The following is a 189,558-nucleotide window of genomic DNA, read 5'->3' as shown; positions in this document are numbered from 1 at the left end:
TCGACGGCATCCGCCACCCCCACGCCGACTCGATCAGCAACGAGTCGACACTCCCGCCACAGCCGCAATCTCATGCCTGACCAGCGGAATCCGCACACGACATTCGGAAAGCGAACAACCTCTAAAGCCGTGGAGCCGACCGCCCCAGCCACAGAGGGTGTCTCCCACGCCTTGCCCGCAGCCGCCGAGCGCGCCGCCGGGCGCGGCCAGCCGGGACGAAGGCAGGAGGCAGGCCGCGCCGCAGAGGCGGCGCGCGCCCGCGCCGTGCGCGGGCCTTGATGAAGTAGTGGAAGTTTTACCGCGCTCTGATCAACATCCCCTGTCTTGTCTCGGTTGATACTTGACGTTGTGGCTTCACCTGATGCTTGACACCGCTTGCCTCGGCTTGGCTGTGCGCGTCCGGCGGAATGATCAGCCTGGAATGATGCCGACATGGGGAACACACGTGCGTGGCCCGTGCTACGGACCACGGACCTGGATGAGGCGTTGAGGCTTGCGGAGGGGTTGCTGTCGGTCGCGTCCTGGTACAGACCCAGCGGCTGCTATCTGGACGCCTGGGCACGCGATGATGACGAGCTGCGACGGCTGACCGAGGCTCGGCCCGGAGCGCACGTTGAGTGGTACGGGGAGGGCCGTACGACCTTGCCCGCAAGTCTGTGCCTGAATGTGTCGAGCTGCGATGAGGCAGGTAAGGCCCTGAAGACGTGGGCCGACATCACCAGGTGTTACGTCCTGTGGCATGACCTGAAGTGGCCGGCTGTACCGGAGCTTGGGCTGGACGAGGAGTACAAGTACGCGGAGCTGGAGGTCGCGTGCAACAGTCGCGACATCCACTGCAGCGAGTGGGCGGCCGAACATACTGTTTTCATCCACGCACGGCCCGGACATGACGAGCGTGCTGCTTGGCTGGCGGCACAGGTCAACGCCCAGGTTGTAGGGCCTCCCGAGTTCGGCTGGTAGTTCATCAGGCGCCTTCTTTGATCGCCTAGCTAAGATCGTCAAGGGAAGAGGTCAAGCATCACCCCATGTCGACCCGTCAACCATCAACTGAAACTCGACACTGATCAACATCCCCTGGTCGTGGCCTGTCGGCTCTCAGCTCGGCTCGGCTACCGTTCCATCCATGCCTTCTGCACTGGACACGCCCCAGGGAGCGGCCGAGCTGGCCGAGTCCCTGCTTCCTCCGCTCGGGAACCGCTGGCTTCATACTCAGGCCGTGGCTGCTCGGGCTCGCGAGGCTTCCGCGGCTGTGTCCGAGGCAGATCGGGACCTCCTCGTCGCTGCCGCATGGCTGCACGACATCGGCTACGCACCCGAGCTGCGTGACACCGGGTTCCACCCCCTCGACGGCGCTAGGTACCTCGAATCACTGGGTGCACCGGCGCGCCTGGTGCGGCTGGTCGCCCACCACTCCGGGGCGGTGTACGAGGCGGAACAGCGTGGACTGTCGGCCGAACTGGCCGTCTACGAGCGGGAGGACTCCCCGGTCCTCGATGCCCTGATCTTCGCGGACATGACGACCGGCCCTGCTGGGCAGCCCTTCGACTTCGACACCCGGATCGACGAGATCCTGGTCCGCTACGAACCGGGTAGCGAGGTTCACAACGCGATCAGCAAGGCGCGGCCCTACCTGGGCGCAGCCGTACAACGCGTTCACGCGCGCTTGGGCTGAGGCTCGGGCCGGAGCTCCTGGCCTCAGGCGGTCTACCGCCGCTGTGTCGGATGCTTTACGGTCCTTCGCATGGGTGGCCTGGGGGACTTCCTGAAGAAGCGTTGGGGTGTAGTGATCCTCTTGTTGGGGATCTTGGCATGGGCTTCGGACGCTATCGGGCCGGGGATCTTCATCCTCGTAGCCGCCGTAGCTGTCCTGTACTTCCTCTTTCAGGCGCCGCTCAGGTGCATTGCCCTGGGGCGGCAAGGAAGGTGCCGGAACAACGCGCAAGGTCTGCTGCGTGGCTGTTGGATCCGTGAGCACAAGTGGCAAGGCATGAAAGCGCTACGTGGAGCGGGGGGCGAAGCGCTCGGGCCGAGTGCAGCGCTTATGCAGGATCGGCAGCAGATGAGCGCGACTCTGGGCGTCGCCGTAGGGGTGATCTCAACGATCGTCGCATGCGCGGACTTCATCTTTAAGTGATGCTCTGACCTGGGCCGAGTGAGTCATCCAAGGTACGGCTCGGGCCGTTCTGCGAGGCCATGCTCGATCCGCATGCGCATGGACGGGTGGATGTTCAGCTCGTCCAACGTGCTCGGGTCGACGAAGGCGACTTCCTTGCTCTCGCTGCTCGTCCGCAGCCGGCCGCCGATGATGCGGGCAAGGAAGCAGATGGAGAACTGCTGACGGACTTCGCCGTCGTCGTACGCCATGACGTGGTTGGGGTTGGTGTAGATGCCGACGAGGCCGGTCACCTCGACGTCGAAGCCGGTCTCTTCCTTCGTCTCGCGTACGGCTGCGTCCAGGGCTGACTCGCCCAGGTCGATCCCTCCTCCGGGCAGAGCCCAGAGATCGTTGTCGGTCTTGTGGATCAGCAGGACTTCTCCGGCCTCGTTGCGGGCGACAGCGGTCACGGAGGGGACGAGGCTGTTCGCCTTCGGAGCGTTCGGGTCGTTGAAGTAGTCGACGCGGGCCATGGGTTCAGCGTCGCACGTGCGCGGCGTTCTACGCCGCCCGGCCCCGCTCCCACACGTAGTCGAAGCTCCGCATGTAGTGCCGGAACGTCCGTGCTCCGGGGAGGTACCGGAAGTGCATCACCGGGTTCTGGCCGGCGGGAGCTCCCATGACATGAGGATTCACGAGAACGTCCTCATCGAACCGGTAGATCGAGTTGTAGAGGATCGTGTCGTGCACGCGGACCTCGACGCCGGGCGTCGACATGGCGGGCTCGAGATAACGACGAGTGATGCGGGCCCGCGCGGCCAGGTCGTCGCCGATGCCCTCCTCTTCGCCGCGTTGGCGGACTGCTTGGGAGTCGGGGTCGCCGAGCAGGATGCGGACCTGGGCGCCGGCCTTCGCCTTCGCGGCCAGGTGGTCGGGCAGGTCCGGGTGATTGTCGAAGAGGAAGAGACCGGCGTAGACGAGGATGTCTACCTGGTCCGTCGCCTTCTCGATCAGGGAGGACCACAGCGGCGCGGGCACCGCTCCACGATGCGGGTAGTACGTGATCAGCTCGGACGTGCTGGCCTTCTCCGCCTGCTTCTCCACTGACGGCCAGAGATAGATCTCGTCGACTCCGAGGAAGCTCGCTGCCTTCCATCGGTGCCCGCGGTGCGGGGTGCGGCCCGTGGTGATCCACCGCTCGACGCTCTTGGGGTCCACTCCGACGTGTCCCGCGACGGACTGGATCGTCTCGCCCTTCACCGAAATCGCCGCGCGTAAACGCTCGTTCGCCATCTCGTGCCCTTCTCGGGGACTACTGAGGACGTTTTGACGGTAGCTCAGACGTCCCTAAACGTCCATACGGACGGTGATGCGTCCACCCGCTCTCGCGGTCTTCTGGTCTCACCGACGGGATGTCGGTCACCACCACCCCCGACTTGGAGACAAGACGATGCGTCAGATCCCCGTAGAGACCTCCGGCGCGACTGTGATGGTCGCCCGTCCCCCGCAGCCGAAGATCCGTGACCGCCGGACCGGTGAGATCGCCACGGACCCCGAGACCGGCGCTTCGATGATGACCGTCGACGTGATGTTCGCCGCGAACGGCGAGGTCGAGATCCTTGCCGTCGCCGTGCCGGAGCCGGGTATCTCCGGTGAGCTGGCCATGGGGACCCCGGTGGCGCTGACCGGCCTGGTCGCGCGGCCGTGGGAGAACGAGTTCAACGGGCAGCGTCGCCACGGCATCAGCTTCCGTGCGGTCGCCGTCACGTCCCTCGTCGACAGCGCCGCGCAGTCCAAGGCGGCCTGACCGTGACCGGGTCCACCGTCGCCCTGCTGCTGGTCGTCGCCACCGCTGTTCTTCTGCGGTGGCGGCGTCCCGCCTGGTACTGGCTGACCTTCGGTGTCACCCTCGCCGTCCTGCGGGTCCTCGTCCGCTACCGCTCGGTGATGGACGCCTGCGGGCTGACGGTGCCGCCGTCCCGCTGGCGGCTGGCCCTGGCGCGGGTCGCGAACCGCCCCGTCCCTGACTCGCGGCCTCCACGCATTCTCCGGCTGCGTCCGACCCGTACCGGCCTGGTCCTGCGGCTGGGGCTGCGCCCGGGACAGGATGCCTTCGACGTGTCCGCCTCGTGTGATCGGCTGCGGCACTCGTTCGGCATGTATGGCGTCACCTCGCGTGAGCTGCGCTCGGGCGTCGTCGAGCTGCGGATGACCGGCTATGACGTGCTCAACCGGGTGCAGATGCCGGCCAGGCTGGAGCGTACGCCGACGCGGGTTCCCGTCGCCCTGCGGGAAGACGGCGCGGTGCACTACCGCGACTACCGCACCGTCCCCCACGCGCTGACCCTCGGCGCGACGAAGTCCGGCAAGTCCGTCTACCAGCGCAACCTGATCGCTGAGCTGGCCGCACAGCCGGTCGCCCTGGTCGGCATCGACTGCAAGCAAGGCGTGGAGCTGTATCCGCTGGCCCGCCGCTTCTCAGCACTGGCGGACAACACCGACGACGCCGCCGAACTCCTCGACGGTCTCGTGTCCCGCATGGAGGCCGTCTACCAACTCATCCGTGCCGAGCAGCGCATCACCGCCGACGTTCCGGACGCGGAGATCGCCGCCGACATCTGGGACCTGCCCGAGCATCTGCGCCCGGTCTCGATCGTGCTGCTCGTCGATGAGGTCGCCGAGCTGGCCCTCTTCACCAACAAGGAGGAAGAGAAGCGCCGGGACCGCGTCATCACCGCCCTCGCGCGCCTCGCCCAGCTCGGCCGCGCCGCCGGGATCTACCTGGAGATCTGCGGTCAGCGCTTCGGCTCGGAACTCGGCAAGGGCATCACGATGCTGCGCGCTCAGCTCACCGGCCGCACAGCCCACCGGGTCAACGACGAACCCTCGGCCAACATGGCCTTCGGCGACGTCGCCCCGGACGCCGTCCTCGCCGCGATCCAGATATCGCCCGACACGCCCGGCGTCGCCGTGGCCGGGGACCCCACCGGCGGATGGGCTCGCATCCGCGCCCCACACACCTCGTTGCGCAAGGCCGTCGATGCCTGCAACCGACACGCCTCGCTGACCCCGGAGCTGCCCGAACTCGCGTCCTTCCGGCCCGCCCTGCCGCTCTGGATTCCGGTCTCCGATCCGACCGCCAAGCCCGCCCCCGTCGTGGCCTGACCTCGGAAGGAGATTGACGATGCGTGCCGCACCCCGAGTCGACGCCGTGCTCGTCCAGGCCGTGATCGCCGGTGCCCTGTCCTTCGCCCACCTTCACGACCTGGCCGCCGCTGCCGGACAGGACGGTTGGAAGGCGTGGGCCTACCCGATCAGCGTCGATCTGCTCCTCGTCGCAGCCTGGCGGCGGCTGAGGATGCTGCGCCCGTCTGGCCAGCCGGTCAGGGCCGCATGGTTCTGGTTCGCCGTGGCGCTTGCCGCTTCCCTCGGCGCCAACGTCGCCACCGCCGGCCTTCTCGACCTCGGGGACGTGCCCGCCTGGCTGCGCATCCTCGTCGCCGGATGGCCTGCCCTCGCCTTCCTCGGCGGAACTCTCCTCGTTCACCTGCCCGCCCAGGCGGAAGCACCGCAAGGGTCCGCGGCTGCCGGACCGGCCGAGACAGCCGTGCCCGAACCCCGGCCCGCTGCCGAGTCGAAGACCGAGTCTTCTCCGGAACCTCAGCCGGAAGTGGCCGACGCTCCTGAGCCCGGCCGAGAACTGCCCGCGTCCGCGCCCTCGCCCTCGCCCGTCTCGGTCCCGGCCGCGCTGGTCGACCACGCCCGGAAGGTCGCCGACGACCACCACGCCCGCACCGGCGCCCCGATCGACACCGACACCCTGCGCGCCCGCCTCGGTGTCCCGGCCCACCTCGCCGACGCCATCGCCGCCCAGCTCGCCTGAACCGAAAGGAGAAGCCGCCATGCCCGCCCGCGACTACTTCCACTCCCTCATGCGGATCGGCCCCGTGCAGATCGGGACCCACCGCGACCAGCGCGGCAGCACCAAGCACGCCGCCGTGTGCACCAACGACCACTGCGGCTGGTCGGCCGACTACTCGACCCAGTCCGCAGCCCAGCTCGCCGCCCGCACCCACCGCTGCTCGGCCCGATAGGAGGCACCGCCATGGACGTCCCGCTCTGGTTCGCCCTCGCCGTCGTCGGCTACCTCGGCTGCAAGCTCGCCCGCCCGCCGCTCTGGCTGGTCCTGGTGCTGCTGCTCGGCGGCTACCTCGTCGCGGACAGCCTGCTCGCCCCTGTCATCGACACCGCCATCAAGTAGGGAGACCGACCATGCTCCGCCCCAAGATCCCGACCATGCCCGCCCCGACCCGGTTCACCTCGCCGCCTGTCCTCGTCGAGCCGATCGCCGTCGAGCAGTCCTCGCCGGCCGCTGCTCCTGCCCCCGTCTCGACGCCGTCCCGGCCCACCGTCCAGCTCACGCCCGGTTCCGCGCTCGCCCTGGTCGGGGGCGGCACCGCCGTGGTCCTGGTCGTCGGCGCCGTCCTGGTCTCCATGCTCCTGGCGGTCGCCATCACCGCCGCTTCCGTCGCCGTCTGCGCCCTGGTCGTCCGTTCGCTCGCTTCCGCCCAGCACCGCCGCTGACCCGGCCTGGAGGCGACGCACAAGCCGCCAAGCACGCCGCCGCCTTCGGGACCGGGATCTGCCAGTCAACCGCCATCGCCAAGGAGAAGCCATGGATCTGCAGCTCGCCGCCAGCGTCGCGCCGTTACTCGGCTGGGCCGTGCACGGCGGCATCCTCACCCGCCGTCTCGCCACCGCCCGCCGCGACCCGCTCACCGGCCTGCACACCCGCGCTGGGTGGACCGCCCGCGCCGAACACCTCATCCGCCGACACCCGAGTGCCGCCGTCCTCCTGGTCGACCTCGACCACTTCAAGACCCTTAACGACACCCACGGCCACGCCGCCGGGGACGCCGCCCTCGTCGCCACCGCCGACCGCATGCGCTCCTGGTGCGGATGCCACGGCATCGCCGGACGCTTGGGCGGGGACGAGTTCGTCGCCGTAGTCCGCGACCTGGCCGCCGCCGATCTCGGCGCGCTCAACGCCGCCCTTCACCGGCCGCTGCCCTACGCCGGGCTGTCGCTGCCGCTGGCCGCCTCGGTCGGGGCCTGCCTCGTCGCCGAGCTGCCCGCGCCGTCGCTGACCGATGCTCTCGCCGCTGCTGATGCGGCCATGTACGCGGCCAAGGGCCGTGGCCGCCGGGGCTCACGCACCTCTCACTGAAAGGCCGCCGGGTGGCGCACAAGCCGCCAAGCACGCCGCCACCCGGGGCCGTTTCTTCCAACCGCAATCGAAAGGAACCACCATCATGGCCCAGCACACACCGCCTCCGCCGAGGATCTGCCCGGCCTGCGACGGCTTCGCCTCCGTCGCCATCACCCTCGGCGGCCGCGACGCCCGCGGCCACCTGCGGATCATCACCGCACACTGCCCGGCCTGCCACGGCACCGGCAGCACCCCCGCCCGCCGCGACCGGGAGGGCGCCCGTGCCTGAGACGCTGCTCGACCCGACCACCCTCGGCGACCTGCTGAGGGTGGCTTCGGCCTCCGACTACGCCCGATGGGAAGACCAGATCCGCCGCACTGGCGGCTGCGCCGACCCCATCCACCTGACCGGCTGGACCCTCACCAAGGACAAGACCACCGGCGAGACCCTGCACCACTACTCCACGGAGGGCGAACCCGGCGGACGCCTTCGTCTGGCCTGCGGCAACCGCCGCGCCTCCCGTTGTCCTGCCTGCGCCTGGACGTACGCGGGCGACACCTACCACCTCATCCGCGCAGGCCTCGCCGGTGACGACCGCAGGGACATCGCCGCCACCGTCCGCGACCACCCCCGCGTCTTCGCCACCCTCACCGCGCCGTCGTTTGGCCGCGTGCACAACCGACCCGACTACGGCGTCTGCCGCTGCGGCACCCGCCACCTGGCAGATGACCCCGCCCTCGGCACCGCCCTCGACCCAGAGACGTACGACTACGCGGGCACAGTGCTCTTCAACAACCACGCCGGACAGCTCTGGCAGCGCTTCACCACCCGGCTCCGCCGCGAGATAGCCGCCCGCGCCGGCCTTTCACAACGTGAGCTGAAGGAGTGCGCACGGCTGTCGTACGGCAAGGTCGCCGAGTTCCAGAAGCGCGGCGCCCTGCACTTCCACGCCGTGATCCGGCTGGACGGTCCCAACGGCCCGGACACGCCGCCGCCCGCCTGGGCCACCGTCGACCTCCTCGCCGACGCGATCCGCGCAGCTGCCGCGCACTCCTACACGTCAGTTTCTGTCCCGGCCGCCGAGGACCAGCCTGCCCGGACCTTCCGCTGGGGCACCCAGCTCGACGTCCGACCGGTCAAGGCGTTCGGTGACGGCTCCGACATCACCGAACAGGCCGTCGCCTCCTACGTCGCCAAGTACGCCACCAAAGCCGCAGAGAACACCGGCACCCTCGACCGCCGCATCGGCGAACTCGCGGAACTCGATCGCCACCAGGTCCCCGACCACACCCGCCGCCTCATCACGGCCTGCAAGGAACTCGACCCGCTCTACCCCGACCGCCGCCTCTGGGCCTGGGCGCACATGCTCGGCTTCCGCGGCCACTTCTCCACCAAGTCCCGCCGCTACTCCACCACCCTCGGCGCCCTCCGCCAGGAACGCGCCGACTACCGCGCTACCCAGGAGCGCGAAGCCCTCGGTCTGGAGGACACCGAGCCGGACACCGTCCTCGTCCTCGCCGACTGGCAGTACGCCGGCCACGGCCACACCCCCGGCGAATCAGCCCTCGCCGCCACCATCGCCCGCGACCTCCAACTCAACCGCGAGACCGCCCGCGATGCCCTACGCGACCTACTCGCCCAGGAAGGAGCTGCGGCGTGAGCACCACTGCCACTGCCGAACTGCTGACGGTGCCCGAGGTCATGGCGCGGCTCAGGCTCGGCCGCTCCACGGTCTACGACCTGATCCGCTCCCGCCGGTTGGTCTCCATCCCCGTCGGGCGTTCCCGCCGCGTGCCCGCTGACGCGCTGCGCGACTTCATCAACCACGAGATCGAGGAGGCCGCCTGATGGCCAAGCGCAACCCCAACGGAGAAGGCACCATCTACCGCCGCAAGGACGGCCGTTACGAGGGAGCGGGCTATGTCCTGATGCCTGACGGCACGTACAAGCGCCGGCGGGTCTACGGCAAGACCTGGGAGGAGGCCCGGCGGAAGCTCACCGAGCTGCTCGCGAAGAGCGATCAGGGCATCCCGGCGGCTGACACGACGGAAAGCCTCGACACCTACCTGACCTACTGGCTTGAGCACATCGTGAGTCACAAGGTGCGGCCGTCGACGGTCTACAGCTACAGCAAGTGCGTCAACGCGTACATCATCCCCCGGCTCGGCAAGAAGAAGTTGGCGCGGCTCACCGCCAAGGACGTGCGCCTCTTCCTCGACTGGGCTCGGCAGGCCTGCCAGTGCTGCGCGCAGAAGCGGGACGCCGCCCGTCCGGCCGACGCGCGTCGCTGCTGTGCCGCCACCCCCAAGCGGTGCTGCGAGCGGCGGCTGTCTCCTCGCATGGTCCAGTACCTTCACGCGGTGCTGCGGAACGCCCTCCAGCACGCGGTTCGCGAGGAGCTGGTGCAGCGCAACGTCGCCAAGCTCGTGCAGGTGCAGACTCCCCGGTACCGGGTCGGCCGCGGCCTGTCCGTCGCCGAAGCCAAGAAGCTCCTGGGCGACGTGCGCGACAACCGCCTGTGTGCGGCCTACGTGCTCGCGCTGTACCTGGGTCTGCGGCGTGGTGAGCTGCTGGGGCTTCACTGGTCGGACGTTGACCTGGATGGGGGATCACTGGAGATCCGTACGGCCCTGCAGCGGGTCAACGGCGAGCTGACGCTGACCGCGCCCAAGACGCGTCGCTCGGAGCGGCCCGTACCGCTGCCCGCCGTGTGCGTCGACGCCCTCCGCCGGCACCGTGTCGGCCAGGCCGAGGAGCGCCGGGCGGCGGGGGAGCAGTGGCGGGAAACCGGTCTGGTCTTCACCACCAGGCGGGGGACCCCGATCGAGCCCCGGAACCTGAACCGGCACTTCTACCCGATCCGCGAGCGGCTGGGCCTGAAGGTGCGTTTCCACGATCTTCGGCACACCTGCGTGACGCTGCTTCTCGGCCTCGGCATCCCGCCGCACATCGTCCGCGACATCGTCGGGCACAGCGCCTTGGACGTGACTATGAACATCTACGCACACGCCGACATGACCGAGAAGCGGTCAGCTCTTGACCAGCTCGGGAGCCTGCTCGCCGACGAGTGAGTGACGGGCCCGTTGCCGTCAGCGTTGCCGTCAGAGACACGAAACGCCCTGGAGGGGAGATCCCCTCTGGGGCGTTTTTGCTGGTGACGGGTTGCGCCCCCGGCAGGACTCGAACCTGCGGCCAAGCGCTTAGAAGGCGCCTGCTCTATCCACTGAGCTACGGGGGCCTGGTGGCGGGACAAGGATAAAGCTCCTCGCTCCCTGACCCTGTCGCTTCGCCTCCGTGGCTCGATGTGGAGGTTCGGTGAAGCGGTCCTGATAATCGCAGGCAGGTGCGAATCGTGCACCGCTTTTGGCCTCCGACGCTCCGGGTGTTGTGCACTCGTTATGCCTGGACTGTGCCCTCGTACCAGTCGTCCCTTACGTCCGATCTGTTCCATCGGCGCGCTGAGATGTCCATATGCTTCAGAATTCCCCTAAAATTGGGCATTCTTCGCATGTGGTGACCTTGGACGTTCGGCCTCAGCTGCTCGACACACTCTCCGCTCTGCGCGACCGTGTCGCCGCCGCACGCTTTCCGCTGCCCCTGGCCGGGGCCCCACGCGCGCGTGCGAACCGCGACGAGCTCCTTGCGCAGCTCGACGACTATCTGGTGCCCCGGTTGAGAGATCCCGGCGCCCCGCTGCTGGCCGTCGTCGGCGGGTCCACCGGGGCCGGCAAGTCGACCCTCGTGAACTCCATCGTGGGGCGCAGAGTCAGCCAGGCGGGCGTGCTCCGGCCGACGACCCGGACACCGGTCCTGGTCTGCCATCCGGAGGATCATCACTGGTTCAGCGGAATGCGCGTGCTCCCCCACCTCACGCGCGTGTGGGGGCCGCAGCCGGACACGGGGGACGATCTGCTGCTCCCCGGCGAGGCCGCCCCCCGCGCACTGCGCGTCGAGACGGCCGAGAGCCTCCCGCGCGGCCTCGCCCTGCTCGACGCGCCCGACATCGACTCGCTGCTGTCCGACAACCGCGTCCTGGCCGCCGAGCTGATCTGCGCCGCCGACATCTGGATCATGGTCACCACCGCCGCCCGCTACGCCGACGCCGTGCCCTGGCACCTGCTGCGCACGGCCAAGGAGTACGACGTCACCCTGGTGACCGTCCTCGACCGTGTCCCGCACCAGGTGGTCTCGGAGGTCTCCCGGCAGTACGGCGCCCTCCTCACCAAGGCCGGGCTCGGCGACGTACCCCGGTTCACCGTGCCCGAGCTGCCCGAGTCGGCCTGGGGCGCCGGTCTGCTGCCCTCCACCGCCGTGGCGGCCCTGCGGACCTGGCTGGTGCACCACGCGCAGGACGCCGCGGCCCATGAGCACGTGATGGCCCGTACGGCGCACGGCCTGCTCGACTCGCTCAAGGCGCGCATGCCCGAGCTGGCCGGCGCCGTCGCCGCCCAGTACGCCGCCGCGCTCCGGCTCACCTCCGCCGTCGAGAGCGCCTACGACGGCGAGCACGCGCGCCTGCGGGGCCGGCTGCAGTCCGGGGCCGTGCTCGCCGGGGACGCGCTCAAGCGCTGGCGTGCCTTCCCCCTGGACTGCACGGCGGGTGAACTGCTGGACGCCCTCGTCGAAAGCCTGGGCGCGCTGCTGCTGTGCGCCGTCACGGCCGCCGACGAGCGTGTCGACGAGGCGTGGCGGCGCGAGCCGGGCGCGGCCGCTCCGGGGCTCGCCGGCCGGCACCCCTCCCCGGACAAGGCCGAACACCGCATCGGGCTCGCGGCGCGCCGCTGGCGGCGCGAGCTGGAGGAGTACGCCGAGGACGAGGTACGGGACATCGAGCGCAGCACCGCTCCCGACTCCGAGAGCGTCGCCGCACTCGTCGCCACCGCGCTGCTGGGCGGGAGCCGGGCGCGCGCCGCGGGCGAGCGGCTGGCCCAGCGGATCGGCGCCCACGGCGCGCTGCGGCTGCGCGACCGGGCGGAGCGCCTGCTCAACGACACCGTGGACCGCGTCGTGCACACCGAACGCGAACGCCGCCTCGCCCCGCTCGACGCCCTTGACGTCCGTGCCGAGCCCCAGGCGGAGCTCATCGCCGCGATGTCCGTACTGCAGAAGGAGAGGTGAACGGTGACAGCCGTCACTGACCACGACCACACGGACCACACGGACAGCGACAGGGACAGGGGCAGCGAGAGGGACAGAGACAGGGACCAGGAACACAGGAACCACACCGATCACATGACTCACATGGACCGCATGACGCACCACGGCCCCTCGGGCAACGCCGGTCCCGCTGCTGCCGGCGGGGACGGCCGGGCCGGGGAGGAGGGCGACACGGCCGACGGCCGGACGCCGGCTGCCGGCGGCTCCGCGCTGGCAGCCCCTGGCGCCGCACACGCCGGCGGCGCCGGAGCCGAACCCGTGGCGAGGCGCAGGGTCAGGGTCACCGTGGACGGTCAACCGCTGGACGAGTGGGGGCCGGAGACGAACGGCCGGACGCACGCGCGCGTGCCCGTGAAGCGCGCCGACCGCCAGGAGGGCGCCCCCGTCCAGGAGGGCGCGCCCGCCCGTGAAGGCGTCACTTTCCAGGAGGGCGCGCCCGCCCGCGCGGGCGGCGGCCACCCGCTCGCCGGCCGCCGGGAGAACGACCCGCACGCGCGCGTGGCGGGCGAGCGGCCGGACCGTGGCGCCGACGAGCCGCACGCGCGCGTGAAGGCTTCCGGCGGTGCGGCGGGCGCCGAGACCGACGGCGGGCGGCACCGCCCCCCGCAGGGCGACGGGGAGGCCGCCCGCGAGGCCGACGCGGACGCCGAAGCGACCGACGCCTGGGACGACGGGCTCATCGCCCGCCGGGTGACGGACATCGCTGAGCGCGTCTCCGTCCTCGACAAGCCCGCCCGCCCGCCGGGCACCCACACCCCCGCGCCACTGGCGTACGACGGCCCCCTGCGCTCCCGGCTGGACGCGCTGCGCGAGCTGGTCGGCCTGTCCCGCGCCCGCCTCGACACCCGTACCCTCGCCGAGGCCGGCCGGGTCCTGGACGAGGCGGCCGCCCGCCGCAAGCTCTCCGGCGGGCACACCGTCGTCGCCATCGCGGGCGCCACCGGCAGCGGCAAGTCACAGCTCTTCAACGCCCTGGCCGGAGTGGCCATCTCGGAGACGGGGGTGCGGCGCCCGACCACCGCGGCGCCCATCGCGTGCAGTTGGAGCGACGGCGCGGCGGGCCTCATCGACCGGCTCGGCATCCCGGGGCGGCTGCGCCGGCGCCCCGTGCAGAGCGCGGAGGCCGAGGGGCAACTGCGCGGTCTTGTCCTGGTCGACCTGCCCGACCACGACTCCGCGGCCGTGGAGCACCGCGAGCAGGTCGACCGGATCCTCAAGCTGGTCGACGCGGTCATCTGGGTGGTCGACCCGGAGAAGTACGGCGACGCCATGCTCCACGAGCGCTACCTGCGGCCCATGGCCGGCCACGCGGAGGTCATGTTCGTCGTACTCAACCAGGTCGACCGGCTGCCCGGCGAGGCCGCCGACCAGGTGCTGGACGATCTGCGCAGGCTGCTCGACGAGGACGGCGTCGCGCTCGGCGAGTTCGGCGAACCGGGCGCCACGGTGCTCGCGCTGTCCGCGCTCACCGGCGAAGGCGTCGGCGACCTGCGCGAGGCCCTCGGCCACTTCGTGATGGAGCGCGGTGCGGCGGCCCGCCGGGTCGCCGCCGACCTGGACGCGGCCGCGGCCCAACTGCGGCCCGTCTACGCCACCGGCCGGCGCGTCGGCCTCAGCGAGGAGGCACGCGAGGAGTTCGCCGCCCGGCTCGCCGACGCGGTGGGCGCCACCGCGGCCGGCGAGGCCGCCGAACGCGCCTGGCTGCGCAACGCCAACCGCGCCTGCGGCACGCCCTGGCTGCGGCTGTGGCGCTGGTACCAGGGCCGCGGCGGGCCGAGCACGGGCCGGATCGCGGTACGCCATCAGGCCGACGAGGAGGCCACGGCGCGCCAGCGTGTCGAGCAGGCGGTCCGCACGGTGTCCGACCGGGCCTCGGCGGGTCTGCCCACGCCGTGGGCGCAGGCGGTGCGTGAGGCGGCGGTACGCGGCTCGCTCGGGCTGTCCGAGGCGCTGGACGACCTGGCGGCGCGGGCCGGACTGCCGCCGGGACGGCCGCCCCGGCCGGGATGGTGGCCGGCGGCGGTGCTGGTCCAGGCGGCCATGACGTTGCTGCAGGTCGTGGGCGGTCTGTGGCTGGTGGGACAGATCGCGGGGGTCATGGCACCCAACCTGGGCGTGCCCGTGCTGCTGATGGTGTGCGGCATCGTCGGCGGGCCGTTCGTGGAGTGGGGCTGCCGGATGGCGGCCCGTGGTCCCGCCCGCCGGTACGGCCAGGACGCGGAACGCCGGCTGCGGGAGGCGGCCGCCGGCTGCGGCCGGGCCCGGGTGCTCGACCCGGTGGCCGCGGAGCTGCTGCGGTACCGGGAGGTGCGGGAGCAGTACGGCCGGGTGGCGCAGACGGGAGTGGGGGTGGGGTGAGAACCCCATTTCCCGGGTGTCCTCACCCGGGCGGGTGACGGGGTTCTCCACAGCCCGGCGGTGGTCCACAGCGCTCAGCGGGCCCGGCCCGGCGGAGGCAGTCTGATCCCGCGGCGATCGTGCCGCGGGGCGGAAGCCTCCGTACGGGACGGGCCCGTACGCATGTCCGTCCGACCGTGAGGGCCGGGCGAAGGAGGGGTGCAGGATGAACGAGACCGTGGTGTGCGTGGTGGGCAACGTGGCGACTCCGCCGCTGTACCGGGAGACGGCGGCCGGCCCTTCGGCCCGGTTCCGGCTGGCGGTGACCGCGCGCTACTGGGACCGCGAGAAGAGCGCCTGGACGGACGGGCACACCAACTTCTTCACGGTGTGGGCCAACCGTCAGCTGGCCGTCAACGTGGCCGCCTCGGTGGAGGTGGGGCAGCCCGTCATCGTCCAGGGCCGCCTGAAGGTGCGCACGGAACCGCGCGACGGGCAACAGGGCCGTACGTCGGCCGACATCGACGCGGTGGCCGTCGGCCACGACCTGACGCGGGGCACCGCGCTCTTCCGCCGAGCGGTCAGGCAGGAGGCGCCGGCGACGGCCCGGCCGGAGCCGAACTGGGAGACTCCGGCCACCGGGGAACAGACCGAGCCACCCGCACAACCAGCCTTGCTCACAACGGCGGTGACGTGACGTCAGCGCCCACCGCTGTCCCGCGCCGGCCGGACCACGGCTGTCGCGCCTCGTCGGCAAGTGGCGACCGAGCGTGCCGAACCGGCCGCTGAACAGGGTGTACTTGTCGACAAGCCCAGCCGGCGTGCCGTGCCGGCGATAACGATTCCGGATCGGATCGCCCCGTGTGACCATCCGACCGGCAAGCGCGGTCCCCGTGATCCATAGGATGCCGGGCATGCCCCTCGGGGCAGCCGATTCTGCTGGTGGGACCGTCCCCCACATCCAACGGGTCCTGCTCGAAGGGGAATTCTGTGCTTGGTGCGTTCACTGGGTTCACTCGGTTTCGCGTGGCCCGCCTCGCGGCCGTGACGCTCGCGTCCGGTGTCGCGGCGACCACCGTGCTGCTCGGCGCGGGTACGGCCGCGGCCGACGAGACACCGCAGACCCAGGGCGGCGCGACGGCGACGATAGGCGGCCTGAAGACCTACGGCCAGGCCGTGATCCACGAGGACGGCGGCGACCAGCAGGTGTCCGCGGGCCTGTTCGAGATGTCCGTGGACGGCGGCGGAACCCTCCAGACGTACTGCGTCGACATCCACAACCCCACCCAGCGCGACGCCCGCTACCAGGAAACGCCCTGGAGCGGGACCTCGCTGGGCGTGAACAAGGACGCCGGAAGGATCCGCTGGATCCTGCAGAACTCCTACCCTCAGGTGAACGACCTCGCCACACTCGCCCAGCGGGCGGGCGTGCGCGGGCTGAGCGAACAGGACGCGGCCGCCGGCACCCAGGTGGCCATCTGGCGGTACTCGGACGGGGCCAAGGTCGACGCCGTCGACCCGCAGGCCGAGAAGCTCGCGGACTACCTGGAGAAGAGCGCCCGCGACAGCGCCGAGCCGCAGGCCTCGCTGACCCTGGACCCGCCCGCGGTCTCCGGCCGCCCGGGCGACCTGCTCGGACCGGTGACCGTGCACACCAACGCGCGCGGCGTGACGGTCAGCCCGTCGGCGGGCGCGGGTGCGGGCGGGGTACGGATCATCGACAGGACCGGCAAGGTGATCACCTCGGCGAAGGACGGCAGCCAGCTCTTCTTCGACGTCCCCGAGGGCGCCGCCGACGGTTCCGCCCAGCTCACCGTCCAGGCCTCCACCACCGTCCCGGTGGGCCGCGCCTTCGCCTCTGAGAGCCGCAGCCAGACCCAGATACTGGCCGGCTCCAGCGAGTCCACGGTCTCCGCGACCGCCGGCGCCACCTGGGCCGAGAAGGGCGCCTTGGCGGTGTCGGCGCGGAAGAACTGCGCCAAGAGCGGCGTCGACATCACCGCGGCCAACAAGGGCGACCAGCCCTTCACCTTCGAGCTGATGGGCGCCGAGCACACCATCCCGGCCGGGACCTCGCGCACGGTGACGGTCCCGCTCCAGGAGGACCAGCCCTACGACTTCACGATCACCGGGCCGAACGGCTTCAGTCACCGCTTCACCGGTGTCCTCGACTGCAAGACCCAGGGCACGGTCACCACCGAGTCCACCCAGACCCTGAGCGAACCCAGCCCCGCGACGATCGGCGGGGGCAGCTCCATCTCCTCAGGCACCGACCTCGCGGCCACGGGCAGCTCCGCGATCACGCCGATGATCGCCGGTGTGGCCATCGGACTCGTGGTCATCGGCGGCGCGGTGCTGGTGGTGCTGCGCAGGAAGGAAGCGCAGGCGGGCGAGTGAGGTCCGGTCGCACCGGCACCTCTTGACCCCGCCCGCCGGGCGCGATGCGACGCCCCGCCGGTCAGCCGACGCGCGACGCCCCGCCGGTCAGCCGACGGGCGGGGGCGCGGCCTGGCGCGGACCGGTCTCCTGGGGCTGCGCCACGCACATGGCCCAGATGGCGACGCCCGCGAAGGCGATCATCAGGGTGGACCAGAGCGGGGAGTAGGGCAGGGAGAGGAAGTTGGCGAGGATGATCAGGCCGGCGATGACGATGCCGGAGATCCGCGCCCACTTCGTCGTCTGGAACAGCCCCAGGCTGACCACCACGGCAACGGCGCCCAGAATGAGGGTCACCCAGCCCCAGCCGGTCAGGTCGAACCGGAAGACGTAACCGCGCGTCGCGACGAACACGTCGTCCGCGGCGATCCCCATGATGCCGCGGAAGATGTCGATCACTCCGGCGATCATCAGCATGACGGCGGCGAAGAGCATCAGCCCGCCGGCCCAGTGCTGCTTACGGGCCTGTGTGGTGTGTGTCGTGGTCATGTCTCGGCCTCGATCGAGTACGTGCGGCCATTGCGTCCGGCGATCAGTGAGGACGCTTTCCTTCGTCCCTCCCCGGGCGCGGGAAGGCGTTCCAGGCTCCAGACTGCGCCCGCTCGGGACCGGCGTCCTCACTCGGTGCGGGTGATTCCGCTCCGGCCGCCCGCCTGACGCGCGCCGTCACTCGGGGATGCCTACGCTTGATTCGCAACCGCCGTGCACTCAGGGGGTTCCCGCATCCAGCGGGTGGCGGACCGACCCTGGGACAGCACGCATGAACGACGGCAGGAAGACACCCCGCCCCCCACTGAACGCGGTGCGATGGCGCGCCGACCAGGCGTGGCAGGGCGCGTTCCGGCGTTTCGAGGAGAGCGGGCCGGGCCGGCTGTGGACCCGGCTCTCGGCGGTGGACTTCTTCGGGCACTCCTTCCAGCTGGCCGCGCTGGCGCTCCTGTGCTTCTTCCCGTTCCTGATCATCCTCACGGCGGCGGCCGGGCAGGACACGGCCGTGGTCGTCGCCGGCTGGCTGGGCCTGGACCAGCAGGCGGCTCAGGCCGTGGCGACCCTGTTCGCACCCACCACGAGTTCGTACACACTGACCGGAACGAGCGCCGCACTGCTCCTGCTCGGAGCCCTCGCCGTGGCCGGCACCCTGCAGAGCTGGTACCGGCTGCTGTTCGACGTCCCGGAGAACGCGAAGTGGAAGACCACGGCCCGGCTCACCTGGCTCGCCGGACTGTTCGCCTACGCCGCCGCGCAGGCCGCCTTCGGCAGGGTGCTGCACGGCTGGCTCCTGATCGGGCTGACCGGCTTCGCATGGGCGGTCGTCTTCTGGTGGGGAAGCATGTACGCGCTGCTCGCCGGAACGGTGCCCTGGCGCGCCCTCTTCCCGCCGGCCCTGGTCACCAGCGTCTGCTGGACCGGCCTCGGCGTCTTCTCCGCCCACTACTTCTCCGCCGCGATCGTGGAGAACGAGCAGAGGTACGGCCCCATCGGCGTCGTCATGGTGATCCTGTCCTGGCTGGTCGCGGTCGGCGTGGTGATCCACCTGGGCGCGATCGTCGGCCGGGCGCTCCGGTGAGACGGCACGCCCCCTCTGGCCGGGCGCTCCGGTGAGACGGCACGCCCTCTGGCCGGGCGCTCCGGCTGGGCCCTTCGGCCGGGCACCGTGCCGTGCCCGACCGGTTCGGCGGCCGTACGCGGCGGCCCTCAGGGCGGTCAGGTGTGAGACCGAGTCCGATCACGACCGAGGAACCTCCGGATCAGCAGGAACACACCTATGGCGATCAGGGCCAGCCCCATGAAGATCAAGATCACCCCTAGAGCGATCAAGAACGTCCCGATCAGGATCAGGAGTGCTCCCACGAGGATCAGAAGCGTCCCGATGATGAAGAGAAGGATCGCGAGGACGGTCACAACGGTCCTCCTGTTCTCCCTCCCGCTCCGACTTCTTCGCCGCCCCCTGCAACCACTTTGCTCCACATCGGCACGACTTGTGCCCGGAACGCCCCTGGCTCGGTCCCATGCTCGGGGCCGCCTGCGAGCCGCGCCCCGTCGGAACGAAACGGCGGGCGAGGAGAGCCGGACGCCTCGGCGACGGAGCCGGCAACGGACAAGGCCGGCTCACTGTGCTGAAACCCCCAGGTCAGAGCCCCCACGTCATACGCGTTTCCGCACAGGGGTGGCGGTACGGCAAGATGGGGTGTATCTGCCCACTGCCAGATTTCAAGCTGCCGGACGGTTTCTCTTGGCTGAGTTCATTTACACCATGCGCAAGGCGCGCAAAGCGCACGGCGACAAGGTGATCCTCGACGACGTCACCCTGAGCTTCCTGCCGGGAGCGAAGATCGGTGTCGTCGGTCCGAACGGCGCCGGTAAGTCGACCGTGCTGAAGATCATGGCGGGGCTGGAGCAGCCCTCCAACGGTGACGCGTTCCTGTCCCCGGGCTACAGCGTGGGCATCCTGCTGCAGGAGCCGCCGCTGAACGAGGAGAAGACCGTCCTGGAGAACGTCCAGGAGGGTGTCGCCGAGGTCAAGGGCAAGCTCGACCGGTTCAACGAGATCGCCGAGCTGATGGCGACCGACTACTCCGACGCGCTGCTCGACGAGATGGGCAAGCTCCAGGAGGAGCTGGACCACGCCAACGCCTGGGACCTCGACGCCCAGCTCGAGCAGGCCATGGACGCGCTCGGGTGCCCCCCGGGCGACTGGCCGGTGACCAACCTCTCCGGTGGTGAGAAGCGCCGCGTCGCGCTCTGCAAGCTGCTCCTCGAGGCGCCCGACCTGCTGCTCCTCGACGAGCCCACCAACCACCTCGACGCCGAGTCCGTGAACTGGCTGGAGCAGCACCTCGCCAAGTACGCGGGCACCGTCGTGGCCATCACCCACGACCGGTACTTCCTCGACAACGTCGCCGAGTGGATCCTGGAGCTGGACCGCGGGCGCGCCTACCCCTACGAGGGCAACTACTCCACGTACCTCGAGACGAAGGCCACCCGTCTCAAGGTCGAGGGCCAGAAGGACGCCAAGCGGCAGAAGCGGCTCAAGGAAGAGCTGGAGTGGGTGCGGTCCAACGCCAAGGGGCGTCAGGCCAAGTCCAAGGCGCGCCTCGCCCGCTACGAGGAGATGGCCGCCGAGGCCGACAAGATGCGGAAGCTGGACTTCGAGGAGATCCAGATCCCGCCGGGCCCGCGTCTGGGCAACATCGTCGTCGAGGTCGACAAGCTCAACAAGGCCTTCGGCGAGAAGGTCCTCGTGGACGGCCTCAGCTTCACGCTGCCGCGCAACGGCATCGTGGGCGTCATCGGCCCGAACGGCGCCGGCAAGACGACCCTGTTCAAGATGATCCAGGGCCTGGAGACGCCGGACTCCGGCGACATCAAGGTCGGCGACACCGTCAAGATCTCCTACGTCGACCAGAGCCGCGAGAACCTGGACCCGAAGAAGACGCTGTGGGAGGTCGTGTCCGACGGGCTCGACTACATCAACGTCGGCCAGGTCGAGATGCCGAGCCGGGCGTACGTGTCCGCGTTCGGCTTCAAGGGCCCGGACCAGCAGAAGCCGACCGGCGTCCTGTCCGGCGGTGAGCGCAACCGCCTCAACCTGGCGCTCACCCTGAAGCAGGGCGGCAACCTGCTGCTCCTCGACGAGCCCACCAACGACCTGGACGTGGAGACCCTCTCCAGCCTGGAGAACGCCCTCCTGGACTTCCCCGGCTGCGCCGTCGTCGTCTCCCACGACCGGTGGTTCCTGGACCGGGTCGCCACCCACATCCTCGCCTACGAGGGTGAGTCGAAGTGGTTCTGGTTCGAGGGCAACTTCGAGTCGTACGAGAAGAACAAGATCGAGCGGCTGGGCGCCGACGCCGCGCGTCCGCACCGTGCCACCTACAAGAAGCTGACCCGGGGCTGATCGGTCTTGCGCCACATCTACCGCTGCCCGCTGCGCTGGGCGGACATGGACGCGTACGGCCACGTCAACAACGTGGTGTTCCTCCGCTATCTGGAGGAGGCCCGTATCGACTTCCTGTTCCGCCCGGACAAGGAGTTCAAGCAGGGGTCCGTGGTGGCGCGCCACGAGATCGACTACAAGCGGCAGCTCGTCCACCGGCACCACCCGGTGGACATCGAGCTGTGGGTCACCGAGATCCGTGCCGCGTCCTTCACCATCTCCTACGAGGTGAAGGACGGGGATCTCGTCTACGTACGGGCCTCCACCGTCATCGTGCCGTTCGACTTCGAGGCACAGCGGCCGCGCCGGATCACCCCGGAGGAGCGGGAGTTCCTCCAGGAGTACACGGACGCCGCCGAGGACGCGAAGTCCTCGGAGGAGGCCGTCGCCGCATGACGGTCCTGCACCTCGCCGACGAGACGGAGGCGGCCGACCTCGCCGCCTTCCTCTCCAGGTTGCTCCACTACGACCGTGGGGCCGCGGTGCGCCTGCAGGCGGCCGGTACGGCGCTCGCCGTGTTCGGCCGGCCGCCGTCCTTCGAAGTGCTGACGATCCGCGCGGTGCGGCTCGCCAAGCCTTACGAGGACGGGCTGGACGTCACGCTCGACGTCACCGTCTCGGCCGGCGAGTTCCTTGAGTCCCTGGACGAGCAGGCGGCCACCGCCGCCGTGCCGGCCACGGTCACCGGGCCGCCGTGGGCCGGCCTGCTGCCGCCGCGCGGCGGCTGGCGGCCCGAGCCGGGGCTGCCGCTGCCGGACGCGCTGCGCAGGACGGTCGCCGAGGCCGTCGCCGAGTTCCGGTCCCGTACGGAGGAACTGCCGTCGGAGCGGCGCACCCGCGCGGAGCTGGACCGGATAGGGCGGGACATCTGGTCCCGGGAGGTCGGCGGCAGCCGGCTTCCGCTGCGGGCCGTACACGCGGCCCAGTCCTTGGGCTTCCTGCGGCCGGGGACCGGTGCGGCCGACACCGGGCTGTTCTCCTCGGGGGCGTGGCTGAGGCTGCGGACCCCCTACGGGTCCGTCGCGCTGCGCCGGGCGGGGCTCGGCGCGCTGGGTGTCAGCGTGCGCTGAGGGGCCGCGCGGGCGCGGTCACTTCTGCGGCCCGGTCGCCCGACCTCTCCGGTCGCCTCGTCAGTCCGGTCGTCTCCTCAGTCCGGTCCGTCAGTCCGGTCGTCTCTCGTCGCTGTCGTCCGGCCACACCCCGATGTGGTCCGGTTCCAGTTCCAGGGCCACTCGGTCGCGCATGTTCAGGGCCCGCGTGTACTCGGCGGGCAACTGCAGGCGGCCCGCGCGGTCGAGCATGGCGTACTCGCGGGCGACCACCGTCTCGTGGCCGGTCGTGGCGTCCACCTGGCTGCGGCGCAGCACCTCGGTGGAGGTACGGCCGTCCCGGATGGCCACCGTGCGGCGGACCTCGCCGGCCACCGCCTGGTCGTGGGTGACGATCACGATGGTGGTGCCGAGGGTCTCGTTCGCCGTGCGGAACGCGTCGAAGATCTGCGCGGCCGTGTGCGAGTCGAGTTCGCCGGTGGGCTCGTCGGCGAGCAGGACCGCGGGGGAGTTCGCGAGGGCCACGGCGATCGCGGTGCGCTGCTGCTGGCCGCCGGACATCTCGTGCGGGTGCCGGTCGCGGCAGTCGGCCACCTGGAGCAGGTCCAGCAGTTCCAGGGCGCGTTCGGCGCGGGCGCGGCGGCGGACGCGGGTGCCGGAGAGCTGCAGGGGGAGCGCCACGTTCTGGGCCGCGGTGAGGTACGGCAGGAGGTTGCGGGAGGTCTGCTGCCAGACGAAGCCGACGACCTCGCGGCGGTAGGCGAGGCGGTCCTTGGCGGTCATGGTGAGCAGGTCGCGGCCGGCCACGTGGGCTCCGCCGGCGGTGGGGGTGTCCAGGCCGGCGAGGATGTTCATGAGGGTGGACTTGCCGCTGCCCGAGGCGCCCACGAGGGCCATCAACTCGCCCTCGCGGACCAGGAGGTCCAGGCCCTGGAGGGCCTGTACCTCGATGCCGTCCGCGCTGAAGATGCGGACCAGGCGGTCGCAGGTGATGAGGGCGTCGTGGCCGTAGGCGGGGCGGTTGCGGGACTCGGTGAGGCGGGTGGTGAGGTCGGTGAGGGTGGTGTCCGCCGGTGTGGCTGCGGGGTCGGCTGTCATGGGGTCTCCTGCGTGGGCCGGCGCTGGGCGAAGCTGTTCTGCGGACCGGCGCCCGCGGCGGCACGCGGGCGCGCAGCAGTTTGGGCACGCAGGCTCGTGGCCGTGGTGGCGCGCAGGCCCGCAGCCGTGCGGGCGCGCCTGCCCCTGGCCGCGGTGCCACGCAGGCCCGCGGGCGGCCGGAGACGGCTGTGCGGGGTCTGGGGGCGAGTGGTCGGGCCTGTGGCCGGGCGCGGGGTCATCGGGGGTCTCCTGCTCGTAGTTCCCGGACCGAGCCGCGGCGGCTCGTCCACCAGGCCTGGGTGGTCGCGACTCCGACCGCCAGGGCCACGACCGCGAGGGCGGGGAGGGTCAGGGACCAGGGGTCCGGGCGGAGGAAGGCCCTGCCCGCCGGGGTCTGGGACGAGGTGAGGGCGATGGTCGTCAGGTCGATGCCCGGGGAGAGCAGGTGCACCGTGGCCCAGCCGGTCAGGGTGCCGCCGGCCGCGGCGAGGACGGCCTGCGGGAGGGACTCCAGGACGAGGAGGCGGCGGCCCTGGGCCCGGGTGAGCCCCATGGTGCGCAGCCGGGCCAGCAGAGCGGCGCGTTCGGGGGCCGCCCGCAGCAGGGCGAGCAGCAGGGCGAGGACGGCGAAGCCGGCGCCCGCCGCCACCGCCGCCGTGTAGACGTGCCCGGCGCCGGTCTGCAGGGGCGAGTCGGCGTACCGGGCGCGCTCCTCGGCGAGGAGCCGGACCGTGGCCGGGGCGGGGGCCGCGCGGCGCAGCGCGGCGGCGTCCGGGTGGGCGCCGGTCAGCAGCAGCGTCGTGGGCCGGGCGGCGGACGACGGGAGCCCGGCGCGGTCCACCAGCAGGAAGTCGCCGGTGGGCGCGGCCGGGGTGCCGTCGTGGACGGCGGTGATCCGGACGGTGACGGCGCTGCCGTCCGCCAGCCTGACCGGGAAGGGGCTCCGGGTGCCGTAGTTCCGTGCGACGGCCGGGGACGCGAGGGCCGGGAGCGGGTGCGCGGCCCGGCCCCTCAACTCCTCGGCCGTGATGGTGCCGAGGCCCGTGCGGGCCGTCAGCTCCGCGTACGCGCGCGGGTCGACCCCCACGAGGGGCACCGTGTCGACGCCGTCCGCCGGTTTCGCGTCGTAGGCGATGGCCGCCGCGGTCACCGCGCGTACCCCGGGCACGGCGCCGATCCGGCCGGCCAGTCCGGCCGGCAGCGCGGTGGCGGAGTCCAGGCGGCCGTCGGCGCCGACGGTCAGCAGCGCCGCGTGGTCCCGGGCCTCGGCCACGCCCGCCAGGACCGAGCCGCCGAAGGCCGCGGTGGTCAGGGCGGTCAGCAGGGCCAGCAGCGGCAGTACCGCCGAGGCCCGGGTGCGGCCCGCGCGGGCCAGGGAGAGCGGGGCCACCGCACCCCGCAGCCGGCCGGCCGGGCGGGCCAGGCGGCGCAGCAGCAGCGGGTAGAGGCGGAGCAGCAGCAGGGCCGCGATGACGCCGGTCAGCACCGGCGCGAGGGAGACCAGCCGGCCGGCCGAGGTGCCCTGGGCGCGCAGTGTGGCCACCGCCCCGGCCGCCAGTGCCAGCAGGGTCAGCTCGGCGACCGTGCGGCGGCGGGAGGGGCGTGCCGAGGCCATGTCCTCCCGGGGACCGGCCAGCCGCACCGAGCGGTGGGCGAGCACGGCGTGCAGCGGAAGGGCGGCGCAGGCGGCGAGGGTGACGGCGCCGGCGGCGGCGACGGCGAGACCGGCACGAGGGCCGGGCACGAGGACGAGGGCGGCCGCGAGGCCCACCGCCCCGGCGGGTACGGCGACCACGGCGGTCTCGGCCAGGAGCCGGCCGGTGAGACCGGGCAGGGAGGCGCCGCGGGCGCGCAGCAGGGCGAGTTCGGCGCGGCGCCGGTCGGCCGCCAGGCCGCCCGTCATGAGCAGGACGACGGCGGCGACCGTGGCGGTGCCGGCCGCTGCCACCCCGACCAGGGGTGAGATGCCCGAGCGCAGCCGCGAGAAGGCGATGACCACGTCGTCCAGACCGGTGCTCACGTCCAGGTCCGGATCGGCGAGGGCACGGGCCCGCCGCAGGCCCGGACCGGACTCGAGCGTCGCGACGGCGGTCCGCAGCCGGCCGAGGTCGTGGGCGTGCCGGCTGCCGGGGCGCGGGGCGAAGTTCCAGTAGCGGTACGGGGCCTTCTCGCCGCCCAGCAGGGTGAGGGTCGCCTCCGGGGGCAGCAGGAGCGCGCCGTGCCAGTAGGTCTGCGGTGGGCCGGGCTCGGGCAGCCGTTCCAGCGCGGGGGTGCGCAGCAGCGGCATCGTCGACCAGTAGGCGCCGGCCGGGTCGCGCGGGAGGAGGATCCCGGAGATCCGGACGGTGAGGGTGCCGGTGAAGTGGGGCACGCGGATGACCGACCCCACCTTGATGTGCAGGGTCCTGGCGGTGGCCGCGGAGACGGCGGCCTCCGTCTCGGGGGTGTCCACGTCCACCCGGCCCGGGGCGCGCGGCAGCCGGCCCTCGCGGACGCGCGCGTGTCCGGCCAGGCCGCTCTGCGCGACCAGTGTGACCTTGGCGGGCAGGCCCGTCGGGCGGGGGAGCCACGGTTCGGTCACGGTGCTGCCCTCCTCGGTGGTGACGCCGTAGGCCGACTGGCCGGGGTCGACGGGCACCGAGGCGTCCACCACCGGCAGCAGCGCGCGGAACTTCCGTTCGAGGACCCGCGGACCGAACGAGACGTCCGGGTTCTCGCCGGACGAGCCGTAGTCCGGCATGGCCGCGGTCGCCCGCACGGTGGTGCGCTCGGGGTGCGCCTGGTCGAGGGCGTGCCGCAGGCCCGCGTCCTCGTACCGGTCGACCGCGCGCGGCAGCGCCCCCGCCAGGCAGGCGGTCAGCGCGACCAGCAGCGCGAGCGCCAGCGCGGCCCCGGGCGCGGACCGCAGCCGGGTCCGCACCCAGGGCGCGACCGCGGCCGGTACCGAACGCACGTCACTCACCCCCCTGTTCGCGCAGTGCCCGGGCCGGGTCGGCCCGGCGCAGGGCCGTCACCACGGCCACCGCCAGCGGTGCCGCGGCGACCCCCGCCAGCAGCAACGCCACCTGTCCGGGCGGAAGTCGGACCAGCAGACCGGGAACGGGCCGGGAGGCCTCACCGGTCAGCACGATCAACGGCAGGACGCCGCGGGCCAGTACGGTGCCCAGGACCGCGCCCACCACCAGGGCCAGGCCCACGAGCACGGCGAGTTCGGCGGCGACGGTCCGGGCCAGCCGGCGGCGCGGGGCGCCCAGGGCGCGCAGCACCGCGAAGTCCGCCTCACGCGCCCGCAGCGACCCGGCGGCGCCCACCGCGAAGCCGACCGCGGCGAGCGCCGCCGCCACCACGGCGGCGGCGGTGAACGCGGCCGTGGGCCCGGCGCCGAAGGGGTCGTCGCGCAGCTCGGCGGCGATCTCGTCGCGGACCACCACCTGCTCCGGGTCGACGTCCGGCAGCGCCCGTACGGCGGCGGCCACCCGGGCCGCGTCACCGGGCGCGGTCCGCAGCCACCACTCGTTCGGCGCGGCGCCGTCCCCGTCCCGTGCCTGCAGCGCCCGGTTCGCGGCCCGCAGGTCGAGCAGTACCGCGCCGCCGTCGTGGGCGGCGGAGCCCGCCGGGGCGCCGGTGGTGGGCAGCGCCCGTACCGAGCGGACGATCCGCACCGGCAGGCTCTGGTCGCCGACCATGACGTCCAGGAGCTGGCCGGTACGGGCGCCCGCCGAGCCGAGGAACCGGTCGGTCGCGACGGCCCGCACCTCGGGCGGCGCGGGCCGTGCCGTCTGGAGCCGCACGGACACCGTGCCGATCCTCCAGGTGTCGGTGCCCGGCAGGTAGCCGGTGCCGTAGGAGACGGACAGGGGGCGCGTGGAGACGACCCGGGGCCGGGTGGGGGAGGAGCGCGGCGAGGAGACGGCCGCGCCGCCGGTCTGCACGGCCGCGGTCCAGGACGCCGGCAGGGTGAGCGGGCGCCGGGTTCCGTCGGCGCCCTCGGCGGTCAGGTCCCGGACCGTGAGGAGGTGCCGTTCGGCGTGCCCGGCGGGCTGCGTCATGTCGAGCTGGAGCCCGGTGAGCAGTGCGGGGCCGGCGGCGGAGCCGAGGCCGAGTTCGAGGGTGTGCGGGCGGCCGTCGGCGGGCAGGAGCCCGGCCCGCAGCGGGTAGGACACCCCGGCTCCGTCCTCCAGCAGGACCGTGACCTCGGCCGTCGTCCCGGGCCCGGCGGAGCTGCGCAGGCTCGCCGTGAGCCGCAGCCGCGCGGTCCGCGCCGGCACCCGGGCGCCCACCGGGGAGTCCTCGGGCGTCAGTCCGGCCAGCAGCGACCGCGCCGGTTCGTCCGCGAGGTCGGGGCGCATCAGCAGCGCGTCCGCCGCGTGCGCGGTGTCCAGGGCCAGCACGGTCGCCGTACGGTCCCCGGACAGGCCCTGCTCGCCGCGTACGGCGGCCACGGCCCCGCGGACGTGCGGCAGCGACGCGTACACCTCGGTGCGGCCGAGTCCGCCCTGACCGGAGTCCAGTACCCGCACCGGCGCCCCGGCGCGGAAGTCGGCCTGGTCGTCCTGCGAGCGGTTCCAGGAGGCGCCCTGGCCGATGGCCAGCATGCCGAGCGCGACGGCGAGCACCAGCAGCAGCACCGGTCCGGCCGCGCGTGCGGTACGGCGGCTGAACTGCCAGCCGGCCAGCGCCGCCGGCAGCCCGCGCCCGGCCGCAGCCCACCGTTCGGCGAGCCGCGCCACCGGCGGCAGCAGCCGCAGCGTCAGCACGGTCCCGGCGAGCAGCGCCAGCGCGGGCGCCGCGGCCAGCAGCGGATCCACTCCGAGCTTCCCCGACCGGTCGGTGGCGATGCCGCCGGAGCCCTGCTGCCCGAGCTGCCAGTAGGCGACCCCGGCCACGGCGAGCAGACCCAGGTCGGCGCCCGCGCGGAGCGGGGCCGGGACCAGACCGCTGCCCGCGCGGCGGGGCCGGGCGCCGTGCGGGCCCGCGGGACGGCGCCCGCGCAGCCTGGGGACACGTGGAGCGCGCGTGCGGCCGGACGCTGTTCCCCGCCGTGCTCGCCGCCCCGCCGGGTCCGCGCCGGCGCCCGTGAGCGCCGGGAGCGTCACCGTCAGCGCGCAGCCCAGCGCCACGGCCACCGCCACCAGCCACACCCCGGGGCGGCCGGCGGGCGGGAGGTCGAGGCGCAGGCCGAGGCGGGACAGCGGGCCGTGGGCGGTGAGCAGGCCGGTGAGCGGTCCGGCGAGCAGCGGCGCGCAGAGGGCCGCGGGAAGGGCGAGCAGCAGGGACTCGGCCGCGGCGAGGGCCGCGATCCGGGGGCGGGAGGCGCCGCGCGCCCTGAGCAGCCGGGTCTCGGCGGCCCGTTCGGCGCTCAGCAGGCGGGCCACCAGCAGCAGCGCGTACCCGCCGAGCAGGACCAGCTGGAGCGCGACGATCAGCAGGGTGGAGCGGGCGACGAGCAGCGAGCGGTCGATCCGGTCCAGCACGTCCGGCAGCGAGGTCGTCGCCGCCGTGGCACCGCGCAGGGCCGGGGCCTTGCGCAGCTCCCCGCCGCCCGCCCGCACGGCGGCGCGCAGCTCCCCGGTGCGTCCGGTCGTCATCGCGCCGAAGTCGGCCGAGGCGAGCCAGGCCGAGCCGCCGGTGGTCACCCGTGCGCCGGCGAGGACCGAGGGATCGGCGAGCAGCGGACCGTAGGTGGTGAATCCCGACTGCTTCACGCCGCGGCCGAGCAGGTCGTCCAGCCGCCAGTACGGCGCGTTCGCGGCGGCGGGCCGGTACAGCCCGGTGACGCGCACCCGGACCTTCCGGTCGCCGAGCCGGTCGGCCAGGGTGACGCTGTCTCCCGGCTTCAGCCCGAGCGGCCGGGCGGCGGCCTGCGGGACGGCCACCTCGATCTCACGGGCCCTGCTGTCCGGCAGCCGCCCGGCGGTGGGCCGCACCTGGCCGCGGTCCAGCGCCGCGAAGTAGGTCAGGTCCGGGTCGCCCGAGCGCCGGGCGGGCGGCCGCAGGGACCGGGGGAGCGCGTACGGGCCCGAGCGGCGCAGCGTCCGCACGGTCACCGGCAGCCCGTCGAAGGTCTTCCGCGCGCCCTCGCGCACGGCGCTGTCGGCGGCGGCGTGCTGGCCGGCGGGGACGTCGGCCTTGACTACCAGGGCGGTGGCGGCAGCGTTGCGCGGGTCGGCCAGCACGTGGCGCAGCGCCGCGTCCCCTATCGCGCCCGAGTACGCCGTGAGCGTCGCCAGCACGGCGGTGGTCAGCAGGACGGTGAGCAGGGCGGAGCCGAGCAGCAGGCGGTGTGCCCGCGCGCGTGAGACGACGAACCCCGTCATCCGACCCCGACCCCCGTGTCGTCCGGACTTGTGTGCAGCCTGTCTGGATCTCGCGATGCTCGCAGAGGGGGCCGGTCGCGGGTAAGCGGTAGGCGACCGGTCTATACCGGATCGTGACCGGAATCCGGCGCGGAACGACCGGAATCCGGGATTCGGACCGTCAGTCGACGGTGTTGATCATCGACTGGGCGGCGTACGTCAGGTAGTTCCACAGCGTCCGCTCGTGCTCCTCGCTCAGGCCGAGTTCGTCCACGGCGACCCGCATGTGCTTCAGCCAGGCGTCGTGCGCGGCGCGGTCCACGGTGAACGGCACGTGCCGCATGCGCAGCCGCGGGTGGCCCCGGTTGTCGCTGTAGGTGCTGGGGCCGCCCCAGTACTGGATGAGGAACAGGGTCAGCCGGTCCTCGGCCGGGCCCAGGTCCTCCTCCGGGTACATCGGCCGCAGGAGCGGGTCCTCGGCCACCCCCTCGTAGAAACGGTGGACGAGCCGGCGGAAGGTCTCCTCCCCGCCGACCTGCTCGTAGAACGTCTGCTCCTGAAGCGTGCCGCGCCGAATCTCATTCACCCGTCCATGGTCTCAGACCGGGCGGCCCAGGACTCCGGCCCTAGGACTCCCGTCCGGCCCCGTCCGTCCCGCGCCTCGCTCCCGGGCGCCCGGCCGCCCCTACTGTGGGGGCATGGGCGCCTACGACAGCGTGATCGAAGCTCTGGCCACCGCGGCGCGGGAGGCGCTGGTGCGGGAGATCGACGCCGACGAGGCCTGGGCCGCGGACCCCGTCTGGCGGGAGGCGTTCGCCGCGGTGCCCCGGCACCTGTTCGTGCCGTACTACTACGTCGGCGTCAGGGGCGGCTACGAACGCCGCTGGGGCGAGAGTCCGGACCCCGAGGCCCGGGAGCGCTGGGTGCGCGGCGCCTACGCCGACACCCCGCTGGCGACCCGGCTGCGCGACGGCGAGCTGCTCTCCTCCAGCAGCCAGCCCTCCCTGATGGCGCGGATGCTGGCCGCGCTGGGCGTCGAGGACGGCGACCGGGTCCTGGAGGTGGGCGCCGGCACCGGCTACAACGCGGCCCTGCTCGCCCACCGGCTCGGCGACGACGACCTCGTCACCACCGTCGACCTGGACCCGGAGATCACCGAATCGGCCCGGCAGCACCTGGCCGCGGCCGGTCACCGGCCGGCCGTCGTCACCGGCGACGGTGCGCGGGGGGTGCCGGAGCGGGCCCCCTTCGACCGGATCATCGCCACCTGCGGACTGTCCACGGTGCCGCGTGCCTGGCTCGCCCAGTGCCGGCCCGGGGCCCGGATCCTGACCCCGCTGGCCACCGGCCTGCTCGCCCTCACCGTGCACGGCCGCGAGGACGCCGAGGGCCGCTTCCTGCCCAGGGCGGCCTTCTTCGTGCCGCTGCGCGGCGCGGGCCGGACCGAAGCGCCGGCGGTGTCCCTGAGCGGGCTGCCGGGCCGGGCCCGCGAACAGGAGCCGTTCCACTTCCTGCTCGACCTGACCCGGGGCGCGCTGGACCCGGCGGAGGCACACGCGCTGTGGGAGCGCGAGGGCTGCCCCGACCGGGAGCGCTTCGGCGTCACGGTCGGCGCCGACCACGCCAGGGCCTGGCTGGACGACCCGGACGGGCCGTACGCCTGGCCCCTCCCGTGACGCGCCTCAGCCCCTGCGGACGGTGATCGTCGTCCAGGCGCCCACGTGCACCCGGTCGCCGTCCTGCAGCGGCACCGGCACGAACGGCTGGATCGGCTCGTCGGAGCCGTTGACCGTGGTGCCGTTCGTCGAGTTCTGGTCGACGACCGCCCAGTTGCCGTCCGGCTGCTGCACCAGCACCGCGTGCTGGTGCGAGACGCCCGGGTCCTCCGGGGGCACCGACAGGTCGATGTCGGGGGTGTCGCCGGTGGAGTGCCGGCGGCGGCCGATGGTGACCTGGTTGCCGCTGAGCGTGCGCTGCTGCTCGGGCGAGTAGGCGGGCAGGTTCAGGCCCGCGGCCTCGGGGCCGGAGCGCTGCATCATCGCCATGAAGTAGTCGCGGTCCGGGCCGATGGTCGCGGTCCAGGTGGCCGGTCCCTGCGGGCCTCGCGGGCCTTGCGGGCCCTGCGGGGCCTGCGGGAAGCCGTGACCGGGCGGCGCCTGGGTGCCGCCGGGCTGCGGGTAGCCATAACCGCCGCCGGGACCGCCGGGACCTCCCGGGCCGCCGGGACCGCCGGCGGACGGCGGGGAGATCACCCAGTCGTCCTCACCGCCGCCGAAGGGACCGCCGCCGGCCGGAGGCCGGCCGGTCTCCTGCGGGAACGCGGGCGCGCCGGGCTGGTAGGCCTGCGGCGGACCGCCGGCCGTGCCGCCGGGACCCACGGGCGGGGTCGGGCCGGGCGGCGGCGGAACCGGACGGGAGGGGTCGCCGCCGAAGCCGCCGGGACCGCCACCGAAGCCGGAGGGGCCGGGACCGCCCGGACCACCGGGACCGCCCGGGCCGCCGGGTCCGGCCGGACCACCGGGCTCACGGCCGAAGGGCGGCGGACCCGCCGGACCGCCCGGACCACCGGGACCGCCACCGAAACCGGAAGGACCACCAGGACCGCTGGGACCGCCAGGGCCGCTGGGACCACCGGGACCGCCAGGACCTCCCGGGCCCTGCTGCCCCGGCACGCCACCGAAGGGCGGCTGACCGGCCGGCGGCCGGCCGCCGCCGAAGCCGGACGGGCCACGCTCGCCGGCGAACGGCGTCGGGCCCGACGGCTCGCTGCCGAAGGACGGGATCGGCTCGGCGGGCCGGTTCACCTGCGAGGGCCGCGAACCCTGGTACTCGTACGAGTCACCGCCGCCGTACGTCGAGCTCGGCGGCTCGAAGCGGGGCTGCGGCGGGCGCGGGGCCGCCGGGGTGTAGGAAGTGGCCGTGTTGGTCAGGAAGTTCCACCGGCACTCCTCGCAGAACGGCGCGCCGCCCTCGCGGGGGGTACGGCACTGCGGGCACAGCTCCGGCTCGTGGCCGCCGGGCCCGGACGGGCGGCCGCCCGCCTGCGCGCCCTGCGGCGGGAAGCCGTACCCACCGCCGGGCGGGGGCGGCGGAGGAGGCGGAGGTACGGCACCGGCCATGCGGTGACCGCAGACCTCGCACCAGTCGTCGGAACCCGACTGGTGTCCGTTCGGGCACGTCGGCATGTCGGCGCTTCCCCTTCTCCTGAGGGTCCTCCGGTAGGTCCGGATCTCTTCCTTGGCTGTCCCGCGGTCTCCCGCGGGTCACTTCTTCACACGAACAGTCTTCGTGGACCGGGTCTCGAGGGTCATCTCGTCGGCCTCCGCGACCTTCGCCTTCAACCGCACAGTACCTGTCGCGGCGTCGACCACGTCCACCACCTTCGAAAGCAGTTTCGCAGTATCCGCGTTGCCGGACGCGCTCGCGAGCTGAACGGCACGCCCCAGTTTGGCCGTTGCCCGCTCGAAATCGCCCGCTTTGCGAAGGTCCAGGCCCTGCTGGATGGCCTGCGCCAGCTCGGCCTGTCCGGTGTAGTGGGCGACCTGGGGGTTGATCGAGGTGGAGGCGGCCATGTCGTCGGTCCACACCGCCCTGACCAGGCCCTGGCCGCCGAGGCTGTGGGCCTGCCCGTCCGGCTGCCGCACCACCAGGGAGATCCGGGCGGCCAGCATCTCCTGGCCGAGACCGGCCGCCGGGACCTCCACGCACAGGTGGTAGTCGCGGGACTCGTCGCCCCAGGAGCCGGTGGGGTAGTCCCCGGACCGCGGCCCCGCCTCGGCGCGACGATCGGTCAACTCCTCCACCGCGGGCGCCACTTGCTTGACGAATCTCAGGTTCGCGCCGACCGGGGTCCACACCCGCAGCGCCACGTCGGCGACCTCCTTGCCCATCGCCGTCTCCATCATCCGCGTGAAGTCGGCCGTCAGCCCCGCCGGGTCGGCGACGATGTCGGCGGTGCCGAGCAGCGCGGAGGCGATCGCTGTGACTTCTTTCACTTCCCAGTCGGTGCCCACGCCCCGCGCGTCACAGGTGAACCGTCCGGCGCACTCGTCCAGCGCCGCCCGCAGGTCCTGCGGCGACTCGTGCTCGTTGCGGCCGTCGGTCAGCAGGATGCCGTGCCGGATGGCGACGTCCGTCGAGGACAGCAGCCGGCCGGCGAGCCGCAGCCAGGTGCCGATGGCCGTGCCGCCGCCCGCGCCGAGCCGGCGCAGCGCCTGCTTGGCCTGCTCGCGCGTGGTGGCGTCGGCGACCGCGAGCCGTCCGCCGCCCGGGTAGACCTCCTGGGCCACGTGCGTGCCGGCGATCACCGTGAAGTGGACCCCGTCGCGCAGGGTGTCGATCGCGGCGGCCGTGGCGTCCCGCGCGTTGCGCATCTTGGCCGGCGGATAGTCCATGGAGCCGGAGCAGTCGACCATGACGGCGACCGCGGCGGAGGGCCCCCGGCCGCCCCCGTACAGGTGCGGGGCCGTGACGGCGCCGCCCACGGCGCCGCCGCCGGTCGCGGTGACGGTGACGATGGCGTTCACCTCACGGCCGCCCTCGGGCAGGTACTCGTTCTGGTAGACGTCCACCGAGAACTGCGGCACGTCCGGTTTGGCGAAATTGGCCATGACTGTTCCGATCCCCCTGTGAAACCCCGCTGACGCGAGGCGATGCCGGTGGACGGACCGGTCCCCTCCGGTCCGCCCGGACTTCCCCGTGGTGCGGCCTCAGGCCGATCCTGCCCCCTGCGGCGGCGCGGGGAACGGCAGGACCGCCACTGTTACGTTGTCGTGGCCCCCGCCGTCCAGGGCGTGACCGACCAGGACGCGGGCGCAGTGCAGCGGACGGGCGGCCGCGTCGGCGGGCGCCACCTCGGCCATCTCCCCGGCCGTCTCCGCGTAGTTCCACAGGCCGTCGGTGCACACCAGCACGACCCCGGGCCGGTCCGGCTTGAAGGCGGCGGTGTGCGGCTCCAGTTCGTAGGCGTCCGCGCCGAGCCAGCCGGTGATCGCGTGGGCGCGCTCGTCGGCGTACGCCTGCGCCTCGCTCATCAGCCCGGCCGCGACCATCTGCGCCGCCCAGGAGTCGTCCTCGGTGAGCCGGGCCGGGGGCGCGGAGCGGTCGTCCGGCACCCAGTAGGCGCGGCTGTCGCCGACCCAGCCGACCACCAGCAGCCCGCCCGTGACGATCGCGCCCACGATGGTGCAGGCCGGGGCGTTGTGGTGCGGGTCGTGCTCGCGCGCCGCGTCGGGCTCCCCGGCGAGGGAGTCGACGGCCTGCGCGGCGGCGACGATCGCCTCGTGCATCGCCGCCTGCGGGTTGGTGCCGCGCGGCAGGACGGCCAGCAGGGTGTCGACGGCGGCCTGAGAGGCGGCCGCCGACGCCTCGTCCGGCCGGGTCGCCGAGGACACGCCGTCGCACACGATGGCCAGCGCCGCGGGCGAGCCGTCGGGCAGCGCGGTGTGGGCGACGGCGAAGGCGTCCTCGTTGCGGTGGTGGCGCAGACCGCGGTCGCTGACCGCGGCGACCAGGCCCGACTCCCGCTCCATGTGGTCGCGTTCGCGGGGCTGGGCGTGCCCGCAGTTCTCGCAGTAGCCGTCGTCGTCCACCCGGCCGGTACGGCAGGCCACGCAGACCTGCGCGGGGTCGGCCGGGCCGGGGGCGGCGGCCGGTCCGTCCGGTGCCGGGGACGCGGCGGGAGAGGTGGCGGCGCGCGGGTCGGGAGCCTGCAACGGGTACTCCTCGGGCTCCGGGCGCCGGTCGAAGCGGACGCCGGGCGTGGCCGGTTCCTGGTGGGGATCGTGGGGCAGCGCGTTGCCGCCCGAGTCGGTGCCGGGCAGATCGGCCGCCCGGTGCGCCGCCGGCTGGGTGCTGCCGGAGCCGTCCGGTTCGGGGGCGGGCCAGTCCACGCCGTCCCCGGGGCCGGCGCCTGCGGTCATGGTGAGGGTCGGGTGGTCCTGCGGCGGGGCGGGCACGACGGACAGGTCGTACCCGCACGCGCCGCAGAAGAGGTCACCCGGCTCGAGCGGCTCCGCGCAGCTCGGGCACTTGGCCAGTGCGGTCTGCTGGGGCATCTGCGACATCAACTACACCCACGTCCGGGGGCGGTAACGGTTGGCCCGTTCCACCAGCTCGATCCTCTCCTCGCCGCCGGGCGCCAGTCTCGCCAGCGTGCGGTACGAGCGCTCCAGGCCGAAGCGCAGGCCCCGTTCGTCCAGACCGCTGCCGAGCAGCTTCCGTCCGGCGGCGGCCGGCGGGGCGGTGCCCTGGCCAGTGGAGAGTACCCAGTCGAGCGCGCTGCCGAGCACTTCGGCGGACAACAGCTCCCGGCGTGCCGGGTCCAGACCGTACGCGTCCAGCGCCTCGACCTGCCCGGCGGCGGCCGTCAGGTCGTCGAGGAACGGCGTGTCACCGGCACCCGGCGTACGCCCGCGCAGCCGGGCCCGGACGGCGGCGACCCGGGCGGCCGTGTAGTGGATGGACGACTCGGGCACCGACTCCAGGGTGCCGACGGCGCCGGCCCGGTCACCGGCCGCGAGCCGCACCCGGGCCAGCCCGAACGCGGCACTGACGAAGCTCGGATCGGTCGACCACACCAGCCGGTAGTACTCGGCGGCGTTGTCCAACTGGCCCAGCACCTCGGCGCACAGGCCGAGCGCCAGCTTGGGCGCCGCCTCGCCGGGGAAGGCGTCGTAGATCGCGTCGAAGCCGAGCGCGGCGCCCTCGAAGTCGCCGGTGACCAGCGCGGCCACGCCCCGGTACCAGACCACCCGCCAGTCGTCCGGCCGCTGCTCCTCCAGCTCGCCGAGAGCCGCCAGCGCCGTGAGGTGGTCGCCGTTCTCCAGCCGGGCCCTGATCTGCCGCAGCCGCGACTCCACGCTCGGCGCGGGCGCCGCGTCCAGGGCGCTGATCAGCTCGGCCGGCGCGGACGCCATGAGCCCGGCCAGGAAACCGGCGTTGGGGTCGTTCGGGTCGACCAGCGGCACCGGCAGCGCCAGCGCGGCGGCGGGCGTGTCCACGGGCCTGACGACGGACGGCCCGGGCAGCGCGGGCACCGCCCCGGCGCCGCGCGCCGGGCGCGCGCCGAGCAGCGAGACGTCCCCGTACGCCCGGGGGAACAGCTCGGTGTCGACGACCTTCACCTCGGGCCCGAACAGCGTGGACAGGGCCGGTCTGGCCCGCCCGGTCTGCAGCGAGACCACCTCCCGGAGCACGCCGGTGAGCTGCTCCGCCATCTCCTGCGCGGAGGCGAACCGGCGGGCCGGGTCGGGGTCGGTGGCGCGGACCAGGAGCCGGTAGAAGGACTCGTAGCGGTGGAAGACCTCGATGTTGTCCGGGTCGGGCAGGGAGTCCACGAAGACGTTCGTGTAGCCCTGGAAGTCGAAGGTGAGGACGGCGAGCGTACGGCCCACCGTGTACAGGTCGCTGGCCACCGACGGGCCGACGTCGGCGACCTCCGGCGCCTGGTAGCCGACCGTGCCGTAGATCGCCGACTCGGCGTCGTCCATGCGGCGCACGGCGCCCATGTCGATCAGCTTGAGCTGGTCCTCGGTCTGGATGGCGTTGTCGACCTTGAAGTCGCAGTACAGCAGGTTGCGGCTGTGCAGGTGGCCGAGCGCCTCCAGGGCCTCGATGCCGTACGCGCAGGCCTGCTCCACCGGCAGCGGGTCGCGCCTGCCGTCGGGCGTGCGACGGGCGTTGGCGATCTCCTTCAGCGACTTGCCGCCGACGTACTCCATGACGATGTAGCCGTCGAGGGAACCGGTGCGCTGGTCGAGGTGCTCGACGAAGTTGTAGATCCGCACGATGTTGGCGTGCTCGATCTCCGCGAGGAACCGCCGCTCGGAGATCGCCGCCGCCATCGCGTCCTGGTCGCCGGTGTCCAGCAGGCCCTTGAGCACCACCCACCGGTCCGACACGGCCCGGTCGACGGCGAGGTATATCCAGCCGAGGCCGCCGTGCGCGAGACAGCCCGCGACCTCGTACTGGCCGTGCACGACGTCCCCGGCCTTCAGCTTCGGCACGAACGAGTAGGGGTGCCCGCACTTGGTGCAGAACCCCTCCGTGCGCCCCGGCCGCTCGCCCCGGGCGCGCCCGACCGGCGCCCCGCAGTCGGACCGCGAGCAGAACCGCTTGCGCTCGGGCACCTCCGGGTTCTCCAGCACCATCGCGCGCGGATCGGGCCGCGGCACCTGCGGCACCGAGACCAGTCCGGCGCCCAGCCGGCCGCGCGCCGAGACGCCGGAGGACGAGCCGGAGCTGCGCACCGACACCGAGCGGGCGCTGGAGCGGCCCGACAGGTCGCGGGAGAGCCGCCCGGACACCGAGCGCCGCGACCTCGACGACTGCGAGGAGGTGCGTGAACTGCGGGCGCTGGCGGGTGAGCCCCCGCTCGTCCCCGAGCCCTTCGTAACGCCCGTGGCCGGCGAGCCCACCATGCCGTCCCCGGCAGCGGGACGACCGGACGCCACGACCGGGGCGAGACCGCAGGTGTCGCAGTACAGCTCGCCGCCGCCGACGTCCTCGTAGGAGCCCTCGCAGCCGGGCCGCTGGCACGCGCGCCGTGCCTGACTCATGACTCACCTCTGCGATCCTCGGGAGTGCCCTGGCGGGGGACGCCCGGCGTGCCGAGCAGTTCGGCCGCCGCCTGCTGGTAGCGCAGCACGGCCTGTTCGGCGACGCGCAGGTCGCAGGGGGCGCTCCACAGCATGCGCCGGGCCGCGTCGTACCGCTCGACCAGCAGGGGGTCCTCGGCGACGCCGTTGCGGGCGACCTTCGCCTTGTACGCGTCCAGCCGGCCGCGCAGCTCGGCGCGGACCGCGAGCGGGGCGGTGACGGCGGTCAGCGACTCCCGGGCGCGCAGCAGCTCGTCGTCGGCCTTCTGCTCCAGCGACTCGAGCAGCGGGGAGAGCCGGTGCCACTGCGCCTGCCGCCGGTACTCGGCGGCCGTGGCCAGTTGTTCCTGCAGCACGGTCGGCGGTCCGCTGACCACCGGCACCTCGGTCGCGGCGATCTTCGCCAGCACCTCACCGCGCGCGGTGCGCGCCTCGGCGAGGGTGCGGTCCGCGCGGGAGAGCACGTCCCGCAGCCGGATCAGCCGCGCCTCCGCGTCCTGCCGGACCGTCAGCACCGCGTCGATCTCACGCCGCACGTCCTCGAGGGCGCGGGCCTCGCGGTCGTACACCGTGGTGTCCGGGCGGCCGCCGCCGGGCGCCGAACTGCCCTCGGCCCGCACCCAGAAGGCGAGCGGGTCGGAGACCACCTCCGCGCGCAGGGCGGTCAGCGTGCGGGTGATGCGCTCCAGGTCGTCGCCCGCCGGGTGCTCGCCCGGGCGTACGCCCACGGAGTGGGCGAGCCTGCGGGTGCGCTGGAGTTCAGCGGCGAGCAGATCGATCCGGGCGGGCAGCGCCGACCAGACCGCGTCGGCGGTGACGACCAGGTCGAGCGAGGACGCGTACAGCTCGTTCATCCGGTCCACCAGGGTGGTGAGCGAGAAGCTCTCGCTGAGCCTCGGAGCGGACTCGGGGCCGGTGCCGCCGGGCACGGTGACGGACGCGCCGCGCAGCAGCTCGGTCAGCTCCGCCAGATCCTCACGGCTGGACCAGCGGCGCCGGGCGCGGATTTCCCGGGCGGAGCGCAGCGCCGCCGTGTAGGCGTCGAAGTACGACCACAGCAGGGTGATCGACGCCTCGGTGACCTGCCAGCGCTGCCGGGTGACGCCGGTCAGCTCGGCGCCTTCGAGGAGCCTGCGGCCCGCGTGGTCCTGGAGGGCGAGCAGCGAGGTCTCGATCGCCTCGTGCTCCGCGCCGAGCCGCGCCAGCGCACGGTCCACCTCGTCCCGGTCCATCACCGGCCCGGCGGGGTCCGTGACGCCCATCGATCACCTCTCGCTGCTGTGTGGTTGGACTGGGTGGGGTTCAGCTCTTGCGCAGGTACTGCGGCGTGGGCGGCTCGGAGGGTTTGGAGTCCTTCCCCAGTGTGGCCGACAGCCACCTGTCGTACGAGGCCTGCCAGCCGTCCTTGCGGTAGTCGACCAGGACGCGGTTGACCCGGCGTACCAGGTCCGTGGCGTCCTTGCTCATCGCCACGCCGTAGTACTCGGTGGTGAACGCGTCACCCTTCAGGGCGACCGTCGGGTCCTGCGCGGCCTGGCTGGCGGCCAGGGCGCCGTCGGTGACCACCGCGTCCACCTCGCCGAGCTGGAGCCGGACCAGGCAGTCGAGCTGGTTGGGGACGGTGGTGGAGATGTCGGTGGAGGCGGGCAGGTGGCCGGCGGCCCGGTCGGCCTTCAGCTTGCCGTAGGCGGTGGAACCGGACGCCGTGCAGATCCGCTTGTGCGCGAGCGTGCCGTTGTAGCCCGTGACCGGGGAGGACTTGGGGGCCAGCACCTGCTGCCCGGTCTTGAAGTAGGGCGCGGAGAAGGCCACGTCCCGCATGCGCGCGCAGGTGATGGTCATCGTGCGGACCACCATGTCGACCCGGCCGTCCTTGATCGCGGGTATGCGCTGGCTGGTCGGGATGGCCTTGAACTGCACCGCGTCCGGGTCACCGAGGATGTCCTCGGCGATCCGGTGGACGAGGTCGATGTCGAAGCCCTCGAGCTGGGCGGTCTCGGTGTTCGGGTTGCGGTAGCCCCAGCGGTAGCTGTTCTGGTCGACGCCGACGACCAGCTTGCGCTTGGCGCCCGTACGGGACTTGATGGCGTCGATGGTCGGGCCGTCCGCCCCGGACGGGGACAGCGTCTGCTTCTGCGCCTCGGAGTCCTGGCAGTCCCCGGCCCGCGCCTGGCTGCCGTCGGCGAGGCCCGGACCGGCCGTCCGCGCGTCGTCGTCGTGCTGGGGCTGCGTGCACGGCAGCAGCAGCGCGAAGGCCAGGGCCAGCGCGCACAGCACCGCCATCGCGCCGACCCCGCCCCAGCCCCGCAGGGCGGCCCGTACACGGCTCGCGTACATCGTCACGCCCCCTGTCACCGGTACTCCGAAAGCCTGCGCCCGACGCCGGCGACCGCGGCCGCCGCGCCGAGCACGGCCAGCACGGCGGCGCCGACGGACAGTCCGGTCATCGCGTCCCGCCCGTCGCCGGCGGCGCGCTGGAACTCGCTCTGCTCGTGGCCGATGGCCAGGGCGAGATTGCGGTCGACGCTGTCGAAGCAGGCGCCGGTGGCGTCCGCGCCGCCGATCACCTTGTCCAGCGCCTGCTGGTAGTTGCCGTTCTCGTCCTCGGCGCGGGCCGAGGCGTGGCGCTGCTTCCACACCGCCATGTTGCCCTCGGCCGCCTTGACCGGCCCGGTGCCCGCGGTGTCGTCGGCGAGCCTGCGGGCGTCGGTGAGCCCCTTGGCGAGCACGGTCATGTCCCGGTCGAAGTCGTAGTAGTAGGCGTCGTACGTCTGCCCGCCCACCGTGACGGTCTCGGCGCCGCGGGCCACCAGGCTCAGGTTCTCGTTGCCCCGCGCCTTCAGGGAGGCGATGCGGGCGTCGTGCAGGACGTTCAGCGAGCGGACGCCGTTGTCGTAGGAGCCGTTCAGGCCGGAGCGGGCGACCGTGTGCCCGACCACCAGCCACAGCACCGCCGCGGCGGTGGCGGCGGAGGCGGCGACCAGGCCGTGGTTGAGGACCCGGTTGGTGCGCCGGTAGGTGCGGTGCTGGGCCCAGCCGAGCGCGGCCAGGGCGAGCACGCCGAGCGCGATCGCCGCCCACGGGTAGGGCGTGGCGTCCGCGTAGTCGGCGTTCAGCCGCTGGTTCTCCTTCTTGTAGAGGTCCTCCGCCGCCGGGAGCATCTCCTTCTGCATCTTCTCGTTCGCGTACCGCAGGTAGGCGCCGCCGACCGGATAGCCCTGCCGGTTGTAGGTGCGGGCGCGCTCCACGAGCCCCTTGTACTCGGGCAGCAGCTTGTTCAGCCTGGCGACGGCCGTCTCCGACGGCGACCCCGGCTCGGAGTTGGCGGCGGCGGTGACGAGGCCGGCGGCGGCCGTGCGGATGTCCTTCTCGTAGCGGTCACGGGACTGGGCGGTCTCCTGACCGCCCGCCAGGAAGCCGCTGGAGGCGGCCGTGTTGGCGTCGGCCAGCGAGCGGTAGATGCCGGCGGCGCCCGCACTGAGCGGCTGGCTGCGGTGCAGCACGTCGTCGGCCGCTGCCGCGCGCTCGGCGGTCTGCCAGGCGGTGACCGCGCCGAACGCGACGACCAGCACGGCGAGGACGGCGCCGATGACGCGCAGCCGCCCCGGCTCGGTGGTCGCGGCGGCCCGCAGCCGGTCGACGCCCTCGGCGAAGGCGGTGCGGCGGGGCGCCGGGGGCGGGCTCGGCCGGGCGGGCGGCGCCGGCGGCGCGTACTGCGGGGGGACCGCGGGCATGGCGGCGCCCGCCGGCGGCGGTGCCGTGCTGCTCTTCGGCGGGTGTGTCACCTGACCTCCCCCGTGGTCATCCGTTCGCCGCCAAGTATTGCGGCACGGACCGACATCCGCACCGGCCTTCGCTGGATCTTGGTCGGATCGCTGCGTCCCCTGCCCATGAATACGCCCTGGGCACGTGTTCGGTTCCCGTGGCCGCCCCCCCGGCGGCCACGGTGTCAGCTCCGGCCGGTGTCCCAGTGGGCGCGGGCCCGCTCCAGGCCCGCCGCCCCCGCGCGCAGGCGGTCCAGGCCCAGGAGGACCGCGCCCAGGACCGGTGCGGCCGTGACCACGCGCACGTCCGCCTTCGGCGCGCGGGACGCCAGCAGGTCCCGGACGCCGTCGTCCAGCCGGGCGTGACCGGCGCTCAGGACGCTGCCGCCCAGCAGCACCGGCGTCTGCTCGCCGAGGAGGCCGAGCCGGGTCAGGGCCACGGTGGCCATCGTCGCGACCTCGTCGGCGAGGCGGTCCACGAGGGAGCGGGCGATCCGGTCCCCGCGCGCGGCCGTGCGGAACAGCACCGGCGTCAGCTCGTGCCGGCGGCCGTGCTCGACGTGCCCCAGGTGCAGGGCCTCGATCAGCGCGTACATGGAGGGCAGGCCGAAGTGGGCGGGCAGCGCGCGGGCCAGCTCGGTCGCCTCGCCCCGGCCGTCCTCCGCCCGTGCCGCGTACCACAGGGCCTCCTCGGCCAGCCCCCAGCCGCCGCCCCAGTCGCCGGAGATCCGCCCGATGGCCGGGAAGCGCGCGGTGCGGCCGTCGGGGCGCATGCCGACGCAGTTGATGCCGGCCCCGCACACCACGGCCACGCCCCGGGGCTCGGGCACGCCCGCCCGCAGGATCGCGAAGGTGTCGTTGCGGACCTCCACCGAGGCGCCCCACGCGCGCGCGTGCAGCGCGGCCGCCAACTGCTCCTCCTCCACCGGCAGGTCGGCGTTGGCGAGGCAGGCGGAGACGTGCGAGACGGAGGTGACGCCCGCGTCCGCGAACGCCCGCGCGACCGGTTCGGCGAGGGCGTCCACCGCCGCCTCGACACCGACCGCCGGCGGGCGGAAGCCGCCGCCGCGTGCCGTGGCCAGCACCTCGCCACCGCCGGTGACCACGGCGACGTCGGTCTTGCTGTTGCCAGCGTCGATGGCGAGGACGGTCGGGATCAGGCCCACGCGAGGTGCTCCCGGTTGTGCGCGACCAGCCGGTCGGTGAGGGCTTCGGCGTACTCGTACTGGCCGACGAGCGGATGGGCGAGCAGGGCGCGGAAGACCCGGTCCCGGCCGCCCCGCAGCGCCGCCTGAAGCGCCAGCTCCTCGTAGGCCGTCACGTTCGCCACCAGGCCCGCGTACAGCGGGTCGAGGGCCGGCACGGCGAGGGGCGTGGCCCCGGACGGGCCCACCGCGGCCTGCACCTCGATCACCGCGTCGTCCGGGAGGAACGGCAGCGTGCCCCGGTTGAGCGTGTTGACCACCTGGTACGGGCTTCCCGTGCCGCCGCCCAGCAGGGCCGCCGCCAGGTCCACGGCCGCCTCCGAGTAGAAGGCGCCGCCCCGCTTGGCGAGCAGCGCCGGCTTCTCGTCCAGCGCCGGGTCGCCGTACATCGCAAGCAGTTCGCGCTCCATCGCGGCGACCTCCGCCGCCCGGGACGGCTTGGTGCGCAGGTCCCGCACCACCTCGTCGTGGGCGTAGTAGTAGCGCAGGTAGTAGGAGGGGACCACGCCGAGGCGGTCCAGCAGGGGCCGGGGCAGGCGCAGGTCGTCGGCGATGGCGTCGCCGTGCGCGGCGAGCAGTCCGGGCAGCACGTCCGCGCCCTCGGGACCGCCGAGCCGCACCCCCGTCTCCCAGGTCAAATGGTTCAGGCCGACGTGCTCCAGGTGCACGTCCTTGGGGTCGGTGCCCAGCAGGGCGGCGAACTTGCGCTGCAGCCCGATCGCCACGTTGCACAGGCCGACCGCCCGGTGCCCGGCCTCCAGCAGGGCGCGGGTGACGATGCCGACCGGGTTGGTGAAGTCGATGATCCAGGCCCGCGGGTTCGCCCGGCGGACGCGCTCGGCGATGTCCAGGACGACTGGGACCGTGCGCAGCGCCTTGGCGAGGCCGCCCGCGCCGGTCGTCTCCTGGCCGACGCAGCCGCACTCCAGCGGCCAGGTCTCGTCCTGCTGCCGGGCGGCCTGGCCGCCGACCCGGAGCTGGAGCAGCACGGCGTCGGCGCCGTCCACGGCCGCGTCCAGGTCGGAGGTGGTGACGATGCGGCCGGTGTGGCCCTGCCTGGCGAAGATCCGCCGGGCCAGGCCGCCCACCAGCTCCAGGCGCTCGGCGGCCGGGTCCACGAGGACGAGTTCCTCGACGGGCAGGGTGTCCCTGAGCCGGGCGAAGCCGTCCACGAGTTCGGGGGTGTAGGTCGAGCCGCCGCCGACCACGGTGAGTTTCATATGCAGTTCAACCTTTGACTCCGGTGAGGGTGACGCCCTCGACGAACGCCTTCTGGGCGAAGAAGAACACGAGGATCACGGGGGCCATGACCAGCACGGTGGCGGCCATGGTGAGGTTCCAGTCGGTGTGGTGGGCGCCCTTGAAGGACTCCAGGCCGTAACTCAGCGTCCAGGCGCCGGGGTTCTCCGAGGCGTAGATCTGCGGGCCGAAGTAGTCGTTCCAGGCGTAGAAGAACTGGAACAGGGCCACCGCCGCGATGCCGGGCTTCGCCATCGGCAGCACCACCCGCACCAGGGTCCTGAGGTCACCGCAGCCGTCGACCTTCGCGGCGTCCACGTACTCGTTCGGGATCGTCATCAGGAACTGGCGCAGCAGGAAGATGGAGAACGCGTCCCCGAAGGCCATCGGGACGATCAGCGGCCACAGCGTGCCCGAGAGGCCGAGCTGCTTCGCCCAGAACAGGTACATCGGGATGACGACCACCTGCGGGGGCAGCATCATCATCGAGATCACCAGCATGAGTGACAGATTGCGGCCCCGGAAGCGGAACTTGGCCAGCGCGTACGCCACGGGGAGCGAGGAGACGACGGTGAGCACGGTGCCGAGCCCGGCGTAGACCAGGGTGTTCTTCCACCAGGTGAGGAAGCCCGGAGTGGCGAAGACCTGGCGGTAGTTGCCCCACTCCCAGGTGTGCGGGACCAGGTCCCGGCTGAGGGCCTGACTGTCGCTCATCAGGGAGGTGAGGAACACGAACACGAAGGGGAGGGCGAAGAACAGGGCGGCGGCGACGCCGAGGGAGTGCACCGCGATCCACTCCAGCAGCGCCCTGCGCCGCGCCGTGCGCTCGGCGCGCGAGACGGCCGGAGCCGTCTGGACGGGCTTCTCCAGTACCTGGGTCATGGTCAGTCACCTGCCTGTACGAGTCCGCCCCGGCGCCGCATCAGCAGCGCGGTGAACGCCATCGACAGGGCGAAGAGGACCAGGGCGACGACGCACGCGGAGCCGTAGTCGAAGCGCTGGAAGCCGAGGTTGTAGACGAGCTGGGGGAGGGTGAGGGTGGACTTGTCCGGGTAGCCGGGCTCGAACTGGGTGCCCGCGCCCTGGATCACGCCCGAGGCGACCTTTCCCGCGATCAGCGGCTGCGTGTAGTACTGCATCGTCTGGATCACGCCGGTCACCACGGCGAACATCACGATCGGGGAGATGTTCGGCAGGGTGACGTAGCGGAAGCGCTGCCACGCCGACGCGCCGTCCAGCTCGGCCGCCTCGTACTGCTCCGCCGGCACGTCGAGCAGCGCGGCCATGAAGATGACCATCAGGTCGCCGATGCCCCACAGCGCGAGCAGGGTCAGGGCCGGCTTGGACCAGGCCGCGTCGTTGAACCAGCCCGGCGCCGGCAGGCCGATCCGTTCCAGGATCGAGTCGACCGGACCCGTGCCGGGGTTGAGCAGGAAGGCGAAGGCCATGGTCGCGGCGACCGGCGGGGCCAGGTAGGGCAGGTAGAACAGGGTGCGGAAGACACCGGCGCCGGTTCTGATCCTCGTGATGAGCAGCCCGACCCCGAGCCCGAAGACGACCCGGAGCGTCACCATCACCACGACCAGCCACAGGGTGTTGCGCAGCGCGGGCCAGAACAGCGGGTAGTGCTCGAAGACGTAGGCCCAGTTCCTCGTGCCGCTCCACGTCGGCGGCCGGAAGCCGTCGTAGTGCATGAAGGAGAAGTAGACCGTCGAGATCAGCGGGTACGCGAAGAAGACCGCGAAGCCGATCAGCCAGGGCGACATGAAGGCCGCCGTGCGCAGCGCCGCCCGGCGGCGCCTGGAGCCCAACGTGGTGGCGGCCATGGCTACTCGGCCTGCGCGATATCCGTGTCGATCTGCGCGGCCGTCTTCCTCAGCCCGGCCTTCAGATCGGTGACCTTGCCGCTCTCGTAGTCGTACCCGAACTGCTGGATCGTCACCAGGTACACACCGCCGTTGACCGAGGCGGGGGTGGTGGTCGAGTCCGGGTCGGCGGCGATGTCCAGGAACGTCTTGAACCGCGGGTCGTACTTGAGCTTCGGCGACTTCAGCGCGGCCAGGGTGGAGGGCACGTTGTGGATGCCGTTGGCGAAGCCGACCACCGCGTCCGTGTCCGTGGTCATGTACTTCACCAGTTCCCAGGCCGCGTTCTGCTTGTGGCTGGTGGCGGCGATGCCGGCGATGGTGCCGGTGATGTAGCCCTTGCCGTACTGGCCGGCCTGGTCGTCCGGGACGGGCAGCGGGGCCACCCCGATCTCGAACCCGGGCTCGGCCTGCTCGGCCATGCCCAGCCGCCACTCGCCGTCGAGCTGCATGGCGACCTGGCCGGTGTGGAAGGGGTGCCGGGGGCCCCACTCGTCGCCGAGGGTGGCCCGGAACCTCTCCAGCTTCTGGAAGCCGCCGAGTTCGTCCACGAGCCGCTTCTGGAGCGTGAAGCCCTTCTCGAACGCCGGGTCCTTCGCCAGGGCCGACTTGCCGTCCTTGCCGAAGTACGTCGGCGAGAACTGCCCGAAGTAGTGCTCGGTCGTCGACTCCCAGCCGTGGTAGTTCGGCATGAAGCCGAGCTGCTTGTAGGTGCCGCCCCGGGAGACGGTCAGCTTCTTGGCGTCGGCCTCGAACTCGGACCAGGTCTTCGGCGGGGCCGCTATGCCCGCCTTCGCGAACGCCGTCTTGTTGTAGTAGAGCCCGTAGGCGTCGCCGAGCAGCGGGACCGTGCAGCGGTCGCCGTCGAACTGGGTGTACTCGTTCATCGGCTTCGGGAACGTCGTCCGCGGGTCGATGCCCGACTTCTCGAAGAAGGGGTTCAGGTCGATCAGGGCGCCCGAGGAGCAGAACTTGCCGACGTTGTTGGTGGTGAAGGAGGAGATGACGTCGGGGGCCCGGTCGCCGCCGGTGCGCAGCGCCTGGTTGATCTTGTCGTCGGTCATGTTGCCGACGACGTTCACATGGATGTTGGGATGCGCCTTCTCGAACCCGGCGACCAGGGACTTCACCGCCTTCACCTCGTTCGGCGCGCTCCAGGCGTGCCAGAAGTTGATCGTCGTCTCCTTGGAGGCGTCGTCGGACGCGCCGGAGCCGGACTGGCCGGTGCAGGCGGTGGCGAGCAGGGCGAGGGAGGCGGTGAGGGCGAAGGCCGCTTTTCGGGCGGTTCCGGGTACGGCTGTGGGCATGACGAGGTCTCCCGGGGACGGGGGCGGTTGAGGAGGGAGTGCTTCGGTGGGGCTCGGGCGTTCAGCGCGAGGTGTCGAAGACCTCGTCGCGGGTGGTCGCGAGCGCGGACTCCAGTGCGCCGCGCAGCACGGGGTGTTCCGTCACGTCGCCGACGACCAGCCGGGGGCGGGCCGCGGCGAGCTCCTCCAGCTCGGCCTGGACGAGGGCGCGCAGCACCTCGCCGCCGGCCGTCAGGGCGGAGCCGCTGAGGACCACGAGTTCGGGGTCGAGGACGGAGACCAGTGAGGCGAGACCGGTGGCCAGCCGGGTCGCGTAGGTCCGCAGCAGCTCCCGGTGCGGTCCGCCGGCGTGGTCGGCCGCCCGCGCGAGCAGCGCCGCGGCCACCTCGGCGTACGGGCCCGCCGGCACGTCGGTGATGCCGAGTTCGCGGGCCAGTCGCGGCACCGCCTGCGAACCGGCCAGCTCCTGGTAGCCGCCGCTGTTGGCCCTGGTGACCTGGCGCACCAGGGGAGTGCCCGGCACGGGCAGGAAGCCGACCTCGCCGGCGCCGCCGGTCCAGCCGCGGTGCAGCCGGCCGCCGAGGACCAGGGCGGCGCCCATGCCCTCCTGGTTCCACAGCAGGACGAAGTCCGCGTGCCCGCGGGCCGCGCCGAGCCGCTGTTCGGCGATGGCGACGAGGTTGACGTCGTTCTCGTACTCCACCGGCATCGGCAGCGCGGCGGCGAGCTCGTCGAGCAGGCTGGGGGAGTGCCAGCCGGGCAGGTGCGAGGCGTAGCGCAGCCGGCCGGTGCCCGGGTCGAAGGCGCCCGGGGTGCCGATGACCAGCCGGTGCACGTCCGGCCGGGCCAGCCCCGCGGCCTTCACGGCCCCGTCGAGGGCCTCGGTGACCTGCTGCACGACGGGCCGGGCCGGTCGCCGGCCCGGGGTGGGCAGCTCGTACTCGCCGACCGTGCGGCCGGTGACGTCGGCGACGGCGGCGCGGATGCGGTGCGGGGACACGTCCATCCCGGCCGCGTGGGCGGCGTCCGGGTTCACCGCGTAGAGCTGGGCGCTGGGGCCCGGCCGGCCCTCGCTGGTGCCGGTGACCCGGACCAGTCCGGCCGCCTCGAGGCGGGCCAGGAGCTGGGAGGCGGTCGGCTTGGACAGGCCGGTGAGCTTGCCGATCCGGGTGCGGGACAGCGGCCCGTGCTCCAGGAGCAGGTCCAGCGCGGCGCGGTCGTTCATGGCGCGCAGGACGCGCGGGGTGCCCGGCGTACCGGCGGTTCCTGCCATGCGGTCGACACCTGCCTTTCCGGCTGCCCAGCTTTTCAGTGACCCGGGCGGGTCGTCCAGCCTTGATCGACGGGTGCCCGGGAGATCACTGTTAGGAAAGTTTCCTATTGGCGTGGGAGGAACGTAAGCCCAGGACGAAGAGGGCGTCAATAGACAACGCCCCCGAGGCAACGGAGTCGTTACCTCGGGGGCGCGGGGGCGCGGGGGCGCGGGGGCGCGGCGCCGCTACTTGCCCGGAGGGGCCGGGCGCTGGGTGGCGATCGGGGCCGCGGCCGCCGACTGCGGGGACTCCGCGTTGGCGTACACCGACGGCGCCGCGACCGCCGCGGTCGGGTCCGGGGCGTCCTCGGCGTCCTCCACGGCCGTCGCACCGCCGACGATGCGGATGCTCGCCGCGTCGAAGGCACGCTTGACGCGCCAGCGCAGCTCGCGCTCGACGGCCACCGACTTGCCGGGCATGGTCCGCGCCGACAGCCGCACCACCATGGAGTCGATCAGCACGCTGTCCAGGCCCAGCACCTCCACCGGGCCCCACAGCAGCTCGTTCCAGGGCTCTTCCTTGGTCATCTTCTCGGCGACCTCGTCCAGGACGGCCTTCACCCGGTCCAGGTCCTCGCTCGCCTTCACGGTCACGTCGACCCCGGCGGTCGCCCAGCCCTGGGAGAGGTTGCCGATCCGCTTGACCTCGCCGTTGCGGACGTACCAGATCTCACCGCCGGCCCCGCGCAGCTTGGTCACCCGCAGCCCGACCTCTATCACCTCGCCGGAGGCCACGCCCGCGTCGATGGTGTCGCCGACGCCGTACTGGTCCTCCAGGATCATGAAGACACCGGAGAGGAAGTCCGTGACCAGGTTCCGGGCGCCGAAACCGATCGCCACGCCCGCCACACCGGCCGAGGCCAGCAGCGGCGCCAGGTTGATCCGGAAGGTGGACAGCACCATCAGCGCGGCCGTGCCGAGGATCAGGAAACTGGCCACCGAGCGCAGCACCGAGCCGATCGCGGCCGCCCGCTGCCGCCGCCGCTCGACGTTGACCAGCAGCCCGCCCAGCGCGCTGCCCTCGGAGGCCTGCACCGTCCGGGTCATGCGCTCGATCAGCTTGGTGATCGCCCGCCGCACCACCGCTCTGAGCGCCACCGCCACGACCACGACCAGCACGATCTGCAGGCCCATGGCCAGCCAGGTCGACCAGTTCTGCTCGACCCAGGTCGCGGCGTTCGTCGCGTGCTCCTGGGCGTCCTGCAGGGTGGGGACGGGCTGCGCCGTCGAACCCGAGGGGGACGGCGAAGGGGACGCGCCGGCGGCCGCAAGGACGGCGGACAAGGACACGACAGGTACCTCCATGGTGCTGCGCGGCCCGATCCGGTGGGGCGGTCAAGGTCTTCACGATCACGAAATGGTCACCGGACGGACAGAGCCAACACACTAACGGGGCATCGTGTGCGTCCCGCGCCGTTCCGCTCAAGGGAGACCGGTCTCACCAGGGCTTGAACAGGCCGTGACGCGGGGGACACCTCAGGTGTGGTCGAAAACACTCCCAGCCCGTTACCGGGACATGGTGGCGCGTTCACCAGGCATGAGGGGAGACTGACTGCAGATCGTCCCGGCGCGAGCCACGCGCCGCCGACGCCCAAGGAGGCACCCGTGCCGCACGTCCTGGTCCTCAACGCGTCGTACGAGCCGCTCGGCGTCGTACCGCTCCGCCGCGCGCTCGTCCTCGTCCTGGAGAACAAAGCGGTCTCCCTCGAGGAATCCGGCGCCTTCATGCACAGCGCCACCGTCACAGTCCCCGCACCCAGCGTGGTCCGGCTGAAGCGATTCGTCCGGGTTCCCTACCGGGGGCCCGTTCCTCTCACCCGGCGGGCGCTGTTCGCGCGCGACGGAGGCCGGTGCATGTACTGCGGTGGCGTCGCAACCAGCGTCGACCACGTCATCCCGCGCAGCCGCGGAGGCAAGCACGTCTGGGACAACGTGGTGGCCTCGTGCCGCCGCTGCAACCACGTGAAGGCCGACCGTCACCTCGTGGAGATCGGCTGGCGGCTGCGCCACAAACCCGCCCCGCCCACCGGACTGGCCTGGCGCATCATCGGCACCGGTCACAGGGACCCGCGCTGGCTGCCCTACTTGCAGCCGTACGGCGCGGACGACGCCCTGGCCCGGATCGACGGCATCTCAGCCTGACGGTCCGGGCCTTCGTGCACCCCGTGGCCGGACGGCCTCCGTTCAGCCGCGGGGTCCTTCGGCACGCGCCCCGCGCACCGCGTACAGCGCGGCGCCCACCACGAACGCGGTCAGCGCCGCCGCCCAGGCGCCCGGTTGCGCGCCGGGCTGCACCGGCCACGCCCACACCGTGACCGCGCGCCCGCGCGCCCCCGCGGAGGCGAGGTACACGGCGCTCACATAGCCGAAGGCGGGCAGCCAGCTCAGCCTGGCGCCGAGCACGACGGCCGCGGCGGCCGTGACGCCGGTGCAGCCGAGCGTATTGCGGACGACGGCGGGCGGCCCGAAGGTCTCCGGATGCCCCAGCACCGCCAGCGGCAGCAGCACCGCCGCCAGCGCGGTCAGCGCCCCGAGCTGCGTCAGCCGCAGCGGCCACCAGGGCCGTACCGCGGTACGGTCCAGCTCCTCCGACGCCGAGTACAGGCTGGCGCCGATCACCGCGGACGCCAGCAGCGGGGCCAGGGCGACGACCGGTACCCGGCGGTAGGGGTCCAGGTAGGCGTCCAGGCTGCCCGCGGCCCACACCGCGAAGGCGGTGGTGGCGGCCAGCGCGAGCAGGGTGAGGGGGAGGGCGCGGGAGCGCGCGTGCAGGAGGGGGCCGGTCACAGGGCGGGCACCCCCTTCACGTCACAGGTGCCCGCCGTCGCGAAGTACGCGGACAGCCAGTCCCGGCGCTCCTGCGCGCCCATGGCGGCCAGCGCGGCCCGGGCGGCGAGGCGCTTGCGCAGGCCGGCGCGGTCAGCCGCGTCGCCACGGGCGTCGATGTCGTCGAAGTGCTTCTGCGCCGGGCTGGGGGCGAGATAGGCCGCCACGGCGTCGTCGGCCAGGGACATCCGCTCCGTGGGGTGCAGGCAGTCGGGGCGCCGTTGCAGGGCCGCCGTCGCCTCCCACGCGAACTGCCGCGGATCGGTGAGCCGGCCCCGTACCACCGACCAGCCGAGCGGCGTGAGAGCGGGCAGTTGCGCCTCGGCGTCGTGCGATTCGTGGTCGCGCTCCTCCCACCGCACCGGCACGTTCCGCACCCCCGCGAGCTTGCCTGTGATACCCGACAGCGCCCCGGCGACCTGCGGCAGCATCCCCGCGTACCGGGCGTTCACGCAGACCGCCGGAGTGGTGGAGGTGTCGCACACCTGCCGGCGCGCGAGCGGGGCCTCGTGCCACAGCCCGTCCCCGGTCTGCGTCAGCACCGCCCCCGCCGCCACGGCCGCGGCCAGCGGCAGCAGGGCCGTCGCCCGGCGCCGCGCGGCGTACGCGAGCGCGGCGGCGAACGCCAGGCCCGCCGTCCACACGGCCATGGAGACCGGCTGCCACCACACCGGGACGTCGGTGTCCATGATCGGGAACGCCGGATCGAGATGACGCACGGGAGCCGAACGGCTCGCGGACAGCACGCCGAGCCCCACGTACCCGGCGATCGCCAGCAGCGGCGCGGCCAGCCGGGAGGGGACGACGCGGCCCACCACGAGCCCGAGCAGCGCGGCCGCCGCCACCGCCACGGTGTCCCCCGGCAGCAGGGCCGGGTGCGGCCGGTCGCCCTGCGCGTAGGGCCACGTGGCGAGCATCGCCAGGCCCGCCGCGGCCAGGTAGCCGGCGGCCGTCCAGAGCGCGACCGGCAGGGCCGGGGCGAGGAACCGGGCGAGCGGCGCCCGGGCGGCCGTCCCCCACAGCTCCTCGGTACGCCGGCGCCGCTCCCGCCCGCCCTGCCAGCAGCCCGCGGCGGCGGCCAGCGGCCCGGCGATCAGCCCGGCGACGTGCGTCTGGGCGGCGGTCTCCGCCCAGCCGCCCTGCCAGCGGGCGGCGGAGCCGGCCAGCAGGACGCCGAGGGTGAGCAGTACGGCGGCCCCGGCGAGCGGCGCGAACCCGCGCAGGGCCTCGGCGCGCAGCGGGTGGGGCTCCCGCGAGGCTCGTGTCCCCCGGCCGGTTCCGAGGCCCGTCGCACCGAGGCTCATCGCACCGACTCCCGCGTCCCGGCGCCGCGGTGGGCCCGCAGCGCGGCCGTGTAACCGCGCTCGATCGGGTGGTCGCCCGGCCCGCCCGAGGTCTCGCCCGTCAGCGTGAGCGAGCGCGGGGTGCCGCGGTAGGCGATGCGGCCCCCGTCGAGAAGCGTGACCTCCGTGCAGGCGGCGGCCACGTCCTCGACCAGGTGGGTGGAGACCACCACCGTGGCCGAGTCGCCGAGCTCGCGCAGCAGCTCGCGGAACTCCACCCGCTGCTCCGGGTCCAGACCGGCGGTGGGCTCGTCCAGCAGCAGCACGCTCGGCTCGTTGACGATGGCCTGGGCGATGCCGACCCGGCGGACCATGCCCCCGGACAGGGTGCGGATCTTCGCGTCGGCGCGGTCCGCGAGACCGACCCGGGCCACGGCGTCGGCCACGGCGGCCGGGACCCGCGCGGCGGGCATCTCCTTCAGCCAGGCCACGTACGCGACGAACTCGCGCACCGTGAAGCCCGGGTAGTAGCCGAACTCCTGCGGCAGGTAGCCCAGCCGGCGCCGGACCGCGGTGCGCCCGGCGTGGCCGGCGGCGTCCTGGCCGAGGATCTCGACCCGCCCGGCGGACGGCCGGGCCACGGTGGCCAGGACCCGGATCAGCGAGGTCTTCCCGGCGCCGTTCGGCCCGAGCAGCCCGTGCACACCGGTGCCGAGGTCCAGGTCGACGCCGTCCAGCGCGAGATTCTTCCGGTGCCGGACCCGCAGGCCGGACACGAGTATCGAATTCAAGGGGTCTCCGTGGATGGATGCCGGTGCCGGCCGCGGGCGGCGCTGCTCACCGGGGTACGGGGCGGTGGTCGGCGCGTCGGACGCCGGGCGGTGCTTCGGGGGTCGCGGAGCCGCGGACGCCGGGCGGTGCTTCGGGTGCCGCGGAGTCGCGGGGTCGCGAGGCCGCGGACAGGGACGGGGTCCGGTCCGGCTGCGGTCGCCGGGGTGGTTCGGGCGGTCGCGGGCCGTGCCGGCGGGGGTGGTCGGCCGGGGGTGGTCGGCCGGGTGTGGGTGGTGTGGTCGAGAGTGGTGTGGTCGAGAGTGGTGTGGTCAGGGGCCGTGGGTGCCTGGCTCCGCGTTGCCACCGGGATGGTTCGTGGTTTCACGGGCCACGTCGGCGGCGGCCTCGTCGGTCGCGGGTGGTGCCGGTCGGAGGCGGGGCCGTGTTGCCGGGCTCGGGGTGCTGGTGGCGGGGGCGTGCGCCGTGCGGGCGCTGCGGTCGGGCCCGGGGCCGGCGGCGGGGTGGAGGCGGTCGCAGGCGAGGCGGTGCGGCCGGGCCCCTCGGTCACCGGGGGATGAGACGGTCGTAGGCCGGGCGGCGGAGCGTCAGGAGGGTGGCGCTCAGGGCTGCCGCCGCCGCCCAGCCGCCCTGCGCGCCCGCCCCGTCGAGACAGCGGGACAGCTGCTCGGCCAGCCGTGCGGTGACCTCTCCGCCGGGGGCCCAGGGCACGGGCGCGCCCACGGCGACCAGCCAGCCCCCGGCCGTGACCCCGGCCGCCGCACGGCAGCCGACGAAGGAGGCCAGCGCGAGCGTGCCCAGGGCCAGGGCGAGCCCGGGCAGCAGCCAGGCCGCGGCGGCCGGGGCGCCGGAGGCGGGCAGCAGCAGCCCGGTCAGGGTCAGCAGCGGCACGCTCACCGCGAGCACGGCGGCCGTCCGGGTCAGCGCCAGCCGCAGCCCGCCGCGCGGACCGGCCGCCGCCACCTCGTACAGCGGGTCGGCGTGCGGACCGTACGACAGGGCGACCCCGGCCACCGGCACCACCGGCGCGACGGCCAGCAGCAGCGCCCGTGTGCCGGGCACACCGCCCCCGTACGCCAGGGCCATCGCCCCGGCCGCGACGAGCAGCACGGCCGGCAGCCACGCCCCCCGCACGGCGGGTCCGGCGGCCCAGAGCAGCCGGGCCGTCCGGGACAGCGCCGGTGCGGAGGCCGGGTCCGGCGCGGAGCGGGACGCCCTCGCGGGCGCCCCTCCGAGCACCGCCCCCCGCACCTCGTCCAGCACCGCCCCGGCCGCCGTCGCGCGCACCGCCCGCGACACCAGCGCCGCGCATCCCGGGCAGCTCTCCAGATGCAGCTCCAGGGACCACGCGTCCGGCTCCGCGAGGGAGCCGTCGGCGTAGCGGGCGACGAGGCCGGCCGAGGCGTGCCAGACGGGCGCGTTGCCGTGGGTCATGCCGTGCCTCCCAGCGGGGACGGGTTCAGGTGAGCCAGCGCGGACCGCAGTTCGGCGCGTGCGCGGTGGGCGCGGGACTTGACGGTGCCCTCGGGTATGCCGAGCAGCCGGGCCGCCTCGCGGGTGCTCAGCCCGTCGACGACGGTCGCGCGCAGCACCTCGCGCAGCTCGGGGGAGATCCGGTCCAGCGCGGCGCCGACGTCCCCGTACTCGAGACCCGCCAGCACCCTGTCCTCCGCGGAGGGCGCGGCGGCCGGCCCGCGGGAGCCGTCCACCGGCTCCAGCGGCCCGCCCGCCACCCGCGCGGCCCGCTCCTGCGCCCGTCGCGCGTCGACCAGCCGCCGTGCCGCGATCGTCCACAGCCAGCCGCCGGTCTCCTGCCCGCGGTGCCCGGCCGCCGACCGCCACACGGTGACGAACGTGTCCTGCAGCACCTCGCGGACGACCTCCGGGTCGGCGCAGCGCCGGGCCAGCCGTGCGTGCAGCCACCCGGCGTGCCGGTCGTACAGGTCGGCCATGGCCGCCGGATCGCCCGCCGCGACGGCCCGCAGCAGTGCCGCGTCCCCGTCGCCGTCCTTCTCCCGCTGGCCCCCCACGGGGCGGAACAGTCTCACACCCCCTCTATCGGCCACCCGGCCGCCGCCGGTTCACGCCCTGCGCACATCCGTGCCCGCTGGGTGCGGTGAGTGCCTTCGCCGCCACGGGGTAGGCCTGCCCTAACCACCGCAAGCCGAGCAAGCGACCAGTGACAAGGAGGCCCCCGTGGCCGCACCGGCACATCCCACCGTCCCGGCCCAGTGGAAACCCCCGGCGGAGCCCTCCGCCGAGACCGACGAGATGCGGCTGTGCGTCTTCAGCGCGGAGAGCGCCTGCGCGGAGACGCCGCTGACCAGCGAGCCGCCCCTGCCCGACGCCGAACCCCTGACCAGCGAGCCGCCGCTCGCCGACGCCGCCCCGCTGACCAGCGAGTCGGACCCGGTCCCCGACTTCTTCGGCGCGGGACTGTAGATGGCCGCGGCCGCCGACGAGGAGCTGGCCCGGCTCGCCGCACTGCACGGGGTGGACACCTCCTACAGCCCCGCCCCCGACCGCACGGTCGACGTACCCGCCTCCGCCGTGGTGGCCGCACTGGCCGCCCTCGGCGTCGACGCGGGCACCCCGGACGCGGTCCGCGCCGCGCTCACCGCGCGGGAGCGCGAGCTGCGCGAACGGCTGCTGCCCCCGACGGTCGTGCACTGGGCCGGCGATCCGGACGGCCCCGCCGCCCTCGCCGCGCTGCCCGCCGGCACCCGCCTCACCGTGGAGACCGAGCAGGGCGAGCTGCTGGACACGGCCGGCGGCCTGCCGCTCGGCGTGCACCGGGTGACCGCCGCCGCGCCCGACGGCCGCACCGGGCACTGCCACCTCGTCGTCGCCCCGGACCGGCTGCCCACCCCGGCCACCCGCTCCTACGGCCTGCTCGTCCAGCTCTACTCGCTGCTCTCCCGGCGCTCCTGGGGCATGGGCGACCTCGGTGACCTCGCCGAGCTGGCCGGCTGGGCCGGGCGCACCGCCGGCGCCGGATTCGTGCAGGTCAACCCGTTGCACGCGGCGGTGCCCGGCGCCCCGACCGACCCCTCGCCGTACCGGCCCTCCTCCCGCCGCTTCCCCGACCCGGTGCACCTGCGCGTCGAGCTGATCGACGAGTACGCCTACGTCGAGGACCAGGAGCGGGTCCGGGCCCTGCTGGAACGCGCCGGGCGGCTGCGCGCCGACGTCCTCGACAAGGGCGCCCTCATCGACCGGGACGCGGTGTGGGAACTGAAGCGCGAGGCGCTGGAACTGGTCCTCGCCGTGCCCCTCGGACCGGGACGGCAGGCCGCCTACGACGCCTTCCGCGCCGAGGAAGGGCAGACCCTGGAGGACCACGCCACCTGGTACGCGCTCGCCGAAATCCACGGCTCCGACTGGCACCGCTGGCCGGCGGGGCTGCGCGACCCGCGTTCCGCCGAGACCGCCCGCGCCCGGGCCGCGCTCGCCGATCGTGTCGACTTCCACGCCCGTCTCGCCTGGCTCACCGACGGCCAGCTCCGCGCCGCACAGCGCGCCGCGCTGGAGGCCGGCATGTCCGTCGGGATCATCCACGACCTCGCCGTCGGCGTGCACCCCCAGGGCGCGGACGCCTGGGCGCAGCAGGACCACTTCGCCGCCGGGATGTCGGTCGGCGCCCCGCCCGACGCCTTCAACGCCCTCGGCCAGGACTGGGGGCTGCCGCCCTGGCGTCCCGACCGGCTGGCCGCCTCCGGCCACGCCCCCTACCGCCGGCTGCTGCGCGCCCTGTTCCGCTACACCGGCGCCCTGCGCATCGACCACGTGATGGGTCTGTTCCGGCTGTGGTGGGTGCCCCAGGGCAGCCCGCCCACCGAGGGCACCTACGTCCGCCACGACGCCGAGGCCATGCTCGCGCTGCTCGCCCTCGAGGCCTTCCGGGCCGGGGCGGTGGTGATCGGCGAGGATCTGGGGACGGTGGAGCCGGGGGTGCGCGAGACGCTGCAGCGGCGCGGGGTGCTCGGCACCTCGGTGCTGTGGTTCGAGCGGGACTGGGAGGGCGACGGCCGTCCGCTGCCCCCCGAGCACTGGCGTGCCGACTGCCTGGCCACCGCCACCACCCACGATCTGCCGCCCACCGCCGCCCGGCTCACCGGCGACCACGTCGGCCTGCGCGACCGGCTCGGCCTGCTCACCCGCTCCGCCGCCGAGGAGAGCGCCGAGGCGGCCGCGGACACCGCGGAGTGGCTCGCGCTGCTGGGCAGCCTCGGCCTGCTCGACAGCCCGGCGGCCGGTCCGCCCGGCAGCGACGAGGAGGCGGAGATCCAGGGCGTCCACCGCTTCCTGCTGCGCACCCCGGCACGCCTGGTCGGCGTCTGGCTCCCGGACGGGGTGGGCGACCGCCGCCCGCAGAACCTGCCCGGCACCTGGGACGAGTACCCGAACTGGCGGCTGCCGGTCGCCGACGCCGAGGGCCGCCCGGTGACGCTGGAGGAGCTGGCGGCCTCGCCCCGGCTCCGGGCGCTGCTGGACGTGCTGCGGCTGGAGTCGGGCCGTAGGGGACCCCGGCCGCGCGGCCGTCCGGGTGATTCGCTAACTTGAGAGTGTGGACAATAAGAACGCCCTGCGCGCCGGCGCCCTGGCCGCCGGTACGACGCTGATGATGCTGCTCATGTCGTCCCCCGCGCTCGCGCTGACCCGCGACGACGGTGACGACCCCGGCCCCGGCCTGAGCGTCATCCAGACGCTGGGCCTCTACGTGCTGGCGCCGATCGCCCTGTTCGTGATCATCGCGGGCCTGGTCATGGCGCTGGACAAGTCCCATGCCAAGAAGGACACCACCACGTCCAACATCAGCGTGAAGGGCGAGGCGAAGGCCTGACCGGCCTCCCCGTCCCGCCGAGGGCGCCGTCCTCCCCGCCGGTACGCGCACACCGCCGTACCCGGGTGAGGCCGGCGCCCTCGGCGTTCGCCGGGTCTCCCGCGGATGCCTAGATCCCGGGCTCCCGCGTCCCCGCGAGCAGTTCCCGCAGCAGGCCGGCCAGTTGGCCGGCCTTTTCGTCGTCGAGGTGGGACAGGGCCTCGGTCTGTGCGGCGAGGCCGGCGCCGACCGCCCGGTCGATGACGTCCAGCCCCTTCTCGGTCAGCGTCACCTGGAGCCCGCGGCGGTCGTGCGGGTCGGGCGAGCGGCGCAGCAGCCCGGCCCGTTCCAGCTTGTCCAGACGGCCGGTCATGCCGCCGGTGGTGAGCATCAGGGTCGCCGAGAGCCGGCGCGGTGACAGGGTGTACGGCTCGCCGGAGCGGCGCAGGGTGGCCAGCACGTCGAACTCGCCCCGCGAGACGCCGTAGGGCTCGTAGGCCTTCTCCATGCGGTCGCCCATGGTCCGGGAGAGGCGGTGGATCCGTCCGAAGACCTCCATCGCCCGCGTGTCCAGGTCGGGGCGTACGGCCGCCCACTGGCCGATGATCGCGTCGACGGGGTCGTTGGGCTGCTGCCGGCCTTCGTTCATGTGCCGAGTATCGCGTCCGGCACGTTCGACGGCAAGAAAGTGGCTTGACGTTAAGTAGCTTGCCGCTAAGCTACTTATTACTCGCCGACATTCGGGAAAGGTCCCGGTGATGAAGCGCCCCACGACCGTCCTGCTCACCGCCCTCGCCCCCGTCTCCTGGGGCACCACCTACGCCGTCACCACCGAGTTCCTGCCGCCGGGCCGCCCCCTGTTCACGGCCCTGGCCCGCGCCCTGCCCGCCGGCCTGCTGCTGCTCGCCCTTACCCGGGTCCTGCCGCGCGGCGTCTGGTGGGCCAAGGCGGCCGTGCTGGGCGCGCTCAACATCGGCGCCTTCTTCCCGCTGCTGTTCGTGTCGGCGTACCGGCTGCCCGGCGGGATGGCCGCCGTGGTCGGCTCGGCCGGGCCCCTGTTCGTGGTCGCCCTGTCGGTGCCGCTGCTCCGCGAGCGGCCGGCCGCCCGCACCCTGGCCACCGGGGCCGTGGCCGCGCTCGGCGTCAGTCTCGTCGTGCTCAAGGGGGCCGGCGCGCTCGACGCGGCCGGGGTCCTCGCGGCCGTCGCCGCCACCGCCTCGATGTCCGCCGGCACCGTGCTGACCCGGCGCTGGGGCCGGCCGGACGGCGTCGGCCCGCTCGCCCTCACCGGCTGGCAGCTCACCGCCGGCGGCCTGATCGTCGCCCCGGTCGCCCTGCTGGCCGAGGGCGCCCCGCCCGCGCTCGACGGCCGCGCGATCGGCGGCTACCTCTACCTCGCGCTGGCCAACACGGCGGTCGCCTACTGGCTCTGGTTCCGCGGCATCGGCCGGCTCGGCGCCACCCGGGCCGGCTTCCTCGGCCCGCTCTCCCCGCTGACCGCCGCCGTGACCGGCTGGGCGGCCCTGGGACAGGCGCTCACCCCCGTCCAGGCGCTCGGCATGGCGCTGGCGTTCGCGGCGACGCTGGCCGGGCAGCTCGGGAGCGGCGTGGGCTACGGGCGCCGCACCTCGTACAGGAAGCAGCCGTACTCCACCGCCCGCACGTGCACCAGCGCCACCTCCGGGTCGGCGAAGGCCTCCGCGAACGCCGGCGCGAAGCCGTCCGGGGCCTCGACCAGCCGGCCCCCGAGGATGCGGCCGTCGGCGGAGTAACGGCGCAGTGTGCGGTGGGCCCCGGTGAAGGGGAGCGCGTCGCCGTCCGGTCCGGCGCACTCGCCGGCGTGGATGAAGACCGGGCCCTGCTCGTCGTAGGCCCCCGGGTCGGCGCCCGTCGCGGCCGCCCAGCGGCGCAGCGGCGCGTACGACACCAGGGCGACGCGCTCGCCCGGAGCGCTGCGGCGCAGGCAACAGCGCAGCGGCGCACCGCCCTCCGGGTCCGTGAAAGCGGTCGTGGGCCGCGCCGCGTCGTCCGAGACGCGCAGCTCCGCGAGGGCCGTGGGCTCCAGGGGCCGTGCCGTGTAAGTCGTCATGCGGCCAGCGTGGCCCGGCACCGGTGCGCACACCGGCGGAATCCGGACCTCGTGTCCGGCGCCTCCGGCCGCCGGTAGGGAAAAAGGGCGCCCGGTGCGGTACCGGGCGCCCTGATCCACCGTGCCGCGGCTAGACCGCCGCCGCGTCCGCCGCCTGGGCCCTCAGCGCGCGCTCGACGCCCGAGCGGGACTCCGAGACCAGCCGGCGCAGGGCCGCGCCGGGCTCGGCCGAGGCCAGCCAGGCGTCCGTCCTGGCCAGCGTGTCCTCGGACACCTGCACCGCCGGGTACAGGCCGATCGCGATCTGCTGGGCCATCTCGTGCGAACGGGCGTCCCAGACGTCCTTGAGGACCTCGAAGTACCGCTCCGCGTACGGCGCCAGCAGCTCCCGCTGGTCGGTCTGCACGAAGCCGCCGATCACCGCCTCCTGCACGGCGTTCGGCAGCTTGTCGGAGTCGACGACCGACGCCCACGCCTCCGCCTTGGCCTCCGGCGTGGGACGGGCCGCCCGGGCGGTGGCCGCGTGCCGCTCACCGGCCGCGGTCCGGTCCCGCTCGTACTCCGCGGCGATCTCCGCCTCGTCGAAGCGGCCGACCGCCGCGAGCCGCTCCACGAACGCCCACCGCAGCTCCGTGTCGACGGCCAGGCCCTCGATGGTCTGCGAGCCGTCCAGCAGCGCCTCCAGCAGGTCGAGCTGCTCCGGCGTGCGGGCCGTCGCCGCGAAAGCGCGGGCCCAGGCGAGCTGGTGGTCGCTGCCCGGACCGGCCGAGCGCAGGTGGGCCAGCGTGGCGTCGGTCCAGCGGGTCAGCAGGGCCTCGCGGGCGGCCGGGTCGGCGTACAGGTCGACGGCCAGCTTCACCTGACGCTGCAGCGACTGCACCACACCGATGTCGGACTCCTTGCCGATGCCGGACAGCACCAGCGACAGGTAGTCCCGGGTGGCCAGCTCCGCGTCGCGGGTCATGTCCCAGGCCGAGGCCCAGCACAGGGCGCGCGGCAGGGAGGCCTCGAAGTCGCCGAGGTGCTCGGTGACCGTCCGCAGGGACTCCTCGTCCAGCCGGACCTTCGCGTACGACAGGTCGTCGTCGTTGAGCAGGACGACCGCGGGCCGGGGCCTGCCCGAGAGCTGCGGCACCGCCGTCAGCTCGCCGTCGACGTCCAGCTCGATCCGGTCGGTGCGCACCAGCTTGCCGCCGCCGTCCAGGTCGTACAGGCCGATCGCGATGCGGTGCGGGCGCAGCACCGGCTCGCCCTTGGCGCCGGCGGGCAGCGCCGGGGCCTCCTGGCGGACGGCGAAGGAGGTGATGACGCCCTCGGCGTCCGTCTCGATCTGCGGGCGCAGCACGTTGATGCCGGCCGTCTCCAGCCACTGCTTCGACCAGGTCTTCAGGTCGCGGCCGGAGGTCTCCTCCAGGGCGCCCAGCAGGTCGGACAGGCGCGTGTTGCCGTACGCGTGCCGCTTGAAGTAGGCCTGCACGCCCTTGAAGAACTCGTCCTCGCCGACGTACGCGACGAGCTGCTTGAGCACGCTCGCGCCCTTGGCGTAGGTGATGCCGTCGAAGTTGACGAGCACGTCGTCCAGGTCACGGATGTCGGCCATGATCGGGTGCGTGGACGGGAGCTGGTCCTGCCGGTACGCCCAGGTCTTCATGGAGTTCGCGAACGTCGTCCACGCCTGCGGCCAGCGGGAGCCGGGGGCGGCGGCCTGGCAGGCGATGGAGGTGTAGGTGGCGAACGACTCGTTCAGCCACAGGTCGTTCCACCACTCCATGGTGACCAGGTCGCCGAACCACATGTGGGCCAGCTCGTGCAGGATCGTCTCGGCCCGCACCTCGTACGCCGCGTCGGTCACCTTGGACCGGAACACGTACTGGTCGCGGATGGTGACCGCGCCCGCGTTCTCCATCGCGCCGGCGTTGAACTCGGGCACGAAGAGCTGGTCGTACTTCTCGAACGGGTACGCCAGCGCGAACTTCTCCTGGAACCAGTCGAAGCCCTGCCGGGTCACCTCGAAGATGGCGTCCGAGTCCAGGAACTCGGCCAGCGACGGACGGCAGTAGATGCCGAGCGGCACGCTCTGCCCGTCCCGCTCGTACACGCTGTGCACCGAGTGGTACGGGCCGACGATCAGCGCCGTGATGTACGACGAGATGCGGGGCGTCGGCTCGAAGACCCAGACGTTGTCCTGCGGCTCCGGCGTCGGCGAGTTGGAGATGACCGTCCAGCCCTCCGGCGCCTTCACGGTGAACTGGAAGGTCGCCTTCAGGTCGGGCTGCTCGAACGAGGCGAAGACCCGGCGGGCGTCCGGCACCTCGAACTGGGTGTACAGGTACGCCTGCTCGTCCACCGGGTCCACGAAGCGGTGCAGGCCCTCGCCGGTGTTGGTGTAGGCGCAGTCGGCCACGACGCGCAGGATGTTGCGCCCGTCCAGCAGGTCGCGCAGCGCGATCCGCGAGTCGGCGAACACCTCGGCGGGGTCGAGCGGGTCCCCGTTCAGCGTCACCTCGTGGACGGCCGGGGCCACCAGGTCGATGAAGGACGTGGCGCCCCTTTCGGCCACGTCGAAGCGCACCGTCGTCACGGACCGGTAGGTGCCGCCCTCCTGCGCGCCGGAGAGGTCGAGATCGATCTCGTACGAGTCAACGGTGAGCAGCTTCGCCCGCTGCCGCGCCTCTTCGCGAGTCAGGTTTGTGCCAGGCACGCGGTCATCTCCTCGTTATGTGTGGGTTGCGCCATCCTTCCATGGCGGCCACGGGGAAAGCGATGAGCCCGGGCATGCGAAAGGGGCGGTCGCGCGTACGCGGCCGCCCCCTCGCACCGGGTGCCTACTTTTCGGCCAGTTCGGCCGCCACCAGCTCCGCGATCTGCACCGCGTTCAGCGCGGCGCCCTTGCGGAGGTTGTCGTTGGAGACGAACAGCGCCAGACCGTTGTCCGCCGTCTCGTCACGGCGGATCCGGCCGACGTACGACGGGTCCAGGCCGGCCGCCTGGAGCGGGGTCGGGATGTCGGAGATGGCCACGCCCGGGGCGCCCGCGAGCAGCTCGGTCGCCCGCTCGGGGCTGAGCGGCCGGGCGAAACGGGCGTTGACCTGGAGGGAGTGACCGGAGAAGACGGGGACGCGCACGCAGGTGCCGGAGACCTTCAGGGCCGGGATCTCCAGGATCTTGCGGGACTCGTGGCGCAGCTTCTGCTCCTCGTCGGTCTCGCCCAGACCGTCGTCGACGATCGAACCGGCCAGCGGGAGCACGTTGAAGGCGATGGGGCGCTTGTAGACCTGCGGCTCGGGGAAGTCGACCGCGGAGCCGTCGTGGGTCAGCTTGTCGGCGTCGGCGGCCACCTTCTGCACCTGGCCGTGCAGCTCGGCCACGCCCGCCAGACCGGAGCCGGACACCGCCTGGTAGGTGGCGACGACCAGCGCCTCGAGGCCGGCCTCCTCGTGCAGCGGCTTCAGGACCGGCATCGCCGCCATGGTGGTGCAGTTCGGGTTGGCGATGATGCCCTTGGGGCGGTCGGCGATGGCGTGCGGGTTGACCTCGGCCACCACCAGGGGGACCTCGGGGTCGCGGCGCCAGGCCGAGGAGTTGTCGATCACCACGGCGCCCTGGGAGGCGACCTTCTCGGCCAGCGCCCGGGAGGTCGCGCCGCCGGCGGAGAAGAGCACGATGTCCAGGCCGGAGTAGTCGGCGGTGGCCGCGTCCTCCACCGTCACGCCGTCCAGCACGGTGCCGGCCGAGCGGGCCGAGGCGAACAGGCGCAACTCGGTGACGGGGAAGTTCCGCTCCGCGAGGATCCTGCGCATGACCGTGCCGACCTGACCGGTGGCTCCGACGATTCCGACCCTCACGGCGACTCCCTCTGTGTGTCTGTTGCTGCTTGCCTTCGCATGACCGGGGCTTTTCCATCATGCGGCCAGCCCCGGTCCACCTGTCCAATTCTTTGCGGCGCCTGCCCGAGGAGTGGGACACGGTCACCCGGCGTCCGGTTCCGGACCTCCGTCGCGCACCGCGCTGAGCTGCAGATGTTTCCCCGGCCGGGGCCCCGCGCCGGAAGCTGTGCTGTGCCGCCCCTGCCCGCCCGGGCACCGGCCACACGGAGGTGTGACGTACGCCTCTCGCGTCCCCGCCGGACGGCCGAACGTTTCCGCCCCCTCACGCGTCGTAGGGGCAAACGCGTGAGGGGGTGGCTTGTGCTGCGCGGAGGGGCGCGCCGCGACCAGGGGGCGTACGCCGGTGCGGACCGCACCGGCGGGGACCCGCTGGACGCGGCCCAGGAACGCCGGGTGCGGGCGGTGCTCGCACTCGGCGGGGTGCCGCAGGCGGACCTGCCGGACGGGGTGCAGCAGGTCCGGCTGCGGCTGCTGGAGCGGGCCGCGAGCGGGCGCGAGGCGCCGCGGGACGTCTCGGCCTGGGCGGCGGTGGTCGCATCCAACCTCGCCATGGACTGGCACCGGGCCAAGCGGCGCCAGGAACGGCTCGGGGAGCGGCTCGCGTCCCTGCGGGAGCCCGAGCACCCGTCGGGCGAGGAGAGCAGCGTGCTCTCCCTCGCCGTCGCCCGGGGCCTGGACGAACTGCCCGACGCCCAGCGCCAGGTCCTGATCCTGCGCTTCTTCGCCGACCTGCCGGTGCGCGACATCGCCGGGGAACTGGGCGTTCCCGAGGGCACGGTCAAGAGCCGGCTGCACACGGCGGTCCGCGCCCTGCGCCGGCGACTGCACGAGGACGAGGTGGTGTGAGATGCCCGCCGGACACGAGGACGGGGAGCACGGCGGCATGGACGCCCTGATGGCCGCGATCACAGGCACCCCCCTGCCGCCACGGGCCCAGGAGGACCCCGCCCTCCTCGCGGAGCACCGGTCGGCCGAGGCGGACGTGGCGGTGCTGAGGGAGCAACTGGTACGGCTCGCCGAGGTCTTGACGGGGGAGCCGCAGCAGCCGGCGCCGGGGACGACGCCGGGGGCTGGGGCGGGGGCGACGGCCGCGGATGGGCCGGCCGGCGCGGGGGCCTGCGGTGGTGCCGGGGGCGTCGGCGGTGGTGCCGAGGGAGCCGGGACGGAGGACGCCGAGGGGGCCGGCGCGGAGGTGACCTCCGGACCCGTTCCCGGGGCCGCCCCCGCGGGCCTACGGGGCGCCGGCCGGCCGCGGAGCGTCAGGCGGCCGGGCGGGGCCGGGCGGCCGGGCCGGCCGGGCGGGGTCCGGCGCGGGGCGCGGGTGGTGCTCGGGTCGATGGCCGGGGTGATGGCCTTCGGGCTGGTGACGGTGCTCGGCTGGGCGGTGGCGCACTCGGGTGGGGGCATGTCGGCGGGCTCGGACAAGAGCGCCGACGCCAAGAGCCGGGCGGACGGTCCGGCCCGGGCCGCGGGCGGGCCGGCGCTCTCCTGCTACCGGCTGCTCGCCGAGGGCACCGTCACCCGGGTGGACCGGCGGACGCAGGCCCCCCGAATCCGCGTCGTGCTCACCGTGACCCGCTCCTACCGGCCGGCCCACGGCCCGTCCGAGGTCACCTTCCTCCTCGGCGACACGGCGAGCCCGGCCCCGCGCTCGGGGCAGCACGTGCTCGCCGGGGTGGGCCGGGGCCGGCAGGAGGCGAGCCTGTGGGCCGTCGGCGACGCCCGGGTGGCCGACGAAAAGGCCCGGCTCACCGGGCCGGCGCCCGAGTCCGAGCCCGCCCCGTGCGACGAGCCGTGAACGGGGCGCCGGGAAGCCCTGGTCACGGGTCATGACCTCGGCAGCGCCACTGCCACTCGCCGCGGCGGCGCTCCCCTGGGGGCCGCGCCATCCGTGGCGTCCTCACAGTCCTGGCCGGGGCGGCGCCGGGGCACGGGTGCACGTGTCCCGCGTACCGGTGCCCCGCGCCCGCACCCGTATCGGTGCCAGGGCATGGATGCGCCTGTCCCGCGCAGCGGCGTCCCGGGTCCGCGCCGTCCTGGCCGTGTCGGTGTCAGGGCACGGGTGGGCCTGTCCCGCGTACCCCGGTGCCCCGCGCCCGCACCGTGTCGGCGCCAGGGCACAGGGGCCTGTCCCGCGTACCGGTGCAGCGCCCGCACCGTCCCCGCCGCCTCGGTCGGCGCACGGGTGCACGGCGTGCAGGACGGCCGGGGACGGGCCGCGCCGGGCCGTGCCGGGGAGGCGGCGGTCCGGGGAGACGGCCGAGGGGCGGGTGTCCGTGTTCGGACACCCGCCCCTCGCCTGGGGTCACCCCGTTACTGCGTGACCTTCTCGATCTTCACGCTGCCCGTGCCCGCGGCCGTGCCGCGGCCGTTGACGAGCTGGACCTGGCCGAAGAACTCACGGCCGGCGGGAGCCGCGGCGGCCGCCGTGACCTGTCCGCTCACCGTGGCCGAGTCGCCCGTGCCGAGCTTCACCGCGGCCGAGCCGTCGACCGCGACGGTGCCGAGCGTGCTGGAGAAGAACACGTCCCGGTAGTCGTAGTCGGTGGAGCCGGACGGGACCGAGTAGCCGACGACCTTGACGGTGTACGTGCCGGCGGCCGGGGACGCGATGGAGACCGCCTCCTCCGAGTCGCCGTCCGCGGACTGCGCGACCTGCTTGCCGGTCGAGTCGTACACGGTCAGGTCCAGGTCGGCGGCCGCGTCGGAGACGTTGCCGATCGCCACGTCCAGGGACTTCGCGCCGGCCGGGACGTCCACCGTGGTGGTCTGCGTCTCGCCTTCCTTGATGGCCGGGCGGGCCGACTTGGAGGAGCCCAGCGGACCGCCGACCAGCTTGCCGTCCAGCGCCGCGTACTTGTTGGTCACCTTCCAGGAGACCGCGGCCGGCGTGCCGACCTTCGCCTCGGGCACGGTCACGGTCTGCGGGTCGAAGGCCGCGCCGAGCACGGTGACGTCCAGCTTGTACGGGTTGTCCAGCAGCGGGGACGTGCGCCGGGACTCGACCTCGACCTCCCAGACGCCGGGCTGCGGGTCGGCGTAGGAGCGGACGTCCGGCTTGCAGCCGTTGCCGTCGAGGTAGTTGTTGTAGCAGTACGGCGTGCTGGTGTTGTCCACCGGAGTGCCGTACGGGTGGATCGAGATGAACCGGGTCTGGCTCTTGTCCTTGAGCCCGCCGATCGCGACCTCCAGCGACCTGGCGCCCTCGGGCACGGTCACGAAGTACGACCGGGTGCTGTTGCGCTGCACCGAACCGGAGGCGGAGTAGGTGTAGTTCACCGGGGAGGCGACCACCACGGTGGTGAGGATCTGCTTGTCGGTCCCCTCCGTGCGCGGGTCGTCGACGTCCAGGATCGCGCTCTTCAGGCCGGCCGACCCCGGGGCCGCCTGGACCTTGACCGTCACCGGCTGGTTCAGCGGCAGCCGCACGGCGTCGTCACCGACGATCCGGAAGGTCCGCTCGGCGTTGTTCTCGAAGCGCAGCTCGTGCCGCAGGGCGCGGTCCGGGCCGGAGGTACGGGTGATGGTCACGTCGTACGTCTTGCGCTGACCGGCCTTCAGGCCGCCCTCGCGGTCGTACAGACCGGTGCCGAAGCCCGGGGTCTTCAGCGCGTAGTCGATCGCGGTGTCGACCGGGGCCTTCACGGTGTAGTCGTGGGCGGTGGCGCCGTGACGGATCGCGTCCCAGGCGTCCACGATGTCGATGAGGCCGGCGCCCTCCTCGTAGGCCTGCACACCGCTGATGTGGTCGGCGGTCGAGGTCAGCGCGGTGCGCAGGTCGGCGGGCGTCAGGTCGATGCCCTTCTGCTTGGCGGCGCTCAGCAGCAGCGCGCTCGCGCCCGCCGCCTGCGGGGAGGCCATCGAGGTGCCCTGGAGCATCGAGTAGCCGGCCGGCAGCGAGTAACCCGCCTCGGCGACCGGGGAGCCCGGCAGCCAGGTCTGGGTGGTGTTGATCGCGGCACCGGGCGCGCTCAGGGTCGGGGTGAAGCCGCCGTCCTCACGCGGGCCGCGCGAGGAGAAGGGCATCATCGCGTACCTGGTCTCCACGGCGGAGCCGTAGTTGGCGGCCCAGGTGTCCTTGGAGATGGTCGCGCCGACGGAGATCACCTTGTCCGCGAGGCCGGGGTCGCCGATCGTGTTGGCGCCGGGGCCGGAGTTGCCCGCGGAGATCACGAGCTGCACGCCGTAGGTGTCGATGAGCCGCGTGTACAGCTCGGCGCGCGCGTTGTTGCCGTCGTTCAGCGCCGGCAGGCCGCCGATGGACATGTTCACGATGTCGACGCCGCGGTTGGCGACCAGGTCGATCATGCCCTCGGTGAGCGCGACGTTGGTGCAGCCGCCGCTCCAGGTGCAGGCCCGGGAGGAGACGATCTTCGCGCCGGGGGCCGCGCCGCTCATCCTGCCGCCGAACAGCCCGTTGGCGGAGGTGATGCCGGCGACGTGCGTGCCGTGCTCGGACTCGATGACGCCGATGTTGACGAAGTCGGCCGTCTTGCCGACCCAGTCGCCGCCGTACGGGTCGGTCGGCACGTCCTTGCGGATCTGCACGACGAACGGCTGCCGCTCGACCACGTCGGTCTTCGGGTCGTCGGTGCCGAAGTACCCGATCTGGTGGCCGTCCTTGTACGGCTTCATCGGGGTGTCGTCGGTGAAGTCGAAGTTGTTGTTCAGGTCGACGCGCACGGTGCCGGCGGCCGGGTCGTACAGGACGCCCCAGACGTCGGTGGTGTCGCCGTCCCGGTTGGCGTCGCCCGCGGCGTCGCCGCCGGCCGTGAACGACTCGCGGAACAGGTTGACCTGGTAGTCGCCCTGGGGCGCCTTCCAGGTGGCGCCGCCGTAGGAGAACGACGGGCCGCTGACCGGGTTGGTCATCCGGCGCCAGGTGCCGTCGCCGTCGATGATCGGGTCGGTGGCCGTCACCCAGTCGGTGATCTTCCGCTCACCGGTGGTGGTCTTCTGCAGCGCCGGGTGGCCGAGGTCGACGCCGGAGTCGAGGATGCCGATCGTGACGCCCCGCCCGTCCGCCTTCGGGTGGTCCTTGACGAAGTCGACGGCACCGGTCTCGAAGGACGGGTTGTACGGGTTCTTGGCCGGGGTGTCCTTGCCGGGCCCGGAGTAAGTGGCCGCCGAGCCGTGGCCCTTGGCGCCCTGCGCGGTGTCCGCGGCGGGCGTCGGGTCGTCCAGCGGTATCTCCTGGCGCAGGTCGATCGCGTGCACGGAGGACAGCTTCGCGGCGGCCGCGATCGCCGAGTCGGCCTTCGCGGTCGGCACGGTCGCCCGGACGTAGCCGAGCTTGTCGTAGGTGCGGCCCACCGAGCCGCCCTTGACCGCGTCCAGCTCCGCGGCGACCTGCTCGGTCTGCCCGGGCGCGGTGGCGACCATCATCGTGACGTTCTTGTCGCCGTTCGCCTTGGCCTCGGCGAGCCGGTCGGCGTCGTCCGAACCGAGCTTGTCGTGGGCCGACTTGACGGCGGGATCGGCCGTGGCGGGTGTCGCCTCCGCGCCGAGGGCCAGCGGCACCGGCCCGGCCGCGGAGAGGGCGGCCACCACGCCCACGGCCACGGCTATGCGGGCCAGGCGTCTCGGGCCGGATATCGGTTCGCGCTCGGGGGTGTGGGTCATCGGCATCCCTTGCAGGTGAGTAAACCAGTGCCGGACGAGCGCACAGCTTTACCCAAGGCACGGAACTTTGGGGACCGTTGACCCAAACGAAATCAATGTATGGGGAAAACCCGCTATGGGATTCGGGGGGATGAGGACCGGTTGCTCCCGGTTCGGCTCAACTCTCCTTGGAGCGAGCGTAATGCCGGGACGCCTTGGCGCGGTTGCCGCACGACGCCATCGAGCACCAGCGGCGGGTGCCGTTGCGGGAGGTGTCGAAGAAGTGCAGCACACAGGCCTCGTGGGCGCAGCGGCGGATCCGGTCGGGGGCCCGGCCGAGGAGGTCCAGGTAGTCGCGGGCGGCGAGCCAGGCCGGCGCCCAGGAGGCGTCGGCGAACTCCGGTTCCTCGCGGGCCCCGTCGGCGGTCAGCCGGGCCCGGATGCGCCCGTGCGCCAGCACGGCGTCCACGAGCGGGGCGCCCTGGGCCGGCGACCCGTCCACGGCGGCGCCGAGCGCCTCCCGCGCCTGCCGCAGGTGGCGCAGCACGTCCGCGTCGGCCGGGTGCTCGCCGGCCAGCCCGTTGGCCGCGAGCCACACCGCGAGGCCGTCCGTGCCGTCGAGCAGATCCCGGAGCGCGCCCTCCTCGTTCCACCGCGTGTTGAGCAGGTCGAGCGCGAGCGGCTCACCGGTGAGCGGACGGGGATCGCGGGCGGCGGACATGGGGCACTCCTTCTTCGCTAACCACTCAAGAGTACGTGACCGGTTGACGCTCCTCTCTCTAACCCCTAACGTGATTGAAGAAGGTTAGATATCCGAGAGGGAGAGCCATGACCCTGCGCACCGGCCACACCGGCCTGAACGTCACCGACCTCGACCGTTCCCTCGCCTTCTACCGGGACGTCCTGGGGTTCGCGCTGCTCGCCGAGGGCAAGGAGGACGGCCGCAGGTACGCGTTCCTGGGCGAGGCCGGGGGCGACGGGCCCGTCCTCACCCTCTGGCAGCAGGCCCGCGGCACCTACGACGGCGCCCGGGCCGGCCTGCACCACCTCGCCTTCACGGCCGGCTCGGTGGACCGGGTCCGGGAGTACGAGACGGCGCTCAGGGCCGCCGGGGTGGAGTTCGCCCACGCGGGCGTGGTGGCCCACCGGGAGGGCTCGGCCTCCGGCGGGATCTTCTTCCACGACCCGGACGGCACCCGTCTGGAGATCTCCGTCCCGCACGGCGCCGAGGGCGCCCCCGCCCCGCACGCCTCCGCTCCGACCTGCGGTTTCTTCTAGAGCGTCGCGCCATGAGCGTCTATCACGCCGGTTCCCGCGCCGTGCAGGACCTGGCCGGGGTGCGGGACCGCGCCGATCACGTCGGCCGCTCCCTCGCACCGGACATCAAGCAGGTCGCGGCGGCCTTCCTGGAACTCCAGCCGCTGCTCGTCGTGGGCGCCGCCGACCCCGCCACGGGCCGCGTGTGGGCCTCACCGGTCACCGGCGCCCCCGGCTTCGTCCGGGCCACCGGGCCCCGGCAGATGTCCGTCACCGGCGGCCCGCCCCCGGCCGACCCGCTCGCGGCGGCCCTGACCGCCCCGGGCACCCCCGTGGGCACCATCGCGCTCGATCCGCGCACCCGGCGCCGGATGCGGCTCAACGGCCGGCTCCGGCCGACAGCGCGCGGCTTCGCCGTCGCGGCGGAGCAGGTGTTCGCCAACTGCCCCAAGTACATCCAGCGCCGGGAGACCTGTGAGCGGGTCCCGGACCGCGTGCCGGGCACGCCCCGCACGCTGACCGCGCTCGGCGACGAGCAGGCCGCGCTCGTCGCCGCGGCCGACACCTTCTTCCTGGCCACCGTGCACACCGACGGCGCCGACGCCAGCCACCGCGGCGGCAACCCGGGCTTCGTCCGGGTCGTCTCACCGCACGAACTGGCCTGGCCGGACTATCCCGGCAACGCCATGTTCCGCAGCCTCGGCAACCTGCACGCCGACCCGCGCGCCGGACTGCTCCTCCTGGACTGGACGACCGGCACCACCCTCCAGCTCACCGGCTCGGCCCGCACCTGGTTCGGCGCCGGCGACGAGCGCACGGTCCGCTTCACCGTCACCGGCGCCGTGCACACCCCGGCCGCCCTCCCGCTGCGCTGGTCCGCGCCGGAGTATTCCCCCGCCAACCCGGACGATCAGCGCTAACGTCCGGACATGCGAAGGAAGTTGAGGGTGGCGGCCTACGCCGTGTGCGTCCGCGACGGACAGATCCTGCTGGCCCGCTTCCCGGCGCCCGGCGGCACTCACGAGTGGGTGCTGCCGGGCGGCGGCATCGAGCACGGCGAGGACCCGTACGACACCGTCCGGCGCGAGGTGACCGAGGAGACCGGCTACCGGATCGAGGTGACCCGGCTGCTCGGCGTGGACTCCTCCCGCCATGTCCACCGCGGCGGCCGGCCACCGCGCCGCACCGACCACCAGGGGGTGCGGATCCTCTACGAGGGCGAGATCACCGGCGGTGAACTCCGGTACGAAAGGGGCGGCTCCACCGACTTCGCGGCCTGGCAGGACCTGGACGCGGTGCCCGGACTCACCCGGATCCGTCTCGTCGACGTCGCCCTGCGGCTGTGGCGGGAACGTCCGGAGAACGGACATCTCGGCCCCGGAGCCCGACCCCTGCCCCGCCAGATGAACGAGGAGTGACCGCCCCCGGGCCGCCCGCGTTCCACTCCGTGGCAGCGCCGTGCACCCCGTGATCCACGTACGGCGATCGGCGTCACGCGTTGCCGCCCCGTTCACGCACAGGTCATCCCCGGTGCCAACCATCCAGAGCGAGCGGGGCGTTCGCGCCTTCGACGGCCCGCGACCACCGCCGACGCGTTCGCACCCGGGGAGACCGCGCCATGTCGCGCACACGCTCTGTCACCACCTCCACGCTGGGGGTCCACCGCCGTACCGTGCTCGCGGCCGCAGGAGCGGTCTCGCTCTCCGCGGGCGTCGGCTACGCGCTGCGCCCCACCGACAGCCAGGCCGCCACCGCCGCCGAGGCGCCCGCCGCCACCTCCCGCGAGGCGGCCCCGGCCCCGCTCGCCCCCTACACCAAGGGCACCACCCTCGCCTCCGTCGCCGCGCCCGTGGGCCGCTCCGGTTACCGGCGGCTCGGCGACGGACCCGGCTGGAAGCGGGTCGTGCGGGAGGAACTTGCCGCCCCCAGATCCGGCCGGGCCGGCCGCCGCACCACCCTCGCGGCGTTCGTGCAGTTCACCGATCTGCACCTGATGGACGTCCAGCACCCGCTGCGCCTGGAGTTCCTGCGCGCCCACGACCCGCACGCCTGGCGCCCGCACGAGGCGCTCACCGTGCCCGGCGCCGTCTCGCTCGTCGAGCGGGTCAACGCGCTGCGCGGCGCCCCCGTCACCGGCGCCCCGCTGCACTTCGTGATGACCACCGGCGACAACACCGACAACAACGCCCACTCCGAACTGGAGTGGTTCATGAAGGTGATGAGCGGCGGCCGCATCACCCCCGACTCCGGGGACCCGCGCCACTACGAGGGCGTCCAGAACAGCGGCCTGAAGCTGTACTGGCAGCCCGGCTCCACCGCACGCGACGGCGACAAGGCGCTCGGCTTCCCCTACCTGAAGGGCTTCCTCGCCGCCGCGACCCGCGAGGTCCGCAGCCCCGGTCTCAACCTGCCCTGGTACTCCACCGTCGGCAACCACGACGCCCTCCCGCTCGGCTGCTACGGCTCCCACGGCGACCCGTACCTCACCGAGGCGGCCATCGGCGGCCGGAAGCTGATGAGCGTCTCCGCCGCCGACGCCAAGAAGCTCCAGGACACCATCAAGAAGGCCACCGACCCCAAGGCCGTCGGCTACCGCGACTTCCTCAAGGCCCACGCCCGCTCCATGCGCCAGGTCACCCCGGACGAGCAGCGGGCCCCCTACACCCGCGCCGACTACCTGAAGGCCCACCTGGACCCCGCCCACCAGGGACTCGGCCCGGCCGGCCACGGCTACTCCTCGGCGAACCTGGACGCCGGCACCCAGTACTACGCCTTCCGCGTCTCCGAGGACGTCATCGGCATCAGCCTCGACACCACCGACCCCGGCGGTCACTACGAGGGGTCCATCGGCACCGCCCAGCTCAAGTGGCTCGACCGGACGCTGAAGGACAACAGGGACTCCTACGCCGTCGTCTTCAGCCACCACACCAGCAGGACCATGACCAACACCCGCCCCGACCCGGACCGCCCGGGGGAGCGCCGCCACGACGGCGCCGAGGTCGTCTCGCTGCTCTCCTCCCACCGCAACGTGCTCGCCTGGGTGAACGGGCACATCCACCGCAACGACATCACCCCGCACCAGGCCTCCGGCGGCCGCTCCTTCTGGGAGATCTCCACCGCCTCGCACGTCGACTTCCCCCAGCTCGCCCGCGTCGTCGAACTCGTCGACAACAAGGACGGCACCCTCTCCGTGTTCACCACCCTGGTCGAGTCCGCCGCCCCGCACCGCACCGACCACGCCGACCTCTCGCAGACCGGCCTCGCCGCCCTCTACCGTGAGCTGTCGTACAACGCCCCGGGCGCGAGCAAGGCGCTCGCGGGCGACGCCGTGGACCGGAACACCGAACTGGTGCTGAAGAAGCGCTGAAAGTCACCCGGCCGGGTCACGGGCAGGCACGATCGCGGCCGATGCCGGGTATCTCCCCCCGACCGCACCGGACACCACACGTTGGGGGAACAGCATGCGCGTCCGCACCGCCCTGGTGGGCACCACCGCCCTGCTCCTGTCGGCGGCCCTGGCGGGCCCGGCCGTCGCGGACGGCCGCTCCGCCGGCGCTCACGCCGCCACCCGCCGGGCGATCGAGGCGGCGGTCGCGGCCGGCGCGCCCGGGGCGACCGTCACCGTCCGGGACACCCGCGGCACCTGGTCGGCGACCGCGGGCGTGGGCGACGTCCGCACCGGCGCGCCGCGCTCGGCCGCCGACCGCTACCGGGTCGGCAGCATCACCAAGACCTTCGTCGCCACCGTCCTGCTCCAGCTGGAGGCGGAGGGCCGGCTCACCCTGGACGACACCGTGGACACCTGGCTGCCCGGGCTGCTGCGGGGCCACGGCCACGACGGCCGCCGGATCACCCTCCGGCAACTGCTCGACCACACCAGCGGCGTCTACAGCTACACCTCCGACGACGACTTCGTCCGCACCTACTTCCTCGCGGACGGCTTCTTCCGGCACCGCTACGACACGCTCACCCCGCGGGACCTGGTGGCCGTCGCCATGCGGCACCGGCCGGACTTCGCGCCGGGCACGTCCTGGAAGTACTCCAACACCAACTACGTCGTCGCCGGCATGGTGATCGAGAAGGTGACGGGCCACTCGTACGCCACCGAGATCACCCGGCGCCTCATCCGGCCGCTGGGGCTCACCGCCACCTCCCTGCCAGGCACCCGGGTCACCGTCCCGCGGCCCAGCTCCCGCGCCTACTCCAAGCTCGCCCCGGCCGCGACGGGCCCGGCCTACGACGTCACCGAGCTGAACCCCTCCATCGCCTCGGCGGCCGGCGAGATGATCTCCGACTCGGCGGACCTCGGCCGCTTCTACTCCGCCCTGCTGCGCGGCAGGCTGCTCCCGCCCCGGCAGCTCAAGGAGATGAGGACCACCGTGCCGACCGGCGACTCCGCCGGCACCCGGTACGGACTGGGCCTGACGGACACGACGCTGAGCTGCGGGGTGCACGTCTGGGGCCACGACGGCGCCATCCACGGCTCCGCCTCCTCCGCGGTGACCACGGCGGACGGCCGGCACTGGCTCGCGCTCAACCTCAACGGCGACTGGACGGGCGGCACCGGCGCCGTCGTCGACAAGGAGTTCTGCGAGAAGCCGTCCAAGGTGCCGGCCCAGCCGTCCCAGGGCCCGGCCCGGCGCTCCCAGGCCCCGGCCCAGCGGTCCCAGGTCCCGGCCCAGCCGTCCTAGGTCCCGGCCCTGGGCAGCACCACCACGTACGCGGCCGGGTCGCGGTCGCCGGACGCCATCAGGGCCGTCCTGATCACCGCCGCCTGCTGCTCCATGGACTCGGCGAGCTTGCGCGGGGTGACGTGGACGACCGTGATCCCCAGCCGCTCCAGGCGCTCCCGTTTGCGGGCGTACTCCGACCAGAGCGCGTCCTCGTCCCGGCGGGGCGCACGGGTGTCCAGCTCCACCGCGACCGCCTGCCCGGGCCAGTACGCGTCCAGGCCGCCGAGGTGGGGGCCGCCGGGCAGGCGCAGGTCCACGTTCCAGACCGGGTCGGGCAGCCCGTGCTCGCGGACCATCCGGTACAGCCGGCCCTCCGCGACCGCCCGGCCCTCGGCCACCAGCGAGTCCACCGCGCCCATGACGTGCGGCCGGTTCAGCAGCCTCGCCCGGGTCAGCTCGCGCACCACCGCCGCCGGTTCGCAGTGGCCGTCGCGCACCGCCTCGGTCAGCAGCCGGCGCACCACGCCCGCGTCCGTCAGCTCCGCCACCGCGTCCGCCAGCGCGCGCGGCACCGGCGCCACCGGCAGGCCCGTCACCGTGACGGGCGCGGGCAGATCCGGGACGCGCAGCACGTGGACGTAGCCCGTAGTGCGCAGCCGGCGCAGCCGCGGGACCAGGACGTCGACGCGTTCCAGGGCGAGCAGCGCAGGGGCGGCGGCGAAACCGTGCAGGGCGAGCGCCGCCAGACCGGTGATCATCGTCTCCGGGTACACCGGACGCTGCGGGTCGCCCGCGCCGGGCTGCGTCGGCACGCCGGGGGCCGATTCCCGCGCCGCGTACAGCAGCGCGCCGTGCAGCCGCTCCTCGCTGGTGGGCGGCCCGGTGTGGAGCAGGACCACGTTCGGCAGCAGCAGGCGCCAGGCGCCGCCGGGGCGGCACTGCTCGTTCAGCTCGGCCGTGGAGACACCGTGGGAGCGGAGCTGAGCGGTCGTCATGATGCGCCGGCCGGCCTCGGGGAGGTGGCGCAGGGTGCGGGAGGAGAGCGGGGTGTTGTGCGTCATGGCGTCGACGTTCCCGCGCTTCGTCCCCCCTGTAACCGCTGTTACACGGTCGTCGAGGAATGCGGACAAGCCGGTCCTAAAGGACGGGTGTTCGGATGCCGAGTAGGCACGGGAAACCCCTGGTCCGATCGGGTCCGGACCAGGGGTTACGGCTGCTATTGACTGAATTCCGTAACGGTCACCGAACGCGGAATCCCTGGCCAAGGCTCATCGGCCGGCCGCCGCCTCGTCGCACTCCTGTGCGCGCAGCGCCCGCGCCAGGTCGTCCCGCGCCTCCAGCACCAGACGGCGCAGCGCCGGAGCCGCGTCCGCGTGCGCCGCGAGCCAGGTGTCGGTCGCCTGGAGCGTCTCCGGCCGGTCCTGGTGGGCGGGGTACAGGCCGCGCACGACGTCCATGCCGATCTGGATGGACCGCTCCCGCCACACCCGCTCGATCGCCGCGAAGTACTTCTCCGCGTACGGCGCGGTCAGCTCCCGCTGCGAGGGCAGGCCGAAGCCCGCGATGGTCGCCTCCACGAGCGCGTTGGACAGCGCGTCGGACTCCACCACCTGCGCCCAGGCCTGCGCCTTGACCGCCGCCGACGGGCGGGCCGCCAGGCAGCGGACCTGGTGCCGCTTGCCGGACGCGGTGTCGTCGCGGGCCAGTTCGGCCGCGAGCACCGCCTCGTCCGCAGCGCCGTGCGCCGCCAGCGGTTCCAGGAACGCCCAGCGCAGTTCCTGGTCCACCGTCAGGCCCTCGACCGTCTCCGTGCCGTCCAGCAGGTCCTTCAGCAGGGCGAGGTCCGCCTCCGCCGAGGCCACGGCGGCGAAGAAGCGCGCCCAGGCGAGCTGCTGCTCGCTGCCCGGGCCGGCCGCCCGCAGCTCGCGCAGCGCGCCCTCGGCCACCAGCCGCTCACCGGTCGCCCGCCACCCGGGCGCCGCGTAGTGCACCAGCGCCGAGTTCGCCCAGGCGTGCAGCATCTGCAGCACGCCGATGTCGGACTCGCGGCCCGCGAACCGCAGCACCAGGCCGACGAAGTCCCGGGCCGGCAGCAGGGCGTCCCGGGTGAGGTTCCACAGCGCCGACCAGCACAGGGCGCGGGCCAGCGGGTCGGTGAGCGCGCCCAGGTGCTCGCGCAGCGTGGCCAGCGAGGTCTCGTCGAAGCGGACCTTGCAGTACGTCAGGTCGTCGTCGTTGACCAGCACCAGCTCCGGGGCCTGGGCGCCGGCCAGCTCCGCCACGACCGTGCGCGGGCCCTCGACGTCCGTCTCCACGCGCGCGTAACGCTCCAGCGCGCCCTCGGGGGTGCGCCGGTACAGGCCCACCGCCACCCGGTGCGGACGCAGCTCGGGGTACGCCTCGGGCGCCTCCTGCAGCACGGCCAGTTCGGCGATCCGGCCGCCCTCGGTGTCCAGCAGCACCTGCGGGGTCAGCGAGTTGACGCCGGCCGTCTGCAGCCAGGAGCGGGCCCACACCGTCATGTCCCGGCCACTGGTCTCCGCCAGCACCGACAGCAGGTCGCCCAGGCGGGTGTTGCCGTAGGCGTTGCGCTTGAAGTAGCGGCGGGCGCCCTCCAGGAAGGCGTCCTGGCCGACGTACGCCACCAGTTGCTTGAGTACCGAGGCGCCCTTGGCGTAGGTGATGCCGTCGAAGTTGAGCTTGGCGTCCTGCAGGTCGCGGATGTCCGCCGTGATCGGGTGCGTGGAGGGGAGCTGGTCCGCGCGGTAGGCCCAGGCCTTGCGCCGGTTGGCGAAGGTGATCCAGGCGTCGGTGAAGCGGGTCGCGCCGACGTTCGCGAACGTGCCCATGAAGTCCGCGAAGGACTCCTTCAGCCACAGGTCGTCCCACCACTCCATGGTGACCAGGTCGCCGAACCACATGTGGGCCATCTCGTGCAGGATCACGTTGGCCCGCGCCTCGTACGACGCCTGCGTCACCTTCCCGCGGAAGATGTACTCCTCGCGGAAGGTCACCAGACCCGGGTTCTCCATCGCCCCCAGGTTGTACTCCGGCACGAACGCCTGGTCGTACTTCCCGAACGGGTAGGGGTAGTCGAAGTGGTCGTGGAAGAAGTCCAGGCCCTGCCTGGTGACCAGGAAGACGTCCTCGGCGTCGAAGTGCGGGGCGAGGCCCTTGCGGCACATCGCGCCGAGCGGGATCTCCAGCTTCGTCCCGTCCTCGAGGACCCGCTCGTAGTGGTCCGTCACATAGTGGTACGGCCCCGCCACCACGCAGGTGATGTACGTCGAGATCGGCTTGGTCTCGGCGAACCGCCACACGCCGTCCGTGAGTTCCCCGGCGCCGTTGCTCCACACCGTCCAGCCCTCGGGCGCCCGCACCTCGAAGCGGTACGGGGCCTTCAGGTCCGGCTGCTCGAAGTTCGCGTAGACCCGGCGGGCGTCGGCCGGCTCGTACTGGGTGTAGAGGTAGACCTCGCCGTCCTCGGGGTCGACGAAGCGGTGCATGCCCTCGCCGGTGCGGGAGTAGGCGCACTGGGCGTCGACGGTCAGCTCGTTCTCGGCGGCCAGGTCCTCCAGGGCGATCCGGGAGCCGTCGAAGACCTCCCCGGGGTCCAGGTCCTTGCCGTTGAGCACGACCGAGGTCACGCCCGGCGCGATCAGGTCGGCGAAGCTGGAGGCGCCCGGCTCGCTGCAGCGGAACCTGATCGTCGTCACCGAACGGAAGGTGCGCGGCTCGGCGCCCCCGTCCCCGACGGCGGACCGCAGGTCCAGCGCCACCTCGTAGCCGTCCACGGACAGCAGGGCGGCCCGCTCCCGGGCCTCGTCGCGGGTCAGATTCTCACCGGGCACGTCGTGGCACTCCCTCATGGTCGCTCGGACACCTCACATCAGGACCGATCCTGCCATGCGCACCTGAGACGGCACATCAGGGGAAACCCTCGACACGGCGGGGCCGGGAATGGCGGGGACGCCGGGACTGTTGCCCCTCCCAAAGACCTTCGCTGAGGAGAAGCATGTCCGAGACCGCGACCCCCTCCGGCAAGACCCCCGTGGACTTCTGGTTCGACCCGCTGTGCCCCTGGGCCTGGATGACCTCGCGCTGGGTGCTCGAGGTCGAGAAGGTCCGGGACATCGAGGTCCGCTGGCACATCATGAGCCTCGCGGTCCTCAACGAGAACCGGCTGGACGAGCTCCCCGAGGACTACCGGGACATGCTCGCCACCAAGGCCTGGCAGCCGGTGCGCGTGGTCACCGCGGCCTGGCAGAAGCACGGCGCGGACGTCCTCGGCCCGCTCTACACCGCGCTCGGCACCCGCATCCACAACAACGGTGAGGGCCCCACCCTGGAGGCCGTCGCGGGCGCGCTCGCGGACGTCGGCCTGCCCGCCGAGCTGATCGAGTACGCCGAGCAGCAGGACTTCGAGTTCGACGCCGAGCTGCGCGCCTCCCACAAGGAGGGCATCGAGAAGGTCGGCCAGGACGTCGGCACCCCGGTCATCGCGGTGCCGGGCGCCGACGGCGAGCAGATCGCCTTCTTCGGCCCCGTCGTCACCCCCGCCCCCAAGGGCGAGGAGGCGGCCCGCCTGTGGGACGGCACCCTCGCGGTCGCCTCCGTGCCGGGCTTCTACGAGATCAAGCGGACCCGCACCAAGGGCCCGGACTTCAGCAACCTGTAAGGCGCGCGCCCAGCCGGAGGGCCCCCGCGAGTCCTGTCCTCGCGGGGGCCCTCCTTCCATCCGCCCGCCGTCGTGAAGGGTGAGAAGACGATCACGGGGCGGGGCGTTCTCAGGGGGCGGGCAGCAGCACGTCCGCGCGGGACCTGGCGGCCGCGAGGCGCCTGGCCACGTCCTGCCAGTTCACCACCCGCCACATCGCCTCGACGAAGTCCACCTTCTGGTTGCGGTACTGCAGGTAGAAGGCGTGCTCCCAGGCGTCGAAGACAAGGATCGGGGTCGAGCCCTGGCCGACGTTGCCCTGGTGGTCGTAGACCTGCTCCACGATGAGCCGGCCGCTCAGCGGCTCGTACGCCAGCACGCCCCAGCCCGAGCCCTGGGTGGTGGCCGCGGCCTTGGAGAGCTGGGTCCGGAAGGCGGCGAAGGAGCCGAACGACTCCTTGATCGCGTCGGCCAGCCCGCCCACCCCGTCGGCGGCGAGGGGCTCGCCGCCGCCCTCCGCGGGACCGGTCATGTTCTGCCAGTAGATGCTGTGCAGGATGTGCCCGGAGAGGTGGAAGGCCAGGTTCTTCTCCAGGCCGTTGACCGACCCCCAGCTCTCCTTCTCCCGCGCCTCCGCGAGCTGCTCCAGGGCGTCGTTGGCGCCCTTCACGTAGGCCGCGTGGTGCTTGTCGTGGTGCAGCTCGACGATCTCGGGGCTGATCACGGGGGCGAGCGCGGAGTAGTCGTAGGGCAGGTCGGGCAGCGAGTACACGGGCATGGGTGGGTCCCCTCCAACCTTATTGCAAGTTACTTGCAACTACACGCTAGCAACAACAAGCCGGGATGCGCGAAGGCCCCCTCGTGTCGCACGCGGGGGCCTTGGGGGGGCTTCGGGGGTCTTCGGGAGGCGGCCCGGGTCGGGGCCGGGTCAGCGCGCGGCGCGGGCCCGCTGCCAGGCGTAGCCCACGGCCGCGAGGACCAGCGTCATGCCGCCGGTCGACAGCAGCTGCAGACGGGTGTCCGGCTCCCGGGCCATCAGGACGAAGATCGCCGCCATGCCGGCGAGCGCGACCCAGGTGAGGTACGGGAACGCCCACATCCGCACGACCAGCCTCTCGGGCGCCTCGCGCTCGATGCGGCGGCGCAGCAGCAGCTGGGAGACCGCGATGAAGATCCAGACGACCAGGATCACCGCGCCGATCATGTTCAGCAGCCAGGCGAACACGTCGTCCGGCCGCCAGTAGCTGAGCAGCACGCACCCGAAGCCGAAGACCGACGAGGTGAGGACGGCGATCCGCGGCACTCCGCCGGAGACCCTGGCCAGCGCCCTCGGGCCCTGGCCGCGCTCGACCAGCGAGTAGGCGATGCGCGAGGAGCCGTAGATGTTGGCGTTCATCGCCGACAGCAGGGCCACCAGGATGACCACGTTCATCACCTGGCCGGCGCCGGGGATGCCGATCTGCCGCAGGGCCGCGACGTAGGGGCCGTCCGTCACGACGGACTTCGCGTTCCACGGCACCAGGGTCACGATGACCGCCATCGAGCCGATGTAGAACAGGGCGATCCGCCACATCGCGGTGCGCACCGCACGCGCCACGCCCTTGACCGGGTCGTCCGACTCGGCCGCGGCGATGGTGACCGTCTCCAGGCCGCCGTAGGCGAAGACCGAGGCCAGCAGTCCGACCACCAGGCCCTCGCTGCCGTTGGGCAGGAAGTCGCCGAGGTGGGAGGCGCCGGGGGAGGGGGTGCCGGGCAGCACGCCCGCGACAGCCAGCACGCCGAGGACCAGGAACAGGCCGATCGCGCCGACCTTGAGGGCCGCGAACCAGAACTCGAACTCGCCGAAGTTCTTCACGGCCGCGAGGTTCGCACCGCAGAACACCAGCATGAACAGGGCCACCCAGACCCACTGCGGGGTGCCCGGCAGCCAGCCCTGCACGATGTTCGCGGCGCCGATGCCCTCCAGGCCCACCGCGGTGCACAGCAGCACCCAGAAGGACCAGCCGGCGGTGAACCCGGCCCACGGGCCGATCGCCCGCTCGGCGTGCGCGGAGAACGACCCCGAGGACGGGTAGGCGGCCGACATCTCGCCGAGCATCCGCATCACCAGCATGACCAGCAGGCCGGAGACCGCGTACGCGACGACGACGGAGGGCCCGGCGGCCGCGATCCCGGCGCCGGAGCCGACGAACAGGCCGGCGCCGATCACCCCGCCGAGGGCGATCATCGACAGGTGGCGCTGCTTGAGGCCGTGGGAGAGGGAGTCGCCCGACCGCTGCCGCGGTGGCGTCTCGATGGTGCTGTGGGGCATGGGCGCGGCTCGTCCAGTCGTCGGCGGCGAAAACCCGGCCAGTCTGGGCGGCCCGTTCGCTCCCGCGAAGGGGCCGCCCAGCATGCGGACGCGCGCTGTGCGAAGGGTGAGATCCCGGTTACGCGGCGACCGGGGTGTAGTGCGAGGCGTCGCCCTCGATCGAGTAGCTCTCCTTGCCCTCGACGCCGACCGGGATGTCACCGGCGGCGGTCACCCGGTGCAGGCGGCGCGGCTGACCGTCGTAGTTGTCGATGGCGTAGTGCTGGGTGATGCGGTTGTCGAAGAGCACGAGCTGGTTGTGCGACCAGCGGTGGCGCAGCACGTTCTCGGGCCGGGTGACGTACGCCTGCAGCAGGTCGAGGACCTTGCGGGACTCGCCCACCGACAGGCCCACGATCCGCTGCGCGAACCCGCCGATGAACAGCCCGCGCTCGCCGGTCAGCGGATGGACGCGGACCACCGGATGAGCGGTGCGGTACTTGATCGAGGTGAACCGGGCGCGCTGGGCGGCCTGCTCCTCGTCGATCGCCTCGTCCGGCACCGCGTAGTCGTAGTCGTTGGTGTGCTCCGCCCACAGGGTGTCGGCGAGCCGGCGCAGCGGCTCGGGCAGGTCGCGGTAGGCGGCCGCCGCGTTGGCGATCAGGGTCTCGCCGCCGTACGGCGGAACGGTGATCGAGCGCAGGGTGCTGGCCTGCGGCGGGTTGAGCACGAAGGTGACGTCGGTGTGCCAGTGGTTGGCGCGGCCCCGCTCGCTGTCCACGGGCAGCACGTTCGGGGAGCCGTCGACGGCGCCGACCGTCGGGTGGGCGGTGGTGAGCTCGCCGAGGTGGCGGACGAAGGCCTGCTGGCCGGCGTCGTCCAGGCGCACGTCGTCGAAGACGAGCGCCTTGTGCGCGTTCAGGGCCTCGCGGATGCCGGCGACCTGCTCGGGGGCGAGCGGCCGGGAGATGTCGACGCCGGAGACCCGGGCGCCGATGCGAGCGGTGACCTTGGTGATCTCGAGGGACATGTGCGGTGGTCCTTTCAGACGAGGGCGGGCGTGAGGTACTGGTTGGCGGGGCGGCGCAGGCCGTAGCGCTCCCGCAGGGTCCGGCGCGGGCCGTACCCGGTGCGCAGCAGGCCGCGCTCCCGCAGGACCGGCACGACGTGCTCGACGAAGGCCTCGAGACCGGAGGGGAGCACGGCGGGCATGATGTTGAAGCCGTCGGCGGCGCCCTGGGTGAACCAGGTCTCGATCTGGCCGGCGACCTGTTCGGGCGTCCCCGCGAAGGTGAGGTGGCCGCGTCCGCCGCCGAGCCGTGCGATGAGCCGCCGTACGGTCAGCCGCTCGCGCCGGGCCAGTTCGACCACCAGGGTGTAGCGGCTCTTGGCGCCCTCGACGGCGGACTCCGGCGGCAGGTCCTCGGGCAGCCGCTCGTCCAGGTCGAGGGTGCCGGGCTCCAGGTGCAGCAGGTTCTCGAGGCGGGCCCGGCCGTGCTCGGGGACGATGTGGTCCTCCAGCACCCGCTCGGCGGCCCGTGCCTCGGCCTCGGTCGAGCCGAGCACGGGGACGATGCCGGGCAGCACCTTGATGTGCTCCGGGTTCCGTCCCGCGCCGGCCGTGCGGGACTTGAGGTCGGCGTAGAAGGCCTGGGCGTCCGCCAGGGTCTGCTGGGCGGTGAAGACCGCCTCCGCGTACCGGGCGGCGAAGGCCCTGCCGTCCGCGGAGGAGCCCGCCTGCACCAGCAGCGGGTAACCCTGGGGTGAGCGCGGCACGTTGAGGGCGCCCTCGACGCCGAAGTACGTCCCCCGGTGCCGGGGCGGATGGATCTTGCTGTCGTCGCCCCAGACGCCGGCCGCCTTGTCGGCGACGATCGCGTCGTCCTCCCAGCTGTCCCAGAGCTTCAGGGACACGTCGAGGAACTCGGCGGCGCGGGCGTACCGCTCGGCGTGCGCGGGCTCGGCGTCCAGGCCGAAGTTCCGGGCGGCCTCGCGCCCCGCGGTGGTGACGATGTTCCAGCCGGCCCGGCCGCCGCTGACGATGTCCAGCGAGGCGAACCTGCGGGCCAGGTTGTAGGGGGAGTTGTAGGAGGTGGAGGCGGTGGCGATCAGCCCGATGTGCTCGGTGGCGGTGGCCAGCGCGGTGAGCAGGGTGAGCGGTTCCAGGGCGCCGGCCGGCCGCTGGGCGAGGTTGCTCCACAGCTGCGGGCCGTCGGCGAGGAAGAGCGAGTCGAAGGTGCCGCGCTCCGCGGTCCGGGCCAGCCGCACGTAGTGGGCGAGGTCGACGTGCGCGTAGGGGTCGCTCTCCGGCAGCCGCCACGACGCCTCGTGGTGGCCGGTGTTCATAAGGAACGCGTTGAGGTGCAGCTTTCGCGTGGTCACTGGTGGTCCTCCGTGACACCGAGCGCGGCCAGCAGCCGCTCGCGGTACTCGCCCAGCACCGGCTCCCGGTAGGAGCGCGGGTGGGGGTGGTCGATGGTCAGGTCGAGGCCGATGCGGCCCCGGTCCAGGACGAGGACCCGGTCGGCGAGCACGATCGCCTCGTCCACGTCGTGGGTGACGAGCAGCACCGAGGGCCGGTGCCGCTTCCACAGCTCCCGCAGCAGGTTGTGCATCCTGATCCGGGTCAGCGCGTCCAGCGCGCCGAACGGCTCGTCCGCCAGCAGCAGTTCGGGCTCGCGGACCAGGGAGCGGGCGAGCGCGGCGCGCTGCGCCTCGCCGCCGGACAGCTCGCCCGGCCAGGCCCGCTCGCGGCCGCCGAGACCCACCTCCTCCAGGGCGGCCCGGCCGCGCCGCCCGGCGTCCTTGCCCTCGGCGCCGAGCAGGACGTTGTCCAGCACCCGCGCCCAGGGCAGCAGCCGGGAGTCCTGGAAGACCACCGACACCCGCTCGGGGGCGCTGAGCCGTCCGCTGCCGGCGACCCCGTGATCGAGTCCGGCGACGGCCCGCAGCAGCGTGGACTTGCCCGAGCCGCTGTGCCCGAGCAGAGCCGTGAACTGGCCGGCGGGCAGATCGAGGTCGATGCCGTCGAGGACCGTGCGGCCGCCGAAGGAACGGGTCAGGCCCCGCAGCCGTACCGCGGGCCGGGTCAGTTGCTCAGTGTGCGGCGCCACGACAGCACCCTCCGTTCCATGAGGCGGACCACGCTGTCGGAGACCAGGCCGAAGACGCCGTAGATCAGCAGGCCGACCAGGATGACGTCGCTCTGGCCGTAGTTCTGCGCCTGGAACATCAGGTAGCCGAGGCCGCTGGTGGCGTTGATCTGCTCCAGGACCACCAGGCCGAGCCAGGAGCCGGTGACGCCGAGCCTGAGTCCCACGAAGAATCCGGGCAGCGCCCCGGGGATCACCACCCGCCGTACGAAGGCGGCCCTCGACAGGCCCTGCACCTCGGCGAGTTCGACGAACCGGCTGTCGATGCCGGACAGCGCGGCATGCGTGTTCAGGTAGATGGGGATGTAGACGACGATCGCGATGACGGCGATCTTGAAGGTCTCGCCGATGCCCAGCCAGAGGATGAACAGCGGGATCAGGCCGAGGGTCGGGATCGCCCGGTTGAGCTGCACGGTCCCGTCGATCAGCGCCTCACCGGCCCGGCTGAGCCCGGAGACCAGCGCGAGCAGCACACCGGCGGTCAGGCCGATCGCGAAGCCGTAGGCGGCCCGCCGGAGCGAGGTGAGCACGTCCGTGGGCAGCGTGCCGTCGGTCCACAGGCGGCCGGCGGTCCGCAGCACCGTCCAGGGCGCCGGTACCGCGCCGGGGTCGAGGGCGCCGGCGGCCGAGGCGGCGGCCCACAGGGCGAGCACGGCGAGCGGGCCGGCGAGCCGGGCCGCGGGCAGCCGGCGCCCGGGGGAGAGCCGCCGGCGCCGGCGGACCTGGGGTGGTTCCGGGGCGGCGGGCGCCGCCACGGCGGTCGTGGTCGTGGTCACGGCGCTCACCTCCGGTACTCCGCCGGCACGGCCCTGGCGGCGATGGCCTCGAAGCGGTGGTCGAAGAGCGAGGAGACGTCGAACCCCTTGACGAACCCGCCCTCGGCGAGCAGGTCGGCCGTCTCCTGCTCCCACCTGATCGCCTCGCCCCAACTGGGCGGGAACAGCGGCTTGTTGGCGAGTGCGGTGATGGACATAGCCTGGTCGGGGGTCAGGTTCTGCGTCTTGACGTAGAACTCCTCCTCCCACACGCGAGGGTGCTCGTAACTCCACACCTGGCCCTTGGCCCACTGCGGGATGTACGCGGCGACCGCGGCGGCCTTGGCCGGGTCGGCGAGCACGGACCGCGGCGCCCACAGCAGGTTGAGCAGGTCGACCACGTCGGTCCTGATGACGCGGGCGCCCTTGCCGCCGTACTGCTTGAGATAGGCGGGCGCCTGGCTGTTGCCGAGCGGGGCCACGTCGACCTGACCGGACTGCAGGGCGGTCAGGAACTGGTTGCTGGTCAGCGGGACCAGCGTCACATGGTCGTACCTCAGGCCCGCCTTCTTCAGCGCCCGCAGCAGCACGACCCCCTGGGCCTGGCCCTGCGAGAACGCGAGCCTCCTGCCGCGGAAGTCCCCGACCGTGCGGATGTCGCTGCCGGGCTTGGTGGCGAAGAGGTAGTTCGGCTTGCGGGTCACGTCGATCGCCACGATGCGCGCGTCGAAACCCTGGTAGTGCGCCTGGATCGGCGGGATGCCCGCGTTGTTGGCGAGGTCCAGGGACTTGGCGCGGAAGGCGTTGATGACGTCCGGGCCGGCCCCGATGTTCAGCCAGTCGGACACCTCGAAGGGCAGCGCGGGCAGCTTGGCCAGCTTGAACTGGAGCTGCTGGACGTTCTGGTAGGAGGAGATCTTCAGGCTGGTGCCGGCCGGGACCTCGGCCGCGAGGGGGCGGGTGAGGGCGCCCTCGGTGTCGGCGGCGGCGCTGCCGCCCGCGCAGCCGCCGAGACCCGCGACGGCGGCGGACGCGCCGAGCAGTGAGGTCAGGAACAGACGGCGGTCGAGACCGGTGACAGGCGGAGCAGACATGGGAGGACTCCCTGGGTACGCACAGCGGGAAGGCAGGCGGGAAAGCGGACGGGAAGGCAGACGGGAAAGCCGACGGGAAGACACGCGCAATGACCGGCGGAAAGCCGGAGGAAAAGCTCAGGGAAGAGCTTTGTGAAAGAGAACTCACGCAGACGGAAACACGCGCTTCATGCGCGGCAACGTGTCAGCAACAGTGGGTGCGACAGCTCGTGAGCGGGTTCATGACCAGCATGTTCGCGGCCGTCGCGGTTCCCTGTCAACATTCCGAGTTTCTGAATTAAATAGCCTCAGGTGGCACGCTCAGCGGATCCCGGAACAGCACGTCCAGCATCACCGAGCCACCCGCCACCGCCAGCACCGAGTCCGGGAAACTCGTAGGCAGCACGGACGCCGCGCGCCGTTTTCCGGCCGCTTCCCGCAGCGCGCTCAGGCAGTCGTCGAAGCGCATGGCGCCCACCTCGGTCACCACGACCGTCTCCGGGTTGAGCACGTCCAGCAGCAGCCCGGCCGCCCGCCCGGTCGCCCGCGCCCGCTCCACCAGCAGCCGCCGGGCCACCGCGTCACCGGCCGCCGCCGCGGCCACCACGTGCATCGGGTTGTCCGAGTCGGCCACCCCGGCCGCCCTGGCCCGCCGGCACAGCGTGCGCTCGCTCAACTCGGCCTGCAGGCAGCCCGTACGGCCGCAGCCGCACGGCTCGGTGCCGCCGGGCACCGGGAGGTGGGCGATCGCACCCGCCTGGGAGCGCGGCCCGTGGTGCACCTCGTCGTTGGTGGCGAACGCCGCGTCGACCATGTTGCCGACGAACAGGTGCAGCACGCTGCGGCTGCCCCGGGCCCGCCCGAACAGCCGCTCACCGCCGACCAGCGCCCGCGCGTGCCCGTCGACGTGGACCGGCAGGCCGGTGCGGTCCTCGAGCACCTCCCGCACCGGCACCTCGCGCCAGCCCAGCAGCTCGTGCTCGACGACGGTGCCCGAGTCCCGGTCCACCCAGCCGCCGGCGGCGACCCCGACCCCCAGCGGCCGGCGGCCCGGCGCCCGCGCGAGCAGCGCCGCGAGCCCCTCGGCGGCCCGGGCCAGCACCCGGCCCGCGTCCGGCCGTTCGTGCTTCAGCTCGCGCCGGGCCACCACCCGGCCCCGCAGGTCCAGCAGCGCGACGGTGGTGTACGGCACGGCCACGTGCACCCCGCCGACCACGAACCGCCCGGTGTCGAGGTCGACGGGGACGTGCGGCCGGCCCACGCCGTTCGAGCGGCGCGGCGCCGCCTCCTCGCGGAGCAGCCCGAGCGCGGCGAGCCGGGCGCAGTGCTCGGTCACGGCCGCCGGCGACAGCCCGGTCAGCCGGGCGACGGTGCTGCGGGCCACCGGCCCGTGCTCCAGCACGGACCGCAGCACGACACTGGCACTCGTGCGCCGCCGGTCGCTGTCGGCGGCGCGGGGAACGGGGGAGACAAGGGTGGATGCCGCGGTACGGGGCATGGGGGACCGTCCTCGGGAACGGGGCCGACACGTCTCGGAAGGCGAGGGCGCGCCGGGCGCGCCCCTACCCCGGACGGCGACAGGTGGCCGTGCCCTGGCGTCGCAGGTCGACGTAGCGACGCGAGGTGAGGTACCGGGCCTGGGCGACCATGCCGGAAGCGTAGGACAGGAAGGGGGAATCCGACCAGACCACTGGGGTTCATCGGCGGGCTTCCACAGCGCCGCCGGCGGCCCCCCGGGTGAGCTGCGCATCCCCGCCTCAGTGACCGTTGTCACGCCGTACCGGGTGTAACCGCCAACCTTTGTCGGGAGCCCACCAAGCCTTTGTTCCCCCCTTTGTCGGGCGCTGACGGTGATCACCGCGCGGCCGCCGGGATAGCGTCGCGGTGTCCCGTCTGCCCTCGTCCCACGCGGAGTCCCCCATGAGCACCGCCACCGCAACCGCCCGTCCCGGTCGAGTCCTCGCCGACCTGCTGCCCGCGTCGCGGACCCGCGACATCGCGCTGGTGCTCGGCGGCGCCGTGCTCACCGGCCTCGCGGCCCAGATCGCGGTGCCCGTGCCCGGCTCCCCGGTGCCGGTGACCGGCCAGACCTTCGCCGCGCTGCTCGTCGGCACCGCCCTCGGCGCCCGCCGCGGCTTCCTCTCCCTCGCCCTGTACGCCGTCGCCGGCGTGGCCGGCGTGCCGTGGTTCGCCGAAGGCGGCTCCGGCGCCGGCGCCGTCTCCTTCGGCTACGTCCTCGGCATGCTGCTCGCCTCCGCCGCCGTCGGCGCCCTGGCCCGCCGCGGCGCCGACCGCTCCCCGCTGCGCATGGCGGGCACCATGATCCTCGGCGAGGCGGTCATCTACGCGGTCGGCGTGCCGTACCTGGCCCTGGCCGCCCACCTGTCCCTCTCCCAGGCCGTCGCCGCCGGTCTCACCCCGTTCCTGATCGGCGACGCCCTGAAGGCGGCGCTCGCGATGGGCGCGCTGCCCGCCGCCTGGAAGCTCACCGGCAGGCGCTGACACCCCGCGGGTCCGGCCGGCCGCGCACGCCGCGGCCGGACCCGCGAACGGCGAAGGGGAGGGAGTCCCGCGGGACTCCCTCCCCTTCGCCGTGCCGGGTGCCGGCGGGTCAGCCGACGGACACCTTCTCCGCCGCGTCGTCCACGGGCGCGGCCGGCCGGCGGCCCGCGATCTTCTGCTTGACCAGCGAGGCCGCGATCACGAGGGCGGCCACCAGCAGGGAGAGCTCCACGGTCGTCCGGCCGCTGCTCTCGCCCTCGGTGTCGGTCAGCATGTAGCAGAAGACGCCGATGATCAGCGCGGCCGTCGCCCAGGTCAGGTACGGGTACAGCCACATCTTCACGACGAGCTTCTCCGGCGCCTCACGCTGGATGATCCGCCGCATGCGCAGCTGCGAGAAGCAGATCGCCAGCCACACGAACAGGGCGACCGCGCCACTGGAGTTGAGCAGGAAGAGGAAGACCGTGTCCGGGAACTTGTAGTTGAAGAAGACGGCGACGAAGCCGAAGGCCACGGACGCCAGGATCGCGGTCCGCGGCACACCGCGGGACGTGGTCCGCGCGAACGCCTTGGGCGCGTCACCGCGCTGGCCGAGCGAGAAGGCCATCCGGGAGGCCGTGTACAGACCGGAGTTCAGGCAGGACAGCACCGACGTCAGCACGATGAAGTTCATGAACTGCCCGGCGTGCGGGATGCCGAGGGAGCCGAGGGCGGCGACGTACGAGCCGTCCTTCTCGATGGCCGGGTCGTTCCACGGCAGCAGGGTGACGACGATCAGGATCGAGCCCAGGTAGAAGACGCCGATACGCCAGATGATGCTGTTGGTGGACTTGGTGACGGCGCGCTGCGGATCCTCCGACTCGCCGGCCGCCAGGGTGGCGATCTCGCTGCCCATGAAGGAGAAGACGACCAGCAGCACACCCGTGAGGATCGAGCCCGGGCCGTGCGGCAGGAAGCCGCCGTGCGAGGTGAGGTTGGCGAAGCTCGCCTTGTCGGTGTGCGCGCCCGGCAGCACGCCGAACACGGCCAGCAGGCCGATGACGATGAACGCGCCGATCGCCACGACCTTGATGCCGGCGAACCAGAACTCGAATTCGCCGTAGGAACCGACGGAGATGAGGTTGGTCGCGGTCAGGACGGTCATCACGATGAGCGCCCAGCCCCATTGCGGCACGGCCGGTATCCAGCCTTCGAGGATCTTCGCGCCGGCGGTGGCCTCCACGGCCAGCACGACGACCCAGAAGAACCAGTAGAGCCAGCCGATGGAGAAGCCGGCCCACGGTCCCAGCGCGCGGTCGGCGTGCGCGGAGAACGAACCGGAGGTGGGGTTGGCGGCGGACATCTCGCCGAGCATGCGCATCACCAGCACCACGAGCGTGCCGACGAGGGCGTACGACAGGAGGATGCCCGGTCCCGCGGTAGCGATACCGGTACTGGAGCCGACGAAGAGGCCGGCTCCGATGACGCCACCGATCGCGATCATCGTCAGGTGGCGGTTTTTCAGTCCCGCTTGAAGGCCCGAACCAGGGGTCATGGACGGATTTCCTTTACGCCAGGTGGAGCTGCCCGTACGAGCGGTGTACGAGCCGGTCCAGTGAATCCGAGGGGAACGAATTCAGGAACCTCTGAATCCGGATTGTTACTTGAGGTTCTCTTGAGGATCTATGGTCCGATTCACACTCCGCCTATGTCACACCCGCGGCTGCTGCCCCGAAACGGCCGTGTCACACTCGACCCATGCGCGTGTATCTCGGCTCCGACCATGCGGGCTACGAACTCAAGAACCACCTCGTCGACTGGCTCAAGGCGGCGGGGCACGAGCCCGTCGACTGCGGGCCCCACATCTACGACGCCCAGGACGACTACCCGCCCTTCTGCCTGCGCGCGGCCGAGCGGACCGCCGCCGACCCCGGCGCCCTCGGCGTCGTCATCGGCGGCTCCGGCAACGGTGAGCAGATCGCCGCGAACAAGGTGAAGGGCGTGCGCGCCGCGCTGGCCTGGAGCGAGGAGACGGCCGGACTCGGACGCCAGCACAACGACGCCAACGTGGTGGCGGTCGGTGCGCGCATGCACAGCACGGAGGAGGCGACGAAGTTCGTCGAGGTGTTCCTCAACACCCCGTTCTCCGGTGACGAGCGTCACATCCGCCGCATCGACATGCTCGCCGACTACGAGACGACCGGCGACCTGCCCCCGATCCCCGCCCACCACCCGCAGCAGTAGCGCCCACGGGGCCCGGTCCGGTCCCGGGCCCCGCCGCTTCCCACCGGCCGCGACGGGCCGGCGGGAGCCGGCAGGAAAGGACACCTCAGCCGTGCCAGAAGGGCACACCATCCACCGGCTGGCCCAGGACTACGCCGAGCGCTTCCAGGGCACGGCCCCACGGGTGAGCAGCCCCCAGGGCAAGTTCTCCGACGCCGCCGACCTGCTGGACGGCGCCCTCATGACCGGCACCGAGGCCCACGGCAAGCACCTCTTCCTGCGGTTCCGGGACGCCGACTGGGTGCACATCCACCTCGGCCTCTTCGGCAAGGTCGCCTTCGGCCCGGCGCCCGCGCCCCCGCCCACCGACACCGTCCGGCTCCGGCTCGCCGGCGACACCGCGTACGTCGACCTGCGCGGCCCCACCACCTGCGCGCTCGTCACCGACGCGGAGAAGCGGGCGGTGCACGACCGGCTCGGCCCCGACCCGCTGCGCGCGGACGCCGACCCGGACGCCGCGTACCGCAGGATCTCCCGCAGCCGTACGAGCGTCGCCGCGCTGCTGATGGACCAGAAGGTCATCGCAGGCGTCGGCAACGTCTACCGCGCCGAGGTCCTCTTCCGGCACGGCATCGACCCCTACCGCGCGGGCCGGGACCTCACCCGGGCCGAGTGGGAGGCCGTCTGGGCCGACCTGGCCGCCCTCATGCGCGACGGCGTGCGCGACAACCGCATCGACACCGTCCGCCCCGAGCACACCCCCGAGGCCATGGGCCGCCCGCCCCGCGTGGACGACCACGGCGGCGAGGTGTACGTCTACCGCAGGGCCGACCGGCCCTGCCACGTGTGCGGTACGGACATCCGCACCGCCGGCCTGGCCGCCCGCAACCTCTTCTGGTGCCCCACCTGCCAGAAGGCCTGACCGGGCGGGCCGGCGGGGCCACCGGGCCGCCGGGCACCGCCCCCGCGGGCCAAGTCCCCGGGGAACCGGCCCCGCGGGCTCAGAAGCCGTGCGGCAGCCACGGGCTCACCGGCGAGCCGAACGCCACCGACGCCTCCGCCAGCGCCCCCGCCCGCAGCTCCCGCACCCGGCCGGCCGCCGCCAGCGACAGCAGCGACACCCCGCCCAGGTACGCCGTCCCCAGCTCCCGTACGGACAGCTCGAGGTCGGCAGCGTCCTCGGTGCGCTCGCAGGACGCGCCCTTCGCGTCACCGGTCAGCCGCCAACGCCCCTCGTTCCAGGGGCAGAAGGCGTCCTCCACCGTGAACACGACGTCCACCGGCGTCTGGTAGGTGCGCGCCGCAAGCGCCGCGCCGACGTCGACGAGACGGACGTGGCACGAGTCCCGGAAGCGCGGCCGGCAGCGCCGGATGTCGGAGACCAGGTACTGCCAGGCGTCGTCGACCGGCCTGTTGCGCACGGTCAGGGTCGTCATCAGGTCGATGTCAAACAGGAAGCGCCACAGCGCCGCGTCGGTCGCCGGGTCCAGCGCGGCGAGGTCCTCCAGCGTCACCGTGCCGTCGTGCCCGCTCTGGCCCCAGCCGAGCTTGGTGCGGAACCGCGCGTACCCGGTGACCGCGCCGTCCCGCTCGGCGACCACGCACTGCAGCGCCGAGGCGCCGTCCCGGTCGCCCGGCGGGTCCACGAGGCCGGTCCGCTCCCAGCCCGGCAGCCGGACCAGCATCCCGGGCCTGCGCGGCACCAGCGCCGCGTACACCGCCTCGCACTCGGCGAGCACCTCGGCGGGCTGCGCGTACCGCAGCCGCACGTCCCCGGCGCCGGCGACCGGGGCCAGCGTCACCCGGCTGGTGTCGATCTCGGCCTGGAGCTGGAAGGTCGCCGCCCCGTAGCCGAACCGGCCGTAGATCGCCGGCTCGGAGGCGGTCAGCGCCGCGAGCGGCTCACCCAGCGCGCGCACGTCGTCGAGCTGGCGCCGCATCATCGAGGTCAGCACCCCGCGCCGCCGGTGCGTGGCGGAGACGCTCACCATCGTGACGCCCGCCGTGGGCACCTGGGAGCCGCCCGGCACGGTCATCCGGAAGCTGAAGGCCCCGGCCGTCCCCACGATCGCGTCCCCGTCCCGGGCGGCCAGGGAACGGCCGAACTCGGTGACCGAGCGCTCCACTTCGAGTTCCTCCGCGGAGGTCTCGCCGCCGCCGAAGGCACGGATCAGGTGATCGAACCACCCGTCCCACTCCTCGGGGCGCAGCACTGTCAGCTCGGTCACACCGTCGGTCGCCATGCGCCATGCCTATCAGCGCGCCCGGGGACGAGCCAGCGAATTTCTCCCAGGCGGCGGCGCGACGGCGCCGCGTGCCGTTCACTGTGAAGTCGAACCACGATGCGGAGCCTCGCACGGGGGACAAGTGGGACCTCCCGTGCCAAGTGGCTGGTCCGATGGATAGGGTCCCGAACTGATGGCAGCAGGACGAGAGCGGCGCTCGAAGGCCGAGACGTTCACGGCCCGGTGGAAGATGCAGTGGCACCGGGTCCGCGTCGGCCTGCGCAGAAGCGCCGTGGACTACTTCCGCGGCGACGGCTCCGACTGGATCGCGCTCGTCGGCCTGCTGCTCACCATTCCCGTCCTCGCGGCCCTGACACTCGGCAACTCGGTGTGGTTCGCGCCGGGCGCGCTGGTGCTGCCGATCGTCGCGGGCGGCCTGCTGCTGCGCCCGGCCAGCCTGCTCGGCCTGTACGCCACCGCGGCCACCGCGCTGATCGTGGAGTCGGTACGGCTCGGCCCGTACACCGAGGGGCCCTCCCGGGTCACCCCCGGCGTGGTCCTGGTGGTGGCCGCGTGCGGCTCCTTCGGGCTGCTCACCGCGCAGTTCCGCAGCCGGGTCGGCGTGCCCTGGCGGCGCGGCGGCACCATGCTGTTCGACCTGCGCGAGCGGATCCGGGTGCAGAGCAAGCTGCCCAAGCTGCCGCAGGGCTGGCACCACGAGATGGCGCTGCGCCCGGCGGGCGGCCAGTCCTTCTCCGGCGACTTCGTGGTCGCGGCCCGCACCAACGGCGGCCGCACCCTGGAGGTCGTCCTCACCGACGTCTCCGGCAAGGGCATGGACGCCGGATCGCGCGCCCTGCTGCTGTCGGGCGCCTTCGGCGGCCTGCTCGGCTCCCTCCCGCCGCACGCCTTCCTGCCCGCGGCCAACGGCTACCTGCTCCGCCAGGACTGGGACGAGGGCTTCGCCACCTCCATCCACCTGGTCCTCGACCTCGACTCCGGCGACTACGAGCTCTACTCCGCGGGACACCCGCCGGGCCTCCAGCTCAGCGCGGGCAGCGGCCGCTGGGAGGAGAAGGCGGCCGAGGGCCCGCTGCTCGGTGTCTACGACGGCGCCCAGTTCGACTCCACGAAGGGCTCGCTGCGGCCCGGTGACGTGCTCATGCTGTTCACGGACGGCTTGGTGGAGACCTCCGACCGGGACATCGTCGAGGGCATCGACCGGCTCACCGGCGAGGCCGACCGCTATGTCGCCGGCGGCTTCCACGGCGCCGCCTGGCACCTCATCGAAGCGGTCGCCAAGGACGTCAACGACGACCGGGCCCTGCTGCTCATCTGCCGCGAGACCACCTCGGCTCCCCGCTGAACCGGCTTCCGGACGCGCCGCGCACCGGTGACACTGGGGCGATGAACGCCACGCCACTCGGCCCGGCCGAGGCCGAGAGCCTCGCGCGGGCCGCGCACGAAGGACAGACCGACAAGGCCGGGCGGCCGTACGCCGAACACCTCGCGGCCGTCGCCGAAGGCGTACGGGCCCGGGGCGGGGACGCGGAGCAGATCACGGCGGCCTGGCTGCACGACGCCGTGGAGGACGGCGTGCTGAGCGAGGAGTGGCTGGAGGACGCCGCCCTGACGGAGCGCACCCGGGCCGTCGTGCGCGCCGTGACCAAGCGGGCCGGCGAGGACCCCGGCGCGTACGCGCGGCGCATCCTCGACACCCCGGGCGCGCTGCTGGTGAAGGAGGCCGACCTGGCGCACAACGCCGATCCGGCCCGGCTGGCGGCCCTGGACGAACCCACCCGGAGACGGCTGACCGAGAAGTACGCGCGGATGCGGGCACTTCTCGGTCTCGGTGCTCAGGCGGCCGTACGCCGTGACGGGGACGCTAGGCGCTGACCTTCTCCCGCCCGCGCTCCTTCTGCTGGCGTTCGCGGGCCAGTTCGGCCGCGTCCTGCTTGAACGCCCAGGTCATCCTCGGCTCCATCGCGAACCGGAACACCCGCCGCACCGGAGAGGTGCACAGCAGCGTGACGGCGGCGGCCGCGAGGACGGTGACCAGGATCTCGCCGAGCGGGCGGTGCAGCGCGGAGTGGTCGAACCAGCCCCGGTAGTCGGCGAACTTCACCAGGAAGCCGTGCAGCAGGTAGCCGTACAGGGTGCCCGCGCCCAGGGCCGTGAACCACAGCCTGCGGCCCGGCACCCAGGAGAAGAAGCACGCCGTCAGCAGCAGCGAGCAGCCCATCATCGCGAGCACCATCACCGGGCCGCACCACCACGGGGCGCCCAGTTCCTGCGCGGAGTCACGGTGGTAGAACCACGCCGTGTTCATGCGCGGCACCGCCCACCAGCCGAACGCGAGCGCGGCGGCGAACACCGGCACCGAGGCGATGCGCACCCAGCGCCGGCGCACCATCCGGAAGTACTCGGGCTTCATGCACAGGCCGAGCACGAAGTAGGGCAGGAACTGCAGCACGCGCTGCAGGTCGAGGTCGTCGCCGATGCTCGGGCTGACGCTGGCCAGCATGGCGATGCCGATGGCCACCGGGAGCGGCCAGCGCACCAGCTTCCACACCGGCGTGGTGAGCCGCCAGACGAACAGGGCGACCAGGAACCAGGTCAGGTACCAGGGATCGAGGAGGCTGATCTCCTCGTGCGAGTGGTCGACCGCGTTCTTGAAGAGCGGGTACGCCGTCTCGAACAGGATGTACGGCACGGCCACACCGGTGATCAGCCGCTTCAGCCGGTCCGGCCGCATGTCGAAACTGCGGGAGAAGTAGCCGGAGATGATGATGAACGCCGGCATGTGGAAGCTGTACACCACCGTGTAGAGGGCCTCCAGGACGCGGCTGTCGCCCTTGAGCGGCTCCCAGGAGTGGCCCATCGCCACCAGCACGATGGCCAGGTACTTGGCGTTGTCGAAGAACGAGTCACGCTGTCTGCCCGGTCTGTCGGCCGTGGTCCGCCCCTTCTGCTCACTCAGCGGGGTACGCGGACCGGGTACTCCGTCGGCCGGCGACTGCGCCGGGGGGAGTGGTCTGCGGTTCTGGCCGGGGGACGAGGCGGCTTCAAACATCTCAGGCACCCTAGCGTCGACTGTGGGATTCCGTAAAACCCCGCCTGTTATTCCTGGTTATCCCGTTCGAGTACCCCCTGATTTTCATAACTTGCCTCCCCTGTCCACGTGATGGTGGGCACAGCGGCACCCCTTGTTGACCCCTGATGTCCCGACTCATCGTGACTAATTAGGGCATACGTCGCCCCGGTGTCATCAATTCGAATTACCTGCGCACGTGATGTGTGGGCATGGAAACCAAACTGCGCAATTTCCTGTGCCGCAGGTGAGGGTGGGCCTGTCGAATTACTGTGCGGGGCCCGGGCGGCGCCGGGCCGGCACCCGACGTTGCGTCATGACCCGCATACAAGGGCCGGGTTGGTGGCACGATGGTTCTGGCTGGGGTGCGCGGGGCCGCGTCCCAGGGCCGGGAGAGCGGACCGACCGAAGGTGTGATCAGTTGTGGCCATTTCACTGTCCGTGGTGCTGCTGTTGGCGATCATCCTTGTGGTGCTGATCCGAGGGGGGAACATCAAGGCCGGCCCGGCCATCGTCGCCGTCCTCTTCGGGTTCTTCCTCGCCTCGACCGGCATGGCGCCGTCGATCAACCGCTTCATGAACTCGATAGCGGAGACGATCAACCAGATCAGCTTCTGACGCCCCGCGCCGCGCACCCGACGGCGCCCGCGCACCCGGCGGCGCCCGCGCACCGGGCGCGGAGGCGGCCGGTGCGCGCCTGTGGCGAGCCGGGGCGGCCAGGGCCCCGGAAAGCGATCAGGGCCGGGCGGAGGGGTGACCTCGCCCGGCCCTGGACCGTATGGAGCGGGCGACGGGAATCGAACCCGCGTAGCTAGTTTGGAAGACTAGGGCTCTACCATTGAGCTACGCCCGCGACAACGCGCCGCCGGTCTGTGACCGCGGCACTGCAGAGCATCGTAGCGGGTCGCCCGCCGCGGAGGCCAACGTGTTGGACCGGGGCGACGTCGTCTGCGCCGCGGCGGTGAAACCGGCCTGCGGAATCGGCCGGGACATGTACCCTACGTGTCGCACCAGACGGGGTGTGGCGCAGCTTGGTAGCGCGTCCGCTTTGGGAGCGGAAGGCCGTGGGTTCAAATCCCGCCACCCCGACCACCGGCTCACGGCATCCTGATGATCGCCTTTTGGGGCGCTGACCGGCTGCGGTTACTATGCAAGCTGCGCGCCCGTGTGTCCCGGCCCAGTCGGCCTACGAACTCCTCCGGGCGGCGAAATCCGCCGGACCAGTCTGGCTCCGGCAGAAACCAAGAAGTCAGCCACAAGGAGACCGAACCGTGAAGAGCGCCGTGGAGACCCTGAACCCGACCCGGGTTCGGCTCACTGTCGAGGTGCCCTTCGAGGAGCTCAAGGACAGCCTCGACGCGGCGTACAAGAAGATCAACCAGCAGGTCACGGTGAAGGGCTTCCGCAAGGGCAAGATCCCGGCCCGCGTCATCGACCAGCGGTTCGGCCGCGGTGCGGTGCTGGAGGAGGCCGTCAACGACGCGCTTCCGAAGTTCTACACCGAGGCGGTCAACGAGGCCGAGCTCAGCCCGCTGGGCCAGCCCGAGGTCGACATCACCGACCTGAAGGACGGCGAGACGCTGAACTTCACCGCCGAGGTCGACGTCCGCCCGGCCCTGGAGATCCCGGACTACTCCGGCATCGAGGTCGAGGTCGACGCCGTCGAGGTCACCGAAGAGGACGTCGAGAAGTCGGTCGAGCAGCTCCGTGAGCGCTTCGCCTCCACCTCCCCGGTGGAGCGCGCCGCCGAGGACGGCGACGTCGTCACGATCGACCTGGAGGCCAAGGTCGACGGCGAGGTCCTCGAGGACGGCATCGCCAACGGCGTCTCCTACACGATCGGCTCCGGCGAGCTGCTGGACGGCATCGACGACGCCGTGAAGGGCCTGGAGGCCGGTGGCGAGGCCACCTTCACCTCCGAGCTGAAGGGCGGCTCGGCCGCGGGCAAGGAGGCCGAGGTCACCGTCAAGGTCACCCAGGTCGCCGCCCGCGAACTGCCCGAGCTGGACGACGAGTTCGCGCAGCTCGCCTCCGAGTTCGACACCCTGGACGAGCTGAAGGCGGACAGCCGCAAGCGCCTGGGCGACATGAAGCAGTACGACCAGGCCACCCAGGCCCAGGAGCGCGTCCTGGAGAAGCTCCTCGAGCTGGTCGAGGTCCCGGTCCCCGAGAAGCTGCTCGAGGACGAGATCAACACCCGCAAGCACAACCTGGAGCACCACCAGCTCGGCCAGATGGGCCTCACCCTCGACAAGTACCTGGAGATCCAGGGCAAGACCGCCGAGGAGTTCGAGACCGAGACCCGCGACGCCGCGGTCAAGGGCATCAAGACCCAGTTCGTCCTCGACGAGCTGGTGAAGAAGGAGAACCTCAACGTCAACCAGGAGGAGCTCACCGAGCACCTCATGCGGCGTGCGGCCTCCTCCGGCATGTCCCCCGACCAGTTCGCCCAGGCCGTCGTCGAGGGCGGCCAGGTTCCGCTCCTGGTCGGCGAGGTCGCCCGCGGCAAGGCCCTGGCCGTCGTGGTCGAGGCCGCCACGGTGAAGGACACCAACGGCGAGGTCGTCGACCTGGACGACGAGGAGGAGGAGACCGAGGCCGTCGAGGCGTCGGAGACCTCCGAGGAGAACGCCGAGGGCTGAGCGGCCCCACGGCGCCTTCAGAGCGCGTAGGGCGGGCCCCCGGGGAGTGTGCTTCCCGGGGGCCCGCCCCGTTTCGCCCCCGGATCCGCGCCCGGCCCCGCCGCGCGGCCGCTACGCCCCCGGCGAACACCGTCATCTCCGGGATTCCCCGAGGGGACCTGAGCGTTAGGGTCCATGAATACGGGGGCAGGGGAGTCTCCTGAGACCCCCAGCCAAGCCTCCGGCAGGACGACGTGAGACGGCCCGGCGCCGTCGTAAGACGAGCAGGTGGATACGTGACGAATCTGATGCCCTCCGCCGCCGGCGAGCCTTCCATCGGTGGTGGCCTCGGCGACCAGGTCTACAACCGGCTGCTCAACGAGCGGATCATCTTCCTCGGTCAGCAGGTCGACGACGACATCGCCAACAAGATCACCGCACAGCTGCTGCTCCTCGCCGCGGACCCCGACAAGGACATCTACCTCTACATCAACAGCCCCGGCGGCTCGGTGACGGCCGGCATGGCGATCTACGACACCATGCAGTTCATCCCGAACGACGTGGTCACGATCGGCATGGGCATGGCGGCCTCGATGGGCCAGTTCCTGCTCACCGGCGGCACCGCCGGCAAGCGGTTCGCGCTGCCGCACACGGACATCATGATGCACCAGGGCTCCGCGGGCCTGGGCGGTACGGTCTCGGACATCAAGATCCAGGCCCAGTACCTGCTGCGCACCAAGAAGACCATGACCGAGCTGACCGCGTTCCACTCCGGCCAGTCGGTCGAGACGATCCTGCGCGACGCGGACCGCGACCGCTGGTTCACCCCGGAGGAGGCCAAGGAGTACGGCCTCATCGACGAGATCATCAGGAACGCCTCGGGTGTTCCGGGAGGCGGCGGCACCGGTGCCTGACCGGCCCGGCCACGCCAACCGCCGAGACACCAGCCCCCCGAACGCCACCAGGACGGTGAACACCCTCATGAGCAACTTCCCCGGCGCCGCCAGCGGTATGTACGAAGGGCCCCGGCCCGACAGCCGCTACGTCATCCCGCGCTTCGTCGAGCGCACCTCCCAGGGCATCCGCGAGTACGACCCGTACGCGAAGCTCTTCGAGGAGCGCGTGATCTTCCTGGGCGTCCAGATCGACGACGCCTCCGCCAACGACGTCATGGCGCAGCTGCTGTGCCTGGAGTCGATGGACCCCGACCGGGACATCTCGATCTACATCAACAGCCCCGGTGGCGACATGACGGCCCTCACGGCCATCTACGACACCATGCAGTTCGTGAAGCCGGACATCCAGACGGTGTGCATGGGCCAGGCGGCCTCCGCCGCGGCCATCCTGCTCGCCGCCGGCACCCCGGGCAAGCGCATGGCGCTGCCGAACTCGCGCGTGCTGATCCACCAGCCGGCCGGCTCCACCGGCCGCGGCCAGCTCTCCGACCTGGAGATCATCGCCAACGAGTTCACCCGGATGCGTGAGCAGCTCGAGAACATGCTGGCCAAGCACTCGAACCGGGACCTCGAGCAGGTCCGCGAGGACATCGAGCGCGACAAGATCCTCACGGCCGAGGAAGCGCTCGAGTACGGCATCGTCGACCAGATCATCTCCACCCGCAAGATGAACAACGCGGCGGTCCGCTGACCCGAGGCGGCGTAGTCTCAGGCCCCCTTGGCAGGGTTCGCGTCAAAGTGAACCCTGCCAAGGGGGACCCGAACACGGGGCCCGGCAAGGTACCGTCGGACATAAGGCAGCACCAGGAGCCGCTGGACCCGAGTGTCCAGTCGTCTCCCAGGCGAAGGGGAAGCACACCGTGGCACGCATCGGTGACGGCGGCGATCTGCTCAAGTGCTCGTTCTGCGGCAAGAGCCAGAAGCAGGTCAAGAAGCTCATCGCAGGTCCCGGTGTGTACATCTGCGACGAGTGCATCGATCTCTGCAACGAGATCATCGAGGAGGAGCTCGCGGAGACCAGCGAGGTGCGCTGGGAGGAACTCCCCAAGCCCCGCGAGATCTACGAGTTCCTCGAGGGCTACGTGGTCGGCCAGGAGGCCGCCAAGAAGGCCCTCTCGGTCGCGGTGTACAACCACTACAAGCGGGTCCAGGCGGGCGAGAACGGCGGCGCCCAGGGCCGTGACGACGCCATCGAGCTGGCGAAGTCCAACATCCTGCTGCTCGGCCCCACCGGCTCGGGCAAGACGCTCCTCGCGCAGACGCTGGCCCGCATGCTGAACGTGCCCTTCGCGATCGCCGACGCGACGGCGCTGACCGAGGCGGGCTACGTCGGCGAGGACGTGGAGAACATCCTCCTCAAGCTGATCCAGGCGGCCGACTACGACGTCAAGAAGGCCGAGACCGGGATCATCTACATCGACGAGATCGACAAGGTGGCCCGCAAGAGCGAGAACCCGTCGATCACCCGTGACGTGTCCGGCGAGGGCGTCCAGCAGGCCCTGCTGAAGATCCTCGAGGGCACCACGGCCTCGGTCCCGCCGCAGGGCGGCCGCAAGCACCCGCACCAGGAGTTCATCCAGATCGACACGACGAACGTGCTGTTCATCGTGGGCGGTGCCTTCGCCGGCCTGGAGAAGATCATCGAGTCCCGTGCGGGCGCCAAGGGCATCGGCTTCGGCGCGACGATCCACTCCAAGCGCGAGCTGGAGGCCAAGGACCAGTTCGAGGACGTCATGCCCGAGGACCTGGTCAAGTTCGGCATGATCCCCGAGTTCATCGGCCGCCTGCCGGTGATCACCTCGGTGCACAACCTGGACCGCGAGGCCCTGCTCCAGATCCTGGTCGAGCCCCGCAACGCCCTGGTCAAGCAGTACCAGCGCCTCTTCGAACTCGACGGCGTGGAGCTGGACTTCGAGCGCGAGGCCCTGGAGGCCATCGCCGACCAGGCCATCCTCCGCCAGACCGGCGCACGCGGCCTGCGCGCCATCATGGAGGAGGTCCTCATGTCGGTCATGTACGAGGTCCCGTCCCGCAAGGACGTCGCCCGCGTCGTCATCACGGCCGACGTCGTCCACTCCAACGTCAACCCCACCCTGATCCCCCGGGACTCCAGGGGCCGCGGGACCGGCGAGCAGAAGACGGCGTAGGCGCCGCACCGGACACACGAGAAGGGCCCGGCCACCCGGCCGGGCCCTTCTCGCACGTCCAGCGCCGTCACGCCTTGACGCGGACCTCCTTGCGGAACTTGGCCGTCAGCTCGGCCGCACCGGCGAGATCGGCGCTCTTGCCCGCCATCGCGTCCGCCATCTGGAGGCTGATGATCGCGCCCATCGTGCTGTGGTCGCCCCAGATGCAGACCGGCATGCTGATCGCGCCGGGTCCGCCGGACGAGGATCCGGTGGACGAGTCGTTCTTGTACTTGATCTCCTGGCACTTGAGGACCGCGCCGTCGAGCCCGCTGGGCGAGAAGGACTGCGGGCTGCCGATGACCTGGCCCTCTTTCCCGTCCTTCGCGGCGCTCTTCTTCATCTCGGCGAACATGCCGTCGACGACGGCCTCGGGGTCCTCGATGTCGCCGTACACGCCCATGAAGTTGATGACCTTGCCGGCGAGCGGGTTGCTCTTGTCACCGGACTGGTAGCCGGCGTGCACGTCCTGGGCGTTCTTCACGCCGTGCTTCTCGGCGTCCTTCACATCGTTCTCGTCGAAGCCGCCGCTGTCCTGGGCGGCGGACTTCTTGTACTCGCCGAGCACCGTCGCCGGCGTCGTCAGCTTGTGGGGGCCGTCGTCCGCGACGTCCGAGCCGCTGCTGCCGCCCAGCGCGAAGTACGCGCCCACCGCGATCGCCGCGACGACCGCCACCGCGCCGATGATCAGGCCCGTCTTCTTCTTGCCCCCGCCCGGGGCCGGCGGCTGCGGGGCGCCGTAGGGCTGCTGGCCGTAGGCGCCGGGCTGCTGGCCGTAAGGGCCCTGCTGCTGGGGCACGCCGCCCTGCTGCGGGTAGCCGTAACCGGGCTGCGGCGGGGCCGGGGGAGTCTGCTGAGGGTAGCCGTAGCCGGGCTGCGGTGCCTGCGGCTGCTGGCCGTAGGGGCCCGGCTGGCCGTAGGGACCAGGCTGCCCCGGCTGGCCGTAGGGCGGCTGCTGGCCGTACGGGCCCGGCTGGTTGTTGCTCATTCCTGGGTTCCCCCTCAGATGCTTATGTGTTCCTGACATCCTGTCCCAGGAGCAAGGGGCGCACGGCACCGGGGGCCGCACCGTTACAGAACAAACGCGTTTCGGGACCACCCCGTGACACCTCTAAACTGACCCCCGTGACCGAGAACGCTCAGCAGCAGCCACCCGCGCCCGACAACGAACTGCCGACCCAGTACGCGCCGGCCGATGTAGAGGGGCCGCTGTACGAGCGCTGGGTGGAGCGGGGTTACTTCGAGGCGGACGCGAAGAGCGACAAGCCGCCGTACACCGTCGTCATCCCGCCGCCGAACGTCACCGGCAGCCTCCACCTGGGCCACGCCTTCGAGCACACGCTCATCGACGCCCTGACCCGCCGCAAGCGCATGCAGGGCTTCGAGACGCTGTGGCAGCCGGGCATGGACCACGCCGGCATCGCCACCCAGAACGTCGTCGAGCGCGAGCTCGGCAAGGAGGGCAAGTCCCGCCACGACCTCGGCCGCGAGGCGTTCGTCGAGCGCGTCTGGCAGTGGAAGGGCGAGTCCGGCGGCCAGATCTCCGGCCAGATGCGCCGCCTCGGTGACGGCGTCGCCTGGTCGCGTGAGCGCTTCACCATGGACGAGGGCCTGTCCCAGGCCGTCCAGACCATCTTCAAGCGGCTCTACGACGACGAGCTGATCTACCGCGCCGAGCGCATCATCAACTGGTGCCCGCGGTGCCTGACGGCCATCTCCGACATCGAGGTCGAGTACCAGGACGACGACGGCGAGCTGGTCTCCATGAAGTACGGGGAGGGGGACGACACCATCGTCGTCGCCACCACCCGTGCCGAGACCATGCTCGGCGACACCGCGGTCGCCGTCCACCCCGACGACGAGCGCTACCGGCACCTCGTCGGCAAGCTCATCAGGCTCCCGCTGACCGACCGCTCCATCCCGGTCGTCGCGGACGAGCACGTCGACCCCGAGTTCGGCACCGGCGCCGTCAAGGTCACCCCGGCCCACGACCCGAACGACTTCGAGATCGGCCAGCGGCACGACCTGCCGTCCCTCACCGTGATGGACGAGCACGCCGTCATCACCGCGCACGGCCCCTTCCAGGGCCTGGACCGCCTCGAGGCCCGCTCCGCCATCGTCGCCGCCCTGCGCGCCGAGGGCCGGATCGTCGCCGAGAAGCGTCCCTACGTCCACTCCGTCGGCCACTGCTCGCGCTGCAAGACCACCATCGAGCCGCGCCTGTCCATGCAGTGGTGGGTCAAGGTCGGCCCGCTCGCCAAGGCGGCCGGCGACGCCGTCCGCGACGGCAAGGTCAAGATCCACCCGCAGGAGATGGAGAAGCGGTACTTCGACTGGGTCGACAACCTCCACGACTGGTGCATCTCGCGGCAGCTGTGGTGGGGCCACCGCATCCCGGTCTGGTACGGCCCGAACGGCGAGGTCGTCTGCGTCGGCCCCGACGAGCGTCCGCCCGGCACCGAGGCGGAGGGCTGGAAGCAGGACACCGACGTCCTCGACACCTGGTTCTCCTCCGGCCTGTGGCCGTTCTCCACCCTCGGCTGGCCCGAACAGACCGAGAGCCTCGCGAAGTTCTACCCGAACTCCGTCCTGGTCACCGGCTACGACATCCTCTTCTTCTGGGTCGCCCGGATGATGATGTTCGGCCTCTACGCGATGGATGGCACCCCGCCGTTCCACACCATCGCCCTGCACGGCATGGTCCGCGACCAGTTCGGCAAGAAGATGTCGAAGTCCTTCGGCAACGCGGTCAACCCGCTGGACTGGATGGACAAGTACGGCTCCGACGCCCTCCGGTTCACCCTCGCCCGCGGCGCCAACCCCGGCGTCGACGTGCCCATCGGCGAGGACTGGGTCCAGGGCTCCCGCAACTTCGCCAACAAGATCTGGAACGCCACCCGCTTCGCGCTGATGAACGGCGCGACCGTGGACGGCCCGCTGCCGGACGCGGCGAGCATGTCCGCCACCGACCGCTGGATCCTGTCCCGGCTCAACTCGGTCGTCGCCGAGGTCGACGCGTTCTACGACGACTTCCAGTTCGCCAAGCTCTCCGACGCCCTCTTCCACTTCGCCTGGGACGAGGTCTTCGACTGGTACGTCGAGCTGTCCAAGACGACGTTCCAGGCGGGCGGCGAGGCGGCCGAGGTCTCCAAGCGCGTCCTGGGCGAGGTCCTCGACGTCACCCTCAGGCTGCTGCACCCGGTCGTCCCGTTCGTCACGGAGACCCTGTGGACCACCCTCACGGGTGGCGAGTCGGTCGTCATCGCGGACTGGCCGAAGGACAGCGGCTTCCGCGACCCGGCGGCCGAGCGGGAGATCGAGACCCTGCAGTCCGTCATCACCGAGGTCCGCCGCTTCCGCGCCGACCAGGGCCTGCAGCCCGGCCAGCGGGTCCCGGCCCGGCTGACCCTGGACGGCACGGCGCTGGCCGCGCACGAGGCCGCCATCCGACAGTTGCTGCGCCTGCAGCCGGAGGGCGAGTCCTTCACGGCCACGGCCACCCTGCCGGTCGCCGGCGCCGAGGTCGCCCTCGACCTCTCCGGCACCATCGACGTGGCCGCCGAGCGCAAGCGCCTGGCGAAGGACCTGGCCGCAGCGGAGAAGGAGAAGGCCCAGGCCACGGCGAAGCTCGGCAACGAGGCGTTCCTGGCGAAGGCCCCGGAGAACGTGGTCGACAAGATCCGCACCCGCCTCGCCAAGGCCGACGAGGACATCGCCCGCATCCAGGCCCAGCTCGACAGGCTCCCGCAGGCGTAACGCCCCGGCGCGCCCGTCGGCGCGGACGACGGCCGAAGGCCCCCGGAACCGCACGGCTCCGGGGGCCTTCGCCAGCCCATGCCGGCGCGGCTCCGTAGACTGGCACCGTGAGCGACCACCCCGGCACCAGCGACACCCCCGACCCCCTCGACGGCTTCGACGAGATCATCGACGCCGAGACCACCCGCGACCCCGACCTCGCCGTCATCGAGGCCGGCAGCCGCACCCTGCGCACCCAGGGCGGCCCGCCGCAGGCCGACGTACCGGCCCGGCCGGAGGACCCCGAGGTCGACAAGGCCCTGCGCGAGGTCGAGGCGGAGCTGGCCACCCGCTGGGGCGAGACCAAGCTGGAGCCCTCCGTCAGCCGGATCGCCGCGCTGATGGACCTGCTCGGCGAGCCGCAGCGCTCGTACCCCTCGATCCACATCACCGGGACGAACGGCAAGACCTCCACGGCCCGCATGATCGAGGCCCTGCTCGGCGCCTTCGAGCTGCGCACCGGCCGCTACACCAGCCCGCACGTGCAGTCCATCACCGAGCGGATCAGCCTGGACGGCGCGCCGATCACCGCCGAGCGGTTCATCGAGACGTACCAGGACATCAAGCCGTACATCGAGATGGTCGACGCCTCGCAGGAGTACCGGCTGTCCTTCTTCGAGGTGCTCACCGGAATGGCCTACGCCGCCTTCGCGGACGCCCCGGTCGACGTGGCCGTGGTGGAGGTGGGCATGGGCGGCTCCTGGGACGCCACCAACGTGATCGACGGCGACGTCGCGGTGATCACCCCCATCGGCCTCGACCACACCGACCGGCTCGGGAACACCCCGGGGGAGATCGCGGGGGAGAAGGGCGGCGTCATCAAGCAGGGCGCGACCGTCATCCTGGCGCAGCAGCCGGTGGACGCGGCGCAGGTGCTGCTGAAGAAGGCCGTCGAGGTCGACGCCACCGTGGCTCGCGAGGGCCTGGAGTTCGGCGTGACCGCCCGGCAGATCGCCGTCGGCGGGCAGATGCTCACCCTGCGCGGCCTGGGCGGTGAGTACGAGGAGGTCTACCTCCCGCTGCACGGCGCCCACCAGGCGCACAACGCTGCCGTCGCGCTCGCCGCGGTGGAGGCGTTCTTCGGCGTCGGCGCGCAGCGCGCGGAGCCGCTGGACATCGACACCGTGCGCAAGGCGTTCGCGGCCGTCTCCTCGCCGGGGCGCCTCGAGGTCGTACGGCGCTCGCCCACCGTCGTCCTGGACGCCGCCCACAACCCGCCGGGCGCGGAGGCCGCCGCCGAGGCGGTGCGCGAGGCGTTCGACTTCAGCCGGCTGATCGGCGTGGTCGGGGCGAGCGGCGACAAGAACGTGCGCGGTCTGCTGGAGGCATTCGAGCCGATCTTCGCCGAGGTCGTCGTCACCCAGAACTCCAGCCACCGCGCCATGGACGCGGACGAGCTGGCCGCCATCGCCGTCGAGGTGTTCGGCGAGGACCGCGTGCAGGTCGAGCCGCGGCTGCCCGAGGCCCTGGAGGCCGCGATCACGCTGGCCGAGGAGGAGGGCGAGTTCGCCGGCGGCGGGGTGCTGGTCACCGGCTCGGTCATCACGGTGGGCGAGGCCCGCCTGCTGCTGGGAAAGGGCTGAGGAGTCCGTCGTGCGTACGCTCTGTTCATCGACGCTGATCGGCGAGTTCTTCGTCATCGGGTTCGCCGCTCTCGTGGCCATGAAGGACCCGGACCTGTCCACGTCGACGGTCTGGCTGGTCAGCGGCATCGCCATGGTCCTGTGCGTGCTGCTGTGCGGCATGGTGACCCGGCCGGGCGGCGTCGCCCTCGGCTGGGCGCTGCAGCTCGCCCTGATCGCCTCCGGCGTCTTCGTCCCGGCCATGTACTTCATGGGCGCGGTGTTCGCCGCCCTGTGGTGGGCGTCGGTCCACTACGGACGGAAGGTGGACGAGGCGAAGGCCAGGTTCGCCGCCCGGGCGGAGTCCGCGGACCCCGGCCCCTCTACACCTGACGCTGCGTGACGGCGGCGAGGACACGCCCTGTAACCTCGTGCCACCGCACATGTCAGTCGTAAGGAGCCCCTCGTGAGCCAGCGCACCCTCGTCCTCCTCAAGCCCGACGCCGTCCGTCGCGGCCTGACCGGCGAGATCATCAGCCGTATCGAGCGCAAGGCCGGCTGGCAGATCACCGCGCTGGAGCTGCGCACCCTGGACCAGGACACGCTGGAGCAGCACTACGGCGAGCACAAGGGCAAGCCCTTCTACGAGCCGCTGGTGGAGTTCATGGCCTCCGGCCCGGTCGTGGCGCTGATCGTCGAGGGCGAGCGGGTCATCGAGGGGCTGCGCGCGCTGGCCGGCCCCACCGACCCGATCGCCGCCGCGCCCGGCTCCATCCGGGGCGACTACGGCGTCATCGTCCGGGAGAACCTGATCCACGCCTCCGACTCGGAGGAGTCCGCCGAGCGCGAGGTGAAGATCTTCTTCCCGGGCCGCGCCTGACCCCCCACCTGGCGGAATTTCCGCGAATTTTTCTGAGGGGGCGTCAGCTCCGCTCGGACCCCCGACCTGGGGCGGCCGTACCTTTTCGGCCGCCCTTCGGCATATGCGATGCCGATAGGGGGAACGTGTGCCCCCGATGGGCCGTCTCCACAAGCGGGGCGGCGCGCCATCTGGTGACAATGGCGGAGACCCTCGCGCAGTGTTCGCGCAGGCGCGTTTACGATGGAAGCCTTCGCGTCACAGCACCCGCCTCGCCGACCTGATATGCCCTCAAAAGCCAGGTAAGGCCAGATCAATCCGGATGGGGAACTCAATGTCGTTCATCGGCCGTGACATGGCTGTCGACCTCGGGACCGCCAACACGCTGGTGTACGTCAGGGGCCGCGGCATCGTGCTCAACGAGCCGTCCGTCGTCGCCATCAACACCAACACCGGTGGCATCCTCGCGGTCGGCGCCGAAGCGAAGAAGATGATCGGCCGCACCCCGGGCAACATCGTCGCCGTGCGTCCGCTGAAGGACGGTGTCATCGCGGACTTCGAGATCACCGAGCGTATGCTGCGCTACTTCATCCTGAAGATCCACAAGCGCCGCTACCTCGCCCGGCCGCGCGTCGTGGTCTGTGTGCCCTCGGGCATCACGGGCGTCGAGCGCCGCGCCGTCATCGAGGCGTCCTCCCAGGCCGGCGCCCGCCAGGTGCACATCATCGAGGAGCCCATGGCGGCCGCCATCGGCTCCGGTCTGCCGGTCCACGAGGCCACCGGCAACATGGTGGTGGACATCGGCGGCGGCACCACGGAGGTCGCGGTCATCTCGCTCGGCGGCATCGTCACCGCGCAGTCCATCCGGGTGGCGGGCGACGAACTGGACAACGCGATCATCCAGTACATCAAGAAGGAGTACAGCCTGCTGCTCGGCGAGCGCACGGCCGAGCAGATCAAGATCACGATCGGTTCCGCGTACGAACTCGACGCCGACGAACACACCGAGGTGCGCGGCCGCGACCTGGTCTCCGGACTGCCGAAGACCGTGGTCATCTCCGCCGCCGAGGTCCGCAAGGCCATCGAGGAACCGGTCAACGCCATCGTCGACGCCGTCAAGACCACCCTCGACAAGTGCCCGCCGGAACTGTCCGGCGACATCATGGACCGGGGCATCGTGCTGACCGGCGGCGGCGCCCTGCTGCGCGGGCTGGACGAGCGGCTGCGGCGCGAGACCGGCATGCCGATCCACATCGCCGAGGACCCGCTGGACAGCGTGGCGCTCGGCTCGGGCAAGTGCGTCGAGGAGTTCGAGGCGCTCCAGCAGGTGCTGGACGCCCAGCCCCGCCGATGAGTCCGCTCCCCGGACCTGCCGGCCGGGCGGCTCCCCGGATCCGCCGTGCGGGACCACTCCGCTCGTGCGGCGGGTCGTTGACATAGAGGCACAAGCTCCCGCAAATGGACCCCCAAGGTGAGCGCTCGAATCGCGCACACCGCCGGGGGTCCCCGAATTCCACTCGAGGAAAGGCACGGCCGCCGCACGTGAGGGACACGAAAGAGAGCCGGCTGCTCCTGGTCCTGCTGATCGCCATCGCGTTCGCGCTGATCACGGTGGACATCCGCGGGGGCCGGAACTCCCCTGTCGACGGCGCGCGGCAGGCCGCCGCCGCTGCCTTCGGCCCGATCGAGAACGGGCTGTCCTCGGCGGTCGACCCGGTCGGCGAGGCCGTCTCCGCCGTCCGCGACTCCGGGACCCGCCACGACCGGCTCGCCGCGCTGGAGAAGGAGAACGCGGCCCTCAAGGCGAAGCTCGGCAGCGACGACCGCAACCGCAGCCGCCTCACCCAGCTCGACAAGATGCTGAAGATCGCCGGCGAGGGCCAGTACGGCATCAAGGGCGCCCAGGTCATCGCCATAGGGTCGGCGCAGGGCTTCTCCTGGACCATCACCATCGACGCCGGCGCCGCCGATGGCATCCAGCGCGACATGACCGTGCTGAACGGCGACGGGCTCGTCGGCCGGGTCACTACCGTCGGCCCGCACACCGCCACCGTGCTGCTCGCCAACGACCCCGACTTCACCGTCGGCACCCGCATGGAGAACAGCGACGAACTCGGTTTCGCATCCGGCCAGGGCGACCGCCCGCTGCGGGTGGAACTCCTCAACGGCAAGGCCGAGGTGAAGAAGGGCGACCGCCTCGTCACCTTCGGCTCCCAGGCCGACAAGCCCTTCGTGCCCGGCGTCCCGGTCGGTGTGGTCTCCCGGATCGACCCCTCCGGCAGCGGCCTCACCCGCACGCTCTACGTCACGCCGTACGTCGGCTTCAGCAAGCTCGACGTCGTCGGCGTGGTCGTCCAGGGCCCCAAGCGGGACCCGCGCGACGAGGTCCTGCCGAGCAAGCCCAAGCCGACGCCCACGCCGACGGTGACCGTCACGGTCTCCCCCTCGGCTGGCGCGTCCGGCACCAACGAGCAGCAGCAGTAGGAGCTGAATCCCCATGCGCCTCAACCGGATCCTGCTCTCGACCGCACTGGTCGTCGTGGCCCTGGTGATCCAGGTGAGCGTCCTCGCCCGCCTCCATCTGCCGGGCGCCGTCCCCGACCTGCTGCTGCTCACCGTCCTCGGCCTCGCCATGGTGTACGGCCACGTCGGCGGCGCCCTCGTCGGCTTCGGCGCCGGACTGCTCGCCGACCTCGCCCCGCCCGCCGACCACGCGGCCGGCCGCTACGCCCTGGTGCTGTGCGTCATCGGCTACTTCGCCGGGCTCATCAAGCCGGAGAACGGCCGGCTGAAGTCCGCCACCGGCCCGATGGCCGTCGTGGTCGCCGCCGCCGTCGGCTCGACCCTGCTGTACGCGGGCGTCGGCGCCCTGGTCGGCGACACCGCCGCCCGTCATGTCGGCCTGCCCGGGCTGCTGTTCTCGGCCGCCCTGTACGACCTGCTGCTGGCCCCCTTCGTGGTCCCCGCGATCATGTGGCTGGCCCGCCGCTCCGACAACGACCCGCTCGCCGAGACCAGCCCCGCCGCCAAGGCGGGCGACATCTCCTCCGGCTGGCTCTCCTCCGGCACCGGACTGCGCGTCGGCGGTCAGCGCGGACTCGGCACCCTGAAGGCCAAGGCCCGCACCCGCTCCACCAGGGTCGGCCGCATCAAGGGGGTCAAGCGGCTGTGAACCCACCAGAGTTCACCCGAACGAGGCAATCGCGGCGGAACGCCGCCGCACCGGCGGATCGTTCATCATCCGTCCGCCCGCACACGCCAGCGCACTGAGAGGGGGAGACAGCCGCAGTGACCAACATTCCCGAGACCGGTCGGACCCCACGGGTCCAGATCCGGCTCGTCGTCATCCAGATCCTCGTCCTCTCCCTCCTCGGCACCCTCGGCGGCCGCCTGTGGTACCTGCAGATCCGCGAGGGCGCCGCGTACCAGAAGGAAGCCTCCGGCAACCACGTCCAGCAGGTCGTCGATCCCGCCGTGCGCGGCGACATCCTCGACGCCCGGGGGGTGCCGCTCGCCGACAACGAGACCCGCCTGGTCGTCTCCGCCTCCCGCACCGACCTGCTGAAGCAGAAGGACGACGGCAAGGCCGTCCTCACCAAGCTGGCCGGTGTCCTCGGCATGAAGGCCGCCGACGTCATGCGCAAGGTCCGGCTGTGCGACGCCAAGACCCCGCAGCCCTGCTGGAACGGCTCGCCCTACCAGCCGATCCCGATCACCGACGAGGCCAACGCCAAGCAGGCCCTGCAGATCCGCGAGCGCGCCGAGGACTTCCCCGGCATCACCGCCGAGCCGGAGGCCGTGCGCCGCTACCCGGGCCCGGGCAGGTCCAACACCTCCCAGGTCCTCGGCTACCTCTCGCCGGTCACCGACGAGGAGATCCAGAAGGCCAAGGACACCGACTCGCCCTACCTGCGCTCCGACATGGTCGGCCGCTCCGGCCTGGAGCGCCAGTACGACAAGGTGCTGCGCGGCAAGGCCGGCGTCACCCGCTACGAGGTGGACAACCTCGGCCGGGTCATCGGCAAGGCCGAGTCCGACGCCGCCCAGTCCGGCTCCAACCTGGTCACCAGCATCGACTCCCGGGTACAGCGCGTCGCCGAGTACGAGCTGGACAAGGCGATGAAGGTCGCCCGCCAGCAGTTCGACAAGATCACCGGCGAGAACTACAAGGCGGACTCCGGAGCCGTCGTGGTCATGGAGGCGAAGACCGGCCGGATAGTGGCCATGGCCTCGGCCCCGACCTACGACCCGAACGTCTGGGTCGGCGGCATCTCCGCCAAGGACTACAAGGCCCTCACCGGCAAGAACTCGGACTACCCGCTGCTCAACCGGGCCATCCAGGGCCAGGCCGCGCCCGGCTCGACCTTCAAGGTGGTCTCCACGGCCGCCGCGGTCGAGGCCGGATACCCCTTCGACGGCAACTACCCCTGCACCAGCTCCTACTCCGTCGGCAGCCAGGTCTTCAAGAACTTCGAAGGCGAGAACTTCGGCCCCATCTCCCTCGGCCGCGCCCTGGAGGTCTCCTGCGACACCGTCTTCTACGGTCTCGCCGACAGGGAGTGGAAGCGCGACGGCGGCATCAACCCCAAGAAGGGCAAGCCCAAGGACTACTTCTACAAGGCCGCCCACCAGTTCGGCCTCGGCAAGGAGACCGGCGTCGACCTCCCCAACGAGGTCACCGGACGCGTCCCCGACCGCCAGTGGAAGCTGGACTACTGGAAGGCCAACAAGGACGCCTGGTGCAAGTCCGGCAAGAAGGACGGCACCTACGTCGAGAAGATCGCGTACGAGAACTGCCTCGAGGGCAACAAGATGCGCGAGGGCGACTCGATCAACTACTCCATCGGACAGGGCGACACCCTCGTCACCCCGATCCAGGAGGCCGTGATCTACGGTGCCGTCGCCAACGGCGGCACCATGTACCAGCCGACCATCGGCAAGGCGGTCATCAGCGCTGACGGCAAGAAGGTCACGGAGATCAAGCCGACCAAGAGGGGCCGCCTGCCGGTCACCCAGGCCACCCTCAAGGGCATGGACGACGCCTTCGCCGGCGTCGTCACCCGCGGTACCGCCGCCTGGAAGTTCGGCGGCTGGCCGCAGAACAAGATCCCGCTGCACGCCAAGACCGGTACCGCCGAGGTCTACGGCAAGCAGACCACGTCCTGGCTCGCCACCTACTCCAAGGACTACACGGTGATCATGACGATCGCCCAGGCCGGTACGGGTTCCGGAGCCTCCGGTGAGGCCGTCCGCAACATCTACAGCGCGCTCTACGGCGTCCAGGGCGACGGCTCCATCGACAACAAGAAGGCCCTGCTGCCCGAGCCGCAGAAGAGCCTGCCGCAGGTCCGCACCGACGGCACCATCGCCTCCCCGAAGATCGCCGGCGACCCCGCCAAGGACGTCGAGGCCTCCCAGCAGAACAACCCCAGCAACGACGACGGCCAGCAGACCCCGGCCACCACGCCCCCGCCCACCACGGGCAACCGCGACACCCGCAGGCGCCACCGCAGGAGGGGAAGCCGGAGGATGCCCACATGACCAGCGCCAACAGCTTCTCCGTCTCCGGCTACGGACCCGAGCGGGCCGGCTGGACCAGGCTCTTCGCCCGCGACTCACTGGCCCGCCGGCTCGACTGGCCGATACTGCTGTCCGCCCTCGCCCTGTCCGGGATCGGCTCCCTGCTGGTCTTCTCGGCCACCCGCAACCGCACCGAGATCAACCAGGGCGACCCGTACTACTTCCTGCTCCGGCACCTGATGAACACCGGCATCGGGCTCGCCCTGATGATCGGCACGCTCTGGCTCGGCCACCGCGCCCTGCGCAACGCCGTGCCGATCCTCTACGGCCTGTCCGTCTTCGGCATCCTGGCCGTGCTCACCCCGCTCGGCTCCACCGTCAACGGCGCCCACTCCTGGATCGTGCTCGGCGGCGGTTTCTCGCTGCAGCCCTCGGAGTTCGTGAAGATCACGATCATCCTGGGCATGGCCATGCTGCTCTCGGCCCGCGTGGACGCCGGTGACAAGGAGCACCCCGACCACCGCACGGTCCTGCAGTCCCTCGGCCTGGCCGCGGTGCCGATCCTGATCGTGCTGCTCATGCCCGACCTCGGATCGGTCATGGTCATGGTGGTCATCATCCTCGGCGTGCTGCTCGCCTCCGGCGCCTCCAACCGCTGGGTCTTCGGCCTGATCACCGCCGGCACCGTCGGCGCGATCGCCGTCTGGCAGCTGCACATCCTGGACGAGTACCAGATCGCCCGCTTCGCCGCCTTCGCCAACCCCGACCTCGACCCCGCCGGCGTCGGCTACAACACCAACCAGGCCCGCATCGCCATCGGCTCCGGCGGCCTCACCGGCGCCGGCCTCTTCCACGGCTCCCAGACCACCGGCCAGTTCGTCCCCGAGCAGCAGACGGACTTCGTCTTCACGGTCGCCGGCGAGGAACTCGGCTTCGTCGGCGCCGGCCTGATAATCCTCCTCCTCGGCATCGTCCTGTGGCGTGCCTGCCGCATCGCCCGCGACTCCACCGAGCTGTACGGCACGGTCGTCGCCGCCGGCATCATCGCCTGGTTCGCCTTCCAGGCCTTCGAGAACATCGGCATGACCCTCGGCATCATGCCGGTCACCGGCCTGCCCCTGCCCTTCGTGTCCTACGGCGGCTCGTCGATGTTCGCGGTGTGGGTGGCCGTCGGCCTCCTGCAGTCCATCAAGGTGCAACGCCCGATGTCCGCGTGAACCCGGCCCCGGGAAGGGGGACTGAGCAGGCCGTTCGGGGCTAGATTCTCTTCATGGCGGACACGAAACGCGAGATCGAGCGCAAGTACGAATCCGATGACAGTGGGCTGCCCGACCTGACCGGCGTCGGCAAGGTGGCGGACGTCCTCGACAGGGGCCTCGTCGAGCTGGACGCCACCTACTACGACACCGCCGACGAACGCCTGGCCGCCGCCTCCCTCACCCTGCGCCGCCGCACCGGCGGCTCGGACGACGGCTGGCACCTGAAGTTCCCGGTCGCCCCCGGCGTCCGCGACGAGATCAGGGCACCCCTGTCCGACACCGTCCCCGCAGAACTCGCGGCCCTGGTCCGCTCCCGCGTCCGGGGCGCCGAACTGCTCCCCGTCGTCCGGCTCCGCTCCGCCCGCGACGTACGCCACCTGGTCGACGCCCGCGGCGCCCTGCTCGCCGAGGCCAGCGTCGACACCGTCACCGCCGAACGCCTCAACCGGGCCGGCGGCGCCACCCACTGGACCGAGATCGAGGTCGAACTCGCCGACGACGTCGACCCGGCCCTCCTCGACAAGATCGACAAGCGCCTGCGCAAGGCAGGGCTGCGGCCGTCCACCGCCCCCTCCAAGCTGGCCCGGGCCCTGGAGCAGACCGGCGGCACCCGCACCCGGCCCGCAAAGCCCGCGCCGCCCGCGACCGCCGGCGACCACGTCCTCGCCTACCTGCGCGAACAGCGCGACGAGATCCTCGACCGCGACCCGGCCGTACGCCGCGACATCCCGGACTCCGTGCACAAGATGCGCGTCGCGACCCGCCGCATGCGCAGCACCTGCCAGACCTTCCGCACCGTCCTCGACCGCGCCGCGACCGCCCCGGTCGCCGCCGAGCTGAAATGGCTCGCCGGCGAACTGGGCGCCGACCGCGACCAGGAGGTCCTGGCGGAGCGCCTCACCACCGCCCTCGGCGAGCTCCCGCCCGACCTGGTCCTCGGCCCCGTGCTCCAGCGGCTCACCGGCTGGGCCGAGGCCCGGCACGGCAGCACCCGCGGCCACCTCATCGCCATCCTCGACTCCGCCCGCCAGCAGGCCCTGCTCGACAACATCGACGCCCTCCTCGCCGACCCGCCGTTGCGCCCGAAGGCCGCCGGGAAACCCGGCAAGGTGCTCGCCAAGGCCGTACGCAAGGACCTGGACAAGGTCGCCCGCCTGATCACCCACGCGCTGGAGCTGCCGCCCGGCCAGGACCGCGACGTCGCCCTGCACGAGGCGCGCAAGAAGGCCAAGCGCACCCGCTACGCCGCCGAGGCCGCCATCCCCGCGCTCGGCTCCCCGGCCAAGTCACTGGCCAAGTCGATGAAGTCCCTCACCTCCCTGCTCGGCGAACACCAGGACAGCGTCATGGCCCGCCACACCCTGCGCGAGCTGGCCGCGGTCGCCCACGCGGCGGGGGAGAGCACCTTCACCTACGGCCTGCTCTTCGGCAGGGAGGAGCAGCGCGCGGCGGCCGCCGAGGCCGAGCTGCCGGGCCTGTGGGCGGAGATCGAATCGGGGGCGTCGGTCTGAGCGTGCGGGGGACCCCTCCGGGCGGGTTAGGCTGAATGGTCACCCCTGTCAGCTCATGAAGGTTCGCGAGATGCCTGTCGAGTCGGTTTTCCCGCAGCTCGAAGCTCTGCTCCCCCACGTGCAGAAGCCGATCCAGTACGTCGGCGGTGAACTCAACTCCACCGTCAAGAACTGGGACGAGTGCGACGTCCGCTGGGCGCTCATGTACCCGGACGCCTACGAGGTCGGACTGCCCAACCAGGGCGTCATGATCCTCTACGAGGTACTCAACGAACAGGAGGGCGTCCTCGCCGAGCGCACCTACAGCGTGTGGCCGGACCTGGAGGCGCTGATGCGTGAGCACGGCGTCCCGCAGTTCACCGTGGACACCCACCGCCCCGTGAAGGCGTTCGACGTGTTCGGCCTCAGCTTCTCCACGGAGCTCGGCTACACGAACATGCTCACGGCGCTGGACCTCGCCGGAATCCCCCTGGAGTCGAAGGACCGCGGGCTGGACGACCCGATCGTCCTGGCCGGCGGCCACGCCGCCTTCAACCCGGAGCCGATCGCCGACTTCATCGACGCGGCGGTCATCGGCGACGGCGAGCAGGCCGTCCTCGACATGACCCGCATCATCCGCGAATGGAAGGCGGAGGGCCGCCCCGGCGGCCGCGAGGAGGTCCTGCTCCGCCTGGCCAAGACGGGCGGCGTCTACATCCCCGCGTTCTACGACGTCGAGTACCTGCCCGACGGCCGTATCGGGCGTGTCGTCCCCAACCGGTCCGGCGTCCCGTGGCGCGTGTCCAAGCACACCGTCATGGACCTCGACGAGTGGCCCTACCCCAAGCAGCCCTTGGTCCCGCTCGCCGAGACGGTCCACGAGCGCATGTCGGTCGAGATCTTCCGCGGCTGCACCCGCGGCTGCCGCTTCTGCCAGGCCGGCATGATCACCCGCCCGGTGCGCGAGCGCTCGATCACCGGCATCGGCGACATGGTCGACAAGGGCCTCAAGGCGACCGGCTTCGAGGAGGTCGGCCTGCTCTCGCTGTCCTCCGCGGACCACTCGGAGATCGGTGACATCGCCCAGGGCCTGGCCGACCGCTACGAGGACGACAAGATCGGTCTGTCCCTGCCGTCCACCCGGGTCGACGCCTTCAACATCGACCTGGCGAACGAGCTGACCCGCAACGGCCGCCGCTCCGGCCTCACCTTCGCCCCGGAGGGCGGCTCGGAGCGCATCCGCAAGGTCATCAACAAGATGGTCTCGGAAGAGGACCTGATCAGGACCGTCGCCACGGCGTACGGCAACGGCTGGCGCCAGGTGAAGCTGTACTTCATGTGCGGCCTGCCGACCGAGACGGACGACGACGTCCTGCAGATCGCCGACATGGCGACCCACGTGATCCAGAAGGGCCGCGAGGTCTCCCGGTCGAACGACATCCGCTGCACGGTCTCGATCGGCGGCTTCGTGCCCAAGCCCCACACCCCGTTCCAGTGGGCGCCCCAGCTCTCCGCCGAGGAGACCGACGCCCGCCTGGAGAAGCTCCGCGACAAGATCCGCGGCGACAAGAAGTACGGCCGCTCGATCGGCTTCCGCTACCACGACGGCAAGCCCGGCATCGTCGAGGGCCTGCTCTCCCGCGGCGACCGCCGCATCGGCGCCGTCATCCGCGCGGTCTACGACGACGGCGGCCGCTTCGACGGCTGGCGCGAGCACTTCTCCTACGACCGCTGGATGGCCTGCGCGGACAAGGCGCTCGCCCCCTTCGGCGTGGACGTCGACTGGTACACCACCCGTGAGCGCACCTACGAGGAGGTCCTGCCCTGGGACCACCTCGACTCCGGCCTGGACAAGGACTGGCTCTGGGAGGACTGGCAGGACGCCCTCGACGAGACCGAGGTCGAGGACTGCCGCTGGACCCCGTGCTTCGACTGCGGCGTCTGCCCTCAGATGGACACCAGTATCCAGATCGGCCCGACGGGCAAGAAGCTGCTGCCGCTGACCGTCGTCGACAAGTAGCCGGTGGGCCTCGTGCGCGGGAGGGAGCGCCGGGGCCCTTCCGCCTCCGGGAGGCAGAGGGTGCCGAATGCCGCCGGCGAGGTCATCATGGGACCGTGACGGAGCTTTTCCCGCCGATGCCCTTGTCGGAGTGGCGGGACACCAAAGAGACCCTGCACCGCTTCGAGCAGATCGTCGGCAAGATCCGCCTGGCGGCGAGCGCCCGGCGCAACCATTGGTGGAACGTCCCGTTCCATGTCACGGGGCGGGGCATCACCACGCGTCCGATGGGCCAGGTCGACGGGAATCCGATCTTCACGATCGACTTCGACTTCGTCGACCACCGGCTCGTCGTCGCGACGCTGGACGGCGAGGAGCGGTCCTTCCCGCTTCCGGGCCAGTCCGTCGCGTCCTTCCACGACGCGACCCTGGCCGCGCTGAACGCGCTGGGCGTCCAGGTGGACATCGCCATCCCCAGGCCCTTCGACCTGCCCGACACCGGCCGGCCGTTCGCCCAGGACACCGAGCACGCGACCTACGATCCGTCGGCCGCCAACCGCTACTGGCGGATCCTGAGCCAGGTGGCGTCCGTGCTGGAGGAGTTCGCGGCGGGCTACTCGGGCAAGAGCAGCCCGGTTCACCACTTCTGGCACACCTTCGACATCGCCCACAGCCGGTTCTCCGGGCGGCAGGTCGACCAGCCCCGGCAGGTCGACCCGGTCACTCGGGAGGCGTACTCCCGGGAAGTGATCAGCTTCGGCTTCTGGTTCGGCGACGACACCTTCACCGAGCCCGCCTTCTACTCCTACACCGCCCCTGAGCCCGCCGGCCTGGCCGGGGAGCCGCTCAGCCCGGCGTCCGCGCGGTGGGTCGCGCGCGGCGACAGCCACCTGGCGGTGCTGCGCTACGACGCGGCCCGCGCCGAGACCGATCCCCGTGCCACCGTCCTCGCCTTCTACGACAGCGCCTACCGGGCCGGGGCCGGACGGGCCGGATGGGACATCGCGACGCTCGCGTGCCCCGGAGGCGTCACGGACGCGGTCCGGCAGGGCTGACTCCCGGTCCGGTGAAGTCCGCCGGCCCGGTCCGGCAAGCCCGGTGCTAGAGCTGAGGGCCCCCTCCCGCTCCGGGAGGGGGCCCGAAGGTGTGCGGCCGGTTCCGCTCTCAGCCGCCGCCCTGGTCGACGGGCAGGTGGATCGGGCCGCGCAGGATGGGGCTGCGGCGGTACGGCGGGGGATCGGCGACCAGCCGGGGACCGTCCAGGCGGCGTGCCAGTTCGGTCAGCGCGATCTGGGTCTCCCGCCGGGCCAGCGGGCCGCCGAAGCACAGGTGGATGCCGCTGCCGAAGCCCAGGTGCTGGTTGTCCCGCCGGTCAGGGTCGAAGCGGTCGGGATCGTGGAAGCGGTCCGGGTCGCGGCTGCCCGAGGCCAGCATGAGCATGATCTGCGAGCCCTTCGGGATGACGGTGTCCGCGACGCTGATGTCGCTGTACGCCGCCCGCCAGGGAATGATGTGCACGGGCGGCTCGTAGCGCAGCAGTTCCTCGACCAGCGGCACGACCAGGTCCGGTTCGGCGCGCAGCCGCTGGAGCACCTCGGGCTGGCGCAGCAGGGTGAGCATGCCGTTGGTGATGAGGTTGACGGTGGTCTCGTGGCCGGCGATCAGCAGCAGGTTGGCGGTGGCGACGATCTCCTCGTCGGTCATCCGTCCGTCCGGCCCGTCGTCGTTGGCCAGCCGGGACAACAGGTCGTCTCCCGGCTTGCCGTGGCGTTGTTCGAGCAGTCCGCCCAGGTACTGGCGCAGGGCCTGCCTGGCCTTTATCCCGTTGTCCAGTTTCTCCTTCGGGTCGGTTTTCGGGTCGTAGGCGATCGCGTCGATGATGTCGTTCACCCACAGGCGGAACCTGGGCTCGTCCTCGCGCGGCACGCCGAGCAGGTGGCAGATGACCGTGACGGGGAACGGGTAGGCGAAGTCGTCGACGATGTCGATCCGTTCCTTGCCCGCGAAGTCGTCGATGAGACGGCTGACGACGGCGGTCAGGTCGGGGTCCAGGCCGGCCACCAGCCCGGGGGTGTGCGGCGGGCCGAAGTGGCGCATCGCCATGCGCCGCATGCGGTCGTGTTCGGGCGGGTCCATGTTGATGAACGCCGGCGTGGTCGTGCCCTCGGCCGAGGGCATCGGGTGGGACAGGTTGCGGACGTCGGAGCTCAGGTGCGGGTCGTGCAGCAGGTCCGCGATCTCGCGGTAGGTGCTGACGACGTAGCTGCCGTCCTCCTGCCGGGCCACCGGGGTCCGGCGCAGTTCGGCGTACAGCGGGTACGGGTCGGGCCGGGAGGAGTAGTCGAGGATCCGGTGGAGGGTGTCGGGCGTCTCGGTCGTGGTCATCTCGCTTCCCCTCCTAGCGGTGGTTCTGCTGCGCGGCCGTGACCCGCCGTTCGCCCGGGTCGTGACCGGTGACGACCACGGTGGCGCCCTGGGCGAGCAGGGCGGGACCGGGGAAGTCGACCGGAACCGGCTTCATGTCGGCGGGCTGGTCGGGTGTGGGGCAGGGCGGCGGGAAGGGCGCGGCCGTCTCGATCAGCCGCCGGTAGTGGTCGAGCCACTTCGCGTTGTTGAAGCTCACCGCCGCGGTGACCCGGCCCCGGTAGCCGTACGCGGCCACGAAGCGCTGTTCGGACACCGATCCCTGGGTGACGACCACCTCGTCGGCGAAGGTCGGCACGCCGACGGACTTGATGTTGACGCCGAACTGGATGGACCAGAACAGCGGCAGGGTCAGGTGGGGCCAGCGGTCCGCCTGGCCGCTGACCATGTTGTGCGCCGCGACCTCGGCCTGTTCCACGGCGTTGGCCCAGTGCTCCAGCGAGATGAGCCGGTACTCGTAGACCGGGTTGGGGCAGCGGGCCACGTCCCCGGCGGCGAAGACGTCGTCGGTGATCAGGCCGTCGAGGGTGAGGGCACGGCAGCCCGTGTCGCAGGCGATCCCCCAGACGCCGGCCGCCAGTCCCGAGCCCCGCAGCCACTCGGTGTTGCGGATGCCCCCGAGCGCCACCACGGCCACGTCGGCGTCGACCGTGCTGCCGTCGTCGAAGTGGGCGCGGCGGAAGTGCCCCTGGGCGTCGCCCTCCAGCCGGGTGACCTTGACGCCGCAGCGCAGGTCCACGCCGTGCGCGCGCTGCATGCCCGCGGCTACCTCGCCGATCATCGCGCCGAGCGCCCCGACCAGCGGGAACGGCGCGAGCTCGGCGACGGTGACCGGGATGTCCCGTTCCCGGCAGATGGAGGCGATCTCGGAGCCGGTGAATCCGGCGCCGATGACGAGCACCCGGGAGGGGCCGGCGGCCAGGGCCTGCTGCAGGCCCTCGGCGTGTTCGCGGGTGCGCAGCACGAAGACGCCGTCCAGGGCCGCCTCGCTCTCGACGAACCAGGGCCGGGCCCGTACCCCGGTGGAGATGAGCACCCGGTCGAAGGGGATCTCCCGTCCGTCGGCGAGGCACACGTGGTTGGCCGCCATGTCCAGCCCGCTGGCGGGCACGCCCAGCAGCCACTCCGCCTCGACGGCACGGCGGCGCGGCAGTGTGGTGTCGCCGGCCGGTACCCACCCGGTCAGTACCTGCTTGGACAGGGGCGGGCGGTCGTAGGGCTCGCCCAGCTCGTCACCGATCATGGTCAGCGATCCGGTGAAACCCTCGTCGCGCAGGGTCTCCGCGGCCCGCAGTCCCGCCAGCGACGCCCCGACGACCACGATGCGGCCGTCGCGCTTGAAGGCCCGGAGGTTGTCGGCGCTGGTCATGACGCCGTCGCCTCGATCGGTGCGTTCTCGCCCGTGGGTTGTCCTTCCAGCCGGTCGACGAGGATCGCCTGGACCGGGCAGGCGGCCGCGGCGCGCAGTACCTGCTCGCGCTGGGCGTCGTCGGGTCCGGGGTGGTACATCAGGGCTTCCTCGCCGTGCATCCGGAAGGCGTCCGGAGCCAGGAAGGCGCACTGGGCGTACCCCTGGCACCTGGAAAGATCAACGACAACTCTCATCCCGACCTCCACAGGGACTACGGAACTGCGGACCCCGGGAGCCGGTGTCACCGCGGCACGCACGGCGCGCGGGAAGACGTTCGATGAGCGGAATGAGGCAGCCGCCCGCTCCTGCGGACATGCGAGGGGCCGCACCGTGCTCGTCGGGTATCTGCAGCAGAATTGGCCGTCGCCGACAGGGCGAACGTCACCTGTGAAGCCGCCCGGAGAAGCCGACCCTGTTGTGACAAAAGCCTAGCTCCGGTGCATATCCCTCGCACACCGGGCACCTTGCGCTCCGCCGTGGGGCGTCTGGGCCGCCCGGGTGCGCAGGAACCGGTGGAGCCGTGCCGCCGTTCACCCGCGGGCCGCCTGCCCGTGCGGTCCGGGCGCGTTTGGACGACTCTTTACGAGTGGCGGGTGGGCGGATGGTGGGTGGCCGCGCGGTGATCGGTGCGGTTCTTCGATGTGCCGGAGGCACGCATGGGAAAAGTGCTGGGTGATGTGCTGGGCCTGGCGGCCGGTGTCGCCGTCAGTCCTCTTCCGGTCATCGCGCTCATCATCGTGCTGGCGACGCCGCGCGGCCGGGTGAACGGTCTGGTGTTCACCGCGGGCTGGCTGGTGGGCCTGTCGGGCCTGGGCGCGGTGATGCTGGTGATCGGCGGACAGGGGAGCGCCGGCGAGCACGGGCAGCCGGCCGACTGGGTGGGGGCCCTCAAGCTCGCGCTGGGCGTCGCGCTGATCCTGTTCGCGGTGCGGATGTGGCGCCGTCGCCCCACCGACGTCACACAGGCCCGGCTGCCCAGGTGGATGGCGGCGATCGACGGCTTCCCCGCCGTGAAGATCTTCCTGCTCGCCCTCCTGCTGTCGGCCGGAAACCTGAAGAACGCCCCGCTGACCATCGCCGCGGCCGCCTCCATCAGCGCGTCGGGACTGCCGGCCGGGCAGCAGATCGGCGCCCTGGCGCTCTTCGTCGTGGTCGCCTCCCTCGGTCTGCTGATCCCGCTGGCGGTCTACCTGGTCATGCGGGAGCGGGCGAAAGGCACTCTGGCCAACTGGAAGGAGTGGGCCGCGCGGCACAACATCGCCGTCATGGCCGTCCTGTTCTTCGTGTTCGGGCTGAAGCTGCTGGGGGACGGCATCGGTGTGCTGAGTTCCTGACCCGAACCCGCACGCCGGCTCCCCGGTATCCACACCTCACGTCAACTCCACAAGATCGCTTCGTCGTTCGACGCGTCACACGTCCCGCTGAAACGGCGGCGACACGGCGGCCGCCGCTCGCGCACGGCGCACCCTTCATCAAGCTGGTGTCTTCTGCGAAGGAGACGCCACCGTGCGAATTTCTGACATCCAGCGCTGCGAGGTCCGGCCCGGACGACTCGTCGAGTGGACGTTCAGCCCTGCGACCGTGGAGGCCGCCGCGGTGCTGCCGCCGGACCCGCGGCCGCCGGCGTACATCCAGGAGTCGCACATCCGGACGGCCCGTTCGGTGCGGGAGGACGGACTGTTCGTACCGACCTGGCTGGGCACCGCGTTCGACCTGCCCGGGCGGGCCGACCTCGATGCCCTGGAACGGGCCCTGCGAAGCTGGACGTTGCGTCACGAGACGCTGCGCAGCGGTTTCCGGTGGGCCGACGACGACATGCACCGGTTCACCCTCGACGAGCGGGACGTGTCCCTGCACCGCGAGGTGGTCGGCGACTTCGCCGACACCAACGCCCTGGTCCGGTACCTGCAGGATCGGTTCGACGTGGCGGCGGACGCGCTCGGCTGGCCGAACCTCATCTACGCGGCGGTCGTACGCGAGGACTCCACCAGCGTGTACATGGCCTTCGACCACACCAACGTCGACGCCTACTCGCTGCAGCGCATCCCCGACGAGATCCACGAGTTGTACACCGCGGACGTCGCCGGCCGGCCCGCCGCCGGGCCGCCGCCGGGCAGTTACGTCGACTTCTGCGAGCAGGAGCGGACCAGCGCGGACGGGATCGACGACACCCACGCGATCGTGGCCCGCTGGCGGGAGTTCATCGGCCGGTGCGAGGGCAGGCTCCCGGAGTTCCCCGTCGATCTCGGTCTGCGGCCCGGCGACGCGCTGCCGGCCCAGAAGCTGCTGTGCGAGCCGCTCGTCGACGCGGCCGCCGCCGCCGCGTTCGAGGCGTACTGCAGGCCCTACGGCGGCAGCCTGGTCGGGGTCCTGGCCGCGACGAGCCTGATCGTCCACGAGCTGGGCGGGCAGCCGGTCTACCGCACGGTCGTGCCGTTCCACACCCGGCTGAAGTCGGCGTGGTCCGACTCCGTCGGCTGGTACGTCGGCGGTGCGCCGATCGAGGTGCCCGCGGCGCGGAGCTTCGACGACGCGCTCGCCACGGTCCGCGCCGAGCTGAGGACCAACCGGTCGCTGGCGCGGATCCCGCTGGCCCGCGTACTGCGCCTGCTCGGCGCGGACTTCCGGCCGACCTCGCCCGACATGTACTCGATCGTCTCGTACGTGGACGCCCGCCCGACTCCCGGTTCGGCCCGCTGGGCCGAGCAGAAGGCGTACGGGCTGATCCGGGTCTCGTACGGCGACCAGGTGTGCGCCTGGGTCAACCGGCTGGACGAGGGCCTGTGGTTCGCCTGCCGCTACCCGGACACCGAGGTCGCGTACAAGAACGTACGGCTGTACAGGGAGAAACTGCGGGACTTCATCCGCTCCGTGCCCGCGCACGACCCCTCCGCACGCGATTTCCAGCGGGTCGCGGAGCCGGCCTTCCTCTGACGAACTCCGCTCGGTCGCGCAGGAGTTCGTCAACTCGGCGCAGCGTGCGGTCAATCGGCGTCCCGCGGTGACCTCGTTGGGGCTGTACCGCCCCCGACCGGACCAGGAATGTGGAATGCCCCGTCCGGCTACTGCTAGTGTCTGATCGGTCACGCTAGGCAATCAAATTCGTTGTTCAGGCAAAGGACTGAGGGTTCCATGCGCAAGTTCCAGCAGGTTGTGATCGCGGCGATGGCGGCCGGCGGTCTGTCCGCCATCGGTGTCGGCGCGGCGGTCGCCGCCCCCGCCGACCACGGGCCGAAGGTGACCGACTCCTACCGCCCGTACCAGGAGTGCAGCCCGCAGACGGTGGCGGAGAGCAACATCCCGGTGGGCGTACTCGGTATCGCCGGCAACCTGGACACCGCCTGTGGCCAGTACAACACCGCTTTCAACGGCTGAGTCCGGCTCGGTGCGGCCGGTTCCCGGGCGCCCCTGCACAGGAAGACGCATCGACATGTTCAGCAGGATGAAGTTCGCGGCCGTCGCCGGGCTCGTCGGCGGCCTCACCGTGGTCTGCGCCGGTGTCACCCAGGCGTTCGCCGCCGGAGGGCCGACGCCCTGCGCCCACGACCTCCAGGGCAACGTCAGCTGCTCGCAGCGGATCAAGGGCGAGGTGCCGGAGGGTGGCACCATCCCCCATCAGGAGACCTGCGTGCCGGTGCAGCCCCTGAGGCTGCCCGCCCTGGGTGGCGGCGTCACCCGGATCGGCCCCGAGGTCACCTGTTCCCCCGCGACGGTGGGGGTGCCGATCGGAAAGGGCGACGGGGAAGAGGAGTCGCTCGACCAGTTCTCCTGAGTGCCGGATCCGGAATCTTCCGGTCGCACCGTCCGCCGGATGCCGCTTCGAGTTGCCGACGCGACATGAACGGTGTAGATCCTCGGCAACTACGGCGCGTGTGTATAAGCTCACGTTACGTAGTCGAACCGGGCGTCCTGCCCGGGTACGAAAGGGTCTATACATGCGTAAGTTTCAGCGCGCTGCGCTCGTAGCGGCGGCGGTGGCCGGGCTCTCCCTCTTCGGCGCCGGGGCCAGCTTCGCCGGCGAGAACGACGCGCCTCCGTCGATCAGCGCCGTGGCCAACTCCTCGGCCAACGCTGTCGCCGTCGGCGGCAACTTCGTCCAGCCGCAGGGCCAGCCGGAGGGTCAGCCGGAGGAGCAGCCGCAGGCGCAGGGCCAGCCCGAGGAGCAGCCGCAGGGTCAGCCGCAGGAGGAGCAGAAGAACGACGAGCCCGAGCAGGGCTACGGCGAGCACGGCGGGGAGCAGTAAGGAAGTAGTCCGTCCACCGGTGTCCGGGTGACACCGTGGCGAAGGCAGCCCGGGCGCGCGCCGGCCGTAACGGCACGCGTCCGGGCTGCCGTGATTCCACCGCCGGTCCGGTCCGGACGTCAAGTCCGCTCGGTGAAGGCGGTGTTCAGGGATATCGGCCCGGGCGCACGCCGGTCAGAGGTGACGGCGCCCGGGCCTCCGTCTTGAGGAAGGGAACACAGCACATGTTCAACGCGCAGAAGACCGCGGTCGTTTCGGGACTCGTGGGGAGCCTCGCCGCGCTCTGCCTCGGCGCCGGCCAGGCGTACGCCGGCGGGGTCGAGGGGGGCTGCGGCGGCACCGCGCACAGTGGCGCCGCATGTGTTCAGAAGAACGACTCACACGTCGACAAGGACGGCACGCGCGTCGTCCGGCAGAGCCAGAGCTGCTCCCCGGCCGACCGTCCGAACGTCGTGTTCTCCGGGGACGAGACCGCGGGCGGGACGCCGGCCCAGAACGGGCAGGTCATCGACTGCTCCAACACGGCGGAGCTGCCCAAGGGCTTCAAGAAGCCGCACGTCGACTTCTGATCGCCGCCGGCGCGGGCAGTCCGCTCCCGGGCAGCGGCAAGCCCCGGCGCCCCGACCGAGGGTCGGGGCGCCGGGGCTTGCCGTTTTGTCCGTCAGCCGCTGAACGCGCTGTTGCTGCAGCCCATGGTCGAGCCGTTGGACGTCTTCTGCGCGCCCGGGTTGCCCTCGCCGTTCAGCAGGTTGCCGCCCAGGCCGTTGGCGATGCCGAGGTTGCCCAGGATGTCGACGTTCAGGTCGTGCGACTTGCAGTTGGCGCTCTGCTCGATGTTGAACTCGTCGCCGCCCTTGCCCCAGCCTTCGCCGGCCTGGGCGGCGCCGGCCCCGAGGAACCCGACGCTGGCGAGGGTGGCGAGGAGGACGGCGGTCGTACGGAGCTTGTGCATGTGATCTCCCGGTGGGGTGAGGGGGGAAGAACGTGGAGGACGTCGATGGCCCCGGCGCCGGGCGCGGGCCGCGGTGCCGGGACCATCCACACTCCGGCGCCGGTGCGCCGGACCGAGGCTCAGAACGCGCTGTTGTTGCAGCCCATGGTCGAGCCGTTGTGGGTGTTCTGGGCACCCGGGTTGCCCTCACCGTTCAGGCCGTTGCCCAGCACACCGTCGAGCAGGCCGACGTTGCCGAGGAGGTCCAGGTTCAGGTCGTGCGACTTGCAGTTGGTGCTCTGCTGGATGTTGAACCTGTCGCCGTGGTCGCCGCCCTTGCCGCCCGCGGCCTGGGCCGTGCCGCCGACGAGCCCGATGCTGCCGAGGGCGGCGACCAGGACGGCGACGTTACGAAGCTTGCGCATGTCATCTCCGGTGGAGTGGGGGTGCGATCTGTGGCAGATCGACGTTTTACAGTTACGGGAGATTAGTGCGAAATGCCCTGAATTGAACGGCGGCGCGCCGATCTTCCGCCAGCGCCGGAAGGTCCCTGCCCGGCACCGGAGATGACGGGCCGTCGGATGCCGGCACGTGTCAGGCGGACGCCCGGGCGGCGGCCCCGGCCGTCAGAACTGCTGGGCGCTGGCCAGGGAGTTCGACTGGCTGTTGGCCTGGGTGCAGTCGACGCCCCGGGTCTGGGCGGCGGCGAGCAGGGCGATCGGGACGTTCGCGTCGAGCAGGTTCTGCGGGCTGCACTCCTGGTACGGACGGAACAGGTTGTTCTGGCCCACCGGACCGCCCTGGTTGTTCGTGTTGTTCGTGTTGTTCGCCGGCTGCGTGGCCTGGGGGGTGATCTGGGGGCTGATCTGCGGGTTCAGCTGGGGGTTGAGCTGCGGGGCGACCTCGGCGCCCCGCTCCGGGGCCGCCTGCCGGGCCGCCTGCTGCGGGGCCGGTGAACCGTAGGTCTGCGCGGTCGCCTGGGACGAGGTGGCCGAGGCGGCCTGGGCGTCCGGCTGCGAGGCGGGAGGTGGAACGGTCCCGTTGTAGGCGGCGGGGGCGGCGGAGCTCGGGCCGGCGCCGACGGCGGTCAGACCGCCCGCAGCTGCGATGACGAGCGCGACGTGGTGAAGCTTGCGCATGGAATCCTCGGCCCTTCGTTGACCTGTGCGCGGAACCTGGTGGAAACGGGGCGGCACAGCCTGCGCTGTCCCGCGGCCCATCGCGGCCGACGGCCGCGATGGGCCGCCGAGCCTGGCCCGTGGGGAACGAGCGTGAAACGGCCGCGGACACGGCCGCCGCTTCGGGGGTCACCCATTCGACGCAAGGGCGCGGGCAGGCGCATGCCCTGGTGCGGGCCCCCCGGACTGCGGCAAACGGGTGACGCGCTTCGGGGCACCGTGACCACGGCGCGGAAGTCCTCGTTCCGACGGGAGAAGGCAGCGACCGTGGACTCAACGAGGGCGAGGAATCTCGCTGCCCGCTCCCACGCGACGTCCGCGTGCCAGCCGCGTCCGCGTGCCAGTCAGCGGTAACGCTGCCGGCGGTGCGGTGTGAACACCGCACCGGCTGTGCGCGTGACGGCACGAACGCAATTGCTTTCCCTTTTCAGGTATCGAAGGGCCGAGGGTTTCATGCGCAAGCTTCACAGGGCCGCGCTCGTTGTAGCGGCGGCCGGCGGTCTGTCCGTCATCGGTGTGGGCGTCAGCCATGCCGATTCCCCAGTCGGACAGGGCAGCGCCGTTCCGGCGCCGGCCCCCGACCAGCCGGCGCCGCAGGCCTACGCCCCGGCCCCCGCTCCACAGCCGGCGCCCCAGGCGTACGCCCCGGCCCCGGCTCCGCAGCCCGCCCCGCAGGCCTACGCTCCGGCTCCCGCTCCGCAGCCGGCGCCCCAGGCGTACGCCCCGGCCCCGGCTCCGCAGCCCGCCCCGCAGGCGTACGCCCCGGCCCCGGCTCCGCAGCCCGCCCCCCAGGTCTACGCCCCGGCTCCGCAGGCGCCCCAGCAGACCGGTTACGCCACGGCGTCGGCCGTGTCGCAGGGCTCGGCCCAGGCCACCGTGTCGCCGTACGCCCCGCAGCAGCAGTACCCGCAGCAGCAGTACGCGCAGCCCGCGCCGTACCCGCAGCAGCAGCCCTACCAGCAGCCCGCGCCGTACCAGCAGGCCGCCCCCGCGCAGCCGGCGGCGCAGGTCGTTCCGCAGGTGATGCCCCAGGTCATGCCGCAGGTCGCCCCCCAGGTGGCCATGCCCGAGGCCATGCAGGAGCCCCCGGCGCATGTCGCCCCGCAGGTGAACCCGCAGGTCAACCCCCAGGTGAACCCGCTGGTCAATCCGATCATCGCGCCCGGGAGCGGGCCGGGGCTGTCCCCGGTCGGCCTCGGCCAGGTCGCGGCGCCGCCCGTCGGCCAGCTCGGGCTTCCCCGGATCGGCTGACCCCGCCCGGCGCGGGCGCTGCGTGTCCCTCCGGCACACGCAAGCCGTGTCCCATCCGTACCCGTCGCAGATCCCAGCTTCACGAACAACGGAGAACCCATGCGCAAGTTCCACAGGGCCGTCCTCCTGAGCGCCATGCTCGGCACCGTCGGCTCGCTCGGTGCCGGCAGCGCCTTCGCCCACGGCGAGCCCGGCCACGACATCGACGTCACGCAGGGCGTCGAGTGCCGCTCGCACGACATGAACATCGAGGTGCTCGGCAGCGTCGGCGCCCTCACCGGCGCCGCGGCCAACCTGCTGAACGGCGAGGGCAACCCCGGGGCGCAGCAGAGCCACCTCGGCTCGAACATGGGCTGCAACAACCAGGCGTTCTGACCCGGCCCGAGCAGTGACGGACCGGCCCGGACCGGCCGGCGGGCGCCCGCGGATCACCCATCCGCGGGCGCTCCGCGCTGTTGCGGGGTCAGTGGCCCGGCGTTGGAATCGAGTGTGTGGCATTTTGGCGGCGCAGGGTCCGCGGGCCGCCCCGCTCCCGGGACGGGCGCCGGCCGCAAAGGGCTCAAAAACGACGCGCTGGGCATGTTCTCCTCGGTGGCCATCGGGCTTGCCTCCACCGCCCCCGCCTACAGCCTCGCCGCCACCCTGGGCCTGATCGTCGCGGCGGTCGGCCTGCAGGCGCCGATCGTCATCATGCTGTCGTTCGTCCCGATGCTGCTGATCGCGTACGCCTTCCGGGAACTCAACGCCGGCAACGCCGACTGCGGGACCACCTTCACCTGGGCGACCCGCGCCTTCGGCCCGCGCACCGGCTGGATGGGCGGCTGGGGCATCGTCGTCGCCAACGTCATCGTCATGGCGAGTCTCGCCGAGATCGCGGGCACGTACAGCTTCCGGCTGGTCGGCATGGACGGGCTGGCGGACGACCGGCTGTGGACCACCGTCGCCGGCGTCCTGTGGATCGCGGTGATGACCACGGTCTGCTATGTCGGGATCGAGTTCTCGGCGGTCCTGCAGCGCTGGCTGCTCTGCCTCGAGGTGGGGATGCTGGTCGTCTTCTCCGTCGCCGCGCTGGTCCGTGTCTACACCGACGCCACGCCGGCCGCGATCCACGTCTCCGCCTCCTGGTTCAACCCCTTCGAGGTGCCCTCGGTGAAGGCCCTCACCTCGGGCCTGCTGGCCGGGGTCTTCATCTACTGGGGCTGGGACACCGCCGTCTCGATCAACGAGGAGACGGCCGACAGCAGCCGCATCCCGGGCCGCGCGGCGGTCATGTCCACCGTGCTGCTGCTGGTCCTGTACGCGCTGGTGTCCACCTCGGCGCAGGCCTTCGCGGGAACCGGGACCTCGGGCATCGGACTGGGGAACGCCAAGCACTCGGACGACGTCTTCTCCGGCCTGGGCGAGGCCGTCTTCGGCAGCCAGGACACGGGCCTGGTGCTGTCGAGACTGCTGATCCTCATGGTGCTGACCTCGGCGCTGGCGTCCACCCAGACCACCATCCTGCCGCTGGCCCGGACGGTGTTCTCCATGGCGGTCCACAAGGCCGTCCCCGCCCGGTTCGCCCGGGTGCACCGCAGGTTCCTCACCCCGACCTGGTCGACCGTCGGGATGGGCGCGGTCTCGATCGCCTTCCTCGTGCTGCTGACCTCCTTCAGCGGGAACGTGCTCGCCGACTCGGTCGACTCCGTCGGCCTCGCGATCACGTTCCACTACGGCCTGACCGGCTTCGCCTGCCTCTGGTACTACCGCGGGATCCTCGACCGCAGCACCAAGGACCTCGTTTTCAAGGGCGTGCTGCCGGGCCTGGGCGGACTGTTCATGGTCGCCCTGTTCCTGTACGCCACCTTCGTGTACGCCGCCCCCGGGTACGGCGCGACCAGCGTCGACCTGCCGGTCTTCGGGCCGACCGGCGGGGTCACGGTCATCGGCCTGGGCGCCCTGCTGCTCGGGCTGCTGCTGATGCCGCTGGTCACCCGCGGCCACGGGGTCGCCCTCAAGCTCCAGCGGAGCCTGCTGCCGCGCCGCCTGCCGCAGCACACCGCCCTGGACTCGGCCAGCCGCTACCTGCCCGCCGACAACGGCTCCGGGGTGGGCGGCGACTGGTACGACGTGATCCCCCTGTCGGGCACCAGGGTCGGCCTGGTCGTCGGCGACGTGCTCGGACACGGCCTGCGCGCCGCGGCCACGATGGGCCGCCTGCGCACCGGGGTGCGCGTCCTGGCCCGGCTCGACCTGAACCCGGACGAACTGCTGTCCCGCCTCGACGACCTGGTCGAGCAGACCGCGCACGAGCGCGGCGACGGCCACGGCGGCCCCGGCCCGCCGAGACCGCCGGACGACGAGGCCAGGGGAGTGACCTGCCTGTACGCGGTGTACGACCCGGTCTCGGGCCAGTGCACCCTGGCGCGGGCCGGGGAGCCGGTGCTGGCGGTCGTCGAACCCCGCACGGGCGCCGTCGGCTGTCCGGAACTGCCCCCCGGACCACCGCTGGGCGTCGGCGGCACGCCGTACCAGAGCACGGAGCTGCGGCTGGCGCCGGGCAGTGTCGTCGCGCTGTGCACGGACGGCATGCTGCAGGCCGCGAACGGCCGCGCCGCCGGGCTCACCCAGCTCCTGAAGATCCTCGCCGGCGACCGGGAGTCCCTGGACGAGCTGTGCGAGCGGGCGGTGAACACCCTGCTGCCCGGGCCGGTGGACGTGGACGCCACGCTGCTGGTGGTCCGCACCCGGCTGCTCGACCGGAGCCAGTTCACCCAGTGGGAGCTGCCCCCGGACCCGGCGGAGGTGGCCGTCATCCGCACCGCCGTCGCCAAGCAGCTCCGCGACTGGGGGCTGGAGGACCTGGCGTTCACCAGCGAGCTCATCGTCAGCGAACTGGTGACCAACGCCATCCGCTACGTCGGCGGCCCGATCCAGGTGCGCCTGATCCGGGACCGGACGCTGATCTGCGAGGTGTCCGACACCGGCCACACCGCGCCCAACCTGCGGCACGCCGCGAGCGACGACGAGGGGGGCCGGGGCCTGTTCATCATCGCCCAGATGACCCACCACTGGGGCACCCGGTACACCGCCACCGGCAAGACCCTCTGGACCGAGCAGGACCTGCCGCAGCCGGACGGCCGGGACCCGGGAGCCCCGCGGGACGGACAGGTGTAGGCGCCCCGGCCGGCCGGTTTCTCCACCGGCGGGGGCGCCTCGGGTCAGCGGGGGCCGGTCAGTTGCGGCAGCCGGGGACAGGGCTCGGGCTGGTCGCGCAGTTGTTGGGGGTGTTGTTGATGACCGTGGTCAGGGTCAGGTTCACGGTGCCGTGGTTGTTGTAGATACCGCCGGGGTTGTTGCCGGAGGCGGTGTTGTTGCTGATGTTGCTGATGCTCACCGTGGAGGTGCCGCCGGAGACGGCGGGCACGCCGTTGGCGAGGCCGCCGCCCGTGGTCGCCTGGTTGCTCCTGATGTTGCTGGCGCGCACCGTCAGCGTTCCGATGTTGGCGATGCCGCCGCCCGCGCCGCCGGCCCGGTTCCCGGAGATCGTCGAGGCGGCGACGTTCAGGGTGCCGTCGCTGACGAGGCCGCCGCCGTTGACACCCGCGGTGTTGCCCGAGACCACCGCGGCGTTCACCGTCGAGGTGGAGCCGTGGAAGTTGCTGACGCCGCCGCCGAAGTCGGCGCGGTTGCCCGTGATCACGACCGCGTTGGCGTTCAGGCTGCCGCCGCCGGTGACGACGATGCCGCCGCCGGCCCCGCTCGCGACCGCGCTGCCCGTGGCGTCACCGTTGGCGATGGTCGCCGAGCGCAGGGTGAGGTTGCCGCCGTTGACGGTGAGGATGCGGAAGGTGCCCGAGGTGCGGACGATCGTGGCGCCGTTGCCGTTGATGACGATCGGCGTGGTGATGGCGGGCAGTCCCACCCCATTGGGCAGTGCGTTGGTCAGCGCGTACCTGCAGCCGGAAGCCAGGTTCAGGGTGTCGCTCCCGGGGGTGCTGTTCGCCGTGTTGATCGCGTTGACCAGGGCGGTCTGGCTGCAGGCCACCGGCAGGACGGCGGCCGACGCGGCGGGGGCCAGCGCGGTCTGGGCGAGGGCGGCGGCGGCGCCTATGCACAGCACCTGGGCGGTCCGGGCGAATGACTTCCGAATGAGCATGGGGGTCCCTTCCGAGTCGTGCCCGCCGCGAGCGTCCGGCCGTACGAAGAGGTCCTGGACCGTCTCGGGCAGGGGGGTCGGAACAGAACTCCCCGTCGGACCGGTCCCGTTGGCCGGTTACCGGACGGTCTCCATCCGATGGTCCTGCGCCGTGCGTCCGATGGCCGTATCCGGCTTGCCCACCGGTGGAATCCGCGCTGACGGCGCGGGCCGCCCGGGAGGTACGCGAAAGGCCCGCCGGAGGAGTTCCGGCGGGCCTGTCTCCGGGCGGTGTCCGCTCAGGCGGCCTGTGCGTACTTCGGGTTCGGGCCGTACTGGTTGGTCTCCGGCTTGCCCTCGGTGGCGAGGAAGACGATCAGGATGATCGCGCCGACCAGGGGGATCAGGCCGATCAGGATCCACCAGCCCGAGCGGCCCGTGTCGTGCAGGCGGCGGACCGCGACGCCGAGGCCGGGCAGCAGGGTGGCGAGCGCGTAGATGCCGCCGAGGACGTTCGAGCCGATGGCGGCGTCGACGATCGCCAGCACGATGCTGATGATGATGTTGAACAGGAAGAACATCCAGTATTCCTGCCGCCGCGCGCGGCCGCTGAACACGGCGTACTTCTTCAGGACGTCGATGTACCAGTGCATGTGTGTCCCCCCAGGTGCTCATGCTCAGTTGGCCTCTCATCGAACCAGTCACGGTGACCGGAAACCATGCCTTTGGCGTGGCCGGGTCAATGTGTTACCCGCCTGTGGTCGTTCGGTGACAGGGAGGGCGCGGCAGGCGGCCGGAGGACATACGGGGGTGCATCCGCAACGGCTCCGGCCGCGTCTGTTCGGGCATGGACCTCGAGAAGCCGCCCGTCCGGCCGCCGCACCCCGAAGGGTGCCTGACCGTGGCGATCCGCGTTCCCGTGCGGATCGTCGTGCTCGTCCTGGTGGTGCCGGTGCGGATGGCGTGGGACGCGCTGACCGCCGCCGGCCGGCTGCTGTCCCGCACGGTGCTGCGCCCGCTCGGCCGGTCGCTGCGATGGCTCGGACGCGCCCTGTTCGTCCTGCCGTTCGTCGCGCTGTGGCGGTGGGGCGTGGTGCCCGCCGGGAAGGCGCTGGGGTGGCTCGGACACGTGCTCGTCGTCGTACCGGCGCGATGGCTGTACCGGTACGCGCTGACGCCCCTCGGGCATGGGCTCGCCCGGGTCGCGCGGGCGATCGGCGCCGCGCTCGGGTGGCTGTACGCGCGCGTGCTGGCCCCCGTCGGGCGGGGGATCGCCTGGCTGCTCAAGGGCGCGGGGCTGCTGCTCGCGGCGGCCGGGGCCGGGGTGTTCGCCGCCCTGGCCTGGCTGGGGCGGTACCTCCTGGTCGTCCCGGCGCGGTGGCTGTACGCGTGGGTCCTCGCGCCCGTGGGACGGGCGCTGGCGTGGCTCGTGAGCGCACTCGTCACGGGCGTCGGCGCCGTCCTGTACTGGACGGCCCGCCTCACCGTCGTGCTGCCCGCACTCGCCCTGTGGCGCTGGGTGCTGGTGCCCGTGGGCCGGGTCCTGGCCGTCGTCGCGCGGGAGACCGGGGAGGCCCTCCGGCACGCCTGGCGGATCGCCGGGCGGATCTCGCGGGCCGTGGGGCGGGCCCTGGCGACCCTCCTGCGGTGGATCCTCGTGGACCCGGTGCGCCGGCTGCACCGCACCGTCCTCGTCCCCGCCGGACACACGGTCCGCAAGCACGTGCTGCGGCCCGCCGCCGAGGCGGCGCGCGTGGCGGGGCGGACCGTACGGCAGGCACTGGCCGCCGCCCGCGCCACCGTACGGCAGGCCCGCGCCGACCTCAGGCGGACCCTGCTCGGCGGGCCCGTCCCGCCGGCTCCGGTGGACCGGCGGGAACCCGCGGGCCGCGGGACACGTACTCTTGAGAGGAGTACCACCGCTCTCACGAAGGACTAGGACACTGGGCAAGCGACAGCCCGAAGGCCCGCCGCCCGCACCCGCGGTGCAGCGCATCCGACTGCGCTACACCAAGCGCGGCCGCCTCCGGTTCACCAGCCACCGTGACTTCCAGCGCGCCTTCGAGCGTGCGCTGCGCCGCGCCGAGGTGCCCATGGCGTACTCGGCGGGGTTCACGCCGCATCCAAAGGTGTCGTACGCCAATGCCGCACCCACCGGCACGGGCAGTGAGGCGGAGTACCTGGAGATCGCGCTGACCGAGGCGCGGGACCCCGGGACCCTGCGCGCCCTGCTCGACGAGTCGCTGCCCACCGGGCTCGACATCGTCGATGCGGTCGAGGCACGGACCCCGGGACTCGCCGACCGGCTCACGGCCTCCGTGTGGGAGCTGCGGCTGGACGGCGTCGACCCGCTCGACGCCCGGCGCGCGGTGGATGCCTTCACCGCGGCCGGCACCGTCGAGGTGCAGCGCATGACCAAGAACGGCGTCCGCACCTTCGACGCACGCCCGGCGGTCGCCGAACTGGAAACGCACAGTTCGCGGGCAGATGGGCCGACCGACCAGCCCTGTGCGATACTGCGGCTGGTTGTTCGGCACGTGACGCCTGCCGTACGACCCGACGACGTCCTGTCCGGTCTCCGCGCCGTGGCCGACCTGGCGCCGCCGGTCCCCGCAGCGGTGACCAGGCTGGCGCAGGGGCTGTTCGATGAAGAGACCGGCACGGTGACCGACCCGCTCGCGCCCGACCGCGAGGCAGCCGAGGCCCTGACGGCCGCACCGGCCGCCGCCGCGACGGCGCCGACGCCGGAAGGTTCCGCGTAGGGACGGACGTCGTAGCGCAGCCCTCGTACTCGGGAGCCACCTGGGTCGGGCAGCGCACCGACCAGAAGACTTTCGCCAGGCCGTACCGACAAGGCGTACGGAACCGGCGAGACAGGACACAGAGTGCTCCCGTGCGGCGCCCGCGCCCCGGACGGCGGCCACCGCGTACAGCGCGGGCCGCGGACGTCAACGGTGAACGGTCCTTCGGGACCGGCGCCGGACCAGGCGCGGCGCCCGGGAGCCTGACGGGAGAAACGCCCGCATGCTCGAACCGACCGAACCCAACGAGGGTTCCGAACTGAACACGCCGAGCGACACGCTGCCCCCGCGCAGGCGTCGCCGTGCCGCTTCCCGCCCGGCGGGCCCGCCCACCGCGGCCGAGGCCCCCGCCGAGGTCACCGTGCCGGCCATACCGGCCGCGGAAGCGGATGAGATCGCCGAGGCGGAGGAAGAGGCGCAGGCCGGGACGGAGGCCGTCGAGGCACCCGCCGCGGCCGAGGAGCCCGCTGCCCCCGCCCGCCGCCGCCGGGCCACCCGCCGCGCCTCCGCGCCGGCCGGTGCGCCGGCCGCCGGGACCGCCGAGACGGTCGTACCGGCCGCCGAGACCACCGGGTCCGCCGAGCCGGCCCAGGCCGTGGAGGCCGCAGGGACCGCCGAGGAACCCGCACCGCCCCGTACCCGCCGTCGGGCTACCCGCCGCACGTCCGCGCCGGCCGGCGCCCCGGCCGAGGCGGAGGCCGTGGTGCCCGCCGCCGGCGCCGGGGAGACCGAGGCGAAGACCGAGGCCGTGGAGCCGGAGGCAGAGACCGAGGCCGCCGCCCCGGCCCGCCCGCGTCGCCGTGCCACCCGGCGCGCCTCCGCGCCCGCCGGCGCGCCGAAGGCCGGCGAGGCCGAGGCCACCGAGGTCACCGCGGTTCCCGAGGCCGCTCCGGCTGCCGTCGAGGCCGCCCCCGCCGCCGAGGCCCCCGCCGCGGCGGAGGAGACCGCGCCCGCCGGCCGTACCCGCCGCCGGGCGTCCCGCCGCGCCTCCGCGCCCGCCGGTGCCCCGGCGTCCGCCGAGGCCGCGGAGACCGCCGTACCGGCCGCCGCCGCGCCCGCCCCCGAGGCCCAGGCCCCGGTGGAGGAGCCCGCGACCGCCCCGGCCGCCGAAGCGGCCGGAAAGGCCGAAGGCGCCGACGAGGCCGCTCCCCGCCGTACCCGCCGCCGCGCCACCCGCGGTGCCGCCGCTCCCGCGGCCGAGGAGGCCCCCGCGGCCGCCGCCCGGCCCGCCGAGGAGGCCAAGGCCCCGCAGGCCCCCGCCGCCGAGGCCCCCGCCGCCGAGGAGGGCGCCGCCCCGCGTCGCCGCCGCCGGGTCGTCCGGCAGGCCGCGACCGGGTTCGCCGCGCCCGCGCAGTCCGAGGCCGACGAGGCGGGATCGCCGCGCCGTCCGGCCCGGCCCGCCGTGGCCGTGTTCCAGGCGCCGGTGTTCACCGAGCCGCAGTTCCAGACCCCGCAGCGGGCCGCCGCCCAGGCCGCGGCCGAGGCCGCCGGGGCGGAGGAGCCCGAGGAGGAGACGGAGGCGCACCCGGAGGAGCGTGCCGAGGCCGGTTCGCGCCGCCGCCGTCGCCGTGCCGCCGCCGAGGAGACGCGGCCCGCCGAGGCCGAGGAGCCGGAGGAGGCCGAGGAGTCCGCCGAGGACCTGGCCGACGGTGACGAGGGCGAGGAGGCCGAGGGCTCCGAGGACTCCGAGGAGGCCGGTTCGCGCCGCCGTCGCCGCCGGGGCGGCCGTCGCCGCCGCCGCGGTGACGCCGCCGACGGCGAGGCCGGCGAGGGCGCGGACGCCGAGTCCGACGAACTGGCCGCCGAGCAGGCCGCGCAGGACACCGAGGACACCGCCGAGCAGGAGGAGGAGGACGCCGAGGACGCGCGCGGCGAGGACTCCGGAGGCTCCAGCTCCAGCCGCCGCCGCCGGCGCCGCCGCCGCCGTGCCGGTGAGGGCGGCGGCGACGGCGAGGAGCCGTCCGACGACCCCGAGCGCACGGTCGTCAAGGTCCGCGAGCCCCGCAAGCCCGCCGAGCCGTCCGACGAGGTGCAGTCCATCAAGGGCTCGACCCGTCTGGAGGCCAAGAAGCAGCGCCGCCGCGAGGGCCGTGAGCAGGGCCGCCGCCGCGTCCCGATCATCACCGAGGCCGAGTTCCTGGCCCGGCGCGAGGCCGTCGAGCGCGTGATGGTCGTGCGCGAGCACGGCGAGCGCACCCAGATCGGCGTGCTCGAGGACGGCGTGCTGGTCGAGCACTACGTCAACAAGGAGCAGTCGACCTCGTACGTCGGCAACGTCTACCTGGGCAAGGTGCAGAACGTCCTGCCGTCGATGGAGGCCGCCTTCATCGACATCGGCAAGGGCCGCAACGCCGTCCTGTACGCCGGTGAGGTCAACTTCGGGGCGCTCGGCATGGCCAACGGGCCGCGCCGCATCGAAGCAGCCCTGAAGTCCGGCCAGTCCGTCCTCGTCCAGGTGACGAAGGACCCGATCGGCCACAAGGGCGCGCGTCTGACCAGCCAGGTCTCCCTGCCGGGCCGCTACCTCGTGTACGTGCCCGAGGGCTCGATGACCGGCATCAGCCGCAAGCTGCCCGACACCGAGCGGGCCCGGCTGAAGACCATCCTCAAGAAGATCGTCCCCGAGGACGCGGGCGTCATCGTGCGCACCGCCGCCGAGGGCGCGAGCGAGGACGAGCTGCGCCGTGACGTCGAGCGGCTGCAGGCGCAGTGGGAGGAGATCCAGAAGAAGGCCAAGAGCGGCAACGCCCCGACGCTGCTCTACGGCGAGCCGGACATGACCGTCCGGGTCGTCCGCGACATCTTCAACGAGGACTTCTCCAAGGTCGTCGTCAGCGGCGACGAGGCGTGGCAGACCATCCACGGCTACGTCTCGCACGTGGCGCCCGACCTGGCCGAGCGGCTGTCGAAGTGGACCAGCGAGGTCGACGTCTTCGCCACCTACCGGATCGACGAGCAGCTCGCCAAGGCGCTGGACCGCAAGGTCTGGCTGCCGAGCGGCGGTTCGCTGGTGATCGACCGGACCGAGGCGATGGTCGTCGTCGACGTCAACACCGGCAAGTTCACCGGCCAGGGCGGCAACCTCGAGGAGACGGTCACCAGGAACAACCTGGAGGCGGCCGAGGAGATCGTGCGTCAGCTCCGGCTGCGCGACCTCGGCGGCATCATCGTCATCGACTTCATCGACATGGTGCTGGAGTCCAACCGGGACCTGGTGCTGCGGCGCCTGCTGGAGTGCCTGGGCCGGGACCGGACCAAGCACCAGGTGGCCGAGGTGACCTCGCTCGGCCTGGTCCAGATGACCCGCAAGCGGGTCGGCCAGGGCCTGCTGGAGTCGTTCTCCGAGACCTGCGTCCACTGCAACGGCCGCGGTGTCATCGTCCACATGGAGCAGCCGGCCGCGGCCGGTGGCGGCGGCGGTGGCGGCAAGCGCAAGAAGCGCGGCCGGGGCGGAGACGCGCAGGAGCACGTGCACGAGACCGCCGCCGTGGCGGTGGAGGCCGGCGAGGACGTCGAGCCCGAGGTGGAGAGCGCCGTCGAGGTGGCGGCCGAGCTCGCCGAGCCCGTGGCGCTGCCCGCGCCGGACTTCGCGCCGGACGAGGAGCTCTACAGCAGCGTCGCCGAGGCGGAGGCGGCCGCCGGCCGCGGCCGTTCCCGTCGCCGCGCGAGCCGCCGGGCCTCCGCGCCCGCCGGTGCGCCGAAGGCGGAGAGGGCTCCGCGGGCCAGGGCCGCTCAGGCTCCGGAGGCCGAGGAGGCACCGGCCACGGAGACGGCCGTGGCCGCCGCCGCGCCGACCGCCCAGGACGTCACCGCCGAGGAGGCGGCGGCGCGCCCGGTGCAGCCCGAGGCCGCCGCCGAGGCGCTGGCCGAGCCGCAGGCCGCCGAGGACCAGGTGGTCCCGGAGCCGCAGCCCGAGGCCGCCGCCGAGGAGGCCGCGCCCAAGGGCCGTACGCGCCGCCGGGCGACCCGCAAGGTGTCGGCGCCCGCCGGTTCCCCCGCGGGAGCCGAGGCGGCCGTGGTGACGGTGTCCGAGACCGCTCCCGCCGCCCCGGTGGAGGAGCCCGCGGCCGAGGCCCCGGCTCCGGCCGCCGAGGCGGAGAGCGCGGCCCCGGCCCGCCCGCGCCGCCGTGCCGTGCGCAAGGCCACCGCGCCGACCGCGTCCGATGAGGCGGCCGTGGTGGTCGTCCCGTCGGCCGCGGCGGAGACGGCCCCGGCCGAGGCGCCCGAGGAGATCGCCGAGGAGGCGGCTCCGGCCAAGAAGGCGGCCCGCAAGACCGCCAAGAAGGCCACGGCGAAGAAGGCGGCCACCAAGAAGACCGCGGCCAAGAAGACGGCCGCCAAGAAGACGACGGCCAAGAAGGCGGCCAAGACCGCCAAGACGGCCGCCAAGAAGACGACGGCGAAGAAGACGGCGCCGTCCGTCTCGGCCGTCGCGGAGGACTGACCGGCCCCGGCGGGCCGTCATGCCGACGAGAGCGCGGGACACCGGGACCCGGTGTCCCGCGCTCTCGCTGTTGTTCCGTGCCGAAATGGCACGCTGTGCGCCCGTTGCGAGCGGTTCTGGTCAAGCCTGTGTATCGCTCGTACAAACCCTGTGGGAAAAGTCCGTTAACCGTGCTGCTAATGTGACGCCGTTCCAGCCGCCGGCCAACAGGACGCCGAGTCGCGCGTGTGCGCCGTCCGGGCCGTACGGCGGCTGACATCCCGCTGGGTCAGGTAGGGGGGCCCACGGTGGATGAGGGGATGCGGGCATCTGTGCCAGGCACCGGTCACCGTCCCCGGCCAAGCACGACGTGGTGCGTCCGAGAGGCCGCCGAATAAGAGGGGTGGGGATGTCGATGACCGATGTCCATGAGCCGATACCCGCTGCCAGTCCGGTGATCGACGAGGAGGAGATCGAGGCCGCGGTGCGGGTCCTGCGCAGCGGCCGCGTCGTGCAGGGGCCCGAAGTGGCCGCCTTCGAGACGGAGTTCTCGGAGCTGGTGGCCGGGCGGCACTGTGTCGCGGTGAACTCCGGCACGTCCGCGCTGCACCTGGCGCTGCTAGCTCTCGGCCTCGGCCCGGGTGACGAGGTCATCGTGCCGTCGTTCTCCTTCGCGGCATCGGCCAACGCGGTACGGCTCGTCGGCGCCGACGTGGTCTTCGCCGACATCGAGCCCGACAGCTTCTGCCTGGACCCGGCGGCCGTCGAGGCGGCCGTCACGCCTCGCACCGCGGCCGTCATGCCGGTGCACCTGTACGGCCACCCGGCCGCCATGGACCGGATCATGTCCATCGCGGAGCGCCACGGCCTGGCCGTCGTGGAGGACGCCTGCCAGGCCCACGCCGCCGCACTGCACGGCACCCCGGTGGGCGCCTTCGGCGCCGCCGGAACGTTCAGCTTCTACCCCACCAAGAACATGCACAGCCTCGAGGGCGGCATGGTCAGCACCGCCGACGCGGACATCGCCCGCACACTCCGCCTGCTGCGGAACCAGGGCATGGAGCAGCGGTACGCCAACGAGATCGTCGGCGCCAACATGCGCATGACGGACGTCGCCGCGGCGGTCGGCCGGGTGCAGCGCGCCAAACTCGCGGGCTGGACCGAGCGGCGCATCGCCAACGCCGCGTACCTCAGCGAGCACATCACCGCGCCGAACGTGGTGACGCCGAGCACCGCGCAGGGTGCGCGGCACGTCTTCCACCAGTACACGGTGCGCGTCCGCGGCGACCGCGACGCCTTCATGGCGGGCCTGAGCGAGTCCGGTATCGGCAACGCGGTGTACTACCCGACCCCGATCCACCGGCTCAGGCCGTACTGGGAGCCGGACCAGAAGGCCGGCCGCACATGGGAGCTGCCGGAGACGGAGCGCGCCGCCGCCGAGGTGGTCTCGCTGCCGGTCCACCCGAACCTGTCGGCGCACGACCTGGAGCGCATCGTCTCCACCGTCAACGGTCTGGGGGAGCAGTCGTGACCGCGCGGCCGCTGCGGGCCGGACTCGTCGGCCTCGGTTCCATGGGGCGCCATCACGCACGGATCCTGTCCGGGCTCGACGGCGTCGACTTCGTCGGCGTGGTCGACCCGATGGGCGACAAGTACGGCGCCGCGCCGAACGTGCCCGTCCTCAGCACGGTCGACGAACTGGTCGACCTGGGCGTCGACTACGTCGTCGTCGCCTGTCCCACGGGGCTGCACGAGGAGGTCGGCCTGCGGCTGGCCGAGGCGGACGTGTGCGCGCTGATCGAGAAGCCGCTCGCCGAGACCGTGGCCGGCGCCCGCCGCCTCGTCGACGCCTTCGAGTCCCGCGGGCTGGTGGCCGGCGTCGGCCACATCGAACGCTGCAATCCGGCGCTGCGCTCGCTGCGGGCCCGCCTGGAGGCCGGCGAACTCGGCGACGTGTACCAGGTGGTCACCCGCCGCCAGGGCCCGTTCCCGCACCGCATAGCGGACGTCGGCGTGGTCAAGGACCTGGCCACCCACGACATCGACCTCACCGGCTGGGTGACCGGGCGCGCCTACGCCTCGATCTCCGCGCACACCGTCAGCAAGAGCGGCCGGGAACACGAGGACATGGTGTCCGCCGTGGGCAGGCTCGACGACGGCACCATGGTCAACCACCTGGTCAACTGGCTGAGCCCGCTCAAGGAGCGCTTCACCTCGGTCACCGGCGAGCGCGGCTGCTTCATCGCCGACACCCTCACCGCGGACCTGACGTTCCACTCCAACGCCGCCGTGGCGACGGAGTGGGAGGCGCTCCAGGCGTTCCGGGGCGTCGCCGAGGGCGACATGATCCGCTATGCCATCCCCAAACGAGAGCCCCTCCTCGTCGAACACGAACTGTTCCGCGACGCCGTGCTCGGCGAGCCCGCCGACATCTGCACCCTGCGCCAGGGCATGCGCACGGTGGAGGTCGCGGCGGCGGTGCTGGAATCGGCGAGGACCAAGCGCAGTGTTTCCCTTGAGCCGGAGGAACTGGCCACTCATGTCAGCTGAGAACCCCGCGCCCCGCACCCGGGCGACGCGAGGCCGGATCGTCATGCTCGTCGACAACGCGGTCAACGGCGACTCGCGCGTGCAGAAGGAGGCCCGGTCGGCCGCCGAGGCCGGCTGGGACGTGGTCCTGCTGGGCAAGGCCAAGGGCAAGAAGGGGCAGACCTGGCAGATCGGCGACGCCGAGGTACGCCTGCTGCCCGTGCCCGGACCGCTCTTCCGCCGCCGGCACGAGTACCGCCGTGCCGTGCTCCGGTCGCCCCTGGCCTACCGCCCCGGCCCGCTGGCCGCCTACCGCCGGCAGAAGGTCAAGGCGCGCCGCGCCGACCTCAACGTACGGCTGATCCTCGCCCGGCGGGAGGGATCGCCGCTGGCCCGGCTGGCGCTGGCGGTGCCCCGGATCGCCGCCCGGTTCCTGTCCTCCTGGGTGGAACTGCGCTACCGCAGGACCAAGGCGCTCGAAGAGCGGCGCAAGGCCATGACCTCGCCCCTGGACCGTTTCACGACGGCGTTCTGGCGCCGCACGATGGGCGACCGCAGCTGGCGCAGGCTCGACCCCCACCTGTGGGACTACGAGCTGGCGTACGCCAGGGTCGTCGACGACCTCGAACCCGACCTCATCCACGCCAACGACTTCCGCATGCTCGGCGTCGGCGCCCGTGCCGCGCTGCGCGCCCGGGCCAAGGGGCGGGACGTCAAGCTCGTCTGGGACGCCCACGAGTTCCTGCCGGGCATCAAGCCCTGGAACCCGCACCCGCGCTGGCACGTCGCCCAGTGCGCGCACGAACGGGAGTACGCCCGGCACGCCGACGCGGTGACGACGGTGTCGGACACCCTCGCGGGAATGCTCACCGAGCGGCACCACCTGGCCGAGCGCCCCACGGTCGTGCTCAACGCCCCGGACGCGCAGGTCTCCCCGGAGCAGGCCGCCGAGCCCGTCCCTGACCTGCGTGAGCTGTGCGAAATCGGGACGGACACCCCGCTCGCCGTGTACAGCGGTGCCGCCGCCCCGCAGCGCGGCCTGGACATCATGGTCGAGTCCCTGCCGCGGCTGCCGGAGCTGCACGTCGCCTTCGTCGTGCCCAACACCACGTCCGACTACATGCGGACGCTGCGGGCGCGGGCGGAGGAGCTGGAGGTCGGCGAGCGGCTGCACATCCTGCCGTACGTCCCGCACTACCAGGTGGTGCGGTTCCTGTCGGCGGCGGACCTCGGGGTCATCCCGATCCACCACTGGCCGAACCACGAGATAGCGCTCATCACCAAGTTCTTCGAGTACTCCCACGCCCGGCTGCCCCTGGTCGTCAGCGATGTCAAGACCATGAGCGAGACGGTCGAGCGGACCGGTCAGGGAGAGGTGTTCCGGGCGGAGGACCTGGAGGACTTCGTCCGCGCGGTGAAGTCGGTGCTCGGCGACGCCGGACGCTACCGCGGCGCCTACGACGCGCCGGGACTCCTCGACCAGTGGACCTGGGAGGCCCAGGCGGACCGGCTGGACGAGGTCTACACCCGTCTGCTGCCGGGCGGCGGCACCCGCCGGGCCGCCCTCCGGGCGACGGAGGAGGCCGGAGCATGAGTGGGACACCCGACGTCAGCGTCGTCGTCGCCGTGTACAACACCATGCCGTACCTGACCGAGTGCCTGGAGTCGCTGGTCGGCCAGAGCATCGGCCGCGACCGGCTGGAGATCGTCGCCGTGGACGACGGGTCCACCGACGACAGCGGCCGGGAACTCGACCGCTTCGCGGAGCGCTACCCCGGCACCGTCAAGGTGATCCACCAGGCCAACTCCGGCGGGCCGGCCGCCCCCAGCAACCGGGCGCTGGACGTGGCCACCGGCCGGTACGTCTACTTCGTCGGCTCCGACGACCACCTCGGCCCGCAGGCCCTGGAGCGCATGGTGGCGTGCGCCGACGAGCAGGGGTCGGACGTCGTCGTCGGCAAGATGGTGGGCACGAACGGCCGGTACGTGCACCAGGCGCTCTACAAGAAGAACGACCCGGACGTCCGTCTCGTCGGCTCCGCGCTGCCGTGGACCCTCGCCAACACCAAGCTGTTCCGGCGGGAACTGGTCGAACGGCACAAGATGCGCTTTCCCGAGCACCTGCCGGTGGGCAGCGACCAGCCGTTCACCATCGAGGCGTGCGTGCGCGCCCGCAAGATCTCGGTGGTCGCCGACTACACCTGCTACTACGCGGTGAAGCGCGGCGACGCCGGCAACATCACCTACCGAGCCGACCACCTGGCGCGGCTGCGGTGCACGGCGGAGATCATGGACTTCACCGCCGGGCTCCTCGAGCCCGGCCCCGAACGCGACGCCGTCCTCCGCCGGCACTTCACCTGGGAGCTGGCCAAGCTCGTCCAGCACGACTTCCCCGCCCTGGACCGGCCGCTGCAGCGAGAGATCTGCGAGGGCATCGCGCGGCTCGCGGACGCCTACTTCACGGACGGCATCCGTGACGCCATGGACGTGAAGCGCCGGGTGCGGATCTGCCTGGCCCGGGCCGGCGCCATCGAGGAGCTGTGCGAGGCGATCACCTCCGAGAAGGCGAACGGGGCACCCCCGTTCGTCGTCGAGGGCGAACGCGCCTACGCCCGCTACCCGGGTTTCCGCGACCCGCGGATCGGCCTGGCCGACCGGTGCTTCGAGCTGGTCAAGGAGGCGGTGCCCGGCCGGCTGGCCAAGGGCACCGAACTCCTCGCCTCCGGGTGGGAGCAGGAGGGCGACCGGATCAGCTACACCGCCTCCGTCCGGGTGCCCGTGCTCGGTGACGTGGACGGCGCGGTGCTGCGGCTCGTCCAGGGCGCCATGCCGGCCACCGCCGACAAGGCGGGCGCCAGGAAGCTGGCTGCCGGTACCGGCCTGCCGGAGCCCCGGGGAACGTTCACGACGGCGCTCGCGGACGACGGTGACGCCACCGTGCTGCACGCCCGGGTGCCCCTGGAGGGGCGCACCGCCAAGCTGGGCGTCCGCGTGTACCTGGACGTCGCGGGATCGACCTACGAGATCCCCGTGCGCGGCAAGGGCAAGCCCATGCCGCTGGCCCGCCAGTGGGGCGCCTACGAGGACCCGTACCGGGTGTCCGCCCTCGTGAACCCCAAGGGGCGTGTGGTGATCGACACGGCCCCGATGTTCTCGCCGAAGCGGTCCCTGCCCTCCCGGCTGAGGGCCGCACTCGTCCGCGGTTCCAAGAGGAAGTAGTAGCGACCGTCCATGAACATCTGTGTAGTAGCGCTCGGCAAGATCGGCCTCCCGCTGGCCGTGCAGTTCGCCGCCAAGGGCCACCGGGTCGTCGGCGCGGACGTCAACCCGAAGGTCGTCGAGCTGGTCAACGCCGGTACCGAGCCCTTCCCGGGTGAGCACGACCTCGACGTGAGGCTCAAGCAGGCCGTCGACGCCGGACTGCTGAGCGCCACGACGGACACCGCGGCCGCGGTCGCCGGGGCCGAGGCGGTCGTCGTGGTCGTCCCGCTGTTCGTCGACGCCGACGGAGTGCCCGACTTCGGCTGGATGGACGCCGCCACCAAGGCGATCGCCGAGGGGCTCAGGCCAGGCACGCTCGTCTCGTACGAGACCACGCTGCCGGTCGGCACCACCCGGACCCGGTGGGCGCCGATGCTGGCCGAGGGCTCGGGGCTGGTCCCGGGTGAGGACTTCCACCTGGTCTTCTCACCGGAACGGGTCCTCACCGGCCGGGTCTTCGCCGACCTGCGCCGCTACCCGAAACTGGTCGGCGGCATCGACGCGGCCTCCACCGCCCGCGGTGTCGAGTTCTACGAGGCCGTCCTGGACTTCGACGCCCGCGACGACCTGCCCCGGCCGAACGGCGTGTGGGACCTGGGCACCGCGGAGGCCTCCGAGCTGGCCAAGCTCGCCGAGACCACCTACCGCGACGTCAACATCGGCCTGGCCAACCAGTTCGCGCGCTTCGCCGACAGCAACGGCATCGACGTCAAGAAGGTCATCGAGGCCTGCAACTCGCAGCCGTACAGCCACATCCACCAGCCGGGCATCGCGGTCGGGGGCCACTGCATCCCGATCTACCCGCGCATGTACCTGTGGAACGACCCGCAGGCGACCGTCGTGCGCTCCGCGCGCGAGGCGAACGCCGCGATGCCCGAGTACGCGGTGGACCTGCTCGCGGCGGCCTACGGCGACCTGACCGGGGCGGGCGTCCTCGTCCTCGGCGCGGCCTACCGGGGCGGCGTGAAGGAGACCGCGTTCTCGGGCGTCTTCCCGACCGTGGAGGCGCTCAGGTCGCGCGGCGCCGTCCCCTACGTCTCCGACCCGATGTACACGGCGGAGGAACTGGCGGAGCTCGGCCTCACCCCGCACCGCGGCGAAAAGGTCACCGCGGCCGTCCTGCAGGCCGATCACGCCGAGTATCGTGAGCTGGCCCCCGCCGACCTCCCGGACGTGAAGGTCCTGGTCGACGGGCGGCGGACGACCGACCCGGAGGCCTGGAAGGGCGTCCGCCGGGTGGTCATCGGCGGCTGAACCGGCCGCCCGCAGTCACGACGCGGCCCTGCCACCCGGCAGGGCCGCCCCCACCGCGCAGGACTTCACTTGGACACAGCCCGTACCGTTCCCCCCGCCCCGGCCGCGGCCCGGGCCGCCCGGGGCGCGGGGCGCCGGCGGGCCGCCCTGCCGCTGCTGGTCTGCGCGCTCTACGCGGTCCTCCAGCTGGTGGCGGGGCCGCAGTTCACGCTCTTCCCCGACTCGTACCGCTACGCACGGGCGACGGAGCGCTATCTGGGCGCCCCGCCCGCGGAGGCGCACCGTACGGCGCTGGCCGCCTACTGCGCGAGCCGGGCGGACCGCACCGCCCACGACCGCCGGCTCCAACCGACGGTCCGGCAGAGCGAGGACGCGATCAGGGCGGCCGCGGAGCGCGCCTGCCTCGACCGGTGGGCCGACGCCCCGGACATCACCACCGGCGACCCGCGCTACCAGGCCATCTTCGCCGGCCGTCCCGGCTACCCCCTGCTCGCGGCGCCCTTCGTCGCGGCCTTCGGGGTGCTGCGCGGCATGCAGGTGCTGGGCGTGCTCACCGCGGCGGCGGGCTCGCTGCTCGTCCTCGCTCTGCTGCGCTCGGCGGGGCTGACCCGGCGGGCCGCCCTCGTCGGCCAGGTGACCTTCCTGGCCACCCCGCTCGGCTGGTGGAGCGCCCAGGCGCTGTCCGAGGGGCTGTTCACACTCTGCACGCTCGGGACGCTGTGGGGAGGACTGCTGCTGTCCCGGCGGTGGTCGGCGGCGGGGGCGTCGCTCACCGCCGTCTCGTACGGCGTCGCGGCGGTCACCCGCTATTCGTCGGCCCTGGTGCTCGCCGCCCTGCTGTCCGCCGTCACGGTGGGCGCCCTGTGCCTGCGCGGACGGGCCCGGCACCGGGGCACCGCCGCGTTCGCCGTGCTGTCCGCGGCGGCGGCGGGCGGCGTGGCCGTGGCGATGCGTACGCTCGGTCTGCCGTCCTCGCAGGACACGCTGCAGGACACCTTCACCCATCACTTCGAGGCGCCTGACGTCCCCGACCCCTGGGGGTCGCTCGCCGGCCTCGCGGAGCGGTTCTGGGCGGACTGGTCCGCGCAGCAGGCCGCACTGCCGTACTTCCTGCTCCTCACGGCCCTGGCGGCGTGGGCGCTCGCCCGGTACGGGGGCGGGCTCGGCCGGCTCGCCCTCGCGATCGGCGTCACCGGGGCCCTCCAGGTCACCGCCCATCCGCTGACCACCGAGGCCGCCCGGCTCGGCTGCCTGATGTGGATGCCGGTCGTGCTGGGGCTGCCGCTCGTCGTCGACCGCCACTGGTCCGCGCGTCCGGTGCGGCAGCCGGCGCGAGGGCGCGGCGATGCGCCGGACTCCCCTTGAGAAGATGTCGAAGAGCCGCCCGCCCGGCGGCCACAGGAAGGTGCAAAAGTGAGCTACACCGTCAAGCCCACCGCCCAGGTCGACGAGTCCGCCGAGCTGGGTGACGGGACCACCGTGTGGGAACTCGCGCAGATCCGCGAGAACGCCCGCCTGGGGTCGGGATGCGTGATCGGCCGGGGCGCCTACGTCGGCACGGGCGTCCGGATCGGCGACAACGTCAAGCTGCAGAACTACGCCCTGGTGTACGAGCCCGCCGAACTGGGCGACGGGGTCTTCGTCGGTCCCGCCGTCGTGCTCACCAACGACCACTACCCCCGGTCGGTCGACCCCGAGGGCAAGCTCAAGCGCGGCGGCGACTGGGAGGCCGTCGGCGTCAAGGTGGCCGAGGGCGCCTCGCTCGGCGCCCGCTCCGTGTGTGTCGCCCCGGTCCGTGTCGGCCGCTGGGCGCTGGTCGCGGCGGGCGCCGTCGTCACCCGGGACGTACCCGACTTCGCGCTGGTGGCGGGTGTCCCCGCCCGCCGGATCGGATGGGTCGGACGGGCCGGCGTGAAGCTGGTCGAGCGGCAGGGCGAGCCGGGCGTGTGGGAGTGCCCGCAGACCGGTGCCCGGTACGCCGAGCGCCCGGCCGACGGCGCCGGGGAGACCACCGAACTGGTGGAACTGCCCGCCTGACGCGCCCCGGCGAACCACCCGGTTTGACCCCTTCGGCCGTGCCCCGTAACCTTGACCGTCGGCGTGTCGAGTGGCACGCCACATCCCCGTAAACCTCTTCCTCCCGGGTGCCTCGGCGGCCGGGAGAGGCTGACCGTGTTCATGCCCGGGCGGCTGGACTGCGGGGGTGCCGTTCCCGAGCGAGAGAGTGAGATCCGCGTGTACGCCATCGTGCGCAGCGGTGGTCGCCAGCACAAGGTTGCTGTCGGCGACATCGTTGAGGTTGACAAGATTTCCACCGCCAAGGTTGGCGACACGGTCGAGCTCTCGACCCTGCTCGTTGTCGACGGCGACGCTGTGACCAGCGACCCGTGGGTGCTGGCCGGCATCAAGGTCCAGGCCGAGGTCGTGGACCACCACAAGGGCCAGAAGATCGACATTCTGCGCTACAAGAACAAGACGGGCTACCGCCGTCGCCAGGGCCACCGCCAGCAGTACACGGCGATCAAGGTCACTGAGATCCCCACGGCTGCGAAGTAAGGGACTGAGGAGAAATGGCACACAAGAAGGGCGCATCGTCCACCCGGAACGGTCGCGACTCCAATGCCCAGCGGCTCGGCGTGAAGCGCTTCGGCGGTCAGGTCGTCAACGCTGGTGAGATCCTGGTCCGCCAGCGCGGCACCCACTTCCACCCGGGCGCCGGCGTCGGCCGTGGCGGCGACGACACGCTGTTCGCGCTGCAGCCCGGTGCGGTGGAGTTCGGTACCCACCGTGGCCGCAAGGTCGTGAACGTCGTTCCGGTCGCCTGACCCGAGCGTTCCGTTCGAACCTTTCGCGAGGCGGACCTCACTTCCCGGTCGGGAAGGCGGGTCCGCCTTTCGCGTGTTACGCAAGAGACATCACCGTAGTTCTGGAGGCATGAACCATGACCACCTTCGTGGACCGCGTCGAGCTGCATGTCGCCGCGGGTAACGGGGGCCACGGCTGTGCCTCCGTCCACCGTGAGAAGTTCAAGCCGCTCGGCGGCCCGGACGGCGGCAACGGCGGCCGTGGCGGCGACGTGATCCTGACCGTCGACCAGTCGGTCACCACGCTGCTCGACTACCACCACTCCCCGCACCGCAAGGCCACCAACGGCAAGCCCGGCGAGGGCGGCAACCGCTCCGGCAAGGACGGCCAGGACCTGGTCCTGCCCGTGCCGGACGGCACCGTCGTCCTGGACCGGGCCGGCAACGTGCTCGCCGACCTGGTCGGCCACGGCACCTCGTACGTCGCCGCACAGGGCGGCCGGGGCGGCCTCGGCAACGCGGCGCTGGCCTCCGCCCGCCGCAAGGCGCCCGGCTTCGCGCTGCTCGGCGAGCCGGGGGACCTGCAGGACGTCGTCCTGGAGCTGAAGACGGTCGCCGACGTGGCCCTGGTGGGCTACCCGAGCGCCGGCAAGTCCTCGCTGATCTCGGTGCTCAGCGCGGCCAAGCCGAAGATCGCCGACTACCCGTTCACCACCCTGGTGCCCAACCTCGGTGTCGTCACGGCCGGTTCGACCGTCTACACCATCGCCGACGTGCCGGGCCTGATCCCCGGCGCCAGCCAGGGCAGGGGCCTGGGCCTTGAGTTCCTGCGCCACGTGGAGCGCTGCAGCGTGCTGGTGCACGTGCTGGACACCGCCACCCTGGAGTCCGACCGCGACCCGGTCTCCGACCTCGACATCATCGAGGAGGAGCTGCGCCAGTACGGCGGCCTGGACAACCGGCCTCGGATCGTCGTCCTGAACAAGGTCGACGTGCCGGACGGCAAGGACCTCGCCGAGATGGTCCGCCCCGACCTGGAGCAGCGCGGCTACCGCGTCTTCGAGGTGTCGGCGGTGGCCCACATCGGGCTGCGCGAGCTGACCTTCGCCCTCGGCGAGCTGGTCGGGAACGCGCGGGCCGCCAGGCCGAAGGAGGAGGCGACCCGGATCGTCATCCGGCCGAAGGCCGTGGACGACGCGGGCTTCACGGTCACCCGCGAGGAGATCGGCGGCGAGCCGCTGTTCCGGGTGCGCGGCGAGAAGCCGGAGCGCTGGGTGCGGCAGACCGACTTCAACAACGACGAGGCCGTCGGTTACCTCGCCGACCGGCTGAACCGCCTCGGCGTAGAGGACCAGCTGATGAAGGCGGGCGCCCGGACCGGCGACGGCGTGGCCATCGGCCCCGAGGACAACGCGGTCGTCTTCGACTGGGAGCCGACCACCATGGCGGGCGCGGAGATGCTGGGCCGGCGCGGCGAGGACCACCGCTTCGACGTGGCCCGGCCGGCCGCCCAGCGGCGGCGCGACAAGCAGGCCGAGCGGGACGAGGCGCTGCGCGAGTACGACGAGTTCGACCCGTTCGAGTAGGACCGGGCCGGGTGCGGCGGATCCGCCGCACCCGGGTGAGCCGAACCGCGCGACCCGGAAGGGACACCGATCCCTTCCGGGTCGCGCGCTTTCCCGCTCCGCTCCGCCCTGCCTCGGGTACCCGGGCGCCCGGTCCGGTCCGCCTCGCCTCGGCCCGCTCCGCCCCGCCTCGGCCCGTCCCGGCCCGCTTCCGGTACCCGGGCGCCCGGTCCGGTCCGCCTCGCCCTGGCCTCCGGTCCCCGGGCGCCCGGTCCGCCTGCCCAACAGCCCCAATCGACACGGTTCCTGACGCTTCGTAACCCCTCGCGCCCCGGCCGCGTTCTCGGTGTGGTCCCGGCTCCGCGACGGGTTTCCTGTTGTCCGCCTTCTTGTCACGCACACGCGAGCCGCCGTTCGGCGGCCGGGCCGCCCGGCCGTGGGAGCTTCCGAGGGTCCGCGAGTGAAGCCCGAAAGGCCCGTGTGGCAAGGGAGTCAGCGAATGACCGGAGCAGCACCGCACCGCGACCGACGCCGCTTTCTGACCGCGGGTGCCGCCGTCCTCGGCGCCGCGGCCTCCGCCCGGCTCTGGCTGCCTGACACCGCCCGCGCCGCCGGCGCCCCGCTCCCCGACGGCCTGTTCACCCTCGGCGTCGCCTCCGGAGACCCGCTGCCCGACGGCGTCGTGCTGTGGACCCGGCTCGCCCCCGACCCGCTGAACGGCGGCGGGATGCCGGACACCACCGTCCCGGTGGAGTGGGAACTCGCCGAGGACGAGCGGTTCCGCCGGACCGTCCGCCGGGGCACCGCCCAGGCCCGGCCCGAGCTGGGGCACAGCGTGCACGTGGACGTACGGTGGCTGCGCCCGGACCGCCGGTACTGGTACCGCTTCCGCGCGGGCGGGCAGCTCTCGCCCACCGGCCGGACCCGAACCGCCCCCCACCCGCGTCGGCGGGACGGCTCCCTGCGCGTCGCGCTCGCCTCCTGCCAGAACTGGCAGCACGGCTACTTCACGCCGTACGCCGACATGCTCGCCCAGGACCCGGACGTCGTCCTCTTCGTCGGCGACTACATCTACGAGTCGACGCCGTCCGCGACGGCCGTGCGGCGGCACGAGGGCACCGGGGAGCCGTACACCCTCGTCGAGTACCGCAACCGGTACGCCCAGTACCGCACCGACCCCGGCCTCGCCGCGATGCACGCCCACGCCCCCTGGGTGGTCACCTTCGACGACCACGAGGTCGACAACGACTTCGCCGGCGAGATCCCGCAGGACCCCGGCAAGCAGTCGCACGACGCGTTCACGGCCCGCCTGACCGCCGCCTACCAGGCCTACTACGAGCACATGCCGGTCCGCGCCACCGCCGTCCCGGACGGCCCGCACATCCGGATGCACCGCAGGCTGGACTTCGGCCGCCTCGCCCGGCTCAACGTGCTGGACACCCGGCAGTTCCGCGACGACCAGGCCACGAGCCAGGCCGACGCCGAGAACCCCTCGCTCACCATGCTCGGCGCCGCGCAGAAGCGGTGGCTGCTCGACGGGCTGCACGGCTCGCCGGCCCAGTGGAACCTCGTCGCCTCGCAGATCATGATGGCCGAGACCGACCTGCGGCCCGGCAAGGGCAAGCTCTGGTACTACGACGCCTGGGACGGCTACCAGGCCGAACGCAACGCCCTGCTGGCGGAGTTCGCCGGGGTCCGCAACCCGGTGGTGCTCAGCGGCGACCGGCACCTGACGATGATCAGCGACCTCAAAAAGGACTTCGCCGACCCCGCCTCCGCCGTCGTCGGCGCGGAGTTCGTCGGCGCCTCCGTCTCCAGCGGCGGCGACCAGGACCAGGCCGCGTTCCACGCCCAGTGGGACCCGCTGAGAGCGGACAACCCGCACTGGAAGGTGATCGACGCCCACCGCGGCTACCACCTCTTCGACATCCGCCGCGACCGCATCGACGCCCGCGTGCGGGTCGTCGACACGGTCCTGGCGCCGAAGTCGGGCGCGCGGACCCTGGCGCGGCTGCGGGTGGAGGCGGGCGAGCCCGGCGTGCGGACCGTGTGACACGGACCACGAGTCCGGCGTGCGGACCCTGTGACACGGCCCGCCCGGGGGTGCCGGTCCGGGCGGGCGGGGCCGGGACCCATCCGGGTCCCGGGCTCCCTTCGACGCGCTGCTCGGACCGCCGGAGAATCTCCTGCGGCCGGTTCCGGACACCGCGAATCGATCCCTTACCCTGGCCGAGACCGAAATGCCGCGGAACCTTGATGTCGAATTCCGTGGCAATGGGCCGTCCGACGAGCTGTATTCGCGGCTGATCCGCAACGGCGCCGTCATGCATATGAAGAACACGTGCAGCCCGACGCCGGCGGACGTGAGGATCGCCACCCCCCGCCGGGCGGCCGAGGCGGCGGCCGGGATCGGCGCCGCGGCGGCGCAGCGGATCGGCGCACCCGGCGTCCGGGTCCTCGGCCACCGCTGCCCTAAACGGCCGGGGCGCCGCTGAACACCGGCGCCGGACGGGCCCGTGAGCTACCTGTGGACTTACTCACAGCAATTCCACAGAGGTTCACAGCGGCGTCGCCCAATGACCGGGGGCGGCAGGTGAATGACAGGTGGCGCGCACATATGCATGGGACGTCACTCACCTTGCACAGCGGTTACCCGAAGTGGGACCATTTCGAACGTTCCCTGTCGCCCCAAGGTAGGTCAGCCTGTGTCACAGCACATAGCCAAGCCCCGAACCACCGCAGTCGTCCTGGCCGGTGGCACCGGCCAGCGGGTGGGTCTGTCGATCCCCAAGCAGCTGCTGAAGATCGCCGGCAAGGCCGTCATCGAGCACACGCTGACCACTTTCGAGAAGGCCGACTCGATCGACGACATCATCGTGCTGATGGCGCCGGGTTATGTGCCGGACGTCGAGAAGATCGTGGCCAAGGCCGGCTTCACCAAGGTGAAGAAGGTCATCGAGGGCGGCTCGACCCGCAACGAGACCACCGAGCGCGCGATTTCCGCCCTCGGCGAGGGCCTGGCCGAGGGCGAGGACCTCAACGTCCTCTTCCACGACGCCGTGCGCCCCCTGCTCTCGCAGCGCGTCATCGACGACTGCGTGACCGCGCTGGAGCGCTTCCAGGCCGTGGACGTGGCCATCCCGTCCGCGGACACCATCATCGTCACGCGCACGCACGGCGAGGACGGCGAGTTCATCACCGAGATCCCGGACCGCTCCCGGCTGCGCCGCGGCCAGACCCCGCAGGCCTTCAAGCTGTCCACGATCCGCCGCGCCTACGAGGTCGCCTCCGGCGACCCCAACTTCCAGGCCACGGACGACTGCTCCGTCGTGCTCAAGTACCTGCCGGACGTGCCGATCCACGTCGTGGCGGGTGACGAGTACAACATGAAGGTGACCCAGCCGGTCGACGTCTTCATCGCCGACAAGCTGTTCCAGCTCGCCTCGACGGCCGCCCCGGAGCAGAAGGGCGAGGAGGCCTACCGCGACCTGCTGACCGGCAAGACGGTCGTCATCTTCGGCGGCTCCTACGGCATCGGCAAGGACATCGCCGAACTCGCCGAGTCCTACGGCGCCTCCGTCTACGCGCTGGGCCGCTCCACCACCGGCACCCACGTGGAGAACCCGGAGGAGGTCGACGACGCGCTGTCCAAGGCGTACGCGGAGACCGGCCGGATCGACTACGTGGTCAACACCGCGGGCGTGCTGCGCATCGGCAGGCTCGCCGAGACCGACAACGCCACCATCGAGGAGGCGCTGAAGGTCAACTACCTGGCCCCGGTGCAGATCGCGCGCTCCTCGTACAAGTACCTGTCGGAGACCAAGGGCCAGCTGCTGCTCTACACCTCCAGCAGCTACACCCGCGGCCGCGCCGAGTACAGCCTCTACTCCTCCACCAAGGCCGCCATGGTGAACCTCACCCAGGCGCTGTCCGACGAGTGGGCCTCCGAGGGCATCCGCGTCAACTGCATCAACCCCGAGCGCACCGCCACCCCGATGCGCACCAAGGCGTTCGGCCAGGAGCCGGCCGGCTCGCTGCTCTCCTCCGAGGCCGTGGCCCGCACCTCCCTGGACGTGCTGCTCTCGGAGCTCACCGGTCACGTCATCGACGTCCGCCAGCAGGACCCGACCGCGGGCGCCGCCAAGGCCTCCGGTTTCGAGCAGGCTCTGGCCACGGTGCTGGACCGTCAGGACGGCGTGTAATAATCGCGGTAAATAGCTTTTGGGAATTCAGGCCTCTGTGCTCGCTCATTCACTGGGCGTTTGCAGAGGCCTGAGTCCGTACCCCTCAAAAACCAGGTACAGCCCGCGAATCATCGCTCAATTCCGGCAATACCGAACAAAACCGGCACTCCCCCCTCCCAGAGCAGGTTTCTCCGTGATATCCACCGCTATTCGCGTCGCCCGGGTGGGCAGCGCGGCCGAGCTGGCCGCGGCGGCCCTCATGATGCTGGGCTTCCCCTGCCTCATGCTGGCCGCGCTCATCCCCAGCGTTTACGCCTTCGTGGTCGCGGCCGCCGTGACGTACCTGGCGGACCACTTTCTGCACCGCAAGGGCAGCTATCTGATCAACCGCCTGAGCAAGGTCCGGGCCGGTCTGTCGATCCGGTTCCTGATCCGGCAGCTGCTGCTCATCCTGCTGCTGGCCCGGATGTCCCTCGGGGACAACCTGGTCTTCTTCACCGCGGTCGCCTGCTTCATCGCCTTCTACGGCCTGCAGGCCCCCCACGGCGCCCTCGTGACGCTGATCCGCAACCGCCGCCGGATGCCGGTCGCCACCCGCAACGTCGACCTGAAGTCCCGCGTCCGCATCCCGGACGCCCCGCCGCGCCGCCTGCTGGACCGCTCCGCGGAGAAGATGCTCCACCTCGACCTGTTCGCGGTCGCCGGGCTCCTGGTCTCCGCCACGCTGGACGACGCCTTCGTCGGCTTCATCGGCGTCGGCGTCACCCTGGTCCTCGGCTGCCTGTACGTCGCGGTGCTGCTGCCGTACGTGCGCGGCCGGCGGACACCGCCGAAGGCCGAGGTCGTGCTGGCCGCCCTGGACGACTGGCTGAGCGCCTACCGGCCGGAGACGGTCCTGTACTTCTCCGGCTCCAAGGACTCCGCGTACCAGGTCAACATGTGGCTGGAGACGATGGAGCAGCTGGACACCCGGCCGCTGATCATCCTCCGCGAGCGCGTCATCCTGAACAGCCTCGCCCCCACCACCGTCCCCGTCATCTGCGTGCCCGGAGGGGTGCACCTGATGAACATGGACCTCACGACGGTGCGCGTCGCGCTCTACGCGGCCAACGTCGGCAAGAACATCCACCTGCTGCGCGTGCCCACCATGAAGCACGTCTTCATCGGCCACGGGGACAGCGACAAGCTGGCCAGCGTCAACCCGTACAGCAAGGTGTACGACGAGGTGTGGACCGCCGGCCGGGCCGGCCGCGACCGCTACGCCATCGCCGACGTCGGCGTCCGCGACGAGGACATCGTCGAGGTGGGCCGCCCGCAGCTCGCGCCGATCACCACCTGGCGGGGCGTGCCCGAGGGCCGCATCCCGACCGTGCTGTACGCCCCCACCTGGGAGGGCTGGGACGGCAACCCGGGCAACACCTCGATCGTGCTGGCCGGCGAGAACATCGTGAAGAAGCTGGTCAAGGCCGACCCGCCGGTGCGCGTGCTGTACAAGCCGCACCCCTTCACGGGAACCGTCAGCTCCCGGGCCGGCGCCGCCCACCGGCGCATCACCGCCCTGGTCGAGAAGGCCGCCGCCGAGCGCGCCGCCGACTCCCGCTTCAGCGCCGACACCGCCGCGCAGGAGCGGGCCCGGGGCGAGCTGACCCGCATCGAGGCCCGCCTGGCCGAGCTGGCCGGTGTCACCGGTGACAACGTCGACGAGGCCGAGGCCACCCGGGACGGGATCGTGGACGTCAGGCGGCACGAGGAGATCGCCCGGCTGCGCGCCGAGTGGAACGACGCCTACTGGCGTTCCTTCCCGGAGTACGAGCACAAGGTCATCAGCGGCGCCGAGCCGCGCCTGTACGACTGCTTCAACGTCTCCGACGCGATGGTCTCCGACATCTCCTCGGTGGTCTCCGACTTCATCGCGAGCGGCAAGCCGTACGCCGTCACGGACTCCGGCGAGCTGGGCGCGGAGGAGTTCAGGCGGCACAACACGGCCGTGCGGGCCGCGACGATCCTGTCCAACAGCGCGGCCGAGCTGGGCGGCCTGCTGGACGCGGTCCGCGACCCGTCCGCCGACCCCCTGGCCGGGGACCGCAAGGAGCTCAAGCGGTACCTGCTGGGCCCGGACGAGCCGAAGTCCATCGACCAGTTCAACACCGCGGTCGCGGACCTCGCCCGTAAGGCCGACATCCGCAACGTCGGCCAGGAGTCGCGGGTCGGCGCGGCCAACGTCGACCCCGCCGAGGCGGCCGAGCTGACCACCGCACTGCCGGCCCAGCGGAACGCCTCCGCCGGTGACACGGACGGCGTGAACGCGGTCTGACGGCTCCACGGCCAAGGGCCGGCCCCCGGATCACTCCGGGGGCCGGCCCTTTTTCACGTCTCCTTACCGACCCCCTGCCACACCGATGAGCGGCTCTTACCGGGCGTGCGTACTTTCGGTTGCGGCCGTTCCACTCCGTGTGGCGTGGCTCACTCATTACTCGATGTCAGGCAACCGCCTTGGACGGGAACCCGTCTTACTCGTTGCTAATGATGCGATTCGGGGGAAAAGTCCCACGAACAAGGGAGAGCCGTGACCGTCGTGACGCAGCCTGATGTGACCGTCGTCATCGGGGCGTACGAAGCGATGCCCTACCTGGTCGACTGCCTGGCGTCGGTCGAGGCGCAGACCATCGGACCGGCGCGCATGGAGGTCATCGCGGTCGACGACGGCTCGACGGACGGCACGGGGGAGTACCTGGAGCAGTTCGCGGCCCGCGCCGGGATGCCGGTGACCGTCGTCCGCCAGGAGAACTCCGGCAGCCCCAGCGGCCCGCGCAACGTCGGCCTCGGCAAGGCGGCCGGACGCTACGTCTTCTTCCTCGACGCCGACGACCGGCTCGGCGCCGAAGCGCTGGAACGCATGGTCGCCATGGCCGACCGCAACGGCACCGACGTCGTGCTCGGCCGGGTCGAGGGCGTCAACCGCACCCCGCCGAAGTCCATGTTCGGCCGGACCCTCGAACGGACCGACGTCTTCTCCTCCAACATCAAGTTCACGCTGAGCGCGCAGAAGCTGTTCCGCCGCGCGCTGCTGGAGCGGCACGGCATGCGGTTCGACGAGTCGCTGTGGACCGGCGAGGACGCGCTCTTCACCCTGGAGGCCTACCTGCGGGCGGACGGCGTCTCCGTGCTCGCCGACTACACCTGCTACTACCTGGTGGGCCGCGAGGACGGCAAGCACGTGACGAAGACCGGCGGCTACACGCTGCGCTTCGACTCCGCGCGCGCCCTGATGAAGCTCATCGCCGACATGGTCCCGGCCGGCGCCCGGCGCGACGAACTGATGGTCCGGCCCTTCCTCATCACCCTGCTGCCGCAGTTCGGGCCCAGGTTCCTCAAGGACGACGAGGCGGTCCGCCAGGACAAGCTCGAACTGGCCCGGCCGCTGATGGAGGCCTACTGGACCCCGGGGGTGGCCCGCCGGCTGAAGGTCCACGAGCGGCTGCGGCTGCACCTGGTGGCCGAACAGCGCACCGAGCCGCTGCTGGAGGTGGTCGAGTTCATACGGTCCGGAAAGCAGGCCGCGGCCCTGCTGGAGCGGCGCGGCACCCGTGTGTACCTCGCCTACCCGTACTTCCGGTCCGAGGGGGCCGGCGTCCCCGACGCCGTCTACCTCGCCGGACCCAAGGAGGCCCGCGCCTTCCCCGGATACCGCGAGCCGGCCGCCCACTCCCTCCCGCGCCGGGCACTGCGCAGGATCAGGCGGCTGCTGCCGAGCGCCCGGATCGGCGCGGCGGCGGCCTGAGACCGGCCGGCGCCGCGCCGGGCCCGCGCTACTTGCCCGGGTGCAGAGCCCGGCCGACCACGCGGCGGGCGCGCCGGTAGACGGAGGCCGCGGGCGCGGGGACGGTGTCCTTGACCCGCTTGGCCCGTGCCACCTCCCGCCGCAGCCGCTCGTTGTCCTTGGACAGCTCGCCGACCTGGGTGTGCAGCCAGCCGAACCGGGTGGTGAGCGACGTGAGGTCCGTGTCGTTCCACGGGCGCACGCCCGGCGGGAACGACAGCGACCGCATCCGCTTGTCGAAGGCGGCGCCGCCGTCGCCGTGCGTGAAGGTGTTCTGCAGCCCGTTCTTGTCCAGGAAGGCGGTGAACCGGTCGAACCGCTCCGCGTGGTTGCCGACGAGACCGCTGAAATCGGCCTGCTCGTACAGCCGGGCCGGGTCCGTCGCCTCCAGGTCCTTGCCGACCTTCTCCAGCAACTGGTGCGGGATCTCGAAGTAGCGGCACAGCTCCAGCGTGCGCGAGTCCCCGCACAGCACCGTCGCGGGCGTCCCGGCGAGCAGTGCCGCGATGTTGCCGTGGATGCGGGAGCCGAAGGAGAAGTCGAAGGGGCGCAGCTCGTCGATCCAGGTGATCGGGTCGACGTACACCCGCACCTTGTCCTCCCGGTACATCGGGTGGTCAGGGTGCGTGGGCATCGCGGTCACCCGGGAGGCGACCGGGTCGGACAGATCGCGCCAGTGCAGCTGCCGGGCGTCGCTGAGGTTCTGCCCGATGAAACGCAGATTGGGGTAGCGCTCGTGGGTGCGGCTGATGACCCGGCCCAGCCCCTGCTTGCCCACCGCGCTGTGCGAGCCGTTGATCGCGATGCGCGACTCGGCCGTCAGACCGTCGGTCTTCTTGCGCACGTCGAGTTCACGGCCGTGCATGAACAGGGACGGGCAGCCGATGACCTCGATGTCCTTGAAGCCCATGTCCCGCAGGTACTGCTCGGTGAACTCGCCGCGCACGCCGATCGAGGCGCTGCGCTCCAGCACCGCCGAGCAGAAGTCGCGCACGGTCGGCTCGATTCGCTTCAGCCGGGCCGCGTCGTAGCCCACGCCGGTCTGCGCGCCGACGCCGAGCACCACCACGGGGATGCGCAGCTTGGAGATCAGCCGGGTCAGCCGCTGCAGGGCGACCTCGAAGGACGGGCGGAAGGCGTTGGCGAGCGGCACCACGAACGCGTCGTACTCCGCGTTGATGCGCGCCGCAGCGGCCACCTCGGTACGTCCGCCGTTCGAGAACACCTCGGTGTCCGGTGTCTCGAGGATCTTGTGGGCGGCGTCCTGGAAGATCAGGTTGCCGGAGTTGGTGGCGATGACGTCCTGGTGGAGGGCCTGCTCCACGGAGAAGACGTCATACGGACTCTTGCCCGACCGGAGGAGGATGCGCTTGGGATGGCGAACGGTAGATGACACGACAGTCAATTAAAGTTGGTGAAGCGTTTAATTTCTATAGGCAATGGGTACAACCTTTTTGCCGTACGCGATACGTGAGCAACCGGTTACCGTCCGCCTGTCCGGGGACTGGACCGACGCGCACCGTCCGGCCCCCTTCGCGTAAATTGCCGCACAGGCGGCGTTCGCCGCTCGAGGCGGCCGGTACGGGGCGAGGGGACAGCAGGCAAGGTGACCGAGGCAAGGCAGGCCGTGGGCACGGCCCGCAGGATCGTAGTCAAGGTGGGCTCCTCGTCGCTGACCACCGCCGCGGGCGGCCTGGACGCCGACCGCGTCGACGCCCTCGTGGACGTCCTCGCCAAGGTGCGCGGGGGAGGGGAGCGGGAGATCGTCCTGGTCTCCTCGGGAGCCATCGCGGCCGGACTCGCGCCGCTGGGCCTGCGCCGCCGCCCCAGGGACCTGGCCCGCCAGCAGGCCGCCGCCAGCGTCGGCCAGGGCCTGCTCGTCGCCCGCTACACCGCCTCCCTCGCCCGCTACGGCGTCCGGGTCGGCCAGGTGCTGCTGACCAGCGACGACATGAGCCGCCGCGCGCACCACCGCAACGCCTCGCGCACGCTGGACAAGCTGCTGGCGATGGGCGCCCTGCCGGTGGTCAACGAGAACGACACCGTCGCCACCGACGAGATCCGCTTCGGCGACAACGACCGCCTCGCCGCCCTGGTCGCCCACCTCGTCCACGCCGACCTGCTGGTGCTGCTCTCCGACGTCGACGGCGTCTACGACGGGGACCCGAGCAAGCCGGGCACCTCGCGGATAGCCGAGGTGCGCGGCCCCGGGGACCTCGCCGAGGTGGAGATCGGCAGCGCCGGCAAGGCCGGGGTCGGCACCGGCGGCATGGTCACCAAGGTCGAGGCCGCCCGGATCGCCGCCGCCGCGGGCATCCCGGTGGTGCTGACCAGCGCCGTGCACGCGGCGGACGCGCTGAACGGCGGCGACACCGGCACGTACTTCCACCCCACCGGCAGGCGCTCCGCCGACCGGCTGCTGTGGCTCCAGCACGCCTCCACGCCGCAGGGCGCGCTCACCCTCGACGACGGCGCCGTCCGGGCGGTCGTCGAACGCCGCACCTCGCTGCTGCCCGCCGGCATCGCCGCCGTGGAGGGCGAGTTCAGCGCCGGCGACCCGGTCGAACTGCGCGACGGCACGGGGCGCGCGGTGGCCCGGGGACTCGTCAACTTCGACGCCAAGGAGATCCCCCAGCTGATCGGGCGTTCGACCCGGGAGCTGGCGCGCGAGCTGGGCCCGGCCTACGAACGCGAGGTCGTGCACCGGGACGACCTGGTTCTGCTGCACCCCGCGCACCCGTAGGGCCACTCGCGCAACCTCGTGGAACAGGGCGTACGGAACGCCCCCGGTGGGGGACGTTCCGTAAAACCGCCCCGCGGAGCCCGGCGGCCTGCTCAACTTTCTCTCGGGGACATGTTGCTGGGACACGTTCCGTCAAGGGCCATGCGTGAAGGAGGCCGTCGTGAGACGAGTGCGCCCCGGGACGGCGTCCCGCGGTGCTCTGACGAGCGTCGCGGCCGGAGAGGCCTGTGAACAGCGCGAGGCACCCAGGGACCTGCCCCGGCTGTGGCACGTCACCCTCAGTGTCTCCGGGCAGCAGGTGCCGCTGCCCGACCTGCGGCGCGCCCTCGAGCAGCTCGCCCAAGACCACCCCTTCCTGCTGACCAGCAGATACGCCGGCGACCACGCGGAGATCCGGTACTGGGAGGAGGCCCGCGACCTGCACGACGCGGCCGCCGTCGCGCTGCGGCTGTGGGGCGAGCACCGGCAGACCGCGGGGCTGCCGGCCTGGGAGATCGTCGGCCTGGAGGTCATCGACCGCGAGACGTACCACCAGCGCATCGCCGAGGGCTACGGCCCCGCGCCCGCGACCCCGGTAGGGGTGCACCCGTTCTGAACGGCCGGGTGCCGCGGGCCGGTGCCACGGCCCGGTTGCGCGGTGCGCCTCCACGGCCCGGTTCCGCGGCGCGCCTCCACGGCACGGTTCCGCGGCGGCTTCACCCCCATTTGACCCGTCTCGCGGTGTGGGACGACGGCTGAACGGCCCGCCGCCGCGCACTACCCTTCCCACCATGACCACGCTCTCGCCGTACGACTCCATGTCCCCGGTCACCCAGGCCGCCTACCGGGCCAAGGCCGCCGCCGCCGACCTCGCGCCGCTCCCGCGCGCCGTGAAGGACGACGCGCTGCTCGCCATCGCCGACGCCCTGGAGGTCCGGACCGGCGAGATCGTCGAGGCCAACGCCCAGGACGTGGCCAAGGCCCGCGAGAACGGCACCAGCGAGTCCGTGGTCGACCGGCTCACCCTCACCCCCGAGCGCGTCCGCGCCATCGCCTCCGACGTCCGCGACGTCGCGAAGCTGCCCGACCCGGTCGGCGAGGTGGTGCGCGGCTCCACCCTCCCCAACGGCATCGACCTGCGCCAGGTCCGCGTCCCGCTCGGCGTGGTCGGCATCGTCTACGAGGCCCGCCCCAACGTCACCGTGGACGCCGCCGCGCTGTGCCTGAAGTCCGGCAACGCCGTCCTGCTGCGCGGCTCGGCCTCCGCCTACGAGTCCAACACCGCCCTCGTCCGGGTGATCCGGGACGCGGTCGGCGGCGCCGGGCTGCCCGCGGACGCCGTCCAGCTCGTGCCGGGCGAGAGCCGTGACTCCGTCCGCGAGCTGATGCGCGCCCGCGGCCTCGTCGACGTGCTCATCCCGCGCGGCGGCGCCTCCCTGATCCGGACGGTGGTCAGCGAGTCCGTGGTGCCCGTCATCGAGACCGGCACCGGCAACTGCCACGTCTACGTCGACGCGCAGGCCGACATCGACATGGCGATCGAGATCCTGATCAACTCCAAGGCCCAGCGGGTCAGCGTCTGCAACGCCGCCGAGACCCTCCTGGTGCACCAGGACATCGCCGCCGAGTTCCTGCCGCGGGCCCTCGACGCCCTGGCCGATGCGGGCGTCACCGTGCACGGCGACGAGCGGGTGCTGGCCCACGCCAAGGAGTCCAGGGCCACCGTGGTCGAGGCGACCCCGGAGGACTGGGAGACCGAGTACCTGTCGTACGACATCGCCGCCGCCGTCGTGGACTCCCTCGACAAGGCGGTCGAGCACATCCGGCTGTGGACCTCCGGGCACACCGAGGCGATCGTCACCACCTCCCAGCAGGCGGCCCGCCGCTTCACCCAGCTGGTCGACTCCACCACCGTCGCCGTGAACGCCTCCACCCGGTTCACCGACGGCGGCCAGTTCGGCTTCGGCGCGGAGATCGGCATCTCCACCCAGAAGCTGCACGCCCGCGGCCCGATGGGGCTGCCGGAGCTGACCAGCACGAAGTACATCGTCACCGGCGACGGGCACGTGCGCCGCTGACGGGGACGCGCGCCCGCCGGCGGGCGGACCCGGCGGGAAGGCGTCTCGGCAGGCGGATGAATTTCCGTACCGTCTGCCCAAATTGACCCCCCAGGACTACTCTGGACGCGTGCCGGAGGACGTGGGGGGCACGCCGTTCTCGGACGGCCGGGAGCCCGACGACGACCACGACCGCGGGGTGTCGGACGAAGAGTTCGCCTCCGTGGTCTTCGACGAGGCCTTCGTGCGGGCGGCCGTGGTGCACGAGCCGACCGCCGTCGAACGCCTCCTGGCCGCGGCCCAGGCCAGAGCCGAGGCCTCCGAGGCGGAAGCCCGCCGCGCCCACGCCGGAGCCGACGGCTACGACGACGGCTACGGCCACGAGGGCGGCGGACCCGGGCATGACCGGGACGACGGCGAGTACGACGACGACCAGGCCCCCGGCGATCACCACGGCGCCTTCTGGCCCTACGGCAAGCAGGTCCGCTGGCACCGGCCCGTCGCCTGGGTGCTCGCGCTGGTGATGGGCATCGGCATGGTCGCGCTGGCCTTCGCCGCCGTCTACCGGGGCGCCTCCTCCGGTACCCGCGACCGGATGCCGTCACCGGCCTCCACCGGCCTGGAGCAGGGAGCGGCGGCGCGCCCCTCCGCCGGCACCGTCCGGCCGGCGGTCTCGGCGGTCCCGCCGTCCCGCTGACGGACACCCCGCGTTCCTGGTGAGAACCTGTCAGAACTTGTCGTACGGCGGCGCGTTTACCGTAGGCCGCCGGAACCCACCCTGAAAGTATGGGCGGGCCTGGAGACCCACCGGAGGGGACACCCGAGGGCGGCCCCGCAGGTGGTGAGGACGAGTACCGATCCGTCGTCTTCGACGAATCGTTCGTCCGTGCTGCCCGGCTCCAGGAGTACTCCGCGCAGGAGCGCATGACCGACCACGCGCCCGCCGTGCGCCGCCGTCCGGGACTGCGCCGGGGACTGACCCGGCAGGCCCTGCTCCTCCTGCTGCTGATCGCCGTCGCCTTCTGCACCGCGGTCTACATGGGCGTCCGCCACCCCTACGGCGCCCCGCAGGCCCGGCGCCCCGCCGAACCGCTGCGGATGACCGTCATCCCGCTGGTCCCGCCGGGCAAGGTGCCGGGCGCCGCCGACGCCGAGTACCTGTACGCGCACAGCCCGGCCGCCCACTTCGAGGCCGGCGCCGAGGGAATCCCGCTGCCCGCCTCCCGTGGCACCGCGCACTTCTCGGACAGCCAGGTCACCGCCGCGCTGAGCATCGCCAGGAACTATTTGGTCCGCTCCTCCCTCGACCCCGACGTGCTCACCGGCCGCCAGGTCCGGCCGGTGAGGTCCCTGGTCGACTCCGACCAGCTCGACCAGTTCGACCGCGGCTTCGACCACCCGGCGGCGGACGGCCGCCACGCCCCGACCGGCTGGCTGGTCCGCATCGACCCCTCCCGCGCGCGCCTGGCCGACGACCGGATCCGCGCCCAGGGCACCCTGCGGGCCGACGAGACCGACGCGTCCGTGCTGGAGATCAGCGCCGACGCGGTCTTCGTCTACGCCCTGCGGCCGGCAGGCGCCGCCGTCGGCGCCGCGGTCTCCCTCTTCACCGTCCGCCGTGAGCTGGCCTTCCGGTTCACCCCCGACGACCTGCGTGTCGGCCAGATCCGGCTGGGCAGCTCCCACACCCAGGCGGGCCCGCTGTCCTGCGCCGAGGACGCCACCTCCTACCTGCGCCCCCTGCTGGCCGGCCAGACCGCACGCGGCGGCGGCCCGGCGGGCACCGACCCTTACGCCGCCGACGGCGCCACGGCCCTGTGCGGCACGCTGGCCGCGGCGGCCCAGCCGAAGCCCTGAGGCCGAGGCCTGACGCCGAAGCCCTGACGCCCAGGCTTCGACGCCGAAGCCCGCACGCCGAGGGCCCTGAGGCCGAAGTCCGGACACCGAGGCCCTGACGCCGAAGCCCGCACGCCGAGGCCCTGAGGCCGGGACCGACGTCCCGGCCGGGCCCCGTCGCCGTTGGGGTCCGGCGCTACTCCCCGTCCTGCCCGGACGCGCCCCGCGGCCCGTCTTGCGGTCCGTCCCCGTTCTGCGGTCCGTCCCCGTTCTGCGGTCCGTCCTTAGGCGGGGCCGGACTGCGGAAGCCGTCGAAGCCGCGGCGGACCCGGCCGCCGAGGTCGCCGGCGCCGCCCGCGAGGTCCGTGACCAGCTTCATCAGCGGGTCCTTGGAGCCCTTCACATCGCTCTTGTAGCTCGCGGCGGACTCGCGGAAGGAGTCGCCGACCGAGGCGTCCTTGTCCTCGCTGCGCCGCGGGTAGTGGCCGTCCATCAGCCGCTGGTGGTCCCGCGACTCGGCCCACCTCTTCAGCTCCGCCGCCCGGATGGTGGCGAAGGGGTGCGAGCGGGGCAGCACGTTCAGGATCTTCAGCACCGAGTCGCGCAGGTCGCCGCCCGCGTCGTACTCCTCGGCCTGCTCCAGGAACGCGTCCACGTTCATCTCGTGCAGGTGGTTGCCGCCCGCCAGCTTCATCAGGCCGCGCATGGAGGCCCGCAGATCCTGGCCCACCAGCAGCCCGGCCCGGTCCGCCGACAGCTCCGACTTGCGGAACCACTCCCTGAGCGCCGTCACCAGCGCCATGACCGCGAGGTTGCCCAGCGGTATCCAGGCGACCTTCAGGGCCAGCGTCGTCAGGAACAGCAGGACCGTGCGGTACACCGAGTGTCCGGACAGGGCGTGCCCCACCTCGTGCCCGACGACCGCCCGCATCTCCTCCTCGTCGAGCAGCTCGACGAGGCCGGTGGTGAGCACGATGACCGGCTCGTCCAGGCCGATGCACATCGCGTTCGGCTGCGGGTCCTGCGTGACGTACATCGGCGGGACCTTCTCCAGGTCCAGGATGTAGCAGGCGTCCAGCAGCATGTCGTGCAGGTGCGCGAACTGCCGCTCCGAGACGCGCACCGAGTCGGACAGGAACAGCAGCCGCAGGCTCCGCTCCGGCAGCAGCCCGCTGAGCGCCTTGAACACGGTGTCGAAGCCGCTCAGCTTGCGCAGCGCCACCAGGGCCGACCGGTCGGCCGGATGCTCGTACGCGCGCGAGGAGATCCCCGGGAAGCGCCTGCGCTGCCTGCTGGGCACGTGCTCGCGCCCGGTCTGCTCACGGCCGTCGTCGGACATGTCTTCCCCCATGTGCGTGTCAGTGCCACCGTCGCCCCCGAGGCGAGGGCCAGCCTAGGCGGAGTTACCGTGGACGGGCAGTACAGCGAAGGAGACCACGTCATGGAGTACCGCCCCCCGGCCACCTGGCTGACCGAGGCCGCCGGCACCGCAGTCCAGCAGCACGGATCGGGCAACCTGCTCCGCATCGTCCTGATCGTGATGTTCCTCGGCTGCGCGCTGACCGCATGGTTCCTGCTGCGCGGCTACAAGCAGAAGGACGACTGAGGGGCCGCGGAAGTTCCCCGCGGCGGCCCGCCCGGCGCCCGGCGCCCGCCGTGACGGCGGAGTCGGGGTGATCGCCGCCGGGCCGCCCGCTTACGATGAGCCGACATCTTCATGCCGCCCACACGCGATAGGTCCTGCCGATGAGCCTCCACCTCGCCGCCGCCCAGCTGGTCACCCTCGCCGCCGAGGGTGGGGAGCACGGCGGCAACCACAACAGCCTGAACCCGGCGGTCACCGGCGGCGGCGCCCTGATCGTCCTGCTGCTGCTGCTCTGGATCACCACCCGCTTCAACCGCGACCGCTGATCCGGGACCCCGTCCCCGGCCAGGGCCCACGGACCGGGCCGGTAGGGTCTGCACGCATGGAAGAGCAGGACATGCCCACCGGCCCGGCGCACACCCCGGTGCCCCGCCCGGGCAACGGCCCAGCCCGCACGGGCAAGCGCCGCCTCGGCGTCATGGGCGGAACGTTCGACCCGATCCACCACGGGCACCTCGTGGCGGCCAGCGAGGTCGCCGCCCAGTTCCAGCTGGACGAGGTGGTGTTCGTGCCCACCGGTCAGCCGTGGCAGAAGTCCCACCGCAACGTCTCGCCGGCCGAGGACCGCTACCTGATGACGGTCATCGCCACCGCCGAGAACCCGCAGTTCTCCGTCAGCCGCATCGACCTCGACCGCGGCGGCCCCACCTACACCGTGGACACCCTGCGCGACCTGCGGGCCCTCAACCCGGACACCGACCTGTTCTTCATCACCGGTGCCGACGCCCTCGGCCAGATCCTCACCTGGCGCGACTCCGAGGAGCTGTTCTCCCTCGCGCACTTCATCGGCGTCACCCGCCCCGGCCACCACCTGACGGACCCGGGGCTGCCCGAGGGCGGCGTCTCGCTCGTCGAGGTTCCCGCGCTCGCCATCTCCTCGACGGACTGCCGTGCGAGAGTCGCCAAGGGCGACCCCATCTGGTACATGGTGCCGGACGGAGTCGTGCGTTACATCGACAAGCGCGAGCTGTACCGCGGCGAGTGAGCCGAGAGGGGCACCGGTGAACGACCGATACGACGCGGACGACGCCGCCCACGGCGCCGCCCCGTACGAACTCGTCGGCTACGACGAGTACGGGCAGCCCGTGTACCGGCAGATCCCGGCACAGCAGGCGCCACAGCAGCAGTCCTACGACCCGTACGCCCAGCAGGGCTACGGCTACGACCCGTACGCCACCGGCCCACGGCAGCCGCAGTCCTACGAGGCGCCCCGGCAGCCGCAGTCCTACGACGCCTACGACACCGGCGGGCAGCAGCACGCCGCGCCCTCCTACGACCCGTACGGCACGCAGGCCCCGTACGACGCCTACGGCGCCGGCGGCCAGGGCGCCGGCGCCGAATACGACCCCTACGGGCAGGCCGCGAGGAGCGGGCAGCAGCCCCGGGTCACCGAGCAGACCGCCCACATCCCCCAGCAGGCCGGCCCCGCCGGCCCGCGCGGACCGGAGACCCACGAGCCGCCCGCGGCCACCGGGGAACCGGACGACGGCGCCGAGCAGTTCGCCTTCGTCGAGGAGCCCGACGGCGACTCCGAGGACGTCATCGACTGGCTGAAGTTCACGGAGAACCGCACCGAGCGCCGCGAGGAGGCCCGCCGCCGCGCCCGCAGCCGGATCATCGCCGTCGTCGTCGTCCTCGCCCTCGTCGCCGTGGCCGGCGTCGGCTACCTGTGGTTCGCCGGGAAACTGCCCGGCCTGTCCTCTTCCGGCCAGAAGACGGGCGCCGCCACGCCTGCGGGCGCCCAGAAGCGCGACGTGATCGTCGTCCACCTGCACAACACCGGCGGATCCGGCACCTCCACGGCACTGCTGGTCGACAACACCACCACCAAGCAGGGCACCACCGTCCTGCTGCCCAACTCCCTCGCGCTGAGCGGCGACGACGGCTCCACCACGACGCTCGCCAAGTCCGTGGACGACGACGGCTCCTCCGGCACCCGCGACCAGCTCGACACCGTCCTCGGGACCAGCATCCAGGGCACCTGGCGCCTGGACACCCCCTACCTGCAGAACCTCGTCGACCTGGTCGGCAACATCGACATCGACACGGACACCGACGTGCCCGACCCGGACGCCAAGAAGAAGGGCTCCACGATCCTGGTCCACCAGGGCAAGGCGCAGACCCTCAGCGGCAAGATGGCCGTCGCCTACGCCACCTACCGCGCGTCCGGCGAGTCCCAGAACGCCCAGCTGGAGCGGTTCGGGCAGGTCATGACCGGCGTGCTGCGCAAGCTCTCCTCCGAGCCCGCGGCCGCCACCACCACCGTGCAGACCCTGGCGCAGATCCTCGACCCGCCGCTGACCGACAAGGACCTCGGCGCCTTCCTGGCCGCCCTCGCCGAACTCGCCAAGGGCGGCGACTACCGGACGGCCCTGCTGCCCGTGCAGCCCGACGGCACCCTGAGCGCCGCCACCAGCGACAGCGTGGTCAGGAAGGTCCTGGGCGGCACCGCCAAGAGCCCCGACGCGGGGTCCGCGGTCCGGGTCTCCGTCCAGAACGCCACCGGCGCCAAGGACAACACGGAGAAGGCCCGCGTGGTGCTGCTCAACGGCGGCTTCACCTTCCTCGAGGGCGGCACCGCCGCAGGCAGCCGGACCACCTCCCAGGTGCTCTACGCCGACGCCGCCGACAAGGCGAACGCCGCCGAGGTCGCCAAGACCCTGGGGCTGCCCGCCGGCTCCGTGGCCAAGGGCGCCGTGTCCTCCGGCGCCGACGTCTCGGTCGTCCTCGGCGGCGACTACCGGCCCGCGTCCTCCTGACCGCGGCCGGGGCACCCCACGTGATGCCGTAATCACGTGGGGTGCGCCAGGCGGTCCGTGAGACCCTTGAGGTCAACAGACCGCCGACCGAAAGCCGCGTAGTGACCGCCACCGATCGTTCCCTCGACCTCATCAACACCGCCGCCCAGGCGGCGGCCGACAAGCTCGCGCACGACGTCATCGCCTACGACGTCAGCGACGTGCTGTCGATCACGGACGCATTCCTGCTGGCCTCCGCGCCGAACGACCGCCAGGTCCGGGCGATCGTCGACGAGATCGAGGAGCGCCTGCTGAAGGAACTGGGCGCCAAGCCCGTACGCCGCGAGGGCGACCGCGAGTCCCGCTGGATCCTGCTCGACTACGTCGACATCGTCGTCCACGTCCAGCACAGCGAGGAGCGCGTCTTCTACGCCCTGGAGCGGCTGTGGAAGGACTGCCCCGAGCTCGAGCTGCCCGCCGACGCCAAGGCCACCCGCGGCAAGGCCGAGGAGCACGCCAAGCTGCAGGCCGCCGAGGCCGCCGAGGAGCCGGACGGGGACTGGCGATGAGCGCCACCGCCGAGGTGACCGACCGCACCGGCCGGGGCCGCCGCATCATCCTGTGGCGGCACGGCCAGACCTCGTGGAACGTCGAGCGCCGCTTCCAGGGCAGCACGGACGTCGCGCTGACCGAGACGGGTGTCGGGCAGGCCCGCCGGGCCGCCCGGCTGCTCGCCTCCCTGCGGCCCGACGCGATCGTCTCCAGCGACCTGCAGCGGGCCGCCGACACGGCCGCCGAGCTGGCCGCCCTCACCGGCCTCGACGTCACCCGTGAGGAAGGCCTGCGCGAGACCTACGCGGGCGTCTGGCAGGGGCTCACGCACGACGAGATCATCAGCCGCCACGGCGAGGAGTACGCCGCCTGGAAGCGCGGCGAGGCGATCCGCCGGGGCGGCGGCGAGCTGGAGACCGAGGTCGCCGACCGGGCCGCCCCCGTCGTGCTGCGGCACGCCGAGAAGCTGCCCGAGGACGGCACCCTCGTGGTCGTCAGCCACGGCGGCACCATCCGCACCACCATCGGCCGGCTCCTCGGCCTCGAGGCCCCGCACTGGGAGAGCCTCGGCGGCCTCTCCAACTGCTGCTGGTCCGTGCTCGGCCAGGGCGCCCGGGGCTGGCGCCTGCTGGAGCACAACGCGGGCACCCTCCCGGAGCCCGTCCTGGGCGACGACGACTGAGCGGCTCTCGGGCCCGCCGTTCCCGGCACGGGGTCCCGGATTTCACTTTCCGGCAGGTCACAGGCTAAAGTTCTTCTTGTTCGCCCCGCCGAGCGGGGCGAAACACCATGCGGCTCGCCGCGTGGGACAAGGGGCTATAGCTCAGTTGGTAGAGCGCCTGCATGGCATGCAGGAGGTCAGGAGTTCAATTCTCCTTAGCTCCACGGATCGACACTCTGTCGAGTTGTCAGAGATCGGTGATGAGGATCCCGTCCCCCTCAGGGGGCGGGATCCTCTGTGTTACGGCGACTGTCCCAGGAGTGGCCCGTCCCCGTCCTCCCGGCCCGTCCGGCTGACCGGGCGGGGCGGCGTTGGGCACACTGGTCCGGTGCCGGCTTGAGTCACCCGGGGTCCCGCGGGCGTATATCTACGCGGAGGCGTTCTCGGTGGGCGCGCGGACAGCGGCCGGCCCCGGCCGCCGTGTCCGGACCGGTACCGAGGCGTCGCTGACCGTATTGGCCCGGCCGTGGCAGAATCAAACGGCCGGAAGGATGGCGCGGCCCGACGGGAGGAGTAGCGATGCCTGCGAGCATCCTTGGGGAGGTCGGCCACCTCCTCGATGCTGCGTTGATACGGGACACGACCACCCGGCTCAGCTGCCCTTCCTGCGGTTCCGGGCATGTGGCGCAAGTGCTCGGCGACAACGGCGGAATCTCCTACGTGTGCACGGCCTGCGGCCACAGCTGGAGCTGATCGATGGGTGCACACAGGCGAAAGTGCGACTGGTGCGGCAGTGGTACGCCGATCGTCCGTGACATGGAGCCGATCAATCCCGACTACCAGTACTGGTGCGAGGAATGCGCGCGGGCGCTGATCATAAAAGGCGACCCGATCGAGACCTACCGCGAGCTGGAGGGCGAGCCGATCTACGGCCGTCTGCTCGAGGAGCACTGCACGCTCAAGAGGTTCTACTCCTTCGTCACCGCTTGACGCACCCCTGGCCCCTGCCGTCGTCCCGGCAACGATGTCGCGGCCCGGGCCAGCGCCAGGAACAGCGCGGCCGCGGCCGCGTAGAGGGCCGAGAGCGTCATCTGCGCGCCGCTCTGGTGCAGTTCGGGCCGCGCCGCACCGTGCGGCACCCACCAGGGGACGTACGAGCAGAACACCAGGGCCGTGCCCAGGGCCGCCGCCCGGCGCCCGCGCGTCCACAGCACCAGCACCACCGGCACGCACCACACCCAGTGGTGTGTCCACGACACCGGGCTGACCAGCAGCGCGGTGACGGCGCAGCAGCACACCGCCCAGGCCCGCATCCCGCGCAGCTCCGCCGCCACCGCCACCGCGAGCCCCGCTGCGACCGTCACGGCCGCCAGGGCCGCCCAGACGGTCCCCGGATCCGGAGTGTGCAGCAGGCGCGCCAGAACGCCGCGCAGGGCCTGGTTGGCGGCCTCCTCGGCGTGCCCGACGCGGTCCGAGCGGAACACCGCGTCCGTCCAGAACCGCCACGAGTCGTGCGGCAGGACGGCCGCCGCCAGCAGCGTGGCCCCGGCGAACGCGACGGCCGCCCCGCGCGCGTGCCGCAGCCAAGGCTCCCCGTCGCCGCCCCGCAGCCGGGCCACGAGCCCCGTGATCAGCAGGAACACCGCGAACAGCGCCGGCGTCAGCTTCACCGCGGCGGCCAGGCCGAGCCCCGTACCGGCCCACCGGTCCCGGCCGCGGCCGCCTGCGGCGTGGCGGGTCAGGTCCCACAGCACCGCCGTGGCCAGCAGCAGGTTGACCTGCCCGTAGCGCAGGGTCGTCCACACCGGCTCGCACCAGACGGCCGCCGCCGCCACCCACCAGACGCTCTCCGCGCGCGTGTGGCCGGCGAGCCGCAGGGACAGCCGTACGAACACCAGCAGCAGGACCAGGTTCCCGGCCGTGGCCAGCGTGCGCAGGGTCGCGGTGTCCGGCAGCGTCAACGGCGTGAACAGCAGGGCCGCGAACGGGGGGTAGGTGGGCTGCAGGTGCGCGGCGGTTGCCCGCAGCGCGTACAGGTCGCCGCCCGCGCGGACGGCGGCGCCCTCGGCCCGGTACACCATCAGGTCGATCATCGACACGTGCGCGGCCCGCTGGGCCAGCCAGAACGCCGTGAACGACACCAGGCACGCGCCCGCCGCCACGGGCACGCGGCGCCGGGCCGCGGGGAACACGGGGAACGCGGACAGGGTCACGAAAGCAGACATTAGCCCCCGTACCGGAGTCAAGCGGAAACCGATTTGGTACTGCACCCCGGGGACCGTGTAATGTTGGCGTCGCCGCCGGGGAAACCGGGCGGAACAAAACAAGGGGCTATAGCTCAGTTGGTAGAGCGCCTGCATGGCATGCAGGAGGTCAGGAGTTCAATTCTCCTTAGCTCCACAGAAATCGAAGGCGGATCATCCGAACGGATGATCCGCCTTCGACGTGTTCCCCATTGTCTTCCGGACGCGCACGCACGCGTGTGTCTTACCGCACGCGCACGCGCGTGTGCGCCCGACGCACCCGCACGACGCCGGCGGGCCACCCGGTCCGGGCGACCCGCCGGCGCACGGCGCGCGGTGCGCGGCCCGCCGCCGTGCCGTCAGCGGCCGAGGGCCCGCCGGCCGCGGCCCTGGGAGAGGACGGGCAGGTTGCGCGACGGAGCCTGGCCGCGGGTGTCCTCCTCGATGCGCAGCGCCAGCGCGGGGCAGCGGCGCACCGCGCGCAGCGCCTTCGCCTCGGCGTAGCGCGGCACCTGAGCCTGCGCCACCGTCGGGAAGCCGTCCGCGCCGAGTTCGAAGACCTCGGGGAGGATGTCGGCACACAGGCCGTGGCCCCGGCACAGGGTCCAGTCGACGTGGATCTTCTGGCGGCTGGCGCCGGTCTCCTCCGGCTCCGCGCCGCCCGGGATGCCCGTCGGCGCCCTGCCCCCCTCGAAGAGCGGCAGCACGCCCTCCACGGGCCGTCCGCAGCCGTTGCCGAGGACGTGCGCGGCCAGGTCGTCGGTGAACGCCTTGATGGTCGACTCGAGGAACATCGCGGAGCCGTCCGGGTGCGAACACGCCCCGCGCCGCTTCACGTTCTTCGCGACCTGCTTCAGCGCCTCCAGCGCGGCCGGTCCGCCGCCGTTCAGGATGTCCTCCAGGCCGCGCGCGGCGGCGGGCAGCCCCAGGTAGCAGGGGCCGCACTGGCCGGCGCTCTCCTCGGCCAGCCACTGGGCCACCCGCAGCGACTCGCCCAGCGGGCAGGTCTCCTGGCTGATCGGCAGGATCGCGCCCGCGCCCAGCGAACCGCCCACCGCGTCAAGGGAGTTGCGGGAGACGATCGCCTCGTCGACAGTCGCGGCGTCGATCCACTTGCCGTGGTAGCCGCCGGTCAGCACGCCCTGCGGCACCGGCGGGGCGCCCGCGAGCTGCAGGACGTAGCGCAGCGGCACGCCGGTGGGGACCTCGATCACCATCGGCCGGGCGACCGCCCCGGAGACGGTGAGCATGACGGTGCCCGGCTCGTCGTACAGGCCGGTGTTGCCGTAGCGCTCGGGGCCGATCCGGGCCGCGATGGCGAGCTGCGCGAAGGTCTCGGCGTTCGACAGCAGCGTGGGCGCCCCGCCGACGCCGCTCTGCGAGGCGCTGATCTTGCGGCCGGGCGGGATCGCCGGACCGCCGTCGACCGAGCGGATCAGCGAGGCGGCGGCGCCGGTGACCATGCGGACCGGGTTGCGCTGCACCCACGCCCGCAGCGCCGACCTGCGGCTGTTGCTCAGGCCGCGCTCGGCCAGCGCCGCCTCCATGGAGCGCTGCGTGGACTCCCGGGTGACCCCGATCACGAGCGTGCGGGCGCCGAGCGCCTCGGCGCACAGCAGGGCGCCGTCCAGGATGAGGTGCGGGGCGCGGTTGATGAGCACCGTGTCCTTGCGGCAGGCCGGTTCGTCCTCACTGCCGTTGACGACGACGACCGGCCGCACCCCGCGCTTGATCGCCGACTCGGCGACCGAGCGCAGCTTCCTGTGGAAGGGGAAGCCCGCGCCGCCGCGGCCCTTGAGGCCGATGCGCTCGGCGAGCTGGGCCAGCTGTTCGCCGCCCAGCGGGTCGAGCGGCCCGTGCACCTTCAGGTGCATGGGCAGGTCCAGCCGCTCCACAAGGTCGAAGCCCGACGTGAGCACGGGAAGGCCGACCACGCGGACCTCCGGGACGTCGGGCAGGGCCTCGTTCACCTATAGCCTCCGGAAGGCGTGTTCCAGGGTTCGCCCGAACCCGGCGTGTCGTACGTGCCGGGGTTTGTTTCGGTGGCGGGACCGCCGTTGAACGTGTCACCCGAGTTGTACGTCCCGTAGGCGGCGTTCGTCTCACCGGTGTCGTACACATCACGTCCGCCGTACCCGCCGGCGCCCGGATCGCCGTAGGCCGGGATGGTGTATCCGGTGTCCTGCAGCGGGTCGTAGGCCGACGGCGGGGCCTCGCCGACCGGCGGCGGGGACGGGATCGGCCAGCTCCCCGAGGTGCTGGAGGGGCCGTCGACGCGCGGCATGGCCTCCGTGGCCCGCAGGTCCGTGGGCAGGTCCATGCGCGCGGTCCGGTCGGCCGCGAACGGCTGCCGGGAACCGGCCGGCGTGGACACCGCCCGGTAGGCGGCCGCGAAGCCGGACGCGGGCTCGGCGGCGGGTGCTACGGGGGTCTGGTACAGCGGCGCGGACGCGGGCCCGGCCTGCCTGCCGGCGAACGACGGCCTCGGCTCGCGCTCGAAGCCCGGCAGGGCGGACTCGGCGGCCCGCGAGCGGCTGGCGTCCAGCTCGTCCAGGCCCCGCCGCTCCGAGCTGCCCAGCACCGCGACGAGCCGGTCGGCGACCTTGCGCTTGACGGGGCGCGGGGCCGAGCGCAGCGCCAGCGCGCCCATCACGCCGAGCAGCGACAGGCTGTAGAGGATCACGAAGACCGGCTTGGCCTGGCGACCCGCGTAGAGCCCGTGCACGAGGGCCGCGCACCAGGCCGGGTAGGCCAGCATGTGCATCGCGCGCCAGCGGGCGGCGACGGGCGCCGGGGTGGCGAAGTTGCTGCGCAGGGCGCCGGTGACCCCGACGAAGATCATCAGCAGGCCCGCCAGCGAGCCCAGGCCGATCAGGCCGGCGCTTCCGGTGACGCCGAGCGAGAACGGGATGACCGCGGCGATCAGCTTGGTGTGGTCGAGCGCGATCTTGGTGGTGATGTGCAGCAGCAGGAACGCGATGGAGGCGACCGCGGTCGTGCGGTGCACCGCCTGGCCGATGATCCGCTGGCGCGTGTTCAGGAAGATCCGGTCCTGGGCGAACAACCCCCAGATCACCGAGCAGCTGAGCGAGACCAGTGACAGCACGCCCGCGCCGAAGTTGAGGAACTCGCGGAACTGGCTGCCTCCGACCAGCACGACCACCGGTATGAGCAGCAGGACGACGGCGGACGCCACCCCGTAGGCCGACCGGCCCGGTTTGGGGAGCGAGCTGTTACTACGACGAGGGTTCATGGGGGCAACTCCGAGCAGTTTCGGGAAAGCGGTCCCGCTGCCGAACTCTAAGTGGCGCCATACCGATCAGTAGGAGCTTTGAGTTATTGCGTTGTTATCAAAGGACAATGCGCCTGGGATGGTGTCCCTTAGCGGCTGTTACGCGAAGTAATCTCTGACCTTGGTTCAGTGGCGGACGGGGCGTTGTGTCATGTCCACCAGACATACGGAAGCGCGTCGCGGCTTGCTCAAGGGCTGCGGTACCCTAGCGCCATGCGTGCCGTACGCCTTCTGCTTAGCGGGCCGCGCTGATCAGTACCGACCCACCGGTCGAACCGTGTGGTCGGCATCGGCGCGGCGTCCCCTCCTGTGCGAGGGGATTTTTCGTTTCCTGAGTGTCACAGCCGCAGGCAGCCGCAGGCAGAGACGATCGATGGAGCTTTGAGGATCATGAGCGAGACGAACCCCGCTGCCACCGCCGAGGTGGCCGCGCCGCACCGCTACACGGCCGCCATGGCGGCCGAGATCGAGGCACGCTGGCAGGACTTCTGGGACGCCGACGGCACCTACGCGGCGCCGAACCCCAAGGGCGACCTGGCGGGCGACCCCGAGCTGGCCGCGCGGCCCAAGAAGTTCATCATGGACATGTTCCCGTACCCCTCCGGTGCGGGCCTGCACGTCGGCCACCCCCTGGGCTACATCGCCACCGACGTCTACGCCCGGTTCCAGCGGATGACCGGCCACAACGTCCTGCACACCCTGGGCTTTGACGCCTTCGGCCTGCCCGCCGAGCAGTACGCCGTGCAGACCGGCACGCACCCGCGCGTGTCCACCGAGGCCAACATCGAGAACATGAAGGCCCAGCTGCGCCGGCTGGGCCTGGGCCACGACAAGCGCCGGTCGTTCGCCACGATCGACCCCGAGTACTACAAGTGGACCCAGTGGATCTTCCTGCAGATCTTCAACTCCTGGTACGACGACGAGGCCGGCAGGGCGCGCCCCGTCTCCGAACTGGTCGCCCGGTTCGAGTCCGGTGAGCGCGCGGTGCCCGGCGGGCGCTCCTGGCACGAGCTGAACGCCGTCGAGCGCGCCGAGGTCCTGGGCGAGTACCGCCTGGCCTACGCCTCCGACGCGCCGGTCAACTGGTGCCCCGGTCTGGGCACCGTGCTGGCCAACGAGGAGGTCACCGCCGACGGGCGCTCCGAGCGCGGCAACTACCCGGTCTTCAAGGCCAAGCTGCGCCAGTGGAACATGCGCATCACCGCGTACGCCGACAGGCTGCTGGACGACCTGGAGGAGCTGGACTGGCCCGAGGCCATCAAGCTGCAGCAGCGCAACTGGATCGGCCGCTCCGAGGGCGCCCGCGTCGACTTCCCGATCGACGGCGAGCGCATCACCGTCTTCACCACCCGCCCCGACACCCTGTTCGGCGCGACCTACATGGTGCTGGCGCCCGAGCACCCGCTGGTCGAGAAGTTCACCCCGCAGGCCTGGCCCGAGGGCACCCACGAGGTGTGGACCGGCGGCCACGCCACGCCCGCCGAGGCCGTCGCCGCCTACCGCGCGCAGGCCGCCTCCAAGTCGGACGTCGAGCGGCAGGCCGAGGCCAAGGACAAGACCGGCGTCTTCATCGGCGCGTACGCCACCAACCCGGTCAACGGCGAGCAGGTCCCCGTCTTCATCGCCGACTACGTCCTGATGGGCTACGGCACCGGCGCGATCATGGCCGTGCCGGCCGGCGACCAGCGTGACTTCGAGTTCGCGCGCGCCTTCGAGCTGCCGATCCACTGCATCGTCGAGCCGACCGACGACCGCGGCACCGACACCTCGACGTGGGAGAACGCCTTCGCCTCCTACGACGCGAAGATCATCAACTCGGCCAACGACGAGATCTCCCTGGACGGCCTGGGCGTCGCCGAGGCCAAGGCCCGCGTCACCGAGTGGCTGCAGAGCCGGGGCATCGGCGAGGGCACCGTCAACTTCCGCCTGCGCGACTGGCTGTTCAGCCGCCAGCGCTACTGGGGCGAGCCCTTCCCGATCGTCTATGACGAGGACGGCGTCGCCCACGCGCTGCCCGAGTCGATGCTGCCGCTGGAGCTGCCCGAGGTCGAGGACTACAGCCCGCGCACCTTCGACCCGGACGACGCCGACACCCAGCCCGAGACGCCGCTGTCGCGCAACGAGGACTGGGTGAACGTCACCCTGGACCTGGGCGACGGGCCGAAGAAGTACCGCCGCGAGACCAACACCATGCCCAACTGGGCCGGTTCCTGCTGGTACGAGTTCCGCTACCTGGACCCGCACAACGACCGCGAGCTGGTCGACCCGGAGATCGAGCGCTACTGGATGGGCCCGCGCGAGGGCCTGCCGCACGGCGGTGTCGACCTGTACGTCGGCGGCGCCGAGCACGCCGTGCTGCACCTGCTGTACGCGCGCTTCTGGTCCAAGGTCCTGTTCGACCTGGGGCACGTCTCCTCCGCCGAGCCGTTCCACAAGCTGTTCAACCAGGGCATGATCCAGGCCTACGTCTACCGCGACAGCCGCGGCATCGCGGTCCCGGCCGCCGAGGTCGAGGAGCGGGACGGCGCGTACTACTACCAGGGCGAGAAGGTCACCCGCCTGCTGGGCAAGATGGGCAAGTCCCTGAAGAACGCGGTGACCCCGGACGAGATCGCCGCCGAGTACGGCGCCGACACCCTGCGCCTGTACGAGATGGCGATGGGCCCCCTGGACGTCTCCCGGCCCTGGGACACGCGCGCGGTGGTCGGTCAGTTCCGGCTGCTGCAGCGGCTGTGGCGCAACGTCGTCGACGAGAACACCGGCGAGGTCACCGTCACCGACGCCGAGCCCGGCGAGGAGACGCTGCGCGCCCTGCACAAGGCGATCGACGGCGTGCGCCAGGACCTGGAGGGCCTGCGCTTCAACACCGCCATCGCCAAGGTGACGGAGCTGAACAACCACCTGACGAAGACGGGCGGCCAGGTGCCGCGCTCGGTCGCCGAGCCGCTGGTGCTGATGGTCGCCCCGCTGGCCCCGCACGTCGCCGAGGAACTGTGGCGCAAGCTGGGCCACACCGACTCGGTCGTCCACCGGGACTTCCCGGTCGCCGACCCGCGGTACGTGGTGGACGAGACCGTGACCTGCGTCGTGCAGATCAAGGGCAAGGTCAAGGCCCGGCTGGAGGTGTCGCCGTCCGTCTCGGCGGAGGAGCTGGAGAAGGCGGCGCTGTCCGACGAGAAGGTCGTCGCCGCACTGGACGGCGCGGCCGTCCGCAAGGTGATCGTGCGCGCTCCCAAGCTGGTGAACATCGTCACGGCGTGACCGCGCGGCCCGCGTGAGCGTGCCGGGAACCGAGGTGCCCGGCACCTCGGGGTAGTCCCCTACGGGCAGGTTCGGGGTTTTATCGGAACCCCGGACCTGCCCGCTGCGTTTACCGTGGAGAGCACAGCGGCGAACGCCGCGGCGGGCTGAGGAGGAGCGGCATGGAAACTGTGATCACCGTGTTCGCCCTGTTGTTCCTGGTCTTCCTCGGGCTCGGCGCGTACGCGACCGTCAAGGCGGTCGGCGCCGCCAAGCGCGGCGTGGACCGCACGATCGCGCAGGCCCGCCGCACGGTCGAGGACCACACGCTGCGCGCCAAGTCCCTCGCCCAGACCGGGCCCGCCGGTGAGATCGCCCACCTGCGTCTCGCGCTGCGCGGCTCCATGCGCGCCACCCAGGAAGCGTTGCACGCGGGCGTGGCCGAGGACGAGTCGCTCAGGGAGTCCCTCGGCCTCTTCCAGCGGCTCAGCGCGCACGGACAGGAGCTGGACGCCGACCTCAAGCGCCTGGAGTCCGAGCCGGACCGCACGACGCTCGCCGCGCACCTTCCCGAACTGCGCCGCCGCACGGAGCGGATCACCCAGTCCGCGGACTCGCTCCGCTGGGCCGCCCGCGACCGGGCCCACCGCTTCGCCGAGGACGACCTCGACGCGCTCAGCGCGCAGATCGACGTCGAGACGGGCGCCCTGCGGCACTGGACGGGCACCGAACCCCAGCAGGCGCCGTGGCCGGACGCCGCGGCCGACGGCTCCGCCCGCCCGCAGCCCGCACCCGGCGCCGCCGAGACGCCGGCCCCGGCCGCCCTCACCCCGCCCTCGCCGCGCCCGGCCTACCCCTGGCAGAAGAAACCGCGCCCCGAGAGCACCACTTGAGCGGACCGCTCCGGCACCGGCGGGCAGGGGCCGGTCTGCCGCGCGGGCACCACGGCAGGTAACCTCCAGCTCATGTCCCGCCATGTCGCGATCGTCACCGATTCAACGGCCTACCTGCCGCCGCGGACGATGGAGCGCCACGGCATCACCGCGGTGCCCCTGACCGTGGTCCTCGGCGACCAGGCGCTCGAAGAGGGCACCGAGATCTCGACCCGCTCCCTCGCCCAGGCCCTGCAGAAGCGGCGCCCGGTCACCACCTCCCGGCCCAGCCCCCAGATGTTCGCGGAGACCTACCGCAGGGTCGCCGATTCCGGCGCGGACGCCATCGTCTCCCTGCACCTGTCCGCCGAGCTGTCCGGCACCTACGACGCCGCGGTCCTCGCGGCGCGCGAGGCGCCGGTTCCGGTGCGGGTGGTGGACACCGGGATGATCGCGATGGCGCTGGGCTTCTGCGCGCTGGCCGCGGCCGAGACGGCGGAGGCGGGCGGCACAGCGGACGAGGCCGTCACCGCCGCCGAGAAGCGTGCCGCCGGCACCTCCGCCTACTTCTACGTCGACACGCTGGACTATCTGCGCCGCGGCGGGCGCATCGGCGCCGCACAGGCCCTGTTCGGCTCCGCGCTGGCCGTCAAACCGCTGCTCCAGCTCGACGGCGGCCGCATCGAACCCCTGGAGAAGGTCCGCACCGCGTCCCGGGCGATCGCCCGCCTCGAGGAGATCGTCGCCGACCGGGCGGGCGCCGCCGATGTGGACATCGCCGTCCACCACCTCGCCGCCCCCGACCGGGCCGGCGCCCTCGCCGACCGGCTGCGGGCGCGTGTGCCAGGCCTGGCCGATCTGCACGTCAGCGAGGTCGGCGCGGTGATCGGGGCGCACACCGGGCCCGGACTGCTGGGCGCGGTCGTCTCACCGCGCTGAGAAGGCGCCGCCCGGCGGTGCGGTCGGGCGGGCGGTCGGTCGGTCGTGGGAGTGACTGCCCCTCCTGAATGCGCGGCCCGGCCGTGCGGTCGGCCGCGGAAGTGACTTCCCCGTCCGTGGTGTGACAGCGCCGGGTGCGATCGCTCGTGCGGGTGTGATCACTCGTGCGGGTGGTGGAGTTGTCCACAACGAGGCCGTGATCCACGGAATTCGACCAAGATCATCACGAAGCGGCGAGTTGCCCGATCCTCGTCGCATGGCACTTCGATCACGTTCACGCACCGCCACCCCGACCAGTGGACCGGGCCGTGGCCCCGCTTCCGACGGCCGTGTCCACCGCCGCCCCGCCGACCGCCCGCGCGCCCGGCACCGCACGCCCGCGCCCGCCGAGGAACTGCGCCGCCGCGCGGAACTCCTCTTCGGTGAACGCGCCGTGCACTGGACCGAGTCGGGCAACGCCCCGCCGGACGGCAGGCGTCAGGCGGACATGGCGACCACGGCGGACTTGGCGACCACGGCGGAGACGGTGGTCGCGGCAGAGAGGGTGGTCGCGGCAGAGACGGCGAGCGTGACGGGAACGGCGCCGGGGCTGAGCTTTCCGAGCGCGGCGCCACCCGCACCGGGCGGGTCGCGCGAGACCACCGGCGAGACGGGGCCTGCCAGCCGGGCCCTGGGTGCGGATCCGGCCGGCGCCCGTGAGACGCAACAGGGGGACTTCACAGGCCGCTTGGCGTCGGCGGGGCGGTCCGGGCCCACGCTGCGGGAGCGGACCGGACTGGCCGTGCGCGAGCGGCTGCCGGTCTGGCTGCAGACGCGGTGCGGGGTGGAGCGGCGGGGCGTGGTCGCGCTGGCCGTGGTGCTCGTGGCGGCCGCCGTGTTCGCCGTCCAGCACTTCTGGACGGGCCGCACGCAGACGGTGAGCGCTCCTCAGGTCGTGCACGCCGAGGCCCCGTTCACCGGCAAGGGCGAGCGCGCGAAGGCCGGCCGCTCCGGTGAAGCCTCCGCCGTGGGCGCCCCTTCCCCGGACACCCCGGCGACATCCGCCGCGCAGATCGTCGTGGACGTCGGCGGCAAGGTCCGCAGGCCCGGCGTCCAGCGACTCCCGGCCGGTGCCCGGGTGGCCGACGCGCTGCGCGCTGCGGGCGGGGTCCGGCCCGGGGCGAACACCGAGGGACTCAACCGGGCCCGCTTCCTGGTGGACGGCGAACAGGTGCTGGTCGGCGTGCCGGGCGGGGCGGCACCCGCCCCGCCCGGGCCCGGCGGCGGCGCGGGCGTGACGGCGGCGGGCGGCGGCCCGGCGGCTCCGGTCTCCCTCAGCACGGCGACCGTGGACCAGCTCGACACCCTGCCCGGGGTCGGGCCGGTGCTGGCCCAGCACATCATCGACTACCGCACCCGGCACGGCGGTTTCCGCTCGGTGGACGAGCTGCGCCAGGTCAACGGCATCGGCGACCGCCGTTTCGCCGACCTGCGCGAGATGGTGCGGCCGTGAGCGGGCCAAGGGCCGGGCTGGGGCGGCAGCGGCCCGCGACCAGGCCCCCGGGAGACCGGCCCGGGAAGGACGGGCCGGACGGGAACGAGGGGAAGGGCGGGCCGGACGAGAAGGACGGGAAGGGCAGGCCGGAAGGGTCCACGGTCCCCGCCGACCTGCGGCTCGTGCCGCCCGCCCTCGCTGCCTGGGGGACGGCTGCGGTGGCCCTCGGCGTCTCGCCGGCCTGGAGCGCCGTCCTCGCGGTCGGCTGCGGCGTCACCGGCGCCGTCCTGCTGTCGGTGCGGCGCCGGGGCGGACCCGGCCGGTACGGCAGGTTCCGCGCCCCGGTCGCCGCCGTGCTCCTGTGCGTGGCCGCGGCCGCCGCCTCCGCCGGGCTGCACGGGGCGGACGTGCGGCGCGGCCCGGTGCCGGAGGCGGCGCGGCGGTTCGCCACCGTGACCGCCGAGGTCGAGCTGAGCGGCGACCCCTGGCTCAGCAGACCGCGGGTGCGGGGCGACCACGCCGCACCGGTCGCGGTGCTGGCCCGGGCGGAGGTGCGGCGGGTCGAACAGGCCGACGGGCGGGCCCTGCGGACGCGGAGCCCGGTACTGCTGGTCGTGGACCGGGACGTCCCGGCGCCGAGGGCGCCTCCCGGCGGGTCCCCGTCCGTCGCGCGGAGCCCGGTCGAGGGGCGGGCGGCCTGGCTCGGGCTGCTGCCGTCCACCCGGCTGCGGGTGACCGCCCGGCTGGCGCCCGCCCTGACCGGCGGGGACCGCACCGCGGCCGTGCTGCGTGTCCGCGGTGATCCGGAGCCGGAGACGCTGGCGGGACCCAACGGTCCGCAGCGGCTGGCGGGTCGGCTCAGGGCCGGGCTGCGGGAGGCGACCGAGGAACTGCCGGCGGACGCCCGGGCGCTGCTGCCCGGTCTCGTCGTCGGCGACACCTCCCGGATCACGCCCGAACTCGACGAGGCCTTCAGGGCGACCGACCTCACGCACACGCTCGCCGTCTCCGGCAGCAACCTCACGATCCTGCTCGCCCTGCTCCTCGGGCCGCCCGGCCTGGCCCAGCGCGCCGAGCGCCGCGGACTCGCCCCGCGCCTGGGCCTCCCACTGCGGGCGACCGCACTGCTGGCGGGGGCGCTCACGCTCGGCTTCGTGATCGTGTGCCGTCCGGACCCCAGCGTGCTGCGCGCCGCGGCCTGCGGATCGGTCGCCCTGCTCGCCCTGGCGACCGGGCGCCGCAGATCCCTCCTTCCGGCCCTGGCCACGGCCGTGCTGCTGCTGGTGCTGTACGACCCGTGGCTGGCCCGCAGTCCCGGGTTCCTGCTCTCCGTGCTGGCCACCGGCGCGCTGCTGGTGCTGGCGCCCGGCTGGAGCGAGGCGCTGCGACGGCGCCGGGTGCCGGCCCGGCTCGCCGAGGCGCTGGCCGCGGCCGCCGCGGCGCAGGCGGTGTGCGCACCGGTCGTCGCGGTGCTGTCGGCCCGGGTCAGCCTGGTGGCGGTGCCCTGCAACCTGCTCGCCGAGGTGGCGGTCGCACCGGCCACGGTGCTGGGATTCGCGGCCCTGGCCGCGGCACTGGTGGCGATGCCCGCGGCCGAGGCGCTGGCGTGGTGCGCCGGCTGGCCCGCCGGGTGGATCGCCAAGGTCGCCCGGACCGGCGCGGCGCTGCCCGGCGCGGGAGTCGACTGGCCGGCGACCTGGCCCGGGGCGTTGCTGCTCGCCGCGGTCACCCTGGCCGTCGTCCTGGCCGGGCGGCGGCTGGCGCGGCACCCCTGGTGGTGTGCCGCGCTGGCCGTGCTCCTCCTGCTGGCGGTGGTCCGGCCTGCGCCGCTGACCCGGGTGATCACGGGCTGGCCGCCCCCGGGCTGGCGGTACGCGATGTGCGACGTCGGACAGGGCGACGCCACCGTGCTGGCGGCCGGTGACGGCGCCGGGGTGGTGGTGGACGCCGGACCCGATCCGGAACTGGTGGACCACTGCCTGCGGGCACTCGGCGTCACCCGGGTCCCGCTGCTCGTGCTGACCCATTTCCACGCCGACCACGTCACGGGGCTGCCCGGTGTGCTGCGAGGCCGCTCGGTGGCCGCGATCGAGACCACGGACTACGGGGAACCGGCCGACCAGGCCGAGTTCGTCAGACGGGAGGCGGCCCGACGGCACATCCCGCTCACCACCGCCGTGGCGGGGGAGGAGCGGCGCAGCGGGACGCTGACCTGGCGGGTGCTGTGGCCGCCCGCGCCGCCCGCCCCCGGCCGGCCGCCGGCACCGGAGCCCGACGGCCCGAACGACGCCAGCGTCGTCCTGCTCGTGCGGTCCGGCGGACTGCGGCTGCTGCTCCTCGGCGACCTCGAACCCCCGGCCCAGCAGGCGCTGGTGCGGTCCCCGGCCGCGGCCGGCCTCGCGCGGGTGGACGTGCTGAAGGTGGCCCACCACGGCTCGGCGTACCAGGACCCGGACCTGATACGACTGGCAGCCCCGCGGGTGGCGCTCGTCTCCACGGGCGCGGACAACCCCTACGGCCACCCGGCGCCGGCGACGGTCGCCGCGCTGCGGGCGGGCGGGGCGACGGTGCTGCGCACCGACCGGGACGGGGCGCTCGCGGTCGTCGGCGACGGCGGGACGGACGGGCGGCTGCGGGTGACGAGGGACTGAGCGGCGGTCGTTCGCCCACACTGGGCGCATGAACTCAGTCCAGGCAGACGCCTATCTCCGCCGCATCGAGGCCGCACGCCCGCGGCGGCCCACCGCCGAGGCACTGCGCGATCT

The 189,558-nt window shown here is 72.6% G+C and carries 163 protein-coding genes, 5 tRNA genes and 1 pseudogene (1 of these 169 only partly in view); 107 read left to right on the top strand and 62 right to left on the bottom strand.

Features of this window, described 5'->3' with window-relative positions; translation table 11 throughout:
• The first annotated feature begins 432 nt into the window (after positions 1 to 432).
• The 3 genes from TNCT1_RS16325 to TNCT1_RS16315 all read left to right on the top strand — a co-directional run bounded on the left by TNCT1_RS16325 (position 433) and on the right by TNCT1_RS16315 (position 2,134).
• On the top strand, positions 433 to 960 hold the full coding sequence (locus tag TNCT1_RS16325) for a hypothetical protein (RefSeq protein WP_143632500.1): 528 nt from the start codon (positions 433 to 435) through the stop codon (positions 958 to 960).
• Positions 961 to 1,123: 163 nt separating this feature from the next.
• Complete coding sequence (locus tag TNCT1_RS16320; RefSeq protein ID WP_143632498.1) at positions 1,124 to 1,672, top strand: HD domain-containing protein; 549 nt, start codon at positions 1,124 to 1,126, stop codon at positions 1,670 to 1,672.
• Positions 1,673 to 1,741: 69 nt separating this feature from the next.
• A complete protein-coding gene (locus TNCT1_RS16315) occupies positions 1,742 to 2,134 on the top strand; it encodes a hypothetical protein (RefSeq protein WP_143632496.1) in 393 nt (130 codons plus the stop codon).
• Positions 2,135 to 2,157: 23 nt separating this feature from the next.
• Here the strand turns inward: TNCT1_RS16315 and TNCT1_RS16310 are convergent, their stop codons facing one another.
• Positions 2,158 to 2,628, bottom strand: a complete 471-nt coding sequence (locus tag TNCT1_RS16310) for an NUDIX hydrolase (protein ID WP_143632494.1) — start codon at positions 2,626 to 2,628, stop codon at positions 2,158 to 2,160.
• A gap of 28 nt (positions 2,629 to 2,656) precedes the next feature.
• Complete coding sequence (locus tag TNCT1_RS16305) at positions 2,657 to 3,388, bottom strand: XRE family transcriptional regulator (RefSeq protein ID WP_143632493.1); 732 nt, start codon at positions 3,386 to 3,388, stop codon at positions 2,657 to 2,659.
• A 157-nt stretch (positions 3,389 to 3,545) separates the two neighbouring features.
• Here TNCT1_RS16305 and TNCT1_RS16300 point away from each other — a divergent pair, with 157 nt between their 5' ends.
• The 11 genes from TNCT1_RS16300 (at position 3,546) to TNCT1_RS16250 (ending at position 10,376) form a co-directional block, all read left to right on the top strand.
• Entirely contained in the window at positions 3,546 to 3,902 is a 357-nt protein-coding gene (locus TNCT1_RS16300) for a hypothetical protein (protein WP_143632491.1), read from the top strand.
• 2 nt (positions 3,903 to 3,904) lie between these two features.
• The gene (locus tag TNCT1_RS16295; RefSeq protein ID WP_143632489.1) at positions 3,905 to 5,260 is read left to right on the top strand and encodes an FtsK/SpoIIIE domain-containing protein; all 1,356 of its coding nucleotides are present in this window, start codon (positions 3,905 to 3,907) and stop codon (positions 5,258 to 5,260) included.
• A gap of 19 nt (positions 5,261 to 5,279) precedes the next feature.
• Positions 5,280 to 5,978, top strand: a complete 699-nt coding sequence (locus tag TNCT1_RS16290; RefSeq protein ID WP_143632487.1) for a DUF2637 domain-containing protein — start codon at positions 5,280 to 5,282, stop codon at positions 5,976 to 5,978.
• A gap of 19 nt (positions 5,979 to 5,997) precedes the next feature.
• Positions 5,998 to 6,189: a mobile element transfer protein gene (locus tag TNCT1_RS16285; protein ID WP_143632485.1), complete on the top strand. Its 192-nt coding sequence runs from the start codon at positions 5,998 to 6,000 to the stop codon at positions 6,187 to 6,189.
• 11 nt (positions 6,190 to 6,200) lie between these two features.
• Positions 6,201 to 6,356 (top strand): hypothetical protein, encoded by a 156-nt coding sequence (locus tag TNCT1_RS16280; RefSeq protein ID WP_143632483.1) that lies wholly within the window; start codon positions 6,201 to 6,203, stop codon positions 6,354 to 6,356.
• A gap of 11 nt (positions 6,357 to 6,367) precedes the next feature.
• Positions 6,368 to 6,679: a SpdD-like protein gene (locus TNCT1_RS16275; protein WP_143632481.1), complete on the top strand. Its 312-nt coding sequence runs from the start codon at positions 6,368 to 6,370 to the stop codon at positions 6,677 to 6,679.
• A 91-nt stretch (positions 6,680 to 6,770) separates the two neighbouring features.
• The gene (locus tag TNCT1_RS16270) at positions 6,771 to 7,322 is read left to right on the top strand and encodes a GGDEF domain-containing protein (protein ID WP_143632479.1); all 552 of its coding nucleotides are present in this window, start codon (positions 6,771 to 6,773) and stop codon (positions 7,320 to 7,322) included.
• 85 nt (positions 7,323 to 7,407) lie between these two features.
• A complete protein-coding gene (locus TNCT1_RS16265) occupies positions 7,408 to 7,593 on the top strand; it encodes a hypothetical protein (RefSeq protein ID WP_143632477.1) in 186 nt (61 codons plus the stop codon).
• Positions 7,586 to 8,965 carry a replication initiator protein RepSA gene (repSA, locus tag TNCT1_RS16260; protein WP_143632475.1) on the top strand — a complete coding sequence of 460 codons (1,380 nt, stop codon included), beginning with the start codon at positions 7,586 to 7,588 and terminating at the stop codon, positions 8,963 to 8,965. The genes TNCT1_RS16265 and repSA overlap by 8 nt, the downstream gene beginning before the upstream one ends.
• On the top strand, positions 8,962 to 9,153 hold the full coding sequence (locus TNCT1_RS16255) for a helix-turn-helix domain-containing protein (RefSeq protein ID WP_268894173.1): 192 nt from the start codon (positions 8,962 to 8,964) through the stop codon (positions 9,151 to 9,153). Before repSA ends, TNCT1_RS16255 begins: the two co-directional genes overlap by 4 nt.
• Complete coding sequence (locus tag TNCT1_RS16250; RefSeq protein ID WP_143632473.1) at positions 9,153 to 10,376, top strand: tyrosine-type recombinase/integrase; 1,224 nt, start codon at positions 9,153 to 9,155, stop codon at positions 10,374 to 10,376. Before TNCT1_RS16255 ends, TNCT1_RS16250 begins: the two co-directional genes overlap by 1 nt.
• A gap of 94 nt (positions 10,377 to 10,470) precedes the next feature.
• On the opposite strand, the gene TNCT1_RS16245 is transcribed toward TNCT1_RS16250, so the two are convergent.
• Positions 10,471 to 10,543 (bottom strand) — tRNA-Arg (locus TNCT1_RS16245).
• Between the two features lie 272 nt (positions 10,544 to 10,815).
• Between TNCT1_RS16245 and TNCT1_RS16240 the strand changes: the two genes are divergently transcribed.
• From TNCT1_RS16240 to TNCT1_RS16225, 4 genes are all read left to right on the top strand, one after another.
• A complete protein-coding gene (locus TNCT1_RS16240) occupies positions 10,816 to 12,423 on the top strand; it encodes a dynamin family protein (protein WP_143632471.1) in 1,608 nt (535 codons plus the stop codon).
• A 123-nt stretch (positions 12,424 to 12,546) separates the two neighbouring features.
• Positions 12,547 to 14,820 (top strand): YfjP family GTPase, encoded by a 2,274-nt coding sequence (locus TNCT1_RS16235; protein WP_373920477.1) that lies wholly within the window; start codon positions 12,547 to 12,549, stop codon positions 14,818 to 14,820.
• Positions 14,821 to 15,025: 205 nt separating this feature from the next.
• Entirely contained in the window at positions 15,026 to 15,496 is a 471-nt protein-coding gene (locus TNCT1_RS16230) for a single-stranded DNA-binding protein (RefSeq protein WP_143632467.1), read from the top strand.
• 329 nt (positions 15,497 to 15,825) lie between these two features.
• Positions 15,826 to 17,196, top strand: coding sequence for a Cys-Gln thioester bond-forming surface protein (locus tag TNCT1_RS16225; RefSeq protein WP_143632465.1), 1,371 nt, complete (start codon positions 15,826 to 15,828; stop codon positions 17,194 to 17,196).
• A gap of 87 nt (positions 17,197 to 17,283) precedes the next feature.
• Here TNCT1_RS16225 and TNCT1_RS16220 read toward each other — a convergent pair whose 3' ends face one another.
• A complete protein-coding gene (locus TNCT1_RS16220) occupies positions 17,284 to 17,724 on the bottom strand; it encodes a hypothetical protein (RefSeq protein ID WP_143632463.1) in 441 nt (146 codons plus the stop codon).
• Positions 17,725 to 17,995: 271 nt separating this feature from the next.
• Here TNCT1_RS16220 and TNCT1_RS16215 point away from each other — a divergent pair, with 271 nt between their 5' ends.
• The gene (locus TNCT1_RS16215) at positions 17,996 to 18,802 is read left to right on the top strand and encodes a YihY/virulence factor BrkB family protein (RefSeq protein WP_143632461.1); all 807 of its coding nucleotides are present in this window, start codon (positions 17,996 to 17,998) and stop codon (positions 18,800 to 18,802) included.
• A 137-nt stretch (positions 18,803 to 18,939) separates the two neighbouring features.
• Here the strand turns inward: TNCT1_RS16215 and TNCT1_RS16210 are convergent, their stop codons facing one another.
• Positions 18,940 to 19,137 carry a DUF2207 domain-containing protein gene (locus tag TNCT1_RS16210; RefSeq protein ID WP_143632458.1) on the bottom strand — a complete coding sequence of 66 codons (198 nt, stop codon included), beginning with the start codon at positions 19,135 to 19,137 and terminating at the stop codon, positions 18,940 to 18,942.
• Positions 19,138 to 19,468: 331 nt separating this feature from the next.
• Here TNCT1_RS16210 and ettA point away from each other — a divergent pair, with 331 nt between their 5' ends.
• The 3 genes from ettA to TNCT1_RS16195 are packed head-to-tail and all read left to right on the top strand — an operon-like array spanning position 19,469 to position 22,242.
• Positions 19,469 to 21,133, top strand: a complete 1,665-nt coding sequence (gene ettA / locus TNCT1_RS16205; RefSeq protein WP_143632456.1) for an energy-dependent translational throttle protein EttA — start codon at positions 19,469 to 19,471, stop codon at positions 21,131 to 21,133.
• A gap of 6 nt (positions 21,134 to 21,139) precedes the next feature.
• On the top strand, positions 21,140 to 21,568 hold the full coding sequence (locus tag TNCT1_RS16200) for a thioesterase family protein (protein WP_143632454.1): 429 nt from the start codon (positions 21,140 to 21,142) through the stop codon (positions 21,566 to 21,568).
• Entirely contained in the window at positions 21,565 to 22,242 is a 678-nt protein-coding gene (locus TNCT1_RS16195) for a hypothetical protein (protein ID WP_143632452.1), read from the top strand. The genes TNCT1_RS16200 and TNCT1_RS16195 overlap by 4 nt, the downstream gene beginning before the upstream one ends.
• Before the next feature lie 90 nt (positions 22,243 to 22,332).
• Here the strand turns inward: TNCT1_RS16195 and TNCT1_RS16190 are convergent, their stop codons facing one another.
• From TNCT1_RS16190 to TNCT1_RS16175, 4 genes are all read right to left on the bottom strand, one after another.
• On the bottom strand, positions 22,333 to 23,319 hold the full coding sequence (locus TNCT1_RS16190; RefSeq protein WP_143632450.1) for an ABC transporter ATP-binding protein: 987 nt from the start codon (positions 23,317 to 23,319) through the stop codon (positions 22,333 to 22,335).
• Positions 23,320 to 23,554: 235 nt separating this feature from the next.
• Complete coding sequence (locus TNCT1_RS16185; RefSeq protein WP_143632448.1) at positions 23,555 to 26,272, bottom strand: FtsX-like permease family protein; 2,718 nt, start codon at positions 26,270 to 26,272, stop codon at positions 23,555 to 23,557.
• Between the two features lies 1 nt (position 26,273).
• Positions 26,274 to 29,636 (bottom strand): ABC transporter permease, encoded by a 3,363-nt coding sequence (locus tag TNCT1_RS16180; RefSeq protein ID WP_143632446.1) that lies wholly within the window; start codon positions 29,634 to 29,636, stop codon positions 26,274 to 26,276.
• Between the two features lie 160 nt (positions 29,637 to 29,796).
• A complete protein-coding gene (locus TNCT1_RS16175; RefSeq protein ID WP_143632443.1) occupies positions 29,797 to 30,201 on the bottom strand; it encodes a globin in 405 nt (134 codons plus the stop codon).
• A gap of 112 nt (positions 30,202 to 30,313) precedes the next feature.
• Here TNCT1_RS16175 and TNCT1_RS16170 point away from each other — a divergent pair, with 112 nt between their 5' ends.
• Positions 30,314 to 31,291, top strand: a complete 978-nt coding sequence (locus TNCT1_RS16170) for a methyltransferase domain-containing protein (protein ID WP_143632441.1) — start codon at positions 30,314 to 30,316, stop codon at positions 31,289 to 31,291.
• A 6-nt stretch (positions 31,292 to 31,297) separates the two neighbouring features.
• On the opposite strand, the gene TNCT1_RS16165 is transcribed toward TNCT1_RS16170, so the two are convergent.
• The 14 genes from TNCT1_RS16165 to TNCT1_RS16100 form a co-directional block, all read right to left on the bottom strand.
• Positions 31,298 to 32,800, bottom strand: a complete 1,503-nt coding sequence (locus TNCT1_RS16165; RefSeq protein ID WP_143632438.1) for an FHA domain-containing protein — start codon at positions 32,798 to 32,800, stop codon at positions 31,298 to 31,300.
• 78 nt (positions 32,801 to 32,878) lie between these two features.
• On the bottom strand, positions 32,879 to 34,225 hold the full coding sequence (locus tag TNCT1_RS16160) for a VWA domain-containing protein (protein WP_143632434.1): 1,347 nt from the start codon (positions 34,223 to 34,225) through the stop codon (positions 32,879 to 32,881).
• Between the two features lie 99 nt (positions 34,226 to 34,324).
• Positions 34,325 to 35,680 carry a PP2C family serine/threonine-protein phosphatase gene (locus tag TNCT1_RS16155; RefSeq protein ID WP_143632431.1) on the bottom strand — a complete coding sequence of 452 codons (1,356 nt, stop codon included), beginning with the start codon at positions 35,678 to 35,680 and terminating at the stop codon, positions 34,325 to 34,327.
• A 3-nt stretch (positions 35,681 to 35,683) separates the two neighbouring features.
• Positions 35,684 to 38,173: a serine/threonine-protein kinase gene (locus TNCT1_RS16150; RefSeq protein WP_143632428.1), complete on the bottom strand. Its 2,490-nt coding sequence runs from the start codon at positions 38,171 to 38,173 to the stop codon at positions 35,684 to 35,686.
• Positions 38,170 to 39,474, bottom strand: coding sequence for a hypothetical protein (locus tag TNCT1_RS16145; protein ID WP_143632426.1), 1,305 nt, complete (start codon positions 39,472 to 39,474; stop codon positions 38,170 to 38,172). The genes TNCT1_RS16150 and TNCT1_RS16145 overlap by 4 nt, the downstream gene beginning before the upstream one ends.
• A 40-nt stretch (positions 39,475 to 39,514) precedes the next feature.
• Entirely contained in the window at positions 39,515 to 40,549 is a 1,035-nt protein-coding gene (locus tag TNCT1_RS16140; protein ID WP_143632424.1) for a glutamate ABC transporter substrate-binding protein, read from the bottom strand.
• A 14-nt stretch (positions 40,550 to 40,563) separates the two neighbouring features.
• Positions 40,564 to 41,946 carry a hypothetical protein gene (locus TNCT1_RS16135; RefSeq protein WP_143632571.1) on the bottom strand — a complete coding sequence of 461 codons (1,383 nt, stop codon included), beginning with the start codon at positions 41,944 to 41,946 and terminating at the stop codon, positions 40,564 to 40,566.
• Between the two features lie 215 nt (positions 41,947 to 42,161).
• A complete protein-coding gene (locus TNCT1_RS16130; RefSeq protein WP_143632422.1) occupies positions 42,162 to 43,142 on the bottom strand; it encodes an N-acetylglucosamine kinase in 981 nt (326 codons plus the stop codon).
• Positions 43,133 to 44,401, bottom strand: a complete 1,269-nt coding sequence (locus TNCT1_RS16125) for a 6-phospho-beta-glucosidase (protein WP_143632420.1) — start codon at positions 44,399 to 44,401, stop codon at positions 43,133 to 43,135. Before TNCT1_RS16125 ends, TNCT1_RS16130 begins: the two co-directional genes overlap by 10 nt.
• Positions 44,402 to 44,408: 7 nt before the next feature.
• Complete coding sequence (locus tag TNCT1_RS16120; RefSeq protein WP_143632419.1) at positions 44,409 to 45,302, bottom strand: carbohydrate ABC transporter permease; 894 nt, start codon at positions 45,300 to 45,302, stop codon at positions 44,409 to 44,411.
• 2 nt (positions 45,303 to 45,304) lie between these two features.
• A complete protein-coding gene (locus tag TNCT1_RS16115) occupies positions 45,305 to 46,246 on the bottom strand; it encodes a carbohydrate ABC transporter permease (protein ID WP_143632418.1) in 942 nt (313 codons plus the stop codon).
• 2 nt (positions 46,247 to 46,248) lie between these two features.
• Positions 46,249 to 47,592: an ABC transporter substrate-binding protein gene (locus tag TNCT1_RS16110; RefSeq protein WP_174266315.1), complete on the bottom strand. Its 1,344-nt coding sequence runs from the start codon at positions 47,590 to 47,592 to the stop codon at positions 46,249 to 46,251.
• 61 nt (positions 47,593 to 47,653) lie between these two features.
• Positions 47,654 to 48,865, bottom strand: coding sequence for an ROK family transcriptional regulator (locus tag TNCT1_RS16105; RefSeq protein WP_143632417.1), 1,212 nt, complete (start codon positions 48,863 to 48,865; stop codon positions 47,654 to 47,656).
• 225 nt (positions 48,866 to 49,090) lie between these two features.
• The gene (locus tag TNCT1_RS16100; RefSeq protein ID WP_235902611.1) at positions 49,091 to 50,194 is read right to left on the bottom strand and encodes a mechanosensitive ion channel family protein; all 1,104 of its coding nucleotides are present in this window, start codon (positions 50,192 to 50,194) and stop codon (positions 49,091 to 49,093) included.
• A 315-nt stretch (positions 50,195 to 50,509) separates the two neighbouring features.
• On the opposite strand from TNCT1_RS16100, the gene TNCT1_RS16095 reads away from it, so the two are divergent.
• Complete coding sequence (locus TNCT1_RS16095) at positions 50,510 to 51,046, top strand: HNH endonuclease (protein WP_055538384.1); 537 nt, start codon at positions 50,510 to 50,512, stop codon at positions 51,044 to 51,046.
• A 42-nt stretch (positions 51,047 to 51,088) separates the two neighbouring features.
• On the opposite strand, the gene TNCT1_RS16090 is transcribed toward TNCT1_RS16095, so the two are convergent.
• The 5 genes from TNCT1_RS16090 to TNCT1_RS16070 all read right to left on the bottom strand — a co-directional run bounded on the left by TNCT1_RS16090 (position 51,089) and on the right by TNCT1_RS16070 (position 55,850).
• Complete coding sequence (locus TNCT1_RS16090) at positions 51,089 to 51,691, bottom strand: hypothetical protein (protein ID WP_143632415.1); 603 nt, start codon at positions 51,689 to 51,691, stop codon at positions 51,089 to 51,091.
• Positions 51,688 to 53,034, bottom strand: coding sequence for a hypothetical protein (locus TNCT1_RS16085; protein WP_143632414.1), 1,347 nt, complete (start codon positions 53,032 to 53,034; stop codon positions 51,688 to 51,690). Before TNCT1_RS16085 ends, TNCT1_RS16090 begins: the two co-directional genes overlap by 4 nt.
• Entirely contained in the window at positions 53,031 to 53,804 is a 774-nt protein-coding gene (locus TNCT1_RS16080) for an ATP-binding cassette domain-containing protein (RefSeq protein ID WP_235902609.1), read from the bottom strand. Before TNCT1_RS16080 ends, TNCT1_RS16085 begins: the two co-directional genes overlap by 4 nt.
• 544 nt (positions 53,805 to 54,348) lie before the next feature.
• Positions 54,349 to 55,236, bottom strand: coding sequence for a zf-HC2 domain-containing protein (locus TNCT1_RS16075; protein ID WP_143632413.1), 888 nt, complete (start codon positions 55,234 to 55,236; stop codon positions 54,349 to 54,351).
• Entirely contained in the window at positions 55,233 to 55,850 is a 618-nt protein-coding gene (locus TNCT1_RS16070) for an RNA polymerase sigma factor (protein WP_174266314.1), read from the bottom strand. The genes TNCT1_RS16075 and TNCT1_RS16070 overlap by 4 nt, the downstream gene beginning before the upstream one ends.
• 148 nt (positions 55,851 to 55,998) lie before the next feature.
• Between TNCT1_RS16070 and TNCT1_RS16065 the strand changes: the two genes are divergently transcribed.
• From TNCT1_RS16065 to TNCT1_RS16055, 3 genes are read left to right on the top strand one after another with little or no spacing between them, the layout of a single operon-like run.
• Positions 55,999 to 56,244: a hypothetical protein gene (locus TNCT1_RS16065; protein WP_143632411.1), complete on the top strand. Its 246-nt coding sequence runs from the start codon at positions 55,999 to 56,001 to the stop codon at positions 56,242 to 56,244.
• Positions 56,245 to 58,365: a 4-alpha-glucanotransferase gene (malQ, locus tag TNCT1_RS16060; protein ID WP_143632409.1), complete on the top strand. Its 2,121-nt coding sequence runs from the start codon at positions 56,245 to 56,247 to the stop codon at positions 58,363 to 58,365.
• Positions 58,366 to 58,369: 4 nt separating this feature from the next.
• The gene (locus tag TNCT1_RS16055) at positions 58,370 to 58,645 is read left to right on the top strand and encodes a hypothetical protein (protein ID WP_143632407.1); all 276 of its coding nucleotides are present in this window, start codon (positions 58,370 to 58,372) and stop codon (positions 58,643 to 58,645) included.
• A 109-nt stretch (positions 58,646 to 58,754) separates the two neighbouring features.
• Here TNCT1_RS16055 and TNCT1_RS16050 read toward each other — a convergent pair whose 3' ends face one another.
• Positions 58,755 to 59,273, bottom strand: coding sequence for a MarR family winged helix-turn-helix transcriptional regulator (locus tag TNCT1_RS16050; protein ID WP_143632405.1), 519 nt, complete (start codon positions 59,271 to 59,273; stop codon positions 58,755 to 58,757).
• Positions 59,274 to 59,382: 109 nt separating this feature from the next.
• Between TNCT1_RS16050 and TNCT1_RS16045 the strand changes: the two genes are divergently transcribed.
• Positions 59,383 to 60,396, top strand: a complete 1,014-nt coding sequence (locus TNCT1_RS16045) for an EamA family transporter (protein ID WP_143632403.1) — start codon at positions 59,383 to 59,385, stop codon at positions 60,394 to 60,396.
• Here TNCT1_RS16045 and TNCT1_RS36305 read toward each other — a convergent pair.
• From TNCT1_RS36305 to TNCT1_RS16030, 3 genes and pseudogenes are all read right to left on the bottom strand, one after another.
• Positions 60,303 to 60,713 (bottom strand): annotated as a pseudogene (locus TNCT1_RS36305) (DUF1203 domain-containing protein); the annotation flags it as partial. The gene TNCT1_RS16045 and the pseudogene TNCT1_RS36305 sit on opposite strands and share 94 nt — an antisense overlap.
• A gap of 130 nt (positions 60,714 to 60,843) precedes the next feature.
• Positions 60,844 to 63,414 (bottom strand): aminopeptidase N, encoded by a 2,571-nt coding sequence (pepN, locus tag TNCT1_RS16035; protein WP_143632398.1) that lies wholly within the window; start codon positions 63,412 to 63,414, stop codon positions 60,844 to 60,846.
• Between the two features lie 124 nt (positions 63,415 to 63,538).
• A complete protein-coding gene (locus TNCT1_RS16030; protein WP_143632395.1) occupies positions 63,539 to 64,558 on the bottom strand; it encodes an aspartate-semialdehyde dehydrogenase in 1,020 nt (339 codons plus the stop codon).
• Positions 64,559 to 64,900: 342 nt separating this feature from the next.
• Here TNCT1_RS16030 and TNCT1_RS16025 point away from each other — a divergent pair, with 342 nt between their 5' ends.
• Complete coding sequence (locus TNCT1_RS16025) at positions 64,901 to 65,446, top strand: RNA polymerase sigma factor (RefSeq protein WP_373920478.1); 546 nt, start codon at positions 64,901 to 64,903, stop codon at positions 65,444 to 65,446.
• Position 65,447: 1 nt separating this feature from the next.
• Entirely contained in the window at positions 65,448 to 66,398 is a 951-nt protein-coding gene (locus tag TNCT1_RS16020; RefSeq protein ID WP_143632391.1) for a hypothetical protein, read from the top strand.
• Between the two features lie 515 nt (positions 66,399 to 66,913).
• Here the strand turns inward: TNCT1_RS16020 and TNCT1_RS16015 are convergent.
• Together TNCT1_RS16015 and TNCT1_RS16010 are read right to left on the bottom strand one after the other, a co-directional pair.
• Entirely contained in the window at positions 66,914 to 70,222 is a 3,309-nt protein-coding gene (locus tag TNCT1_RS16015) for a S8 family serine peptidase (RefSeq protein ID WP_143632388.1), read from the bottom strand.
• A 157-nt stretch (positions 70,223 to 70,379) separates the two neighbouring features.
• On the bottom strand, positions 70,380 to 70,922 hold the full coding sequence (locus tag TNCT1_RS16010) for a CGNR zinc finger domain-containing protein (protein WP_143632384.1): 543 nt from the start codon (positions 70,920 to 70,922) through the stop codon (positions 70,380 to 70,382).
• Positions 70,923 to 71,029: 107 nt separating this feature from the next.
• Here TNCT1_RS16010 and TNCT1_RS16005 point away from each other — a divergent pair, with 107 nt between their 5' ends.
• From TNCT1_RS16005 to TNCT1_RS15985, 5 genes are all read left to right on the top strand, one after another.
• Positions 71,030 to 71,479: a VOC family protein gene (locus TNCT1_RS16005; protein WP_143632381.1), complete on the top strand. Its 450-nt coding sequence runs from the start codon at positions 71,030 to 71,032 to the stop codon at positions 71,477 to 71,479.
• 11 nt (positions 71,480 to 71,490) lie between these two features.
• Positions 71,491 to 72,378 (top strand): pyridoxamine 5'-phosphate oxidase family protein, encoded by an 888-nt coding sequence (locus TNCT1_RS16000; protein ID WP_143632379.1) that lies wholly within the window; start codon positions 71,491 to 71,493, stop codon positions 72,376 to 72,378.
• Between the two features lie 9 nt (positions 72,379 to 72,387).
• Positions 72,388 to 72,876 carry an NUDIX hydrolase gene (locus tag TNCT1_RS15995; protein ID WP_174266313.1) on the top strand — a complete coding sequence of 163 codons (489 nt, stop codon included), beginning with the start codon at positions 72,388 to 72,390 and terminating at the stop codon, positions 72,874 to 72,876.
• A gap of 200 nt (positions 72,877 to 73,076) precedes the next feature.
• Positions 73,077 to 74,825, top strand: coding sequence for a TIGR03767 family metallophosphoesterase (locus TNCT1_RS15990; RefSeq protein ID WP_143632376.1), 1,749 nt, complete (start codon positions 73,077 to 73,079; stop codon positions 74,823 to 74,825).
• A 94-nt stretch (positions 74,826 to 74,919) separates the two neighbouring features.
• On the top strand, positions 74,920 to 76,149 hold the full coding sequence (locus tag TNCT1_RS15985) for a serine hydrolase (RefSeq protein ID WP_174266312.1): 1,230 nt from the start codon (positions 74,920 to 74,922) through the stop codon (positions 76,147 to 76,149).
• Here the strand turns inward: TNCT1_RS15985 and TNCT1_RS15980 are convergent.
• Positions 76,146 to 77,192 (bottom strand): hypothetical protein, encoded by a 1,047-nt coding sequence (locus TNCT1_RS15980; protein WP_143632372.1) that lies wholly within the window; start codon positions 77,190 to 77,192, stop codon positions 76,146 to 76,148. The genes TNCT1_RS15985 and TNCT1_RS15980 overlap by 4 nt on opposite strands.
• Positions 77,193 to 77,399: 207 nt before the next feature.
• Complete coding sequence (gene pepN / locus TNCT1_RS15975; RefSeq protein ID WP_143632370.1) at positions 77,400 to 79,982, bottom strand: aminopeptidase N; 2,583 nt, start codon at positions 79,980 to 79,982, stop codon at positions 77,400 to 77,402.
• 164 nt (positions 79,983 to 80,146) lie between these two features.
• Here pepN (TNCT1_RS15975) and TNCT1_RS15970 point away from each other — a divergent pair, with 164 nt between their 5' ends.
• The gene (locus TNCT1_RS15970; RefSeq protein WP_143632368.1) at positions 80,147 to 80,809 is read left to right on the top strand and encodes a DsbA family protein; all 663 of its coding nucleotides are present in this window, start codon (positions 80,147 to 80,149) and stop codon (positions 80,807 to 80,809) included.
• A gap of 109 nt (positions 80,810 to 80,918) precedes the next feature.
• On the opposite strand, the gene TNCT1_RS15965 is transcribed toward TNCT1_RS15970, so the two are convergent.
• From TNCT1_RS15965 to TNCT1_RS15930, 8 genes are all read right to left on the bottom strand, one after another.
• Positions 80,919 to 81,566, bottom strand: a complete 648-nt coding sequence (locus tag TNCT1_RS15965) for a superoxide dismutase (RefSeq protein WP_143632366.1) — start codon at positions 81,564 to 81,566, stop codon at positions 80,919 to 80,921.
• Between the two features lie 150 nt (positions 81,567 to 81,716).
• Positions 81,717 to 83,099, bottom strand: a complete 1,383-nt coding sequence (locus TNCT1_RS15960) for an amino acid permease (RefSeq protein ID WP_143632364.1) — start codon at positions 83,097 to 83,099, stop codon at positions 81,717 to 81,719.
• A gap of 118 nt (positions 83,100 to 83,217) precedes the next feature.
• Positions 83,218 to 84,108 carry a TauD/TfdA family dioxygenase gene (locus tag TNCT1_RS15955; RefSeq protein WP_143632362.1) on the bottom strand — a complete coding sequence of 297 codons (891 nt, stop codon included), beginning with the start codon at positions 84,106 to 84,108 and terminating at the stop codon, positions 83,218 to 83,220.
• Positions 84,109 to 84,122: 14 nt separating this feature from the next.
• The gene (locus TNCT1_RS15950; protein WP_235902607.1) at positions 84,123 to 85,460 is read right to left on the bottom strand and encodes an LLM class flavin-dependent oxidoreductase; all 1,338 of its coding nucleotides are present in this window, start codon (positions 85,458 to 85,460) and stop codon (positions 84,123 to 84,125) included.
• Positions 85,457 to 86,191 carry an ABC transporter ATP-binding protein gene (locus TNCT1_RS15945; RefSeq protein ID WP_143632359.1) on the bottom strand — a complete coding sequence of 245 codons (735 nt, stop codon included), beginning with the start codon at positions 86,189 to 86,191 and terminating at the stop codon, positions 85,457 to 85,459. Before TNCT1_RS15945 ends, TNCT1_RS15950 begins: the two co-directional genes overlap by 4 nt.
• Entirely contained in the window at positions 86,167 to 87,015 is an 849-nt protein-coding gene (locus TNCT1_RS15940; RefSeq protein WP_143632357.1) for an ABC transporter permease, read from the bottom strand. Before TNCT1_RS15940 ends, TNCT1_RS15945 begins: the two co-directional genes overlap by 25 nt.
• A complete protein-coding gene (locus TNCT1_RS15935; RefSeq protein WP_143632355.1) occupies positions 87,012 to 88,079 on the bottom strand; it encodes an ABC transporter substrate-binding protein in 1,068 nt (355 codons plus the stop codon). Before TNCT1_RS15935 ends, TNCT1_RS15940 begins: the two co-directional genes overlap by 4 nt.
• A 277-nt stretch (positions 88,080 to 88,356) precedes the next feature.
• Positions 88,357 to 89,556 (bottom strand): ROK family transcriptional regulator, encoded by a 1,200-nt coding sequence (locus TNCT1_RS15930; RefSeq protein ID WP_143632353.1) that lies wholly within the window; start codon positions 89,554 to 89,556, stop codon positions 88,357 to 88,359.
• Positions 89,557 to 89,978: 422 nt separating this feature from the next.
• Between TNCT1_RS15930 and TNCT1_RS15925 the strand changes: the two genes are divergently transcribed.
• Positions 89,979 to 90,560, top strand: coding sequence for a biotin transporter BioY (locus TNCT1_RS15925; RefSeq protein WP_143632351.1), 582 nt, complete (start codon positions 89,979 to 89,981; stop codon positions 90,558 to 90,560).
• Between the two features lie 109 nt (positions 90,561 to 90,669).
• Here the strand turns inward: TNCT1_RS15925 and TNCT1_RS15920 are convergent, their stop codons facing one another.
• Positions 90,670 to 92,094, bottom strand: a complete 1,425-nt coding sequence (locus TNCT1_RS15920) for an amino acid permease (RefSeq protein WP_143632349.1) — start codon at positions 92,092 to 92,094, stop codon at positions 90,670 to 90,672.
• A gap of 203 nt (positions 92,095 to 92,297) precedes the next feature.
• Between TNCT1_RS15920 and TNCT1_RS15915 the strand changes: the two genes are divergently transcribed.
• Together TNCT1_RS15915 and TNCT1_RS15910 are read left to right on the top strand one after the other, a co-directional pair.
• Positions 92,298 to 92,783 (top strand): ribose-5-phosphate isomerase, encoded by a 486-nt coding sequence (locus tag TNCT1_RS15915; RefSeq protein ID WP_143632347.1) that lies wholly within the window; start codon positions 92,298 to 92,300, stop codon positions 92,781 to 92,783.
• Positions 92,784 to 92,874: 91 nt separating this feature from the next.
• The gene (locus TNCT1_RS15910; protein WP_143632345.1) at positions 92,875 to 93,684 is read left to right on the top strand and encodes an Fpg/Nei family DNA glycosylase; all 810 of its coding nucleotides are present in this window, start codon (positions 92,875 to 92,877) and stop codon (positions 93,682 to 93,684) included.
• A gap of 79 nt (positions 93,685 to 93,763) precedes the next feature.
• Here the strand turns inward: TNCT1_RS15910 and TNCT1_RS15905 are convergent, their stop codons facing one another.
• Complete coding sequence (locus TNCT1_RS15905; RefSeq protein WP_143632343.1) at positions 93,764 to 95,005, bottom strand: GNAT family N-acetyltransferase; 1,242 nt, start codon at positions 95,003 to 95,005, stop codon at positions 93,764 to 93,766.
• Positions 95,006 to 95,180: 175 nt separating this feature from the next.
• Between TNCT1_RS15905 and TNCT1_RS15895 the strand changes: the two genes are divergently transcribed.
• Together TNCT1_RS15895 and TNCT1_RS15890 are read left to right on the top strand one after the other, a co-directional pair.
• The gene (locus TNCT1_RS15895) at positions 95,181 to 96,353 is read left to right on the top strand and encodes a PP2C family protein-serine/threonine phosphatase (RefSeq protein WP_143632341.1); all 1,173 of its coding nucleotides are present in this window, start codon (positions 95,181 to 95,183) and stop codon (positions 96,351 to 96,353) included.
• Positions 96,354 to 96,394: 41 nt separating this feature from the next.
• Entirely contained in the window at positions 96,395 to 96,883 is a 489-nt protein-coding gene (locus TNCT1_RS15890; protein WP_143632339.1) for an HD domain-containing protein, read from the top strand.
• On the opposite strand, the gene TNCT1_RS15885 is transcribed toward TNCT1_RS15890, so the two are convergent.
• Positions 96,873 to 98,060 (bottom strand): acyltransferase family protein, encoded by a 1,188-nt coding sequence (locus TNCT1_RS15885; RefSeq protein WP_143632337.1) that lies wholly within the window; start codon positions 98,058 to 98,060, stop codon positions 96,873 to 96,875. The genes TNCT1_RS15890 and TNCT1_RS15885 overlap by 11 nt on opposite strands.
• 441 nt (positions 98,061 to 98,501) lie before the next feature.
• On the opposite strand from TNCT1_RS15885, the gene TNCT1_RS15880 reads away from it, so the two are divergent.
• Positions 98,502 to 98,696, top strand: coding sequence for a hypothetical protein (locus TNCT1_RS15880; protein WP_143632335.1), 195 nt, complete (start codon positions 98,502 to 98,504; stop codon positions 98,694 to 98,696).
• A 161-nt stretch (positions 98,697 to 98,857) separates the two neighbouring features.
• On the opposite strand, the gene TNCT1_RS15875 is transcribed toward TNCT1_RS15880, so the two are convergent.
• A tRNA-Gly gene (locus tag TNCT1_RS15875) sits at positions 98,858 to 98,931 on the bottom strand.
• Positions 98,932 to 99,093: 162 nt separating this feature from the next.
• Between TNCT1_RS15875 and TNCT1_RS15870 the strand changes: the two genes are divergently transcribed.
• From TNCT1_RS15870 to clpX, 5 genes are all read left to right on the top strand, one after another.
• Positions 99,094 to 99,170: transfer RNA gene (locus tag TNCT1_RS15870), tRNA-Pro, on the top strand.
• 179 nt (positions 99,171 to 99,349) lie between these two features.
• Complete coding sequence (gene tig, locus TNCT1_RS15865; RefSeq protein WP_143632333.1) at positions 99,350 to 100,720, top strand: trigger factor; 1,371 nt, start codon at positions 99,350 to 99,352, stop codon at positions 100,718 to 100,720.
• Positions 100,721 to 101,007: 287 nt separating this feature from the next.
• Entirely contained in the window at positions 101,008 to 101,613 is a 606-nt protein-coding gene (locus tag TNCT1_RS15860; RefSeq protein WP_143632556.1) for an ATP-dependent Clp protease proteolytic subunit, read from the top strand.
• 67 nt (positions 101,614 to 101,680) lie between these two features.
• Positions 101,681 to 102,346 (top strand): ATP-dependent Clp protease proteolytic subunit, encoded by a 666-nt coding sequence (locus TNCT1_RS15855; RefSeq protein ID WP_143632331.1) that lies wholly within the window; start codon positions 101,681 to 101,683, stop codon positions 102,344 to 102,346.
• Positions 102,347 to 102,515: 169 nt separating this feature from the next.
• Positions 102,516 to 103,802, top strand: a complete 1,287-nt coding sequence (gene clpX, locus TNCT1_RS15850) for an ATP-dependent Clp protease ATP-binding subunit ClpX (RefSeq protein ID WP_143632329.1) — start codon at positions 102,516 to 102,518, stop codon at positions 103,800 to 103,802.
• Between the two features lie 67 nt (positions 103,803 to 103,869).
• Here clpX and TNCT1_RS15845 read toward each other — a convergent pair whose 3' ends face one another.
• Positions 103,870 to 104,829, bottom strand: a complete 960-nt coding sequence (locus TNCT1_RS15845) for a hypothetical protein (RefSeq protein ID WP_143632327.1) — start codon at positions 104,827 to 104,829, stop codon at positions 103,870 to 103,872.
• 137 nt (positions 104,830 to 104,966) lie between these two features.
• Here TNCT1_RS15845 and TNCT1_RS15840 point away from each other — a divergent pair, with 137 nt between their 5' ends.
• From TNCT1_RS15840 to TNCT1_RS15780, 12 genes are all read left to right on the top strand, one after another.
• Complete coding sequence (locus TNCT1_RS15840) at positions 104,967 to 107,597, top strand: valine--tRNA ligase (protein WP_143632325.1); 2,631 nt, start codon at positions 104,967 to 104,969, stop codon at positions 107,595 to 107,597.
• Positions 107,598 to 107,704: 107 nt separating this feature from the next.
• Entirely contained in the window at positions 107,705 to 109,219 is a 1,515-nt protein-coding gene (locus tag TNCT1_RS15835; RefSeq protein ID WP_143632323.1) for a folylpolyglutamate synthase/dihydrofolate synthase family protein, read from the top strand.
• A 10-nt stretch (positions 109,220 to 109,229) separates the two neighbouring features.
• Positions 109,230 to 109,601, top strand: a complete 372-nt coding sequence (locus tag TNCT1_RS15830; RefSeq protein WP_143632321.1) for a DUF4233 domain-containing protein — start codon at positions 109,230 to 109,232, stop codon at positions 109,599 to 109,601.
• Between the two features lie 63 nt (positions 109,602 to 109,664).
• The gene (gene ndk, locus TNCT1_RS15825) at positions 109,665 to 110,078 is read left to right on the top strand and encodes a nucleoside-diphosphate kinase (RefSeq protein ID WP_104780585.1); all 414 of its coding nucleotides are present in this window, start codon (positions 109,665 to 109,667) and stop codon (positions 110,076 to 110,078) included.
• A 313-nt stretch (positions 110,079 to 110,391) separates the two neighbouring features.
• Positions 110,392 to 111,411 carry a rod shape-determining protein gene (locus TNCT1_RS15820; protein ID WP_116151120.1) on the top strand — a complete coding sequence of 340 codons (1,020 nt, stop codon included), beginning with the start codon at positions 110,392 to 110,394 and terminating at the stop codon, positions 111,409 to 111,411.
• Positions 111,412 to 111,599: 188 nt separating this feature from the next.
• Entirely contained in the window at positions 111,600 to 112,541 is a 942-nt protein-coding gene (mreC, locus tag TNCT1_RS15815) for a rod shape-determining protein MreC (protein WP_143632319.1), read from the top strand.
• Between the two features lie 13 nt (positions 112,542 to 112,554).
• A complete protein-coding gene (mreD, locus tag TNCT1_RS15810; RefSeq protein WP_143632317.1) occupies positions 112,555 to 113,229 on the top strand; it encodes a rod shape-determining protein MreD in 675 nt (224 codons plus the stop codon).
• A 116-nt stretch (positions 113,230 to 113,345) separates the two neighbouring features.
• Positions 113,346 to 115,598, top strand: coding sequence for a penicillin-binding protein 2 (gene mrdA / locus TNCT1_RS15805; protein ID WP_143632315.1), 2,253 nt, complete (start codon positions 113,346 to 113,348; stop codon positions 115,596 to 115,598).
• Entirely contained in the window at positions 115,595 to 116,794 is a 1,200-nt protein-coding gene (gene rodA / locus TNCT1_RS15800) for a rod shape-determining protein RodA (RefSeq protein ID WP_143632313.1), read from the top strand. Before mrdA ends, rodA begins: the two co-directional genes overlap by 4 nt.
• Positions 116,795 to 116,847: 53 nt before the next feature.
• Positions 116,848 to 118,347 carry a CYTH and CHAD domain-containing protein gene (locus TNCT1_RS15795; RefSeq protein WP_143632311.1) on the top strand — a complete coding sequence of 500 codons (1,500 nt, stop codon included), beginning with the start codon at positions 116,848 to 116,850 and terminating at the stop codon, positions 118,345 to 118,347.
• Between the two features lie 70 nt (positions 118,348 to 118,417).
• The gene (locus tag TNCT1_RS15785) at positions 118,418 to 120,346 is read left to right on the top strand and encodes a TIGR03960 family B12-binding radical SAM protein (protein ID WP_143632306.1); all 1,929 of its coding nucleotides are present in this window, start codon (positions 118,418 to 118,420) and stop codon (positions 120,344 to 120,346) included.
• 116 nt (positions 120,347 to 120,462) lie between these two features.
• Positions 120,463 to 121,380, top strand: coding sequence for a DUF5996 family protein (locus TNCT1_RS15780; protein ID WP_143632554.1), 918 nt, complete (start codon positions 120,463 to 120,465; stop codon positions 121,378 to 121,380).
• Between the two features lie 109 nt (positions 121,381 to 121,489).
• Here TNCT1_RS15780 and TNCT1_RS15775 read toward each other — a convergent pair whose 3' ends face one another.
• The 3 genes from TNCT1_RS15775 to TNCT1_RS15765 are packed head-to-tail and all read right to left on the bottom strand — an operon-like array spanning position 121,490 to position 124,354.
• Entirely contained in the window at positions 121,490 to 122,710 is a 1,221-nt protein-coding gene (locus tag TNCT1_RS15775) for a cytochrome P450 (RefSeq protein WP_143632304.1), read from the bottom strand.
• A gap of 13 nt (positions 122,711 to 122,723) precedes the next feature.
• A complete protein-coding gene (locus TNCT1_RS15770) occupies positions 122,724 to 124,118 on the bottom strand; it encodes an NAD(P)/FAD-dependent oxidoreductase (RefSeq protein WP_143632302.1) in 1,395 nt (464 codons plus the stop codon).
• Positions 124,115 to 124,354 carry a ferredoxin gene (locus TNCT1_RS15765; protein WP_143632300.1) on the bottom strand — a complete coding sequence of 80 codons (240 nt, stop codon included), beginning with the start codon at positions 124,352 to 124,354 and terminating at the stop codon, positions 124,115 to 124,117. Before TNCT1_RS15765 ends, TNCT1_RS15770 begins: the two co-directional genes overlap by 4 nt.
• Positions 124,355 to 124,816: 462 nt before the next feature.
• Here TNCT1_RS15765 and TNCT1_RS15760 point away from each other — a divergent pair, with 462 nt between their 5' ends.
• The 6 genes from TNCT1_RS15760 (at position 124,817) to TNCT1_RS15735 (ending at position 128,973) form a co-directional block, all read left to right on the top strand.
• Positions 124,817 to 125,494 carry a GAP family protein gene (locus tag TNCT1_RS15760; protein WP_143632298.1) on the top strand — a complete coding sequence of 226 codons (678 nt, stop codon included), beginning with the start codon at positions 124,817 to 124,819 and terminating at the stop codon, positions 125,492 to 125,494.
• A 172-nt stretch (positions 125,495 to 125,666) separates the two neighbouring features.
• The gene (locus TNCT1_RS15755) at positions 125,667 to 127,094 is read left to right on the top strand and encodes a condensation domain-containing protein (protein ID WP_143632295.1); all 1,428 of its coding nucleotides are present in this window, start codon (positions 125,667 to 125,669) and stop codon (positions 127,092 to 127,094) included.
• 198 nt (positions 127,095 to 127,292) lie between these two features.
• A complete protein-coding gene (locus TNCT1_RS15750) occupies positions 127,293 to 127,535 on the top strand; it encodes a hypothetical protein (protein ID WP_143632293.1) in 243 nt (80 codons plus the stop codon).
• 55 nt (positions 127,536 to 127,590) lie between these two features.
• Positions 127,591 to 127,932, top strand: coding sequence for a hypothetical protein (locus TNCT1_RS15745; RefSeq protein ID WP_143632291.1), 342 nt, complete (start codon positions 127,591 to 127,593; stop codon positions 127,930 to 127,932).
• Positions 127,933 to 128,095: 163 nt separating this feature from the next.
• Positions 128,096 to 128,404: a hypothetical protein gene (locus TNCT1_RS15740; protein WP_143632289.1), complete on the top strand. Its 309-nt coding sequence runs from the start codon at positions 128,096 to 128,098 to the stop codon at positions 128,402 to 128,404.
• Positions 128,405 to 128,628: 224 nt separating this feature from the next.
• Complete coding sequence (locus TNCT1_RS15735; RefSeq protein ID WP_143632287.1) at positions 128,629 to 128,973, top strand: hypothetical protein; 345 nt, start codon at positions 128,629 to 128,631, stop codon at positions 128,971 to 128,973.
• 92 nt (positions 128,974 to 129,065) lie between these two features.
• Here TNCT1_RS15735 and TNCT1_RS15730 read toward each other — a convergent pair whose 3' ends face one another.
• The 3 genes from TNCT1_RS15730 to TNCT1_RS15720 form a co-directional block, all read right to left on the bottom strand.
• Positions 129,066 to 129,356, bottom strand: a complete 291-nt coding sequence (locus TNCT1_RS15730; RefSeq protein WP_143632285.1) for a hypothetical protein — start codon at positions 129,354 to 129,356, stop codon at positions 129,066 to 129,068.
• A 119-nt stretch (positions 129,357 to 129,475) separates the two neighbouring features.
• The gene (locus TNCT1_RS15725; RefSeq protein WP_143632282.1) at positions 129,476 to 129,760 is read right to left on the bottom strand and encodes a hypothetical protein; all 285 of its coding nucleotides are present in this window, start codon (positions 129,758 to 129,760) and stop codon (positions 129,476 to 129,478) included.
• A gap of 201 nt (positions 129,761 to 129,961) precedes the next feature.
• The gene (locus tag TNCT1_RS15720; protein WP_143632280.1) at positions 129,962 to 130,474 is read right to left on the bottom strand and encodes a hypothetical protein; all 513 of its coding nucleotides are present in this window, start codon (positions 130,472 to 130,474) and stop codon (positions 129,962 to 129,964) included.
• A 492-nt stretch (positions 130,475 to 130,966) separates the two neighbouring features.
• On the opposite strand from TNCT1_RS15720, the gene TNCT1_RS35555 reads away from it, so the two are divergent.
• The 3 genes from TNCT1_RS35555 (at position 130,967) to TNCT1_RS36300 (ending at position 134,920) form a co-directional block, all read left to right on the top strand.
• Positions 130,967 to 131,764, top strand: coding sequence for a hypothetical protein (locus tag TNCT1_RS35555; RefSeq protein WP_160160400.1), 798 nt, complete (start codon positions 130,967 to 130,969; stop codon positions 131,762 to 131,764).
• A gap of 99 nt (positions 131,765 to 131,863) precedes the next feature.
• A complete protein-coding gene (locus TNCT1_RS15715) occupies positions 131,864 to 132,139 on the top strand; it encodes a hypothetical protein (RefSeq protein ID WP_143632278.1) in 276 nt (91 codons plus the stop codon).
• A gap of 216 nt (positions 132,140 to 132,355) precedes the next feature.
• Positions 132,356 to 134,920, top strand: a complete 2,565-nt coding sequence (locus tag TNCT1_RS36300; RefSeq protein ID WP_235902605.1) for an amino acid permease — start codon at positions 132,356 to 132,358, stop codon at positions 134,918 to 134,920.
• Positions 134,921 to 134,978: 58 nt separating this feature from the next.
• On the opposite strand, the gene TNCT1_RS15705 is transcribed toward TNCT1_RS36300, so the two are convergent.
• Positions 134,979 to 135,902, bottom strand: coding sequence for a hypothetical protein (locus TNCT1_RS15705; protein ID WP_143632276.1), 924 nt, complete (start codon positions 135,900 to 135,902; stop codon positions 134,979 to 134,981).
• 278 nt (positions 135,903 to 136,180) lie between these two features.
• On the bottom strand, positions 136,181 to 136,534 hold the full coding sequence (locus TNCT1_RS15700; RefSeq protein ID WP_143632274.1) for a DUF805 domain-containing protein: 354 nt from the start codon (positions 136,532 to 136,534) through the stop codon (positions 136,181 to 136,183).
• Positions 136,535 to 136,728: 194 nt separating this feature from the next.
• Between TNCT1_RS15700 and TNCT1_RS15695 the strand changes: the two genes are divergently transcribed.
• From TNCT1_RS15695 to TNCT1_RS15610, 18 genes are all read left to right on the top strand, one after another.
• On the top strand, positions 136,729 to 137,820 hold the full coding sequence (locus TNCT1_RS15695; RefSeq protein ID WP_143632272.1) for a hypothetical protein: 1,092 nt from the start codon (positions 136,729 to 136,731) through the stop codon (positions 137,818 to 137,820).
• Positions 137,821 to 137,866: 46 nt separating this feature from the next.
• Entirely contained in the window at positions 137,867 to 138,643 is a 777-nt protein-coding gene (locus TNCT1_RS15690) for a TIGR03936 family radical SAM-associated protein (RefSeq protein WP_143632269.1), read from the top strand.
• Between the two features lie 262 nt (positions 138,644 to 138,905).
• Positions 138,906 to 143,126: an Rne/Rng family ribonuclease gene (locus tag TNCT1_RS15685; RefSeq protein WP_174266311.1), complete on the top strand. Its 4,221-nt coding sequence runs from the start codon at positions 138,906 to 138,908 to the stop codon at positions 143,124 to 143,126.
• A 394-nt stretch (positions 143,127 to 143,520) separates the two neighbouring features.
• Positions 143,521 to 144,636, top strand: a complete 1,116-nt coding sequence (locus TNCT1_RS15680) for a DegT/DnrJ/EryC1/StrS aminotransferase family protein (protein WP_143632267.1) — start codon at positions 143,521 to 143,523, stop codon at positions 144,634 to 144,636.
• Positions 144,633 to 145,655, top strand: coding sequence for a Gfo/Idh/MocA family protein (locus tag TNCT1_RS15675; protein WP_143632265.1), 1,023 nt, complete (start codon positions 144,633 to 144,635; stop codon positions 145,653 to 145,655). The genes TNCT1_RS15680 and TNCT1_RS15675 overlap by 4 nt, the downstream gene beginning before the upstream one ends.
• A complete protein-coding gene (locus TNCT1_RS15670; RefSeq protein WP_235902604.1) occupies positions 145,645 to 147,228 on the top strand; it encodes a glycosyltransferase family 4 protein in 1,584 nt (527 codons plus the stop codon). The genes TNCT1_RS15675 and TNCT1_RS15670 overlap by 11 nt, the downstream gene beginning before the upstream one ends.
• Entirely contained in the window at positions 147,225 to 148,853 is a 1,629-nt protein-coding gene (locus TNCT1_RS15665; RefSeq protein ID WP_143632263.1) for a glycosyltransferase, read from the top strand. The genes TNCT1_RS15670 and TNCT1_RS15665 overlap by 4 nt, the downstream gene beginning before the upstream one ends.
• A gap of 12 nt (positions 148,854 to 148,865) precedes the next feature.
• Positions 148,866 to 150,149 carry a nucleotide sugar dehydrogenase gene (locus TNCT1_RS15660; RefSeq protein WP_143632260.1) on the top strand — a complete coding sequence of 428 codons (1,284 nt, stop codon included), beginning with the start codon at positions 148,866 to 148,868 and terminating at the stop codon, positions 150,147 to 150,149.
• Between the two features lie 69 nt (positions 150,150 to 150,218).
• On the top strand, positions 150,219 to 151,514 hold the full coding sequence (locus tag TNCT1_RS35550; protein WP_160160399.1) for a hypothetical protein: 1,296 nt from the start codon (positions 150,219 to 150,221) through the stop codon (positions 151,512 to 151,514).
• 48 nt (positions 151,515 to 151,562) lie between these two features.
• Positions 151,563 to 152,186 carry an acyltransferase gene (locus tag TNCT1_RS15650; RefSeq protein WP_143632255.1) on the top strand — a complete coding sequence of 208 codons (624 nt, stop codon included), beginning with the start codon at positions 151,563 to 151,565 and terminating at the stop codon, positions 152,184 to 152,186.
• 198 nt (positions 152,187 to 152,384) lie between these two features.
• Positions 152,385 to 152,705: a 50S ribosomal protein L21 gene (gene rplU / locus TNCT1_RS15645; RefSeq protein WP_003990208.1), complete on the top strand. Its 321-nt coding sequence runs from the start codon at positions 152,385 to 152,387 to the stop codon at positions 152,703 to 152,705.
• Positions 152,706 to 152,719: 14 nt separating this feature from the next.
• On the top strand, positions 152,720 to 152,974 hold the full coding sequence (gene rpmA, locus TNCT1_RS15640) for a 50S ribosomal protein L27 (RefSeq protein ID WP_018846648.1): 255 nt from the start codon (positions 152,720 to 152,722) through the stop codon (positions 152,972 to 152,974).
• 116 nt (positions 152,975 to 153,090) lie between these two features.
• On the top strand, positions 153,091 to 154,539 hold the full coding sequence (gene obgE, locus TNCT1_RS15635) for a GTPase ObgE (RefSeq protein WP_143632252.1): 1,449 nt from the start codon (positions 153,091 to 153,093) through the stop codon (positions 154,537 to 154,539).
• Positions 154,540 to 155,017: 478 nt separating this feature from the next.
• Positions 155,018 to 156,571, top strand: a complete 1,554-nt coding sequence (locus TNCT1_RS15630; protein WP_143632249.1) for an alkaline phosphatase — start codon at positions 155,018 to 155,020, stop codon at positions 156,569 to 156,571.
• A 187-nt stretch (positions 156,572 to 156,758) separates the two neighbouring features.
• On the top strand, positions 156,759 to 157,013 hold the full coding sequence (locus TNCT1_RS15625) for a hypothetical protein (RefSeq protein WP_308789280.1): 255 nt from the start codon (positions 156,759 to 156,761) through the stop codon (positions 157,011 to 157,013).
• Between the two features lie 210 nt (positions 157,014 to 157,223).
• The gene (locus TNCT1_RS15620; RefSeq protein ID WP_143632247.1) at positions 157,224 to 158,720 is read left to right on the top strand and encodes a bifunctional cytidylyltransferase/SDR family oxidoreductase; all 1,497 of its coding nucleotides are present in this window, start codon (positions 157,224 to 157,226) and stop codon (positions 158,718 to 158,720) included.
• 175 nt (positions 158,721 to 158,895) lie between these two features.
• Positions 158,896 to 161,016, top strand: coding sequence for a CDP-glycerol glycerophosphotransferase family protein (locus TNCT1_RS15615; protein ID WP_235902602.1), 2,121 nt, complete (start codon positions 158,896 to 158,898; stop codon positions 161,014 to 161,016).
• Between the two features lie 261 nt (positions 161,017 to 161,277).
• Complete coding sequence (locus TNCT1_RS15610) at positions 161,278 to 162,483, top strand: glycosyltransferase (protein ID WP_268894172.1); 1,206 nt, start codon at positions 161,278 to 161,280, stop codon at positions 162,481 to 162,483.
• 28 nt (positions 162,484 to 162,511) lie between these two features.
• Here TNCT1_RS15610 and TNCT1_RS15605 read toward each other — a convergent pair whose 3' ends face one another.
• The gene (locus tag TNCT1_RS15605) at positions 162,512 to 163,918 is read right to left on the bottom strand and encodes a polysaccharide pyruvyl transferase family protein (protein WP_143632244.1); all 1,407 of its coding nucleotides are present in this window, start codon (positions 163,916 to 163,918) and stop codon (positions 162,512 to 162,514) included.
• A 231-nt stretch (positions 163,919 to 164,149) separates the two neighbouring features.
• Here TNCT1_RS15605 and proB point away from each other — a divergent pair, with 231 nt between their 5' ends.
• The 5 genes from proB to TNCT1_RS15580 all read left to right on the top strand — a co-directional run bounded on the left by proB (position 164,150) and on the right by TNCT1_RS15580 (position 169,158).
• Positions 164,150 to 165,265 carry a glutamate 5-kinase gene (proB, locus tag TNCT1_RS15600; protein WP_143632544.1) on the top strand — a complete coding sequence of 372 codons (1,116 nt, stop codon included), beginning with the start codon at positions 164,150 to 164,152 and terminating at the stop codon, positions 165,263 to 165,265.
• Positions 165,266 to 165,425: 160 nt separating this feature from the next.
• Positions 165,426 to 165,860, top strand: coding sequence for a hypothetical protein (locus TNCT1_RS15595; RefSeq protein WP_143632241.1), 435 nt, complete (start codon positions 165,426 to 165,428; stop codon positions 165,858 to 165,860).
• Positions 165,861 to 166,035: 175 nt separating this feature from the next.
• A complete protein-coding gene (locus TNCT1_RS15590; RefSeq protein ID WP_143632237.1) occupies positions 166,036 to 167,322 on the top strand; it encodes a glutamate-5-semialdehyde dehydrogenase in 1,287 nt (428 codons plus the stop codon).
• A gap of 82 nt (positions 167,323 to 167,404) precedes the next feature.
• Positions 167,405 to 167,998, top strand: coding sequence for a hypothetical protein (locus TNCT1_RS15585; protein ID WP_174266310.1), 594 nt, complete (start codon positions 167,405 to 167,407; stop codon positions 167,996 to 167,998).
• 89 nt (positions 167,999 to 168,087) lie between these two features.
• Positions 168,088 to 169,158: a hypothetical protein gene (locus tag TNCT1_RS15580; RefSeq protein ID WP_143632232.1), complete on the top strand. Its 1,071-nt coding sequence runs from the start codon at positions 168,088 to 168,090 to the stop codon at positions 169,156 to 169,158.
• 175 nt (positions 169,159 to 169,333) lie between these two features.
• Here TNCT1_RS15580 and TNCT1_RS15575 read toward each other — a convergent pair whose 3' ends face one another.
• On the bottom strand, positions 169,334 to 170,476 hold the full coding sequence (locus TNCT1_RS15575; RefSeq protein WP_143632230.1) for a M48 family metallopeptidase: 1,143 nt from the start codon (positions 170,474 to 170,476) through the stop codon (positions 169,334 to 169,336).
• A 102-nt stretch (positions 170,477 to 170,578) separates the two neighbouring features.
• Between TNCT1_RS15575 and TNCT1_RS35835 the strand changes: the two genes are divergently transcribed.
• The 9 genes from TNCT1_RS35835 (at position 170,579) to TNCT1_RS15535 (ending at position 175,723) form a co-directional block, all read left to right on the top strand.
• Positions 170,579 to 170,743: a hypothetical protein gene (locus TNCT1_RS35835; protein ID WP_174266309.1), complete on the top strand. Its 165-nt coding sequence runs from the start codon at positions 170,579 to 170,581 to the stop codon at positions 170,741 to 170,743.
• Positions 170,744 to 170,883: 140 nt separating this feature from the next.
• Positions 170,884 to 171,048 carry a hypothetical protein gene (locus TNCT1_RS15570; RefSeq protein ID WP_143632228.1) on the top strand — a complete coding sequence of 55 codons (165 nt, stop codon included), beginning with the start codon at positions 170,884 to 170,886 and terminating at the stop codon, positions 171,046 to 171,048.
• 56 nt (positions 171,049 to 171,104) lie between these two features.
• Positions 171,105 to 171,767: a nicotinate-nucleotide adenylyltransferase gene (gene nadD, locus TNCT1_RS15565; RefSeq protein WP_143632226.1), complete on the top strand. Its 663-nt coding sequence runs from the start codon at positions 171,105 to 171,107 to the stop codon at positions 171,765 to 171,767.
• Positions 171,768 to 171,783: 16 nt separating this feature from the next.
• Entirely contained in the window at positions 171,784 to 173,541 is a 1,758-nt protein-coding gene (locus TNCT1_RS15560) for an LCP family protein (RefSeq protein ID WP_143632224.1), read from the top strand.
• A gap of 101 nt (positions 173,542 to 173,642) precedes the next feature.
• Positions 173,643 to 174,089 (top strand): ribosome silencing factor, encoded by a 447-nt coding sequence (rsfS, locus tag TNCT1_RS15555; RefSeq protein ID WP_143632222.1) that lies wholly within the window; start codon positions 173,643 to 173,645, stop codon positions 174,087 to 174,089.
• Positions 174,086 to 174,754, top strand: a complete 669-nt coding sequence (locus tag TNCT1_RS15550; protein WP_143632220.1) for a histidine phosphatase family protein — start codon at positions 174,086 to 174,088, stop codon at positions 174,752 to 174,754. The genes rsfS and TNCT1_RS15550 overlap by 4 nt, the downstream gene beginning before the upstream one ends.
• A gap of 130 nt (positions 174,755 to 174,884) precedes the next feature.
• Positions 174,885 to 174,957, top strand: a tRNA-Ala gene (locus tag TNCT1_RS15545).
• A 355-nt stretch (positions 174,958 to 175,312) separates the two neighbouring features.
• Complete coding sequence (locus tag TNCT1_RS15540) at positions 175,313 to 175,486, top strand: hypothetical protein (RefSeq protein ID WP_143632218.1); 174 nt, start codon at positions 175,313 to 175,315, stop codon at positions 175,484 to 175,486.
• 3 nt (positions 175,487 to 175,489) lie between these two features.
• Positions 175,490 to 175,723, top strand: coding sequence for a hypothetical protein (locus TNCT1_RS15535; RefSeq protein WP_006136074.1), 234 nt, complete (start codon positions 175,490 to 175,492; stop codon positions 175,721 to 175,723).
• Here the strand turns inward: TNCT1_RS15535 and TNCT1_RS15530 are convergent.
• Entirely contained in the window at positions 175,702 to 176,958 is a 1,257-nt protein-coding gene (locus TNCT1_RS15530) for a glycosyltransferase 87 family protein (RefSeq protein WP_143632215.1), read from the bottom strand. The genes TNCT1_RS15535 and TNCT1_RS15530 overlap by 22 nt on opposite strands.
• Before the next feature lie 102 nt (positions 176,959 to 177,060).
• On the opposite strand from TNCT1_RS15530, the gene TNCT1_RS15525 reads away from it, so the two are divergent.
• Positions 177,061 to 177,133: transfer RNA gene (locus tag TNCT1_RS15525), tRNA-Ala, on the top strand.
• 202 nt (positions 177,134 to 177,335) lie between these two features.
• On the opposite strand, the gene TNCT1_RS15520 is transcribed toward TNCT1_RS15525, so the two are convergent.
• Together TNCT1_RS15520 and TNCT1_RS15515 are read right to left on the bottom strand one after the other, a co-directional pair.
• Positions 177,336 to 178,946 (bottom strand): NADH-quinone oxidoreductase subunit NuoF family protein, encoded by a 1,611-nt coding sequence (locus TNCT1_RS15520; protein ID WP_143632213.1) that lies wholly within the window; start codon positions 178,944 to 178,946, stop codon positions 177,336 to 177,338.
• A complete protein-coding gene (locus tag TNCT1_RS15515; RefSeq protein WP_174266308.1) occupies positions 178,943 to 180,229 on the bottom strand; it encodes a cytochrome b/b6 domain-containing protein in 1,287 nt (428 codons plus the stop codon). The genes TNCT1_RS15520 and TNCT1_RS15515 overlap by 4 nt, the downstream gene beginning before the upstream one ends.
• A gap of 429 nt (positions 180,230 to 180,658) precedes the next feature.
• Here TNCT1_RS15515 and leuS point away from each other — a divergent pair, with 429 nt between their 5' ends.
• The 6 genes from leuS to TNCT1_RS15485 form a co-directional block, all read left to right on the top strand.
• Positions 180,659 to 183,529 carry a leucine--tRNA ligase gene (gene leuS, locus TNCT1_RS15510; protein ID WP_143632211.1) on the top strand — a complete coding sequence of 957 codons (2,871 nt, stop codon included), beginning with the start codon at positions 180,659 to 180,661 and terminating at the stop codon, positions 183,527 to 183,529.
• A gap of 161 nt (positions 183,530 to 183,690) precedes the next feature.
• Positions 183,691 to 184,401: a hypothetical protein gene (locus TNCT1_RS15505; protein ID WP_143632208.1), complete on the top strand. Its 711-nt coding sequence runs from the start codon at positions 183,691 to 183,693 to the stop codon at positions 184,399 to 184,401.
• A 72-nt stretch (positions 184,402 to 184,473) separates the two neighbouring features.
• Positions 184,474 to 185,319, top strand: coding sequence for a DegV family protein (locus tag TNCT1_RS15500; protein WP_143632205.1), 846 nt, complete (start codon positions 184,474 to 184,476; stop codon positions 185,317 to 185,319).
• A gap of 256 nt (positions 185,320 to 185,575) precedes the next feature.
• Complete coding sequence (locus TNCT1_RS15495; RefSeq protein ID WP_143632203.1) at positions 185,576 to 186,811, top strand: ComEA family DNA-binding protein; 1,236 nt, start codon at positions 185,576 to 185,578, stop codon at positions 186,809 to 186,811.
• Positions 186,808 to 189,444 carry a ComEC/Rec2 family competence protein gene (locus TNCT1_RS15490; RefSeq protein ID WP_373920476.1) on the top strand — a complete coding sequence of 879 codons (2,637 nt, stop codon included), beginning with the start codon at positions 186,808 to 186,810 and terminating at the stop codon, positions 189,442 to 189,444. Before TNCT1_RS15495 ends, TNCT1_RS15490 begins: the two co-directional genes overlap by 4 nt.
• A 28-nt stretch (positions 189,445 to 189,472) precedes the next feature.
• On the top strand, positions 189,473 to 189,558 hold the 5' portion of the coding sequence (locus TNCT1_RS15485) for an arylamine N-acetyltransferase (protein ID WP_143632201.1). Its footprint extends 808 nt past the window's final position; the window shows 86 of its 894 coding nt (coding positions 1-86); it begins with the start codon at positions 189,473 to 189,475; its stop codon lies off the right edge, out of view.

Source organism: Streptomyces sp. 1-11 (assembly GCF_007176755.1).
Classification (GTDB): Bacteria; Actinomycetota; Actinomycetes; order Streptomycetales; family Streptomycetaceae; genus Streptomyces.
Note: the sequence above shows the minus strand (reverse complement) of the source record. Positions and strands in the feature narration are given on the sequence as shown.

What these genes read in the sequence shown, in the direction of transcription:
- TNCT1_RS15705 (WP_143632276.1), bottom strand. Translation starts at nt 135,902, where the DNA reads ATGCTCATTCGGAAGTCATTCGCCCGGACCGCCCAGGTGCTGTGCATA.
- TNCT1_RS16215 (WP_143632461.1), top strand. Translation starts at nt 17,996, where the DNA reads ATGAACGACGGCAGGAAGACACCCCGCCCCCCACTGAACGCGGTGCGA.
- TNCT1_RS16195 (WP_143632452.1), top strand. Translation starts at nt 21,565, where the DNA reads ATGACGGTCCTGCACCTCGCCGACGAGACGGAGGCGGCCGACCTCGCC.
- TNCT1_RS16085 (WP_143632414.1), bottom strand. Translation starts at nt 53,034, where the DNA reads ATGAGCCTCGGTGCGACGGGCCTCGGAACCGGCCGGGGGACACGAGCC.
- TNCT1_RS16290 (WP_143632487.1), top strand. Translation starts at nt 5,280, where the DNA reads ATGCGTGCCGCACCCCGAGTCGACGCCGTGCTCGTCCAGGCCGTGATC.
- TNCT1_RS16160 (WP_143632434.1), bottom strand. Translation starts at nt 34,225, where the DNA reads ATGGCCAATTTCGCCAAACCGGACGTGCCGCAGTTCTCGGTGGACGTC.
- TNCT1_RS15580 (WP_143632232.1), top strand. Translation starts at nt 168,088, where the DNA reads ATGGGCGGGCCTGGAGACCCACCGGAGGGGACACCCGAGGGCGGCCCC.
- rodA (WP_143632313.1), top strand. Translation starts at nt 115,595, where the DNA reads ATGACCAGCGCCAACAGCTTCTCCGTCTCCGGCTACGGACCCGAGCGG.
- TNCT1_RS16015 (WP_143632388.1), bottom strand. Translation starts at nt 70,222, where the DNA reads ATGACCCACACCCCCGAGCGCGAACCGATATCCGGCCCGAGACGCCTG.
- TNCT1_RS16075 (WP_143632413.1), bottom strand. Translation starts at nt 55,236, where the DNA reads ATGACCCACGGCAACGCGCCCGTCTGGCACGCCTCGGCCGGCCTCGTC.
- TNCT1_RS15660 (WP_143632260.1), top strand. Translation starts at nt 148,866, where the DNA reads ATGAACATCTGTGTAGTAGCGCTCGGCAAGATCGGCCTCCCGCTGGCC.
- TNCT1_RS15760 (WP_143632298.1), top strand. Translation starts at nt 124,817, where the DNA reads ATGGGAAAAGTGCTGGGTGATGTGCTGGGCCTGGCGGCCGGTGTCGCC.
- TNCT1_RS16275 (WP_143632481.1), top strand. Translation starts at nt 6,368, where the DNA reads ATGCTCCGCCCCAAGATCCCGACCATGCCCGCCCCGACCCGGTTCACC.
- TNCT1_RS15980 (WP_143632372.1), bottom strand. Translation starts at nt 77,192, where the DNA reads ATGACGCACAACACCCCGCTCTCCTCCCGCACCCTGCGCCACCTCCCC.
- TNCT1_RS16135 (WP_143632571.1), bottom strand. Translation starts at nt 41,946, where the DNA reads ATGCCCGCGGTCCCCCCGCAGTACGCGCCGCCGGCGCCGCCCGCCCGG.
- TNCT1_RS15920 (WP_143632349.1), bottom strand. Translation starts at nt 92,094, where the DNA reads ATGACCCCTGGTTCGGGCCTTCAAGCGGGACTGAAAAACCGCCACCTG.
- TNCT1_RS16265 (WP_143632477.1), top strand. Translation starts at nt 7,408, where the DNA reads ATGGCCCAGCACACACCGCCTCCGCCGAGGATCTGCCCGGCCTGCGAC.
- TNCT1_RS16020 (WP_143632391.1), top strand. Translation starts at nt 65,448, where the DNA reads ATGCCCGCCGGACACGAGGACGGGGAGCACGGCGGCATGGACGCCCTG.
- TNCT1_RS15890 (WP_143632339.1), top strand. Translation starts at nt 96,395, where the DNA reads ATGAACGCCACGCCACTCGGCCCGGCCGAGGCCGAGAGCCTCGCGCGG.
- TNCT1_RS16115 (WP_143632418.1), bottom strand. Translation starts at nt 46,246, where the DNA reads ATGGCCGCCACCACGTTGGGCTCCAGGCGCCGCCGGGCGGCGCTGCGC.
- TNCT1_RS15700 (WP_143632274.1), bottom strand. Translation starts at nt 136,534, where the DNA reads ATGCACTGGTACATCGACGTCCTGAAGAAGTACGCCGTGTTCAGCGGC.
- TNCT1_RS16000 (WP_143632379.1), top strand. Translation starts at nt 71,491, where the DNA reads ATGAGCGTCTATCACGCCGGTTCCCGCGCCGTGCAGGACCTGGCCGGG.
- TNCT1_RS15770 (WP_143632302.1), bottom strand. Translation starts at nt 124,118, where the DNA reads ATGACCAGCGCCGACAACCTCCGGGCCTTCAAGCGCGACGGCCGCATC.
- TNCT1_RS15725 (WP_143632282.1), bottom strand. Translation starts at nt 129,760, where the DNA reads ATGCGCAAGCTTCGTAACGTCGCCGTCCTGGTCGCCGCCCTCGGCAGC.
- TNCT1_RS16165 (WP_143632438.1), bottom strand. Translation starts at nt 32,800, where the DNA reads ATGCCGACGTGCCCGAACGGACACCAGTCGGGTTCCGACGACTGGTGC.
- TNCT1_RS15730 (WP_143632285.1), bottom strand. Translation starts at nt 129,356, where the DNA reads ATGCACAAGCTCCGTACGACCGCCGTCCTCCTCGCCACCCTCGCCAGC.
- rpmA (WP_018846648.1), top strand. Translation starts at nt 152,720, where the DNA reads ATGGCACACAAGAAGGGCGCATCGTCCACCCGGAACGGTCGCGACTCC.
- TNCT1_RS16190 (WP_143632450.1), bottom strand. Translation starts at nt 23,319, where the DNA reads ATGACAGCCGACCCCGCAGCCACACCGGCGGACACCACCCTCACCGAC.
- TNCT1_RS15540 (WP_143632218.1), top strand. Translation starts at nt 175,313, where the DNA reads ATGCCTGCGAGCATCCTTGGGGAGGTCGGCCACCTCCTCGATGCTGCG.
- TNCT1_RS15715 (WP_143632278.1), top strand. Translation starts at nt 131,864, where the DNA reads ATGCGCAAGTTCCACAGGGCCGTCCTCCTGAGCGCCATGCTCGGCACC.
- TNCT1_RS15695 (WP_143632272.1), top strand. Translation starts at nt 136,729, where the DNA reads ATGGACCTCGAGAAGCCGCCCGTCCGGCCGCCGCACCCCGAAGGGTGC.
- TNCT1_RS16310 (WP_143632494.1), bottom strand. Translation starts at nt 2,628, where the DNA reads ATGGCCCGCGTCGACTACTTCAACGACCCGAACGCTCCGAAGGCGAAC.
- TNCT1_RS35555 (WP_160160400.1), top strand. Translation starts at nt 130,967, where the DNA reads ATGCGCAAGCTTCACAGGGCCGCGCTCGTTGTAGCGGCGGCCGGCGGT.
- TNCT1_RS15630 (WP_143632249.1), top strand. Translation starts at nt 155,018, where the DNA reads ATGACCGGAGCAGCACCGCACCGCGACCGACGCCGCTTTCTGACCGCG.
- TNCT1_RS16010 (WP_143632384.1), bottom strand. Translation starts at nt 70,922, where the DNA reads ATGTCCGCCGCCCGCGATCCCCGTCCGCTCACCGGTGAGCCGCTCGCG.
- TNCT1_RS15855 (WP_143632331.1), top strand. Translation starts at nt 101,681, where the DNA reads ATGAGCAACTTCCCCGGCGCCGCCAGCGGTATGTACGAAGGGCCCCGG.
- TNCT1_RS15550 (WP_143632220.1), top strand. Translation starts at nt 174,086, where the DNA reads ATGAGCGCCACCGCCGAGGTGACCGACCGCACCGGCCGGGGCCGCCGC.
- TNCT1_RS15820 (WP_116151120.1), top strand. Translation starts at nt 110,392, where the DNA reads ATGTCGTTCATCGGCCGTGACATGGCTGTCGACCTCGGGACCGCCAAC.
- TNCT1_RS15515 (WP_174266308.1), bottom strand. Translation starts at nt 180,229, where the DNA reads ATGAACCCTCGTCGTAGTAACAGCTCGCTCCCCAAACCGGGCCGGTCG.
- TNCT1_RS15740 (WP_143632289.1), top strand. Translation starts at nt 128,096, where the DNA reads ATGCGTAAGTTTCAGCGCGCTGCGCTCGTAGCGGCGGCGGTGGCCGGG.
- TNCT1_RS16270 (WP_143632479.1), top strand. Translation starts at nt 6,771, where the DNA reads ATGGATCTGCAGCTCGCCGCCAGCGTCGCGCCGTTACTCGGCTGGGCC.
- TNCT1_RS15680 (WP_143632267.1), top strand. Translation starts at nt 143,521, where the DNA reads ATGACCGATGTCCATGAGCCGATACCCGCTGCCAGTCCGGTGATCGAC.
- TNCT1_RS16235 (WP_373920477.1), top strand. Translation starts at nt 12,547, where the DNA reads ATGGACCGCATGACGCACCACGGCCCCTCGGGCAACGCCGGTCCCGCT.
- TNCT1_RS16315 (WP_143632496.1), top strand. Translation starts at nt 1,742, where the DNA reads ATGGGTGGCCTGGGGGACTTCCTGAAGAAGCGTTGGGGTGTAGTGATC.
- TNCT1_RS16180 (WP_143632446.1), bottom strand. Translation starts at nt 29,636, where the DNA reads ATGACGGGGTTCGTCGTCTCACGCGCGCGGGCACACCGCCTGCTGCTC.
- TNCT1_RS16140 (WP_143632424.1), bottom strand. Translation starts at nt 40,549, where the DNA reads ATGTACGCGAGCCGTGTACGGGCCGCCCTGCGGGGCTGGGGCGGGGTC.
- TNCT1_RS16320 (WP_143632498.1), top strand. Translation starts at nt 1,124, where the DNA reads ATGCCTTCTGCACTGGACACGCCCCAGGGAGCGGCCGAGCTGGCCGAG.
- malQ (WP_143632409.1), top strand. Translation starts at nt 56,245, where the DNA reads ATGGCCGCGGCCGCCGACGAGGAGCTGGCCCGGCTCGCCGCACTGCAC.
- TNCT1_RS15665 (WP_143632263.1), top strand. Translation starts at nt 147,225, where the DNA reads ATGAGTGGGACACCCGACGTCAGCGTCGTCGTCGCCGTGTACAACACC.
- TNCT1_RS15905 (WP_143632343.1), bottom strand. Translation starts at nt 95,005, where the DNA reads ATGGCGACCGACGGTGTGACCGAGCTGACAGTGCTGCGCCCCGAGGAG.
- TNCT1_RS16110 (WP_174266315.1), bottom strand. Translation starts at nt 47,592, where the DNA reads ATGCCCACAGCCGTACCCGGAACCGCCCGAAAAGCGGCCTTCGCCCTC.
- TNCT1_RS15745 (WP_143632291.1), top strand. Translation starts at nt 127,591, where the DNA reads ATGTTCAGCAGGATGAAGTTCGCGGCCGTCGCCGGGCTCGTCGGCGGC.
- TNCT1_RS16125 (WP_143632420.1), bottom strand. Translation starts at nt 44,401, where the DNA reads ATGAAACTCACCGTGGTCGGCGGCGGCTCGACCTACACCCCCGAACTC.
- TNCT1_RS15960 (WP_143632364.1), bottom strand. Translation starts at nt 83,099, where the DNA reads ATGCCCCACAGCACCATCGAGACGCCACCGCGGCAGCGGTCGGGCGAC.
- TNCT1_RS15765 (WP_143632300.1), bottom strand. Translation starts at nt 124,354, where the DNA reads ATGAGAGTTGTCGTTGATCTTTCCAGGTGCCAGGGGTACGCCCAGTGC.
- TNCT1_RS16120 (WP_143632419.1), bottom strand. Translation starts at nt 45,302, where the DNA reads ATGACCCAGGTACTGGAGAAGCCCGTCCAGACGGCTCCGGCCGTCTCG.
- TNCT1_RS15990 (WP_143632376.1), top strand. Translation starts at nt 73,077, where the DNA reads ATGTCGCGCACACGCTCTGTCACCACCTCCACGCTGGGGGTCCACCGC.
- TNCT1_RS15795 (WP_143632311.1), top strand. Translation starts at nt 116,848, where the DNA reads ATGGCGGACACGAAACGCGAGATCGAGCGCAAGTACGAATCCGATGAC.
- TNCT1_RS15885 (WP_143632337.1), bottom strand. Translation starts at nt 98,060, where the DNA reads ATGTTTGAAGCCGCCTCGTCCCCCGGCCAGAACCGCAGACCACTCCCC.
- TNCT1_RS15530 (WP_143632215.1), bottom strand. Translation starts at nt 176,958, where the DNA reads ATGTCTGCTTTCGTGACCCTGTCCGCGTTCCCCGTGTTCCCCGCGGCC.
- TNCT1_RS15670 (WP_235902604.1), top strand. Translation starts at nt 145,645, where the DNA reads ATGTCAGCTGAGAACCCCGCGCCCCGCACCCGGGCGACGCGAGGCCGG.
- TNCT1_RS15575 (WP_143632230.1), bottom strand. Translation starts at nt 170,476, where the DNA reads ATGTCCGACGACGGCCGTGAGCAGACCGGGCGCGAGCACGTGCCCAGC.
- TNCT1_RS15590 (WP_143632237.1), top strand. Translation starts at nt 166,036, where the DNA reads ATGACCACGCTCTCGCCGTACGACTCCATGTCCCCGGTCACCCAGGCC.
- TNCT1_RS15965 (WP_143632366.1), bottom strand. Translation starts at nt 81,566, where the DNA reads ATGCCCGTGTACTCGCTGCCCGACCTGCCCTACGACTACTCCGCGCTC.
- TNCT1_RS15845 (WP_143632327.1), bottom strand. Translation starts at nt 104,829, where the DNA reads ATGAGCAACAACCAGCCGGGCCCGTACGGCCAGCAGCCGCCCTACGGC.
- TNCT1_RS16280 (WP_143632483.1), top strand. Translation starts at nt 6,201, where the DNA reads ATGGACGTCCCGCTCTGGTTCGCCCTCGCCGTCGTCGGCTACCTCGGC.
- TNCT1_RS15930 (WP_143632353.1), bottom strand. Translation starts at nt 89,556, where the DNA reads ATGCCCCGTACCGCGGCATCCACCCTTGTCTCCCCCGTTCCCCGCGCC.
- TNCT1_RS16285 (WP_143632485.1), top strand. Translation starts at nt 5,998, where the DNA reads ATGCCCGCCCGCGACTACTTCCACTCCCTCATGCGGATCGGCCCCGTG.
- TNCT1_RS16155 (WP_143632431.1), bottom strand. Translation starts at nt 35,680, where the DNA reads ATGTCGCAGATGCCCCAGCAGACCGCACTGGCCAAGTGCCCGAGCTGC.
- TNCT1_RS15535 (WP_006136074.1), top strand. Translation starts at nt 175,490, where the DNA reads ATGGGTGCACACAGGCGAAAGTGCGACTGGTGCGGCAGTGGTACGCCG.
- TNCT1_RS15985 (WP_174266312.1), top strand. Translation starts at nt 74,920, where the DNA reads ATGCGCGTCCGCACCGCCCTGGTGGGCACCACCGCCCTGCTCCTGTCG.
- TNCT1_RS16005 (WP_143632381.1), top strand. Translation starts at nt 71,030, where the DNA reads ATGACCCTGCGCACCGGCCACACCGGCCTGAACGTCACCGACCTCGAC.
- TNCT1_RS15785 (WP_143632306.1), top strand. Translation starts at nt 118,418, where the DNA reads ATGCCTGTCGAGTCGGTTTTCCCGCAGCTCGAAGCTCTGCTCCCCCAC.
- TNCT1_RS16305 (WP_143632493.1), bottom strand. Translation starts at nt 3,388, where the DNA reads ATGGCGAACGAGCGTTTACGCGCGGCGATTTCGGTGAAGGGCGAGACG.
- TNCT1_RS15925 (WP_143632351.1), top strand. Translation starts at nt 89,979, where the DNA reads ATGAGCACCGCCACCGCAACCGCCCGTCCCGGTCGAGTCCTCGCCGAC.
- TNCT1_RS15685 (WP_174266311.1), top strand. Translation starts at nt 138,906, where the DNA reads ATGCTCGAACCGACCGAACCCAACGAGGGTTCCGAACTGAACACGCCG.
- TNCT1_RS16045 (WP_143632403.1), top strand. Translation starts at nt 59,383, where the DNA reads ATGAAGCGCCCCACGACCGTCCTGCTCACCGCCCTCGCCCCCGTCTCC.
- leuS (WP_143632211.1), top strand. Translation starts at nt 180,659, where the DNA reads ATGAGCGAGACGAACCCCGCTGCCACCGCCGAGGTGGCCGCGCCGCAC.
- TNCT1_RS15750 (WP_143632293.1), top strand. Translation starts at nt 127,293, where the DNA reads ATGCGCAAGTTCCAGCAGGTTGTGATCGCGGCGATGGCGGCCGGCGGT.
- TNCT1_RS16325 (WP_143632500.1), top strand. Translation starts at nt 433, where the DNA reads ATGGGGAACACACGTGCGTGGCCCGTGCTACGGACCACGGACCTGGAT.
- TNCT1_RS16220 (WP_143632463.1), bottom strand. Translation starts at nt 17,724, where the DNA reads ATGACCACGACACACACCACACAGGCCCGTAAGCAGCACTGGGCCGGC.
- TNCT1_RS16300 (WP_143632491.1), top strand. Translation starts at nt 3,546, where the DNA reads ATGCGTCAGATCCCCGTAGAGACCTCCGGCGCGACTGTGATGGTCGCC.
- TNCT1_RS15995 (WP_174266313.1), top strand. Translation starts at nt 72,388, where the DNA reads ATGCGAAGGAAGTTGAGGGTGGCGGCCTACGCCGTGTGCGTCCGCGAC.
- obgE (WP_143632252.1), top strand. Translation starts at nt 153,091, where the DNA reads ATGACCACCTTCGTGGACCGCGTCGAGCTGCATGTCGCCGCGGGTAAC.
- TNCT1_RS15895 (WP_143632341.1), top strand. Translation starts at nt 95,181, where the DNA reads ATGGCAGCAGGACGAGAGCGGCGCTCGAAGGCCGAGACGTTCACGGCC.
- TNCT1_RS16250 (WP_143632473.1), top strand. Translation starts at nt 9,153, where the DNA reads ATGGCCAAGCGCAACCCCAACGGAGAAGGCACCATCTACCGCCGCAAG.
- TNCT1_RS15735 (WP_143632287.1), top strand. Translation starts at nt 128,629, where the DNA reads ATGTTCAACGCGCAGAAGACCGCGGTCGTTTCGGGACTCGTGGGGAGC.
- TNCT1_RS15780 (WP_143632554.1), top strand. Translation starts at nt 120,463, where the DNA reads ATGCCCTTGTCGGAGTGGCGGGACACCAAAGAGACCCTGCACCGCTTC.
- TNCT1_RS15860 (WP_143632556.1), top strand. Translation starts at nt 101,008, where the DNA reads ATGCCCTCCGCCGCCGGCGAGCCTTCCATCGGTGGTGGCCTCGGCGAC.
- TNCT1_RS15775 (WP_143632304.1), bottom strand. Translation starts at nt 122,710, where the DNA reads ATGACCACGACCGAGACGCCCGACACCCTCCACCGGATCCTCGACTAC.
- TNCT1_RS15720 (WP_143632280.1), bottom strand. Translation starts at nt 130,474, where the DNA reads ATGCGCAAGCTTCACCACGTCGCGCTCGTCATCGCAGCTGCGGGCGGT.
- mreD (WP_143632317.1), top strand. Translation starts at nt 112,555, where the DNA reads ATGCGCCTCAACCGGATCCTGCTCTCGACCGCACTGGTCGTCGTGGCC.
- TNCT1_RS15505 (WP_143632208.1), top strand. Translation starts at nt 183,691, where the DNA reads ATGGAAACTGTGATCACCGTGTTCGCCCTGTTGTTCCTGGTCTTCCTC.
- TNCT1_RS16150 (WP_143632428.1), bottom strand. Translation starts at nt 38,173, where the DNA reads ATGAGTCAGGCACGGCGCGCGTGCCAGCGGCCCGGCTGCGAGGGCTCC.
- TNCT1_RS16050 (WP_143632405.1), bottom strand. Translation starts at nt 59,273, where the DNA reads ATGAACGAAGGCCGGCAGCAGCCCAACGACCCCGTCGACGCGATCATC.
- TNCT1_RS15915 (WP_143632347.1), top strand. Translation starts at nt 92,298, where the DNA reads ATGCGCGTGTATCTCGGCTCCGACCATGCGGGCTACGAACTCAAGAAC.
- TNCT1_RS15570 (WP_143632228.1), top strand. Translation starts at nt 170,884, where the DNA reads ATGAGCCTCCACCTCGCCGCCGCCCAGCTGGTCACCCTCGCCGCCGAG.
- TNCT1_RS35835 (WP_174266309.1), top strand. Translation starts at nt 170,579, where the DNA reads ATGGAGTACCGCCCCCCGGCCACCTGGCTGACCGAGGCCGCCGGCACC.
- TNCT1_RS16145 (WP_143632426.1), bottom strand. Translation starts at nt 39,474, where the DNA reads ATGGGCGTCACGGACCCCGCCGGGCCGGTGATGGACCGGGACGAGGTG.
- TNCT1_RS15970 (WP_143632368.1), top strand. Translation starts at nt 80,147, where the DNA reads ATGTCCGAGACCGCGACCCCCTCCGGCAAGACCCCCGTGGACTTCTGG.
- TNCT1_RS15495 (WP_143632203.1), top strand. Translation starts at nt 185,576, where the DNA reads ATGGCACTTCGATCACGTTCACGCACCGCCACCCCGACCAGTGGACCG.
- nadD (WP_143632226.1), top strand. Translation starts at nt 171,105, where the DNA reads ATGGAAGAGCAGGACATGCCCACCGGCCCGGCGCACACCCCGGTGCCC.
- TNCT1_RS15500 (WP_143632205.1), top strand. Translation starts at nt 184,474, where the DNA reads ATGTCCCGCCATGTCGCGATCGTCACCGATTCAACGGCCTACCTGCCG.
- TNCT1_RS16170 (WP_143632441.1), top strand. Translation starts at nt 30,314, where the DNA reads ATGGGCGCCTACGACAGCGTGATCGAAGCTCTGGCCACCGCGGCGCGG.
- TNCT1_RS15625 (WP_308789280.1), top strand. Translation starts at nt 156,759, where the DNA reads ATGCCGCGGAACCTTGATGTCGAATTCCGTGGCAATGGGCCGTCCGAC.
- TNCT1_RS15935 (WP_143632355.1), bottom strand. Translation starts at nt 88,079, where the DNA reads ATGTCTGCTCCGCCTGTCACCGGTCTCGACCGCCGTCTGTTCCTGACC.
- TNCT1_RS15955 (WP_143632362.1), bottom strand. Translation starts at nt 84,108, where the DNA reads ATGTCCCTCGAGATCACCAAGGTCACCGCTCGCATCGGCGCCCGGGTC.
- TNCT1_RS16105 (WP_143632417.1), bottom strand. Translation starts at nt 48,865, where the DNA reads ATGGCAGGAACCGCCGGTACGCCGGGCACCCCGCGCGTCCTGCGCGCC.
- TNCT1_RS16230 (WP_143632467.1), top strand. Translation starts at nt 15,026, where the DNA reads ATGAACGAGACCGTGGTGTGCGTGGTGGGCAACGTGGCGACTCCGCCG.